The following is a 225,268-nucleotide window of genomic DNA, read 5'->3' as shown; positions in this document are numbered from 1 at the left end:
AGAGCTGCTCGCGCACCCATTCGGGGTCGGGATTGACGTAGGGCCGGCCTCCCACGAGGAGCGTGGGCACGGTCTCGTCGCCGTCGTTGGCCGCCCGCACCACCGCCGCGCCGGCCGGATCACGCCAGATGTCGACCCAGTACAACCGGCCGGCGCGCCGGCCCAGCCGCATCCGCAGGCGCAGGCAGTACGCGCAGCCGGGGCGCCAGAAGACCACCGGCCGGCCGTCGGCCGCGCTGCGCCGCTGTGCTTCCACCGCGCCCATCGGCCTCGGGAAGATCAGCGGCGAGTTCAGGCCGGCGAACGCGACGAACAGCAGCAGCATCACCGCGGCCGCGGCGGGGTTGCCCGCGAGGATCATCCCCGCCGCGCCGACCGAGCCGCCGAGCACGAGCACCACCGGCAAGATCCATACGCGCATCATGGTGATGCAGGCTACCGGGACGACGGAAGGTCCCACCGAGCGGGCCGTCCCCCGGCCGCACCACCCCCTCGCCCAAGGCGCCGGCCGGGTCCGTCGTGATGCTCGAACGGCTCGCGGTCCTTCGCTCGCAGTCCTTCGGGGCGCGGCCTCCCAGGCACGTGGGCGGGCGGCCGCCATGGGTGCCACGATGGCACAGGTCCGGCACGGGTACTCGGCCCCCGCACACAGACGGTCGACGTGCGGAGGTGGCCACCGTGCACACCGGACTACTGAGGCTCATCGGGGCGACGACCTTCGCCTACGGCATGGCGACGGCGTACCGGCCGGGCCTGATCGCGCGGCCCTCCGGGCTGGTCGATCCGCACGGCGGCGTCGGGCCGCACACCGCCATGGTGGTGCGTCCCCTGGCGTGGCGGGACGCCGCCGGCGGTCTGGCGATGGTCGTCGCGCCCCGGGGCGGGGCGCTGGCCACGGCTTCCGCGGTGCGCGTCGCCTCGGACCTCGGCGACGCCGTCCTCCTCGGCAGCACCCTTCCCGGCCGGCCGCGTCGCGTGGTGGCGGCGCTCACCGCGCTGGGCTGGGCCGCCCTGACCGTCGCGGGCCTGGTGGGCGATGCCGAACCGGGACGGAGCGCGGCCCACCGGGAGCGGCGCGCGGGCCGACGGTGCCGCCGGGCGGCGCGCCGGGTGCGGATACGCTGACTCCCGCGTGGCGACCGTACGGGCCCGGGAGCGAGGAGAGACGTGAGCAGCTGGTCGGCCGCCCTGGACCGGTGCGGCATCAGTGATCCCTCCCTGCGCGCCGACTACGGCAGGCAACGCGCGCTCGCCCGGCGCTTCGCGCCGGCCGAGTACCTGACGGTCCGGCTGCTGCTTCCCGCGCCGCTGCACCCCTCCGTCTTCACGGCCGTCGCCTTCATGCACGAGACGGACGAGCGCATCGACAGCGGGGAGCCGAGCGCCCGGCAGGCGGCGCTCCGCTCCTGGGACCAGGAGGTCACAGCCGCCCTCGGGCATCAGGGCAGCGCGCGGAAGCCCGTGTTGCGGGCCCTTGCGGACACCGCCCGGCGGCATCCGGGCATGACGGCGCGGGTACGGGCCTTTCTCGACGGCGCGCCGGTGGAGGCGGCCTGGACCGGGTTCGACACGGAAGACGACTTCCAGGCGTACGTGGACGGGTACTCACTGCCCGCGCTGATGCTCACGGCCTCACTGTTCGCACCCTCCTCGCCCGAGGCCGCGTCGAGGTTCACGGCGGGCTGCCGGACGTTGATCGAGGCCATGCAGCGCATCGACTTCTTGGCGGACCTGTCCGAGGACGTGGCTCAGGTGCGGGTCGGGGTGCCGCGTGACGCCCTGGCCCGGCACGGTCTCACCGTCAAGGACCTGGCGCGCGGCGCGGGCGAGCACCTGCCCTCCGTCGAGCGCCTGGTCGCCGGCCAGGCCCGCCTCGCGGGGGCCGGGCTGGACGGCTGCGGCGATCTGCCGGACCTCGTGGAACCCGGACACCGGCCGTTCCTGGACGCCCTGATCGGCGTGCAGCGCCTTCGGCTGCGGGCGGTGGAACGCAGGGGCGCCGCGCTCCTGGCGCACGGCGCCCGGCCGGACGTCCTCGCGGCCCTGCGGCTGCTGGCGCGCGCCCACCGCGGCGCCCGCGGGCGGCGGCGCACGGCGAACTGAGCAGGCGGCGGCGCACGGCGAACTGAGCAGGCGGCGGCGCACGGCCGGGCCGCAAGCCGCCGGCGGCTCACCGGCGGGACACCGCGCCCGTGTCACCGGTCCCCGGCACGCGTGCGGCCGCGTCCCCGGTCGCCGCGCGTGCCGCGCGCCGCCGCCCGGCCCGCTCGCCGGCGGGCCGTCCGAGCAGGATCCCCACCAGCACCAGGGCGAGCCCGCACACCTGGCGCACGGTCAGCGTCTCACCGGCCACGGCCGTTCCCAGCAGTACGCCGGTCGCCGGATTGAGCAGCCCCACCAGCCCCACGGTCGCCGCGGGAAGGCGGCGCAGAGCGGCGAACCAGGCCGCGAAGGCCAGTGCCGTGGCCACCGTCGCGACGTACCCGAAGGCGAGAACGGCCGGGGCGTCGAGGGCCGGAGGCGCGCCTTCGAGGGTGACGGCGACCGGCAGCAGGAGCAGGCCGCCGGCGATGAGCTGCCAGGACGTCGAGGCGAGCACGTCGACCTGCCGGCTCCAGCGCTTGGCGAGGACGTACCCCAGTGAGGAAAGCAGCAGGGCGGTGACCGAGGCGAGCACGCCGAGCGCGCTCGCCCGCGTCCCACCGGTCAGCAGCAGCAGACACACTCCCGCGATACCCGCGCCGGACCCCGCGAGATGGCGTGGGGACGGGCGCTCGGAGAGGAGCGGCCAGGCCGTCAGCATCATCACCAGCGGTGACGTGGCCATGATCGTCGAGGCGAGACTGGTGGGCAGCAGCTGGGCGGCGACGTAGACGAGCACGAAGAACACGCCCGCGTTGAGGGTGCCCAGGACCAGCGACTTCCACCACCAGGAGCCGTGCGGGCGCCTGCGGGCGACCGCCAGCAGCAGCACGCCGGCGGGCAGTGCCCGGATCGCCGCTCCGTAGAGGGGATCGCCTGCGGGGAGGTACTCGTGGGTGACGTAGTAGTTGGTGCCCCAGGCCACCGGAGCGATCGCCGCGAGCGCCGTCCACCGCAAAGTAGCTTCCATGGAAGTTAATATAGCTTCCCGGGAAGCTATAGTGAAGCCATGGCTGACGACCTCGACCATGTGGCCCGGATCCAGGCGGAGTGGGCTCGTGAGCGCCCGGACCTCGATGTGAGCCCCCAGGCGGTGATCGGCCGCCTGCACCGCCTCGCCGGGCTGCTCACCGAGCAGCTCTGTGTCGTCTACCGCCGCTTCGGCCTCAGCGAGGGCGAGTTCGACGTCCTGGCCACGCTGCGCCGCGCCGGGGAACCCTTCGAACGGGCCCCGAGCGAGCTGTCGGAGCACACCATGGTGACGACCGGCGCGATGACCAAACGACTCGACCGGCTCGAACGCGCGGGCCTGGTGAGCCGGCGCCGCTCCGAGGCCGACGGCCGGGGCCGCGTCGTCGCCCTGACCGACGCCGGACGGGACCTGATCGACGCGGCCTTCACCGAGCACATGCGCAACGAACGGCGCCTGCTGGACACGCTGACGCCGAAGGAGGCCGCGCGGCTCGAGGCCCTCCTGACGGCCTGGCTCGGCCGCATGGACCCGCCCCGGACGTGAGGCGGGCCCGTCGACGACGGACGCCCGGGCGCTCACGCGGACGGGAAGCGTCTTCGAACGTGTGGTCCCGTGCGGAACATCGCCTCACTTCGCCGCTTGCGGCCGTACGGGAACCGTCCGTGCGGCGGCGTGGGACCATCGTCCCAGTCGTCCGAGCGGCCGGGAGGTGTCGGTATGCGCTGGTGGGTTGCGGGCTGGGCGGTGGCCGGGCTGGTGGTCCTCACCGCCTGCGGTGGGTCCTCAGGGGGCACGCCGAGCGCGGGGTCGTCGCCGGGCCGCTCCGCCGAGCCGTCGAGTGGCGCGCCCTCGCACAGCTCCGGCGCGCCGGTACCGGCCCCGTCCTCGACCCCTCCGCCGAGTGCCGGCACCTCGAGCGGATCCGCGCCCGGCGGTGCCTCCTCCGGCCCCGCGGGCGGCTGTGTCGCCGGGCACGCACGGGTGACCGTCTCCCCCGGTGACGCCCGTGAACGCCGGTTGTGCGCGCGGCCCGGGACGGTCGTGTCGGTCGTCCTCGAACCCCGCCACGACGACCGGCGGTGGACGGCGGTGCACAGTTCGGCGCCGGTGTTCGTCGTGGCGTCCGGCTGGCGGGTGGACGGGGACGGCACCGCCCATGCCGCGCTGCGGTGCGCGGGCACCCGGGGCGGCGGCGCCAAGGTCACCGTGCTGGCGAAGGCTCCGGACGTGGCGGGTGCCGCGCAGCCCGCCTTCACGCTGGACGTGAGCGTGGTGCCGTATCCGAGGGAGGGGTGACCCCGGAGACCGGGATCACCCCTCGTTCATCGGTGGTGCGTCAGCGGTGGTGCGTCAACGGCGGCCACACACCCTGATCTTGTAGATACCGCGGCCGTGGGTGGCCGCGTACAGGGTCGTCCCGTCCGGACCCAGCTTCAGCTGGAGCACGGCGACGGCCGGGAGGGAGCCGAGGCGCTGCCACGTGGTGCGGCCCGGCGCGCGGTAGACGACGCCGAGGTCGGTGGCGACGGCGAGGCCGCCGTTCGCCATGACGACCGCCGAGTCGGCCGGCACGTCGGGCAGGTTCGCCGAGACGTCCTTCCAGGTGGTACCGCCGTCGGTGGACTCGAAGACGTGGCCGAGGCCGGCCCCGGGGCCCTCGGTCCAGTGCCGTGAGAAGCCGTTGACCGTGAGGAACACGTGGTCGGCGTTCTTCGGGTCGATGGCGAAGCCGCTGAGGTAGCGGTTCGGCACGGTCCCGTTCACCGGCAGGGTGATGTCGTGCCAGCCGGTCCCGTCCGCGTTGCCGACGGAGATGCCGCGGGCGAAGCCCTGCTCGTTGCAGGGGCCGCACCAGGCCGCGTAGACCTTGCCGCCCGAGGCCGCGACGGCGGTCGCGGTGCGGCCGGCACCGAGGTCGTACACGCTCTTCCACTCACTGCCGCTGCGGATGGCGTAGCCGTGGGACTGCACCCAGACGTGGCGGCCGCCGGCGACCCAGGCCGAGCTGTTCTTCATGTCGGCCGCGAGCGGGGCGATGAAGCGGGCCTCACCGGTGGCGTTGTCGGCCGGGGCGACGTTGTACGAGGTCGCCTTGCTCGGGTCGTCGATCCAACTGCCGTCGTTGACGGCGCAGTTCTGGGTCACCTGGACCGAGAGGTAGACGTACTCCTCGGCGATGTTGCAGCCGTTGGCGGGGTCGGTGAGGGTGTCGCCGCCGTCACCGCCGAAGTTGGAGCCCATCACCTTGTCGTTGGCGCGCAGCACCGACTGGCCGTTGTCCTGCAGACCGCCGGTGACGGCGACGCCGCGGTGGCCGGGGTCCTTGCCGATGCCCACCGAGTAGTACTGGAGGGTGTCGATGGAACCGTCGTTGAGCGAGGCCCAGTCGGTGGCGTGGCCGGAGGAGTCCTGCGAGCCGTGGACCGGGCGCCGGTAGACGCCGCCGTCGTTGCCCACGTAGACGAAGCTCTTGCCGTGGTAGCGGCCGATCGCGACGCCGTGCTGGTCCGGGTGCGTGGTCTGGTTGCAGTCACCGGTCTGCTTGCTCGGGTCGATGCTCCAGCACGGGAACGGGAAGTTCCAGTACGGGCCCACGGCGGACCAGGTGGCGCCGCCGTCCTTGGACTCGAAGACCTCCTCCAGACCCATGTAGACGTGCTGGGGATCGGCCGGGTCGACGGTCAGGAACTGGTCGTACCAGGACTGCACACCCGGCATGTAGCCGGCGTCCGTCAGCGCGGAGCCGTCGGCGGCCAGCTGCTTGTAGTCGGCGACCTTCGTCCACGGCCCGAACGGCGACGTGGCGCTGTAGACGCCCTCCAGGTTGCTGTCCGGGTTGCTCACCAGCTGCTCGGGCGACTGGTCGATGGCGTAGAAGCGCGAGCCGTCGGCGGCCTGGGCGAAGGTGACGGTGCCCACGTTGCCCGGGTCGGTCGGCAGGTCGCCGAAGCCGCTGCTGATCCGCTGCCAGCTGCCGCCGGTCTTCGTGTAGAAGCCGTTGTAGTCGTCGCCGCTGCGCCAGCCGACCGCGAGGACCACCTTCGAGGGGTCCTTGGGGTCGACGGCGATGTCGTTGGTGATGTTCTTGTATGCGGCGGAGGCGTCCTTGGCCTTCGAACCGCCCGGCAGGTAGTCGGGGTTGGGCGCGAACTCCAGCTTCCAGGCGCCGCTCAGCCTCCTCGTGGAGTGGCTCCACACGCCCTCACTGGTCGCCGCCCACACCTTGCCGCCACCGAACCGCAGCTGACGGATGGTGGTGCTCTCCAGCTCGTCGCCGCCGACCCGGCTGCGCGCGGAGAAGGAGCCGTGATGGGGGTGGGACAGCACGTAGACGCCGCTGCCGAGGTAGGCGTCCGCGTTGGTGTTCGCCTCACCGGTGCCCAGCCACAGCCGCCCGGCGCCGTCGAGCGCGAGTGCGCCGGTGGACTGCGAGGACAGCCTGTCGCTGATGGGCTGCCAGCGGCCGCCGCCGGAGCGCGAGCGCCACACGCCGCCGCCGGCGCTGCCCGCGTAGACGTAGCCGTCGTCGTCCGCCGCCATCGCGGCCATGCGGCCGGTGACGTTGCCCGCGCCGCCGCTGGAGTTGGAGTCGATGTCGCGGTAGCGCGGGTCGTCGGAGTTGTAGGGCAGGTCGGTGATGTTCCGCCAGTGACCGCCGGTCCTCGGCAGCTTGCTCAGGCTCTGCCAGGCAGCGCCGTAGGCCCCCGGCGCGACGACACCGGGCGCGGTGCGGGCCTCGGCGTACTGGGCGGCGCCCTCGGCTATCTCGTCGGCCTCGCCGCCGCTGTCTCCCTCCTCGGCCTTCACCTTGGGGCTGAGGTGGCCCGCCGAGTGCGCGCGCTCGGCGGCGAGTTGCGCCTGTGCGCGGGCCCCGAAGGGACTGATGTGCCGGCCACCGGGCGCTGCGCTTGCGGGTATTGCGACGAGCCCGGCAGTGGCGGTGATGGCACAGATTGTGAGCCATCGTCTTCTGCGGGTTTGTTGTGGCACCAGATCCTCCCGAACGGGTGTGGATACAACCGTTGCGGGAGACCCGATCACGGGAAGACGGAAAGCATCTGAAACTTGGTCAACTCTTTGTCCGGAACCTGTCACCGGCCGCGCGGCGGGAGTCGCACGCGACAGGATCCGCTACCGCGCCCGTGCGGCCTGTACGTAATGGAGCCAGGGCCGTACGTCCCCGCGTCCGCGCACCTCGAAACCCGCGCCGGCGATGACACCGTCCAGCAGGTCCACGCGGTTGTGCGCCATGGCGTGGGCCGTTCCGCCGTGCACGAGACGGCGGCCGAGCCGGCTCGTGGGTGGCCGGAACTCCACGACGAGCAGCCGCCCGCCGGGACGCACGACGCGGTACATCTCCCGCAGTGCCGCGGGGCGGAGCTCCTCCGGGAGGTGGTGCAGCATCAGGCTGGTGACGACCGTGTCGTAGGACGCGTCCGGCAGGTCGAGGGACTCCGCGATGCCCTCGCGGTAGACGCAGGGAGCGGCGCCGGGGCGCGGCTTCCTGCGCCGGGCGTACTCCAGGACCGGTGGCGACGGGTCCACACCGGTCACCTCGCCGTCCGGGCCGACCCGTTCGGCCATGTGCCGGGTGAGGTAGCCGGTGCCGCAGCCGACGTCCAGGACCCGGTCGCCCGGCTCGGCGCCGCTGAGTGCGGCGAGGCGGCTGAAGGCGCGCTTGCGGCGGCCGGCGAAGCAGACGTCGCCGCACAGTTCGTAGGCGCGGGGCGTCGCGATGGTCACGCCGGGGGTGTCCGGGCGCGGCTTGCCCTGCATGAGGCGTCCGAGGGACATGGCCTTCCTCCATAACTTAGTCACGACTAAGTACGAGCACTAACTTAGTCGCGACTAAGAAATCCGGCAAGGGCGGCATACGATTGCCTCGTGACCGAGCCCCGCCCCCGCGCGCGCACCCGCACCCGCCTGCCCGCCGCCGAACGGCGCGCGTCGATCCTGGCCGCCGCGACGGCGGTCTTCTCCGAGACCGGCTACCAGCGCGGCAAGGTCTCCGACATCGCCAGGCGGGTCGGCGTCAGCGAACCCGTGGTCTTCCAGAACTTCGGCTCCAAGGCGGCGCTGTACCGGGCGGCCCTCGACCACGTCACGGACGCGGTCTCCGCGCTCCTGCACCAGGCCGCCGACGCGGGCCGGCCCGTCCCCGAGGTGCTGGCGGCCTTCCTCGACCCGGCCCACATGGACCGCTTCCACCAGCCCGGCTCCCACGGCTTCCTGTTCGCCGACGCCACCGCCCTCGCCCACGACCCGGACCTCGGCGAGGCCCTGCGCCAGGTCCACCGGCACTTCGTCACCGCGCTCGCCGACCTGCTGCGGCGCGGGCAGTCGACCGGTGAGGTCCGGGCGGACGTCGATCCGGCCACGGCCGCGTGGTGGCTGGTCTCGCTGCTGGCCGGGCGTTCCTTCCGGGCGGCCGTGGTCGCGGACCGGGACGCCGTGGAGGCCGAGTTGACGAGGATGGCGCTGGAGGCGCTCCTGCCGGAGGGCTCCGGCGGCGACGGGCCCGGGTAGGGCGGGCCGCGGGGACCTGCGGCCGGGCAGTCGGGCAGCCGGCCCGCCGCGCCGACGACGCTGAGGGTACGCGGACGGCCGCGGTTTCCGCGCCGCCGCGGGGGCGTTAGGGACGGCCGGGGCACCAGGGAGCGCCGGGGCCTCGGAGACGCAAGGGCCGACCGGAGACGTAAGGGCCGCCAGAGACCATCCGGGAACATAGAAGCCACAGAGGCCACAGAGACCACAGGACGGCACCCGGGCGGCCGGCGCCGCCCGGTTCCGCCGTGCCGCGCCCCGGGCCTCAGTGTTCGTGCGGGCCGGGGCGGTGGACCGGGCCGTGGGCGTCGTCGCAGTGTTCGGCCGGCTCGATCGGCGGCGAGGTGATCTGGAGCAGGTCCTCGGCGCCGGTGTCCTCACCGAGGTGGTCGACCTGGAGGGTGGCGTGGCCGATGTCGTGCTTGGCGCGCAGGAGCTGCTGGAGGTGGCGGCGGACGGCGTGGCAGTCGCCGCCCGGTTCGACCAGGACGTGCGCGGAGAGGGCGGGTTCACCGGAGGTGATGGTCCAGACGTGGAGGTCGTGGATCTCCACCACCTCCGACTGGGAGGCCAGTTCGTCGCCGATCGCGTCGGGGTCGAAGCCGACCGGCGCGGCTTCCAGGAAGATCCGTCCGGAGTCGCGGACCAGTCCGTAGCCGGCCTTGGCCATCAGGGCGACCACGACGAGGGTGGCGATGGCGTCGGCGCGGTCGAACCCCGTCAGCACGACGATCAGCGCGGCGACCGCCGTGCCGATGAAGGCGAACAGATCGTTGAGGATGTGCTGGTAGGCGCCCTCGACGTTGAGCGAGCTGCGGTTGGCCCTGGAGATGCACCAGGTGGCCAGCACGTTGACGACGATGCCGGTCAGGGCGGTGGCCAGCATCAGACCGCCCTTCACCTCCGGCGGTTCGATCAGGCGGCGGACCGCCTCGTACGCCAGCCAGGTACCGAGCAGCAGCAGGGTCAGGCCGTTGGCCTGCGCGGAGAGGATCTCTGCCCGCTTCAGACCGTAGGTGAAGCCGCCGCGGGCCGGGCGCGCCGACAGCCGCATCGCGATCAGCGCGAGCACGATCGAGGCCGCGTCGGTGAGCATGTGCGCCGCGTCCGAGATCAGGGCCAGCGAGCCGGCGATGATGCCGACGGCCACCTCGGCCGCCATGAACGCCGTGATCAGGCTGAGGGCGATGGCCAGCCAGCGCCGGTCCGCGTCCGCCGACACACCGTGCGAGTGCCCGGCGTGCCCGCCCCCGCCGTGACCGTGGCCGTGCTCGTGATCTTCCATGTCGTACGCCTACCCCCTCGCAGCCGCTTTCCGGATCTGAAGTCAAACGCACGGTGGGCACAATCTCCAAAGGCTGCACCGGTGACCGTTGTCATCACCGTTAACGCGGCCCTGAACTGCGGAAACGTCACAACGCACGAGCCTGCTCCAGGCACCTCGCCGCAGTCCCGCCGCACCTCCGCTCGTGTCATGTCCCGGATGCGCGTACAAGACCATCCATTTACTTTCCCTTTGCCGAAGCCTGGTGATGTGGTGGCCGTTGGTCACCGCGTCCGCCTCCGGGACGCGGGACACCGGACATCTCAAGGAGCCTCATCGATGCCCAGACTCACCCGCCGTCACCTCACGATCGCCACCGCCGTGGTCGCCGCGGCCTCGGCGGCCGTCGCCGTCACGACCGTCGCCGGGGCCTTCGACGGCGCACAGCACGCGAAGAACGCGATCCAGAGCGGGAGGGCGAAGAACGTCATCCTGCTCATCGGTGACGGCATGGGCGACTCCGAGATCACCCTCGCCCGTGACTACACCGTCGGTGCCGACGGCCGGCTGAACATGGACAGGTTCCCGCTCACCGGCGCGTACACGACGTACGCGGTGCACGAGGACGGCACGCCGGACTACGTCACCGACTCCGCCGCCGGCGGCACCGGCTGGGCCACCGGGGTGAAGACGGTCAACGGCCGCATCTCCAAGACGCCGGGCAGCGACAAGCCCGTCCGCACCGTCCTGGAACTGGCGCAGCGCAACGGCTACGCCACCGGCAGCGTGACGACCTCGGAGCTCACCGACGCCACCCCGGCCGTGCTCGCCTCGCACGTCACCGACCGCTCCTGCCAGGGTCCGGCCGACATGGCGAACTGCCCCGGCGACACCATCGCGGCCGGCGGGCCCGGCTCGATCGCCGAGCAGTCCGTCGACCACCGGGTCGACGTCCTCCTCGGCGGCGGCAAGCGGCGCTTCGACCAGAAGGTCACCGACGGCAGGTACAAGGGCCTGACCGTCTCCCAGCAGGCGCAGAAGCTCGGCTACCAGGTGGTCACCGACAGCGCGGGCCTGAAGAGCGTGAAGGCCGGCAAGCCGGTGCTGGGCCTGTTCGCCTCCGGCAACGTGCCCGTCGAGTGGACCGGCAAGGCGGCCGCGGTCGGCGGCACCGACCCGCAGCGCTGCGTCACCTCCAACCCCGACCGCCCCGCCACGGCCCCGAGCCTGGCCGACTCGGCCACCACGGCGATCCGGCTGCTGGAGGCCAAGCAGAAGTCCAGGCACTCCGAGCGGGGCTTCTTCCTGCAGATCGAGGGCGCCTCGATCGACAAGCAGGACCACGCCGCGGACCCCTGCGGCCAGATCGGTGAGACGGCCGCCTTCGACCGTGCGGTGAAGGTCGCCCGCGACTACGCCGCCAAGCACCCGGACACCCTCGTGGTCACCACCGCCGACCACGGCCACACCAGCCAGATCGTCCCGCTGGAGGCCACCCCGCCCGGCCTGTCCTCCACCCTCGTCACCGACGAGGGCCAGCAGCTGAAGGTCAACTACTCGACCAACACCCCGGGCCGTTCCCAGGAGCACACGGGCACCGAGGTCCGCATCGCCGCCCAGGGCCCGATGGCGTACCGCGTCCTCGGTGTCACCGACCAGACCGACCTGTTCACGACGATCCGCGAGGCCCTGCGCCTGCGCTGACGTGGCAGCACCCTCCGGGGGGAACGGCCGCGGCGCTCAGTGGCCCCACACGTCCGCGCCGCCGCCGCGCCACTCGATGAGCGCGGAGCGGGCGACGTCCATCTCGTCCCAGTCCTGCAGCCCGGCCTCCTGGAGGAAGGCGGCGACGTCCAGGAGCCCGTAGGCCAGGCCGACGAAGTGGCCGCCGATGCGGACGCGGCGGCCGCCGTCATCGGTGGGCGGGTAGATGACGACGGGTCGGTCAGGGGCCATGATCCAAGCGTGCGGCCCGGACGCGCGGTGCGCACGCGGGACGCCTGTGACGCCGACCCGGCCCGCGCCCTCGACGCGCCCGGGGCCTCCGCCGAGTCCGCCGCACGCGGCGTCCTCGACGGCGTGGGGAGGGGCGGGGAGGACATCCTGCCCGATCCCGTGTCGGCCTCGACGGCGGCGGCTGGCGTGGTGGCGCGGCCAAGGCGCACGAGCGCCGCCACGCGGCCCCGGCGGAGGAGGCGCACGCCGCCCGGGGCGGTGCCGAGGCGGCCCAGCGGCGGTCTGGCGGACACCGCCGCCAGGCCCCTCAGGGTCTTCAGGGTCTTCAAGGTTTTCAGGGTCTTCAGTCCGAGCCGTAGTACAGCCGGAGGAACTCCTCCATCGCCGCGTCCACTCCGGCGCGGTCACCGGTGGCGAGCAGGTCGAGCAGGAGGCCGCGGACCGTGGCGAGGCCGAGCCTGGCGCGGTTCCGGGCCGTGGCGGGGTCCGCCCCCGCGGCGGTCTCGGCGGCCACGAGCGGCTCCAGCCAGTCCGTGACGAGTCCGTCGAGAACGGGCACGGCCTCGGGGCGGCCCCGCAGCGCATGGCCGTAGATCTCGAAGAAGAGCCGTTCCTGGCCGGCCAGCCGGGGATCCGTCAGCTGCCGCCACAGCAGCCGGGCGGCATCGGCGGGCGAGCGGCCGGGATCCGAGCGCAGTCGGGACAGCAGATCCCGCTGGCGCTGCTCCGAGGCGCGGACGATCTCCACGAGCAGCCGCTCCTTGGAGCCGAAGTAGTGGATCAGCATGCGGTGACTGACACCGATCGCGGCGCCCAGGCCGCGCAGGCTCAGGTCGGCGATGCCGTGGGCCGCGACGTGGTCGACCGCCGCGTCCACCAGCCGTGCGCGCCGGTCCCGGTCCGTGCCGCGCCCGGCGCCGCCCTCCGGGCGCGTGTCGTTCGTGCTCACCACGCCGCGAGTGTACCAATCGGTACATGGCGCATGTACCGTGTGGTACATGAAGCCTGTCACCGTGTCGGCCGACGTGCCGCAGACGCCCGAGCAGGTCTACGACTTCCTCGATGTCATGGCTCACCACGAGTCGTTCACCGACCACTACCTGACCGACTGGCGCCACGGCGGCCCCGACCGCGGCGTCGGCTCGCGCGCCACGGTCACCGCCGCACTGGGCGGCACCAGGACCGACGTGGCCATCGAGGTGGTCGAGGCCGACGCTCCACGGCGCATCGTCGAGCGCAACGTCAGCGCGGCCGGCCGGCGCCTGGCCCACGGCACCTACACCGTCGAGCCGCTGCCGACCGGCGGCAGCCACGTCTCGTTCACCTACGCCTGGGAGCGCGCCCCGGTCGCCGACCGGCTGCTGGCGCCCGTCGTACGGGCGGTGATGCGGCGCGCCAACCGCACGGTCATGCGGCGCCTGGCCGCCGAGTTGGCCCGCCGCGAGTCCGCCGCCGGCTCCTGACTGCCGCACGCGCCGGGACGGTCACGACACCGCGCGTGCTGGCGCGTCAGGCAGACGTGCCCCCTCTGCCCGGACGGAGGCCGCGGGGCGGCGCGCCGGTCCTTCCGGCATTCCGGGGGCGGTCGCGTCAGTGGCCGCGCCGCGAGTTGAGCCGGGCCGCCTGACGGGTGAGGTGGTCGCGTTCGGCGAGGTTGAGCGCCTTGTGGGCCGCCTCGGCGTACAGCCGTGCCGCCGTGTCCAGGTCTCCGTCGCGCTCGTGGAGGTGTGCCGCGACCGCCGTGTGGCGAGGCAATGAGGCGTCCAGCTCGGCCAGCGCGGCGAGTCCCGCGCGTGGTCCGTCGGCCTCTCCGACGGCGACCGCGCGGTTGAGACGGACGACCGGGCTGTCGGTCAGCCGGACGAGCTCGTCGTACCACTCGACGATCTGCACCCAGTCGGTCTCCTCGGCGGTGGGCGCGTCGGCGTGCAGCGCGGCGATGGCGGCCTGCGCCTGGAACTCGCCCAGCCGGTCGCGGGCGAGGGCGGCCTGCAGGATCACGACACCCTCCGCGATCGCCTCGGTGTCCCACCGGCCGCGGTCCTGCTCGGCGAGCGGCACGAGGCTGCCGTCGGACGCGGTCCGGGCGGCACGCCGGGCGTGGTGGAGCAGCATGAGGGCGAGCAGCCCCGCCACCTCGGGGTGATCGATGGCCGCGGCGAGCTGCCGGGTGAGCCGGATGGCCTCGGCGGCGAGGTCGACGTCGCCCGAGTAGCCCTCGTTGAAGACGAGGTAGAGGACGCGCAGCACGGTGGCGACGTCGCCGGGCCGGTCGAACCGCACACCGGAGACGGTGCGCTTGGCCCGGCTGATCCGTTGCGCCATGGTCGCCTCGGGCACCAGGTAGGCCCGGGCGATCTGGCGGGTGGTCAGCCCGCCCACCGCGCGCAGCGTGAGCGCCACCGCGGACGACGGGGTCAGGGAAGGGTGGGCGCACAGGAAGTAGAGCTGGAGCGTGTCGTCCACACCGGAGGCGGGGCCGGGCGCCGGTTCCTCGTCGACGCGGTCCTCGCGTCTGCGGCGGGCGGACTCCGCCCGGGTCGCGTCGAGGAACTTGCGCCAGGCCACGGTGATGAGCCAGCCCTTGGGGTCGCGCGGCGGGTCGGCCGGCCAGGCGCGCAGCGCCTCGACCAGCGCGTCCTGCACGGCGTCCTCGGCCGCGGCGAAGTCGGCTCCGCGGCGGACGAGGACGGCGAGCACACCGGGTGTGAGGCCGCGGAGCAGAGTCTCGTTCATCGGCGTCACGTGCAGGGACACTCCATGACGGTGTGCGACGCGCCCAGGAACGGGCGCAGTTCGAGCCACTCGTGGATCGGCTTGCCGCCCGCCCCGGGGGCGGCCGACAGTTCCGCGGCCAGTTCGAGGGCCCGCTCGTGGCTGTCGACGTCGATCACCATCCAGCCCGCGATGAGGTCCTTGGTCTCGGCGAACGGGCCGTCGGTGACCGGCGGACGCCCCTCGCCGTCGTACCGTACGAACGTGCCCTCGGGGGCGAGCGCCTGGCTGTCGACGAACTCGCCGGTCTCCTCGAGCCGGGCCGCGAAGTCGTTCATGTACTTCACGTGCGCCGAGATCTCCTCCGGCGTCCACTGGTCCATCGGCACGTCGTTGACCGCCGCGGGAGCGCCCCGGTAGTGCTTGAGCAGCAGGTACTTGGCCATCGTGTCTCTCCTCGGTGCTGGTGCGCCCCATTGTGGTGGCGTTCACCCCGGGGACGGAGCAGGTCGGCGGTTCTCGACATCGCCACCGCGGTCCTTTTCGGGTCGGGCGGAGTCCACAGCGGTTCGACGGCGCCCCGGGGGGTACGGGGAACTGCGCGACCGGCCACGACGGCGCTGCGGCCGTGGACCTCGGACCTCGGACCGTCAGACCTGAGGACCCGGAAAAATCCCTGCGCTCCCCGCCCCACTCCGTCATACGCTTGCGCCCGCCGTCCGGAGAGGGAGAACGCATGGGGATCCGAAGCCTGACCCGCGCCGAGGCCGAGCGCCGGGCCGCGCTGCTGGCCGTCGAGCGCTACGACGTGGACATCGACCTCACCGCCCTGCCCGACGGCCCCGAGGTCCGCTGCGTCTCCACCGTGACGTTCACCTGCCGCGAGCCGGGCGCGGAGACCTTCGTGGACTGCGCGGCACAGGTGGTCGGCGCGACCCTCAACGGCACGCCGGTCTCCCCCACCGGCGACGGCCGCATCCCGCTGCCCGGCCTGGCCGCGCACAACGTGCTGCGCGTGGAGAGCGTGCAGGCCGACACCGCGACCGGCGAGGGGGTGCACACGGCCGTCGATCCCGCGGACGGCGAGGTCTACGTGTGGATGAGCTTCGAGCCGGACCAGGCCCGGTACGTGTGGGCGTGTTTCGACCAGCCCGACCTCAAGGCCCCGCACGCCTTCACCGTCACGGCCCCGTCCGCGTGGACCGTCACGAGCAATTCCGGTGACGCGCGCGTGGAGGAGCGGGGCGCGGCCCGCCGCTGGGTCTTCCCCGACACCCCGCCGCTGGCCGTGTACAACACCGTGGTCAACGCGGGCCCCTTGCACGAACTGCGCCGCGAGGCCGACGGGCACGACCTCGGCCTCTACGCCCGCCGGTCCCTCGCGGAGGTCCTCGAACGGGACGCCGAGGAGATCTTCACCCTGACCCGCCAGGGTCTGGCCTTCTACGGCGAGGCCTTCGCGATGCCGTTCCCGCAGCGCAAGTACGACCAGGTGTTCATGCCGGAGTTCGGCGGCGCGATGGAGAACTACGGCTGTGTGACCTGGTCGGACGGCTTCCTGCGGCGGGCCGCTCCGACGCACGCCGAGCGTGAGCTGCTGGCCGTGGTGCTGCTGCACGAGATGGCGCACATGTGGTTCGGCAACATCGTCACCATGCGCTGGTGGGACGATCTCTGGCTGAACGAGGCGTTCGCGGAGTTCGCCTGCCACTGGGCCGCCGAGGGCGCCACCCGGTACACCGACGCCTGGGCGGGCCATCTGGTCGGCGACAAGCTCAAGGCCTACCTGGCCGACCGGGGCCCGGCGTCGCACCCCATCCACCAGCCCGTCCACGACGTCGCGCAGGCCGCGTCGATCTTCGACAACATCACCTATCCCAAGGGTGCCTCCGTCCTCCAGCAGCTCATGACGTACGTGGGCGAAGAGCACTTCCGGGCGGGCATGGCCGCCTACTTCGCCCGTCACGCGTGGGGCAACACCACGCTGCAGGACCTCATCGACGCCCTCGCCAAGGCCAGTGGGCGGGACCTGGACAGCTGGCGTGCGGCCTGGCTCGCGACGGCCGGCACCGATCGCTTCACGGTCGAGCGCGACGGCGAGCGGGTCACCCTGGTCGCCGCCGGCACCCCGCGTCCGCAGGTGCTCGCGGTGGGTGCCTACCGTCGCGACGGCGAGGGGCTGAAGCGTACGGCGCTGGTGCGCGTGGAGGTGACCCGGGACCGTACCGAACTCACCGGGATCCCGGCCGCCGCGGAGGTCCTGCTGATCAACGACGACGACCTCACCTTCGCCACCGCCCGCCCCGACCCCGCCACGAGGGACACGCTGCTCGCCACGGCGGCACAGCTGCCCACGGCCATCTCACGAGGGGTGGCCGCGGCCACCGTCTGGGACATGCTGACCACCGGTGAGGCGTCGGCGGCGGAGGCCGGCCGCTGTGTCACCGGGATCCTGGCGGGCGAGACGTCCGACGCGGTGATCGAGCCGTATCTGACGCTGGCCTCGGACATCGCCGAGCTGTGGGCGCCGCCCGGCGAACGCCCCGCCCTGACCGCGGCGGTGGCGGCCGCCTGCCGCCGTCTGGCCGCCGACCCGGGCCGCCGGCAGGTCGCGCTGCGCGGGCTGGCCCGCACCGCGACCACGGCGGACGACCTGGCCTGGTTGCGCGGACAGGCGGGCGACGACGTCGACCTGCGCTGGCGCGCACTGGTCCGTGAGGCGGAGCTCGGCGGCGACGTCGCCGCCGAGACGGCCCGGCTGCTCGAACGCGACCCGGACCCCGACGCCTGGGTGCGCGCCCTCACCGTACGCGCCGCCCGGCCCGACGCCGAGGCCAAGGCGGAGGTCTGGCAGCGGGTCGCCGTCGAGCGCGCCGTCCCCGTGCACGCGGTCGGCCAGGTGGCGGCGGCCTTCTGGCGTCCCGCCCAGGAGGCGGTCCTGGCTCCGTACGCCCAGCGCTACCTGGGCGCGATCCCCGGCCTGGACCGGGGCGGCATGATCCCGGCGATGGTCTTCACGAACCGCCTCTTCCCACCGCACGCCGTCGACGATTCCTACATCGACGCCGCCCGGCGCGCCGCCGGGGAGGCCGCTCCGGTGGTCCGCAAGACGCTCCTGGAGCGTTCGGACGTCGTCCGCCGGATGCTTCGCTCCCGGAGCCGTACCGCCTGATCGGGCGGCGGGGACGGCCGGCCCGGGGACCGTCGGCGCCGGCGGCACGGCGGGCCGGGCGTGCCTTCAGCCGAGCGCGAACTCGCGGAGCTTGTCCGCGGTGTCGTGGAAGCGGTCGTGGTCGCCGACGTGCGGTCCGGAGGAGGTGTACTGCCACATGGTGTACGACTTCCAGCCCGCCGGGAGCGTCCCCGCCGAGGAGGCGTAGCGGGCGATCCAGAGGGGGTTGGCGCCGAATCCCTTGTAGTTGCCCGTGCAGTCGGACCACCAGGCCGTGGCCGTGTAGATGACGGCGTCGCGGTGGGTGCGGGCCTTGTAGCGCTTCAGGAAGTCGCCGATCCAGGTGACCATCTGGCTCTTGGACATGCCGTAGCAGGCGTCGCCGTAGGGGTTCCACTCGATGTCGAGCGCGCCGGGCAGCGTCCTGCCGTCGGCGGACCAGCCGCCGCCGTGGGCGAGGAAGTAGTCGGCCTGTGCGGTGCCGCCGGCGGTGTCGGGTGTGGCGAAGTGGTAGGCACCCCGGACCATGCCGACGCCGTAGGGGCCGTTGTACTGCTGGGTGAAGTAGGGGTTGGTGTAGTACGTCCCCTCCGTGGCCTTCGTGTAGGCCCATCTGACGCCGCTGCTCCAGAGGGTGGGCCAGGCGACGTCGCCCTGGTAGCTGGCGACGTCGACGCCCTCGGCACGGGTCACGCGCAGGGCCGGGGTGGCCTCGGGCACGGTGCCGCCGTCCTCGTGGGCGCGGACCCCGATGCCCATGTAGGCGCTGCCGCGCTTGGGGGCGGGGCCGGGCCCCGGGGGTGTGAGGTCATCGGCTGCCGCGAGCGTGGCCGGCAGTCCGGACAGGCAGAGGAGGAGGCCGGCCAGGGCGGCGACGAGACGCCGTCGTGGGCGGCCGTACTGGGGAGATATGGAGCTTCGCACGTGTTCCATCTGAACCCGGGATGTTTCGCACCGCACGTCAAGTACCGCCCAACGAAGGCGTTCCGGCGCCGACGCGGTGTTCTTCCGGCGGCCCGCCGCCCTTTCCGGCGCTTCGTACACTGGCCGCGGGTCCGGGCGGGAGGAGGTGCTGGCGGGTGGAGCCGGCGAGGAGAGGACGTCCCGAAGGGCTGTTCGTCGGCCTGTGCACCCTGGACGTCATCCAGCTCGTGGACCGCGTACCGGCCGCCGACGAGAAGCTGACGGCCCGTGAACAGGTCGTCGCCGCGGGCGGCCCGGCGGCCAACGCCGCCGCCGCGTTCAGCCACTTGGGTGGCGCGGCCAGGTTGCTCACGGCGGTCGGTTGCCATCCCCTGGGCCGCGCGGCCACGGCGGACCTCGACCGGCTCGGGGTGACCGTGACGGATCTGGCGGCCGGCTCGCCCGAGCCGCCCGCCGTGTCCTCCATTCTGGTGACCGCCTCCAGCGGGGAACGCGCCGTCGCCTCCACGAACGCCTCCGGCCACCGGCTCACCCCGCCCGACACCCTCGACGCGTTGGTGGCGGCCTGCGACGTCGTCGAGTTCGACGGCCATCACATGGAGCTGGCGCTGGCCGCGGCCCGGGCGGCACGTGCGGCCGGACGGGTGACCGTCCTGGACGCGGGCAGCTGGAAGGCCGGCACGCGGGAGCTGCTGCCGCTGATCGACGTGGTCGTCTGCTCGGCCGACTTCCACCCGCCCGGTGTGCGCACCGTGGCGGACACCCTGCGGTTCCTGCGCCGGCACGGGGTCGTGTGGTCGGCCGTGAGCCGCGGGGGCCGGCCCATCGTCTGGGCGGGCCCCGACGGCGGCGGCACCGTGGAGGTGCCCGCGGTGCGGGTGGCGGACACGCTGGGGGCGGGCGACGTCCTGCACGGTGCCCTCGCCCGTCACCTGGCCGCCGTCGGGGGCCGGCTCACGCCGGAAGGCTTCGCCGGAGCGCTCCGCGGCGCGGCCGCGGTGGCCGCTCGGGCGTGCGCCTCGTTCGGCACCCGGGCGTGGATGCGGGAGGGGGACGGCGCCTGGCCCGGACCCGGACGCGAGAGGTGACACCGCACGCGCCCGGCCCCCGGCTCCCGACCGGCGGCACGCCCCGCTCCCGCCGCCGCGGCCGGGAACGGGCGCGGGCCACCGGCACGCGCCCCGGAGCTGCCGTTCCGTCAGGTGTCCTGCACGGTCGCCGTCACGGGCGTGCCGATCTCGATGGTGCGGCTGACCGTGCAGAGCCGGTCGTGGGAGGCCTTGACCGCCCGGGGGAGGATCGCCCGGGCGCGGTCGCCTCCCTCGCCGCCGGGGAAGACGACGGTGAAGGTGACCGCGAGGTCGGTCATCCGGTTGCCGAGGTCGTCGCCGACCTTGGTGCCGGTCACCTTGACGGTGAAGCCGGCGGGCTCGGCGTGCCGGCTGGTGGCGACGTCGACGTCGACCGCCGTGCAGCCGCCGATCGCGGCGAGCAGCAGCTCGACCGGGGTGAACTCGGAATCCGGTGCGGAACCGCCGCCGAAGCGGATCGTGCCGCCGCGCGCGTTCGTGGCGACGAAGTGTCCGGTGCCGGATCGCTCGACGGTGACGGAGCGCAGGGAGTCTTCGGTCATGGCGACGACCCTAACGCCACGTCACCGGCCCCCGGCCCGTTCGCCGGGCGTGTGCCGGTGATAGCGCAGCAGGAGCATCGCCGCGTCGTCGTGGGGCGGGCCCGCGGTGTACCGGACCAGGTCCTCACGCAGGGCGTCCAGGGCGCTGCGGGCGTCGGAGTCCTTCAGCAGGCCGGCCCGGTCGCCGAGCGGGTAGAACTCGCCGTGCCGGTCGCGGGCCTCGCTCACGCCGTCGGTGTACAGCAGCAGCTGCTCGCCCGGCGCGAATCCGGCGGCGAACGGCTTGGGACTGCCTTCCGAGTGCAGCCCCAGCCCGAGGGGCGGCGCGTAGGCCGGCGGCTGCGGGAAGTGGGCGGTGCCGTCCTCACGCACGAGCATCGGCGGCGGGTGGCCGTAGTTGAGGAAGACGGCCTCGTGCCGCGCACCGACCTCGGCGAGGACCGCGGTGACGAACTTCTCCCCCTCCAGCTCGCGGGCCACGCTGCGCTCCAGGCGCTCGCCCAGGCCGACCAGGTCGGGCTCGTCGTGTGCGGCCTCGCGGAACGCGCCGAGCACCACCGCGGCCGTCTCGACCGCGGCCAGCCCCTTGCCCTGCACGTCCCCGACGATCATCCGCACGCCGTGCGGTGAGGCGACCACCTCGTACAGGTCGCCGCCGATCCTGGCCTCCGCGACGGCCGAGGTGTACGACACCGCCGCCTGCAGCGGCCCTGCCGTCAGCGGGACCGGCCGCAGCAGCACGCGCTGGGCGACCTCCGCGATCGAGCGCACGCTGGCGAGTTCGGCCTCCTGGCGTCCGCGCATCACGGCGGCGGCGACGCCCGCGCAGGTCACCCCCACCACCGACACCATCGCCAGGAAGCCGCGGCGCTCCTGGAACAGCCCGTCGTACAGGCCGAGTGCCACGCACAGCAGCAGAGCGGCGAGGCCGAACCACGCCGTGCGCCGCCAACCGCCGACCAGTCCGGCGAAGGCCGGGCCGAGCGACGCCAGCGGCAGGAACCCCACCCCGGGCCCGGAGACGATGTCCGCGACCGCGACCACCGCCATCACCGCGGCGGGCAGCCAGAGCAGCGCCCGGCCGCGCTGCGGCTTCTGTGCGGCCATGACGTGCTCCTCGGTGACCCGGCACCCGGGAGCCGCCTTCCGCAGGGGCCCCTCTTTCACCCTCGGACACTCCACAGAGTGCCAGGTGGTCCGCGAAGGCGGCCTGGATCTTTACCCAATTGAGTCCCAGGGCTGACATTTCCCGACCCGTTCCCGGCCTGTTCCCGGCCCGCGCCCCGCCCGTTCCCGGCGGAGAGGGGCGTCAAGGGTTGCCGATCAAGGGCACAGGGCATCAGCAGTGGGCAGGACCGGCCGCGCGAGACGCAGCGGCCCCCGGTGGGCGGACCGACCGCGGGGAACCGGGTGTCCAGGAGGGGATGTGATCCGCCATGCGTACGCACAGGCGTACCCATGGGCGTTCCGAGCGAGTGGAGTACCTGCTGCTCGACGAGGCCGCGTCGGCGGGCCGGGCGCGAGGGCTCACCTCGAAGTTCCTCGCCCGCTCCCGTGTCCGGACGGGGACGGGACCGGGGCAGATCGACGACGTGAAGCTCGTCGTGTCCGAACTGGTCGCCAACGCCACCCAGCACGGCCGCAGCACCTGCCGGCTCAGGCTGCACGTGTCCCGCAAGCGGGTGACGGTCGAGGTCTACGACCACAGCCCGCTCCCGCCGCGCGTACGGCCGTTCACGGCGGACGGCGAGCACGGGCGCGGACTGGCCCTGGTGCGCTGCCTGGCGCAGCGTCTGGACGTCGCGGCGGTGACCGGGGGCGGCAAACGGGTGCGCGCGGTACTCGCCCTGCCGTCCTAGGGTTTCGAAAGCAGCGTCGTCCGCCCGCAGGGCAGGCGGGACTTTCGAAACACGCCCCCAGGGCCGCCGAACGTCCGCGCGCGCCTCGCGGTCAGGCGGCCGGCGTCTCCAGGGGCCGCAGTTCGTCCGCGTACGACACGGACAGGCGGCGCATCAGGCCGTCGGCGGAGATGTCGTACTGTCCAAGGCGCCACAGCGGCGGCGAGTAGGCGTGGATCGACACGGCGTCGTCGCTCGCGCCGGTGAGCCGGTGGATGTGCTCGGGCCCGAAGCAGAAGGACTCTCCCGCACGGAAGGTGACGGAGCAGTGGCGGCCGCCGATGCGCGGCGTGGACTCGTCGAGTTCGCCCTGGACGACGGTGACGGCGCCCGCGGAGGTGTCGTGGTCGTGCCAGCCGGTGTCGTTCTGCCGGGTCCAGCACAGCAGCCAGACGTCGACGTAGGCGTCGCGGTGCAGGGACGCGTAGTGCCGCTTGCTGTCGGAGAAGGCCACGTGGGCCCGCCACAGGTCCGGGCGGGCGGCCAGATCGGTGACGAGCGCCTGGAGTTCGCGCTTGTCGAGGATCCGGTCGGGCAGGGACTCGTACGTCATGAGTGGCTCCTTTCTCGACTGCGTCCGGCATGGGGCACGGCGGGGGCGCGGCCGTGCAGCAGGCGGGCGGGGTTGGCGGTGCGCAGGGCGTGGACGGCGGCGTCCGCGCCGAGGTCGGGGACGACGAGGGGCGCGTAGGGGCGGTCGCTGCCGCTGACGACGACGTCGATGCCCGCGTCCCGGACGAGGGCGTCGACGGCCCGGGTGCCGTAGGAGGAGGTGTCGTAGAAGACGTCGAAGTCGATCTCGCCGCGGCCGCCGCCGCGGGCGGCGAGCCGTTCGCCGTGCAGCGGGGCGAGGCCCGCGAGCGCGGCGAAGCAGACACGCAGGCGCGGGTGGCGGGCGCGGCCGCAGGCGCGGAAGGCGAACCAGGACGCGTGCAGCTGCTGCACGTACGGCACCAGGGCGGGCCACCACGGCGGGGTGCCGGGGGCGGGCGGGGCGGCGCCCGGATGGACGAAGAGCGGCTTGTCGTGGCGCACGAGGACGTCGAGGAGGGGAGCGCAGCGCTCCCAGCCCTCCGCGTCGAGGAGTGCCGTGGCGGGGAGTTGCAGGCCGGCGCAGCCGCGGCGGAGTTCGCGTTCCACGGCGCCGGGGTCCGGTTCGGACAGGCAGCAGGAGGCCCACACGCCGAAGGGGGCCGGGAGGGCGAGGGCGCCGTCGTGGAACGCGGACAGGAGCTCGGCTGCCTCGGTGGGCGGCAGGTGCTCGATGCCGAGGGGGCCGGAGAGGGACACCAGGGCCAGGTCGAGTCCGTCGGCGGCGGCGAGGCGGGTGCGGGCGGCGATGTCGTGGTCGGCCGGGTCGACGCGGTAGGGCGGCTCGCCGGCCAGGTGCAGGGTCCAGCCGTCCAGGCGCGGGGGCGCGGTGCGCGAGCGCAGCAGCTCGACGAGGGCGGGTGGCCAGATGTGCTGGTGGACGTCGGTGGACACGCGGGACGTTCCTCGGGGACGGGCAAGTGCCGGACGGTCGACAGGATGTTGTTAACCGTTTCACTTACGCGGTTAACTTAACCGCTTAACAAGAGCTGCTGTCAAGGGCCCGGCACCGATCCGGTCGGGAGCCCGGCGGAAGCCGGGCGGGAGCCGGGCGGGTTCCTGCCGGGAGCCGGGCGGGATCCTGCCGGGAGCCGGGCGGGATCCTGCCGGGAGCCGGGCGGGATCCTGCCGGGAGCCGGGCGGGATCCTGCCGGGAGCCGGGCGGGTTCCTGCCGGGAGCCGGGCGGGTTCCTGCCGGGAGCCGGGCGCCGTATCAGCCCGCTCGCGCGGGGGCGTTCAGCGGGCCGTGCGCCCCCGGGGCCCCCGCACCCGGGTAGGCTTCCCGGCATGGCCAGGCCCAACAAGCGCACCACCCTCCGGGAGGTGGCCGAGGCCACGGGCCTCTCCACCGCAGCCGTCTCCTACGCACTGCGCGGCAAGCACGTCTCCAAGGAGACCGAGCAACGGGTGCGCAGGGCCGCGGCCGAACTCGGCTACGAGGCCGATCCCATCGCCCGCGCCCTCGCCAGCGGCCGTACCAGCATGGTCGGCGTCCTCGCGGGGGACCTGCGGGACCTGTGGCTGCAGCAGCTGATGGCCGCCATCGGCCGGGAACTGCTGGCCGGCGACCGCTACGCGCTGATCCTGGACGCGGGCGGCGACCCCGACCGTGAGCTCGTGCTCGCCAAGCAGTTGCGCGACCAGCGCGTGGACGCCCTCCTGGTCTCCCCCGTCGACCCCTCGGCGGAGGGCTGGGCCGCCGTCGCGGACGCGTTGCCGGTGGTGGCCGTCGGCGACTCGCTGAGCCGGGCGCGGACGGCCGGCCAGGTCATCTTCGACAACCGGGCCGGCATCGACGCCGTACTGGACTACCTGCACGCACTCGGGCACCGCCGGGTGACCGTGCTGACCCCGACCCGGCCCAGTACGCCGGACCGGCCGGCCGACGTGTACGTGGGCGAGGCGGCCGACCGGCTCGGACTCCGGGTCGAACTGGTCCCCTGCCCGCAGGAGTTGAGCGAGGCGACGGCGGTGGCACGAGGTGTTCTGCAGAGCGCGCACTCGCCGACCGCGGTGTTCTGCTTCTCGGACTCCCTCGCCTACGGCGTGTACGCGGCAGCCGCGGAGGACGCGCTGGAGGTGGGCCGGGACGTGTCCGTGGTCGGCTTCGACGACCACCCGGTGTCGCGGGTACTGACGCCGCCGCTCACCACCGTGGACTGGGGGCTGAGCGAGATCGCGGCGGAGGCGGCGCGGCTGACCGTCGCGGCCATCGAGGGCAAGCGGGTGCGCAGGAAACGGGTGCTGTGCGCGCCGCGGATGCGGGAGCGCGGGTCCACCGTGCGCGCCTGAACCCCCGGGAACCGCCGATGGACCTTCGCAGCATGACCGTCGCGCACCCGTTCACCCGTTGCGCCGCGATCGGCGACAGCCCGAGCGAGGTTATCGGCGACCCCGGTCCGGCGGGCAGCGGGTGCGGCGATTCAGCAGCACATCGCGAAGGCGCCGGGCACTGCGCGCCCGGAGGCGACGGCGCTGCGGACGCCCGACGCCACACACCAGGCGCCACACGCCCGACGCCACACGCCAGGCGGCACACCGCCGACGCCACACACCAGGCGCCACACGCCCGACGCCACACGGCTGACGGCACACGCCGGGCGGCACACGCCGGGCGGCACACGCCGGGCGGCACATCGCGGCACGTCCAGCGGGCGCTCAGGCGTCGGGGCCGCCGTGCTCCCGTACCGCGGCGGCAACATGGCCGGCCAGGGACTCGGGCAGGGCCTCACCCCGAGCGGTCCCCAGCAGGGCGTCGGCGATCACGTGCAGTTCGGAGCGGCTGTGCCGGGAGGCGCTCACCAGGACCCGCCAGGACTGCTCGGCGCTCAGGCGGAACGACGCCATGAGGACGCCCCGCGCCAGGTCGATGCCGACGTGACGCCTCACGGCCCGGTGCATCCGCGCGTTCTCCGCCGCGAGGTCGCCCTCGGCCGGGTCCGGCTCGGCGGGCCCGGCCGCGAAGAGCGTGAGGGTGCCGGAGAGGGCGAGCAGGCGGCTGACCGCCGGACTGCTGGCGGACAGCACGAGGCTCTTGCGCGTCTCGCGGGCGCGGTGACAGGCCTCCAGCAGGACGTTGAGGGCGGAGCAGTCGCAGAAGTCCACGCCCGCGAGATCCAGTTCCAGCCCCCCGGTGGCCCGATCGAGCGCGTCACTCAGCGCCTTCTCCAGCAACTGGTCGCTGTCCAGGTCCAGTTCACCGGAGACGCGGACGACGAGCCGGTCGCCGACCGTGTCGACACTCACCGTCACCGGTTTCGGGACCCGCGCTCGCCGGAACGCGGTGCCGCAGCCGGAGCAGGCCCCCTCGTCCGGGGGAAGAATCGCGTGGTGGGACATTGATGACTCCCGCACGTACCGCCTTCACGACTACTTCTCAGCTTCGTCCCACCCCCGTTTCACGTCAACCAATACACGAAAACAAAAACATCCTTTGCAATACGTGAAACGGCGTATCTATGCTGGATCGCATGGAGCGAGCGCCGGAACCGCATGCAGGATGGACCTTCTTGACCAATCACTCCCGGGTGCTGGCCACCATCGCCCAGGACCACACCACACGCGTCCGCGACATAGCCGCCCGCTGCCGGCTCACCGAGCGGGCCGTCCAGAAGATCATCGCCGACCTCGAAGAGGGCGGTTACCTCACCCACGTCCGGGAGGGCCGCTCCAACGTCTACCGGATCACCTCCGGCACCATCCTGCGCCACCCGGCGGACGCCCCGGCCACCGTCGCCGAACTGCTGGCGGTCCTCGTGCGCCACGAGTCGTCGCACGCCGCCCCGGACGCCGAAGCCCGCGATCAGGTGTGATCCGGGCGCGTTCGCGGGCCGCACACGCATGCAAAGGTAAAAGAATTCTATGGTCCAGACCAAAATGGTCTTTGGTCTAGTCCAACCCATGGACGTCCGTCACGGTACCGCAGGAAGCTGAGGCACTCCCCCACCTCACCGGAGGCACACCGTGAGACGTCTTCGCGCATGTCTGGGCGCGGCAGCCGCAGTTGGACTCACCGCGGCGGGCACCACAGCACTGATGGCAGGACATGCCTCGGGCGCGACCAGCGCGCTCGGCAACCGCTGGTACGCGGCGGCTCCCTATCTGATGCCGCTGGACAACGATCCGCCGGACCCGGCCGCCATCATGGACGCCACCGGCCTCAAGGCCTTCCAGCTCGCCTTCATCCTCGCCCCCAACGGCGGTGGCTGCTCACCCACTTGGGGCGGCACCGCCGCCGTCTCCTCGGACACCGCCGTGCAGTCCGTCATCGACACCATCCGCGGCAAGGGCGGCGACGTGTCCGTCTCCATCGGCGGCTACGGAGGCACCAAGCTGGGCCAGGTGTGCTCGGACGCGGCGGCCACGGCGGCGGCGTACCAGCAGGTCATCACCAAGTACGGGCTGCACGCGATCGACTTCGACCTGGAGGAGCCGGAGTACGAGAACACCGCGGCGATCAAGAACGAGATCGGCGCCGCCAAGATCCTCCAGCAGAACAACCCGGGCCTGTACGTCTCCGTCACGACGGCCGGCACCGCCGACGGCACCGGCTGGTTCGGCAAGCAGATGCTGCTGGAGGCGAAGTCGCAGGGCTTCACGCCCAACAACTTCTCCATCATGCCGTTCGACGGCGGCTTCAACGGCGCGGCCTCGCAGACCAGCGCCCTCACCAACTTCAACTCCATCCTCCAGTCGACGTTCGGCTGGGACCAGGCGACGGCCTACGCCCACGAGGGTTTCTCCGGCATGAACGGGCGCAGCGACAGCGGCGAGATCTTCACGCAGGCGGACTTCCAGACGGTGCTCGACTACGCCACCAGCCACAACATGGACCGGTTCACCTTCTGGTCGCTCAACCGCGACCGCCAGTGCAGCCCGCCGGACAACGGCGGCCGTACGTCCGGCACGTGCTCCAGCGTGGCGCAGAACTCCTGGGACTTCGCGAAGTACTCGGTGAAGTTCGCGGGCGCCACGCCGCCCACCTCGCCCCCCACCCCCACGCCCACGCCGACGCCCACCTCCTGCAAGGGCGCCTGGAGTTCGAGCGCGGTGTACACCGCCGGTGACGAGGTGTCGTACAACAAGCACAACTGGAAGGCCAAGTGGTGGACCCAGAACGAGGCGCCGGCCGCCACCGACTGGGGTCCCTGGCAGGACGAGGGGGCGTGCTGACGCCTGGTCGACGGACCCGCGGTGCCGTTCGCCCCTACAGGTGGACGGCACCCTCCGCCGCGCAGGCCCGAGCCGTCAGCCCCTCGGCGTCCGGGGCCGCCCGCAGCATCTGGACGACGATCTCGGCCGTGGCGCGGTGCCAGTCACGGACGCGCCGGAGCATGGCGTGATCTCCGCCCCCGACCACGACCATGCCGGCCTCCGCCCCCGCCTCGCGGGCCCTGCGCACATAGTCCGCCGACTCGGCGGGAGGGGTCACGTGGTCGCGGTCACCGTGCAGCACCATCAGGCGCACGCCGTCGAGGTGGCGGGCGGAGTCCTGCGGCGGACACCACGGAGCCAGCGCCAGCACACCCCGCACGAGCGGGTGGGAGGCACAGCGCAGCGCCGCTCTGCCTCCCATCGAGTGCCCCACGAGGACCGTGGGCACGTCTCCCGCCCGTCGCCGCAGTTCGTCGAGCGCCCGTAGCGCGTCGGCGGCGGGATCGCCGTCGTTCCAGCCGCGGTAGCGGTAGCGGACCTGGCCGCGCACGACGTCCCGGGGCGCGGCCGCCGCGGCGGCCCGCAGGACCGGGTGCATGCGAAGCGCGGCCAGTTGCCAGGGGCGCGCCGCCCGGTGACTGAGCTCCGCGCCACCGTGCAGGGTGATGATCGCCGCCGACGCCGCTCCACGCGGCGCCTGCCGCACGATCAGCGCGGACTCGCTCCGCTGCACTGCTTCGGCATGTCCCACCGGTACGGCACCCCTCTCATCCGGGCCCCCATCATCCCCCGGGGGTTCCGGGCGGCGGACACCGCGGGGGCGCACGTCGTAGATCAGTGAGCCCTGTACGCGCCTCCACGCAGCTGAGGAAAATGCGCCGTGTCCGCGGCCTCCCGCCCCGGAGGCGCGCGCCTCAGCTCCAAGCCGTCGAGAAAGCAGGTCCGCTCCCGTGCTGCTACGTCTGCCCGAGTCCGTGTCCGAAGCACAGGAATGCGTCGCCGAGGGAGCCGTCCCCGTCGGCGGGGCCACGCTGATCTGGGCCGGCTGGCAACGCGACGGGTTTCCCGAGCGGGCCATGTCGCTGCGCCATGTGCCGGAGGCCAACGTGATCGCGGGCGAGACGCTGGGCGCCGCCGTGGTGCTGGGCCGTATCGACGACCGCGTGCCCGAGGTGCTGCACCGCGCCGCCGCCTCGGTGGGCACGGGAGCCGTACGCCGGACGGCCACCGTCGGCGGCAACATCGTGGGCAGCACGCTGCGCTGCCTGCTGCCCGCCGCGCTGGTGCTGGGTGCCCGGGCGACGGTGCTCGACCGCGACCGGGTCTTCGAGACCGACCTCGCCGAGCTGCTGGCCAAGCACCATCTGCTGCTCCGCCTGCGCTGGCGCGAGCCCGTCACCAGCGGCTACCGCAAGCTGCCCGCCGAGGCGGGCGGTCCGCCGCCGTTCGTCGTCGCCGCCGCGGTGCACACCGGTGACGACGGCCACGGCCGCCTGCACGTCGCGGTCCGCGACGGCTACGACGTGCTCTTCGACGACGTTCCCTGCGGCACGGGCAGCGACGAGGCGATCGGCGCCCTGGGGGCCACGTCGATCGGCACGGTCCACTCCGCGGCCTGGCAGGTCGTGCGCGAGCACGTCACCGAGCTGCTGAGCCGTCCGGTCGGCCGGCCTCCGCGGCGCTGAACGGCGGCGCGGCGCCACGGAGTTCAGGTGCGCCGCTCACTCGGCCGTCTTGCGCGCCAGCGCGTTGTTGTCCATCGAGTTGTGCACGCTGAAGCTCACCGCGTCCGAACGGTAGCGGTCGTCCGACCACTCCACCGGGCGCCCTTCGCGGGTGGTGGTGACGCGTCGGACGCGGAGCAGGGGGCTCGTGCGGCGGATGCCGAGCAGCTCGGCGTCCCGGGCGCCGGCCGCGACCGCGTCGATGACGTGCTCGCCGTAGGCGAAGACCAGGCCCGTGCTGTCGTACAGCAGTTGGGTCACGGACGCGGCGTCCGGGTCGAGGTCCTCGACCGCGGGCGAGATCCAGTCGGCGTAGACGGTGCGCTCGAGCAGGACCGGTTCGCCGTCCAGGCCGCGGACGCGCAGGACGTGCAGCACCGGTGTCCCCTCGCGCAGCTGGAGCCGGGTGGCGTCCTGCGCGCCGGCCGGCAGGTACTCCTGCGCCACCACGTGCCCGGTCGCCTCCCGGCCCATGGCCCGCGCCCACTGGGCGAAGCTGCGCAGCTCGGCGAAGCTCTGACTGCGGCGGCTGGCCAGCACGACCCGGCGGGCGCCCTGCCGGGAGCCGATCAGTCCCTCGGCCGTCAGCGCGGCGACGGCCTGGCGGACGGTGCCACGCGAGACGCCGTAGCGGGCGGCGAGCTCGGCCTCGGAGGGCAGCCTGCTGCCGACCACGTATGCCTCGCGGTCGATCGCCCGCCGCAGTTCGTCGGCGATCTCCTCGTGTCGCGTCCGCACCGTTCCCCTCCGAGTCGACATCTGTGCACAGCGTGATCACCCTAGACGAGAGCCCGCGATGCTCGCACTCATCCCCGATTGTGCAGGGAATCGGGGGTAAAGATTTCGCCACAGTTTACCGAGGCGATACCGCGGGCCGTATTACTGAGGCCAACTTGTTCAGACAAGTTCTCACCCTCGCGCGTCCCCTGCACCCCTTTCTGGAGTCACCGTGTCCCAGCCGAGAACCGTCGCAGTGAGCGGCTCCCTCGCCGTCGTCGCCGCGCTCGCCCTGAGCGCCTGCGGCGCCGCTCCCGACAACGCGTCGACCACCGCCGACGGCAAGAGCGCCGCCACGGCCACCTCCGCGGCCGACTTCGGCGGGCTCGACGCCCTGGTGAAGGCCGCCAAGAAGGAGGGCACGCTGCACGCCATCGCGCTGCCCCGGGACTGGGCGAACTACGGCGCCCTCATCGACGGCTTCACCAGGAAATACGGCATCAAGGTCCAGGTGGAGAACCCCGACGGCTCCAGCCAGGACGAGATCAACGCCGTGACCTCCCGCCAGGGCCAGGACCGCGCCCCGGACGTCCTGGACCTCGGCAGCTCGTTCGCGCTCAGCGCCGCCCAGCAGGGCCTGCTCGCGCCGTACAAGGTGGCCTCCTTCGCCGGCATCCCGACCGCGCAGAAGGACCCGCGGGCCCGCTGGTACAACGACTACGGCGGCTACATCTCCATCGGCTGCGACGCCAAGCGCGTGAAGACCTGCCCGGCCACCTTCGCCGATCTGCTCAAGCCGCGGTACAAGGGTCAGGTCGCGCTCAACGGCAACCCCACCAAGTCGGGTTCGGCCTTCGGCGGCGTCTACGCGGCGGCGCTCGCGAGCGGCGGCTCGTTCGACGACATCCAGCCCGGCCTGGACTTCTTCGCCAAGCTGAAGAAGAACGGCAACTACACGCCCGTGGAGTCGACTCCGGCGACCGTCGAGAAGGGCGAGACGCCGATCAGCATCGACTGGGACTACCTCAACGCCGGTTACGCCGACGAGTTCAAGTCCAAGGGTGTCGACTGGAAGGTGTCGGTGCCGAGCGACGGCAAGTTCTCGCAGTACTACTCCCAGGCGGTCAACAAGGACGCCCCGCACCCGGCGGCCGCCCGCCTGTGGCAGGAGTACCTGTACAGCGCCGAGGGCCAGAACCTGTGGCTGAAGGGCTACGCCCGTCCGGCCCTGATGACGGCCATGGACAAGGCCGGCACGCTCGACAAGGCCGCGGCCGCCAAGCTCCCCGAGGTCTCCGGCACGCCCTCCTTCCCGAGCGAGGCCCAGCAGAGCAAGGCCAAGACGGTCATCTCGCAGGGCTGGGCGAAGGCCGTCTCCGGATGACGGCCACGCTCACGCGGGCCGACGTGGTGACCGCCGCTTCCCCGAGGCGGCGGCGCCGCACCCGCGGCTGGCTCGCCGTCGTACCGCTGCTCGTGTTCACCGCGGTCGCCTTCGGGGTCCCGGCGATCGCCATGCTCGACGGCGCCTTCACGGTCAAGGACCCGGCCACGGGCGCCGGTTCGTACAGCGCGGCGAACCTGACCGCCTCCCTGCGCGGCGCGTACCTCACCGCGCTGCTCGGCAGCGTCAGGCTGTCCGCGGTGTCGGCCGGCATCGCGGCCGTGCTCGGGCTGCCGCTCGCGCAGGTCGTGGTCACCTCCCGGCTCCGGGCGCTGCGCGAGGCCGTGCTCACCGCCTCCGGGGTGCTCGCCAACTTCGGCGGCGTCCCGCTGGCCTTCGCGTTCGTGGCCACGCTGGGCAACGCCGGTGTCCTGACCCGGCACCTGGGCCTCACCGACAAGGGCTGGGACCTCTACAGCTTCTGGGGCCTGGTCATCGTCTACCTGTACTTCCTCGTCCCGCTGATGGTCCTCACCATCACCCCGGCCCTGGAAGGCCTGCGCGCGCAGTGGCGCGAGGCGGCGCAGAACAACGGGGCGACCACCGTGCAGTACTGGCGGCACGTCGCCCTGCCCGTGCTGCTGCCGTCGCTGCTCGGCGGCCTTGTGCTGCTCTTCGGCAGCGCGTTCGCCGCGTACGCCACCGCCACCGCCATGGTGGGCAGTTCGGTCCCGCTGGTCACCCTGCAGATCGCCGACGCCATCTCCGGCAACGTGCTGGTCGGCCAGGAGAACGTCGCGCTCGCCCTCAGCCTCGACATGGTCCTGGTCGCGGGCCTGGTCATGGCCGTGTATCTGCCCCTGCAACGACGGAGCGCGCGATGGCTCGACGCCTGAACCCGTGGCGGTGGCTCGTCCTGGGCCTGGCCGCCGTCTACTTCCTCGTCCCGCTCGCCGCGTCCGTGGTGTTCACCGTCGACGTGCCGGGCCGGGGCGTCACCTTCGACGCGTACCGCGAGATCGTCTCCACCGCCGGCTTCGGCTCCAGTCTGCTGCTGTCCCTCGAACTCGCCGCCGCGACCATCGCACTGGTCCTGCTGCTGATGGTGCCCGCCATGGTCGCGCTCCGGCTCGGCGCGCCCCGGCTGCGGCCGGTGGTGGACGTGGTGTGCTCGCTGCCGCTGGTCGTGCCCCCGATCGCCTTCGTCGCCGGGATCTCCACGGTGCTGAAGTGGGGCCCGGAGTACCTCTCCCGCACTCCGCTGTTCGAGACCTTCGTGGCCGTGCAGAACCCGGACTTCCCGTTCGTGCTCGTCCTCGCGTACGTCGTGATGGCGCTGCCGTTCGTCCACCGGGCCCTGGACTCCGGGCTGCGCGCCGTGGACGTGCGTACGCTCGTCGAGGCCGCCCGCAGCTGCGGTGCCCCCTGGCCGCAGGCCCTGCTGCGGGCCGTGCTGCCCAATCTGCGCGGGGCGCTGCTCAACGCGGCCTTCCTCACCCTCGCGCTGGTCCTCGGCGAGTTCACCGTGGCCCAGCTGCTCGGCTTCCAGCCGTTCGCGGTGTGGATCTACAGCGTCGGCGGCTCGCAGGCCCAGTTGTCCGTCGCCGTGTCCGTGCTGAGCCTGCTCGTCACATGGGCCCTGCTCCTCGCGCTCGCCGGTGTCGGCGGGCGCAACCGTACCGCTTCGTCCCGGGGATGAATGATGACCGCCACCACACTTGAGAAGACATCCGTCGACAAGGCCGCCACGGTCGAATTCCGCGCCCTGCGACGGCAGTTCGGGGCGACGGTCGCCCTCGACGGACTCGACCTGACGGTGCGGCCCGGTGAGTTCCTGGCGCTGCTCGGCCCGTCCGGCTGCGGGAAGACCACCGCGCTGCGGATGCTCGCCGGGTTCGAGCACCCCGACTCCGGCGAGGTGCTGGTCGACGGTGCGGACGTCACCCGGGTGCCGGCCCACCGCCGTGACGCCGGGATGGTCTTCCAGTCGTACAGTCTCTTCCCGCATCTGAACGCACTCGACAACGTCGCCTTCGGCCTGCGGATGCGCAAGGTGGGCGCGGCCGAGCGCCGGGCGCGCGCGGCCGGGTTGCTGGAGCTGGTCGGACTCGCGGACAGGGGCGACCGGTTCCCGCACCAGCTCTCCGGCGGCCAGCAGCAGCGCATCGCGCTCGCCCGCGCCCTCGCGCTGCGCCCCCGCGTCCTGCTGCTGGACGAGCCGCTGTCCGCGCTGGACGCCAAGGTACGGCTCACGCTGCGCGAGGAGATCCGCCGGCTCCAGCAGGAGCTCGGCATCACCACGCTGTTCGTCACGCACGACCAGGAGGAGGCCCTGTCCGTCGCCGACCGGGTCGCCGTGATGCGGGCCGGACGGCTCGAACAGTGCGCCGGGCCGGCCGAGTTGTACGGGCGTCCGGCCACCGCGTTCGTCGCGGAGTTCGTCGGCACGATGAGCCGGATCCCCGGCCGGCTGTCCGGCACGACCGTGGACGTCCTCGGCCTGCGGCTGCCCGCCGAGGGCACCCTGCCCGCGGCGGCCGAGGTCGACGTGCTGGTACGGCCCGAGGCCGTGCGGCTCACCGCGGACGACACCGGCGACGCCCGGGTGACCGCCACGGCGTTCCTCGGCTCGGCCACCCGCCTGACCGTGCGCCTGGCCGACGGCACCGCGGTGAAGGCCGACCTGCCCACGCACGAGGCCGCCGCGCTGAGCGCCGGAGCGGCCGTCCGGGTGTCGCTGCCCGAGCGGCCGGTGCTGGTCGCCGAACGCCTGGCGTGACCCGCCCGACCAGTCCCGCCTGACACCCCCCACACGAAGGAAGAGACCGTGACCCGACCCCCGCTGCGGGCCGTCCTGTTCGACATGGACGGCACGCTCGTCGACACCGAGCGCCTGTGGTGGGAGGCGGTGCACGACGTCGCGTCGGATCTCGGGCGGCCGCTGACCGGGGCCGACCGGCCGGAGGTGCTCGGCAGGTCCGTCGGGCACACCGCCGCCTGGCTGGGCCGGCTCACGGCCGAGCCGGCCGAGCCGCTGGCTCGCCGGCTGCACCGCGAGTTCACCGACCGCGTCCGCACCGGCGTCGCACCGCGCCCCGGCGCGATCGCCCTCCTCGACGCCCTCGCCCGCGAAGGCGTGCCGACCGCCCTGGTCACCGCCTCCCCCCGCACGGTCACCGACGACGTCCTGACCGTGCTCGGCACCGACCGCTTCCAGGTCTGCGTCACCGCCGACGACACGGCGCACACCAAGCCCGCCCCCGATCCCTACCTCGCCGCCTGCCGCGCGCTCGGCGTCGACCCCGCCCACTGCGTGGCCGTCGAGGACACCCCCACCGGTGTCAGCTCCGCGGAGGCCGCCGGCTGCGCGGTACTGGCGGTGCCGTCGCTCGCCCCCATCCGTCCGGCGCCGGGGCGCACGGTCGTGCACAGCCTGGAGGAAGTGACCCCCGACCGGCTGCGCTCCCTGCTGGAGCCGTCCCGGCTGCGCGTCATGAGCTGGAACCTCTGGTACGGCGGCACGAGGGTCGACGACCACCGGGCCAAGCAGCTCAAGGTCATCCTCGACACCGGGGCCGACGTCGTGGGCCTGCAGGAGACGGCCGGCACGGCGGCCGCGGAGCTCGCCGACGCGCTCGGCTGGTACCACCACCGGGCCGGCGAGAACCTCGGCATCATCAGCCGCCACCCCATCACGGCCCGCCTCGGCGACCCGGAGACCGGCTTCTACGGCGCGGCGGGCGCCCGTGTCCGCGTCGGCGGCACGCGGGAGGTGGACGTGTGGACGGCCCATCTCCACTACACGCCCTACGGTCCCTACGAGGCGGACTTCGACGGGCTCGGGCCGGAGGAACTCGTCGCCCATGAGGGCGTACGGCTGGAGCAGATGCGGCAGGCCCTGCGATGGATCGCGGAATCCGCGGACGCCGCCACGCCGGTGATCCTGACCGGCGACTTCAACTGCCCCTCGCACCTGGACCGGCCCGCTGTGCCCTGGCCCGTGACCCTGGCCGCCGAGGAGGCCGGGCTGCGCGACTCCTACCGGCAGGCGCACCCCGACCCGGACCGCGCACCGGGCCACACCTGGTCGCCGGTGCACACCTGGCACGAGGGCGACGCTTCCCGCCGGGAGCCGCAGGACCGCATCGACTACGTGCTGCACAACGGCCGCGGCCTGGACGTCGTCGACTCCCGCACCGTCGTCACCGGCAGCCCGCGCGACTGGCCGGACGTGGCCGGCAACGACTGGCCGTCGGACCACGCGGCCGTCCTGACGACCTTCGCCGTGCACTGCTGAGGGCTCTCGCCGTACGGGCGTGGGCCCGGTCAGCCGGCCGCGTTCTCCATCCGCAGGCGCACCTGTTCCTCCAGGCGCTGCAGGCTCCTGTCGAGGGCTTCGCGCACCGCCCTCTCCCCGGGGTCGTGCTCGTCGTCCAGGAAGGACAGGTGCACGGTGACCTCGCTGGTGCCGTTGTCGATGCCCGCCACCTGGAGGTAGCCGGTGTACCCGCTGTCGTGGCGGGTGCCCCATTCCAGCCGCATCTGGTCCGGGCGGGGGCGCAGCAGGGCGGGCGTGTCGTGGTCCGCGCCGTCCTCGTGGACGGTGACGGCGGGCGGGTCCTCGGCCCGCACGTGCAGTTCGTTCGGCAGCCAGCTCTCCAGTTGGTCGACGTTCGCGGCCTGGTCGAAGACGTGCTCGGGCAGCGCGGGCATGGCTCGGGAACGCTCGTATTCGGTCATCGCTCTTCGTCCTCGACGTGTCTCGTACACAGTCCCTCGACGTGTCTCGTACACAGCGACGCGTGCCCTTTTCGCCGGGCTTGAATCAGTTGCTCCGTCCGAGTGGTGGATACGCGCGGGCGGTCGTAGCGTCGTAGCGTCGGTACGTGACGACTGGGGGAAGCACCATGCGCAGGTACGCACTGAGGACCGCGGTGACCGTCCTGTTCGCCGCCTCGCTGGCAACGGCGGCGGGAGCGCCCTCCTCCGCCCGGCCGACGGCGGTGCCGGCCGCGCACGAGGCCCGGCAGCAGGCCCGCTCCCCGGTGCTGGTGGACTGTCTGTGGCACGCGAAGGTCCGCCCGGCCTCCTTCATGCTCGCCTGCGGTGACGGCAACAGCCGGCTGGTCTCGCTCCACTGGTCCCAGTGGGGTCCGCGCACGGCGCGGGCCGAGGGCGTCAACGTCGTCAACGACTGCAAGCCCTACTGCGCGGCGGGCCGGTTCCACTCCTACCGGGTCGCCGTCCGGCTCGACCACGTCAAGCCCTGGAAGAAGCACCCCCGGCTGCCGCACTACAGCCGGATGACCCTGAACTACGAGGGCCACCGGCCGCAGCACTTCGCGAAGACGGTGACGTATCCCCTGTGGGACTGAGTTCTCCCGCGGCCGCCGTCATCGGCGGCCCTCCGCCTTGCTCGGCGGCCGCGGCCGTGGGTCCTCCCCCGCCGTGAGGTGTTCGAGGACCTCGACGAGTTCCTGGCAGGCCTGTTCCACCGAGCGCCTGGTGTTGAGCTGCTCGGTGATCACCGCGGAGAGGAGCAGCGCGGTCAGCGCCATGGCGCCGTTGAAGGCCTGGAGCTTGATCATCACTTCGATGCGGGTCAGCCGCGCGAACGGTCCGACCTGGTCCGTCGCGGCGACGGTGGCCATGACGGAGGCGAAGAGGGCGCACAGCATGCTGCCCGCGAGCTGGAAGCGCAGTGCCGCCCAGATCAGCAGCGGGTAGACGAGGAAGAGCATGCTGACGCCGGTGCGGCTGGCGAAGGGCACGACGGCGAGGGTGACGGCGGCCAGGGCCGCGGCCTCCTTCCACCGAAGGGCGGGCGGACGACCGCGCGCCCCGTGGAGCACCAGCAGCACCGGAGTGACGATCAGGACGCCCATCGCGTCCCCGGCCCACCAGGCCGACCAGACGACCCAGAAGCCGTCCGCGGCGAGCTTGCCGGTCAGCACCAGCAGGCCGGCGCCCGCGGTCGCGCTGATCAGCGTGGCCGTGAAGGCCCCCAGGAAGACGAGGGCGAAGCCGTCGCGCAGCCGGGCCAGGTCGGTGCGGAAGCCGACCCTGCGCAGCAGGTGGTACGCGCAGACGGGGGCCGCGGTGTTGCCCACCAGGGTGCCGATCACGGCGGGCTGGAGGGAGCTGATGGACATGACGACGAGCAGGGCGCCGAGGGCGATGCCGGGCCAGGTGCGCAGCCCGAACAGGAGCAGGCAGGCGACGGCGACACCCGTGGGCGGCCAGATGGGTGTGACCACGGCGTGCTCGACGACGAGCTGCCGCAGCAGTCCGAGCCGCCCGGCGGCGTAGTAGCAGGCGGCGACGGCCGGCGTCTGGAGGGCGAAGACGGCCGGCCGCCTCAGGTCCTGGAGAGCCACCACAGCTGCCATCAGACACCGGCGCCGCCCCGGCGGCGAGGCGAGCGGGGCCGGGGTCCGGCCCTATGGCTGAACGACCGGCCCGTCGTGGCCCACGACCAGCACCGCCGCGTCGTCCTCGTGACCGACGCTTTCGGCCACCTTCATCACGCCCTCGGCGAGCGCGTCGGCCTCCATGCCGGCGACCGCGGCGATCCCCGCGAGCCGTACGACCTGCTGCAGGCCGTCGTCGACGGACAGCGACGGTCCTTCGACGACGCCGTCGGTGAGCAGGACGAACACGCCGCCCGTGGTGAGCCGGTACCGGGTCACCGGGTACCGCGTCCGGTCCTGGATACCGAGGGGCGGCCCGCCCTCGTCCTCGGCGATGCCGCAGTCTCCGTCCGCCGTGGCCCAGATGTGCGGCACGTGCCCGGCCCGTGCGCTCTCCAGCACGCCGGTGGACGGGTCGAGCCTTATGAAGGTGCAGGTGGCGAACAGGTCGCTGCCGAGGGTGAGGAGCAGGTCGTTGGTCCGGGAGAGGAGTTCGCCGGGGTCGCCGGTGACGGAGGCGAGAGCGCGCAGGCCGACGCGCACCTGGCCCATGAAGGCCGCCGCCTCGATGTTGTGCCCCTGGACGTCGCCGATGGACAGTCCGATCCGGCCGTCCGGCATGGCGAAGGCGTCGTACCAGTCGCCGCCCACGTTGAGGCCGTGGCAGGCCGGCACATAGCGGACGGCGAGATGGAAGCCCCTCGCGCTCGGCATGCCCCGGGGCAGCATGCCGCGCTGCAGGGCGAGGGCCAGCTCGACCTGGGAGCGCTGGAGCTCGGCGAGCTCGCGTGCCTGCGCGGTCAGCGACCCGAGTCTGGCGAGCAGTTCGTCGCCGTGCTCTGCGCGCTCGAGGGACATCGATCACTCCGGCGGGGCCGTGGGCCAGGACCCCTTCACGGCAAGACGCATGATTACGCTCTTGAAGCGATAATAGCGACATAACGGACAGGACACGGGTCGCGGCGATGTTCCGCCGATCACCTCGCCGGCGGCCCGTGCCGCCCTCGTCCGCGCTCAGCCGCCGAGGGCCGCCATCACCACGTCCCTGGCCTCGTCCTGCACCTGCCGCAGGTGGTCGGCGCCGCGGAAGGACTCGGCGTAGATCTTGTACACGTCCTCGGTGCCCGAGGGCCGGGCCGCGAACCAGGCGCTCTCGGTGCTCACCTTGATGCCGCCGATGGACGCGCCGTTGCCCGGCGCCTCGGTGAGCACCCCGGTGACCGCCTCGCCGGCCAGCGTGTCCGCCGTGACCTGCGCGGGTGAGAGCTTGGCGAGCAGCGCCTTCTCCTCGCGCGTCGCGGGCGCGTCGATGCGCGCGTAGGCGGGCTCGCCGAAGCGGGCGGTCATGGCGGCGTAGTGCTCCGACGGGGTCCTGCCGGTCACCGCGATGATCTCCGAGGCGAGCAGCGCCAGGATGATGCCGTCCTTGTCCGTGGTCCATACCGACCCGTCCCGGCGCAGGAAGGACGCCCCGGCCGACTCCTCGCCGCCGAAGCCGATGGAGCCGCCGACCAGTCCGTCCACGAACCACTTGAATCCCACGGGCACCTCGACCAGACGGCGTCCGAGATCGGCGGCGACCCGGTCGATCATGCCGGAGGACACCAGGGTCTTGCCGATGCCGGCGCCGGCGGGCCACGCCTCGCGGTGGGCGTACAGGTAGGAGATGGCCGTGGCCAGATAGTGGTTGGGATTCATCAGCCCCGCGTCCGGCGTGACGATGCCGTGCCGGTCGGCGTCGGCGTCGTTGCCGGTGGCGACCTGGAAGCGGTCGCGCTGCTCGATGAGGGAGGCCATCGCGTAGGGCGAGGAGCAGTCCATCCGGATCCTGCCGTCCCAGTCGAGCGTCATGAAACGCCAGGTGGGGTCGGCGAGCGGGTTGACCACGGTCAGGTCGAGCCGGTGCTGTTCGGCGATACGGCCCCAGTAGGCGACCGACGCCCCGCCGAGGGGGTCCGCGCCGATCCGGACGCCGGCCGCGCGGATCGCGTCCAGGTCCAGCACGTTGGGCAGATCTGCGACGTAGGCCCCGAGGAAGTCGTGGCGGCGGGTGGTCTCGGCCGCGAGGGCGCGGGTGTACGGGATGCGCCGGACGTCCTTCAGACCGCCGGCGATGATCTCGTTGGCCCGGTCCTGGATCCAGGAGGTGGCGTCGGAGCCGGCCGGTCCGCCGCTCGGCGGGTTGTACTTGAAGCCCCCGTCGGCGGGCGGGTTGTGCGAGGGCGTGACCACGACGCCGTCGGCGAGGCCGGAGGCGCGGCCGCCGTTGTGGGTGAGGATGGCGTGCGAGACCGCGGGCGTGGGCGTGTAGCCGTCCGCGCTGTCGATGAGCACGGTGACGCCGTTGGCCGCGAACACCTCCAGCGCGGTGACCCGGGCGGGTTCGGAAAGGGCGTGGGTGTCGGCGCCGAGGAAGAGCGGGCCGTCGGTGCCCTGCCGGTCCCGGTACTCGCAGATCGCCTGGCTGGTCGCGGCGATGTGGTCCTCGTTGAACGCGGTCGTCAGGGACGACCCGCGATGCCCCGAGGTGCCGAACGCCACCCGCTGGCCCGGGTCGGCCGGGTCCGGGTGCAGGGCGTAGTACGCCGTGACCAGCCGGGCGACGTCGACGAGGTCCTCGGGGGCGGCCGGCTTGCCCGCTCGCTCGTGCTGCATGTGCCCGCTCCTCCACATGGGTTGCCCAGAACTGTTGCCGCCCCATCTTCGCTCCTCACGTGGCGGACAGCGAGAGCGGGTCGGCGCCGGGGCGGTGGGGGCGGCGCGCCGACGGGGTCCTGCTGAACGGCACGCAGACGACTCGGCGGCTCGGGGACGCAGGAGGGGTGCGTCTGCGGGGTGACGGAACGCCGCGTGGAGACGGGTATGCCGCGCGGAGACGGGTACGCCGCGCGGAGACGGGTACGCGGTGCGGGTGCCGGCCGGGACCGGGCATGGGAACCGGTCCGGGCCGGGCCTTCGGAGCCGGTCCGGGCATCGCCACAGGAACCGGGCCGGGCATGGCCACAGGAACCGGTCCGGGCATGGCCACAGGAGCCGGGCCTGGCCGGGTCGCAGCAGCGGGTCCTGTCCTCGGAGCCGGTCCGGGGTCCGGAGCCGGTCCCGGAGTGAGCCCGCCTACCAGGGGAGGCCGAGAGAATGACCACGCAGCAGCGTTCCGGCGGCGGCACGGTGGCGCACCAGCTCATCGCCGCGCACCTGCTCGAGGGACGGATGGACCCCGGTGAGGAGATCGGCCTGAAGGTCGACCAGACACTCACCCAGGACGCCACCGGGACCCTGGTGATGCAGGAGTTGGAGGCGCTCGGCCCGGACCGCGTCCGCACCGAGGTGAGCGTGCAGTACGTGGACCACAACATCCTGCAGGCCGACGAGCGCAACGCCGAGGACCACGCCTTCCTGCGCTCGGCGGCCCGCCGCTTCGGCGTCTGGTACTCCAAGCCCGGCAACGGCGTCTCGCACCCCACCCACATGCAGCGCTTCGGCGTCCCCGGCAAGAGCCTGGCCGGCTCCGACTCGCACACCTGCGCCGCCGGTTCGCTCGGCATGCTGGCCATCGGCGTCGGCGGCCTGGAGGTCGCCCTCGCCATGGCGGGAGAGCCGCTGTACGTGCGGATGCCGCGGATCTGGGGCATCCGCCTGACCGGCGCCCTGCCGGACTGGGTCAGCGCCAAGGACGTGATCCTGGAGATGCTGCGCCGGCACGGTGTCAAGGGCGGAGTCGGCCGGGTGCTGGAGTACCACGGGCCGGGCCTGGAGCACCTGACCGCGATGGACCGGCACGTCATCGCCAACATGGGCGCCGAGTTGGGCGCCACCACCACGGTCTTCCCCGCCGACGGCGCCGTGCGGGACTTCCTGCGGGCCGAGGGCCGTGAGCACGACTTCCGCGAGGTCGCCGCCGAGCCCGGCGCCCGTTACGACCTCGACGAGGAGATCGACCTCTCCGCCCTCCAGCCGCTGATCGCCCGTCCCACCTCCCCGGGCAACGTCGTGCCCGTCCGGGAGGTGGCGGGCGAGCCCGTCGAGCAGACGGTGATCGGTTCCTCCGCCAACCCGGGGCTGCGTGACTTCCTCGTCGCGGCCGCCATGGTCCGGGGCCGGCAGACCGCCCCGGGCGTGAGCTTCGACGTCAACCCCACCTCCCGGGAGATCCTCCAGGACCTCACCCGAGCCGGAGCCACCTTCGATCTCCTGGCCTCGGGCGCGCGGCTGCACCAGACCGGCTGCCTGGGCTGCATCGGCATGGGCCAGGCCCCGACGTCGGGCCGCAACTCGCTGCGCACCTTCCCCCGCAACTTCCCCGGCCGTTCCGGCACCGAGGACGACGCGGTCTGGCTGTGCTCCCCGGAGACCGCCACCGCCTCGGCGCTCGAAGGGAGCATCACCGATCCGCGTGACTGGGCCGCCGGCCGGCGGGTGCCGTATCCGGAACCGGAGCTGCCGGAGGAGGCCGCGGTCAACACCGCCATGCTGGAGCCGCCCCTGCCGCCCGCCGAGGCCGCCGGCGTTCAGCTGGTACGGGGGCCCAACATCTCCGCGCTGCCCCGCCTCGACCCCCTGCCCGACTCCCTCGACGTACCGGTCCTGCTCAGGGCCGGCGACAACGTCTCCACCGACGAGATCTCCCCGGCCGGGGCCCGGGCACTGCCGTACCGCTCCAACATCCCCAAACTCAGCGAGTTCACCCTCACCCGCCTGCAGGCCGACTACCCCGAGCGCGCCGCCGAACTGCGTGAGAACGGCGGGCACATGATCGTCGCAGGCGAGAACTGGGGCCAGGGCTCCTCCCGCGAGCATGCCGCGATCACACTGCGCCATCTCGGGCTCCGCGCCGTACTGGCCAGGTCCTATGCCCGCATCCACTGGCAGAACCTCGCCAACTTCGGCGTCCTGCCACTGCGGTTCGACGATCCCGACGACCAGGAACGCGTCCGGCCCGGCGACCGGCTGAGCCTCGACCACCTGCACGAAGCGCTCGCCGACGAAGCGCCGCCGGCCCTGCCGCTGCGCAACGTCACGCGGGACGAGACGTACCGGATGCGCCACGACCTCTCGGCCCGGCAACGGCGGGCCGTCCTCGCGGGCGGCACCATACCGGCGCTGGCGGGGACGCGAGGACAGCCGCCGCCTCCTGCCGGATAGCCGGATGGCCGGATAGCCGGATGGCCGGATGGCCGGAGCTTTCTGGCGGACAGCCGCGGCGTCCCGCCGTCCGTACGCGGGCGTCGCAGGTCACCGGCACGACAGCCGTCAGGTCACCGGCACCACAGCCACGGGACAGTGCGCGTGGTGCAGGACGGTGTGCACCACCGTCCCCAGCGGCAGTCCGAGCCTGCCCTCGACCGGATGGCGCGGCAGCACCAGCAGACCGGCCCCGGCCGATGCCTGCACCAGGGCGGTGGCGGGCGAGTCGACGGTCAGCTCGGTGTCGAGGCGGACCTTCGGGTGCTCGGCGACCGGGCGCGCGACATGGTTCAGCAACCGGGCGTGCGCGTCCCGCTCCCCGTCCGCGTGACCGGCCCGGGGCAGCCTCAGGCCAGCGCCCGCGGGCGGCGTCCAGGCGTGCACGAGGCGCAGGCCCACCCCGTGCGACTCCGCCTCGGTGAGGGCGAACCGTACGGCCTCCTCGTCCCGCTCGTCGCGTACGCCCACCACGACGTCCCGGCCGACCGCCTTTCCCGTGTCCCCGCGCACCACCACGACCGGCCGCTCCGCGTGCGCGGCCACCTTCAGACTCACCGAACCCAGCAGGCCGGCGAGTCCGCCCCGTCCACGGTCGCCCACCACGACCAGGTCCGCGTCCGCGGCGGCGGCCAGCAGCGCCGCGGCCGGGTCGTCGCGGGCCAGGTGCGTGTCGATCGGCACTCCGGCGGTGGCCGTCCCCAGCCGCTCCCGGGCGTCGTCCAGTACGGCGAGGGCCGTCACGAGGGCCTGGTCGGTGAGGCCCACGCCGGTCTCGCCGTACGCCCTGTCCGTGCCACGGCCGACGGCGTGGGTGATCTGCAGTGCGCTGCCGCGCCGCTGGGCCTCCGTGGCCGCCCAGTCGGCCACGAGCCGGGCCTCCGGGGTGTCGTCGATCCCGACGAGCACGACGCCGGGCCGGCCGGTGCCGGTCACCGTGTCCCCGCGGGCGACGTGTCCCGCCGTGCCTGCCGGCACTCCTGCTGCCGCATCAGTCCGTGTCCCTTCGGTCTCCGGGAGGTCTCGGCCCGCCCGGGTACCCGACGGGCTCCCGACCCACACGGCGGCCGGGCTCCCCACCCCCACACAGCGGCCGGCCCGTTGCGGCCGCTCGCCCTCGACATCGACTGAACAACCGTTTAGCATGCTGTACATGCGTTCAATCGGAGACGACCGAACCACCCGTGCGGTCATCCGCGACGAGGCACTGCGGCTGTTCGCGGCGAGTGGGCCGGACGCTGTGACCGTGCGGCAGATCGCCGTCGCCGCGGGCGTCTCGCCGGGCCTGGTCGTTCATCATTTCGCGTCCAAGGAGGGGTTGCGCAGCGAGGTCGACGCATACGTCCTGGACGTCTTCGAGACGATGCTCGGTGAGCTGACCGGCGAGGGCGGAGCGGAACTGCTCGACCCCGGTGCCGGGCCCGGTTCACTGAGCGAGGTGTTCGCGCGGCACCTTCCGGACGGCTCACCGCTGCCGGGCTACGTCCGCCGGCTCCTGGTGTCCGACACGGATGCCGGACGGGTGCTGTTCCGGCGGCTGTACGGCCTCAGCGGAGCGGCGCTGGACGGCCTGGCCGCGGCGGGCCTGGCCGCCCCGGGACGGGATCCGGCGGTGCGCGCCGCCTTCCTCCTGGCCAACGACATGGCGCTGTTCCTGCTGCGCGACCGGCTCACGGAGGTCCTGGGCACGGACCCGCTGTCGGCCGACGGCATGACCCGCTGGGCTCCGGAGATGCTCAGCGTCTATGCGGGCGGACTGACCGCGACACCACCGGAATCCGCCCGTCACGGACCGCCCAGGCGGCCCGACCGACAACCCCACTGACATCACCGATCGCACCGGCGTCAGCACATCACCGATTCCCCGACATCACCGACATCACCGACATCAGCGGAACCGCAAGGAGACGCTCCTTAGGAGACTGCGCATGGCTCGCGGCTCAACACCCGTCCAAGAACCGGTACTTCAGGCCCTCGACGTCCACAAGTCCTACGGCAGGCATCGCGTGCTGCGGGGCGCCGACCTCACGGTCGCGCCCGGCCGGCTCGTCGCCGTCGTGGGAGAGAACGGCGCCGGGAAGTCGACACTGCTCAAGATCCTCGCCGGCACCCTGCCCGTGGACAGTGGCGAGGTGACCCTGTCGGGCACCCTCGGCCACTGCCCGCAGGATCCCGTGCTCAACGCGAGCCTCACCGTCGAGCAGCACCTGCGGTACTTCGCCGCCGCCCGCCGCCTGCCCGACCTGGGCCGCGGCCGGGAACTCGTCGAACTCCTCGGCTACGAGCGCTACCTGGCATCCGTCGCGGGTGAACTGTCCGGCGGCACCCGGCAGAAACTCAATCTCACCCTGGCCCTCCTGCACGACCCGGACGTCCTGCTCCTCGACGAGCCCTACCAGGGCTTCGACTGGGAGACGTACCTCCGGTTCTGGGATCTGGTCGACGATCTGCGCGCCCGCGGCAAGGCCGTCGTGATCATCACTCATCTCGTGTTCGAACAGAACCGCTTCGACCTGCTGGCCGACCTCACGGACGGCCGGCTCACCCCGCGCGCGGCTTCCCGGGAGGAACAGCATGTCGGCAACTGACACACGGCGGCCACGGTCGATGTACGGCCAGTTCCCCACGGCCCTGCGGTTCGGCGTGCGCGACCAGACCCGCAACCGGCTCGCCGGACTGCTGCTCCTGCTCTTCGTCCCCGCCTGGTACCTGCTGATGGACGCCATGGCCGGACACACACCGCTCGACTTCAAGCTGTACGCCACCGGCGAGGTCCTGCACGTGGACGGCGGTCACCTGACGCTGATCTCGGCCGGGCTCAACTCGGTCACGATGATCGCCGGGTTCGTCGTGTTCGACGCCGTACGCAAGTCGCTCGCCTTCGACCGGCGACTGGTCTTCGCGGGGTACCGGCACGGCACGCTCATCGGCGCGAAGTCCCTCGCCATCGCCACGGTCGCCGCAGCGATCGCCCTCTACACCGCGCTCGCGGTGCTGCCCTTCTGGCGTCCGGGTCCGGCCGGCTGGCTGGCCGTGTGCGCCGGCTTCACCGTCATCGCGCTCGCCTACGGCGCGCTGGGGCTGCTGCTGGGTGTCCTGGTCAGGCACGACCTGGAGGGCTTCTTCCTGATCATCATGGGCGGGCTGATGGACACCTTCCTGCAGAACCCGCTGGGCAATCCGCTCGCCAACAAGCCGATCCTGCGGTGGTTCCCGTCCTTCGGGCCCATGCAGTTCGCCGTCGGCGGCTCCTTCGCCCGCACCGCGCTGTGGGACCATCTCGCGCTCGGTCTGGCCTGGGCGGCCGCGTTCGGCGCCCTCGGACTGGTCATCTTCCGGATCAGGACCCGCAACCGCACACACACCACCGCGGCCGCTTACTCCCGCCGCAGTAGCCCGCCACTGCGGCGGGAGTAGCCACAACCCGCTCCCCCGGCAGGACGACCGCCCCGGCCCGCCGGGCGAGCATGAGGGCATGATTCTCATCGAACTCTTCGTACCGGCGGGCGTACTGGACCACGCACAGAAGGAAGAGGCCGGCAAGCGCCTCGTCGACGCGTTGATGGGCACCGAGGACGCCCATGCCGAGGCGGTCATGGACTCCGCGCGGGCCCTCACCCAGGTCCTCGTCCACGAGCCCGCCGCCTGGATCACGGGCGACCGTGATCCGGTCGACCCCGCCGACCCGCCCCGCTACCTGGTCCGCGTCAGCGCTCCGGCCGCCTGGCGCAAGGAGATGAGCGGCCACGCCATCGACCGCCTCACCCAGGCCCTCGCCGAGACCGAGGCGGCGGCCGGCCGCGACCCCGGCCGGCTCCGCGACCGGCCGCACGCCCTCGTCCATGTCGTGGGCATCGCGGAGGGCAGCCTCGGCATGCACGGCCGGGCCATGGGCAGCCTCGACTTCATCCAGCACATGACCGCGCCGCACCGGGACGCCATCGCGCACCTGTCCACCGACGACCTGCCGCCCGGCACGGTCATCGACCCGGTGTGCGGCATGACCGTCGACCTCGCCTCCACCGACCTCACCCTGGAGATCGACGGCACCGTCCACGGCTTCTGCAACGGCCAGTGCCGGCGCATCTTCGCCGACGAGCACGGCGTACCGCTGAAGGCCTGAGCGCGCCGCCGGCGATGCCGCACCGGCTGTCCACCGGCTGCGGCGCCGTCGCGGCTGCTCGCGCCGTGCGCCGCTCCCCTCCGGGGCGCCGCCGAACCGCGGCGGGCCCCGCTCCACCAGCCGGGCCGCCACGGCACGGGGCGCCGGCGCGCCGGGCGTAATCGGCCGCCTGCGGTGCGGCCGAGGACCCCGACGCCGTGGCGGCGGTTCCTCGCGCCGTGCCGCACGCCCTCCTCGTCACCCGTGGCGTGCTCGGGTGCGGGGCGCGCGGCCCGCGCCGGCGAGGTGTGCCGCTCGCCGTGCCGCACGCCCGCGCCGTGACCCCGCCCCCGCCGTGCCGCAGCCCCTCCCCACGACGAAGGCCCTCCCCGCGACGAACCCCCGCCTCGCGACGAACCCCCGCGCGCCTCTCGGACGCCCGCCCCCGCGCCCTCGCACCGACAGATCCGCAGTCGGCCCCGCCCGCCGATGGTTGCTCCCGCGAACGATCCGTATCGCCGGGCCCGCCCCCCGTCACCTGAACAGCCCACAGAGCTCTGCCGCAAGAGGCGGGGCACGGTTTGCAGTGTGACGGTGGTGGAAGGCATGGGCGCGCAACCGGATCCGAGGAGGCGGGATGGCAGAGGGCCTGACCGAGCCCGAGGCGGCGCGTCCCGTCGCCGAAGGCGGCACGTACCAGGCGCGCCCGGTCCGACGGGGCTTCGAGGAGCTGAGCGCCGTCGCCGACGCCGTCCTCTACGAGGGCTATCTGCTCTATCCGTACCGCCGCTCCTCCGCGAAGAACCGCGTCCGGTGGCAGTTCGGCGTGCTCTTCCCCCGTGACTGGGCGGAGGCCAACGGGCCGGTCGTCCCGGGTCTGTCCGGTGCGGCGGACTCCTGGTACCAGCAGACCGAGTGCCTGCTGCGCGTCCAGCGGCCCGACGCCGTCGTACGGGTGCGGGTGCGCTACCTGCAGACACAGCACAAGCAGGTGGAGGAGACCGGACCGGACGGCAGCCATCGTGCGGTCGCGTCGCTGCGGACCGCCGACGGCACGGCGCATCTGACCTTCGAGGAGGCCGTGCCGCACGAAGCCGAACTCACCGTCCCGCTCGCCGACTTGCTGCGCGGCGAACGCTCGGTCGCCGCCGGCGCCCCGGGCGCCACGGACGTCGAGCCGCTGCCCGGGGCCACCGGGCGGGTGGTGCGGCGCCGCGCCGAAGTCGGGGCGGACGCCAGGCTGGTGGCCGAGCGGCTCTCCGGGGACGTCTGCCGGCTGCGGGTGCGCACGGAGAACACCGGGTCGCTCCCCGATCCGCGGACGCCTCGCGACCAGGCCCTGCGCCACGCCCTCATCGCCACCCACACCCTGATCACCGGCGACGGCGTGGAGTTCGCGTCGCTGATCGATCCGCCCGCCGGACTGCGCGAGCACGCCCGCGTGTGCCGGAACGACTTCACCTTCCCGGTGCTCGGCGGCGAGGCCTCCACGGAAGGGACCGGCGTCGGACACCTCGTGCTCTCCTCGCCGATCATCCTGCCCGACCACCCCCAGGTGGCACCCGAGAGCCCCGGCGACCTGCACGACGCCGCGGAGATCGACGAGATCCTGACCCTGCGCACCATGCTGCTGACGGACGAGGAGAAGCAGGAGGCGCGCGCGACCGACGCGCGGGCCGCCGCGATCCTCGACCGGGTGGACACCATGCCCCCGGAGGTCCTCGCGCGCCTGCACGGCGCGGTCCGCTCGCTGGCGCCGGCCGCACCCGCCCCCGCCCCCGAGCGACCCGCCTGGTGGCGCGAGGACGCCGAGGAGGGGCTGTCACCGGCCACCGACACCGTGCTCGTCGACGGCGTCCCCTTGCGGGGAGGCAGCCGCGTCAGGCTGCGCCCGCGGGGCCGGGGCGCCGACGCCCAGGACATGTTCCTGGCCGGGCGGACCGCGCGGGTGGCCGCCGTACTGCGCGACGTGGACGGCAGCACCCACCTGACCGTCACGCTCGACGACGACCCCGCGGCCGAACTCAACAGCTGGTACGGCCGCTTCCACTACTTCCGGCCCGACGAACTCGAACCGCTCGAGGCCGCCGACGCACCGAACCAGCCGTCGGCGCCGGCTCCCGCCGCGACCCCGGCGGTGCCCCCGACCGACTCCGACACCCCCCGCAGCGGAGGCCGATGACATGACAGCGCACACCACCGACGCCGACCGCGCCGAAGACAAGAAGGGCATCGACGAGATCCACATCCTCTGGATCTCCGAGGGCATGAGCTGCGACGGCGACACCGTCTCCCTCACGGCCGCCGGCCAGCCCTCCATCGAGGACGTCGTGCTCGGTCTGATCCCGGGCCTGCCGAAGGTGAACCTGGTCAACAAGGTGCTCTCCCCCAGCCTGGGCGGCGAGGACTTCCTCGCTCCCTACCGGGCGGCGGCCCGCGGCGACCTGGCGCCCTTCATCCTCGTCATCGAGGGCTCGATCCCCAACCAGAACGTCATCGAGGGCGACGGCTACTGGACGTCCTTCGGCAACGACCCGGAGACCGGCGAGCCGCAGACCCTGAACTGGTGGATCGACCAACTCGCCCCGAAGGCCTGGGCGGTGGTCGCCGCCGGCACCTGCGCGACCTTCGGCGGCATCCACGCGATGGCCGGCAACCCCACCGGCTGCATGGGTCTCGCCGACTACCTCGGCTGGGACTACAAGTCCCAGGCCGGGCTGCCCGTGGTGAACGTGCCCGGCTGCCCGATCCAGCCCGAGAACTTCATGGAGACCCTGATCTGGGTCCTCCAGCACGCGGCCGGCGACGCTCCCCCGCCCCCGCTGGACCACATGCTGCGCCCGCAGTGGCTGTTCGGGAAGACGGTGCACGAGGGCTGCGACCGGGGCTCGTACTACGAGCAGGCCACCTTCGCGAACGACTACAACTCCCCCAAGTGCCTGGTGAAGACCGGCTGCTGGGGTCCGGTCGTCAACTGCAACGTGCCCAAGCGCGGCTGGATGGCCGGCATCGGCGGCTGCCCGAACGTCGGCGGCATCTGCATCGGCTGCACCATGCCCGGCTTCCCCGACGCGTTCATGCCGTTCATGGACGAGCCGCCCGGCGGAACGCTGTCGTCGCTCGCCATCAAGCCCTACGGCGCGGTCATCCGCCGGCTGCGCGGCATCACCAACGAACTCGTCAACCACGAGCCGCGGTGGCGCCACAACAAGCGGGAGCTGACCAGCGGTTACGACCCGCACTGGCGGCCCTGACACCGCCACCCGCACCCCACCCGCACCCCACCCGCAAAAGCCACACCCCACCGACAGCGAGGCAGCAACAGCAATGACCACCACCGAGGCACGGCCCACCGGACGCAAACCGCCGCAGATCGTGGACATGTCCTGGGATCCGATCACGCGCATCATCGGCAACCTGGGCATCTACACGAAGATCGACTTCGCCAACCAGGAAGTCGTGGAGTGCCACAGCACCTCGTCCCTGTTCCGCGGCTACTCGGTGTTCATGAAGGGCAAGGACCCGCGGGACGCGGGCTTCATCACCTCGCGCATCTGCGGCATCTGCGGCGACAACCACACCACCTGCTCCGGCTACGCCCAGCAGATGGCCTACGGCGTGAAGCCGCCCCCGCTGGCCGAGCACATCGTCAACCTCGGCGAGGCCGCCGAGTACATCTTCGACCACACGATCTTCCAGGACAACCTGGTCTTCGTGGACTTCTGCGAGGCGATGGTCAAGGCCACCAACCCCGGCGTGCTGGCCCGCGCCGAGCGCACCGACGCGCCCCGCGGGGACATCCACGGCTACCGGACCGTCGCCGACATCATGAAGGCCTTCAACCCCTTCGAGGGCGAGGTCTACAAGGAGGCGCTGAAGGTCAGCCGGATCACCCGGGAGATGTTCTGCCTGATGGAGGGGCGGCACGTCCACCCCTCCACGCTCTACCCGGGTGGTGTCGGCACCCTGCCGCAGCCGACCGTCTTCACCGACTACCTCAGCCGGCTCATGCGGGTCATCGACTTCGTCAAGAAGGCGGTGGCCATGAACGACGACGTCTTCGACTTCTTCTACGAGGCGCTGCCCGGCTACGAGGAGGTCGGCCGCCGCCGCACCCTGCTCGGCTGCTGGGGCGCCTGGCAGAACCCCGACGTCGTCGACTACCGCTACGAGAACATGAACGCCTGGGGCAAGGCGATGTACGTCACGCCGGGCATCATCGTGGACGGTGAACTGGTCACCAACAACCTTGTCGACATCAACCTCGGCCTGCGCATCATGCTGGGCAGCTCCTACTACGAGGACTGGGTCAACGAGCGGCCCTTCGTGACCCACGACCCGCTCGGCAACCCCGTGGACATGCGCCACCCCTGGAACCAGACCACCGTCCCGGTGCCGCAGAAGCGGGACTTCGACGACAAGTACAGCTGGGTGATGAGCCCGCGCTGGCTCGACGGGCGCACCGGCGACCACCTCGCCCTGGACACCGGCGGCGGCGCCCTGGCCCGGCTGTGGTCGACCGCGCTGAGCGGCCTCGTCGACACCCCGTACGTCAAGGCCACCGGCAGCAGCGTGCGCATCTCGCTGCCCAAGGGCGAGAAGCTGCCGGAGACGACCCTGGAGTGGCGGGTCCCGAAGTGGAGCAACACCATCGAACGGGACCGCGCCCGGCCGTACTTCGTCGCCTACGCGGCCGCGATGGCCCTGCAGTTCGTGGAGGACGCCATGGGGCTGGTGCGGGCCGGCGACACCAAGGTGTTCGAGAACTTCGAGGTGCCCGACGAGGCGATCGGCTGCGGCTTCCACGAGGCGGTGCGCGGTGTCCTCTCCCACCACCTGGTGATCAAGGACAAGAAGATCGCCAACTACCATCCGTATCCGCCCACCCCGTGGAACGCCAGCCCCCGCGACAAGTTCGGCACGCCCGGCCCGTACGAGGACGCCGTCCAGGGCCAGCCGATCTTCGAGGAGAACGGGCCGGACGACTTCAAGGGCGTCGACATCATGCGCACCGTGCGCAGCTTCGACCCGTGTCTGCCGTGTGGTGTGCACATGTACGTCGGCAACGGCAAGACGCTCACCACCCTGCACTCCCCGACGTACGGAGCCGACCATGGCTGAGGCCGGGGCCCCGCCGGAGCGGCTCGCGGACCCGGCGGTCGAGGCCCGGCTCGCCCGGCTCGACGAGCTGCTGGCCGGACTGGAGTCCGCGCCCGGCCCCACCACCCGCTCCGCGGTGGAGGCGGTACGGCTGCTGACCGAGGTCTACGGCGAGGCACTGGCCCGCGTCATGGACCAGGCGGACGCCCGGCTGGCCGAACGGCTCACCGGTGACGAGCTGGTGGGCCACCTGCTGGTGCTGCACGCCGTGCATCCCGAGCCCGTCGAGCGGCGGGCCGCCCGCGCGGTCGAGCGCCTGCGGCCCGCGGTGCGCGAACGCGGCGGGGACGTGGAGTGGGCGGGCGTGGAGGAGGGAGTGGGCCGGGTCCGGCTGACGGCGGGCGGCGGCTGCGGTTCGGGGTGCGGCGGCGGATCGGCCGACGTCACCGCGGTGGTCCGGGAAGCGGTGCTCGCCGCCGCTCCCGAGCTGACGGCGGTGGAGCCGGTGCGGGCGCCCGCTCCCGCCGCCTTCGTACCGCTGACCTCCCTCACGCACCGGGATGCGCGGTGACCGCGGACGGGGCCCTGGCCCGCCTCATCCGCACGCCGGTGGAGGCCGGTGAGCGGTGCGACCTGTGCGCCGCGCCGGTGGCCGGCGAGCACCCTCACCTGTACGACACCGCCGAGCGGCTGGTCTGCTGCGCGTGCGGCCCCTGTTCGGTGCTGTTCGCCGAGGACGGGGCGGGTGAGGGACGCTACCGGCTCGTTCCCCGCAGGCGCATCCGGCTGCCCCGGGTGGACACTGAGGTCCTGGGCGTGCCCGTCGGGCTGGTCTTCTTCGTGCCCCGGGCCGACGGCACGGTCACCGCCGAGGGTCCGAGCCCGGCCGGGGCCATGCGGTGGGAGGTGGACGCGGCGGCCTGGCGACGTCTCGCCGCCGCGCATCCGCAGCTCGCCTCCGTGGCGCCCGACGTCGAGGCCCTGCTCGTCAACACGGTCCACGGCCTCGACCACCACTGGATCGTGCCGGTCGACGACTGCTTCCGGATGGTCGCCGTCGTACGCCGCGCCTGGCAGGGGCTGTCCGGGGGCGGTGAGGTCTGGTCGGCCGTCGAGAGGTTCTTCGAGGACCTCACGGAGCGGCCGTGAGGACGCACTCCGCGGCGCGGAGGCGAGGAAGGAGCGCATTCATGGGCAGCATCAGGGTCGGCCGCGCTCAGGCCAAGCCCGACGACACCGGGCATGTGCCCGGTCTGCATCAGGGCAACAGGGGGCCGTACGAGCGGCAGACCGGACACCACAAGGACGGCACCGCCGACGCGCGCCGCTCCACCGGGATCCATTGGAAGCGGCACGACGCCCTCCTGGACGTCATGCCGAACATCCCGCCGGGATGAGGACAGCGGATGAGAGACAGTAGGGAGTCGCCGGAAATGACGGTCCAACGAGCGGGAAGCAAGTCGGCCACGAACACGGGTCAGCGGCTGCTGGTGGCCGAGGCCGCGGTGGCCGGCGCCCTGGTCCTGGCGCTGTTCGTGCGGGAGCTGCCGAGCCTGCGGCGTGAGCTGCGGATCTGGCGGATGGCCGGCGGTCTGCGCGCGGGCAACCGCTACCCGTGAGCCCGCGATGCACGAGTTGTCGATCGCGACCGCGATCATCGAACGGGCCGGTGAGCTCGCCCGGACGGACGGCGCGGAGCACGTCTCGGCGGTGACCGTCCGGGTCGGTGAGCTGGCGGGGGTCGTGCCCGACGCCCTGGATTTCGCCTTCGAGGTGGCCCGCGAGGGCACCGCCCTCGCGGCGGCCCGGCTGGTGGTCGAGCACGTCCCCGCGCAGGCCTGGTGCGGTCCGTGCGCCGAGGAGTTCGCGGTGGGCATGCCGCCGTTCTTCTGGTGCCCGCGCTGCGACCGGCCCTCCTCCGAGCTGCGCAGCGGCCGGGAACTGCAGATCACCGGGATCGGCTGACGAGGACGGGGCCCCGCCGCGGCACGCGTGCCGCGGCGGGGCCCCGTCGTGTGCGGTTCAGCAGATGCGCGGCAGCTGCTCGCCGAGCGGCAGGTCGACCACCCGGGTGCCGCCGAGGCCGGTGGCGACCACGACCATGCCGGGATGCTCGGCGACGCACTCCCCGATCAGCGTGGCTCCGGTGCCCTGCGGATGGGCGCGCATCGCCGCGAGGACCTCTTCCGCCGACTCGGGGGGCACGAAGGCGACGAGCCGGCCCTCGTTGGCGACGTAGAGGGGGTCCAGACCGAGGAAGCCGCAGGCGTTGGCGACGGCGTCCGGCACGGGGACGGCCCGCTCACGGAGGCGGACGCCGGTGCCCGAGGCCCGCGCGATCTCGTTGAGGGACGCGGCCAGGCCGCCGCGCGTGGGGTCGCGGAGCACGTGCAGGTCGGGGGTGACCGCGAGCATCGCCGCCACCAGGCCGGCGAGCGGCGCGGTGTCGCTGGCGAGCTCCACGCCGAACTCCAGCCCTTCCCGTACGCTCATGATCGCCACGCCGTGCAGGCCGATCGGGCCGCTGACGATGACGGCGTCGCCGGGCCGCGCGCGCTGGGGCCGGATGTCCACCCCGTCGGGGACGAGGCCGACCCCGGCGGTGGTGACGTAGACACCGTCGCCGTGCCCGGCCTCCACCACCTTGGTGTCGCCGGTGGCCACCACGACCCCGGCCGCCCGGGCCGCCGCCCCCATGGCGCGTGCGACGCGCTCGACCACGGTCAGCTCCACGCCCTCCTCCAGGACGAAGGCCGCGGACAGGTAGGCGGGTGCGGCCCCGCTCATCGCGAGGTCGTTGACGGTGCCGTTGACCGCGAGGTCGCCCAGGCAGCCGCCGGGGAAGAACAGCGGCCTGACCACGTAGGAGTCGGTGGAGAACGCGAGCCTCGCGCCGCCCAGTGGCAGGACGGCGGAGTCGGCGAGAGCGGCGAGGGTGGGGTTGCCGTAGGCCGGCGCGAAGACCTGCTCCATCAGCTCGGCGGACAGGGCGCCGCCCCCGCCGTGCCCCATGACCACCACGGGCTGGTCGCGCAGGGGGGCGGGACAGCTCCAGCCGGCGGGATCGACGGTCGTCTCGGTCGGTTCAGGCAACGGGGTTCATCTCCTCGCGCGCGGCGGCCCGTTCGGCCTGCGGCGGCCGGCCGTTCATCCGGCGGTACAGGTAGTAGGCGGCGCAGGCGCCCTCGCTGGAGACCATGGTCGCGCCGAGCGGGGTGCGCGGGGTGCAGGTGGTGCCGAACGCCGCGCACCCGGTCGGCTTGATCAGCCCCTGCAGCACCTCGCCGGCCCGGCACTCCGCGGGCTCCTCGGTGCGGATGCCGCCGACGTCGAAGCGGTGCTCGGCGTCGTAGGCGCGGAACGCCTCGGTCAGCCGCCAGCCGCTGGCCGGGATGGGCCCGATGCCGCGCCAGTTGCGGTCGGTGACCTCGAAGACCTCCTCGATCATGCGGACCGCGGCGGGGTTGCCGTCCTCGCGCACGGCGCGCGGGTAGGCGTTCTCCACCCGGTGCTCGCCGCGCTCCAGTTGCAGGACGGCGCGGCGGATGCCCTCCAGGATGTCCAGCGGCTCGAAGCCGGTGACCACCAGCGGCACCCCGAACCGGTCGGCGAGCGCCGGGTATTCGGCGGTTCCCATGACGCTGCACACGTGCCCGGCTGCCAGGAAGCCCTGCACGCGGCAGGCCGGGGCGGTCATGATGGCCTCGATCGCGGGTGGGACCCGCACATGGGAGACGAGCAGGCTGAAGTTGGCCAGGCCCAGCCGGCGGGCCTGGTGCACGGCCATCGCGTTGGCGGGGGCCGTGGTCTCGAAGCCGATGGCGAAGAAGACCACCTGCCGGTCGGGGTGACGGCGGGCCAGGTCCAGGGCGTCGAGCGGCGAGTACACCACGCGGACGTCGCCGCCCTCGCCCTTGACCCGGAACAGGTCGCGGTCGGTGCCGGGCACGCGGAGCATGTCGCCGAAGGAGCAGAAGATCACCTCGGGGCGCGAGGCGATCTCCAGCGCCTTGTCGATGACCTCCAGCGGGGTGACGCAGACCGGGCAGCCGGGGCCGTGGATCAACTCGACCTGTTCGGGCAGCAGCTGGTCGATGCCGTGCCGGATGATGGAGTGGGTCTGCCCGCCGCACACCTCCATCAGCGCCCAGGGCCGGGTGACCGTGGCACGGATGTCGTCCAGCAGCCGCCGTGCCAGCTCGGGGTCGTTGAACTCGTCGATGTACTTCACCGGACCTCGCTCTCCCGGGTGTCCTCGCCCACGGCGGCGACTCCCGCGTCTCGCGCCGCCTGCTCCCAGGCGTCGCCGAACTCCTCCTCCAGCAGCCCCAGTTCCTCGAAGAGCTGCAGGGAGGCCAGTGCCGACTCCTCGTCCAGGCGCTGCAGGGCGAAGCCGACGTGCACGATGACGTACTCACCGACCCGCACCTCGGGCACGTACTCCAGACATGCCTCTTTCCGCACCCCGCCGAAGTCGATCAGCCCGGTGCGGGGATCGGCGCCGTCGTCGATGGACACGACCTTTCCGGGCACTGCCAAACACATGGGTCACTCCTTCTGTCGTCCGTGTGCCGCGATCACCAGCTGGCCCAGCGCCAGCCCGCCGTCTCCGGGCGGGACCTCGCCGTGGCACAGCACGGTGAAGCCGTCGCCGGACAGCAGGGCCGCGCACTCCTGTTCCAGCAGCGCGTTGGCGAAGACGCCGCCGGTGAGGGCGACGACGGCCAGTTCGGTGGCCCGGCGTGCGTGCCGGCAGATCTCCAGGACGGCCCGTGCGACGCCGCGGTGGAAGCGCGCGGCGATCACCCCGGCGGGAGTGCCGCGCCGCAGGTCGGCGACGACGGCGCCGAGCACGGGCGCCGGGTCGGCCCGTACCGGGGCGGCGGTGACGCCGAAGGCGTACGCCCCGGTGTCGGCGTGCCAGGCCGGCCACGCCGCCGCCTCCAGCTCCAGGGCGGCCTGGGCCTCGTAGCCCGCGCGATGGCAGACGCCCACGAGCGAGGAGACGGCGTCGAAGAGCCGTCCCATGCTGGAGGTCGGGACGCAGGCCACGTCGCGCGTCAGCTGCCGTCGCAGCAGCGACAGTTCGTCGGGAGCGCAGGCGGTGACGCACGGCAGGTCGGGGTCCCAGGGCAGGCCGGCCGCCCACAGCCGGGCCAGCGCCAGGCGGCACGGGTTGACCACGCCCGCGTCCCCGCCGGGGAGCGGGGCGGGGGTCAGGTGGGCGAAGCGCCGGTAGCCGCCGTAGTCGGCGAGCAGCACCTCGCCGCCCCAGACGGTGGCGTCGTCGCCGTAGCCGGTGCCGTCGAAGGCGACGCCGATCACGGGGGCCGTGACACCGTGCTCGGCCATCACCGAGGCGGTGTGCGCGTGATGGTGCTGGACGAACACCGGTGTGGGTCTCGGCAGGTGCAGCGCCCGCTGCCGGGCCCAGCGGGCCGAGTGGTACGCCGGGTGCCGGTCCGCGGCGAAGAGCACGGGTTTGACACCGGTCAGGCGCCGCATGTGCAGCTCCGCCCCGCGCGCCGCCTCCAGGGTGGCCAGGTCGCCCATGTCGCCGATGTGCGGTCCGAGCCAGGCCTGGTCGCCCTCGCCGACGCACAGCGCGTTCTTCAGGTCGCCGCCCACCGCGAGCGCCGGGCGCAGCTCCACCGGCAGGCGCAGCGGGCGGGGCACGTATCCGCGCGAGCGGCGCAGCACCTGCCCGGTGCCGTCGGCGCGCACCCGCAGCAGCGAGTCGTCGCAGGGGGAGGCGATGACCCGGTCGTGGGTGAGCCAGGCGTCGGCCAGTCCGGCCAGCCGGGTCAGGGCCTCGTCGTCGTCCGTGACGATCGGCTCCCCCGAGCGGTTGCCGCTCGTCATGACCAGCACCCGGGGGCCCGGCGGATCGCCGGGCAGCCCGAACAGCAGGGTGTGCACGGGGGTGTAGGGCAGCATCACGCCCACGTGCGGGCTGCCCGGGCACACGCCGGGCGCCAGGTGAGGCGCCGCGTGCGTGGCGCGCCGGCGCAGCAGGACGATCGGGCGGCCGGGACCGGTGAGGACGGTGAGCTCGGCGGCGGAGACCTCGGCGATCCGCTCCGCGTCGGCGAGGCCGGCGCACATCACCGCGAAGGGCTTGCCGCCCCGCTCCTTGCGGCCGCGCAGCGCGTCGACGGCGCGGGCGTCGGTGGCGTCGCAGGCCAGGTGGTAGCCGCCGAGGCCCTTCACGGCGACGATCCGGCCGTCGGCCAGCAGCGCCCGCGCCGCCGTCAGGGCGTCCGCGTCCCGCGCGGGGTGGATGCCGCTGCCGAACGCGGGCAGCAGGCGCAGCCGGGGGCCGCAGTCGGGGCAGGCCAGGGGCTGGGCGTGGAAGCGGCGGTCGGCGGGATCGCCGTACTCCCGGGCGCAGGCCGGGCACATCGGGAAGCCGGTCATGGTGGTGACCGCCCGGTCGTAGGGCATGCCGGTGGCGATGGTGAAGCGGGGCCCGCAGTGGGTGCAGGTGACGAAGGGGTGGCGGTACCTGCGGTCCGCCGGGTCGGTCAGGTCGCGCAGGCAGTCGGCGCAGGTCGCGGTGTCGGGCGGGAGCTGGGTGCGGCCCGGGGACCGCTCGGTGGAGCGGATGGCGAAGGCGTCGTCGGCTCCGGTGACGGGCAGGTCCTCGACGTCGATGCCGGCGACGACGGCCAGCGGCGGGGGTTCGGCGGCAAGCCGGTCGCAGAAGCGGGTGACGCCGTCCGGGGCGCCCTCCACCTCGATGAGCACGCCGCTCGCGGTGTTGCTCACGAACCCGGTGAGGGTCAGCCCGGCGGCCAGGCGGTGCACGTACGGGCGGAAGCCCACCCCCTGCACCGTGCCGCGCACCACGAGGCGGCGGCGGACGGCCTCGGCGGCGGGGGCCGTCACGACGGGCGGCCGGCCGGGAGGCCCGCGTCCTGGTGCCCGTGGTCGTGGACGTGGGGGTGCGGCGCGAGGGGCGGCCGGTGCACCGGGGCCCCGTCCCGTACGGCGAGCACCCGCTCCAGGACGGTGTCGACGCCGTCGCCGCCGCGGGCGCACGAACGGACGATCTCCACCCCGGGGTTGACCTGCCGCACATGGGTCTCGAAGGCCGCCGCGTCGAAGCCGGCCGGCTCGGCGAGGTCGGTCTTGGTGAGCACCACGAGGTGGGCGGAGGCGAACGCCGTGGGGTACTTCAGCGGCTTGTCCTCGCCCTCCGTCACGGCCATCAGCACGATCCGCAGGCTCTCGCCGAGGTCGTAGGAGGCCGGGCAGACCAGGTTGCCGACGTTCTCCACGAAGAGCAGCGCGGTGTCCTCGGGCAGCCAGCTCTCCACATGGCCGCGCAGCTGCCGGGCCTCCAGGTGGCACAGCCCGTCGGTCAGCAGCTGCTTCACCGGGGCCCCGGATCGGGCCAGCCGGCGGGCGTCGTTCTCGGTGGCCAGGTCGGCGGTGAGCGCGGCCACCGGGATGCCCCGCTCCACCGCGCGGGCGAGGACCCGCCCGAGCAGTTCCGTCTTGCCGCTGCCCGGGCTGGACAGCAGGTTGACGACGCTCACCCCGCGCCGGGCCAGGTCGCCGCGCAGGCCCGCCGCGAGGCTGTCGTTCTTCGCCAGGACAGCCTGGGTCGCGTCCACGGAATCGCACATGCGCTGCTCCTCGGGCCGGTGTCGCGGGGACCGGGGTGCTCCGGTCCGTCACCGATCCTGCGCGCCGCCCGCCGCCGGGGAGGTGAGCCCGGCCGGGGACGGGTGGGCAGATTCCTCCGGGCGGCTCAACGACGCGGTGGCCCCGGGGTCGGCGAGCAGCACGGGAAGCAGCCGGTGCAGGGCGTCGGCGGCCCGGCCGACCGCCTCGCGCACCGGTGTGCTCAGCCCGGGGGCGATGTCCCGGTCCGGGTCCGGCCGGTCCCGGGGCTCGCAGGCGAGTACGAGGACGCGCGGCAGCGGCCCGTCACCCAGGTGCGCGGCCAGGGCCAGCACCGTGGCCGGGTCCATGCCGTGCGCCTCGGGCGGGGCGGCGGCGCGGGTGCCGTCGGGGACCTCCGCCTCGATGAGGGAGAGCGTGCCGGGCGGGTGGCCCCGTTCGGCCGCGTCGACCAGGACGGCGAGGTCGTAGCCGTCGAGCAGTGCGTAGGCGAGGTCCAGGCCGCGGATGCCGAAGTCCCGCACCCGTGCCCCGGGCGGCAGGGGACGGCGCTCCAGGGCGCGGATCACCTCCGGGCCGAAGGAGTCGTCCGCGAGGAAGATGTTGCCCACGCCCGCCACCAGCACGCGCGCGCTCACCGTACGTCCTCAACGGGCACCGGCAGCGGCAGCGGCCGGGCGGTGGGCCCGGGGAGCTTGCGGACGAAGGCGGACCGGAGGGTGTGGTACTCGGCCCGGGGATCGAAGAAGACGGCCCGCATACGGGCGAGCTCGTCGCGCCGGTACTCCGCCAGCGGCCGCTCGTTCTCGTCCGTCCGCCGCGCCGCGGCCTTCGCGGCGACGCGGCGCGCGAGGTCCGCGCTGCCGCCGAGACCGGCGGCGAGGCGGGCGACCTCTGCGCCGAACTCCTGAGCGGCGACGGGGACGAGGCGGTCCACGAGGCCGATGCGGGCGGCGTGCGCGGCGCTCACCGGCAGGGCCTCGTCCGTCAGCTGCTGGGCCGTCCGGGCTCCGACGCGGCGCGGCAGGGTGTACGTCCAGAACTCGGAGCCGTACAGGCCCATGCGCCGGTAGTGCGGATTGAGGACGGCGCCGGTACGGCACCACACCTCGTCGGCGGCGAGGGCGAGCATCAGGCCGCCGGCGGCCGCGTTGCCGCCGACCGCCGCGACCACCAGCCGGTCGGTGGTGCGCAGGACCGCCTCGACCAGGTCGTCCATGGCGTTGAGGTTCGCCCAGGACTCGCCGGCCGGGTCGGCGGCCGCCTCGATGACGTTGAGGTGGATGCCGTTGGAGAAGAAGTCCCGCCCGCCGTCGAGGACCAGCACCGTGGTGGGGCGGGTCAGGGCGTAGCGGTAGGTGGCGAGCAGCCGGCGGCAGTGGTCGGTGCTCATCGCCCCGCCGGGGAAGGAGAACGACAGGAAGCCGACGTCGCCGTGCTGCCGGTAGCGGATGTCGGTGAAGGTGCGCCGCTCGGCGGGCAGTTCGAGCGGGACGGGCATCTCCGGCAGGCGGAGCGCGGGGTCGGCGGCGCCGGAGGGGACCGGGAGGCCGGCGAGTACGGAGGCCGCCGGGCGGCGGAAGGGCGCCGGGTCGCCGGACGCCTTGCGGGGGCGCAGCTCGGGGATCCACACCGCGCCGTCCACGGTGGCCCGGCAGATCGCCCCGGCGCGTGTCGCGAGCAGTTCGCCGGGGCGCCCGCGCAGCTTGTCCTCGGGGTGCCCGCCGTGCAGGAACAGCTCGTGGCCGAGGAGTTCGTCCAGGACACCGGGCTGCGAGTCGGCGCCGCGGAGCTTGCGCAGCACTGTCCGGGTGCTGTCCTCCGCCCAGTCGATCCGGCGCCGCTCCTGGCGCAGGAAGCCGCGCCGGACCACCTCGATCCCGGGATCGCTCTGCGAGCGCGGTTTGTAGGATCCCTCGGCGTACCGCTGCACGGCCTGCAGGACGGCGGCGGACGCGGCGTCGGACACCTCGTTGCGGTACAGGTCGCTCTTGCCGACGGGCGGGACGGTGAAGGACTCCGCCGCCCAGATGTCCCCCGCGTCCATCGCGGCCTCGGCCTGAAGGACCGTCACCCCCCAGCGCGGCGCCTCCTCGTGGATCGCCCAGTCCAGCGAGGCGGGGCCGCGGTCGCCGGGCGGCCCGGGGTGCACGATGAGGCAGGTGTGTTCCCGCCACACGTCCTCGGGCAGCGCCGTCTTCAGCATCGGCGCGACGATCAGCTCCGGTCGCACCTCGTTGACGGCGGCGCGGACGGCGTCGGCGCCGTGCGAGGCGAGAACGACGTCCACCCGGTGTTCCGCGTCGGACAGTTCCGCGTACACGCGCTGTGACAGGCTGTTGAAGGAACTCACGACGAGCAAGATGTCCATGACCCGGCATACTCGCCGTTTCCGGAGGCGACGAAAAGGATCATCGCGGCGTTTCGGGCGCCTCCGTCAGCTCCCTTGCTCCATCCGGATCGCCCCCCGAACCCGGCCTCCGGCGGACGCAGGCCCGGTGGGTGCGGCAACCGCGGCGCACGGCCGGCCACTTGACCGGCGACGGCACCGCGACCGCCCTCCACCCGGCCGGCCTGCCGCCGCCGGCCGTCGCGCCGGCCGACGGAGCCGGCCGGGTGCGGGTGTCAGCCGAACATACCGGGCTGGTAGTCGCCGGCCGGCTGCTGGACGATGACGTTGAAACGGTTGTAGAGGTTGATCAGGGCGATGGTGGCCACGAGCGCGGCGAGCTGCTCGTCGTCGAAGTGCTTGGCGGCGTTCGCCCAGACCTCGTCCGGCACACCGCCCGCCGCGTCCGCGATGCGCGTCCCCTGCTCCGCCAGCTCCAGCGCGGCCCGCTCGGCGTCGGTGAACACCTTGGCCTCCCGCCAGGCCGCGACCAGATGCAGCCGCTGCGGGTCCTCGCCCGCGGCGAGCGCGTCCTTGGTGTGCATGTCGGTGCAGAAACCGCAGCCGTTGATCTGACTGGCGCGCAGCTTCACCAGCTCACCCGTCGCGGCCGGCAGCGTCGAGTCCGACACGACCTTGCCCGCCGCGTTGATGTGCTTGAGCAGCTTCGCCGCGATCGCGTTGTCGAAGAGGCTCATGCGAGCTTCCATGATGTGCTCCTGTGTGCCGTGGTCCGATGGGTACACCTCGTTGACGGCACGACTCGGCGCGATGTGACACACGCCGGTGTGACCTGCGTCTCCCTGACCTCACCAGGTGCCTCCGGGCCACGGTCCTGCGGCGGCGCACCGGCGCGCCGCCCCAGGGCGGATCCGGGGTCAGTCGAGCAGCCCGGCGGCCAGCGTCGCGCCCAGTTCCCAGCAGGCCTCGAGGTCGGTCCCGGACGGCTCCCCCGTCACCGTGACGGGCTTGACGGCGGTCCGCCATCCGAGGCCGGTGGTGATCGTCTCGATGCCCCGCAGCGCGCCCGTGACGTCGCTTCCCCCGTGCACGTAGCAGCCGAAGGGCCGGCCCCGCGTCGCGTCCAGGCACGGGTAGTAGACCTGGTCGAAGAAATGCTTCAACGCGCCGGACATGTAGCCGATGTTGGCCGGGGTGCCGAGCAGGAAGGCGTCGGCGGCCAGCGCGTCGGACGCCGTGGCCGCGAGGGCCGGCCGGCGCACGACCTCGACGCCCTCGATCTCGGGCGCGGTCGCGCCGGCGACCACGGCCTCCAGCATGGCCTGGCAGTTCGGCGACGGCGTGTGGTGCACGATCAGCAGGGTGGGCACATCCGGCACCCTAGTTCAGCCGGTTCGGACGCCGGAGACGACGCGCGTCGGATTCAGAAGTGACACCGCTGAATTTCATGAAAAGGACTTGTTGGACTTCAGAATCACGCGCGCGCACAGTGAAGCGCATGACCCACCTCGCACATCCCGAGCGCTACAGCGGCACCATGCGCTACCGGCGGACCGGCCGCTCCGGTCTCGACCTCCCCCTCCTCTCCCTCGGCTACTGGCACAACTTCGGGGACGACAAGCCGTTCGAGACGCAGCGCGAGATCGCCCTGCGCGCCTTCGACCTCGGGATCACCCATCACGACCTGGCGAACAACTACGGTCCGCCGTACGGCTCCGCCGAGATCAACTTCGGCCGGCTGATGAAGCAGGACCTCGGGCCCTACCGCGACGAACTGGTGGTCTCCACGAAGGCCGGCTGGGACATGTGGCCCGGCCCGTACGGCCAGGGCGGCGGCTCCCGCAAGTACGTGCTCGCCTCGCTCGACCAGTCGCTGCGTCGCATGGGCCTGGAGTACGTCGACATCTTCTACTCCCACCGCCTCGACGCGACGACGCCGCTGGAGGAGACGATGGGCGCGCTCGACACGGCGGTGCGCCAGGGCAAGGCCCTCTACGTCGGCATCTCCTCCTACGACGCCGAGCGCACCCGTGAGGCGGCGTCGATCCTGCGCGACCTGGGGACCCCGCTCCTCATCCACCAGCCGTCGTACAACATGCTCAACCGCTGGATCGAGACGGAGGGCCTGCTGGACGTCGCCCAGGAGGAGGGCTTCGGGGTCATCGGCTTCACGGCGCTCGCCCAGGGGCTGCTCACCGGACGCTATCTGGACGGCGTGCCCGAGGGCTCGCGGGCCGCGGCGGGCAAGTCGTTCGACACGTCCTGGCTGACGGAGGACATGCTGGCCGGACTGCGTGCGCTGAACGAGATCGCCGCCCGGCGGGGGCAGAGCCTCGCCCAGATGGCCCTGGCCTGGGCGCTGCGGGACGAGCGGGTCACGTCGCTGGTCATCGGCGCCTCGCGCCCGGAGCAGCTCGAGCAGAACGTCGCCGCGCTGGACAACCCCGACTTCAGCGCCGAGGAGCTGGCCGAGATCGACAAGTACGCCACCGACGGCGGCGTCGACCTGTGGCGGGACGCCCGGCTGGGCAACCTCGGCTGAGGCCGGGCCGGACGGCGGGGGCGGAGCCTTTCCGGTTTCCGGCCGCGCCCCGCGCTCAGCACAGCACGCGCAGCGCTCCCGGCAGGACCCTGACCGTGACGGGCAGGACGGCATCGACCTCTCCGTCGGCACCGTAGGGCACCTCACGGTCGGCGGAGATGTGGATCTCCGTGCCGCGCAGGACGCGCACCTGCGGCCGGGCGACGTGGGCGCCGGTCTTGAGCTCGTTCATGATGGAGAAGAACAGCCGCCGGGGCGCCTCGCTGATCATCACCACGTCCAGCAGGCCGTCGTCCACACGGGCGTCCGGGGCGATGAGCCGGCCGGAGCCGTAGTAGCCGGAGTTGGCGGCGACCACCGTGTAGCCGGTGTGCGGGTGTTCCTCGCCGTCGATCGTGACCCGGTAGCGGGCCGGCCGCCATGTGGTGACGGCCCGCAGCCCGCCGGCGTAGTAGGAGGCGGCGCCGCGCAGCAGCGCGGCGTGGTTGGCGTGCCGGTTGGCGAGGGCGTCGACGCCCGCGTAGACGCTGCCGAGGACGACGGTGCGGTCGTGGGTGGCCGACTCGACCTCGATGGTGTCGACCTGGCGGGGTTCGTGGTGCAGCAGCACCTCGGCCAACGCGTCCGGTTCCGTGGGGAGTTCGAGGGCGCGGGCGAAGTCGTTGCCGCGACCGGCGGGGACCAGGCCGAGTACGGCGCCGGTGCCGCTGAGTGCGCCGCCGATGCCGCCCGCGATGCCGTCCCCGCCCACGGCGAGCACCACGCGCCCCCGTTCTCCGGCATGCCGGGCGAGTTCCCGGGCGTGGGCGAGGCTGCGGCTGTACTCGGTCTGCAGTTCGGCACCCGCCTCGCGCAGCAGCCGGGCCACGGCGAGCAGCGCGGCGGCCGAACTCGCGCCGCCCGCGGTGGGGTTGACGACGGCGGTGAACTGTCGCATCGGGGTGCCTCCGGGGCGGACGTGCCGGTTCTGCGGGACGGGGGGCGCGGTGCCGGTTCTGCGGGACGGGGAGCGCGGTGCCGGTTCTGCGGGACGGGGAGCGCGGTGCCGGTCGGTCGGAGCGGACTGGCGGTGCGGCGCCGGTCGGTCAGTCGGTGGGGCGGGGTGTCCGTCGGTCGCCGGGCGGGGGCAGCAGGACGCCGGGGTTGAGCACTCCGTGCGGGTCCAGGGTGTGCTTCACCGCGCGCAGCGCCTCGACGGCCTGGGGGCCGACCTCGCGCACGTACCAGTCGCGGTGGTCGGTGCCCACGGCGTGGTGGTGGGTGATGGTGCCGCCGGCGGCGAGGATCGCCTCGTTGGCGGCGTGCTTGGCCCGGCTCCAGTGCGCGACGGGGTCCTCGCCCTGCGCGCTGACCACGGTGAAGTAGAGCGAGGCGCCGTTCTCGTAGACGTGCGATATGTGGCACATGACCAGGGGCGGTGTGCCTGCCTCGGTGAGGGTGGTGGTGAGCGCGTCGCGGACGGCCGCGTACAGCCCGGGGACACCGGACCAGAAAGCCGCCGTCTCCAGCGTCTCGGCGAAGGCGCCCGCGTCGAGCAGCGCGTCGCGCAGGTAGGGGGCCGAGTAGCGGCCGTGGGACCAGCGTTCACCGGGCTCGGCGCCCAGGGGGACGCCGCCGCACGCGCGCAGCACGGCCGACGCGTGCTCCCGGCGGAGGGCGGTGTCCTCCTCCGTGCCCTCGTACCCCGCGACGGCCGTGCAGCCGGCGGCGGCCGGGGCGTCGGGGGAACCGATGGCGTCGGGCTGGGCGAGGCCGATCAGGGTCTCGGTCTCGTCGGACAGGCGCAGCACCGTCGGGCGCGGTCCGTCCTGCGCGAGGCGGCGCAGAGCCGCGGTCCCCTCCTCGAAGGAGGCGAACTTCCAGCCCTCGTAGATCCGGCTCCTGGGGGCCGGGCGGATGCGGACCGTGACCGACGTGATGACGCCGAAGGCGCCTTCCGAGCCGAGGAGGAGCTGCCGGAGGTCGGGCCCGGCCGCCGAGCGCGGTGCGCGGCCCGTGTCGATGGTGCCCGCGGGGGTGGCCAGGGTGAGACCGAGGACCATCTCGTCGAAGCGGCCGTAACCGGCGGACGCCTGACCGCTGGAGCGGGTGGCGGCGAATCCGCCGATGGTGGCCCACTCGTACGACTGCGGGAAGTGGCCCAGGGTGAAGCCGTGTTCGGCGAGCAGCGCCTCCGCCCGCGGGGCGCGCATGCCCGGCTGCAGGGTGGCAATGCGCGAGACCGGGTCGAGGGCGAGCAGGCCGTCCATGCGCCGCAGGTCCAGGGCGACGAACGGGCTCCGCCCGGGGGCGAGCCCGCCGACGACGGAGGTGCCGCCGCCGAACGGGACCAGGGCGAGGCGGTGTTCGGCGCAGACGCGCAGCACGGCGAGGACCTCGTCGTGACCGGCCGGGAGCAGCACGGCGGCCGGGGTGTCGTCGGTGTCGCCCTTCCGGATGCGCAGCAGGTCGGGCGTGGACTTGCCGCGGGTGTGCCGGATCCGGGTCTCCGCGTCGGTGCGCACGAACTCCTCGCCGCCGACGGCGGCCGCGAGCGACTGGAGCGCGGCCGGCTCCAACTGCCCTTGCGGCACGGCGATGTCCGCGAGGTCGAGCGGTTCGGCGCCGCGCGGCCGCACGCCGAGCAGATCGTGCAACAGCCCGATCACCGTGTCGGGCAGCGGCGCCGCCTCGGCCGGGTCGCCCCAGCCGCTCCACAGCATGTCCATGACTGTCGTCCTCACCGGTCGGTACGAGCGCTTCGGTACTCCGCCCCGCACTCGGGGAGCGCGGGGCGTTACACTGTGACACATGACGCCTATTCGTCACAACGGCTCGGACAGCGACGCGGTGCTCGACGCGGTGAAGGACTGCGTCCTGGCCGTCGGGGTCCGCCGTACGACGCTCACCGACGTGGCCCGGCGCGCGGGCGTCTCCCGGATGACGCTGTACCGGCGCTGGCCCGATGTGCGCACGCTGGTCGGCGACCTGATGACCCGCGAGTGGGTCGGCGTGGCCACCCGGGCGATCCCCGAGCGCAGGCCGGGAGCGCACGCACGCGGGCTGCTCGTGGACGGCCTCGTGGCCGGCGTGGAGGCCTTCCGTGCCCATCCCCTCTTCCGCAAGATCGTCGACGTCGACCCCGAACTGCTGCTCCCCTACGTGCTGGACCGGCGCGGCGCCAGCCAGAACGCCCTTCTGGAGCTGCTGGCCGACGGTCTCGCGGAAGGACACGCCGACGGATCCGTCCGGGCCGGACAGCCCGAGCGCCAGGCCCGCTCGCTGCTCCTGGTGGTCCAGTCCTTCACCCTGTCCCTGCGGACCATGACCGACGAGGACGACCCGGAACTGTCCTCCGCGGCCTTCCTCACGGAGCTGCGCTCCATCCTCGAGAGGACCCTGACGCCATGAGCCTGCGCCCCGCCCCCGACTCGTCCCTGTCCGCCGCCCGGCGCGCGCGCGAACTGACCGGCACCGTCGGCGGCCCCGCGGTGGACGTCCTCGTGGTCGGGCTCGGCGCCACCGGCGCCGGCGCCGCCCTGGACGCGGCCGCCCGCGGCCTGAGCGTCGTCGCCGTCGACGCCCACGACCTGGCCTTCGGCACCTCCCGCTGGAGCAGCAAGCTGATCCACGGCGGGCTGCGGTACCTCGCGTCGGCCCAGTTCGACGTCGCGCACGAGAGCGCGGTCGAGCGCGGTGTGCTGATGGAGCGCACCGCACCCCACCTGGTCCGCGCACAGCCGTTCGTCCTGCCCCTGACCCCGCTGGTCTCCCGGGGCCGGGCGGCACTCGCCCGGGCCGGGTTCCGGGCCGGCGACGCCCTGCGCGTGGCGGCCCGCACCGCCCGGGCCACGCTGCCCCCGCCGCGCCGGCTGTCCGCGGCGGAGACCCGCCGGCTCGCCCCGGCCCTGCGCGCCGACGGCCTGCGCGGCGGTCTGCTGTCCTGGGACGGCCGGCTGGTCGACGACGCCCGCCTGGTGACGGCCGTCGCCCGTACGGCGGCCGCGCACGGCGCGCGCGTCCTGACCCGGGTACGGGCGCTCGAGCTCACCCGCTCCGGTGCCCGCGTCCGTGACGAACTCACCGGCGAGGAGGGCGAGATCAGGGCCCGCGCCGTGATCAACGCCTCCGGCGTCTGGGCGGGCGGCCTGGTGGACGGCATCCGCATCCGCCCCTCCCGCGGCACGCACCTGGTCCTGCGCGAGGAGGACCTCGGCCGGTTGCCGGCCGGTCTGCACATCCCGGTCCCCGGCGAGAGCAACCGCTTCGTCCTGGTCCTGCCGCAGGGCGACGGCCGCGTCTACGTCGGCCTCACCGACGAACCCGTCGAGGGCCCCGTCCCCGATGTCCCCGAGGCGCCCGAGCCGGACATCGGCTTCCTGCTGGACGTCCTCGGATCGGTGCTTCACCGCCCGGTCCGGCGCGAGGACGTCGTGGGCGCCTTCGCGGGACTGCGACCGCTGCTGGACACCGCGCCCGAGGGCCGCCCGGGCACCGCGGCCAGGACCGCCGACATCTCCCGGCGGCACGCCGTGCTCACCTCCTGCGAGGGCGTGATCACGGTGGTCGGCGGCAAGCTCACCACCTACCGGCGGATGGCCGAGGACGCGGTCGACGCCGCCGTCGCCGGCCGCGGTCTGAGCGCCGGCCCGTCCCCGACGGCCCGCCTCCCCCTGGTCGGCGCGGCCTCCCCCCGGGTCCTCGGCGCGCTGCGGGCACCGCTTCACCTGGTGCGGCGCTACGGCACCGAGGCTCCGGCGGTCCTCGCCCTCGGCGAACGTGATCCCCGGCTCAGGGAGCGGGTACTGCCCGGACACCCCGTCACCGGGGCCGAACTGCTGTGGGCGGTACGCCATGAGGGCGCCCTCGACGAGTCGGACGTGCTGGATCGCCGTACCCGGATCGGGGTGGTGCCGGCGGACCGGGCGGCGGCCCTCCAGGGCGCGCGGGAGCTGGTCGCGGAGGGCCTCGCCCGGCGGAGCTGAGCCGCGGGGGCCGCCGCGGGGCTGGATCACGCCGCCGCGCGGCTGAAACACGGAGGGCGGCGGCACCGGCTCGCGGCCGCCCGCCACCGGCTTCAACGCGCAAATCATGACATCGACGCCTATGCTCCATTTGCGTGACCCATATATTCGACGAGCTGGTGGAGAAGCAGCGCGCGGCCGACCAGGCGCACAGCCGGGTGGAGGAGCTGCGCCACTCGTACGGCCCGCCGACCCAGCAGGGCGGCTGGACCCGACCGCAGGCGCACACGTACGAGACCGCGTGGCGCGCCTGGCGGGATCTGGCCCGCGAGGCTCAGTCCTCGGTCACCGAGTACGCGAAGGAGTCGGGCAAACCACGCAACGAGATCGAGGCGGAGGTCCAGCAGACCGTCAGCAGGGATCTCCAGCAGACCGTCAGCAGGTCCGAGCGGTGATGCCCCCGGGCGGTCCGGGCCGCGAGCACGGGGCCGCCGGGGGCGCGGGTCCGACGGCGGAGGGCGCCCGGACCGAGGCGGGTCCGGGCGCCCCCGGGTGGCAGCGCACGTGGCGCCGCCGGGTGCGGGTCGGCAGGAACAGACCCGCGATCGGCAGCAGCGTCCCGGCCGTGGTCGGTCACCGGCTCGTGCAGCTGCCTCTGGGCGAGCGCGTCACCTTCAGACGCACCGTCACACGCCGCGCCCGCGCGCGGCGCGAACCAGGGCCGGCTCACCGGCCGAGCGGCACGAACCAGGGCCTGCCCACCGGCCGAGCGGCACGGACCAGGGCCTGCCCACCGGCCGAGCGGCACGAACCAGGGCCTGCCCACCGGCCGAGCGGCGCGGACCAGGGCCTGCCCACCGCCTGACGTGTCCCGGCAGGGCGTATCCGTCCCGCGGGTCCGGGGGCGCCCCGCCGGGCCGGTCGGAGCCGGGTTCCTCAACGCTCCCGTACGGTCATCATCATCTTCCCGGGCCGCACGGTGGCCCGGCCGACCGGCCGTACGATCTGGCCCGGAGCCAGGCGCAGCCGTACCCGGCGCAGGATCGTGGACAGGCCGGTGACCAGCTCGGTCATCGCGAACCGGTCACCGATGCACTTGTGCTTGCCCGCTCCCCACGGGATGAATCCGCCGGGCGGGGGTTTCTGCTTCTCGTCCAGCCAGCGGTCCGGATCGAAGGTCAGGGGCCGCGGGTAGTAGTCGGGATCGCGGTGCAGGGCGTGCTGGCAGTAGGCCAGGTCGGTGCCGGCGGGCAGGGTCCACTGCCCGAGCCGGGTCTCGGCGAGGGTGCGCCGGGTGACGATCCACCCGGTGTGGTGCAGCCTCAGGATCTCGGTGATGACCCGGTTCAGGTATGGAAGCCGGGTGATGTCGTCGAAGGTGACGGGCCGGTCGCCGAGCACCTCGTGGAGTTCGGCCAGCACCCGGGTCTCGATGTCCGGGTGCCGGGCCAGCTCGTACAGCGTCCAGGCCAGCACGGTGGCGGTGTTCTCGGTGCCGGCCAGGGCGAGGGTGAGGATCTCGGAGCAGATCTGCTGGTCGGTCAGCGGCAGCCCGGTGGCCTCGTCCTCCGCGCGCAGCATCATGGAGAGCATGTCGCCGGTGTCGTGCCCGGTGGACCGCAGGTCGGCGACCGCCTTGCTGATGGTGGCGTGCACGGCGTCGCGGGCCCGCGTGAAGCGGCGGTTGAACGGCAGGGGCAGGCGCTCCACCCAGTCGGGCAGCATGATGCGTACGCCCACGCTGTCCATGACGACGACGATGTCCTGCCGGAGCCGGCGGAAGGTGTCGGCGTCGAGACTGCCGGAGAAGATGGTCTGGGTGAGCATGCCCAGCGACAGTTTGATCATCGTCTCGCGGACGTCGAGGAGCTGCCCGGGCCGCCAGCTGTCGACGGCCTCGGTCACCTGCCCCCGCATCACGTCGACGTAGCCGGCGATCTCGCGGCGGCCGAAGGCCGGTTGGAGCTGCCTGCGTTTGCGGACGTGGTTCTGCCCGGCGACGGTGACCACCGATTCGCCGAGCAACTGACCCATTTTGTCGAAGAAGCGGCCCTTGTCGAGCGTGGGGGCGAGCTCGGTGAGCATGGTGCGGATGAGCGCGGGGTCCTGAACGACGAGCGTGCGGGTGCCCGGCTGCAGGGTGATCTCCACGAGGGGGCCGTAGCGCCCGCGCAGCGAGGCGATGAAGGCGAGGTTGTCGTGCCAGAGCTGTATCGCGTGGCCCAGCAGCGGGAGCGATCCCGCGGCCCGGGGTATGGGGGGAGGCGCTACTAGCGTCACGGGCGTCATGCTCCCTTCAAAAGGAACTTTGCGCCCCTATTACTTCCCAGCCGCACACCGCGGACAATCCACCCCCATGCGTGTCCTCCGCCACGCCCAACCTGCGGAAATGCTATGTGAGTTCGAGTGCGGGCGCCCGCAGCGCAAGCAGGCCCGTCACCGGTCCCCGCACCGCCGCGGCGGCCACGCCCGGCCCAGCGCGCCGCGGCGGTGCGGGCGCCGGTGAGCCCCCGGACCACTGGCCGGCTCCGGGGGCGGCCTCGAGGCGGCGGGTCCGAGCCAGAGGCCGAGGGCGCGTCGCCGGCGGCGCGCCCGGCCCACAGGGGCGTTCCCTACGATGATCCGGTGACGAGTGACACCCCCACACGGTCCGGAGCCGACGAGGACGCCCGCACGGCGGCCCGGCCGGCGCCCGCTCCCTGGGCGCAGCGGCTGCGCAGGTTCGGACACACGGCAGTTCCCCGCACCGACGCCCGGGCCCGCCTGGTCCCCCCGTTCCCCGAGCCGGACACACGGCTGTGGCGGTGGCTGGGTCTCGGGGAGCGGCCCGCCCGGCGCCTCGCGGGGGCCATGGGCTGGCTGGGACCGCTGCTCGTCACCGTGTTCGCCGGCGCGCTCCGGTTCTGGCGGCTCGGCAGCCCGCGGGCGCTCGTCTTCGACGAGACGTTCTACGCCAAGGACGCCTGGTCGATCCTCCGGCTCGGCTACGAGGGCACCTGGCCGGACCGCAAGATCGCCGACCCCCAGATCCTGGCCCACCCGCAGGTGATCCCGCTCTCCGACACCGGCAGCTTCGTGGCGCATCCGCCGATGGGCAAGTGGGTGATCGCGGCCGGGGAGTGGCTGTTCGGCCTGGACCCGTTCGGCTGGCGGGTCATGACGGCGCTGCTGGGCACGCTGTCGGTGCTCCTGCTGTGCCGAATAGGGCGCCGGCTGTTCCGCTCGACGCTGCTGGGCTGTCTCGCCGGTGCGCTGCTGGCGGTGGACGGCCTGCACTTCGTGATGAGCCGCACCGCGCTGCTCGACATCGTCGTCATGTTCTTCGCGCTGGCGGCGTTCGGCTGTCTGCTCGTCGACCGGGACAGGGCACGGGCCCGGCTGGCGGCCGCCCTGCCCGTCGATGAGGACGGCTTCGCGCGGCCCGACGCGCACGCCGCCGAACACACCGCGACGGGCCCGCGCCCGTGGCGCCTGGCGGCCGGCGTCCTGCTGGGCCTGGCCGCCGGGAGCAAGTGGAACGGCCTGTACTTCCTCGTCTTCTTCGCCGCCCTGACCGTCCTGTGGGACGTGGGTGCGCGCCGCGTGGCCGGAGCGCACCGTCCCTACCGGGCGGTGCTGCGCAAGGACCTCGGCCGGTCGGTGCTCTCCACGGTCCCCGTCGCCCTCCTGACGTACCTGGCGACCTGGACCGGATGGTTCCTGTCCGACAAGGGCTACGACCGGCACTGGGCGGACGGCCGCGGCGGCACCTGGTCCTGGATCCCGGCCCCGCTGCGCAGCCTGTGGCACTACGAACACGCCGTCTACCAGTTCAACATCGGCCTGCACACCCCGCACCCCTACCAGTCCAACCCGTGGAGCTGGCTGATCCAGGGGCGGCCCGTGTCGTTCTACTACCAGTCGCCGAAGCAGGGCCACGACGGCTGCCACGCCGCCGCCGGCTGCTCGCAGGAGATCCTCGGCCTGGGCACGCCGCTGCTGTGGTGGGCGGCCTGCGCCGCACTGCTCTACCTGCTCTTCCGGTGGGCGCTGCGCCGGGACTGGCGCGCGGGCGCCGTCCTGTGCGGGGTGGGCGCGGGCTACCTCCCGTGGTTCGAATACCAGGACCGCACGATCTTCTCCTTCTACGCCGTCGTGTTCGTGCCGTTCCTCTGTCTGGCGGTGGCCATGATGGTCGGCGCCCTGCTGGGACCCCCCGGGGCGGGCGAGCGGCGGCGGTTGATCGGCACGGTGGGCGCGGGCGCGCTCGTCCTGCTCATCGCCTGGAACTTCATCTACTTCTTCCCCCTCTACACGGGCCGAACGATCCCCTACTCCGACTGGCACGCCCGGATGTGGCTGGACACCTGGATCTGACACGGGAGCCGGCGCGGGCGGCCCTCACAACGCCTCGAGGCGCCCCGTCGTACGCCCGAGAAAGGTGACCGGGCCCGGGTCCGGCACGTCGATCGGCCGGAAGCCCAGGCGGTCGTAGAAGGCCCGGGCCGGGGTGTTGGCCGTGGCCATCGACAGGTGCACGTCGGCCACGCCCCGGTCCCGCAGGGCCTGCAGGAAGGCCCGCATCAGCGCGCGGCCGTGACCGCGGCCCTGCCAGCCGGGGAGCAGGTCGATGTGCAGATGGGCCGGGTACGCGGCGAGCTCGGGGACGATCATCCGCTCGGGGTGGTGCAGCAACGGGATCATCGCCTCGTCCGGGGTCCGCGGTTCACCGGCGGGCTCGGGGTAACGGGCCGCGACCAGCGGCAGCCACTCGCGCCGGAAGGCGTCGACGAAGCGGGGCGTGTCGGCCGTGCCGAGAACATAGCCGACGGCCCGGCCCGACCCGTCGTCCAGGACGAAGGCGAGCTCCGGTTCGAGGTGGACGTACGGGGCCGCGAAGGTCACCGGGAAGATGGTGGGATCGGCGTAGACGGGGCGGCTGTCCTGGCCGTTGTGGGCGGTGCGGATGCAGATGTCGTCGAGGGCTTCGCGGTCACCGGGGCGGTACGGGCGGATGGCGGCAGTCAGGGTCATCGCAGCATCCTGCCCCGATTGGGAGCGCTCCCACAAGCGCTTGCGGACCCGCCGGGCCGGCCGGACCCGGCGGGAAGCTCCGCCCGGCCCGGCCCGGCCCGTGCCGGAGACGCGCGGGGTGCCGCGGAGGGGCCGGCTGAGGGCGCGGGGCGCACCCCTGCGACGTCCGGGGGCCCTGATTCTCCTGAGAACCGCGTCCGCCCAGGTGCGCCGCAGGCCCGCAGTGGCGCATTCTTGCTGTGTCGTCTCTGGGCGGCGTACGGACGGGGTAGGGCCGATGACTCGGAGCGCGGAGGACGCACAGCGGAGCCCCGGGCAGCTGACCTCGCTGCTCATCGACGTCTCGACCGAGGCGGTGGGTGCGGCAGGGGCGCACGCGGGCGGGGTCTATCTGCGCTCCGGCACGCCCGGGCTGCTGCGGCTGGCGGTGCTCACGGGGCTGCCGGGGCCGCTGTTCCGCCCGTGGTGGCGGATGCACGTCGACCGGCCGTTCCCGGTGGCCGACGCCTACCGGCTCGGTGTGCAGGTCGTCCTGCCGAACGCGACGGAGACGATGCGCCGCTACCCCCAGTTCGCGGCGGGGCTGCCGTTCCAGTTCGGATCGCTGTACGTGCCCGTCGTGGGCGGGAGCACGACCTTCGGCGTGCTGACCGTGCTGTGTCCCTCGGCGACGGACGCGACCGAGCTGCTGCACCACCGCGATCGCATGGTGCGCCTGGCCGAGGACCTGGGCGCCTCCCTGCGGCGCCTGGAGGACGCGGACCCGTCCTCGGTCGCCTGGGACGGAGAACCCGTGTGCGTACGGCAGCCCGGGTCCCGCCCGCCCGCGGGGCGCGCCGGCGGGTTCGCGTGGGACCCGGTGACGGACGTGGTGACGGCGGACGAGCGGCTGCCCGGGCTGCTGGGGGTGCCGGCCGACGAGTTCGCCACGTCGGTGCGGGCCCTCGCGGACGCCGTGGCCCCGGCCGAGACGGAACGGGTCCTGACCGCGCTGAGGGAGACGGCCGCCGGCCGGCCGCCGCCGCTGCCGCTGTACGTGCGGTCCGAGGACGGGGCTCTGCGGCTGGTGGAACTGTGGACCCCCTACGCCGCCCCCGCCCCGCCCGGCACGCCGTCCGGCGCGCATCCCGTCCGCGGCTTCGTCGTCGACCCCGGTCCCGGCGCGGCCGCGGACGCCGCGGCCGACCTGCTGCCCGAGGGCGTGCTCTGCCTGGACAGGCTGGGGCTGATCCTCTACGCCAACCCGCGCGCCGGACAGCTGCTGCGCCGGTCACGGACGCAGTTGCTCAGCCGTCCGCTGTGGGAGGGCGTGCCCTGGCTGAACCAGCCGGCCGTCGAGGACCATCTGCGCAGCGCGCTGCTCGCCCCGGACCCGGTGCGCTTCCATCTGGCACAGCCCGGTCCGGAGGGCGGGGAGGACCGCCCGGCGCCGCACGGGAGCGACGCGGCCTCGCGCGAGGGCGCCTGGCTCGATGTGTGCGTCTACCCCGGCCCGTCCGTGCTGACGTGCACGTTCCGGCCGGCGAACCGGGTGGCGGACGGCGCCGCGGACGTCGCGCCGGAGCCCGTGCCCGGCGGGTCCCCGGCCCCGGCGAGTCCGGTGACCGCGTCGATGGCGCCGCTGTACCGGCCCATCGTGCTCGCCATCGCGCTGTCCGAGGCGGTCACCGCGCGTCAGGTGGCGGCCGTGGTCGTACGGGAGGTGCTGCCCGCGTTCGGCGGCCGCCGGCTCGCCATCTACCTGCTGCAGGACCGTCACCTGTACCTGTCCTGGGAGAGCGGCTTCCCCACGGGGTTCCTCGCGCCGTTCGAGGGGGTGGGCCTGGACGCCCGGATCCCGGGCGTGGAGACGCTGACCACGGGCCGGCCGATCTTCTTCGACTCGATGGAGCAGCTGGCGGCGGCCTACCCCGGGATCGCCCTGGACGCGGACGAGGGCGCCCGGGCCTTCCTGCCGCTGATCGCCTCGGGGCGTCCGGTCGGCTCCTGCATCCTGGGCTTCGACCGTTCCCGCAGCTTCAGCACCGAGGAACGTACCGTGCTCACCGCGCTCGCCGGGCTGATCGCCCACGCCATGGAGAAGGCGCAGCGCTACGAGAGCGAGGCGGCGCTCGCCCGCGGACTCCAGCAGGCCCTGCTCCCCCGCCGGCTGTCGGCCCACCCGAGGGTGGAGACCACCGGGCGCTATCTGCCCGGCACCCAGGGGATGGAGGTGGGCGGCGACTGGTACGACGTCGTGGAGGCGGGGGACGGCCTGGCGCTGGTCATCGGCGACGTGCAGGGGCACGGTGTGCAGGCGGCGGCCACCATGGGCCAGCTGCGCAGCGCGGTGCGGGCGTTCGCGCTCGGTGACCGTCCGCCCGACGAGGTGATGAGCGGCACCAACCATCTGCTCATCGACCTCGACCCCGGTCAGTTCGCGAGCTGCTGCTACATCCGGCTGGACCCGGTCTCGGGCCTGGCGCGGGTGGCCCGCGCGGGGCATCCGCCGCCGCTGCTGCGCCACCCGGACGGCCACACCGAGGTGCTGGACCTGCCGGGCGGCGTCGTGCTCGGGGTGGATCGGCACGCCCACTACCCCGTCGCCGAGCTGCGCATCGAGCCCGGTGCCGTCCTCGCGCTCTACACGGACGGTCTCGTGGAACGGCCCGGCATGGACATCGACGACGGCATCACGGCGCTGCGCGTGGCCCTGTCCAAGGTCGGCGCCCCCGCCAGCCGCCCGAGCCGCCGCACCCTGGCCGGAATCGCCGACCGCCTCACCGCCCTGGCCCGGCACACCAGGGACCGCCCCGACGACATCGCCCTGCTCCTGACGACCCGCCGCGCCACCGACGGCGGCGGACGCTGACACTCCCGCGCCGACCGGGCCACCGACGGCGACGGACGCCCGGCACTCCCCCGCCGACCGGGCCACCGACGGCGACGGACGCCCGGCACTCCCCCGCCGACCGACGACCACCGGACGACCACCGTCGCTCAGCCGCCGACCGCCGCCTCGCGCCGTCGCGGTGACCCCTCAAGCACCCCCGCAGACCCTGTCACTCTCTGTGACGCATCTCGCCTCACGCGGCGCGGCAGTGTAGACATGGGCACATGGTCCGTCTTCCGGACCGTTCCGGCACGCGGTCGCACCGGCGTCCCGGCGGTCCCCGTGCCCGCCGCGCGGGCGTTCGTGCCCACGCGACGCACGGGCGGCGAACGACGCGGACGCCGGCGGGGGCGTTCACCACGAAGGGCCGCTCGGGTGAGACGGAGCCGGGGCGCGTCGCGGCCCTGCGGTCGGCGCTGACCGGACGCAGCATCGCCAGGCAGGTGTTCGTCCTGCAGGTGGTGATCGTGCTGCTGCTGGTCGTCGCCGCGGTGGTCGCGCTGTATCTGCAGGTCCGGCACGACAGCACGCAGGAGGCCCGCAACCGCTCGGTCGCCGTGGCCGAGGCGTTCGCCAACGCTCCCGGCACCCGCGCGGCCCTGGGCGCCCCCGAGCCGACGGCCATCCTCCAGCCGCGCGCGGAGGCGGCCCGCAAGGCGACCGGCGTCGACTTCATCGTCGTCATGAACACCGACGGCATCCGCTACACCCACCCCAAACCGAACCGCATCGGCAAGAAGTTCGTGGGCACCATCGCCCCCGCCCTGGCCGGCGGGACCGTGGTCGAGGAGATCAACGGCACGATCGGGCGGCTGGTGCAGGCGGTCGTCCCGGTCAAGGACCCCGACGGCAAGGTGGTGGGTCTGGTGTCGGCGGGCATCACGACCGACAACGTGGGCGGCGCGGCCAACCGCCAGCTCCCGCTCGTCCTGCTGGCCGCGGCCGTGGGGCTCGCCCTGGCGACGGCGGGCACGGCACTGGTCAGCAGACGGCTGCTGCGCCAGACGCACGGCCTCGGACCGCACGAGATGACCCGCATGTACGAACACCACGACGCGGTGCTGCACGCCGTGCGCGAGGGCGTGCTCATCTTCAGCGGCGAGGGCCGTCTGCTGCTCGCCAACGACGAGGCGCACCGCCTGCTCGACCTGCCCGCGGACGCGGAGGGCCGCCCCGCCCTCGACCTCGGGCTCGATCCCGAGACCGCGGACCTGCTGGCCTCCGGCCGCGTGGCCACGGACGAGGTGCACCTGGTCAAGGACCGGCTGCTGGCCGTCAACCAGCGCCCCACCGACGTCCAGGGCGGCCCGCCCGGCAGCGTCGCCACGCTCCGCGACTCCACCGAGCTGCGCGCCCTGTCCGGCCGGGCCGAGACCGCGCGGGAACGCCTGAACATGCTCTACGACGCCGGAGTGGGCATCGGCACCAGCCTGGACGTCACCCGGACCGCGGAGGAGCTGGCGGAACTCGCCGTGCCCCGCTTCGCGGACTTCGCGACGGTGGACCTGTTCGACGCCGTACTGGACGGCGGCCAGCCCGAGGGGGCGACGGCCGTGCGCCGCACCGCCTCGCGCGGCATCCGCGAGGACGCGCCGCTGTACAAGGTGGGCCGGCAGATCGGCTTCGTCGACACCTCGCCGCAGGCCCGCAGCCTGCGCTCCGGGCAGGCCGCGCTGGAGCCGGACCTCGCCGCGGCGCCCGGCTGGCACGCGCAGGACCTGGAGCGCACCGGACAGGTCCTGGAGTACGGCATCCACTCGCTGATCACGGTGCCGCTGCGGGCCGGGGCCCTGGTCCTGGGCGTGGTCAGCTTCTGGCGCTCCCAGAAGCCGGACCCCTTCGACGCCGAGGAACTGGCCCTCGCCGAGGAACTGGTCACCCGCGCCGCGGTCTCCATCGACAACGCCCGCCGCTACACGCGCGAGCACAGCATGGCCGTGACCCTGCAGCGCAGTCTCCTGCCCCGCACGCTGCCCGAGCAGTCCGCCCTCGACATCGCCTACCGCTATCTGCCCGCGCAGGCCGGCGTCGGCGGCGACTGGTTCGACGTACTGCCGCTGTCGGGCGCCCGCGTGGCACTCGTCGTCGGCGACGTCGTGGGGCACGGGCTGCACGCCGCGGCCACCATGGGCCGGCTGCGCACGGCGGTGCACAACTTCTCCACCCTCGATCTGCCGCCCGACGAGCTCCTGGTGCTGCTCGACGAGCTGGTCGGCCGTATCGACCAGGACGAGACCGCGGAGGGCGGCAGCGCCCCGGTGACGGGCGCGACCTGCCTGTACGCGGTCTACGACCCCGTGTCGCGGACCTGCACGATCGCCCGGGCCGGCCATCCGCCGCCCGCGCTGATCCGGCCCGACGGCAGCGTGGACTTCCCCGACGTGCCCGCCGGGCCGCCGCTCGGTCTCGGCGGCCTGCCGTTCGAGACGGCCGACCTCACCCTGGAGGCGGGAAGCCGTCTCGTCCTGTACACGGACGGGCTCGTCGAGGACCGCGAGCGGGACATCGACGAGGGGCTCGAACTGCTGCGGGGCGCGCTGGAACGCGCCGGCGGGTCGCCGGAGGAGACCTGCCGGTCGGTGCTCGAGTCGCAGCTGCCGGCCAGGCCGAGCGACGACGTGGCCCTGATCGTCGCGCGCACCCGGGCCCTGTCCGCCGACCGCGTCGCCGAATGGCAGGTACCCAGCGACCCGGCGGCGGTCGGCCAGATCCGGGCGTCGGTCAGCCACCGGCTCACCGGGTGGGGGCTGGAGGAGCTGGCCTTCACCACCGAACTCGTCCTGAGTGAGCTGGTCACCAACGCGATCCGTTACGGCGGCGACCCCATCCACGTCCGCGTGCTGCTGGACCGGACCCTGATCTGCGAGGTCTTCGACAGCAGCAGCACCTCGCCGCATCTGCGGTACGCGGCGATGACGGACGAGGGCGGCCGGGGCCTGTTCCTGGTGGCGCAGCTCGCCGAGCGCTGGGGCACCCGCTACACCCCCGACGGCAAGGTCATCTGGGCCGAGCAGCCGCTGCCCTGAGACGCCGCGGCGCTTCCCGCCCCGTCTCGCCCCTTTTGGTCCGTACCTTCCTCGTACGTCTCTACGAACTTCCACCGCGACGGGTGCCCTCCCGTGACGCCAGCTGATAGGAAACCTTCCTATCAATGCCGTGCACGGCCGACTCCCCACCCCCCACCCCGACTTGGAGAACCCGTGACGCACCATTCCGGCGACCCCGCACACCCGACCCGTATCGCGCGCCGCACCGTCCTCGCCGCGGCCGCCGCATCCCTGGCCGCCGTCCCGCTGCTGCGGCCGTCGCAGGCTTCCGCCGCCACGTCCGCCGCCTGCCCGGGGCTCGACGACCCGGCGAAGAAGGAGATCGCCATGCAGCTGGTGTCGAGCGCGGAGAACTCCTCGCTCGACTGGAAGGCGCAGTACAAGTACATCGAGGACATCGGCGACGGCCGCGGCTACACCGCCGGGATCATCGGATTCTGCTCCGGCACCGGCGACATGCTCGACCTGGTCCAGCTCTACACCGACCGCAGGCCCGGCAACGTACTGGCCAAGTACCTCCCGGCGCTGCGCGCGGTGAACGGCACCGACTCGCACGACGGCCTGGATCCCGACTTCCCCCGGGACTGGGCCAGGGCGGCCCGGGACGGCGCCTTCCAGCAGGCGCAGAACGACGAGCGCGACCGCGTGTACTTCAACCCGGCCGTCAAGCAGGGCAAGGCGGACAGGATCGGCACGCTGGGGCAGTTCGCCTACTACGACGCGATCGTGATGCACGGCGACGGCGACGACCCGACCAGCTTCCGCAACATACGCAAGCGCGCCCTGCGCAAGGCGAAGCCGCCGGCCCAGGGCGGCGACGAGGTGACGTACCTCAACGCCTTCCTTGACGCCCGGGTGTGGGCGATGAAGCAGGAGGAGGCCCACAGCGACACCACCCGGGTCGACACCGAGCAGCGCGTCTTCCTGCGCAAGGGCAACCTCTGCCTGAACACCCCGCTGGACTGGAAGGTCTACGGCGACAGCTACCACATCGGCTGACCGGAGGCCGGGGCCGCCGCGCCGCCCTCGGGCACGCGGCGGCCCCGGGATCCGAATTCCGCTGGCGCCCATAAAGTCGACTTATGGGCCCATAGACCGGACCCGTGTACCGACTTAGGCTTGCCTTAGCTTAGGCTTCCTGTTCGAGTCGATCTTTTCGCCGCTCGAAGGGAACCTGATCATGCCCCGCCCCCTGCGGGTAGCCATCGTCGGAGCCGGCCCCGCCGGGATCTACGCCGCCGACGCGTTGCTCAAGTCCGACGTGGCCGCCGGACCCGGTGTGTCCATCGACATCTTCGAGCGCATGCCCGCGCCCTTCGGACTGATCCGCTACGGCGTGGCTCCCGACCACCCCCGCATCAAGGGCATCGTCACGGCCCTGCACCAGGTGCTCGACAAGCCGCAGATCCGCCTCTTCGGCAACGTCGACTACCCGGCCGACATCAGCCTGGACGACCTGCGGACCTTCTACGACGCCGTCGTCTTCTCCACCGGCGCGACGGCCGACCGCCCGCTGGCGATCCCCGGGATCGACCTCGACGGCTCCTACGGCGCCGCCGACTTCGTCTCCTGGTACGACGGTCACCCGGACGTGCCGCGCACCTGGCCGCTGCAGGCCGAGAAGGTCGCCGTGCTCGGCGTCGGCAACGTCGCCCTGGACGTCGCCCGCATCCTCGCCAAGACCGCCGACGAGCTGCTGCCGACGGAGATCCCGCCGAACGTGCACGCGGGCCTGGAGGCCAACAGGGCGCGGGAGATCCACGTCTTCGGCCGCCGCGGCCCGGCGCAGGCCAAGTTCTCCCCGATGGAACTGCGCGAACTCGACCACTCCCCCACCATCGAGGTCGTCGTCGACCCCGAGGACATCGACTACGACGCGGGCTCGATCGAGACCCGGCGCGGCAGCAAGCAGGCCGACATGGTCGCCAAGACGCTGGAGAAGTGGGCGATCCGCGACGTCGGCGACCGCCCGCACAAGCTGTTCCTGCACTTCTTCGAGTCGCCGGCCGAGGTGCTGGGCGAGGACGGCAGGGTCGTCGGCCTGCGCACCGAGCGCACCGCCCTCGACGGCACGGGCAACGTCAAGGGCACCGGCGAGTTCAAGGACTGGGACGTCACCGCGGTCTACCGCGCGGTCGGCTACCTCTCCGACAGACTCCCCAAGCTCCCCTGGGACATCGACTCGGGCACCGTCCCGGACGAGGGCGGCCGGGTCGTCCAGGAGACCGGCGAGCACCTGCAGTCGACGTACGTCACCGGCTGGGTACGGCGCGGCCCGGTCGGCCTGATCGGTCACACCAAGGGGGACGCCAACGAAACGGTGGCCAGCCTGCTGGACGACCACGCGAACGGCCGTCTGCACACCCCCGCCGCGCCCGAGCCGGAGGCGGTGGAGGCGTTCCTCGGCGAGCGCGACGTCCGCTTCACCACCTGGGAGGGCTGGTACCGGCTGGACGCCGCGGAGAAGGCGCTGGGCGAGCCCCAGGGCCGCGAGCGGGTGAAGATCGTCGAGCGTGAGGACATGCTCCGCGAGAGCGGCGCCTGAGCGAGAAGGCACCCAAGGGGCCCTGCGGCCGGGCCGGTTGCCGGGCTCCTTCGGGCAAGGGGCGGAACCACCGCCGCCGTCCGCGCGTTCCCACGGGGACGTACGACCGCGGGGCCGTACCGGGACGGACGGGGTGGGCGTGGCTCGAGTACTGGTCATCGGCGGCGGAATCGCCGGCACGGCGACGGCACTCGCCCTGCACAGGGCGGGGTTCGGCGTCGGCGTGTACGAGGCCCATCCGGACTCGGCCGAGGACCTGGGCGCGTTCCTCACCCTCGCGAGCAACGGCATGCGCGCGCTCGCACAGCTCGACGCCTGCGCAGCGGTCACCGCGCTGGGCTTCCCGCTGACCTCGATGCGCGTCCTCGACGGCAGCGGCGCCGAGCTGGCGAAGACGCCCATCGGCGAGGCCGGTGACCCGCTGCTGCGCTACCGGTGCCTGCGCCGCGGCGACCTCAACTCCTCACTGCAGGCAGAGGCCGCGCGCCGGGGCATCGGCGTCCGGCACGGGGCCCGGCTGGCCTCCGTCGTCGAGGACGCCGACGGCGTCACCGCCCACTTCGCCGACGGCACCAGGGCCACCGGCGACCTCCTGATCGGCGCCGACGGCCTCGGCTCCACCGTCCGCAACGTCACCGCCCCCGCCGTACAGCCCCGCTACGCGGGGCAGCGGGTCTTCTACGGCTGCACCGCCACCGCGGCCCTGCCCCCCGGCGGCCCGGGCACCATCACCATGATCCGCGGCAGCGGCGCCGCCTTCGGCTTCGCGGTGTCGCCGGACGGGGAGACGTGCTGGTTCGCCCGGGTGTCCGGCGACCCCCTGCCCGCCGAGCGGATCGCCCACGGCACACCGGCCGACCGGCGTGAGCTGCTCCTGCCCCTGCTGCGCGCGGACTCCACCCCGGCGGCGGACATCGTCGCCGCCACCGGCGAGGACCTGCTGGTCACCGACGCCACCGAGATCCCCACAGGCAGCCCCTGGCGCTCCGGCCGCACCCTGCTCGTCGGTGACGCGGCGCACGCGGCGTCCCCCGCCACGGGCCAGGGCGCGTCGATGGCGCTGGAGGATGCCGTCGTGCTCGCCAAGTGCCTGCGCGACGCGCCGGACACCGATGCCGCCCTCGCCCGCTACGAGGAACTGCGCCGCCCGCGCGTGGAGCACAACATCGTCGTCAGCGGCAACATCTCCAGGGGCGTGCCCTCCCCGTCACCGGCCGGCCGGGGCGGGGCCCCCTCCCGCCCCGGTGAGGACGCGATCGCCGGGCTGCTGGACTGGCAGTCGAGCGCCTGGGCCTGACGGGCCGTCAATTCGCCGGGTGGCACCCCATATCGCCGCCCGGCGCCCTCCCGCACGAAAACGACGAATGCGCCCCCCCACCACGAGCCGACCCTATACTCTGCACTTTCTTCACCGAAACTTCACACAAGGGGGGCAGATCTCCATGCGCATACGCATCGTCGCCGCGACCGCCACCGCGGGCGCGCTCGCCGTACTGGCCGCCGTTCCGGCCCACGCCACCGAGTACTCGTCGGCGCTGAAGATCAGGGGCGTCCAGTACGACGCGCCCGGCAGGGACTCCAACAGCTGCTCGACCGGGAACACCCGGAACGAGTACCTGACGATCAAGAACTACTCGTCCCGCACGACCGTGAACCTCAAGGGCTACGTGGTCAAGGACAGGGCCGGCCACAGGTTCACCTTCAGCCACAACCACTACCTGCAGCCCGGCGACTACGTGAAGCTGCGCGGTGGCCACGGCACCGAGTCGGACGCCAGGAACGTCGCATACCGCAACAACTGCAACTTCATCTGGAACAACGACAAGGACACGATCCGCCTCTACAAGCCGTCCGGCGCGGGCGCCGACTCGCACGCGTACACCAGGGCCGCCAACGACCGTGACAGGAACGGGTACATCACGTTCCACGGGTGAGGCGCGGCGGGCGGTGCCGGCCGGACTCCGGCACCGCCTGGAACGGCGCGAACAGGCCCCGCCCCGAAGCGGATGGTGGGCGGGTCCTGTTCGCGGCCGCCATTCTGGCCGCCCCGCCGGGCGGGGGAACACGCGTGAACTGTCATGTCCTGGAGCGGTTCGATCACACCCCGTGTGCGCCACCCGCCTTCTGTGTGCAGACCCGGTGTGATCTACACCGACCCGCGCGGACAATACTGGTGTCCACCCGTGCCCCCGTTCTCAGATGGACCCATGCGCATCTCCACCAGTGTCCGACCGGCCCCGTCGCCCAGCCTGTGGCTGACGCGCGGCCGCCATGTCGGAAGCGACGCCCCGGACGCCGTACGAACGACCCTGCGACGGCTCCAGGACACAGAGGTCCTCGACGACCAGCACGAGCTGCCCGGGTCCGGCGGTGAGGACGACGGTCCCGAGCGGATCTTCGAGGCGCGCTGGCGGGCCGCCGGGACGGTCACCGTGCGCGCCCGGCTGACCCTGGCCCGCCCCGCGGAGGGCGGGCAGGACTGGGTGCTCGTGGCCGAGGCGGAGCGCCCGTGGAACGAGGAATGGCCCTCACCCGCCACGATGTTCTGGCCCGACGAGCCGGACAGCCCCTGGGACCACGAGCCCGCCACGGGTCTGCGGCTGCGGGGCGCCGCCCATCTGCCCACGGAGGACAAGGAGATCCGGCGCCTGCTGCGCGGCTGTGTGCGCGGCGGCTGGAGCATCAACGTCGTCGTGCACGAGGCGATGACGCCCGACGAGGCAGGGCGGAGGCCGCTGGGCCCCCTGCTGCCGCCGGGACTGCGCCACCGCGTCCTGGAGCACCGCGCCGCGCCGGAGCAGCTGCGCATCGTCAACCGCGCCCTGCGCGCGTTCGGCGTGCAGCTGCCGCGCGGCGGGGCCGTCGTGCTGCCCACGGACCCGGCCCCGCCCGGCTTCGACGCGGACGGGTTCTCCGTACGCACCGTCTTCCTCGACGGCTCACGCCCGGCGGAACTGATCGACGCCCTGAGCCGCTTCGCCGCACTGCCCCCGCCCCTGCCGGACGGCGGCGACGAGGCCGTCCGCGCGCTGCGCGACGACTGGGAGCTGATGACCCTGGAGGAGCAGCTCGACCACGAGCGCAGGCTGGTGGCGATGTACGCCGAGGCCCTGGAGGCGATGACGAAGTCCCGGGACCTGTACCGCGAGGCCGCCGAGCGCGCCCACGAGGCACTGACCGTCTTCCGCGAGTCCGCCGACGACGTTCCCGCGCGGCCGCAGCCGCCCGAGCCCTCGCCGGGCTCGCCCTTCCAGCAGCTGACGCGCAGGTTCGAGCGGCTCAAGGGCAGGGCGCTGCGGCCCGCGGCCACCGGCGGCGACGGCGGCACGTCCGGGGGCGAGGACCCGCCGGAGCCCGCCGACGGCTGAGCCGGGAGCCGTTTGCCGAGGCGGACGTGTCAGCTGCCGCTGCCTGGATACGCGGAGCGGACGGCACCACAGCCCGTCCCGGAAGGTCCGACGCCATGGGCAGCAGCCAGCACCTCCACAGCGGCCGCGGCGGCCCGAGCGAGTCCCGCCACCGCTCCGACACGACCCTGCGGGTCAACGGCAAGCCGCACACGCTCGCCCTCGACCACCGGCGCGCCCTGCTGGACGTGCTGCGCGAGGACCTGGCGTTGTCCGGCGCGAAGAAGGGATGCGACCACGGTCAGTGCGGGGCCTGCACCGTCCTGGTGGACGGGCGCCGCGTCAACAGCTGTCTGCTGCTCGCGGTGACGCTGGACGGCTCGGAGGTCACGACCGTGGAGGGGCTGACCGGTGACGGCGAAGAGCCGCACCCGCTCCAGCGGGCCTTCCTCGACCGCGACGCCTTCCAGTGCGGCTACTGCACACCGGGCCAGATCTGCTCCGCCCTCGGCATGCTCGCCGAGGCCGCGGCGGGCCACCCGTCGCGGGTGACCGGCGCCGAGGTTCCGGCCGGGCAGCCGGTGCCGCTGGACCGGGACGAGATCCGCGAGCGGCTCAGCGGCAACCTCTGCCGCTGCGGCGCCTACCCGCACATCGTCGACGCGGTCGAGGACGTGATCCCGTGAAGCCCCTCGGCTACGTCCGCGCCTCCAGCGTCGAGGACGCCTGCGCCGCCCTGGCCGCACGGCCCGGCGCCCGTTTCCTCGGCGGCGGCACCAACCTCGTCGACCTGATGAAGCTCGGCGTGGAGGAGCCCGAGGCCCTGGTCGACGTCACCCGGCTCCCGCTGGACACGGTCCAGGAGCTGCCCGACGGCTCGCTGCGGGTCGGCGCCATGGTCCGCAACAGCGACCTCGCCGCCCACCCCGCCGTGCGCGACCGCTATCCCGTGCTGTCGCAGGCACTGCTCGCGGGCGCCTCGGGTCAGCTGCGCAACGCCGCCACCACCGGCGGCAACCTGCTGCAGCGCACCCGCTGCCCCTACTTCCAGGACGTCTCCAAGCCGTGCAACAAACGCGCCCCGGGCAGCGGTTGCGGCGCCCGGGACGGCGTCCACCGCGACCACGCGGTGCTCGGCCACAGCGAGCACTGCATCGCCACCCACCCGTCGGACATGGCCGTCGCCCTCGCGGCCCTGGACGCGCGGGTCGAGCTCCACGGCCCCGAGGGCACGCGCGCTCTGCCGGCCGCCGACCTGCACCGGCTGCCCGGCGACCACCCCGAGCGGGACACCTGGCTCCTGCCGGGCGAGCTGATCACGGGCGTGGTGCTGCCCGCGGAGACGGGCGGGCTGCCCTCGCTGTACCGCAAGGCCCGCGACCGCGCCTCGTACGCCTTCGCCCTGGCCTCCGTGGCCGCGGTGCTGCGGGTGACGGACGGCGTCGTCGACCGGGCCCGGATCGCCTTCGGGGCGCTGGCCCACCGGCCCTGGCGGGCCCGCGCGGCCGAGGAGGCGCTGCTCGGGGCCGCGCCCACGGAAGCGGCGTTCGAGCGTGCCGTGGATCTCGAACTCTCCGCCGCCCGGCCGCTGCGCGACAACGGCTACAAGGTGCCACTCGCCCGCAATCTCGCCCTGGACGTCCTGACCCGGCTCGCCGAACCCGCCAGGACCTGAACCGGCATCCGAGGAGAACGACATGGTCAGCAGCGTCATGGGAGCTCCGGCCGAGCGCCGGGAGGGTCTGCAGAAGGTCACCGGCGGCGCCCGCTACGCCGCCGAGCACCCGGCGTCCGGCCGCGCCCACGCCTGGCCGGTGCCCGCCACCGTCGCGCGCGGCACCGTGACGGCCGTGGACACGGCCGCCGCCCTGGAACGGCCCGGCGTCCTGGCGGTCCTCACCCATGAGAACGCCCCGCGCGTCGCCGAGCCGGACGACGCCACCCTCGCCGTACTGCAGAACCCGCGCGTGCCGCACCGCGGCTGGTTCGTGGCGCTGGTGGTCGCCGAGACCCTGGAGGACGCGCGGGCCGGCGCCGCCGCGGTCCGGGTGTCCTACGACGTGGAGGAGCACGACGTCTCGCTGAGCGCCGCGCATCCGGGAGCGTACGTCGCCGAGCAGGCCAACGGGGGCCATCCCGGCAGCACCGAACACGGCGACCCCGAGGGCGCGCTCGCCGCCTCCGCGGTCCGCGTCGACTGCGACTACCGGGTCCCGCCCCTGCACAACCACCCCATGGAGCCGCACTCCACCACGGCGCGGTGGGACGGCGACCGGCTCGTGGTGCACACCTCCAGCCAGGGCACCACCCCCGTACGGGCCACGCTGGCGCACCTGTTCGACCTGCCCGAGGAGCGCGTCACCGTCGACGCCCGGCACGTCGGCGGCGGTTTCGGGTGCAAGGGCACGCCGCGTCCCGACGTGGTGCTCGCCGTGATGGCGGCGCGGCAGACCGGACGGCCGGTGACGCTCGCGCTGCCCCGCCGCCAGATGGCCGCCGTGGTCGGGCACCGGGCGCCGACCCTGCACCGGGTCCGCATCGGCGCGGGCACCGACGGCCGCATCACTTCCCTGAGCCACGAGGTGACGACCCACACCTCCCGGGTCAAGGAGTTCGTGGAGCAGGCGGCCGTGCCCGCGCGGACCATGTACGCGGCGCCGAACCTGCGCACGGTGCACCGTGTGGCTCCGCTGGACGTGCCCTCACCGTCGTGGATGCGGGCCCCGGGCGAGACTCCGGGGATGTACGCCCTGGAGTCGGCCATGGACGAGCTGGCCTGCGAACTCGGCATGGATCCGGTGGAGTTGAGGATCGCCAACGAGCCGGACACCGAGCCGCACAGCGGCAGGCCGTTCAGCAGCAGGCACCTCGTGGAGTGTCTGCGCGAGGGCGCGCGCCGCTTCGGCTGGTCGCACCGCGCACCCCGTTCCAAGGGGCCGCTGCGGATCGGGACGGGCGTGGCCGCCGCCACCTACCCCGTCCTGGTGCGGCCGTCCACGGCGGCGGCCCGCGCGCTGCCCGACGGGGCCTTCCTGGTGCGGATCAACGCCACGGACATCGGCACGGGCGCGCGTACGGTGCTGGCGCAGGTCGCGGCCGACGCCCTCGGCGTGCCGCTGGAGCGCGTCCGGATCGAGGTGGGCTGCAGCGACCTGCCCGCCGCGCCGCTGGCCGGAGGTTCCTCCGGTACCGCCTCGTGGGGCTGGGCGGTGCACCGGGCCTGCACCCGCCTGACGGCCGAACTGGCCGGCCGCGGCGGGCCGTTGCCCGACGGCGGCATCGAGGCGCGCGCCGACACCGCGGGAGAGGCCGACGCCGAGAGCCCCTGGGCGCGTCACGCGTTCGGGGCGCACTTCGCCGAAGCGGCCGTCGACACGGTGACGGGTGAGGTCCGGGTGCGGCGCCTGCTGGGCGTGTTCGCCGCCGGGCACATCCTCAACGCCCGTACCGCGCGCTCGCAGTTCATCGGGGCCATGACCATGGGCCTGGGCATGGCGCTGACCGAGGGCAGCACGATGGACGCCGCGTTCGGGGACTTCGCCGAGTCCGACCTGGCCTCGTACCACGTGCCGGTGCACGCGGACGTGCGGGACATCGAGGCGCACTGGATCGACGAGGACGACCCCCGCCTCAACCCGATGGGCAGCAAGGGCATCGGCGAGATCGGCACCGTGGGGACGGCGGCCGCGATCGGCAACGCCGTCCACCACGCCACCGGCGTCCGCTTCCGCGAACTGCCGCTCACGCCGGACCGCCTGCTGTCCGGGATGCGGTCCCGGGCGGCCTGAGAGCCGCCCGGGACCTGCCGGCCGCCACCGCCGGTCTCACTCCGGCCGGCCCGCCGTGGCCAGGGGCCGCCGGGCCGGCGCGCCCATGGCCGGCTCGCCGGAGGCGAGGCGTACCACCAGGGCCGTCAGCGCCGCCAGTGCCGCCACCACGGCGGCCAGGCCGGCGACCCAGCCCGGTGCGAGCGTGAGGTCCAGGGCCCGGGACAGCCATGCCGAGTGGAACCGGCCCTGGTACAGCTGAGCCGCGGCAAGGATCGCCGTCACCAGCATCGCGCCCGCGAGGGCGGGAGGGAGGGGCCGCAGGGTCACCGCCACGGCGAGCAGCGCGCACAGCGCCGACACCGCGACCGAGGAGGCGTAGAGCGCGACGGGCTCGCCCTCCTGGTACATCGGGAACCACAGCAACGCGCACAGGAAGAGTGCGCCCGCCACGACCAGGCCCGGCCACGACAGTCGCTCCGGGGGGCGTTTCGGCATCCGGGCCGGACGGTGCGGCACGGGGCCGGAGCCGAGGGACGGCGGGGCGAGGGGGACGGGCGGCGGGAAGGTCCCGCCGGGGCCCCAGCCGGTCTCGCCGCTCGGCTGCCCGGCCGGTTCCGGGTCCGGCGGGGTGGCGAGGGCCTCACGCTCCTCGCTCAGTTTGCCGATGAGTTCGACGAGGTCCTCCACCGGCCGCGCGGAGGCGGCCGCCCGTGCGGCCTCGTGGCCGAAGTGGCGCTCCGTCTGCGTGCGGTGCAGCAGCGCCATCAGCCGGGTCACCTCCTCCACCGGGCGGTTCTCGGCCGCCGCGCGGATGGCCTCGTCCGCGCTGGCGGCGTCGCGCGGCGGGCGGGTGAGCAGGGTGACCAGACGGGTGACGTCCTCCACCGAGCGGTCCGTGCCGACCGCGCGCAGCGCGTCGACGGTGGCCTTGGCGTACTGCGGGGACTCCTCGAGCAGCGTGATCAGATCGGCGACCTCCTCCAGCGGGCGGTCGGCGACCGCGGCGTGCACCAGGGCGCTGACCGGGTCGTCGTTCGTGGCGGCTATGGAGGGGTCGGTCGGCTTGGATGATGACGAGCGGATGCTCATGACTCTCCTCCATGGAAGAGATGGAAGGTCCGCCGGCTCCCGCGTCTCCCGACGCGGGTCACGACGTTGCAGTGCAGTGCCATTACTAGGTGGTAGTTCCAGCACGTGCCACCCGGGTGGGCCACGGGTATGAACCCGTACAAAGCTCCTGCCGTGCCTCACCCGCCCTCCTTACGGGCGATGAAGGCACGTACGAACGCCGGATGCGGGAATCCGGGAGAAGGGCGTGCCGTTCGGCCGCCGAATGAGGAGGACCTGTGAAACCGAGCACGACGGTGATCGTCATCACACTCGCCCTCGCGGCACTCGTCCTCGCCGTGGCCGTCGCCCTCTTCGTGAGACTGCTGCGGACCCGGCGCGACCTCAGGCGTGCCGGGCTGCCCACCGGGCCACGCTGGGTCTTCTGGGGCGCTGTCCTCTATTTCCTGCTGCCGGCCGACCTCCTGCCCGACCCGATCTATCTGGACGACATCGGCGTCCTCCTCCTCGCTCTGCGCACATTGCACGGTTCTCTCAGTGGGCCGAATCGTCACGAAACCTCCCTCTGATTACGCAGAGTAAGGAAACCAATCACCCGTTCGATTCGTATAAGTGACTGGAAGGGCAAGGCAGTCGGCGGACCGGGCAGCGCCGCGGAGCGGGGCGCACCGGGTCCGCGCAGCACTGACGAGGGAGAGACGATGCAACCGTTCGCGCTCAACTACGCACGTCCGGCGGTGGAGTTGGAGACCACGACTCCGTATGTGTACGACCCCGGGCTGCAGTTGAACGTGCTCATGGACGGCCGGGTCGCCGCCGGTGACCACGCCCTGCTCAGAGAGTTGGGGACGACGACGTCCACCGCGGGGTCCAAGACACACTTCGACGACTGAACGCACCACAGCCGAACATGACTGTCCTGATCCTGACCTGTGAAGAGGACGTGACCGCCGACATGGTGGTCGTGCATCTGAACGCGTCCGGGGTCCCGGTGGTCCGCCTGGATCCCGCGGACCTGCCCGGCGGCGTCGCGCTGTCCGGTGAGTACGTGCACGGTGCCTTCCGCGGCCATCTGCAGTCCGCGGGGCGCCTGGTGAGCATCGCCGGCCTGCGGTCGGTCTGGGTACGCAGGCCCGGAGCGGCCGCCGCCCGCGCGTCCGAACCCTCCGCATGGCTGACCGAGGAGTCCACCCAGGCGCTCTACGGCATGCTGCGCGGCTCGGACGCCCGCTGGATGAACCATCCCGACGCGGCCCGCCGGGCCCGTCACAAGCCCTGGCAGCTCCGGCACGCCCAGCGCTGCGGGCTGCCCGTACCGGCCACCCTCATCACGACGTTCCCGCAGGCCGCCCGCGAGTTCGCCGACCGCTACCCCGATCTGGTGGTCAAGCCGGTCTCCGGCGCGCATCCGCAGGACCCGCCCCGCGCGGTGCCGACGAGCCGGGTGGCACCGGACACGGACTTCTCCGCCGTGGCGTACGGACCGACGCTGCTCCAGCGCCGGATCGGCAAGAAGGCCGACATCCGGCTCACCGCGGTGGGCGACCGGCTGCTCGCCGCCCGCAAGGCGGTCGACGAGGAGGCGGACCCCGACGACGCCGCCTCGGTCGACGTGCGCTTCGCCTCCTCCGGCACACCCTGGCGCGCCGCGGACGTCCCGCCGCGGATCGCCGAGGCCGTCCGCGGCTACCTCCGCGACGCCGAACTGGCCTACGGCGCCTTCGACTTCGCCGAGGACGCGGACGGAACCTGGTGGTTCCTGGAGTGCAACCAGGCGGGGCAGTTCGGCTTCGTCGAGGTGGAGACGGGCCAGCCGATCGCCCGCACCGTCGCCGAATGGCTCGCCCGCCCGGGAGCGGAGGAACCCAGGAGTGTCAACGGCGCGAACAGCACCGTGTGCTGAGCCGCCTCAGGCAGGCAGTGAACCGGGCAGCAGCGCCGTGCGCTGCCAGCCCGCGCCCGGAGCGCCACGCCGCTCGGGGGACGGCGCGACACCGAACGACCGCAACGGCCGCATGGCGTACTCCAGTTCCCGGCTCACACGCTCGGCCTCCCGGCGCGTCTGAGCGGGGACGTCGCCGCGCTCGGCGACGAGTCGGTCGTAGATGGGGGAATCCTGGAACACCCACGTGCCTTTCGTTGGCGGCCCACGCTCATGGGCACGGCTGCCGAGTGTAAGCGCCGGGACAGACCATAGCGTGAATTTTCGGGAGCACTTGACGCCGGAAGGGCGCGCGGCTACTCGGTCCGGCGCGCGCCCCCGGCGGTCGAGCGCCCGCCGCGGAGCCGGGCCGCACGGCCATCGGGACGGTGACGGACGCCCGCAGCGGGTCGAACACGACGGTGGACGCGGGACGGCGCGGCGCGCGGCCGCGCGCTCGTGAGGCCGGCCGGTCAGACGGCCAGCGACAGGCCGCCGCCCCTGCCCGCCGTCCGCCGCGAGGCGATCAGCAGGACGTCGGCCTTCGCGATCGCGTCCTCGACGCTCGCGGTTCCCATCATGACGCACAGGGCGCGGCTGACGTCCGCCAACTCCCGTGCCGTCCGCGGGTTGTCGCGCTCCGCCTGCGCGATGCGCAGCGACGCGTATCGGGTGAGCAGCGTTCTGACGGCCTTCGGGTCCGGAACGAGCACGAAGCGCCCCTCTCTTGGTGTCCGCACCTCGTCTTCCCGGACAGGGCCGGACCATTCACGTCTTCCGCACTTCGGGAGCGAATTGACGAAATACCGCCGCCCGACCCGATTCCCGGCGGGTCACGAGACGTTGAACAGAGGGTAACCCTCCCAGCACGAAGGGTGAAGCCCATGACTGGCTCCGGCCGTCTTCTCTGTGCCCTCTACCTCGCCACCGGCGGCGGACTGGCCTGGACCACGGTCCTCGAATTCCTTCACGGGCCCCGGTGGGCCGCGTTCCTGTTCGCCGCGGCGAGTCTGGTGCCGGTCATCGCCGTGGTCCGCGAGACCCTCGTCCGCGACCTGCGCGCGGCGGCCGCCGGATCGCGCCGCCCCGCCCGCACGGCGGCCGACGAGGTCGTCCACGCGGAGCTGGAGGGTGCCTGCTGCGAACGCTGGTGGACCAGTCTCGGCATCCACCACGACAGCACCTGCCCGCACCGTACGCGCCGCAGCAGCGCGGCCTGAGAGGAGAGCCCGCGCCGTGACCGGCGGCCTCCGGCACCCCTCGGGCGGCCTGCCGCCATACCGCCGGGCGCGCGGGCGATGGCGCTGCCCGACCGGCAGCCGGGCGCCGCGCCCGACGACGGGGGTGTCGCGGCCCTGCGGCAAGCGCGCGGAGGCGGTGGGGTTTCCCGTGCGGCGCACGCTGCTGCAGTACAGCGGGCGGACGCACGGCGGACGTACAGCACGTGCAGCGGGTGGCCCACCGCCAGGACGGGATGATCCCCGTGCCCAGCCGGACCGGGCCGTGTTCGACGGTGAACACGCCGACCGCCGCGATCAGGTGGCGGCGGTCGGCGCGGAAGAGGTCGGTCTCCGGCTCAGACGGCGTCGAGCTGCGCCACCTCCGCGGCGGTCAGCGCGAGGTCCGCCGCCGCGAGGGAGTCGAGGATCGTCTCCGGGCGGCTGGCGCCCGGAATGGGCACGACCACCGGCGACTTGGCGAGCATCCAGGCCAGGCACACACGCTGCGGGCTCACCCCGTGTGCTTCGGCGATCGCGGCGAAGGGGGCGTAGGCCGAGCCGAGTTCACCGGCCCGGGCGATGCCGCCGAGCGGGCTCCAGGGCAGGAAGGCGATGCCGAGTTCGTCGCACAGTTCGAGTTCCGGCTCGCTGGAGCGGAAGGCCGGGGAGAACTGGTTCTGCACGGAGACCAGGCGTCCGCCGAGGATCTCGTTCGCCTCCCGGATCCGTTCGGGGCTCGCGTTGGAGATGCCCGCCATACGGATCTTGCCCTCGTCCAGGAGGTCCCGGATGGCGCCGACCGACTCGGCGTAGGGCACCCGCGGATCGGGGCGGTGGAACTGGTAGAGCCCGATGGCCTCCACGCCCAGCCGGCGCAGGGACGCCTCGCAGGCCCTCCTGAGGTACTCGGGGCTGCCGTCGAGGGTCCAGCTGCCGTCGCCGGGGCGCAGGTGGCCGCCCTTGGTGGCGACCAGGACGTCCTTGCCGCGGTCGTGGGAGGCGAGGGCCTTGGCGATCAGGGTCTCGTTGTGGCCGACCTCGTGGGCGTCGCGGTGGTAGGCGTCCGCGGTGTCGATCAGTGTCACGCCGGCGTCGAGGGCGGCGTGGATGGTGGCGAGGGAGCGTGCCTCGTCCGGCCGTCCCTCGATCGACATGGGCATGCCGCCCAGGCCGATCGCGCTGACGTCGACGTCACCGATGCGGCGGGTTTGCATGGGCTCGTGACCTCTTTCCGCTGTCGCGGGACCGAATCATGTTCGGCCCACCGCACAGGGCGTACGGCGGTACCGGACCGCGTTCCAGCCTGAACCCCCTGCGGGCCGGAGGTCCAATAGAGGAAAGAGAACGCATTCAGCAGCCGGGCAACTGAATCCCCGCGCCGCGGACCGGCGTGCGCGGCCGGCCGGCCGGTGTGCGAGGCTCGGCCCGCGACCGGCCCGCGCGACGGGCCGCACAGTGGAGAGGCGACGGCATGCGCATCGGACTGCTCGGCACCGGTCCCTGGGCGGGGATGGCACACGCCCCCGCGCTCAGCGAGCACACGGGACTGGACTTCGCCGGGGTGTGGGGCCGCCGCCGGCAGGCCGCCGGGGAGCTCGCCGACCGTCACGGCACACGGGCCTACGACGACGTCGACGCGCTCTTCGCCGACGTGGACGCCGTCGCCGTGGCCCTGCCGCCGGCCGTGCAGGCGGACCTCGCGGTGCGGGCGGCGCGGGCCGGCTGCCATCTGCTGCTGGACAAGCCGCTCGCGGCGACGGTGGAGCGGGGGCGGGCCGTGGTCGACGCGGTACGGGAGGCCGGGGTCGCCTCGGTCGTCTTCTTCACCAGCCGTTTCGTGGCGGGAACCGAGGCGTGGATCTCCGCGCAGGCGCGGACGGGGGGCTGGTTCACCGCTCACGCCCAGTGGCTGGGATCGCTGTACGGCGGCGACAGCGACAGCCCCTTCGCCGCCTCGCCGTGGCGGCGGGAGAAGGGCGCGCTGTGGGACGTGGGGCCCCACGCCCTGTCGGTGCTGCTGCCCGTCCTCGGGGACGCGCGCCGGGTGGCGGCCGCGGCGCCCGGCCCCGGCGACACCGTCCATCTCGTCCTGGAGCACGCCGGCGGCGCGTCGAGCAGTCTCACCCTCAGCCTGTCGGCACCCGCCGCGGCGGCGGGGACCGGCGTCGAACTGCGCGGCGCGTCGGGCACGGCCGTGCTCCCCACCAGCACCGGGGGACCGGTCACCGCCCTGCTCCGTGCCGCCGACGCACTCCTCACCGCCGCCGGCACCGGCCGGCCGCACCCGTGCGACGCCGCCTTCGGACTGCGGGTGACGGAGATCCTGGCGCAGGCCGAGGCCCTGCTGGACGACCGCATCGGCTGAGGCTCTCGGGGCTCACCGGATCCCCTGCGGCACCGTCCGGCCGCCGCCGGCGACGTGACGGCACCCGCCCTCACGCCCGCGTCACCGGACGCTCGCCGGCCTCCCCCTCGGTGGCGGCCCGCTCGTGATCGCCCTCGGCATCGATGTGCGGCAGGATCCTGTCGAGCCAGTGCGGCGTCCACCAGGCGTGCCGCCCCAGCAGCGTCATCACGGCCGGGACCATCAGCAGCCGCACGACGCTCGCGTCGATCAGCACGCTCACCGCCAGGCCCAGCCCGAGCATCTTGACCACGACGTTGTCGCTGACGATGAACGCCGCGAAGACACTCACCATGATCAGCGCGGCGCAGGTGATCACCCGTGCCGTGATCTCCAGGGCGTGGGCGACCGCGGCCTTGGCGTCGCCGGTGCGCAGCCACGCCTCGTGGACGCGGGAGAGCAGGAAGATCTCGTAGTCCATGCTCAGTCCGAAGATGATGGCGAACATCATCATCGGCACATAGCTCTCGATGGGCACCGTGCCGTTGACGCCCAGCGCGGGCCCGCCCCAGCCCCACTGGAAGACGGCCACGACCACCCCGTACGAGGCCCCGATCGACAGGACGTTGAGGACGGCCGCCTTGACGGCCACGAGCAGGCCGCGGAAGACCGTGAGGATGACCAGGAAGGCGAGACCGACCACGACGCCGATGATCAGCGGCAGCCGGCTCGAGACGATGTCGCGGAAGTCGACCTGGGCCGCCGTCGTGCCGGTGACGTAGCCCTTGGCGTCCGTGCCGGAGACCGCGTCCGGGAGCGTGGTGCCGACCAGGCGGTTCACCAGGTCCGTGGTGGTCGCGCTCTGCGGGGAGCGTGCCGAGTAGACCGTGCCGATCAGGACGTCCCCGTCCTTCGTGGGCGTCAGCTGGGTGACCGTGGAGGCGCCGGCGACGGCGTCGAGGGTCTTCTGCGCCTGGGCGGTGAGGCCGGAGCGCTGGGCCGAGGGGACGGAGGTCTGGTCGATGACGACGGTCAGGGGGCCGTTGGAGCCGGGACCGAAGGCGTCGGTCATCAGGTCGTAGGCGCGCCGGTCGGTGAAGGACGTGGGGTCGGCGCCGTCGCCTATGTGCCCGAGCTGGATGGAGAGCACCGGGATGGCGAGGACCACGACGACCACGACGCCGGCCGTGAGGAAGTGCCAGGGCCTGCGCTCCACGCGCCGGGCGTAGCGGTGCCAGGCGCCCTGCGGCGCCTCGCCCGGCTCGGCGTCGGTCTCCGCGACGGGTCCGCGCACGTGCAGGCGGTCGATGGACCGTCCGATCAGCCCGAGCAGGGCGGGGACCAGGGTCAGCGCCCCCAGCACCGCCGAGACGACGGTCACCGCGGCGGCGAGGCCGAGCTTGCCGATGAAGGTGACGTCGGCCGCGTACAGGCCGGCGAGGGCGATGATGACCGTGGTGCCGGAGACGAGGACCGCCCGCCCGCTGGTGGCGGTGGCGTGACCCGCGGAGCGCACCGGATCGGCGCCGTCCATGAGGTTCTGCCGGTGCCGGGTGATCAGGAACAGGGCGTAGTCGATGCCGACGCCGAGGCCGATCATCGTGGCCAGGGTGGGCGAGACGGTGGCGAAGGTGAAGGCGGTGGCGAACAGGCCGAGGAGCGCGAGCCCGCCGACCACGCTGACCAGTGCCGTCAGCAGGGGCAGTCCGGCGGCGATCACGCTGCCGAAGCCGATCAGCAGGACGACGACGGCGACACCGAAGCCGATGAGCTCGCTCACGCGGTCGTCGGGGGCGGGCCGGGCCAGTTCGCCGAGCGGTCCGCCGTACTCGACCTGCGCGCCGGCCGAGCGCAGCGGCTGCACGGCCTGGTCGACGCCGTTCAGGTAGCCGTCGCCCAGGGTCGAGGGCTGGACGTCGAAGCGGACGGTGACGTAGGCGGTCCTGCCGTCGGAGGAGAGCGGGCCGACCTTGGAGGCGGGCACGGACAGGGGGTTCTGGGCGGACAGGACGTGCGGCAGTTTCTGCAGGTCGCCGATGGTCGTGGACATCTGCGTGCCGAGCCCGGCCAGGGATCTCCCCGAGTCGTGCAGCACGATCTGACTGCTGTAGCCGCCGGCCGCGGGGTCGTGCTTCTTCAGTACCTGCAGCCCCTGCTGGGACTGCACGCCCGGCAGGGAGAAGTCGTCGGAGTACGCGCCGCCGAAGGACCGGTTGAGGAACTGGAGCGCCACGAGGGCGACCAGCCAGGCGATGATGACGATCAGGAAATGGCGGGCGCACCACTGTCCGAGCCCGCGCAGCGCCCCTCCGGCTGCGGTGCCCGATGCCTCCGCCTCCGTGCGGGTCGGTGCCATGGCCTCGGCCTTCTCTGCCGGTCGAGAGGGCGGTGCCCTCTCGTTTTCCTCTCATTAGACGCCCGCCCGACCGGCCCGGCATCCCGGGCCCGGCACCCCCTGCGGATGCACGCGGGGCCCGGGCGTTGAATGGTGTTAGCAGAAGCGTTCCGGACCCGAGGAGCAGAGATGATGCCGACGCCAGAACCCGACGCGTCCGGGCCGTCCGAGGACCGCGCCACCCCGGACGACCTGCTCCACACCAGTACCGGCACGGACGTGTCGCCGGAGGACCTCGTCCTTGCCGCCGGCAGGGACGTCAACCCGCGCAACCTCGCGTGGGCCAGGCGCAAGCTGGAGACGGAGGGCGCCGCCGCCCTCGAGAAACTCCTGCCGTAACCGTCCTCTCCCGCCCGGGGACCCGGCACCGGTCCGCTCCGGCCCCGCCGGGCTCCGGGCACGGCACGGGCACGCGCCGACGGCGTCCCGCGCCCCTGCTCACCTCGGCCCCTGTCACGTCCCGGCTCACCTCGGCCCGTGTCACGGGTGCCGCGAAGGCCAGGTACGGCGCGCGTCGCCGCGCCGTGCGGACGGTGGCGCCTCCTTGCTCACCGGGGGCAACTCCTGTCCCGTCGGCGGCAGTTCGGTGGAGGAGATCGCGGTCGTTCCGCGGTCGTTGCCTGTTCACCCTTTCGAGAAGGGCCTCGGGGCTGACAGACTCCGGAGGGTGCCCGACTTCGACATGCTTGTGATCGGATCCGGCCCGGGTGGCCAGAAGGCCGCCATCGCCGCGGCCAAACTCGGCCGCCGGGTCGCCGTCGTCGACCGCCCCGACATGGTCGGCGGGGTCTCCATCCATACCGGCACCATCCCCTCCAAGACCCTGCGCGAGGCGGTGCTGTACCTGACCGGTCTCACCCAGCGCGATCTCTACGGGCAGAGCTACCGGCTGAAGGAGGACATCACCGTCGCCGACCTGACCGCGCGCACCCAGCACGTGGTCAGCCGCGAGGTCGACGTCATCCGCAGCCAGCTCTCCCGCAACCACGTCTCCCTCTTCGCCGGCACCGGCCGCTTCGTCGATCCCCACACGGTCGCCCTGCGCGAAGTCACCGGTGAGGAACGGCTGCTGAGCGCGGAGAACATCATCATCGCCACCGGCACCCGCCCGGCACGGCCCGGCAGCGTCGAGTTCGACGGCCGTACGATCATGGACTCCGACAACGTCCTCGCCCTCGAACGGGTCCCGCGCTCCATGGTCATCGTCGGCGCCGGTGTGATCGGCATGGAGTACGCCTCCATGTTCGCCGCGCTGGGCAGCAAGGTGACCGTGGTCGAGCGGCGGGCCGGAATGCTCGACATGTGCGACGTCGAGATCATCGAGTCGCTCAAGTACCACCTGCGGGACCTCGCGGTGACCTTCCGGTTCGGGGAGACGGTGGCGGCGGTGGAGCGTCATCCGCGCGGCACGCTCACCGTCCTGGAGAGCGGCAAGAAGATACCGGCCGACTCCGTGATGTACTCCGCGGGCCGGCAGGGCCTGACCGATGAACTCGACCTGCAGAAGGCCGGATTGACCGCGGACCGGCGCGGCCGGATCACCGTCGACGAGCACTACCGCACCGAGGTGGGGCACATCTACGCCGTCGGCGACGTGATCGGCTTCCCCGCGCTGGCCGCGACGTCGATGGAACAGGGGCGGACGGCGGCGTACCACGCCTGCGGTGAACCGGTCGGGCAGATGCACAACCTGCAGCCCATCGGCATCTACACCATCCCGGAGATCAGCTTCGTCGGCCAAACCGAGGACCAGCTCACCGAGGACAGCGTGCCGTTCGAGGTCGGCATCTCCCGCTACCGCGAACTCGCGCGCGGCCAGATCGTCGGTGACTCGCACGGCATGCTGAAGCTGCTGGTCTCGCCCGGTGACCGCAGACTGCTCGGAGTGCACTGCTTCGGCTCCGGCGCCACCGAGCTGATCCACATCGGACAGACCGTCATGGGCTGCGGCGGCACGGTCGACTACCTCGTCGACGCGGTCTTCAACTACCCGACTCTGGCGGAGTCCTACAAGGTCGCCGCACTGGACGCCACCAACAAGCTCCGGCAGCTCGACCACATCACCGACTGACGGCCGGGCCCGGTGCCCGCGTCAGCGGTCCTGACCGGCGTCGGGCAACTCCGTGTCGTCCTCCACGACATGGACGGCCGCCTCCTCGGCGCCGGCGGCCCCGCCGTCGATGCCGACGTCGGAGGCGACCGTCTCCTTCGTGGTGTCGGAGCGGGTGCCCTCGTCCGGGGCGACCAGCCGGCCCGCACGGTCGGTACCGGCCTCCGGGTCGACGGGTTCGCCCTCGCCCTGCGGCAGGTCGCCGATCTCGTCGCCCGCGGGCGGCGTCACGTCCGGGACCTCCTCGGCGAGGCGTTCGTCGAGGGTCTCGCCGTCGTGCTGTTCGGCGGCCGTGGTGCCGTGCTTGGTGACACCGAGCGGCTTCTCCGGCGGCGAGTAGCCCTCGTCGAGGGCGTCGTCGTAGGAGCGTTCGCCGAGCGCGTCCTGCATGTCCAGCGGCGCCGCGTCCTCCTGCTCCTCGTTGGTTCCGGTGGGCTGGTAGGCGTCGTCGGCCATCGGGTCGGTGCTCGTGCCTTCGCTGCCCATGACTGTCTCCTTCGCGCACTCGTTCAGGACACCTCCGTACGGTGTCCCGAACCGCGTTTCCCGTAGCGCGCGGTCCAACCCCGGCCGTCCCGTCAGGCCCGGGAGATTACCCCCTGGTCAATCTTGAATGCGCTGAGTGGGGGGCTATCATCGCTCGCACACACGCTGTTACTGCACGGCAACGCACCGGTCGTGCGGGTTCCACCATGCCTTGCTCCGCCCCTGACCCGAGGCCAACCCTCCGCCGTCCGGGGCGGGTTCAACCCCCCACTCCCTTACGCCGTCGGGGCCGCTGGCGTCCCCGCGACGTGCACGACGGAAAGCAGCGCAGATGAGCAACCTCAGGGGCAGAGGGCTGCAGGCCAATGTCCTCGGTACGTTCGACACCGTGGTCATGGCCGTCGCCGGCAGTGCCCCGGCCTACTCCATCGCCGCCACCACGGCCGTCCTCGTCGGCGCGGTGGGCCTGGCCAGCCCCGCCGCACTCCTGTACTGCGCGATACCCATGCTCGGCATCGCGCTCGCGTTCAGCTACCTCGGCCGTATCGATGTGAACGCGGGCGCCAGCTATTCGTGGGTGGGACGCACGCTCCATCCCTTTCTCGGCTTCATCAGCGGCTGGGCGCTGGTGATCTCGGCGACCATCTTCATGGTGGCGGGCTCGCTGCCGGCCGGCGCCATGACCCTCGCCCTGTTCGACGAGACGCTCGCCGACGACACCGCGCTGTCGACGGCCGTCGGCGCGGCCTGGTTCGTCCTGATGCTGCTCGTCGTGCTGGGCGGCGCCCGCCTCACCGTACGCGCCCAGCTGCTCATGTCCGGTACCGAACTGACCATCCTGGCGCTGTTCGCCGCGCTCGCCCTGTTCCATACCGGCGGCGCCGGCACCTTCGACTGGTCCTGGTTCGGCTTCAGCCACTTCCACGGGACGGCGGGCTTCGCCTCGGGCGCCCTCGTCGCCGCGTTCTACTACTGGGGCTGGGACGTCACCAGCAACCTCAGCGAGGAGACCCGCAACAGCCGCCGTACCACCGGACTCGCCGGCCTGATCGGAGTGGGCGTCGTCTTCCTGCTGTTCGAGGTGTTCACCATCGCGGTGAACCTCGTCCTGAGCTCGCGGCAGATCGAGGAGAACGACGCGAACGTCCTGGGCGCGCTCGGCGACGAGGTCTGGCCCGGCTGGGGCGGCAGGCTGCTGGTCGTGGCCGTGATGCTGTCGACCGTCGCCACGCTGGAGACCACCCTCATCCAGGTCACCCGCTCGCTGTTCGCGATGGGCCGGGACCGCACGATGCCCTCCGCGCTGGGCCGGGTGCACCGCACCTGGAACACCCCGTGGGTGGCGATCACGGTGGTCGGCGCGGTGGCGCTGGCGCTGCTCATCGCCTCCAACGTGCTCGGCTCGGTCGGCGACATCCTCTCCGACGCGATCTCGGCGATCGGCCTGCAGATCGCCGTCTACTACGGGCTCACCGGACTCGCGGTGGTCGTCGCCTACCGCAAGACGCTGCTGCGTTCGCCGGCCCACTTCCTGCTCGGCGGGCTGTGGCCGCTGTCGGGGGCCGTGTTCATGTTCTGGGTCCTCGTCGAGTCGCTCGGCGAGCTGGACCCGGCGGCGGTCACCATCGGCATCGGCGGGCTGGCCGTCGGCCTGGTCCCCATGCTCTGGTACTGGAGGCGGGGCAGCGACTACTACCGGCCCGCCCGGCTGGACGCCACCAGGACCGTCGCGGTCCGGTACGTGCCCGACGACCGGACAGCGACGAGCCCGCGGGTCCATGAGGGTCTCTCCACCGACTTCTGAGGGGGATCTCGATGGCGCGCGACAGATTCGTCCCCGACTTCGACCCGGACTGCGGCGACAGGGCCCTCACCGAGGCCTGCCACGACATCGTCATCGGACGCTGGCAGGGGCTGCGGGACCTGCTGCGGGTGACCGGTCCCAACTGGCTCGCCCGCGGCCATCGCGTACGGCTGCTCGCCCAGGCATGCGCGGGCAGTTCGACCGTGGAGTCGTGGCTCGCGGCCGAGCCGCGCAGCGGCGACGCGCTGGTGCTGCGCGCGGCGACCGAGACGGCACGGGCCTTCAACCTGGCCATCGCCGCGGGCCGGGGCGTGCCGATCGACCAGCAGCGGATCGACGCGGCGGTGACGGCGTGCCTGGTGGCCACGGAGGCCTACCTGGACGACCCCACGCCGTGGATCTCGCTGATCTCGGTGGCCCGGCTGTACTCCGCGGGGGTACGCCGGCAGGAACTGGCGCGGTGGTGGGACGAGTTGCACCACCGCGACCCCTACAGCGTGGAAGGTCACCTGCAGGTGCTGCACTACTACTCGGCGCGCTGGCACGGCACACACGGCCTGATGTACGACTTCGCCCGCGACGCGGCCGGCGTGGCGCCCCCGGGCTGCGCCCTGCCGGTGCTGGTGCAGTACGCGCGGGTGGAGGAGTACCGCTACGCCCTCGACTCGGCGCACGGCAGCCGCTCCGCCGTGGCTCTCGGGCAGCACTGGAACCACGACGGCGCCGTCAGCGACATCCGCCGGACCTGGCAGCGCTGGATCATGGGCGGCACGCACAACGGCATCGCGCCCGGCGAGCTGCGCGACCTCAACTACCTGGCGCACGCCGCCTGCCAGGGCGGTGTCGGGGACGTCGCGGAGCCGCTGCTGCGCATGCTGGGCCGGCGGGCGACGCGAACTCCCTGGTCCTACACCGGGGACCCGGCGCAGCAGATCGTGAGGTGGCGCAAGCGGCTGAAGGTGCGCGGCTGAGGGACGGCGGGCCTACTCGGCCGACTGCTCGGCGGCCGGGGCCAGGTCCGCCGTCCACTTCTCCTCGATCCGGCCGAACTTCCACACCAGCAGGGCCACGGCCCAGGTGGCGAAGAACAGGCCGACGATGACGAAGCCGACGGTGTTGAGGTCGAGGCCGGCCACCCAGTCCCAGAAGAAGCCGTGCAGATCGAGCTTCTCGGCGAGCAGGCCGAGCAGTTCGGCGCTGCCGATGAGCAGGGCGACGGCGACGGAGAGGCCGGTGATCGTGAGGTTGTAGTAGACCTTGCGGACCGGCTTGGAGAAGGCCCAGCCGTAGGCGAAGTTCATGAACGAGCCGTCGATGGTGTCCAGCAGGGACATCCCGGCGGCGAACAGCACCGGCAGGCACAGGATCGCGTACCAGGGAAGGCCGGAGGCGGCGCCGGAGCCGGCGACGACGAGCAGCGCGATCTCCGTGGCGGTGTCGAAGCCGAGGCCGAAGAGCAGGCCGAGCGGGTACATCTGCCAGGGCCGGTCGACCGACTTCAGCACGCGGCCCAGGAGCCGGTTCATGAAGCCGCGCTTGTCCAGCTGCTCCTCCAGGGCGGCCTCGTCGAAGCGGCCGGAGCGCATCTGCCGGAACACCTTCCAGATCCCCGCCATGATCACGATGTTGATGGTCGCGATGAGGTAGAGGAAGCCGCCCGAGACGGTGGTGCCGATCAGGCCGGTGACGTCGTGGAGTTCGGAGCCGCCGTCGCGGACGGGCCCGGCCACGGCCCGCACGCCGAAGGAGAGCAGCAGCGCCAGCGCGAAGACGACGCTGGAGTGCCCGAGCGAGAACCAGAAGCCGACCGACAGGGGCCGCTGCCCCTCGCCCATGAGTTTGCGGGTGGTGTTGTCGATCGCCGCGATGTGGTCCGCGTCGAAGGCGTGCCGCATGCCGAGCGTGTACGCGGTGATCCCGATGCCGACGCCGAAGGACTTCTGGCCGACGCTGTAGTGCTCGGGTACGACGATCCCGACGAGCGTGAACCAGCCGATGACGTGCAGGGCGATCACGAAGGCGGCCATCCCCCCGATCCTGGTCCACTCCTCCCTCGTCATCGACGTGCGGACGCGGCGCCATGCGGAGCCCTTGGCGGGTGCCGGTCCGGCGAGGTGCGGAGCGGTGTCTCGAGTAGCCGTCATAAGTACCATCATTGCGTACCTGCAACCTGTGTGCAGCAACGGCCCCTCCAGTTTCTCGCGACGGACCGGAAAAGCGCCGCGAAAGCCCCGGTCAGGGGGGCAGCGGGCGGTCCGGCCGGCGAGCAGCGCTACGACTGCGACGCCTCGCATCGCCCGGCCGAGGTTCCGCCGGATCATGCCGGCCGGCCGCCGGGCCCTGGAGCGGCGCCGCGGGCGAACGCCCCCGCCGCGCGCGGGGGCGTTCGCGTCAGCGGACGTTGGGAGCGCGGTGCGGGGGCTGCACGGGAGCCGGCCTCGACGGCGGCCGCGGGACCGCGCGGACGGCCGGGTCGTCGCCGTGCAGCGTCAGCGGCTCCCCGTGGTGGCGGATCGTCAGCGGCGGCCCGGACAGCAGGGTGTACGTGGCCTTGTCCGGGCCGATCTCCAGGCGCAGCCTGCGCCCGAGGAACTGCACGGAGAACGCCAGCCGGCTGAACTTCTCCGGCAGGCGCGGCGCAAAGCACAGGGCGCCCCCGTCGCGGCGCAGCCCGCCGAAGCCCGCGACCAGGGCCGTCCAGGTGCCGGCCAGCGACGCGATGTGCAGTCCGTCGCGGGTGTTGTGCTCCAGGTCCGCCAGATCCATCAGCGCGGCCTCGGCCGTGTAGTCGTAGGCGAGCCGCATGTGGCCCGCCTGGGCGGCGATGACGGCCTGGACGCACGCCGAGAGCGAGGAGTCGCGGACGGTCAGGGGTTCGTAGTAGGCGAAGTTGCGGGCGACGTGCTCCTCGTCGAAGTAGGTGCCGCAGGTGTACATCGCCAGCACCAGGTCGGCCTGCTTGATCACCTGCTTGCGGTACAGGTCGAAGTACGGGTAGTGCAGCATCAGCGGGTAGCTGTCCGGGCCGGTGCCTGCGAAGTCCCAGCGCTGGTAGCGGGTGAATCCGGCGTGCTGCTCGTGCACGCCGAGCTCGTCGTTGTACGGGATGTGCATCGCCTCGGCGGCGTCCCGCCAGGCCGCGCTCTCCTCGTCGTCCACACCGAGCCGCTCCGCCTGGTCCGGAAGGCGCTCGCAGGCGTCGGCGGCGGCCACCAGGTTCGCGCGGGCCATGAGGTTGGTGTACGTGTTGTCGTCGGCGACCGCGCTGTACTCGTCCGGGCCGGTGACACCGTCGATGTGGAAGACGCCGGAGTGGTCGTGGTGGCCGAGCGAGCGCCACAGGCGGGCCGTCTCCACCAGCAGCTCCACCCCGGCCTCGCGCTCGAAGTCGGTGTCGCCGGTGGCCTCCGTGTAGCGCACGACGGCGTGGGCGACGGCGGCGTTGATGTGGAAGGCCGCGGTGCCGGCCGGCCAGTACGCCGAGCCCTCGGAGCCGTCGATGGTGCGCCAGGGGAACGCGGCGCCGCTCAGGCCGAGCTGGGCGGCGCGGTCCCGGGCCGCCGGCAGGGTGCTGTGCCGCCAGCGCAGCGCCTCGCAGACCGCCTCCGGCGCGGTGTACGTGAGCAGCGGCAGCACGAACGTCTCGGTGTCCCAGAAGGCGTGCCCGTCGTAGCCGGACCCGGTCAGGCCCTTCGCGGGGATCGCGCGCTGCTCGGCGCGGGCGCCTGCCTGCAGGACGTGGAAGAGGGCGAAGCGGACGGCCTGCTGGACCTCCTCGTCGCCGTCGACCTCGACGTCCGCGCGCGCCCAGAAGTCGTCGAGGTAGGCGCGCTGGTCCTCGAGGAGCCCGTCCCAGCCGCTGTGCCCGGCCGCCGCCAGGGCCGCCTCCACCTGGTCGCTCATCGCGGGCCGGGAGCGGGCGGCGGACCAGCCGTGGGCGACCAGCTTCTCCACGCGCAGGGTCTCGCCGGGTTCCAGCACCGAGGTGACCGTCAGCCGGGCCACGTCCACGTTGCTCTCGCTGCTGGTCGTGGTGGTCTCCGGCCCGGTGACGTTGTGGTCGGCGGCCACCGCCACGCGCAGGCCGCTGCGCCTGGTGTGGTGCACCAGCCGCAGCCGGTGGCCGACGGCGACGTCCTCCTCGGCCTCCAGCGGACAGGTCAGGGCCTGGGCCGCGCGCGGGTCGCCGTCGGATCCGGGCAGGCTCTCGTTGGCGACCAGTTCCGACTGGATCACCACCCGGGAGCGGCTGCCGACGGCCTCCACCTCGTAGGCGATGGCGGCGACGGCCCGCTGGGTGAGCGAGACCACGCGGGTGGAGCGCACGCGGACGGTGGTGCCGGCGGGCGAGGTCCACTCACAGGTCCGTTCCAGCACGCCCCGCCGCAGGTCGAGCACTCTCTCGTGGGAGACGAGGCGGCCGTAGCGCAGGTCGAAGGGCTCGTCGTCGACGAGCAGCCGGAGGATCTTGCCGTTGGTGACGTCGATGACGGTCTGGCCGGACTCGGGGTAGCCGTAGCCGGCCTCCGCGTAGGGCAGCGGGTGCAGCTCGTGGACGCCGGCCAGGTAGGAGCCGGGCAGGCCGTGCGGCTCGCCCTCGTCGAGGTTGCCGCGCCAGCCGACGTGGCCGTTGGAGAGCGCGAAGACCGACTCGCTCTGCGCGAGGACGTCGAGGTCGAGGCGCGTCTCGCGCACGGCCCAGGGTTCGACGGTGTACGACCCGTGAGTGATCACGCCCGGCCCCCCAGCTCGTCGAGGTCCTTGACGACGACGTCCGCGCCGTGCGCGTACAGCGCGTCGCTCTGGCCGACCCGGTCGACGCCGACGACGTAGCCGAAGCGGCCCGAGCGGCCCGCGTCCATGCCCGCCAGGGCGTCCTCGAAGACGGCGGCGCGGGACGGTTCGACGCCGAGGTCCCGGGCGGCCGCGAGGAAGGTGTCGGGGTGCGGCTTGCCGGGCAGTCCCCGCTCGGCGGCCACCACGCCGTCGATCCGTACGTCGAAGAGCCGCTCGGCCCCGATCGAGCGGAGCACGTCGCGGGTGTTGGCGCTGGAGGAGACGATCGCGGTGCGCAGCCCCCGGGCCCGCACGGCCTCGATGTAGCGCATCGTGCCCTGGTAGGCCTCGACGCCCTCGGTGTGGATCTTCTTCAGGAGCAGGGCGTTCTTGCGGTTGCCGACCCCGTTGACGGTCGGCGCGTCCGGCGGGTCGCCGGGCTCGCCCTCGGGCAGTTCGATGCCGCGGCTGGCGAGGAAGGTGCGGACGCCGTCGGCGCGCGGGCGGCCGTCGACGTACTCGTCGTAGTCGGCCGCGGCGTCGAAGGGCCGGAAGTCCGCGCCGTCGCGCTCGCGCAGGAAGGCGTCGAACGTCTCCTTCCAGGCGGCCGCGTGCACGACGGCCGTCCTGGTCACGACCCCGTCGAGGTCGAAGAGGCAGGCCTGGATGGATTCTGGGAGACCGAGCTGCGTCATAGCAGTCCGGTTCCCCGCCGAGGGGCCGTTCAACATCGTGGCGCCCCCACACGGGTCAGTCGTGCGGGAAGGAGTGGTGCTCGTGGGCGACCAGCCAGCGGTTTCGCTCCTTGCGCAGCCCGAGAGTCAGCCGCAGGCGGACGGCGGGGTGTTCGGCCAGTTCCTCCGGCGTCCCGCAGCGCAGCAGGGCGTGCGCGTAGGCGACGTCGGTGCCGGCGGTGACGTCGAGGGTCTCGATGTCGAAGCGGGCGCCCTGGGCCTGCCACCGGAAGAACGGCGGCCAGGCCGCGCGGTAGGCGGCCAGGCCGTACAGGCCCTGGTGCGGCGGCGGGACGTCGTACATCACGAGGTCCTCGGCGTGGTCGGCGAGGACCGCGTCCAGGTCGCCGCGGTGGACGGCCTCGGCCCACCTCTCGATCAGTGTGCGGATCTGTGCTGCGTCGTCGGGCACGGCGCCGCTCCTTCCCTCACCGGGGGACGTCTCCCCCGTACCGGGACGGCTCCCCGCCGCAGCGGCGTTCATGGCCCGACCGCCCGGGTGGCACACTCTGCCGTGTGCCGCTGACATTCGACGATCTCCTCGGCCGTGCCCGCGCCCTGTCCCCGGATGGGCGGCGCGCGCTCCTCGGCATCGCCGGCAGTCCGGGCGTGGGCAAGAGCACGCTCGCCGAGAACCTGGTGCGCGAGCTGAACGGAAGCGGCCGGCCGTGGGTCGCGCACGTCCCCATGGACGGCTTCCACCTCGCCGACGCGGAGCTGGAGCGGCTCGGCCGCCGGGACCGCAAGGGCGCGCCCGACACCTTCGACGCGGCCGGGTACGCGGCGCTGCTGCGGCGGCTGCGTGAGGAGGAGTACGGCGACGTGGTGTACGCGCCGGGCTTCGAGCGGGTGCTGGAGCAGCCGCTCGCCGGGGCGGTCGCCGTGCCGCCGGCGGCCCGCCTGGTGGTGACCGAGGGCAACTACCTCCTGCTCGACGCGGGCTTGTGGCCGCGGGTGCGCGGGCGGCTCGACGAGGTGTGGTTCTGCGAGCTGGACGAGCAGGAGCGGCTGCGCCGGCTGATCGCCCGGCACGAGCGGTTCGGCAAGGGGCACGAGGAGGCCGTCGCGTGGGTGATGCGCAGCGACCAGCGCAACGCCGAACTGGTCGCCTCGGCCCGGGAGCGGGCGGACCTGGTCGTGCCGATGGGCGACCTGGCCCTCACGTACTGACCGCCCGCCTCACGTACGGACGGCCGCCCTCTCGTACGCACGGCCGCCCTCTCGCCTGCGGACCGCCTCGGCCGGGGCGGATCGTGCACGGGGTGGTGCCGGTGGAGGAGGCGCACGGGAGGGGACGGCTCGGGGTGCACGGGAGGGGACGGCTCGGGGTGCACGGGAGGGGACGGCTCGGGGTGCACGGGCATCAGCCCTCCGGGCCCGAGCGGGCCGTGGCGTGGGTCGCCGGGGTCACGGGGCGGGCGCGGCCCGGCGGGCGCGCAGTGCGACGGTCAGCGTGTGCGGGCCGTACCCGCCGATGTAGAGGCGGTTCCCGGTCGTCGCGTCGGTGCCGCCCACCACGGTGTGGTCCTGGCCCGGGTCGTAGCGCAGTACGTCGCCCCGGTCCGGCCCGGCGAGGGGTTCGCCCGCCTCGACGCCGGCCTCGACCCGGATCTCGTCGTCACCGGCCCGGTAGGTCACCGGCCCGGTCGTCAGGCACCAGCGTCCTTCGCCCATCGGCACGGCGCCCCGCGGCACGCCGCCCGGCCGGAAGGTCAGTTCCAGGGCCCAGGGCACCCGTGGTCCGCCGATGTCGATCCGCAGGTCGGCGCCGTCCTCCCGCAGGTCCACCTCGACGCCCGTCGTGTGGGAGACCTCGTCCCGGGGCCGGTCCGGGAAGGCCATCGCGGCCGAGAACCGGCCCTCGTCCGCCATGCGGTAGGCGCCGTCGTCGCGCCGCCGGCTCGGTGGCAGCGGCTGGTAGTACCCGGTCGTGAGGGTTTCGGTGAGCCGGTAGCGGGTGTCGGCGAGCCGGTGCGTCTCGGCGGCGCGGAACGGGCCCATGTCGAAGAACGCCCGCGAGAGCCGGACCGCGTCGAGGACGGCGTCACCGGCGAACAGGCGCAGAAAGGTGGGGTTGCAGGCGAGGCCCGAGCGGATGCGCCGGTGCCCGGGCACGTCGGAGCCGCCGTAGACCACCGTGTGCGCGGTGGCGGAGGCGTGTGCGGCGAGGCGCGCGGTGGTGAGGTACCGGTGGCGCGGGAGGGTCCGCGGGGCCGGGGCCGGCAGGGCGCGGCACAGGTCGGGGGTGAGCAGGGTCTCGGCGAGCAGGCCGGGGTCGTCGATGCCGCCGGCGGCCGCCAGCCGCGCCGCGCGGCCGAAGTCGCCCCGGCCGGTGCGGATCGCGAGCAGCCGGTAGTGCGGCAGGTAGGGCGCCAGCGGGAACGGGTGATGCTGGTCCTGGCGCCGCGAGTGGACGGTCTCCACCGTGCCGTCCGGCCTGATGAGGTCCAGGGTGGTGGTGAGGTTGCGTTCGACGGCGTCGAGCAGGTCGGCGCGGCCGAGCACGTCGGACAGCAGCAGCAGCGACGGGTTGGACACGTGGGCCGCGTAGTTGGCGCTGCGTTCGGAGTACAGACCCTCCGCGTCGATGTCGACGCCCTCGGCGAGCCAGTCCGCCACGCGGTCGAGCAGCCGGCCGTCGGGGAACGACCGGTGCAGCCGGGCCAGCGCCGCGCACAGCTCCCAGCGGTGGTTGGGGGTGTGCACCCCGCCGGTCAGGAGACTGCCGGTGGCGGCGTGGGCGATCTCGGCGAGCGCGGCCGTGGCGTCGCTCAGTTCCGGCCCCGCGCCGGCGGCGAGGAGGTGCGCGTCGCACACGTCGTTGACGGTGAAGGCGGAATCCGGCGGTGACTGCAGGTTGTCCCCGCCGGCGAAGAGGCCGGTGGCGGTCTGGGCGGCGCGCAGGGCGCGGAGGTGGGTCATCGTGGCGGCGACGGCCCGGCTGCCGCCGTGCAGTGCCGAGTGCGGGGAACGGTACGCCGCGACCAGCGTCTTCACGCGGCGGGCCAGAGCGCGGTGGGTCGACCCGGCGGGTTCCTCCTCGGGGCGGGCCGCCAGCGGGACCGCCTGCCGGTCGGCGGCGCGGGCCACCGCGCGGACGAAGTCGTGGTCGAGCGGAGCGGGCACGGTCAGTCCTTCAGTCCGGCGTTGATGTCGGCGCTCATGACGTAGCGCTGGAAGACCAGGAAGATGGCGATCAGGGGGATCATGGAAATGACCGATGCGCCCAGCAGGACCGACCAGTTGATGTTCTGCGCGCCGACGATGCTCTGGATGCCGATCTGCACGGTGAACTTGCTGGGGTCGTTGAGCATGAGCAGCGGCCAGATGTAGTCGTTCCAGCGCCACTGGAAGGACAGGATGGCGAGGGTCAGCATGATGGGCCGGGACAGCGGCACCATGATCCGCAGGAAGATCGACAGTTCGCGGGCGCCGTCGATGCGCGCGGCCTCGACGAGTTCGTCGGGAACGGTCAGGAAGAACTGGCGGAACATGAAGCATCCGGTCGCTGTGAGCACGGCCGGGAGGATGATGCCCGCGAAGGAGTTGTAGAGGCCGAGGTTGCGGACGACCAGGAACTCCGGGGCGAGCATGACCTCGGACGGCAGCATGGTGGTGGCCAGGATGCAGAGGAAGAACACCTTGAGCCACTTGTTGTCGTACTTGGCCAGCGCGTACCCGGTGCAGCAGCTGACCCCCACGGTGAGGATCGTCGTGATCACGCACACGATGGTCGTGTTGATGAAGTACTGGGAGAAGTTGGCGCTGCGCCACGCCGTCAGGTAACCCGACAGGGTGGGGTGGTGCGGAACCAGGGTCAGCGGATACGAGAACAGGTCCGAGGCCGGTTTGAGGGAGCTGAGGATGAACCACAGCACCGGCAGCCCGTAGAGGCAGGCGAGGACCCACAGCAGTGTCGTCGCGGACACCGCCCGCCGGAGCCCGCCGCCGGCCGCCCCGCGAGGCCGCCTGCTGGGGACGGCACGTCCGGGATGGGCGTCGACCTTGCGAGGCATGTCTGTGGTTGTCATCGGTTCTCCACCCGCCGGTTGACGATCAGCTGGATGATCGCTATGGCCATCAGAATGAGCATGAGCACGAACGACGCGGCGCTCGCGTAGCCGATCTGACCCCGTTTGAAGCCGGTCTCGTAGATGTACTGGACGAGCAGGTTGTTCGACGTTCCGGGTCCGCCGTTGTTGAGGGCGACGAACACCGGGTACTCCTTCATCGCGTTGATCGTGTTGAGCAGGATGACGATGAACGAGGTGGGCGCGATGCTCGGCAGGGTGATGCTGACGAACTGCCGCCAGGGGCCCGCTCCGTCCAGGGAGGCTGCCTCGTAGTACGAGGTGGGCACGTTCTTGATCGCCGCGATGAACAGCAGCATCGAGAAACCCGTCCAGGCCCAGGACGCCGCCATCACCACCACCAGCAGGGACAGATCCGCGTTCGACTGCCACGGGACGGCGCTTCCGCCGAGCTTCTCGATGACGTAGTTGACCAGTCCGAAGTTCTCACCGAACAGCCACCGCCACAGGACGCCCACGACGATGGGCGACAGCAGCCACGGGATGAAGAAGATGACGCGGGCGACCGACGTGCCCTTGGCGTGCTTGCTCACCACCAGGTTGGCGGCGGCCAGCGAGAGCGCAAAGTTGAGCGGTACGAAGAGCACGGCGTACAGCAGCGTCCGCGTCAGCGCGTCGTAGAAGGTGGAGTCCCCGACCAGGCTGTGGTAATTGTCCAGCCCGACGAACTGGAACGCCCCCACCCCCGTGTAGTTCGTGAAGGAGTAGACGAGCCCGATCACCGCCGGCCAGACGAAGAACAGCGCGAAGAGCACGACATTGGCCGCGATGAGGACGAGCGGCGCGATGGTGTACCTGCTGCGTCTCCTGGGCGGGCTCGCGGACACGGCCGAGGCGCGTTTTGTCATCTTCCTGACTCCGTGCTGGTGGAATGGGTTCCGGTGGGCTCACTCCGTGAGCCCGGCACCACGTCGGCGTTCGGGGCCGGGCGGCCGCGTCTCGCGACCCCGCCGCCCGGCCCGGCGGCCTACGATCCGCCGCCGACCTGCTGGTTGTAGCCGGCCACGATGTTCTCCAGGGCCTTGTCGGCCGACTGCTGGCCGTTGATCGCCTTGCCGAGCTCCGTCTTGGTCGGGTCCTCGGTGAGGCTCTTGCCCTTCAGCACCCAGTTCGTCTGCGCGCTGTTGAAGTAGCCCGAGATCGGGGCGTAGAGCGGGATCTCCTCGTTGTAGAGCTTGAACGCCGCCTGGGCCGCCGCGGACTTGAAGGGGTACTTCGGGCTCAGGCCGCTCTCGACGGGCAGGAACCCGGACGCGGCGCACAGTTCGGTGTAGTGGGCCGGCTGGTACAGCCAGGACATGAACTTCTTCGCCGCGGAGGCCGCGGCGCCGTTGTTGTTGAAGCCGACCATCATGCCGCCGCTGTTGACGTCACTCGCCTGCACCGGCTCGGCGGGAGTGGGGACACTCGCCCAGTCGAACTTCTTGATGCCCTCCGAGAAGGCGGCGACCTGCCACACGCCGGACCAGTAGGCGACCACGTCACCGCTCTGGAACATGGCCGACGGGTCGGCGCCGCTGGTCCACACCGACTTCGGCATGGTCTTGTCGTCGTTCCACCCGACGAAGGTGTTCACGGCCTTCTTGGTCGCGGCGTCCACCGAGAACTTGCCGGAGGAGTCGGCGTGCACGTACTTGCCGCCGAGTTCGTACACCATGGCGCGAAGGCGCGAGGGCGACTGGTCGAACGTCAGGGAGTACTTGGCGCCGGTCTTCTCGCGGACCTTGTCCGCCGCCTTGATGAACTCGGTCCAGGTCCAGGTCTTCTGCGGCGAGGTCGGGAAGGAGACGCCGGCCTTCTCGAACAGCGACTTGTTGATGAACAGGCCGGACGCGGTGACGTCCGAGGGGATGGAGAGCACCTTCCCCGACGAGTCCTTGGCCAGGAAGTTGGCGTTGATGTTGTTGGTCTTGTCGCCGGCGATGGAGCTGAGGTCGATCAGCTTGTTCGACCAGATCGGGTCCAGCGCCGGCACGGCCGCCACGTCGGGCAGGGAGTTCGCCTGCGCGGCGTTGTGCAGCTTCGTCGTGTACCCGTCGTAGGGGATGTTGACGAGCTTGATCTTGACGCCGGCTTCCTTCTTGTACTGCGCCACCAGCTTCTTCCAGCCCGCGTCCTGCCCCGGAACCGTGGAGATCCAGAACGTCAGCGACTTGGAGGTACCGCCCGAGCCGGACCCCGATCCGCCGCAGGCGGAGAGCAGAAGGGCACCGGCCGCGGTCGCGGCGGCGAGGGGAACCACGCGGCGTATGCCGCCGCGGCCGAGTCGGCGAGAGCGCCGCACACCCACACTGATCATCTTCGATCCCTTTTCGTCATAGGGGACGGAGCACGGCGCCGACCGAGGCGGCACGGGTGCATTTTGCAGGAAATTTCGCTTTCCGGGGCGCGGCCTCGCCCGGCCGCATCGCTCCTCGACGGGTGGGGTCCCCGGCCATGAGGGCCGTTGCCGCACGAGCTCACCCTCGCGCGGCCGCCGTACGTCGGGTACGGCCGGGACGCCAGCCCAAGCCGGTGTCCCGACCGGCTTAGAAAGCGCTTGTCCGGACATTGGCAGACCGAGTCGGAGGCCGTCAATCCTTCGCCCGCGCCGCCTCGGTCACGGTTTGGACTCCACGGGCCACCGCGAGCCGGGTGGCACCCACGACGGTGCCGAGGTCACCGACGGTGCTGCTGACCACTTCGGTGGGCCAGCTCAGCCGGTCGAGCTCGGCCCGCACTCCGGGCAGGATCCGCGGATCGGCGGCGGTGCTGCCGCCCAGCACGATCAGCCCGGGGTCCAGTACGGCGGTCACGGCGGCGGCCAGGCGGCCCACGTCCGCGGCATGCCGCTCGAGCACGGCACGAGCGGCGGCCCGGCCCTCGCCGGCGAGGGTGAAGAGCTCCTCGGCGGTGCGGGGGCACGGCCCGTCCCCGTCGCTCCAGCCCCGCGCGGCCCGCCGCAGCAGCGAGCGCGCGCCGATGTACTCCTCCAGTGCCTCGTGGCGCGGTTCGCGGCCCTCGTCCCAGGGATAGGGCAGCCGGGCCAGCTCACCCGCGGCGCCGTTGGCCCCGCGCAGCACCTGACCGCCGACGACGATGCCGAGACCGATGCCGACTCCGATGCGCAGGTAGCCGAAGGTGCGCCGGCCGCGTGCGGCGCCTTCGTGCAGTTCGGCGAGTGCCGCGCAGTTGACGTTGTTCTCGAGGTGGACCGGGACGCCCGGCGGCAGCGCCACGGCCATGGCGTCGAAGACGGGACCGGCCTTGGCCGTCGCGGGCCGCACCCCGAAGCCCTCCCCGCCCCGCGCGGTGACGTCACCGACGGCGACGACGACGGTGCGCAGCGGTGCGCCTTCCGGCAGCGCGGCGAGCGCCTCGCGCACCACGTCGGGGGCCTCCGGCCGGGTCCCGGTGGCCTCGGCGAGCAGGGAGCCGTCCAGGGCGCAGCCGCGCACCCGGGTGACGGCCGGACCGAGGTCGACCGCGAGCACCGCGCCGGCGGCCGGCCCGAGGCCGTAGACCGCGGCGGACCGGCCCGTGGCGCCGGAGGCGGTGCCGGAGTGGGCGGCGAGCCGGGCGTTCTCCAGCTCCGCGACGGCGGAGGACACGGTCGGCTTGGACAGGCCCGCCAGGCTCGCGAGCTGCGGCCGGGTCGCGCTGCCCGCCTCGGCGAGCACGGCGAAGACCGCGCTCGCGCTCTCGGTCAGGCGGGGGGCTTGCGCCACGTCGTGTATCACAGTTCTCCCACAGGTCAGGGCCGCTCAGTGATCGAGTGGGCGACACCTCTTGACGCACTGTACTTCGTTAGTTAACTTCCTAACGAAGTTCACGGTACTCGCCTGCCGTGTCCGCCAGAGGCCCGTCCCGGGGCTTCCCTAGCTCCCCGACCCCCTTCCTATCGAGCACGGTTCGCCCGCCGTCGCAGTGCACCGCGCGTGCAGTGCAGCGCAACGACGAAAGAGGTTCCGTGCAGGACTCCACGCCTCTCGTGGTCGGCATCGACGTGGGCGGCACCAAGACACATCTGCGCGCCTACGCCGGTTCCGTACGCGTCGCCGACCATCTGCGCGCCAGCAGCGGCTGGCGGCCGCACGACCCCGTGGCCGCGGCCGACCGGCTGGCCGCGGTGGTCGCCGAGGCGCTGCCCGCGGGCGCGCGCCCGTCCGCGGTCGCCGTGGGCGGCCACGCCTGCGAGACACCGCGCCAGTGCGAACGGATACGGACCGCTCTCCGGCTCCACCTCGACGTGCCCGCGGCGGTCGTCGGCGACGCCGAACTCCTGGTGCCCGCCGCCGGTCTGGACAGGGGCGTCGGGCTGGTCGCCGGCACCGGCTCCGTCGCGGTGGGTCGGGCGGCCGGCGGCGATCCCGTCCAGGTCGGCGGCTGGGGCGCGGTGCTCGGCGACGAGGGCGGCGCCGCCGGTCTGGTACGCGACGCGGCGCGGGCCGCGTGGGCGGCACACGACCGGGGGGAGCAGCCCGACGCCCTCGCCCGAGGTCTGCTCGCGTCCTTCGGCGTTCCCGAAGTACCCGCGCTCGGCGCCGCGTTGGAGAGCGCCGCGGACGTCTCCGCGGACTGGGGCCGGCACGCGCCGGCCGTGTTCGCGGCCGCCGAGGCGGGGTCACCGGCGGCAGTCGCGGTGATCGCCGAGGGCGGCCGTTCGCTGGCGGCGCTCGTGGCACGGCTCGCCGCGCGCGGCGTCGCCGTGGACGACGTGGTGGTCGCGGGCAGCACGATCCTCGCCCAGCCCCCGCTGTACGAAGCCTTCGTGACCGCGCTCGCCGCGTCGGTCCCGGGGGCCCGCCCGCGGCCGCTGCGCGTGCCGCCGGTGGAGGGGGCCGTGGCACTGGCCCGTTCGATCCTGTGAACCGGCCGCCCCGCGTTCACGCACGCGCCACATCCCGGTCCCCGGCCGCTCCCCGCCGGGTCGGGGCCCGGCCGTAGACCTTCGCTCGAAGCTCCACCGGACGCACCGGGTCCGCTCGTCCCACGCGTCCCGCCAGGCACCTCCGCTCGCGAACCAGGCACCGTCTTCCTTCCGGCCGCAGGGCCGCACACCACAAGAGAGGCACACGCATGCCGTCATCAACCGGGCACGGCTCCTCCTCCTCGCCGGACGGCCGACTCGCCGTCGGCAGACGGGGATTCCTCAAGACCTCCCTGGGCGCCTCGGCGGGTGTGCTGGCCGCCCCCGCCCTCGTGACCTGGCCGGCCGCGGCGGGCGCCGCGGCCGCCACGGCGCCCGCCGCGTTCGTCGACGACTACAAGAGCAACATCTCGGCGAACCGCACACCCGAGACCAACGCCGTCGTCCGCGTCCTCGGCGGCTTCGCCCGGGTGTGGAAGACCGGGGGCGCCTGGAACACCGGCATGCCGCTGCGGCCCGAGGTGCTGCGCGCCAACATGCGCTACTGCGCCCGGATCACGGGCGCCCGCACCGAGGCGCAGGCGAAGGAGGCGTTCCTGTACGACCGCCAGCACCAGAGCTACGCGATGATCGCGGGCCTGGGCCCGCTGGCCGGTCCGTACAAGGCGGGCGCCATGGCGGTCACGTCGATCACCGCCGCCCCCGAGGGCACGCCGCCGGGCCGGATCGACGACGCCGTGCCCGCCGGTGCCCCGGCCGGGTCCGCGCTCGGCGCCGGGTCGCACGACTCCGCGCTCGGCAAGGTGGCCGAGCTGGTGGACACGGTGCGCGGCCCGTACGCCTCCGGCAACCCGTCCAAGTACGCCTACCAGTACCCGCGTCCGTGGCGCATGAACGAGGACAGCGAGGTCGTCGACACGGGCCGGACGGACGCGTTCGGCTTCCCCGTCTACGACTCGCAGGTGCTCGTCGCGCCGCAGCTGCTGCGCCAGCGCAGCTCGAGCCCGGCGGACGACGGCGGCTTCCCCAGCGGCCACACCAACGCCTTCCACCTGGCGTGCCTGGCCTACGCGTACGCCGTGCCCGAGCGGTTCCAGGAGCTGGTGACGCGCGCCTTCGAACTCAGCCACAGCCGGATCGTGGCGGGCATGCACTCCACGGTCGACGTCATCGGCGGCCGTGTCATGGCGACCGCCCTCGCCGCCGCCACCCTGGCCGACCCGGCCAACGCCGGCCTCAAGGCCGCGGCCCGCGCCCAGGCGCTGGCGTACCTCACGGCCGAGACGGGCACCACCGCCGACACCCTCTTCGCCTACGCCCACTCCGACGCGAGCGACGCCTACGCCGACCGGGACGCCAACGCCCGCGCCGTCGGGCCCCGCCTGACGTACGTGCTGACCCGCCAGGGCCGCAAGGTGCCGCTGACCGTGCCGAAGGGCGCCGAGGTGCTGCTGGAGACGCGGCTGCCGTACCTGGACGCGGCCGAGCGCCGCGAGGTGCTGCGCACCACCGCGCTGCCCTCCGGATACGTGCTGCTGGACGGCTTCGAGCAGTGGGGGCGGCTCGACCTGTTCGCCGCGGCGGACGGTTACGGCTCCTTCGACCGCGACGTGACCGTGACGCTGGACGCGGCGGCGGGCGGCTTCCACGCCGCCGACAGCTGGCGCAACGACATCGGCGGCGACGGCGGGCTGACCAAGCGGGGCTCCGGCACGCTCACCCTGAGCGGGCACAACACGTACGGCGGCGGCACCGTCGTGGCGGACGGCACGCTGGTCGCCGCCTCCTCCCACGCGCTGGGCCACGGCGACGTGCGGGTCGCCGGCGGCACCCTGCGGGCCGAGCGGCCGGTGCGGGTGCACGGCGTGTACTGCCAGGAGTCCGCCGCGCTGGAGCTGACCCTGCGCTCCGGCCGCGAGCCCGCCCTGGAGGTGACGCGCCGGGCGCTGCTGGGCACGGGCAGCGTGCTGGCGCTGCGGCTCGACGACCGCAGGCCGCCCGCCGCGGGCAGCACGGTGCGTGTCCTGTCGGCCCCGCGGCTGCGCGGCTCCTTCGAGCGCGTCGAGCTGAACTCCGACCGGCTGCGGGCCGTACCCGTCTACACGGCGGAAGGTCTGTCGGTACGACTCCTGAGGCGGTGACGCCCGGGGGGCGGGCGCCGGTGCGAGAGTAGGGCCCATGGGACGGGCCCGCAGCACCCCCCGCCCCCTCGCGGCGGGTGTCACCGCGGGGCGGATGATGGCGCACGAACAGCACTCGGTCCTGGAACCGGGCACCCGCGGCGACGAGGAACACCCGCCGGGGCGGGCGGCGGCCGCCGGGCCGTCGCGCCGGCCGGGCAGGCGGTGGCCGGTCGTGCTGCTGGTGGTGGTGCTGCTCGGCCAGATGGCGGCGGCCATGGTCACCACCGCCGTGCAGCAGACGCCGACGATCGACGAGCCGATCTACGTGGCCACGGCCGCCGACTACCTGCACGAGCACCGGGTGCGCTTCAACCCCGAGCATCCGCCGCTCGGCAAGCTGGTCATCGCCGCCGGGGTGGCGATCGACGGTCCGCGGGTGGACACGTCGTACCGGGGCGATCAGAGCCGGTTCGGACGGCATCTGCTCTACGAGTCCGGGAACGACCCGTGGCGGCTGATGTTCTGGGCCCGGCTGCCGATGATCGTACTGACCCTGTCGTTCGGGCTCGTCGTGTTCGCCTTCGCCCGTGAACTGGCGGGCGCCGCGGCCGGGTCGGCGGCCCTCGCGCTGTACGCCCTCTCCCCCGACGTCATCGCGCAGGGCTCGCTGGCCACGCTGGACGTGCCGGCGGCCGGGTTCGCGCTGACGTCCGTCTGGCTGCTGTGGCGGGCGCGGCGCCGGCCACGGCTGTACGTGCCGCTGGCCGGGCTCGCGCTCGGAGCGGCGCTGGCGACGAAGATGAACATGCTGCCCGCGGTGCCGGTCGTGATGGCACTGGCCGCCTGGTCGGTGTGGCACGCGCGCCCCGGAGGCCGGCGCGGGGCTCTGGCGCGGGCCGCCGGGGCGGCGCTGGTCACCGCTGCCGTGGCCGTGGCCGTCGTGTGGGTGTCGTACCTGGCCGTCGATCCGCGCCTGCGCCGCACGCCCGGACCGCCCGTGCCCGCCGTGCACGGCCTGCGCGGCCTGCTGGTCGCCCTGACGCCGCTGCCGCCCTCCTACCGGGACGGCATGCGCATCCAGTTCGGCCTGGAGAACCAGCCCTGGCAGGGTTTCCTCTTCGGGCACCTGTACACCGGCTCGCGCTGGTACTACCTGCCGGCCGCCCTGCTGGTGAAGACGCCGCTCGGCATGCTCGCCCTGTGGGTCGCCGGTGCCGCGGTGATGGTGGCGCTGCGGCGGCTGCGGCCCGCGGCGCCCTATGTGCTCCTGCCCGCCGCGGTGCTGCTGGCCGCGGCCATGACCGGGGCGCGGGACTTCGGCACCCGGTACGCGATCTTCGTGCCGATGTTCCTGGCGGTGGCGGCGGGTTGCGTCCTCGCGGCGCGGTGGCGGTGGGCGGCGCCGGTGGCCGGGGCGCTGGTGCTGTTCGTGGCGGTGAGCTCGCTGCGGACGTTCCCCTACTACCTGCCGTACTCCAACGAGGCGTTCGGCGGTCCGGCCCGGACGCACCTGCGGCTGCACGACTCCAACGTGGACTGGGGCCAGGACCTCGGCCGGCTCGCGGACCGGCTGCGCGAGCGCTACCGCGGCGAGCGGATCTGGCTGGTCTACAAGGGCAGCGGCGTGCCGTCGTACTACGGCATCCACGCCCGGGACCCGCGCGACGTGGCGCCGCGTCAGGTGCGCGGGCTGCTGGTCGTGTCGGACTCGGCGGCGGCCAAGGCGCGGGGCCGGCTGGCCGTGTTGCTGGCCGGCAGTCGTGCGATCGACGAGGTGGGGCACTCGATCACGCTCTACCGGCGCTGAGACGCGGCCGCCGGGAGGCGGCGCGGGTGCCGTCGAACCGTTCGGATGCGGCCGTACAAGCCCTGGTCACGACGGTGCGTGGGCTATGTTGAAGCACTGTGGGAGACAAAGGAGGCGCACCGGTGCCATCGCCGCAGCAGGCACGCGCACAGGCATCCGCCATCACCTCGGGCAAGACCGCACCCGAAGTCGAGGCCGCCCCGGCCTCCCAGCTCAGGACGCTGTTCGACCGGCCCCGGCTCTCCCCCGGCCAGCGGCGCATCGCCCAGTACCTGATCGAGCACATCACCGAGGCGGCCTTCCTCTCGATCACGGACCTCGCCGAACGCGTCGGCGTGAGCCAGCCCTCGGTGACGCGGTTCGCCGCGGCGGTCGGTTTCAGCGGCTACCCGGCGCTGCGCGAGAAGCTCCAGTCGATCGCCCTGGGCACCCTGGCCGGCGGGCCCGGCACGACGGAGGAGAACGTCAGCAACGAGCTCCAGGCGGCGGTCGACGCGGAGATCGAGAACCTGGAGAACCTGCGGCGCGACTTCGCCGACCCGGACCAGATCATCGACCTCGGCCGCAAACTGTCGGACTCCACCCCGCTGACCGTTCTCGGGCTGCGCATCTCGGCCTCGCTCGCGGAGTACTTCGCGTACGCGGCGCGGCGTATCCACCCGGACGTGCGGCTGGTGACGCGCGGCGGCAGCGTCGCCTACGACGCGCTGTTGCAGTCGCGGGAGGCGGGCGGTACGTGGGTGCTGGCGTTCTCGATGCCCCGGCACGCCCAGGAGACCCTCGCGGCGGTGCGGGTCGCGCGCAGCGCCGGCCTGCGGATCGCCCTGGTCACCGATCTGGCGCTCGGCCCGGTGGCCGCCGAGGCGGAGGTCGTCTTCGCCACCGGCACCGGTTCCCGTCTGGTCTTCGACACCTACGCGGCGCCCGGCGTGGTCTCCTCCGCGCTGCTGCAGGCCATGACCGACGCCGACCCAGAGCGCACCCAGGCGCGCCTGGAGGAGTACGAGCAGATCTCCGAGCAGCACCAGTTCTTCCTGCGCGACTGAGCTTCCGCGCTCGGGGGCAACACGGCTCACTCCGCCTTTCACCCATGACAAACGGATCTTTCCCTACATTTCGCGCATGAATGTTTTCATGCGTCTTGCAAAGCGGACGGCATATATAAATACTGCTCAGGCGTCACCCCGGACACCCCCGGAGCCGCCGTCTCCTACCCGCGTCGGCGCTCGTGGTGTCCGGGCGGGCCTCGTCCGTGCGAGTGCCCTTGGCGGTCCCGGTCATCCCCTAGGCCGGGGCCGCCCGCCCCTCGTCGGACCACCCTCCCGACGCCGAAGACCGGAAGCGACGATCATGCAACTGACGACCACGCGCATCAGCCCGGACTGGCCGTGCCAGGTCAAGCAGCCCGGTTCCTACGACTGGGAGCGCTCGGCGGCCAAGTGGCTGCGCGAACTGGTGCCCGCGCGCTACGGCAGCTACCCGGCCCTCATCCGCCATCCCGTCCTGCTCGCCCGCCACGCGCAGATCCAGGTCCAGCAGGAGATCCGGGTCGCCCGGACCGCCCTGCAGACCGCGCGCGCCGACCTGCCCGCGCTCGGCCTGCCCGAGTCGGTCATCGAGCACACGATCAAGCTGTACGCGGCCGAGGTCATGCAGCTCCAGCACATCGCGCGCAGCGTCCGCGCGGTCAGCCGCGCCCTGGTCGACTCCGGGCGCTGACGGCGCCCGCGGGCCCGGTGCCCGCGGGCCCGTGCGTGAACCGGTGCCACCCGTCGCACACCTCGTGACCCCGGGCACCACCCGGCCGCGCGGCAGCAAAACGGTCACCGGCATTCTCACCCGGCGGGTACGCCCCGGCCGGGAGCAGGACCTCGAGGAGCGGACCCGCGGGATCACCCGCCGCGCCAGAGGGTTCCCCGGCGACGAGGGCGTCGCGTGGCTGCGCCCCGGGGACGGTCACCGCCACCACGTGGTTCCGCTTCCCGGACGCGCACCGGCCGGCACAGTGGCCGGAGTCCGACGAGCGGGCCTCGTGGCACGAGCGGATCGAGGGGGTCGCCACGGAGGCCGGCAGCGAGCGGCAGTCCACCACCGGCATGGGGACCTGGTTCAGCCTGCCCGGCACCACGATGCGGTCGCCGCCGCGCTGGAAGACGGTGCTCACCACCTTCCTCGGGGCCTGTCCCTTCACCCTGCTCATCCGGTGGCTGCCGGCGCCCCGCACCGCGCCTGGCCGCTGCCGCTGCGCTCGGCCGTCCTCCCCGTGCTGCTGCTGTCGCCGCTGACGTACCCGGTCATGCCGCGGCTCAGCCGGCTGCTGCGGCGGTGGCCGTACCGGCCGCCGGACGGCCGACCCGTGCGCCGGGCCGGGGCGCCGGTGCCCCGGCCTCGCCCTTTCCGGTGGAACCGGAGCCGGCAGGACCGCGATCGAAGCGCGTGCGATGTGCGATGCTCGACCCGTGACGAGCGAGCCCGCACCGGGCGCCGAATCCCGTGCCGCGCCGGACACCGTCGCGCTGGCCAAAGTGGTCGCCAGGCAGCGCGCCGAGATGGACCGGCTGCGCGATCTGGCGGCGAGGACGGCCGTCGTGGAGCAGGCCAAGGGCGTCGTGATGGCGCAGGCCGGCTGCTCCCCCGACGCCGCGCACGAGGAGCTCGCCCGGCGGGCCGAAGCGGGCAGCCGCTCGCTGCTGGAGGAGTGCTGGATCACCCTCAGCAGCCTGGTCCCGGCCACGGTCGGCGCCGCCGGGGAGCAGGCGCCCTCCGCCGGCTCCACGTCCGCCGCCGCGAGCGCGCCGCGCGCGGCCGGCCCGGGGGACGGTCCGGCGGATCTCGGCCCGCTCGGCGGGGAACTGGTCCGCGTGGCCACGCCGCAGGATCTCGCCCAGTGCCTGCTCGCGCATCTCGCGTCCGAGGTGGACGCCGACGCGGTCATGATCTACGCTCGGCTGCCCGCCGGCGAGCTCGAACTGATCGGGCACGCCGGCGTCGACGGCGTCCTGGCCGCGCAGTGGCGCCAGGTGCCGCCGCTGAGCGGGGTCGCCCCGCTCGAGGCGCTGCGGACCGGTGAGCCGCACTGGCTGGAGGACGCCGAGGCCGACCGCGAGAGGTACCTGCTGATGGACCCGCCCGGGCTGTGGCGGTCCCGGGCCTGGCTGCCCGTGCCCACCGGCGACGGGCCCGACGTGTGCGTCGGGGTCCTGCGCTCCCGCGTCGGGCCGTTCTCCGCGAGCGCCCGGCGGCATCTCGAGGCGGTGGCCCGGCTCTGCGCCGGCCGGCTGCTCGCGATCGGCCCGCGCCCCCACGACACCGCCGACAGCTCCGCGGGGGCCGTGCAGGCCGTGTTCGACGCGCTGCCGGACGCCGCGATGCTGCTGGCTCCGGTGCGGGCCGCGGCGGGCGGCGTCGAGGACTTCCGCATCGACGCGGCGACCGCCCAGGCGGTCGACGTGGCCGGCCGCGCCGGGCGCGAACTGATCGGCCGGCGGTTCCGCGAGAGCTGCCCGGCGCTCGCCGGCGAGCCCATGTGGCAGGGTCTGAAGGGCGCGCTGGCCACCGGAACGCCGTACGAGAGCGAGCCGTTCGGCCGCCAGGAGACGGTGGACGGCACCACCGAGCTGTCCACCTACACCGTGCGGGCCGCGCGGCTGGGCGAGGGCCTGGTCGTCACCTGGGTCCGGCAGGGCTCCTCCGACCGGCAGGAGCAGCGTCTGGCGGACCTGCAGCGGCTCGGTGGTCTGGGCTGGGCGAGCTGGAACCTGATCACGCACGAGGTCACCTGGTCGTCCAAGGTGTTCGCGCTCCTCGACCGCGACCCGGCGCGCGGTCCCGTCGACCTCACCGGGCTGCCCGCTCTCGCCCTGCCCGAGGACATGGCCGCGCTGACCCACGCCATCGGGGAGCTCCTGGCGCGGGGCCGGACGGTCGACGTCCCGTTCCGCGTCAGGACGGCCGAGGGGCTGCGCCATCTGCGGGCGGTGGCCGAGGCCGTGCCGGACTCCGCCGGGACGACCGTCGAGGTGCACGGCGTCATCCAGGACCTCACCGCCCAGCGCAGCGCCGAACTCGCCCTGGTCGAGAGCGAGCGGGCCATCCTCACCCAGCACGACGTACTGCGCGCCGAGCGGACGCTGGCCGGCCGGCTCCAGCACGCGCTGCTCCCCCTGCCGACCAGGCCGGTGCTCCTGGCCGGGCTGCGGGTCGAAGTCGCCTATCTGCCCGCGCAGTCGGACGTCCACGTCGGCGGTGACTGGTTCAGCGTCATCGAACTGCCGGACGGGGACGCCCTGTTCGTGGTCGGAGACGTCGCCGGGCACGGCATCGACGCGGTCGCCACGATGGCCCAGCTGCGGTTCACCGCCAAGGGCATGGTGATCACCGGCTCCTCACTGACGGGTGCGCTGACCCGGCTCAACACGCTGCTGCTGCACTCGCGCGACTCGCACGGCACCGCGACCCTGATCCTGGCCCGGTACAACCCGGCCGAGCGGCGCCTGGTCTGGGCCCAGGCCGGTCATCCGCCGCCCCTGCTGGTGCGCGACGGCCGGGTGCGCTATCTGGACCGCCCGCGCGGCATGCTGCTCGGGGCGAGCCCGGCGCCCGAGTACGAGGAGGCGGTGTGCCGGCTGGCTCCGGGCGACCGCGTCCTGCTCTACACCGACGGCCTGGTCGAGCGGCCCGCGGAGGGCCTGGACCGGGGGCTGACGCGCCTCGCCGACGCCGTGCTGAGCCACGCCGACGAGCCCGGGTCCCCGTCCCTCGGACCGCTGCTCGCCTCGATGCTGGAGCGCGAACGCCGGGACGACGTCTGTGTGGTGGACGTCAGGGTCCCCGTCGGCCCCGGGCGGACGGCGCCTCAGCCGGTGCCGTAGGACGTGCGTGACTCCAGTGCGCGCCGGGTGTCGTCGCCGTAGACACCCCGCTCGTCGCCGCTGATGCCGTACCAGAGCTGGAAGCGGGCCACGGCGGCCTCGAGGGTGGCGTCGTAGGTGCCGCTCGCGGAGCCCCCGGGGTAGATGTCCGGTACGCGCAGCAGGCGTTGCTGCAGGTCCGCCACCGCGGGACCGCTGTCGCCCTCGCGCAGGGTGCCGGCGCCGTCGGGGTCCGGTGCGGTGGCGGCGGTGGCCGAGGCGGTCGCGGTCGGTGCGGCGGACGCCGTGGCGCCCGGGGGGCGTGCGGCGGCGTGGCCGTCGCGGCCGGGCAGCAGAAGGGCGCAGGCGAAGCCGACGAGCGCGGCCGCGGAGACGGCGACCGCGATCGCGGCACGGCGCAGTCCCGGTCCGGAGCCCCATCGGGGGCGCTCGGGCCCTCCCGGCCCGGCGCCGCGCGCGGCGGTGCCGTCTCCGGCGCGCACGCGCGGCAGTTCCTGCGTCTCGCCCTCGTCCCAGGAGCGCGGGTCCGGCACGGCGACGCGCTCGAGGTCCTCGCGACCCTGCTCCATCTCCTTGAACAGCTCCGCGAGGCCGTCGGTGCGGCGCGGGCGCAGAACGCGGATGGGCTCCAGGGGCGGGCGGTCGTGCGGCGCGTCCGACCCGGGCGGTGTGGGCACAGTGCTCTCCTTCCGTCCCCGGCATCGGGGCCTCCGCCGTTCCCCGACGAGTGATACGCGGCCACCGCCCCGCGGGTTCAGCGGCGGCACCGGTCGCCCGTCCCGGGGGCGGCGAAAGCACTGAGTTCCCCGACACCCCTGCACCGCGTGCCATACGCGCCGTGCCGGTGCTACGTTCCGTCCATGAACACGGAGGCGGCGGCCGGGAAGCCACCGATGCGGGACGCGCTGGTCGCGGCGGCGTTCCAGCTCTTCCTGGAGCGGGGCTACGAGCAGACGACGGTCGACGACATCGTGGCGCTCGCCGGCGTCGGACGGCGGTCGTTCTTCCGCTACTTCCCCTCCAAGGAGGACGTCGTCTTCCCCGACCACGAGCGGTGCCTCGCCGACATGACGGCCTTCCTCGCCGAGAGCGGCGAGGACGACGAGCCCGTGCGGCGGGTCTGCGACGCGGCCCGGCTCGTGCTGCGGATGTACGCCGAGAACCCGGCCTTCTCCGTGCAGCGTTACCGCCTCACCAAGAAGGTCCCGGGACTCAGGACGTACGAGCTGTCCGTGGTGTGGCGCTACGAGCGCGCCCTCGCGGAGTACCTGCGCGTCCGGTTCGCCGGCCGGCGCGACGGCATCCTGCGGGCGGACGTGATCGCGGCCGCCGTGGTGGCGGCGCACAACAACGCGCTGCGGTCCTGGCTGCGTTCGGACGGCGAGGGCGACTCCGAGGCCGCCGTCGACCACGCGCTCGGCTACGTCCAGTCCGCCTTCGGCACGGCTCCGGCCCGCCGTGTGAGCGGCGGGCCGGAGGACGTGGTGGTGGTCGTCGCCCGGCGCGACGCGCCCCTGTGGCGGGTCGTGCAGGAGATCGAGCCGGAGCTCGGGCGAAATTGAGGGTACGGAGTGCCTTTACGAGTGGCACTGAGTGCCATACATTGGTCGCGTGCACGGTGGCACGGTGAACCGGGCACGTCCGTGCACGGTTGAGCCGCGCACATGGGATTCCGGCCGAGGCGCAGGGAGTTGACCAGCGTGTACCACTACACAGGAAACGTGGCCAGTCAGGCAGCGGGCTCCGCGGCGGGTCTGCTCGATCCGGCGGCGCGCGACGCGGACACGCTCCTCTTCCAGCGCTGCACCTGGTGCGGCACCGCCATGTACCACCGGCTGCTGTGCCCGGTCTGCCAGGGCGGTGACCTGCGCACGGAGCGCAGCGCGGGCACGGGCACGATCCGCCACGCGACGATCGTGCACCGCAACACGCCCGCCGCCCGCAACGTGTCGCTCGTCGAGATGGCCGAGGGCTTCGTCGTGCGCGGCCGGGTCATGGGACCGCTGATCGGTATCCGCAGCGGTGACCGGGTACGGCTGTCGACCGCCAAGGACCCGGTCCGCGGCGAGCCCGTCTTCCAGCTGGTCGACGAGCCGTACCGCGCCTGGACCTGACCGGCTCGCCCTCCCGCCGCCCCGGGAGACGGCTGCCGCACGGCGACCGGCCGGCCCGGCCGGAGACACCGCACGGAGACACCGCCCGGCCGCCGTCCCACGCCGGGCGCGAGGGCGAGGTGGCGTTCGGCCACCACCGGCTGCTCGCACCGGCACGGCCGCATGTGTCTCAGGGCGCGAGCGTGACGCGGATGCCGACGGTGCCCTTCAGCCCCCGGCGCAGCCGGCTGCCGAACAGGGTGAGACGGCCCACGATCCCGTACTTGCGGACGATGAGCCGGCGGTAGCGGGCGAGGGTCTCCTCGTCGCCGATCTCGGCGACGGCGGGAACCTGGTTGCCGGTGGGGTGGCCACGCAGGTCGCAGGGACCGACGAGGATGTCCCCGCGGGCCCGGATCCGTTTCACCTTCCACGAGTCGGCGGCCGTCCACACACCGAGGGCGTCACCGTCGCGCACCACCCACACCGGCGTGGCGACCGGGGTGCCGTTCTTGCGGTAGCTGGTGATCAGCACGTACTTCTCGGCGCCGAGCCGCTCCAGCGACATGTGGTCCATGGCGGAAGTCTAGTGCCGCGGCCTGTTGCGGCATTGGGCACCGGCCGGCGCCTGGAGGAGTCGCGGGTGATCATGCGGGGGCTCCCGTGTCCATGACGGCCGTGACCGGCCCGGGTTCAGCCGAGTGCCGCCGCCATCCGCCGTACGGCCTCGGTGATCACCTCGGGTGAGGCCGCCAGGTTCAGCCGTACGTGCCCCGCCCCGCCGGTGCCGAAGGCGGTGCCGGGGCTCAGCGCCACCCTCCCCCGCTCCAGGAACACCTCGGCCGGGTCGTCGCCGAGGCCGAGGGCGCGGCAGTCGAGCCAGGCCAGGCAGGTCGCCTCGCCGGGGCGGCAGGTGACGGCGGGGAGGTGCTCGGCGAGCAGGTCCGCCAGCAGCCGGCGGTTGTCGTCCAGGCCGCCGCGGAGCGCGTCCAGCCAGGCGGTGCCGTCGGTCAGGGCGGCGGTGTGGGCGATGACGCCGACGTGGCTCGGGCCGTGGCCGACTTCCTCGGGCAGGCGGGCGAGGTCGGCGGCGGCCGCCGGTCCGGCGATCGCGAGCGCCGCCTTCAGGCCCGCCAGGTTCCACCCCTTCGACGCGGACATGAGGGACAGGCCCTCCTCCGCGCCCGGAACGCTCAGGTACGGCACGAAGTCCGCGCCGGCCGCGGTCAGCGGGGCGTGGATCTCGTCCGCGACCACGCGCACGCCGTAGCGGCGGGCGAGGGCGCTGACGGCGGACAGCTCCTCGGCCGTGTGCACGGTACCGGTGGGGTTGTGTGGGCTGCACAGCAGGTGGGCGGCGCGGTGTCCGCCGGCGACGGCCCGCCGGAAGGTGCCCTCCAGCACCCCGAGGTCGATGCGCAGGTCCGGGCCGAGCGGCGCCTCCAGGACCCGCCGGTCCATGTGCTCGACGAACTGGTAGAACGGCGGATACACCGGCGGGTTGACGATCACCGGGTCCCCGGGCCCGGTGACCAGCTTCAGCATCTCGACGACGCCGAGCATGACGTCGGGCACGATCGCGGTGCGCCGCACGGCGAGCCCGTCCCAACCCCACCGCTTCTCCGCGAACCCGGCGAGCGCCTCGGCGTAGCCGGTGCCCGCCGGATAGCCGGTGTCCCCGAGCGCGAGCGCGTCGGTGACCGCGCGGACCACGGGCGCGGCGAGCGGGACGTCCATCTCGGCCACCCACAGCGGCAGCACGTCGGCGGGGTGGGCGCGCCACTTGACGCTGGTACGGCGGCGCAGCAGGTCGAGGGAGAGGACGCGCAGCGGATTCGGTTCACCGGACGGGTCGTACGGGATCCTGTTCATGGCGCTCAAGATAAGGGGCGCACCTCTCACCTGGAACGATTCGGCGCACCACCGGCAGCGCGGGGAAAACACCCGTTCTCCACCCTCGGCAAACATCAACTCCGGTGGTTGGATGGCCGGTTGATGCCACCCCCCGCAAAAGGCACTCCAGGAGCGGAACCCTTGACGGAGAACCCGGCATGCACCGAGGACCACGCCGCGGCGCTGCGCAGACGCCTCGACACGCTGCGCCCGCACACGGCCCGGATCTGGAACTACTGGCTCGGCGGCGGCGACTACTACGAGGTCGACCGCGTGGCCGGTGACCACATCCGCGAACTGCATCCGGCCATCGGCGAGTACGCGCTGGCCGACCGCCGATTCCTGGGGCGCGCCGTACGCCATCTCGTGACCGGGGCCGGGATCCGCCAGTTCCTCGACATCGGCACCGGCCTGCCCACCGCCGACAACACGCACGAGGTCGCCCAGCGTCTGGCTCCGGACGCGCGGATCGTCTACGTCGACAACGACCCGCTGGTGCTGGCGCACGCCCGCGCCCTGCTCACCAGCTCGCCCGAGGGACGCACCGACCACCTGGACGAGGACCTGCGCAACGCCGAGGCGATCCTGGAGCGGGCCGCCGAGACCCTGGACCTCACGCGCCCGGTCGCCCTGATGCTGCTCGGAGTGGTCATCTTCCTCAGCGACGAAGAGGACCCCTACGGCGTCGTGCGCCGCCTCATGGACGCACTGCCGTCCGGCAGCCATCTCGTGCTCTCCCACACCATCACCAGCCCCGAGCTGCCGGAGGTGGACGCGGCGGTCCGCTTCTGGAACGAGCGCGGCATCCCGCGGCTGACCCAGCGCACCCCGCAGGCCGTGGCCCGCTTCTTCGACGGCCTGGACCTTCTCGAGCCGGGCGTGGTCTCGTGCTCGCGCTGGCGGCCCGAGCAGCCCCGCGGGGACGAGCCGCGGGAAGTGGCCATGTACGGCGGGGTGGGCCGCAAGCGGTGAGCGGACCGCCCGCGCGCTGAACGGGACGGTCCCCGGCCCCGTATGGAGAGAGGGCGCTCAACGACCGGAGTGCCCCGCGGTGTTGACACCGCGCGTACGGGTTCGGGAGCGATGCATGAGGCACGCACGACGACGGATCGTCCGGCGAGCGACGCGGCTGGCGGCCGTCGGCGGTCTCCTCCTCGGAGGAGCGATGGTCACGCAGGCCGCCATGGCGAGCGAGACTCCCGGTACCTCCGCCCTCCCGCTCAGCGCCTCCGGCACCTCGGGGAACCCGGGTGCCGCGCTCGTGTCCGAACTCGGCACCGCCCGCACGGCGGGCACCTGGATCGGCGCGGACGGGCGTCCGGTCGTCGCCGTGACCGACAAGGACGCGGCGGCCCGGGTCCAGCACGCGGGCGCCCGGGCGAAGATGGTCCGGCACAGCATGAACGACCTCAAGGCGGCGGCGTCGACGCTGCGCGCGGCGCCCCGGGTGGCCGGTACGGCCTGGGTCATGGACTACCGCACCAACCAGGTCGTGGTGCAGGGCGACAGCACCGTCTCGGCCTCCGACTGGTCGCGGATGACCAAGGTCGCGACCGGCATCGGCTCCTACGTCCGCACGGAGCGCACGCGGGGCGCGTTCACGACCCGGCTCAACGGGGCGCAGCCGATCCTGTCGACCGGCGGGCGCTGCTCGGCCGGTTTCAACGTGACCGACGGAAAGAGCGACTTCATCCTCACCGCCGGGCACTGCGGAGCGACCGGGTCCATCTGGTTCGCGGACAACCGGGGCAACCAGCAGCTCGGCACGACGGTGCGGCAGGACTTCCCCGGCAGTGACTTCTCACTGGTGCGGTACGCGAGCGGCCGGGCGGGCGCGGGCGCCGACGTGGTGGCCATCGGCAACGGCAACGGCGTGCGCATCACGGGCGTCGGCGACGCCGCCGTGGGGCAGCGGGTGTTCCGCAGCGGCAGCACCAGCGGGCTGCACGACGGACAGGTCAAGGGACTCGACGCCACGGTCAACTATCCGGAGGGCACCGTCACCGGCCTGATCGAGACGAATGTGTGCGCCGAGCCCGGCGACAGCGGCGGTCCGCTGTTCTCCGACGGCGTCGCGCTGGGCGTGACCTCGGGCGGCAGCGGCGACTGCACCTCCGGCGGGACGACCTTCTTCCAGCCGGTGACCAGGGCGATGCAGGCGCTCGGCGTGCGGATGATCGTGTCCAAGCAGGCCGCCGGGCAGGGCACGGCGGCGCCGTCCTCCTCGGCCACGCACAGCGCGATCGCACCCGGCGCGGCCTCCCCCGGCTCCTCGGGCCCCGTCTCGGGCCTCGCGGATGACGGCGAGACACTGCTGGCCCGGCTCGCGAACCCCGAGAACGTGGGCCCCGGCCTGCTCGTCATCGGGGGCAGCCTGCTGGCGCTGGTCGCGACCCGCTACATCCGCGCCGAGCAGGACCGCAAGGAGTACCGCCGGCACTACTCCGCCACCTGGGGCTGACGGCTCAGCCCAGGGTCAGCAGGACCGTGGCCGCCGCGGCGCCCAGCAGCCCGGCCGCCTGCGGCGCGCGCACCCGCTCGTGCAGCAGGGCCAGTCCGAGGATGACGGGAAGCGCGGGATACAGGGAGGCCAGGACCACGGCGACGGCGAGCAGCTGCCGCTGGGCGGCGAGCAGATAGAGGATCAGGCCGAGGGCGGCCCCGGCGCCGACGAGGAGCGACGGGACGCTCAGGCGGGGCGCCGGGCGCGGCAGCCCGCCCCGCACGGCGCCCGGCAGCAGCAGGAGCACCGCGGCGACGCGGCCCGCAGCCACCGGCCACAGCCCCGCGGACGGTGCCGCGAGGCCGAGCGCGACGTACTGCACGGCGACGCCCCCGCTGGCGACCAGGCCGTCCCCCACGGCTCCGCCCGGACGGGCGGGCGGAGCGGGCCGCACCTCCGCCGCCGCGCCCCGGCGGCCGGTGCCTCCACCGGCGACGAGCCAGAGGGCCGGGACCGTGACGACGATGCCCACCCAGGCCAGGGGGCCGGGGCGGTCACCGAGAGCGAGGACCCCGCACAGGACGGACAGGGCGACGCCGGTCACCGCGCTGACCGGTACGACCACGCTCATCGCGCCGCGGCTGAGACCACGGTTCAAGAAGAGCATGGCGGTGCAGCTGCCGGCGCCCGACAGGGCGCCCCACAGCAGGTCGGAGAGGTGGACGGAGGAGGCGGACACGAGGAGGGCGGCGGCGCAGGCGAACAGCAGCCCGCCGAGCTGGCCGAGGAAGGTGACGGTCGCGTAGGAGGCCCGGCGGGAGAGGATTCCGCCGGTGAAGTCGACGATGCCGTAGCAGACGGCGGAGGCCAGTGCGAGGAGGGGACCCATCCGGCGCCGGGTTCCCCGGGCCGGGGCTGTGAAGCGCCGCGGGGCTCAGTGCCGTTCAGGCGGCCCGCGACCGGGGCGGGGCCGCGGCGGCCCACTCCAGGACGAGGCGCTGGTACTCCTCGCGCTGCTCGCCGCTCAGTGTCCCGCCCGACCGGCGCCACAGGGCCCGGATCTCCTCGTTGACCTCGTCCGCCGAGCGCACGGAGGACGGTTCAACGGTGGTGGACATGCTGTGAAGCATACGGCGCCGGACGTGAAGGCACTGTGAGTAAGCCTGCAGAAAACGGACATAAAGGACCGTGTTGCTGGTCACGTCCATCTGCCCGAACAAACCGGTGAGTTCACGCATCCGCGACCCCCAGGACCAGCACCCGGATGGCCAGGACGGCCGCGCCGCGGGCCCAGTCGTGGAAGTCGGACACCTTGGTCTCCAGGGGTACCGGCGCGGCGAGCGGATGCCGCCGGGCGGCGATCGACTCCCGCACCGTGTCTCCGGCCACATCCATCAGCCCGACGCCTTCACCGGCGAGCAGGATCTTCTGTGGGATCGCGAAGCCGGCGATCCGGGCGACGAGGGTGCCCAGGGCGCGCGCCGCCTCGCCGACGACACGGGCGTGCATGGGTTCACGGGCCGCGGCCAGGGCGAGGGCCAGGGCCAGGATCTCCTCGTACGTCCAGTCCCACGCGCCTCCGCCGGCGCACCGGCCTCGGTGACCTCGATCAGCAGGCCCGACTCGGTCAGCGGTTTGGTCAGCCGGGTGAGGCTGCCCGCGGACAGGCCGAGCCGTGACCGCCGTGAACACGCGGTCGCTGCCGTCCGTCGACGCGTGGGTGCCCGCCCGCTGCACCCTGCCGGGCATCGTCGCGCACGAGTCCGCGCGGCAGGGCGGCGTACGGCTGGAGATCCCCGACTTCGCGGACGCGCCCACGCGGTGACGGGCCGCCGAGCCGGGTGCCCGCGCCCGCGTCAGGTGCCCGGCTTGCGGCCGTAGACGAAGACGTCGTCGCCCTTCCTCAGCAGTGACCAGTACTTCTTGGCGGTGGCGCGGGTCATGTTGACGCAGCCGTGCGAGCCCGGCGGGTTCCACATGCTGAGGTTCACCGAGTGGAAGGCCTGGCCGCCGTCGAAGAACTGGCTGTAGGGCATCGGCACGTGGTAGATGCTGGAGACGTGGTTGATGTGCCGCCAGTAGATCTTCTTCAGGCCGGTGCGGGTCTCGTAGCCGTTACGGCCGGTGCGGACCGGGACGGGGCCGTAGACGAGCCGGCTGCCGTCCTGGATCCAGCTGAGCTGGAGCGTCAGGTTCACACAGGCGATACGGCCCTTGTTCGTCGGGCACTTGTGGGCCTTGTTCGGGTTCTTCCCCACGGCCCTCTGCTTGTTCATCAGGTCCATCACACCCCAGGTGACGGGCCCCGCGTAGCCGATGTTCGGCGTGATGCCGTGCTTGGTCTGAAAGGCCTTGACGGCCTTGCAGTCGGTGGCCGACTGCCTGCCGTCGACGGTCAGGTGGAGGAACTTCTCCACCTGCTTCTGGTACGGCCCGGTGCTCCTGGTGCAGCCCGTCGCCGCCTGCGCGGGCGCGGTGCCCAGTGCGAGCGCGAGCGGTGCCACCAGCGCGGTGAGCCCGAGCGCCACGGCGCCCCGTCTGCGTATGTCCCCCATGGCCGGCCTTGCCCTTCGTGTCGTCGGCGCGTCTGATCCGCGATCTCTGCCAGCTAGACCGGTGTGCGGCGCGATCGGTTGCAGGGATCGCCCACGATGCGACGAAACGGTGACATTCGCAGTGCCGCGGGTCACAGGGAGACGGCTGAGGTGCTGTGGCCCATCTCTCGTGCGGCGGGCTACGGGAACTCCGGGGCGTCCCCGTCCTGGCCCGTCGCCCGGAGGAACCCCGTGTTGACGGCGGTGAGACCGCCGTCGACCGTGAGCGCGGTGCCGGTGATCCAGGAGGCGTCGCGGGAGGCGAGGAAGGCGACGGCGGCGGCGATGTCGTCCGGCTCCCCGACCCGGCCGAGCGGGTACAGGCCGCGCAGGGTCCGCAGTTCGTCCTCGCGGCCCTCCCAGGCCGAGGTGCGCACCGTGCCCGGCATCACCAGGTTCACGCGGACACCGCGCGCGGCCACGTGCGCGGCCATGGTGCGGGTGAGGGAGAGCAGACCGGCCTTCGCGGCACTGTAGGCGTGGTTGCCGAACGCCTGGAGGGCGTTGACCGAACCGATGGTGACGACGGCGCCCCGGCCGGAGGCGGCCAGGTGCGGCAGGGCGGCACGGCAGCAGCGGTAGGTGCCGGTCAGCGTGATGTCGAGGTCTCGGTCCCAGGCGTCGTCCGGGCCGTCCTCGAAGAGCGGGGTGTCGGGGGTGCAGCTCGCCGCGCTGCTGACCAGGACGTCGAGCGACCCGAAGGTCTCGACGGCCCGTGCGACGGCCGCTTCCACGGCGGCCCGCTCGGCGACGTCGCACGCCGCCGCCTCGGCCGCGAGACCTCGTTCGCGCAGCGCGCTCGCGGTCTTCTGCGCCGCGGCCGGATCGGCGTCGGTCAGCAGGACCCGCGCGCCTTCCTCGGCCAGACGCCGGGAGACCGCCGCGCCGATGCCGCGGGCCGCGCCAGTGACGAGAACCCCGTGTCCCTCGAAGCGCTTCGTGTCAGCCATGAGCCGAACCTACTCCCCCAAGATCCGCACGGCGGAGGGCGCGCGTCGGTGTTCTTGTCTGTCCTCGTGTGTCAGCGTTCCCGCGGCGACTCGCGTAGGCGCACCTCCCCTTCGCTCACGACTCCTGCGGTCAGGGTCGAGCGTGCCGCGGAAGACGGGCATCTCCTGTCGCCTTTCACGGGGATTCCGTGCGGGTCACCCGACCCCTCGGTCCGGAGGGATCAATGCCCCCGTGCGATCCACTCCTCCAGGTGCGGAGCCTCCGCGCCGATGGTGGTGGGATCGCCGTGGCCCGTGAGCACCGTCGTCTCCGGCGGGAGGGTCAGCAGGCGGTCCCGGATGGAGTCGATGATCGTCGGGAAGTGGGAGTAGGAGCGGCCGGTCGCGCCGGGGCCGCCCCGGAAGAGGGTGTCGCCGGTGAAGACCGTGGCCAGGGCGGGGTCGTGGAGGCAGACGGCGCCCGGCGCGTGGCCGGGGGTGTGCAGCACCGTGAGGTCGGCGCCCGCCGCCTCGATGACCTGGCCGTCGACGAGATGCGCGTCGGGGGCGCGGTCCGGGTGGGTCAGCTTCCACAGCGGCAGGTCGTCCGGGTGCAGCCAGATCGTGGCGCCCGTGCGATCGGCCAGGGCGGGCGCCGCGTCGATGTGGTCGTTGTGGGCGTGCGTGCACACGATGGCCGTCAGGCGGCGGTCCCCCACGGCCGCGGCGATGGCGTCGGCGTCGTGGGCCGCGTCGATCACGACGACCTCGTGGTCGTCCCCGACGAGCCAGACGTTGTTGTCGACGTCCCAGGTGCCGCCGTCGAGTGTGAACTGCCCGGAGGTGACGAGGCGTTCGATGCGCGCGGCCATCAGAGCACCACCACCGAGCGCAGCACGTCGCCGTGGTGCATCCGCTCGAACGCCTTCTCCACGTCGGTGAGTTCGATCGTCTCGGTGACGAACTTCTCCAGCGGCAGCCGGCCCTGCAGATGCAGATCGACCAGCATCGGGAAGTCGCGGCTCGGCAGGCAGTCGCCGTACCAGGAGGACTTCAGCGCGCCGCCGCGGCCGAACACGTCCAGCAGGGGCAGCTCCAGCCTCATCTCGGGTGTCGGGACGCCGACCAGCACCACCGTCCCGGCCAGGTCGCGCGCGTAGAACGCCTGCTTGTACGTCTCCGGGCGGCCTACCGCCTCGATGACGACGTCGGCGCCGAAGCCTCCGGTCAGCTCGCGGATCGCCTCGACCGGGTCGTTCTCCCTGGAATTCACCGTGTGGGTGGCGCCCATCTCCCGCGCCGTGGCCAGCTTGCGGTCGTCGATGTCCACCGCGATGACCTTCGCCGCGCCCGCCAGACGGGAACCGGCGATCGCCGCGTCCCCCACCCCGCCGCAGCCGATCACGGCCACGCTGTCGCCGCGGCCGACCTCCCCGGTGTTGATCGCCGCGCCGATGCCCGCCATCACACCGCAGCCCAGCAGCCCGGCCACCTGCGCCGGCACGCTCGGATCGACCTTGGTGCACTGCCCGGCCGCCACCAGGGTCTTCTCCGCGAACGCGCCGATGCCCAGCGCCGGCGACAGCTCCTGGCCGGTGGCGGCGAGGGTCATCCTCTGCCGGGCGTTGTGGGTGTCGAAGCAGTACCACGGCCGCCCGCGCAGACAGGCGCGGCACTGCCCGCACACCGCACGCCAGTTGAGGACCACGAAGTCTCCGGGGGCGACGTCGGTGACACCCTCGCCGACCGACTCCACCACCCCGGCCGCCTCGTGACCAAGCAGGAAGGGGAAGTCGTCGCTGATCCCGCCCTGTTTGTAGTGCAGGTCCGTGTGGCAGACTCCGCAGGCCTGGACCCGGACCACCGCTTCCCCGGGTCCAGGATCGGGTACGACGATCGTCTCCACCCGCACCGGCTCGTCCTTGCCCGGTGCGATCACGCCACGAACTTCCTGCGCCATGGTGCTGAACCCTTTCATCGGCGGATGTCCGTCCCTTCGACCCTACGGGTGACTGATCAGTAACCGCGTCGTCCCGGGGACGGGACGCGCGGTCGTCCGGAAGGGGCCGGGCTCCGGGCGCGGGCGCCGACGTAACCTGAACGCTCCGCACGAGAGCCGAGGAGCGCCGTGAGCATCGCAGACCCCGAGTCGCACCCGCCCGCCTGGCGACTGCTCCTCGCCTACGTCCGGCCGCACCGATGGGCCCTGTCGACGGGCGCGCTGCTGTCGCTGGTCACGGGCGCCACCGGGCTGCTGCTGCCGCTGGTGGCACGGGGGTTGATCGACGACCTCTCGCACGACCGGGCCATCACCGGCGCCCTGCTGGCCATGTCGGCGCTGGTGGTCGCGAACGCGGCGGTGGGCGCGCTCGGCGGCTATGTGCTGCGGCGTACCGCGGAGTCGGTGGTGCTCGGCGCGCGGCGCGCCCTGTCCTCGTATCTGCTGCGGCTGCGGATCACCGCGGTCGACCGCAGCGAACCCGGCGACCTGATGGCCCGCATCACCTCGGACACGACGCTGCTGCGCGAGGTCACCACCGACTCCCTGGTCGGGCTGGGCACGGGCGGGCTCACGCTCGCCGCGACCGTCGTCATGATGGGGCTGGTCGATCCGGTGCTGCTGCTCGTCACCCTGGCCGTGATCCTGGGCGCGGGCACGGTCCTCGGGGTGATCGTGCCGCGCATCAACCGGGCGAGCCGGCAGGCGCAGGACGCGGTCGGGGTGATGGGCGCCTCGCTGGAGCGGATACTCGGCGCGCTGCGCACGGTGAAGGCGTCCGGCGCCGAGCACCGGGAGGAGCGGACGCTGCACGACGCGGCCCAGGAGTCGTGGCGACAGAGCGTGCGGGCCGCCAAGTGGTCGGCTGCCGCGGGCAATACGGCCGGTCTGGCGATGCAGATCGCCTTCATCACGGTGCTCGCGGTGGGCGGGGCGCGGGTGGCCACCGGCGCCATCGAGGTGGGCACGCTCGTGGCGTTCCTGCTGTACGTCTTCTACCTCATGTCCCCGATCCAGCAGGTGGTCGGCGCGATCACGCAGTACCAGACGGGCGCCGCCGCCCTCGCCCGCATCCAGGAGGCGCTGAGCCTGCCTGCCGAACCGGCGGCCCGCCCGGCTCCGTTGCCCGCCTCCGGCGCCGAACCGGCCGCGCTCGCCTTCGAGGAGGTCCGCTTCCGGTACGCCGACGATCTGCCCCCCGTCCACCACGGGGTGACCTTCGCGGTGCCGGCCCGGGGCATGACGGCGTTCGTCGGGCCCTCCGGCGCGGGCAAGACCACGGTGTTCTCGCTCATCGAGCGGTTCTACGACCCCGATTCCGGCACCATCACCCTCGACGGACGCGACGTGCGGGACTGGGATCTGCCCCAACTGCGCTCGGCGATCGGCTATGTGGAGCAGGACGCCCCGGTCCTGTCCGGTTCGCTGCGCGACAACCTGCTGCTGGGCAACCCGGAGGCCGACGAGGACGCGCTCGGCCGGGTGCTGAAGACGACCCGCCTGGACGGGCTGGTGGATCGGCTGCCGAAGGGGCTCGAGACGCTGGTGGGGCACCGCGGTACCAAGCTGTCGGGCGGTGAGCGGCAGCGTGTCGCCATCGCCCGCGCGCTGCTGCGCCGGCCGCGCCTGCTGCTGCTCGACGAGGCCACCTCACAGCTCGACGCCGTCAACGAGGCGGCGCTGCGGGACACCGTCGCCGACGTGGCGCGTACGACGACGGTCCTCGTGGTGGCCCACCGGCTGTCGACGGTGACGATGGCCGACCGGATCGTGGTCATGGACGCGGGCCGGGTGCGCGCGGTGGGCACCCATCGCGAGCTGGTCGCCGGCGACCCGCTCTACGCCGAGCTGGCGGCCACGCAGTTCCTGGCGACGGCCGGCTGACGCACGGGTTCTCGGGGCCGGGCCCGATTCACCGGCAGGAGGGTGCGGCCGTCAGGGCACGGCACGGCCGAGGGACGCCCGGAACACCGGTCGGCCCTCGGCCGGGAGGGGGGACACGCGCGACGTCGGCCCGCTAGAAGGCGCCCGGAAGCGCGGGACCGACGGCACCCATGCCCGCGACCTGGTCCAGCTGCTGGAGGTTGTTCAGGCGGCCGAGCTGGTTGATCTGCTCGGAGGGGCGCGGCATCTCGGCCCGGCGGTCCGCGGGGATGCCTGCCGTGGCGAGCGAGTCGATCGCGGTGATCGGGTTGAGCTCGCTGCCGTCCCGGTTCTGGATGGTCGAGTCGGAGGCGCTGGCGAGCGGCGCGGCGAGAGCGGTGACGCCGGCGGCGAGACCAACGGCGGCGACGATACGTCGTGTTGAGATCATGTTCCGCACAACGCCGCCGGGCCTCGGACGGACACGGGCACGGTGCGTCACTCACCCGTCAGGGGCAGCGTTCCGGCTGCGTTTGCCGGGTCCGCCAGGGCGGAGGAGCCTCGTAGGAGAGGCCCTTCGCGGCCCGCTCCTCGTCGGGTCGCGCCCTCGGAGGAGGTCACCATGGGGACCACGGCAACTCCCGCCTTCAGCGCCGACACGCTGCGCCGGGGCGTGGAAGCACACACGGCGACAGGCCTTCTGTCGCTCTACGCGGACGACGCGCAGATACGCATCGTGGACCGCAACACCCAGCCCAGCAAGCCCAGGATCCTGCGCGGTCGCGAGGAGATCGGGGCACTGCTCGAGGACATCTACAGCCGGGACATGACGCACAAGGTGGACCAGTGCATCATCCAGGGCGACCACGCCGCCTACAGCCAGTCGTGCCGGTACTCGGACGGGACGCGCGTCCTCACCGAGTCGATGGTGACGCTGCGCGACGGCAAGATCGCCGAGGAGATCCTGATCCAGGCATGGGACGAGTAGGAGGCACGACGGCGAGGGTCCGGGTCCGGTCCCGACCGGCCCGGACCCCCTGACCGGCCCGGGCGCGCCGTCGCCACCGCGGCCGCCGCCCGGGCATGTGATCAGCGCGTCCGGGCGCGGTGGTCGCTCACGTCGCCGGCCCCGGCGCCGTACTCCGGGTCGGCCTCGGTGGAGACGGTCTCCAGGCCGAGGGCCGCTCCGGTGGAGGGAGCCCATGATCAGCGGCCGGCGGGTGCCCGCGCCTTCGAACGCCGGTCTGGGCCGCGGGGGCCGTGCCGCTGCCGCTCCCCCAGGTGGCGCGGCCGCACCCGTCAGCCGGCCGGGTCCGACCACCCGGTGGGCCGCATGATCGCCAGCAGTTGCCGGACGAGTTCGTCCACCACCTCGTCCAGCGTCGCGTCGACCCAGCCGGCGCTCCAGTCGTGCAGGAGGCCGTTGACGCTGCCGATGAAGGCCGTCGCGGCGATGCGGTAGTCGCGGAAAGCCGCCTCGCCGCGGGCGGCGGCCGCGTCCGCCTCGGCGCACAGGAGGTCCACCCAGCGGGCGCGGCGGGCGAGACGCTGTTCCTCCAGCCGCGGGCTGACACCGATGATCTCGACGAAGGTGATCCGTATCCGGCGTGTGTCGCCGGTGACGGACGCGGCGTAGGCGCGGAAGATGTCGGTGACGCGCTCGGCCAGCGGCCGGCCCTCGGCCTCGGCGAACGCGGTGAGGACGGCTTCCTCTGCCCAGTCGTTGACCTGCAGGTGCAGGGCGGCCAGCACGTCCTCCAGGGTGCGGAACTCCTCGTAGAACTGCCGGGTGGACAGGCCGGCGGCCTCGCTCAGTGCCGCGACCGTGGTGGCCCGGTAACCGGGGTCGGCACCGAACAGTTCGAGCGCGGCGTCCAGGAACCTCCTGCGCCGCTCGGCCTGCCGTTGCGCCGCGGTCTTGCCCGCGTACCGCCCGGTCGGCGCCTTGAGCCTGCCCGCCACTGGCCCTCCTTCGTCGCCCGCTGCGCCAATTTTGTCGTGTACGCAGTCTTGTGGAGAAGGGCGCCCGTTCCTTACTTTCCAGTAAGTAAGAATCTGAAGGCATCTCACTTCAGATTCCGGTCTTCCGCTTGGCATGCACTGATCACCTCCGCACGTGCACCTCGCTTCCCCCGCCCACCCCCCGCTTCCAGAGGAGAGAGCACTCATGCCTGCCTTCAGACCCAGGCACCTTTGCTCCGTGGCCGCCGCCCTCGTCCTGACCGTCGCCGCCCCCGCGACGGCCGCCACCGCCGCCGACCCGGCCCCCGCCGCCGCCCTGCGGGAGGTGATGTTCGTCGGCAACAACTGGGACGGCACCGCGGACGTCATCAAGTCCAGCGGCGACTTCGCGAAGGTCGGCCATCTGAACGTCATCCCGGACAAGGACCAGCGGATGGCCGAGATCAACGCCGACCCGATCAAGTGGGTCTACTTCATGGCGATCCGCAACGGCGTCGGCGAGGGCCACGACCAGTTCGCGGACGACATGTACTCCACTCCGGACGGCCGATCGGTGGTGGTCTCCCGGCCCAGCTTCGCCGACGTCGTCTCGATCGACCTCGCCACCGGCAGCATCAACTGGCGCTTCCCCGTGTCCGGTTACCGCTCCGACCACATGGCGGTCTCCCCCGACGGCACCCGGGTCGCGGTGTCCGCCTCGACCTCGAACACCGTGCACGTGCTGGACATCGACACCGGCAGGCAACTGGGCTCGTTCGCCACCGGCGACAAGCCGCACGAGAACATCTTCACCAAGGACGGCAAGTACATCTGGAACATGTCCATCGGGGACGTCAACACCTCCCTCGACGACCCGGCCTGGGACTGGACGAAGGGCGACCGGCACATCACGATCGTGGACGCCACGACGTACAAGCAGGTCAGGACGATCGACATGCGCCAGCGGCTGGACGCGTTCGGGCTGAAGGACTTCTCCGACGCCATCCGCCCGGCCGTCTTCTCACCCGACGAGTCGAAGTTCTACTTCCAGGTGTCGTTCTTCAACGGCTTCTTCGAGTACGACGTCGCCACCGACAAGATCACCCGGATGAAGACGCTGCCCAAGAACCCGGCGACCAGCGAGGACCGCACCACCTGGGTCAACGACTCGCGCCACCACGGCATCTCGATGAACCCGGACGGCACCAAGCTGTGCGTCGCGGGCACGATGGACGACTACGCGACGGTCGTCGACCGCGCCACCCTCCAGGAGGGCCCGCTGATCACCGCGTCCAAGCCCTACTGGGCCACGGTCAGCGGCGACGGCAAGGACTGCATCATCTCCGAGAGCGGCGCCGACAAGGTCACCGCGATCGACTTCGCGACCGGGCGGAAGGTCACGTCCGTCGCCGTCGGTGACCATCCGCAGCGCGTGCGGCTCGGGCATGTGCGGGCCGACTGGACGGGGCCGTCCGGTCACTGAGCCCCGGCGGACGGTGCCGGACGCGGCCGTCCGGCACCGTCCCCGCCGTCCCCGCCGTCCGGGTCTCCACCCGCTCGTCGTCCCGTCAGAACCGCGCCGCCGCCCAGGCGGACAGCTCCGACCGGGCCGCGCTCAGCAGGCTCGCCGGCGGGGACGCCGCGCCGTTCGTCACCAGGGCGTAGTGCACGACGCCCGAGTCCGGGTCGGTGAGCAGGAGCCGGCGGCTGGACGTGCCGCCCGGTTCGGGGGCCACGGCGATCGGGGCCGACGCGGAGTAGGGGGGCGGGGCGTACGCCGTGCCCAGGTCGGAGACCACCGTGGTGGCCGAGGCCGGGAACGAGGCGGGCAGGTGGAGTTCGGTGGGGGCCGTGCCGGGGGCCGAGCGCCAGACGAGCAGGCCGTACTGGCCGGAGCCGACCAGCCGGGACACGTTCGGCAGTGATCCCGGTACCGGATTCCAGGTCAGGGTCGTGGAACCGTCGCGGGAGCGGTCCTCGTAGGTGAAGGCGAGCGTCGTGCCGGCGGTGGCGCTCGGGTAGACGCGGTCCAGCAGCCGGGCGTCCTGACGCAGTGTCACCGCGCCCGAGTCGTCGAGCCGCACGGCGGAGAGGTCCTCGTCGTTCCAGGCGTCGCCCGACGTCCGTACCTTGCCGGGGTTGTCGTTCATGAGCTCGTGATGGCGCCCGCTGTAGATGTCCCACTGCCACTGGTTGCCGGAGAGCACCCGGCCGGAGGCGGCCGGGTCGTTCCACCAACCCGCCCCGGGGACGCGGGAGTCCAGCGCCTGGTACATGGCCTTGTCGACCGTCGGGGCCTTGCCGGACACCGTGCCGGACAGCGGATGCCCGAACTCGCTGACGACCGCGGCCGTTCCGGCGGCCGAGGCGCGGTCGCGGATCGCGGCGAAGTCGGTGGCGTACTGGCCGTCGGAGGCGTTGCCCCACATCAGGATCCCGGAGATGGCCTTCTGGTCGTAGAAGTGGGTGTTGAAGACGTAGCCGGGGCCGAGCGTGCCCGCGTCCAGCAGGCCGCCCTCCTGCTTCTGGGAGTCGATGTTCGCGTTCCAGAAGAGGTTCGGCTCGACGAAGGCGGGCTTGTCCCGCCAGCCGGCCGCGTCCATCCGGGCCCGGAACCTCTCGTAGAACGGCCACAGCAGGCCCTGTTCCCAGGTGCGGCTGGTCCGGCCCGGGTCGTAGGTGCCGGCGTAGGGCTCGTTGTACGGGTCGAAGCCGACCACGCCCGCGAACTCCGCCTCGCTCAGGTGCTGTTCGACGTAGGCCATGGTCTGCTGCGCGGTGTCGAGGAAGGCGTCCTGCAGGCCGTGGTCGTTGTGCCAGAAGTCGTACTGGGCCTCGGTCACGGCCTGGTTCTGGGTGATGTTCTGGCCCCAGAACAGGCAGATCCCGCAGGACTCCTTCGGGTAACCCCCCAGCGCCACGGCCCATCCGGGGGCGCCGTCACCCGTGTACCAGCTGCCCGTGTCGAAGAGGTGGCGGGAGTAGAGGTCCTGGTGGAAGTCGGGGTACACGCGGATGCCGGCGTCGAGGAAGGCCCGCATCTGGTCGGTGGCGGCGGCCAGGTAGGCCGTGTCGACCGCTCCCCGGGCGGGCTCGGCATGGGCCCAGGAGAGCAGGAAGCGGACCGAGTTGCCGCCGCCCAGCGCGCGCAGCGCGGCCGCCGACTTCCTCGCGTCGGCCACCGAGGCGAACGGCAGGCCGCCGTTCTCCTCCAGCTTGGTCTCACCGGAGACGTCGTAGCCGCGCAGCACCACGTCGCGGCCCTCGCCGTCCACGAATCCGCCGTCGCGTACGACGAGCGGCGTCCCGTCGAACCAGAGGGAGCCGGGGAGGGGGGCGGCGGTGGCGGGCGGCGCGCCGCCGCCCGCCACCGTCAGTGATCCGAGGAGGACAACCAGAACAACGAGCAGACGTGCCCGGATATTCGGCATGTCCACTACAGTCCGGCGATGTCCTGACACCGTCAATACTTCTGACTGCTGAGTAAGTATCAGGATCTCGGCCGCGAGCTTCCGCGCCCCGGCTCAACCGCCCACCCGGCGCGTGACGTTCAGCAGGTACTCCTTGCGGTTGAGGGGGTTGTGGTCGGTGCGCGGGCGCTCGGGGACCACTCCCTGAGCAACCGGTGCGTAGTGGTCGAAGGCGCTCTCCAGCTCGCCCTCGCCGCCCGTCAGTCCGGGCAGCCGCTGCTCCAGTCCGTGCACCCGGCCGGCCGGCACCGTGCCCTCCAGCAGGCAGGCGGCGCCCCGTGTCCCGGTCGTCCGCGGTACGGCCCGCAGCGCGGCCAGCACCGGCAGCAGGGCACCCAGCGTGTCGGCCGGTGCCTCGAGCCGGAAGCGGTGCATCGGCTCGTACACCACCGTGCCCGCCCGCCGCAGCGCCTCGATCAGCACCAGCGGGGTCACCCCGCGGAAGTCCGCGCCCGTGCTCGACATGCTCTTGTCGAAGCCCTGGTGGGCATGGCTCTGCCGGGGCGAGTAGCCCGAGTGGGTCATCGTGACCGTGCAGTCGGTGACCTGCCAGCCGTGCAGACCCTGGCCGAGCGTCTCCCGGACGGTGTCCTCGACGGCCTTGAAGAAGGCGTACGGCATGGCGCCCAGCTCCACCTCCAGGCGGAAGTCCACGCCCGAGCCGGCCGGCGCCGGGTCGACACGCAGGCCGACGGTGGCGAGGAAGGGGTTGGGGTCCTTCTTGTTGAACTCCACCGCCGCGCCCGAGCCGGAGGGCCGTTCGATGCAGATGGTCGTGGTCTCGCGGAAGGAGACCACGAGCCCGAACTCCTCCGCGAGGGTGGCCTCGATGACCTCCTTCTGCACCTCGCCGTACAGGGACACCGCGGTCTCCTGGCGCACCTCGTCGTGGCGCAGGTCGATCAGCGGGTCCTGTTCGGCGAGCTGTGCCAGCGCGAGGTGGAGCTTCCTGCCGTCCACACCCGGGCCGGGGACGACCACCGTCTCCAGCGTCGGCGGGGCGAAGAAGCGCTCGTACGCCGTGCGCGGCTCACCGATCGCGTCGCCGATCCTGATGCCGGTCAGGCCCCACAGCCGGGCGATCCGGCCCGCGGGCACCGCGTCGGCCCGCACGTCGGCACCCTGGTCGAACACGCTGATCGCGGTGACCCTGCCCTCCTGGCGGGTGTGGGAGAAGGGGACGCGGTCGCGGGTGCGCAGGGTCCCGGAGAACATCCGGGCGTACGCCACCTTCTCCCCCGCCGGGCCCCGCTCGATCTTGAAGACCGAGCCCGAGACCGGCCCCTCGGGGTCGCCGTCGGCCGGGGGCAGGAGTTCCCTGACACCGGCGATCAGGGCGTCCACGCCGGCGCCGGTGATGGCGGAGCCGAAGTAGACCGGGTGGACGAGGGCCTGGCGGGTCCGGGCGATCAGGGCCGCGCGCAGGGCGTCGTGCGACACGCCACCGGCCTCCGCCCGCCCGCGCCGATCCCGCAGGTCCACCGCACGTCCGGCATCCCTCGCACCCGGCCCGGCACCGGCCTCGTCCCGCACCGCACCGGTCGCGCCCCGGGCCGCGCCCGCGGCGCCCGCCTCCGCGAAAGCGGTGCCTCCCTCCACGTACGCGGCCAGCAGCTCCTCGTCGTGGTCGGCCAGCACTTCCAGCGCCTCCATGCCGAGCCCCGGACGGAACCAGGCGCCCGGCGTCCCCAGGGCCCCGGTCGTTCCCGTCGGCACGGCCGCCGGTGTGAGCCGGTCGCCGATCTGGCGCAGGACGCCCTCGTGGCGGGCGCCGGGGCGGTCGATCTTGTTGACGAACAGCAGGGTCGGGATGCGCAGCCGCTGGAGGGTCCGCATCAGGACCCGGGTCTGGGCCTGGACGCCCTCGACGGCCGAGACCACCAGTACGGCGCCGTCGAGCACGCCGAGCACCCGCTCCACCTCGGCGATGAAGTCGGGGTGGCCTGGGGTGTCGATGAGGTTGACCGTGGTGTCCCCGATCGCGAACGAGACGACCGCAGACTTGATGGTGATGCCGCGGCGGCGCTCCAGCGCGAGGGTGTCGGTGCGGGTGCTGCCGGCGTCGACGCTGCCGATCTCGTCGGTGATCCCGACCGTGTGCAGCAGCCGCTCGGTGAGGCTGGTCTTACCCGCGTCCACGTGCGCGAGGATGCCGAGATTGAGCATGTGCACGAAGCTTCATGTCCTTGAAAGAGGGGGTCGTTCCTTCCTGGGTGGACATGAGAGGTGTGCGCATTGCTTCTCCCGGATCGCGCGGCGACGGTACGCGGGAAAGTCCAGCAGAGCCCGGCCCACGGCGGCAATGGATTAACGCTCAACGAACTGGGCCCCAGCACTCGCCGTCGTCCCGGCCCGGTCATAGAGTGACGAACATCACGTCCCCGTGGTCCTGGGAGGGCCAATGACCCACATCTCGGTGAAGGTGGACGGAACGACGTACGAGGACGACGTGGAACCTCGTCTTCTCCTCGTCCACTACCTGCGCGACCGCCTCGGTCTGACCGGCACCCCGATCGGGTGCGACACCTCCAACTGCGGGGCCTGCACGGTCGAGCTGGACGGCATGAGCGTCAAGAGCTGCTCCGTGCTCGCCGTACAGGCCGACGGCGGGGAGGTGACCACCGTCCAGGGACTCGCCCGCGACGGCGAGCTGACCACCCTCCAGCGTGCCTTCCACGAGAAGCACGCCCTGCAGTGCGGCTACTGCACCCCGGGGATGCTGATGGCCGCCCGCGACCTGCTGCGCGAGCACCCGCACCCCACCGCGGACGAGATCCGCCACGCCCTCGAGGGCAACCTCTGCCGCTGCACCGGCTACCAGAACATCGTGCGGGCCGTACAGGCCGCCTCCGAAGAGGAGGTCCCGGCATGACCGACCAGGCCGTGGAACCCGAGGTCGGCCGCGCCCGGGCCCGCAAGGAGGACGCCCGGCTGATCACCGGCCAGACCAACTGGACCGACAACATCAGCGTCAACGGACTGCTGCACATGGCGATCCTGCGCAGCCCGATGGCGCACGCCCGCCTCACCCGTGTGGACGTCTCGCCGGCGCTCGAACGCCCCGGCGTCATCGCGGCGTTCAGCGGCGCCGACCTCGCCGAGGGCCTCGGCTCCCTGCCCTGCGCCTGGCCCGTCACCGAGGACATCGTGCTGCCCGACCACCCGCCGATGGCCGTCGACGAGGTGCGCCACGCGGGCGACCCGGTCGCCCTCGTGGTGGCCCGCGACCGGTATGCCGCCGCCGACGCCCTGGAAGCGATCGAGGTCGACTACGAGCCGCTGCCCCCGGTCCTGGACCTGGAGGCGGCGCTCGCCGAGGACTCCCCCCTGGTCCACTCCGACAAGGGCACCAACCGCAGCTACGTCTGGCCGCTGAAGACGGGCGAGGACTTCGACTCCGTGCGGCAGCGCGCCGAGGTCACCCTCAAACGGCGCTACCACCACCAGCGGCTCATCCCCAACGCGATGGAGCCGCGCGCGGTCGTCGCCACCCCGCTCGCCGCGTCGGGCGAGTACACGCTGTACTCCGCCACGCAGATCCCGCACATCCTGCGCGTCATGATGGCCGTGGTCACCGGCATCCCCGAGCACAAGATCCGGGTGATCGCCCCCGACGTCGGCGGCGGCTTCGGCTCCAAGCTCCAGGTGTACGGCGAGGAGGCCCTCGCCCTCGCCGTCGCGCGGAGGATCGGCCGGCCGGTGAAGTGGACCGAGTCCCGTTCCGAGGGCTTCCTGGCCACCCACCACGGCCGCGGGATGATCCAGGACCTGGAGATCGCCGCGAACCGGGACGGCAAGCTGCTCGGCCTCAAGGTCGACCTGCTGACCGACATGGGCGCGTACCTGATGCTCGTCACCCCGGGCATCCCGATCCTGGGCGCCTTCATGTACCCGGCCATCTACAAGATGGACTCCTACGACTTCACCTGCACCGGCGTCTTCACCACGCGGACGCCCACCGACGCCTACCGCGGCGCGGGGCGCCCGGAGGCGACGTACGCCATCGAACGCATCATGGACGACCTGGCCGCCGAACTCGGCATGGACCCCGTGGAACTGCGGCGCCGCAACTGGATCCGGCACGAGGAGTTCCCGCACACCTCGATCGCGGGCCTGACCTACGACAGCGGGAACTACGAGGCCGCCACGGAGAAGTCCCTCGCGCTGTTCGACTACGACAAGCTGCGTGCGGAGCAGGCCGACCGCAATCGCCGCGGGGACGCCGTCCGCCTCGGCATCGGCGTGTCGACGTACACCGAGATGTGCGGACTCGCGCCGAGCCGGGTGCTGCGCGACCTCAGGTACGCGGCCGGCGGCTGGGAGGCGGCGAGCATCCGGATGCTGCCCACCGGCAAGGTCGAGGTGGTCACCGGCACCAGCCCGCACGGCCAGGGGCACGTGACGAGTTGGAGCCAGATCGCCGCCGACGTGCTGGGCGTGCCGTTCGAGGACGTCGAAGTGGTGCACGGCGACACCAAGGCGTCCCCGCAGGGCATGGACACCTACGGGTCGCGGTCGCTGGTCGTGGGCGGGTCCGCCGTCCACCACGCGGCGCGGAAGGTGGTCGACAAGGCGCGCAAGGTGGCCGCCCACCTCCTGGAGGCGAGCGAGCAGGACCTGGACTTCACGGACGGCGTGTTCTCCGTGAAGGGCTCCCCGGAGGCCCGCAGGACGATCCAGGAGATCGCCTTCGAGACCTTCACCTCGCACGACCTGCCGGACGGCGTCGAGCCCAGCATCAACGCCGAGCACCTGCTCGACCCGGAGAACTTCTCCTACCCGCACGGCACCCACCTGTGCGCCGTCGAGGTCGACACCGAGACGGGGCAGACACGCATCCGCTCCTACGTCTGCGTGGACGACGTCGGCAAGGTCGTCAACCCGATGATCGTCGAGGGACAGGTGCACGGCGGCCTCGCGCAGGGCATCGCGCAGGCGCTGTACGAGGAGGCCGTGTACGACGACGAGGGCAACCTCGTCTCCGGCACGATGGCGGACTACTTCGTGCCCTCGGCGGCGGACCTGCCCGAGTTCACCACCGACCGGACCGAGACACCGGCCACCTCCAACCCCCTCGGCGTCAAGGGGGTCGGCGAGGCCGGGACGATCGCGTCGACGCCCGCCGTGGTCAACGCGATCGTGGACGCGCTGCGTCCGCTGGGGGTCGACGACATCAGGATGCCCTGCACCCCGGAGCGGGTCTGGCGAGCGGTGAGGGAGGCCCAGGCATGATTCCCCCGGCATTCGACTACGCCCGGCCGGCCACGGTCGACGAGGCGGTGCGCACCCTCGCCGAGGCCGGCGACGAGGCGAAGGTACTGGCCGGCGGGCAGAGCCTGCTGCCGCTGATGCGGCTGCGGCTGGCCTTTCCCGAGCTGGTCGTGGACGTCGGCCGCGTCGGCGAACTGCGCGGGGTGCGCGAGGACGGCGACACGCTCGTCATCGGCGCCATGACCACGCACCACGATGTCATCCACGATCCGCTGGTCCGCCGGCACGCGGCCCTGCTGTCGTCCGCCACGGCGACGGTCGCGGACCCCGCCGTACGCCACCGCGGCACCCTCGGCGGCTCGCTCGCGCACGCCGATCCGGCGGCCGATCTGCCCGCGGTGGTACTGGCCCTCGACGGCGAACTGGTGGTGCTGGGCCCGAGCGGGCGGCGCACCATCCCGGCCCGTGAGTTCTTCGTCGACTACCTGCAGTCCGCGCTGGCACCCGACGAACTCCTGGTGGAGGTACGGGTGCCGAAGGCGGACGGCTGGGGCTTCCACTACGAGAAGTTCCACCGGGTGGCGCAGGCCTACGCGATCGTCGGCGTGGCCGCGCTGGTACGGCGCGACGACGGGCACATCGCGGAGGCGCGGGTCGGCCTGACCAACATGGGTTCGACCCCGCTGCGCGCCTCGGCCGCCGAACAGGCCCTGACCGGTGCCGGGGACGCCGCGGCCGTCGCACGGGCCAGCGAGGCGGCGGCCGAGGGGACGCACGCGGCGCAGGACATGTCGGCTTCCCCCGAGTACCGCGAGCACCTCGCGCGGGTACTCACCAGGCGGGCGGTCCTGGCCGCCGCCGGAATGGGGTGAGGACCGATCACGCACAAGCACGACCCGAGCGCGGACATCGACGGCCCGGAGCAGGTACGGGCCCGCCTGGAGGAGACGGGGTACCTCGTCGACGACGGGCTGGCCACGGCCTGCTTCCTGGCCGTGCGGCTGCACCGGCCGATCTTCTGCGAGGGCGACGCGGGCGTGGGCAAGACCGCGCTGGCGTCCGCCCTCGCCGAGGCGCTCGGCGCGCCGCTGATCCGGCTGCAGTGCCATGAGGGCATCGACGCCTCACAGGCCCTGTACGACTGGGACTTCCCCCGTCAGCTGCTGCATCTGCGGGCCGCGGAGGCGGCCGGCGTCACGGACGCCGAGCGTCTGGAGGGCGAGCTGTACGACCGGCGTTTCCTGGTCGCCCGGCCGCTGCTGAAGGCGCTGGAGACGCAGCCGTCGGTGCTGCTGGTCGACGAGATCGACCGCGCGGACGACGAGTTCGAGGCGTTCCTGCTGGAGCTGCTGTCGGAGTTCTCCGTCACGATCCCGGAGCTGGGCACCCTGCGCGCCGAGGTGCCCCCGGTGGTGGTGCTGACCTCCAACCGCACCCGCGAGGTGCACGACGCGCTGAAGCGGCGCTGCCTGTACCACTGGTTCGACCACCCGGGCTTCGCCCGTGAACTCGCCATCGTCCGGCAGCGGCTGCCCGGTGTCTCGGCGCGGCTCGCGGAGCAGGTGACCACGCTGGTGCAGGCGCTGCGCTCCCAGGACCTGCTCAAACCGCCGGGGGTCGCCGAGACGATCGACTGGACCGAGGCCCTGGCCGCGCTGGGCGCGAGCGAGGTCGACGCGGAGCTGGCGGTGGCCACGCTGGGTTCGGTCCTGAAGTACCGCGAGGACGTGGAGCGGGCCGCCGGCCTCGACCTGGCCGCGGTGCTCGCGGCACGGGGAGCGTGAAAACGGTGGCGGACGGCACGGGACGAGAACGCGACGGCGGGCACGGAGCGGACGGGGGGCGCGGGCCGGAAAGCGGGCACCGGCCGGATAGCGGGCACCGAGCGGACGGCGGGCACGGGCCGGGCAGCGGGCACGAGCCGGGCAGCGCGCTCGGTCCCGAAAGCGGAGGCGGGCCGCACGAGCCCGGCAGCGAACCCGGGCCGGACAGCGGACACGAGCCGGGCAGCGGGCACGGATCAGACAGCGGACACGAGCCGGGCAGCGCGCTCGGTCCCGAAAGCGGAGGCGGGCCGCACGAGCCCGGCAGCGAACCCGGGCCGGACAGCGGACACGAGCCGGGCAGCGGGCACGGATCAGACAGCGGACACGAGCCGGGCAGCGCGCTCGGTCCCGAAAGCGGAGGCGGGCCGCACGAGCCCGGCAGCGAACCCGGGCCGGAGAGCGGACACGGACCCGCCGGCGGGCACGGGCCGGAAGGCGGGCCCGCACGAGACGGCGGACACGGGCCGGACGGCGGACACGGTGGGGACGGCGGACGCGGTGGGGACCGGCGGGGCAACGGGCAGGCCGACGCCGTGCTGGTCGGGTTCGCGCGTGCCCTGCGGGCGGCCGGTGTCGGCGCGAGCGCCGAGCGGGTGTACGCCTTTCTGCGGGCGGTGGACGAGCTGCGGCCCGGGGTGCGGGCCGACGTGTACTGGGCGGGACGGCTGACGCTGTGCGGCGGGCGGGACGACCTCGAGCGCTACGAGCGGGTGTTCGCCGCCTATTTCGGAGGCGGCCTGCCGGCCGGGCGGGCGGCGACCGCCGCTCCCCCGCCGCGGACCCGGCTGGTCGTACGGGAGAGTCCCGCGCCCGGCCCGGCCGCCCGGGAGGAGGACCCGCAGGCACCGCCCGCGGCCACGCTCGCCAGTTCCTCCGAGACCCTGCGCCACCGTGACGTCGCCGACCTGGACTCCGCCGAACGTGAGCAGCTGCGCCGTCTGCTGGCCGCCTTCGCGCTGCGCGGCGACGTACGGCGGACAGCGCGCCGGCGGCCGGCCCGGCGCGGCGAGGTCGACCCGCACCGCACGGTCCGTGAACTGCTGCGGCGCGGCGGGGAGCCGGCGCGGCTGCGGCGGCACGCCCGGACCGACCGGCCACGGCGGGTCGTGCTGCTCGTGGACGTCAGCGGCTCGATGGCACCGTACGCCGACGCGCTGCTGCGCTTCGCGCACGCGGCCGCCCGGGGCAGCCGTACGGAGGTCTTCACGATCGGCACCCGGCTGACCCGGGTGACCCGCGAACTGTCGCACCGCGACCCGGACCTGGCGATGACCGCCCTCGCGGCGGCCGTACCCGACTGGCGCGGGGGTACCCGGCTCGGGGAACTGCTGCGCGAGTTCCTGGACCGCTGGGGGCAGCGGGGCATGGCGCGCGGGGCGGTCGTGGTGGTGCTGTCCGACGGCTGGGAGCGCGGTGACCCGGAACTGCTCGCGGCCCAGATGCGCCGCCTGCGGCGACTGGCGTACCGGGTGGTCTGGGCCAACCCCCTCAAGGCGCGACCCGGTTACGCGCCCCTGGCCGCCGGGATGGCGGCGGCGCTGCCGAACGTGGACGCCTTCGTCGCGGGCCACAGCCTGGCGGCGCTGGAACAGCTGGCAGCCGTGGTACGCGGGGCCGAGCGGCCCCCCGTGGAAGGAGCCGATCGTGCGTGACATCCTCCCGGCCCTCGGTGAGTGGTACGCGGCGGGAGCCCCGTTCGGCCTCGCCACCGTCGTCACCGTCAGCCGCAGCGCACCGCGCGACCCCGGCGCGGCCATGGCGGTGGGGCCCGGCGACGAGGTGGTGGGAAGCGTGTCGGGCGGCTGCGTGGAAGGCGCGGTGTTCGAGCTCGCCAAGGAGGTGGTGGACAGCGGCCGGGCGCGGCTGGAGACCTTCGGTTACAGCGACGAGGACGCCTTCGCGGTCGGGCTCACCTGCGGGGGCGAGATCACGCTGCTCATCCGGCCCGTCACCCGGGCGAGCGATCCGGGCTTCGCGGACGTCGCGGAGTCCGTCGCCGCGGGCCGGCCGGTGACCGTGGCCACGGTGACGGACGGGCCCGCGCCGATCGGGGCCACCCTCTCCGTGTGGCCGGACAGGGTGTCCGGCACGCTGGGATCGACCGGCCTGGACGTGGCCGTCACCGCCGACGCGCGCGGCGAGCTCGCCCTCGGCGCCACGGGCCTGCGCCACTACGGCCCCCACGGCGAGCGCCGCGAGGACGCGGTCACCGTCTTCCTGCACTCCTTCGCCCCACCGCCTCGCATGCTGGTCTTCGGGGCGATCGACTACGCGGCCGCGGTCGCCCGCATCGGCACCTTCCTCGGCTACCGGGTCACGGTCTGCGACGCCCGCCCGGTGTTCGCCACGCCCAAGCGCTTCCCGGACGCCGTGGAGGTGGTCGCCGACTGGCCCCACCGCTACCTGCGCGACACCAGCACCGACGAACGCACGGTGATCTGCGTCCTCACCCACGACCCCAAGTTCGACGTGCCGCTGCTGGAGGAGGCGCTGCGCCGGCCGGCCGCGTACATCGGGGCGATGGGCAGCCGCCGCACACACGACGACCGGACGGAGCGTCTGGTCGAGGCCGGTCTCACCCGGGCCGAACTGGCCCGGCTGCGCTCTCCGGTCGGTCTCGATCTCGGTGCCCGTACGCCCGAGGAGGTCGCCGTGTCCGTCGCCGCGGAGATCGTCTCGCTGCGCTGGGGCGGAACCGGAGCCCCGCTGACCGCCACCGGTGGCGCGATCCATCCCCCGACGCAACGCCCGTAGGAGGCAAGTCATGGAACTGCACCACGAGTTCACCGTGCCGGTGCCGGTCGACGACGCCTGGGGGACGCTCCTGGACATCGAGCGCGTCGCGCCGTGCATGCCCGGGGCGACCGTCGAGGACTACGACGGCAAGACCGTCACCGGTTCGGTGAAGGTGAAGGTGGGTCCGGTCACCGTGACCTACAAGGGCACCGCCGTCTTCGAGGAGCAGGACGAGTCCGCGCACCGCATGGTGCTGACCGCCAGCGGCCGGGAGACCCGCGGCCAGGGCACCGCACGCGCCAAGGTGACCGCCACGATGGCCGGGCGCGACGGCGGTACGGCCGTGTCGGTGCGGACCGATCTGACGGTGACCGGCCGTCCGGCGCAGTTCGGGCGCGGCGTGATGGCGGAGGTCGGCGACCGGCTCATCGGCCAGTTCGCCGACTGCCTGTCCCAGCGGATCGGCACGCCGGCTGAGGAGGAGCAGGCGGCGGCCGAACGAGCGCCGGCCGGTGAGCGGGCGCCGGAGGGCGGGCAGGTCGCCTCGGGCGAGCAGGCCCCGGCGGGCGGGCGGACCGCGGCTGCGAAGGAACCGGCTGCGCCGGCGGAGCCGCTCGACCTGCTCCGCGCGGCCGGGCTGCCGGTGGCCAGGCGGGCGGCCCTGGGAGCGGCGGCGATCGCCGTGGTCGTCCTGGCGGTGGTGGGGCTTCGGAGACTGCTGAGGCAGCGGCGCTGACACCTGACGGCGGGAGGGTCAGGACCCGGTGCCCGGCGCCGGCACCGCGCGGCCGGGTGGGTCGGCCCTCGGTGTCCCGGTGATCGGCGCCGGCCGGACGCGGCAGCCGGCGGTGCCCGCGCTCCACCTGCCCGGCCCAGCGGGCGTGGCGCGGCAACCGCACGGACAGCTCGTCCCCGAGCCGGGAGCTGGCGTCGTCCATGCCGGACTGCGGGACCGGGGCGACCGGCAGGTGCGCCCATCGCGGGAACCGGGTCTCCAGCAGCCGGCGTACGAGTGCCGCGTCGATCAGCACACGGTCCAGTTCAGCCGGACGGCGGGCCGGATCCACCGGATTCTCGTGTGTGAGTCGCGGAGAGAGGGGTAGTCGGCGCACAACGGAGGCGCCAGTGCCTCCGCGCACACAGCACCTTCTGCGGGAAGGAGGTCCGTGACAACGCACACTCGCAGCGCCCGGGCCGCTTCCCTTCGTGTGGAGCGGCCCGGATCCTGTTGAGCCGCGCCGCCCGGATCACCTCTCGCCACCGCCCGGCAGCAGCGCTCCGTGCAGGACGACCAGCGCCAGCGCCGCGGCGGCCGCGTACAGGCCGGCGGCACCCAGCGCGACGGCGTGGAACCCGCGCACGAAACGCGTTGTGCCATCCGGCTCTCCGGCGCCCGCGCCCGCGCGGCCCGGTCGGGGAACGCGCGGCTGATGATCGCCAGCGTGCCCGGCAGCAGCAGGGCCGCGCCCACGCCCTGGACCACGCGGGCGGCGACGAGCACGGGTACGTCAGGGGCGAGTCCGCAGGCCAGCGAGCCCGCTCCGAAGACGACGAGACCGGCGAGCACCACTCTGCGGTGCCCGTGGAGGTCACCCACCGTCCCGCTGGTCAGCATCAGCGCGGCCAGCGCCAGCGCGTAGCCGTCCACCACCCACTGCAGGCCGCCGACTCCGGTGCCCAGGCCCGAACCGATGTCGGGCAGCGCGACGTTGACAATGGTGACGTCGAGCAGCACCAGGAAGTACCCGGCGCACATCACGAGCAGGACGGTGCGCGGCGAGCCCCCGTGCCGTACCGGGCTCACGGCGCGTCGTAGGTGCGTTGCCGGTGATCCGCTCATGATTCCTTGGTAACAGGCAGGTCTGACAACGCCGCCGCACGCCGGACGCCCACCGGCGGTCGCCGCTGCCGGGTGCCCGCCCCCGGGGGCGGCGGAACGGGCGGCTACCGGCGGGGCAGCCGGTGCAGTTCCACGTCCGTGAGCAGGCCGTCGGCCACGGTGGCGGTCATGTAGGTGCAGTGGGGCTGCCGGCGGCGGTCGGTCGGCGAACCGGGGTTGAGCAGCCGCAGGCCGCCCGGGGCGGTGGTGTCCCACGGGATGTGGCTGTGCCCGAAGACCAGCACGTCGAGGTCCGGGAAGCGGGCTGCGCAGCGCGCCTCGCGGCCCTGCGCCGGGCCCGTCTCGTGCACGCACCCGAAGCGCAGCGCGCCGAGTTCGGCGTACGCCACCTCGGGCAGCCGGGACCGCAGCGCCGGCCCGTCGTTGTTGCCGTGGACGCCGACCAGTCTGCGGCAGCGGGTCTGCAGCAGGTCGAGGGTGTCGGTGTCGACCCAGTCCCCGGCGTGGAACACGACGTCGGCGCGCGGGAGCTCGGCCAGCAGCCGGGCGGGGAGCTCCTTGGCGCGCTTGGGCAGGTGGGTGTCGGTCGTCAGCAGCAGGCGCACGGCGACAGCCTAGGCAGGGCGGCGGCGCGGGCCGAGCGGGCCGCCCGGTGCGCCGGCCGGTCCTGGTACGGGGTCATGGCTTGCGGCCGGCCCCACGACCCCGCACGGCAGGCCGCGTCGAGAGCGTCCGGCGGAGATGAACAGGCTGAACTGTTCAGACTGGACTGGACAGTTTTCCCTGACGGGCCTACCGTGGAGCCATGAACGGAAAGGCCGCCGGCCCCACCGAGGCAATCTCCGACTCCGCCGCCCGCGCGGCACGCGACCTGCGAGTCGTCTTCAGCCGGCTGCGCCGCCGGATCAGGGAGGTCGCCAAGAGCGAGGAGCTGACGCCGCCCCAGGTCTCCGCCCTCACCCTGATCGCCAAGCACGGGGCCGCGACGGCGAGCGCGCTCGCCGTCGCCGAGGGCGTACGGCCGCAGTCGATGGCCACCACGCTCGCCGCCCTGGACCGGCACGGTCTGATCCGGCGCACTCCCGACCCCCACGACGGCCGCCGCCAGCTCGTCACGCTGACCGACACGGGCCGGCAGCGGGTCGAGGGCGACCGGCAGGCGCGCGAGGAGTGGCTGGCCCGCGCCCTGCAGGACCGCTTCACCGAGGAGGAGCGGCGCACGGTCCTTGAGGGACTCGCGCTGCTGGAGCGCCTGACCGGGCCGTGACGCCGCCGCGTTTCCCGACCACCGCGTGCCCGGCCGTTCACCGAACACACCCGAACCCCCGAAAGGCCTGCTCCATGACCGTCACCGCCCTCGACCCGCGCACGGCCCTCGTCGTGATCGATCTCCAGGCCGGCGTCGTGGCCGCGCCCGCCCAGCCGTACGCCACCGCCGAGGTCGTCACTCGAACGGCCGAGCTCGCCGACGCCTTCCGCGCCCGTGACCTGCCCGTGGTCCTGGTGCGCGTCTCCTTCACGGACGACGGCGCCGACGCCGTACCGGGCCGCACCGAGGCCTCCCGTCCGGCCGGCGCCCGCCCCGCGGGCTGGGACGTCGTCGTCGGCGAACTCGCCGGTCACCCCGGGGACATCAGCGTCACCAAGCGCAACTGGGGCGCCTTCCACGGCACCGACCTCGACGTCCAGCTACGCCGGCGCGGTGTCACGCAGATCGTGCTGACCGGCGTCGCCACCAGCATCGGCGTGGAGTCCACCGCCCGCGCGGCCCACGAGCACGGCTACCACGTCACGCTGGCCACCGACGCGATGACCGATCTGGACCCCGAGGCCCACCGCAACAGCGTCGAGCGGATCTTCCCGCGCCTGGGCGAGCGGGGCACCACGGCCGAGATCCTGGAACTGCTGGCCAAGACCCACCCCTGACCGACCCGCCGGGACGCGACCGGAAGGCCCCGGAGTGGGACGAAGTCCCCGTCGGAGATAGCATCTGGCCACCCGTACCCGCAGCCGGCGAGCTACCCGAGGGGGCCCGGAGCACGATGTCGGTCAAGGTCAGCGTCATCGTCCCCGTCTACAACCCGGGACCCTACATCGAGGACTGCGTCTCCTCGTTGCTCAGGCAGTCCCTCCCGCCCGACGAGTACGAAGTGATCTTCGTCGACGACGGGTCCACCGACGAGACCCCGGCCCGGCTCGACGCGCTCGCCGCGGACGAGACCCGGGTCAGGGTGATCCACCAGGAGAACTCCGGCTGGTCGGGCAAGCCCCGCAACGTCGGCATCGCCGCGGCGCGGGGCGAGTACGTGATGTTCGTCGACAACGACGACCACCTCGGCGACGAGGCCCTGGAGCGGATGTACGACTACGGCGTGGCGAACGGCGCGGACGTCGTCGTCGGCAAGATGGCCGGCCAGGGCCGCGGGGTGCCGGTGGAGCTGTTCCGGCGCAACCGGCCGCGCGCGAGCGTCACGAACGCCCCGCTCATCGACAGCCTCACCCCGCACAAGATGTTCCGCCGGGCCTTCCTCGACGCCATCGGCCTCCGCTTCCCCGAGGGCAAGCGGCGCCTCGAGGACCATGTCTTCGTGGTGGAGGCGTATCTGCGCGCGGCGAACGTCTCCGTCCTCGGCGACTACGTCTGCTACTACCACGTCCGCCGCGACGACTCCTCCAACGCCGGCTTCCAGCGCTTCGACCCGGTCGGGTACTTCAAGAACCTGCGGGAGGCGCTCGACGTCGTCGAGCGGTACACCGAGCCGGGGCCCGTACGCGACGGCCTCTACCGCCGCTGGCTGCGCGTCGAGATGGTCGAGCGGATGCGTGCCGGGCGGTTCCTCGCCATGCCCGACGACTACCGGCGCAGGCAGTTCGAGGAGATCCACCACGTCGTCACCGAGCGCTTCGGCCCCGCCGTCGCCGCCGGGCTGCCGCCCACGCAGCAGGTCGTGGCCGCGCTGATCAGCGCCTACCGGTACGACGACCTGGTGGCCTTCGCCGAGTGGGAGGCCGGCCTCGAACTGAGCGCCCGGCCCGGCACCCCCGAGTGGCGGGACGGCACGCTGAGGTTCGACTACGTCGCCGAACTCACCTCAGGCGGCACGCCGCTGACGTTCCCCGGGGGCGGCGTTCCGGCCCCGCTGGACGGACCGCCCGGAAGCACCGAGGAGGCGATCGCCTGGGTGTGCGCCGACACCGTCGCCCGGTTCGGGCAGGCGCGCCTGGACCTGCTGGTGCGCAAACGCTCCAGCTCCGCCCAGTACTTCCAGCCGGTCGAGGTCACCCGCGAGATCGTGCCCGTCGAGGACACCGGGCAGGTCCGGCTGATGCTGCACGCGACGGCCGCCCTCGACCCCGCCGGCGCGGTGGACGGCACACCGCTGCGCACCGGCCTGTGGGACACCTACGCCCGTGCCAGGGTGGCCGGCTGGAGCAAGGAGACCCGCGTCGGACCGGGCCCGCGCAAGGCCCACGCCGCCACGTCCGCCGCCGTCGTGGGCGGACACGTGGTGCTGCCGTACTGGACCGACCGGCACGGCCATCTCTCCCTGGACGTCGACCGCGCGGGCAAGCGGCTGGGGCTGGACCGCCTCGCCCCCGGCTCCGTCGACCTGTCGGGGAACCGGTTGCGCGCACCGCTGCCGCTGCACGTGCCGGCCGGCACGGCGGTCCTGCTGCGGCTCACCGCCCCCGGCCGGTCCGTCGAGACGCCCGGCACGCTCTCCCCGGCCGGGGACGGGGCCGTGCTGGAGGCCGACCTGCCCGTCGCCGACCTCGGCGACACGACCTGGCGGACCGCCCTGTGCGCGGCCCCCGACGCCGCGGAGCGGCGCTTCCTGCCGCTGCCGCTCGCCCTGCGCGCGGACGGCCGCTCGGTGAAGGTGGTACGGGCTCCGCAGCGGTCGGTCGTACGACGGCTGGCCCGCAGGACGCGGCGCGGACTCGCCGTTCTCCTCGGCCTGCGCGCCAGGCCGGGGACCGGAGCCGGGAAGGCGTGACAGAGCGCGCGGTCACGGGGCCGTGTCCGCACGGAGCACCCGGTGGCACCACGGCCCCGGGTCCCCCGGGACCGACGCCCGGAGGGCACGTCACCCTGTGTACGCGGTGGGGGCGGCACGCCCCGACGACGGCCCCGGCGTCCTGACCTGGGGGCCTCCGCCCGCTGCTGCCACCGGTGGTCGGCGCCGAGGCACCGGCCGGGACACAGCGGGCGGGAGCGCTGCCGTCGTACGAGGCGCGCACCGCCTCCTGTTACGGGAAGCCGCCGCGGGCTCAGCGGCCGACCGCGAGGGGCTCCAGGGCCGAGCTCAGCGCCTTCCAGCCGCGGGACCGGCTCAGGCCGCGGTTGCGGGCGCGGACCATGGGCCGCCAGAAGTCGGCTCCCATCAGTGTCTCCGGCTTGACCGCCTTGACCCGCTCCAGGACGGCTTCGGGCACCTTCTGCGGATCGGGCACCTCGAACTCGGCCATGATCTCGTCGTACTTGTCCTTCAGCACGGTGTTGTCGGGGTCCGCGCCGAAGACGACGAGCTGGCCGGTGGGCTGGGTGTCGACGAGGACCAGCTCGAGGTCGGGCCGGTAGCGGCTCAGGATCTCGATGACCTTGTAGACGTCGCCCGTCCAGGCCGTGGTGTGGCGGTCGCGGGCCGCCTCGTCGATGCTGCGCGGCAGCATGTCGTCGAGCACGATCACGCTGGCCCAGTCGGCGTGCTTCTCGACGTTCATGAAGTCCCGCAGCGCGTACTCGAACAGGTGCATGCCGTCGATGAAGGCCAGGTCGAGCGTGGTGCGCCGCCAGTACCCGAGGGGGCTGCGGCCCCGGCGCAGGTTGCGCACGGGGTGCCGGCCGCCGCGCAGATGCTGCAGCGGGTTGTCGCGGGCGAAGAAGTCGTCACTGGTGGCCTTCACCAGGTGGACGTCGCACTTGATCTCCGTGACCACCTTGAAAGCGGGGTCGACCGCGATGCTGGGGACGCGCGACAGCGTGAGGCTACGGCCGTCGTTGACTCCGATCTCCAGGTAGTTGCGGTTTGCGGTGACCTTGTGCAGTTCCCGCAGGAACTCATGGCGTTTCACGAAGGGACTCCTTGCGGATCAGGGTAAGAACTCCGTGCAGGGTGGCCCGCCGGTCGCGCTGGGGCGGCAGGCCGAACTCCTGCCGGCGGCCGGGGGCAGGGGCGCCGTACGCGGGCCGGGGCGCGGGCCGGGCCACGGCCCCGCTGCGCACGGGCCGCTTCCGGCCGGGTCCGGTGCCCGGGCCCCTGAAGATCTCGCGGGCCGGTTGTACCGGCCGGCCTCGCCGGAGCCGGGGGCATGGCGAACAGCACCCGCGCCGCGCCCCCGGGTGCGGGCCCGGTACGGCGAGGCGTCCGGTGACGTCCGCGCTCCACGTGGGCTGCCCGCGCTGGTCTCCGAGGACGCCGAGGGTGTCGCGACGTGGCTCCAGGTCGATCATCGTGCGGACGAAACTACGCCCGTGGGCCCCGTGGAGCCAAGCCGTTCGCCGACGATGAAGTTGTCGCCGAGGTACATGACGAAGTCGTCGTCGCCCAGCCAGTCCCGCGCGATGAGTACCGCGTGGGCCAGTCCCAGGGGCCGCTCCTGGGGCAGGTAGGTGATGTCCAGCCCGAACTTCGATCCGTCGCCCACCGCTTCCTGGATCTCCGCGGCGGTGTCACCGACGATGAGGCCGACCTCGGTGATGCCGGCCTCGGCGATGGATTCCAGTCCGTAGAAGAGCACGGGCTTGTTGGCCACGGGGACGAGTTGCTTGGCCGATGTGTGCGTGATCGGCCTCAATCGGGTACCGGCGCCGCCGGACAGCACGAGAGCCTTCATCTGCTTCACCCTAGCGTCGATCACCGTACGGCGAACGTTCGCAAGGTTGGTTCTCGGTAAGACCGCGCCGTCCCCGTGGGCCGCTCCTGCGGTGCTTCAGTCCTCGCCGCGGACGATGTTCCCCTCCGGGCCGTACTGCTCCGTCCGGGTCCCACCGCTCTCGGGGACGGCCGGGACGCAGGTCCGTACGACGCCCTTGCCCCGCAGGCGCCGCGCCTTGGACCAGCCGGTCTCCGGTCGACGGGTCACGAGCTTCTCAGTGGTCTGCGCGCTCACGGTGACTCATCCTCTTTCTACGTCGATGCCCGTTTTCGGGTCCCCCGCCGCAGCCGGACGAAACCGCCGCCGTCCGGGAGGAGGCCGCCCCCGGGGGTCCCGCCGGGGCCGCGCTGCCGCCGTCGCCTTCGGCCCGGGGCCGCGGACGCGATCCGGTCCGCGGCGGCCCGCCGTCGTGCGGAACCCCCGCCCGGGTGCTCAGGTCCGGGGCGCTCAGGTGTTGGGGCGCGCGGCGCTGATGTCACCGAGCGCGGACTCCGGGTCGCGCTCGATGGCCAGGTCGCCGAGGGCGAGCATGCCGACCGGGCGACCGTCGTCGACGACGGGGACCCGCCGTACGGCGTGCTCGCGCATCAGCCGTACGGCGCGGTCGAGTTCGTCGTCGGAGCGCACGGTCACCAGGTCCTCGCTGCACAGGGCGGCCGCGGTGGTCCGTCCGGGGTCGGTGCCCTCGGCGAGGGACCGCACGACCAGGTCGCGGTCGGTGACCAGACCGCGCAGCCGGTCGCCGTCCGTGACCAGGACGGCCCCGAGGTCCTGATCGCGCATGACACGGGCCACGGCTGTCACGGAGGCCTGGGGCTCCACGGTCGCCGGGGCGGCGGTCATGATGTCGCTGACGTGCTGGGTCATGACGTACCTCCTGCTCGATCCGGAACGTTCGGGAGCCGGGTACCCCGGGCGGGCGGCGGTCAGGCCGTGCCCAGCGCCCCGCGCAGGGTGCCGACGGCCTGGGCGATGGCGGCCTCGGCGGCGTGGGTCTCGCGCAGGGCGTTCAGCATCACGAAGTCGTGGATGATGCCCTGGTAGCGGACCGCGGTGACCGGGACGCCGGCTTCGCGCAGCTTGTTCGCGTACGCCTCGCCCTCGTCGCGCAGGACGTCGGCCTCGCCGGTGATGACGAGGGCCGGCGGCAGGCCGGTGAGCTGCTCGGTGGTGGCGCGCAGCGGTGAGGCGGTGATCTGGGCGCGCTCCGCCTCGTCGGCCGTGTACTGGTCCCAGAACCACCGCATGGCGTCCCGGCGCAGGAAGTAGCCCTCGGCGAACTGCTGGTAGGAGGGCGTGTCGAAGCTCGCGTCGGTGACCGGGTAGAACAGCACCTGCTGCACCAGCCGCACGTCGCCGCGCTGCTTGGCCATCAGGGTCAGGGCGGCGGCCATGTTGCCGCCGACCGAGTCGCCGGCCACGGCGATCCGGGAGGCGTCGAGGTTCTTCGACACCCCCTGCTCGACGACCCACCGCGCGACGGCGTAGTTCTGCTCGACGGCCACCGGGTAGCGGGCCTCGGGTGAGAGGTCGTACTCGGGGAAGACGACCGCGGCGCCGGTGCCGACGGCGAGTTCGCGCACCAGCCGGTCGTGGGTGTGGGCGTTGCCGAAGACCCAGCCCGCGCCATGGATGTAGACGATCACTGGGAGGGTGCCGGTCGCGCCGGCCGGGCGGACGACGCGGGCGCGGACCCGGCCGGTGGGGCCGCCCGCCACGGTGATCCACTCCTCGTCGACCGCGGGCTTGGCGATGTCGCCGGACTGCACCTCGTCGACGGCCTTGCGGCCCTCGGCCGGCCCGAGGTCGAACAGGTACGGCGGGTTCGCGGTGGCCTCGGCGAAGGCCTGCGCGGCGGGCTCGAGCACGGGGCGGGGTGCGGTGGTCATGGCGTCTCCTCGGGGCTGGTGCCGCGGGCTGCGGCAGAACACGACAGTAGCTCGCTACTAAGTCGTGCGCAACTAATCAGGGCAGTATCAATTAGTGCTCGATACAATCGAACGGACCCGAACGATAGGGTGTGATCACCGTGAACAGCACTGCAACCGGGAGCCACGCCGTGAGCCCAGCCGCAGCGGAACCGAGCGAGGGGTCGCTGCTCCTCGACGACCAGCTCTGCTTCGCCCTGTACGCCGCCTCCCGCGCCGTCACCGCGCGCTACCGCCCGCTGCTGGACGAACTCGGCCTGACCTACCCGCAGTACCTGGTCATGCTCGTGCTCTGGGAGCAGGACTCGATCTCCGTACGGGAGCTGGGCGCCTCGCTCCAGCTGGAGTCCAGCACCCTGTCCCCGCTGCTGAAGCGGCTGGAGGCGAACGGACTGCTGCGCCGGGAACGCCGCGCGGAGGACGAGCGGTCGGTCGCCATCCGGCTCACCGAGGCCGGCTCACGGCTGCGGGAGCGGGCGGCGGCCGTTCCCCTCGCCATCGGTGACGCCATGGGCCTGACACCCCACCAGGACGCCCAGGCCAAGCAGCTGCTGCGGCTGATCACGGCCAACGTCACGGCCGACTGACCACGGCCGACGTCCCGGCCGGCTGACCACGGCCGACGTCCCGGCCGGCTGACCACCGCCCAGATCGCGGCAGGCGTTCACGGCTCGTGCCACGGCAGACCGCTCACGGCCCACGTGACGGCAGACGGCAGCCCGATCACCGCCGGCCGTTCGCGGCCCGGCGTCACGGCCGACCGAGCGGCAGCTCCGCCCAGACCTGCTTGCCGCCGCTGACCGGCACGCTCCCCCACGTGTCCGACATGGCCTCGACGAGCAGGATGCCCCGGCCGCCGGTGGCCTCCCAGCCGATGCTGGTCGGCTTGACGGGGGTACGGGCCGAGGCGTCGGCGACCGAGACGCGCAGCCGGTTGTCGAGGAGCGTGAGGTCGAGGCGGACCTGGCCGTCGGTGTGCACCAGGGCGTTGGTGACGAGCTCGGAGACGACGAGGAGCACGGTGTCCGTGTCGTCCCGGCGCACGCCCCAGGCGCGCAGCGTGCGCCGGGTGAAGCGGCGGGTGTGCCCGACCGCCTCGGGCACCCGCCACACCGTCCAGCTCTCGCGCAGCGGGCGCAGCGCCATGCCGTCGTAGCGCAGCAGGAGCAGGGCCACGTCGTCGCTGCGGTGGGCGTTGCCGAGCAGGGCGTCGGCGACCTGGTCGAGACGGGCGGGGTCGGACAGGGACAGCTCGTGGGCCAGGCGGTCGAGTCCCACGTCGATGTCGGCCTCCGCGGACTCCACGAGACCGTCCGTGGTCAGGGCGACCACCGTGCCGGGCCGCAGCCGCAGCACGCTCATCGGGAAGTCTGCCTGGGCGACCACGCCGAGCGGCGGCCCGCCCTCCGCGTCCGGCATCCGGGTGCCGCCGTCGGGGTGGCGCAGCACGGGCGGCAGGTGCCCGGCGCGGACGTACCAGGCGGAGCCCTCCTCCATGTCGACGTCGACGTAGCAGCAGGTGGCGAAGAGGTCGGTCTCCAGGTCCATCAGAAGCCGGTTGGCCAGGGAGACGACCACGTCGGGCGGGTGGCCCTCCACGGCGTAGGCGCGCAGCGCGGTGCGCATCTGGCCCATGAGGGTCGCGGCGGCCGCGCTGTGGCCCTGCACGTCGCCGATGACGAGGGCCACGTGGTTGTCGGGCAGCGGGATCACGTCGTACCAGTCGCCGCCGACCTCCAGACCGGCGGTGGTGGGCAGGTAGCGGGCCACGGCGACCGCACCGGGCAGCTCGGGCAGGCGGCGCGGCAGCAGCTGGCGCTGCAGCATGCCGACCAGCTCGTGCTCGGCGTCGAAGGCGTGGGCGCGCAGCAGGGCCTGGCCCGCGAGGCCGGCCGAGGCGGTGAGCAGGGCGCGCTCGTCGGGGCCGAAGTCGTGCGGGGCGTCCCAGCCGATCAGGCAGGCACCCGCCATGCGGTTGCCGGCGGGCAGCGGCAGGACGGCGAGTCCGCCGGGGCCGACGTCGGCGAGCGCGGGTTCGAGGGGGGTGCCCGCGGGCCAGATGCGGGCGCGGCCCTCGCGCAGGGCGGCGGCCAGGGTGGGCATGGTGCGCACGGGCGCGTCGGGCCACTCGGTGCGCCACTCCAGCCGCCACACCTCGGGCCAGGACTCCGGTTCGGGTGGGTCGAGGACCGTCACGACCAGCCGGTCGCCCTCCAGCTCGGCGAGCGCGATCCGGTCGGCCTCGAGCGGCCCGCGCAGCGCGGAGACCACGGCCTGGCTGACGTCGCGGACGGTGCCCGCGGTGGCGAGCATGGCCGCGAGGCGCTGTACCCGGGCCACGTCGGTGACGTCGGAGCGCAGTTCGGAGGCGTCGGCGACCGTGCCCTCGAGCCGGGCGGGCTGCCCCTCGCCGCCGGGCACCAGGCGCCCGCGCAGCCGCAGCCACTTCGGCGGGCCGGAGGGCTGCAGCACCCGGAACTCCAGGTCGCGGTCGCCGGCGGCCAGGTGGTCGGCCTCGACCACGGACATCAGCGAGGGCAGGTCCTCCGGCACGGTCAGGCCCAGCAGCGTCTCCACCTTGCCGTCGAACTCGGCGCGGGTGAGGGCGAACAGGCCCAGGATGTCGTCACCGACCGCGACCCGGCCGCTGTCCATGGCGAGGCTGAAGGCATCGGCCGGCAGCTCGCCGCCCTCGGGCGCCCGGGCCGGCGCGGGGCAGCCGACGGCGTCGGCGATCAGCTCCAGGCACTTGCGGTCCTCGGTGCCGAAGCCGTCGGGCCGCTCGCTGACGGCCAGCAGGCAGCCACCGGCGCCGTTCGCGTCCCCGGGCACGGGCAGCGCCGTGAGGAAGAAGTCCCGGGGCCGCTCCCCGGGGCCGGGGTCCCGGGGCCCGAGCCACACCGGGCTCCCGGAGCGGTGGCTCTCGGCCACCGGGGAGCCGCCGGCCCGCGGATACGCCTCACGCAGGCCGAACAGGGTCCTGGGCACACCTGCCGACTCGGCCAGACACAGCAGGTCGGCGTCCTCCCCCGGCGCGTACAGCGCGACGAACGCCGCTCCGGCGAAGACGAGCGCCTGCTCCAGGACACGGCGCACCCGGTCGGGCGCGGCCGGGCCGGAGGCGAGCGCTTTCAGGGCACCTTCGGCATGCAGCGTCCCAGCTCTGCGTCCCTCAGCGCCCTCACTGACCACGTCCGTATTACAGCGCGTATGGGACGGGTGCGCAGCCCCTGTGACCATTCCGTGCGGCATGCCCGACCCGCTCGGTCGAAACCCTCCGAACATGTCTTGACGCATGCGTATCGCACGGTGTTCTCGTGACACACGTGACTGTCCCGCGCCCCCGTCCGGCTGGAAATGTCGGTGCCGGACCACGGAGGGGGACGTATGGACAAGCGGTACGAGGTGTACGCGCTGGCCGACCGGGACTTCTACGAGACGCCGGACCGGCTCGCCGCGGCCGGACAGCGGGGCGCGCCCTGGTTCGAGACCGCGCGCCGCCGGGTGCCGGAGGGCTGGGACTCGGCGCGGATCGGCGACTGGCTGACGCTGACGCCGCTCGGCGCGGACGGGAGCCCGGTGCCGGGTCCGGCCCAGGGCTGGAAGATCCACGCCTCGGCCACGCGGGCCGACGCGGAGCGGATCGCCGCGGCCGTGTGGGACTACTGCGTACCGCGCCGCATCCCGTTCAAGTTCGTGCCGGCGCCGCACCTGCTGCATCTGCGCAACACCAAGTACGCGGGCCGCGACACCAGCGGCAAGTTCGTCACCGTCTACCCGGCCGACGAGGACCAGCTCCACCAGGTGCTGCGCGAACTGGGCGCGCTGCTGGAGGGGCTGGAGGGGCCGTACATCCTCACCGACCTGCGCTGGAACGACGGCCCGCTCTACGTCCGCTACGGCGCCTTCGCCCGCACCTTCACCGTCGACGAGCGGGGCTCGCTGGTGCCGGCGGTGCGTGACGGCGAGGGCCGGCTGGTGCCGGACCGGCGGGCGCCGTCCTTCCAGGTGCCGGAGTGGGTGACGCTGCCCGCGTTCCTCGAACCGCAGCTGGCCGCCCGCAACACCACGACCGTGGGCGAACTGCCGTACCGCATCGAGAAGGCGCTGCACTTCTCCAACGGCGGCGGGGTGTACGCGGGCACCGACACCCGCGACGGGCGGAAGGTCGTCCTGAAGGAGGGCCGGCCGCACGCGGGACTGGCCTCCGACGGCGCGGACGCCATCGCCCGGCTGGAGCGCGAGAAGCAGGCCCTGGAGCGGGTGGCGGGCACCGGCGTGGTGCCGGAGGTGCGGGACTGGTTCACCCTCGGCGACCACCGCTTCCTGGTCATGGACTTCGTCGAGGGGCGTCCCCTCAACTCCTGCTTCGCCGAGCGGCATCCGCTGCTCACACCGGACCCCGACCCGGACGCGGTGGCGCGCTACACGCGGTGGGCGGTGCGCATCCACGGGGCGGTGGAGCGCGCGGTGGCGGCGGTGCACGCGCGCGGGATCGTCTTCAACGACCTGCACGTCTTCAACATCATGGTCGCGCCGGACGAGGAGTCGGTGTTCCTGCTGGACTTCGAGGCGGCGGCCCCGGCCGAGGAGAACGGCCGCCAGGTCGTCGCCCATCCCGGTTTCTTCGCCCCGCCCGACCGCAGCGGCACCGACGTCGACCGCTACGCGCTCGCCTGCTTGCGGCTCGCGCTGTTCCTGCCCGTCACCACCCTGTTCGTGGTCGACCGGCAAAAGGCGGCGCACCTCGCCGAGGTGATCGCGGAGCAGTTCCCGGAGGTGCCGCGGCGGTTCCTGGACGAGGCGGTCGCGGAGATCACCCGGGGCGCGGGCGGGGACGCCCCGGCGTACGTACGGCCCGCCGATCCGCACAGCCGTGAGTCGATGGTCGAGGCGATCCTCGCCTCGGCCACGCCGGACCGCGACGACCGGCTCTTCCCGGGCGACATCGCCCAGTTCGCCGACGGCGGCGGCCTCGGGCTCGCCCACGGCGCGGCCGGCGTGCTGTACGCGCTGGCCGAGAGCGGGGCCGAGCGGTACGAGGAGGGCGAGCGCTGGCTCCTCGCCCACACGGACCCGCCGCCGGCCGGCACCCTGCTCGGCCTGTACGACGGACTCGCGGGCGTGGCCCACGTCCTGGACCGGCTCGGCCACCGGCAACGGGCCCTGGACCTGGTCGGGAGCATCCTCGCGGAGCGGTGGCAGAACCTCTCCTCCGACCTCCAGAGCGGCTTGGCGGGTCTGGGCCTGGTCCTCGGCGAACTCGCGGACGCCACGGGCGAGCCGGAACTGCGCGACCGGGCGGCCGAGGCCGCGGACCTCCTCGTACGGCGTCTCGCCGAGCCGCGCCCCGAGCCGCGCGGGCGGCGCGCCGGACTGCTGCGGGGAGCGAGCGGCCCCGCGCTGTTCCTGCTGCGGCAGTACGAACGCACCGGCGGGACACGGCTGCTGGAGGCCGCCCGCGAGGCGCTGCGCCGGGACCTGGAGTGCTGCGTCGTGCAGAAGGGCGGCGGCCTGGAGGTCGACGAGGGCTGGCGCACCCTGCCCTACCTCGGCGACGGCAGCGCGGGAGTGGGCATGGTCCTCGACGACTTCCTCCGGCACACCGACGACGCGGAGTTCGACAAGGCGCGCGCCGGCATCCTCACGGCCGCCACCTGCCGCTTCTACGCGCAGCCCGGCCTCTTCCAGGGCCGCGCCGGGATGATCCTGCACCTGAGCCGCACCACGCAGCCGGAGGCGACCGCCCGGCGGCTCGCCGAGCAGGTCGACGGGCTCGGCTGGTACGCGATGGCGTACCAGGGCCGGCTGGCCTTTCCCGGCCATCAGATGATGCGGCTGTCCATGGACCTCGCCACCGGAACGGCCGGCTGCCTGCTCGCGCTCGACGCGGCCGGTGGCGGCGGCGCGCACCTGCCGTTCCTGCCGCCGCTGCGGCGGCCCCCACGACTCGGCTCCGCGATCTGACGGAGTCGTGACCCAACCCCCGTCCCCACGGGTGGACACAACAGGAAGGAAATGACATGGCACTGCTCGACCTTCAGACGATGGAGTCCGACGAGCACACCGGCGGCGGTGGCGGCGGCAGCACGGTCAGCCTGCTCTCCTGCGTCAGCGCGGCGAGCGTCATCCTCTGCGTCTGACGGACACCGTAGGCCCACGGCTCCGGGCGGCCCGCTCCCGCGAGGGAAGGGCCGCCCGGGGTCCTGCGGCGCCCCCGCGACCCCGGATGCGAGGCAGCGGTCGTATGCCGACCATGACGACTCGGGCCGCAGCCCGCCCGGCCCTGCTGAACTCCGCCACCCGGCACAGCGGGCCGCGGAGTGCGGCCCTGTGCCTGGTGAGTGTGGCGTCCACCGGTGCCGGTCTGCTCCTGCCGGCCGCACTCGGACACACCCTCGACCTGCTGCTGGCGCCCGCCCCCGCGACCCGCTGGGTGCTGTGCTGTGCGGGGCTCGTGCTGCTGGCCGTGCTCCTCGACGCGAGCGAGACCGTGCTCGCCGGCACCGTCGACGCGCGGACGACGGCGTGGCTGCGGCGGCGGCTGACGGCGCACGTGCTGGCCGTCGGCCCGCGCGCGGCGGCCCGCTTCGGGCCCGGTGACCTCGTCGCGCGCCTCGTCGGCAACGCCTCCCAGGCCGGGACGGCACCGGCCGCCCGCGCCGCGCTGCTCGCCGCGCTCGCCGGACCGGTCGGCGGCATCGTCGCGCTCGGCCTCGTCGACCCCTGGCTGGTGGCCGTGTTCCTGGCCGGAGCCCCGGTGCTGGCCCTTCTGCTGCGTGCCTTCGCCCGGGACACGACCCGGTGCGTGGCCGACTACCAGCGGGCGCAGGGGCGGATCGCGGGCGCGCTGGCCGAGGCGGTCGCCGGGCACCGCACCATCGAGGCGGCCGGCACGGCGGACAAGGAGGCGGCGCGGATCCTGCGACCGCTGCCGGACCTCTCCCGCGCGGGACACCGCATGTGGCGGGTGCAGGGACGGGCCGCGGCGCAGGCGAGCACCGTGGCACCGCTGCTCCAGCTCGGCGTCGTCGCCGTGGCGGGGGTGCTCCTGGCCCGGCACCGGCTGTCGGTCGGAGAGGTGCTGGCGGCGTCCCGGTACGCGGTGCTCGCCACCGGAGTCGGCGTGCTGGTCGGCCAGTTCGCGAGTCTGGCCCGGGCCCGGGCCGCCGCCGGGCGCCTGGACGAGGTCCTGTCGGAGCCGCCGGTCACCCACGGCGACCGCCGGCTGCCGCCGGGTCCCGGGCGACTGGAGCTGCGCGGCGTGACGGCCCGGCGCGGTGAGCGCACCGTGCTCGACGGTGTCGACCTCGTCGTCCCCGGCGGTACGACCCTCGCCCTGGTCGGCCGTTCCGGCACGGGCAAGTCGCTCCTCGCCGCGCTCGCCGGCCGCCTGGCCGACCCGGACGCCGGCGAGGTCCTGCTCGACGGCGTCCCGCTGCGCGAGCTCACCCATGACGAACTGCGCCGGGCCGTCGGCTACGCCTTCGAGCGCCCCGCCCTGCTGGGCGCGACCGTCGAGGACGCCATCGCCCTCGGGCCCCGGCCCCTCTCCCCCGGGACCGTCCGGGAAGCGACCCGCCTCGCCTGCGCGGACGACTTCGTACGGCGCCTGCCGGACGGCTACGCCACAGCCTGCGCCGACGCCCCGCGGTCCGGCGGCGAATCCCAGCGCCTGGGTCTGGCCCGGGCGTTCGCCCACGGCGGCCGCCTGCTCATCCTCGACGACGCCCTCTCCAGCCTCGACACGGTGACGGAGGCCCGGATCACCGGCTCCCTGCTGGCCCACGGCACCCGCGGCACCCGCCTCCTCGTCGCCCACCGAGCGGCCACGGCGGCCCGCGCGGACGCGGTGGCCTGGCTGGACGGGGGGCGGGTGCGGGCGCTGGGGACACACGCGGAGCTGTGGCGGACGGACGGCTACCGGGCGGTGTTCGGCGACGGGGGGCCCACGTGACGGACGGTGTGCGGCGGCGGGGCGGAGGCGACGACCTCCGCGCGCACGGTCTTCGGGGGCAAGGCGTTCGGGGGCGGGACCTCCGGGCGCGGGGCCTTCGCTTCCTGTGGTCGCGTCGCGGTGTCCTGCTCCGGCTCGGATGCTGGTCCGTGCTGGAGACCGGGCAGACCTTCCTCACCGGGTACGCCCCCGCGCGCGCCCTCGACGCGGGGTTCCTGGCCGGGCGGGTGGGGACCGGGCTCGCCTGGCTCGGGGTGGCCGGCCTCGGGGTCGTCGTGGGGGCGTACGGGACCGGGCGGGTCTACACGGCCGTGGCCGCGCTGGTCGAACCCCTGCGGGACCGGCTCGTGGAGCGGGTGGTCGGCCGCGGGGTGCGGGAGGCCGGCGGCGGCGCGCTGTCCGGGCTCACCCAGCAGGTGGAGATCGCGCGCGAGACCTTCGCCGGACTGGTCATGGTGTCGCGGTCGTTCGTGTTCACGGCGGTGGGGGCCCTGGTCGGCCTGTTCTCGCTCGCCCCGCTGCTCCTGCTGGCCGTGGGGCCGCCGCTGGTGGCCTCGGTCGCCCTGTTCGCGGCGTCGCTGCGGCCCCTGGCCCGCCGGCAGGAGCGCTTCCTCGTCGCCGACGAGGCCCTGGCCGACAGCCTCGGTGCCGTCTGCCCGGGCCTGCGCGACATCACCGCCACCGGCGCCGAGGAACGGATCGCCGCCGACGCGGGAGAGCGCGTCGACGCCGAACTGCGCGCCGCCCGCTCCCTCGCCCGCTGGGGCGTCGTGCGCGTGGCGGCGCTCGCGATCGGGGGCCACCTCCCGATCGTGCTCCTGCTCGCCGCCGCTCCCTGGCTCCTGTCCCACGGCGTCACCGCGGGCGCCCTGGTCGGCGCGCTCGCCTACGTCACCCAGTCCCTCCTGCCGTCCCTCGGCAACCTGGTCCACGGCCTGGGCACCAGCGGCTCACGCCTGACCGTGGTCCTGCGGCGCCTGGCGGCCGCGCCCGCACCCGGGACACCGGCGCCCGCGCGCGGACGCCCCGCGGCGGACGCCCCCGCCGTCTCGCTCACCTCGGTCACCTTCGCCTACGGCCCCGGCGCCGCCCCCGTGCTCAAGGACCTCGACCTCGCTCTTCCCCCCGGTTCCCACCTGGCCGTCGTCGGCCCCAGCGGTATCGGGAAGTCCACGCTCACCGCGCTGGTCGCGGGGCTGCTGGAGCCGCGTGACGGCACGATCCGGGTCGGCGGACGGCCGGTGCCCTCCGCGGCGGCCGCACGGTACCGCGTGCTCATCCCGCAGGAGGCGTACGTCTTCACCGGCACCGTCGCCGAGAACCTCGCGCACCTCCGGACGGACCCGGTGCCCGGGAGCGAGCTGCTCGCGGCGGCCGACGCCGTCGGGTGCCGTGCGCTGATCGACACACTCGGCGGGCTCGGCGCCCAAGTCGACCCCGCGGCGCTCTCCGCCGGCGAACGGCAGCTGATCGCGCTGACCCGGGCCTATCTGTCCGACGCCCCGCTCGCCCTGCTGGACGAGGCGACCTGTCACCTGGATCCGGGGGCCGAGGAACGCGCCGAGCGTGCCTTCGCACGGCGGCCGGGCGGCACCCTCGTCGTCGTCGCCCACCGCATCAGTTCGGCCCGGCGCGCGGACCGGGTGCTCGTCATGGACGGGCGGGGCACGGCGTACGGCACTCACGACGAGCTGCTGGAGACGTCGGCGCTGTACCGGGAGCTCGTCGGCAGCTGGACTCCCGCGCGTTTGGGCGCGGGCCCTGCCGGCCGGCCGTCACAGCCAGCCCTCCCCCTGGGAGATGCGGATCGCGTCGATACGGTTGCGGGCCCCGGTCTTGCGGGTGATGGCCGCCATGTAGTTGCGCACGGTCCCGTGCGACAGGTGGAGGCTGCCCGCGATCTCCGCGACGGAGGCACCCTCGGCGGCCAGGGATAACACGCTCAGCTCGCGCCGTGTCAGCGGCATCTCGGCGGCCTTGAGGAAGCCGTAGCCGAGCGAGTCGTCGACGAATCGTTTCCCCGAGGCGACCCGCCGGATCCCGCGCACCAGGTGATCCGGCGAGCCCTCCTTGTCGACGTAGCCGATCGCCCCGGCCTCGACGGCCCGCTTCAGCAGGCCGGGGCGGTGCGCACTCGCCAGGACGAGAAGTCTCGGCCGTGTCTCGTCCTGGCCGCGTAAGCACAGGTCGCCCAGTGGTGGGATGCCGTAGGTGTCCGCGGCCTCCAGATCCACCGCGCAGACATCAGGGCGCAGCAACCGCGCCCGGCCGTGCGCTCCCCGCCACGGCGTGTCCTCCACCCGGAAGTCCGGTTCCCGTCGCAGCCACTCCGCCAGAACCGATCGCACCAGACACGCGTCGTGCACCAGTAATACCCGGATCACTGCCCGCCCCTCGTTCATCGTCCGCCGGTCTCATCGGTGGTGAACGCGTGCCCATTCTTCGTGCCCACGACCACCCGGAGGGCGCGTGGATCCGGCCATTGCGGGGCGCGGGGGCGCACGTACGGCCTTCGCGCACCACCGCGCGCAACGACTGAGAGGGAATGGTTCCGGGCAAGGGGGGTATGCACGCTTTCCTCACCACGCCCGGGCCGTCTGGAGAGCGGGCCGTGAAGCGTCCGGGGCGGCAGGCCGCGGAAGGGCGTCCCGACGACGCGGTCCGGCCCTCCCACGGGAGCGGGAGGGCCGGACCGTCCACCGATGATCGGGAACCGCGGGTCTGGCCGATCGGTGGGTCTGGGTGAGGGACTGCTCGGCGGGTCCGAGTGAGCGACACCTCACTGGTTTCGGCTGAGGGACGGCTCAGCGGGTCTGGGTGAGGGAGGACGAGCCGTCGCCCGCGCCGGTGCCGTTCTGGCCGGCCGCGCCCGCGCCGGCCCCGGACTGGTCACCGGTCCCGTCGCTCGCCGTGGCGGACGGGTCGGCCGCGCCGCCACCGCCGACCGCGTCGCCGCCGCCGGCCTGGCCGCCCGCGGAGGCGGACGGATCGGCGGAACCGGCCTGGCCGCCGGCGCCCGCGCCGCCGGCGGTGCCGAGCTTGGCGCCCGTGGCCTGCAGGGCGGCGGTGACCGGCTGGAAGAAGGTCTCGCCGCCGTTGGTGCAGTCACCGCTGCCGCCGGAGGTCATGCCGACCGCGCTGCCGTCCTGGGTGAACAGGGAGCCGCCGCTGTCGCCGGCCTCCGCGCAGACGTCGGTCTGGATCAGGCCGGTGACGGTGTCGACGCCGTTGGGGTCGGTCTCGCTCTGGAAGTTCACCGTGGCGTCGAGGCCGGTGACGGTGCCGTTGTGCAGACCGGTGGTGCTGCCCATCCGGAAGACCTGCTCACCCACGGTGGCATCGGCCGCCTGGGTGATCTGGACGGCCTGGCCCTGACCGGTGTTGACCTCGCTGGGCGCCTGGGTGTTGGGGTCGTCGTACTTCACCAGCGAGAAGTCGTTGCCGGGGAAGGTGGCCTGGTCGACCGTGGCGATGGGCTGCCCGGTCTGGGAGTCGGACCACTGCTTGGCGGCCACGCCGCAGTGGCCGGCGGTCAGGAAGGCCGGACTGCCGTCGCTGGCCGTGACGTTGAAGCCGAGCGAGCAGCGGACGGTGCCGCCCTGCACCTGGGAGAAGATGGCGTCGCCGCCCGACACGAGCGTCTTGAAGGTGCCGGTGGAGCGCTTCACCGTGGCCATGCCGTCGCCGAGACTCTTGACGGTCGAGGTCAGTCGGTCCCAGTCGGCGCCGGTGACCGTGGAGTCGGCGGTGACGGCGAGCTTGTTGGTCTTCGGGTCCACCGCCCAGGCCGTGCCCGGGATGGTCGCCCTGGCCTTCAGGGTCTGCGCGCCCGACTTCAGCGCGGCCAGGCTGTTGCTGACCTCGCGGACCTTCGCGCCCGCCTGCTCCGCCCGGGCGACCGCGTCGCCGTTGCCGCCCGACGTGACGTCGACGACCAGCTGGCGGGCGCCGGCGTCGTAGTAGGACCCGGCGAAGGTCTGACCGAGAAGGCCCTGGAGCTGCGAGGCGAGACCCGAGGCGTCGGTCGCCTTCATGGTCTTCGGCGCGGCGTCGTTCGACGAGCCGCCCTGCGACGCGTTGGCGTTCGGCAGCAGAATGGCGGCCGCGCCGAGCGCCACGACGCTGCCCGCCGCGAACGCGGCCTTGCGCTTCGGGATTCGCTTGTGACTCAAACTTCTCGACCTCCTGGGGGGACCGGAGTCCGTACCGCCGTGCGGCAGCTGTTCGGTTCGGGCGCCTGGATGGCTGTTGGTACGCACGGGCCGCACGGTGCGTTCAATCACGTCGGCCAACTGACGCCGCCCGGTGCCGAATCGGCCATGACCCGCGTCCGGCGGACCAGAACGGGGAACAATCGCCCATATGACGCTGACCACCGCCGGGGCTGAGAAGATCCTTTCCGCGAACTTCGCCCCCTGGATCCTCGAACTGGGGCTGACGGTCGATGCATTGGGCGAGGACCGGGCCGCGCTGCGCCTTCCCTGGCCGGACCGGCTGGCGCGGGAGGGCGGCGGGCTGTCGGGGCAGGCGCTGATGGCCGCCGCCGACACGGCCACCGTGCTCGCGGTGTCGGCCGCGCGCGGCGCGTACGTCCCGATGACGACGGTTCAGCAGTCCACGTCGTTCCAGCGACCGGTGACCGGTGCGGATGTCCTGATCGAGGCGGTGCTCACCAGGCTCGGCCGCCGCATGGCGTTCGCGGACGTCACGATGACCGACACGGCGTCAGGGGAACTGGCCGCGCGCGCGAGCACGGTCTACGCGCTGCTGGGCTGACACGGTCTCGCACCGCCGGCCCGTGCGGCCGCACGCCACCGCCCGACACGGTCCGTATTCGAACGGCGACGTTCCGTTGAGAACACGCATCTGAATCCAAGCTTCAACCAATCTGCACAGCCACTGCGCAACGGGGTCACCGTGCGCGGAGGATCTGCACACGCCCGCGGCTTGCGCCACGCCGTTGTGACGGGAGTGTCGGATTCGTCGACGCGGCGGCAAGACCCCGGGCGGGCCGATGCCGTGACGCATGTGAAGAACTCGCCACCACTTCGTGCGCAGGCCTGCACCGATCGGTACCTCTGAGGACCAAGTTGCCTGGTGAGAAGCCTGGTTGATTGGAAGCCCGGCCCCGCACCGTGCTTTGATCCATCGCACCGCGGGGGCCGCGAAGGGTTCCCGGCAACGGGCGCCCGGCGCTCGCGGTCGCGGCCGTCGCTCTGTCCCCCAGAGGGGGCCGCTCCCCCCTTGTGAATATCCATACGAAGGGAAGTTCCATCATGAACTCCACCCCCCGTGTCGAGACCGCCGAGATCTCCGACGCCGAGCTCGACAACGTCTCCGGCGGCCTTTCCGTGAACGCGGTCAACACCGTCACCGGTGCCCTGGACAGCGTTGCCCCGGTTTCCGGCATCGTCGACACCGCCGTCGGCACCGTCGAGGGTGTGACCGGCCTGAACACCGCCCCGATCACGGGCCTGGTCGCCGGTCTCTGATCGCGTCTTTTGTGATCGTCGAGTCCCGGAGTCGTATGGCGGCTCCGGGGCCTTCGGTTGTCGTGAACCAGCCGGCTCGCGCGAGCCGGTCCTCTCTCGTTCCCAGGTGAGGGAAAGTCCCGTGCAGTTCCGCCAGCAGGCCCTCGCCAAGCTCCAGTCGCCGGAGGAGCTGGACCTTCCGGTGCGCTTCGCCCGCCCCCAGGGCTGGCTCGTGCTGTCCGTGACGGTGATCGCCATGGCCGCCGCGTCGGTGTGGGCGGTGACCGGCTCGGTGACCTCCACGGTCAGCGCGCCCGCGATCCTCACGCACGGCGAAGGCAGTTACGTCCTGCAGAGCCCGGTCGCGGGCCAGGTCACCTCGGTCGTCGCCGAGCAGGGCCAGCGGCTGCCGGCCGACGCCCCGGTCCTGAAGGTGAGGACCTCCCAGGGCGAGAGCGTCGTCCGTACGGTCGCCGCGGGCCGGATCACCGCTCTGGCCGCCACCATCGGCCAGATCATCCGGACCGGCGCGAACGTCGCCGCCGTGGAGAAGGTCGCCGAGCCGGACGACCCGCTGTACGCCACGGTCTACGTCCCGGCCGAGAACGCGGCCGCCATCCCCGCGGACGCCGCCGTGGACCTGACCGTCTCCTCGGTGCCCACCCAGGAGTACGGGGTGCTGCACGGCCATGTGAAGTCCGTGGACCGCTCCGCGCAGTCCGCCCAGCAGATCGCCGCGTTCCTCGGGGACAGCCAGCTGGGCGAGCAGTTCACCAGGAAGGGCCGCCCCGTGGCCGTACTGGTCCGGCTGGACAGGTCGTCCCGCACGAAGAGCGGCTACCGGTGGTCCTCCAGGAACGGGCCGCCCTTCCGCCTCACCTCCATGACCATGGCCTCGGGTTCGATCCGGCTGGCCGATCAGCGTCCCGTCGATTGGCTGCTGCCGTGAGCACCGCACAGCAGACGCGGAACAGGCGCCGCGCCGCTCCGCCCAAGCGCCCCGTGCCCACGGGGAAGGCGAAGACCGTCCGCACGCCCACGGTCCTGCAGATGGAGGCCGTGGAGTGCGGCGCCGCCTCCCTCGCGATGGTCCTCGGCCACTACGGCAGGCACGTCCCGCTGGAGGAGCTGCGCATCGCCTGCGGCGTCTCCCGCGACGGCTCGCGCGCCAGCAACCTCCTGAAGGCGGCGCGCAGTTACGGTCTGACGGCCAAGGGCATGCAGATGGACACGGCCGCCCTCGCCGAGGTGAAGGCGCCGGCCATCCTGTTCTGGGAGTTCAACCACTACGTCGTCTACGACGGCATGGGCCGCCGCTTCGGCCGCCGCGGCGTCCACATCAACGACCCCGGCAAGGGCCGCCGCTTCGTGCCGATGGAGGACTTCGACGGCAGCTTCACCGGCGTCGTGCTGGTGCTGGAGCCCGGCGACGGCTTCACCAGGGGCGGCCGCAGGCCCGGCGTCCTGGGCGCGATGCCGGCCCGGCTGCGCGGCACCGCGGGCACGATGCCCGCCGCGGTGCTGGCGAGCCTGCTGCTGGTCGCGGTCGGCGCGGCGGTGCCGGCGCTCAGCCGCACCTACATCGACGAGTTCCTCATCGGCGGCCGGACCTCGCTGCTGACCGTGCTGTTCGCGTCGATGGGCGCGTGCGTGCTGCTGACGGTGGTGCTGACCTGGCTCCAGCAGTCGAACCTGCTGCACGGCCGCATCATCTCCTCCACCCTCTCCAGCGCCCGCTTCCTGCGCCATCTGCTGCGGCTGCCGGTGACGTTCTTCGCCCAGCGCAGCCCGGCGGATCTGGTGCAGCGGCTGCAGTCCAACGACCAGGTGGCCGAGACGCTGGCCCGCGACCTCGCGGCGGCGGGCGTGGACTGCGTGGTCGTCGTGCTCTACGCGATCCTGCTCTACACCTACGATCCGCAGCTGACCTTCGTCGGCATCGGCGTCGCGCTGCTCAACATCGTCGCCATGCGGGTCGTCGTCCGCCTGCGCGCGACCCGGACGGCGAAGCTGCGCGCGGACAGCGCACGGCTGACCAACACCGCCTACACCGGCCTGCAGCTGATCGAGACGATGAAGGCGACCGGCGGCGAGGACGGCTACTTCCGCAAGTGGGCCGGACAGCACGCCACCACGCTGGAGGAGCAGCAGCGGCTCGGGGTGCCCAGTGCCTGGCTGGGCGTGGTCGCGCCGACGCTGGCCTCGCTGAACAGCGCGGTGATCCTGTGGATCGGCGGCATGCGGGCGGTCGAGGGCGGCATCTCGGTGGGCCTGCTGGTCGCCTTCCAGTCGCTGGTCACCCGCTTCACCGCCCCGATCACCCGCCTCAACGGCGTCGCGGGCCGCATCCAGGACTTCGCCGCCGACGTGGCCCGCCTGAAGGACGTCGAGAACTTCCGGGCCGACCCGCTCTACGGCCGCCCCGGCGCCGGCGACTCCACCCGCCGCCTGCACGGACACGTCGAACTGCAGAACATCAGCTTCGGCTACAACCCGCTCGACAAACCGCTGCTGACCGGCTTCGACCTGACCGTGGGCCCCGGCCGGCAGGTCGCCCTCGTCGGCGGTTCCGGCAGCGGCAAGTCCACCGTCTCCCGGCTGATCTCGGGCCTGTACACCCCGTGGGAGGGGGTGATCCGCATCGACGGACGGCGCCTGGAGGACATCCCGCGCGGGGCGCTGGCCGCCTCGGTCTCCTTCGTCGACCAGGAGGTCTTCCTGTTCGAGGGCTCGGTCCGCGACAACGTGGCACTGTGGGACCCCTCGATCCCGGACGAGGCGGTGGTGGAGGCCCTGCGGGACGCGGCCCTGTACGAGGTCGTGGCGCGCCGCCCCGGCGGCATCCACAGCAAGGTCGAGCAGGACGGCCGCAACTTCTCCGGCGGGCAGCGCCAGCGCCTGGAGATCGCCCGCGCGCTGGTGCGCCGGCCCAGCATCCTGGTCCTCGACGAGGTGACCAGTGCCCTGGACGCGGAGACCGAGCTGGCCGTGATGGACAATCTGCGCCGGCGCGGCTGTGCCTGCGTCGTGATCGCGCACCGGCTGAGCACCGTGCGCGACAGCGACGAGATCGTCGTGCTCCAGCACGGCGCGGTCGTGGAACGCGGACGGCACGAGGACCTGGTGGCGCGCGGCGGCGCGTACGCCGCGCTGGTCAGGGAACGGTGAGATGACGACCTCTCAGGAAGGCGACCTGGTCCTCGGCGCGCTCGGGTCCATGGGCACGCGCGTCGACTGCACGGGCCTGACCCGGCTGGATCTCGAAGGCCCGCAGGTGCTGTGGCTGGTCGCGTCCGGCGGCCTCGACCTGTTCGCCGTGGACGCCGTGCAGCAGGGCCACTGGCACCACCTCGGCCGGCTGGAGGCGGGCTCGCTGCTGCTCGGCCCGGTCCTCGGCCCCCAGCACACCCTGGTGGCCCGCCCGCTGCGGGACTGCGTGGTGCACCGCATAGGACTGCGCGAGCTGTACCAGCCGGCCAACACCCAGACCTGGTCCTACGACGAGTACGGCAACCCCCAGTACGTCCCGCCGCAGACCAGCCCCCTGGAGTACGCCCTCGCCCTCGGCGTGGGCCGCAGCCTCTCCATCCTGTTCCAGGCCCCGATGGCGACCGAGCGCGCCACGGAGGCCGGGGGCGCCCCGGTGCGTGCCTACTCGAGCACGGGCGAGGACGACGACGTCTTCTGGATGCAGGTGCCGCCGGGCAGCGTCCAGTACGGCTCCCTCTACGGCGCCGAGGCCGCCGCCGACCTGCTGATCGATCCGGCGGTCTGGCAGAGCATGGTCGACCAGCAGTACCGGCTGCTGACCACGCTGGACCGGTGGATCGAGCAGCTGGAGCGCACGCACGCGTCGCGCACGGCGGCCGGCATCAAGGCGGGCGAGGCGGTCCGGGCCCGGGCCGACCGCACCCTGCTGGCCTCCATCGGCAAGTCGTCGTCCAAGCGCACCACGGCGGCCGATGCCGACGCCTCCTACGCGGCGTGCAGGCTGGTCGCCGACGCGGCCGGGATCAAGCTGGCCGAACCCGCGCGAAGCGGCACGGAGAACGACCGGCTGGACCCGGTGGAGCTCGTGGCCATCGCCTCCCGCGTCCGCACCCGGTCGGTGCGCCTGGACGGCACCTGGTGGCGGGACGACGTCGGCCCGCTGGTGGGCCACCGGGCGTTGTCGGGGGCGCCGGTGGCGCTGCTGTGGCGACGTGGCGGCTACGTCGCCGTACACCCCGCGACCGGGCGTGAGACGCCGATCGAGAAGGCCAACGCGGAGGAGTTCGAGCCCCGCGCGGTGATGTTCTACCGGCCGCTCCCGGACCGCCGGCTCAGTCCCCTGGGGCTGCTGCGCTTCAGCATGCGCAACACCGGCGGCGATCTGGCCAACCTCCTGATCAGCGGTCTGGTGACGGTGGCGATCGGCGCGCTGGTGCCGATCGCCACCGGCAAGGTGCTCGGTGAGTACGTGCCGAAGGCCCAGACGAACCTCATCGTCCAGGTCTGTCTGGCCGTGATGCTCACGAGTCTGGTGTCGGCGGCCTTCATGCTGCTGGAGAACCTCACCGTCCTGCGTCTGGAGGGCCGGATCGAGGCCACGCTCCAGCCGGCCGTCTGGGACCGGCTGCTGCGGCTGCCGACCAAGTTCTTCACCGAACGCTCGACCGGCGAGCTGGCCAGTGCGGCCATGGGCATCAGCGCGATGCGCCGGCTGATGGCGGGCGTCGGCCCGGTCGTCGCCCAGTCGGTGACGATCGGGACGATGAACCTGGCGCTGCTGTTCTGGTACAGCGCCTCGATGGCCTTCGCGGCGATCGGCATGCTCGTCGTCATCGCGGCCGTCTTCCTCGGGCTCGGCCTGTGGCAGGTGCGCTGGCAGCGCAGGCTGGTGGTGCTCGGCAACAAGCTGAACAACCAGGCGTTCCAGACGCTGCGCGGGCTGCCGAAGCTCCGGGTGGCGGCGGCCGAGAACTACGCCTACGCCGCCTGGGCCTCGGAGTTCGCCCGCAGCCGCGAACTGCAGCAGAAGGTGGGGCGGATCAAGAACCTCACCACGGTGATGGGCGCGGTGTATCTGCCGCTGTGCACCCTGCTGATGTTCATGCTGCTGGCGGGCCCGGCGCGCGGCGTGATGTCCGCGGCCGCGTTCCTCACCTTCAACACCTCCGTGACGATGGTGCTGACCTCGGTCACCCAGCTGACCGGCGCGTTCGTCTCCGCGGCGGCGGCGCTGCCGCTGTTCGAGCAGATCGAGCCGGTGCTGGAGGCCACCCCCGAGGTGCGCGCGGGCAGCACCCGGCCCGGCCCGCTGACCGGCGCGATCGAGGCGCGGCGCCTGTCGTTCCGGTACTCCGACGACGGCCCGCTCGTCCTCGACGACGTGTCGTTCGAGGTGCGGCCCGGTGAGTTCGTGGCGGTCGTCGGCCCCAGCGGCTGCGGCAAGTCGACGCTGCTGAGGCTGCTGATCGGCTTCGACAGGCCGGTCTCCGGCAGTGTCCTGTACGACGGCCAGGACCTCGCGGCGCTCGACCAGTCGGCGGTGCGCCGGCAGTGCGGTGTGGTGCTCCAGCACGCCCAGCCGTTCACCGGATCCATCCTGGACGTCATCTGCGGCACCGAGCCGTACACGCCGGAGGAGGCGATGGCGGCGGCCGAGATGGCGGGGCTCGCCGAGGACATCAAGCGGATGCCGATGGGCCTGCACACCATCGTCTCGGGCAGCGGTGCCGTCTCCGGCGGCCAGCGTCAGCGGCTGATGATCGCCCAGGCGCTGATCCGCCGGCCGCGCATCCTCTTCTTCGACGAGGCGACCAGCGCCCTCGACAACGAGACGCAGCGCACGGTGATCGAGTCGACCAAGGCCCTCAACGCCACCCGCGTCGTGATCGCCCACCGGCTGTCCACCGTGCTGGACGCCGACCGCGTGATCGTGATGGAGGACGGCAGGATCGCCCAGCAGGGCCCGCCCGCACAGCTGCTCGCGGACACGGGCGGACGGCTGCACGAACTGGTGCGGCGGCAGATGGCGTAGCGGCCGGCCGGGGCCCGGGACAGCGGCCTCGCAGGGGGCGCGCCGGCCCCGAGCCGGCCTCGGACCGGCTCCCGCCGCACTCCTTCCACGAGGGCGCGCGGTCAGGGCGTGCATGACGTTCGTCACCACCCCCAGCGAAACGTTGCCGTTTCGATGGGAGTCCTTTAGGCTCGACGTGTACGAAACAGTTTCGTTTAGAAACTCCCCGCGATTCCCGAACGACTTCCCTGGAGTGGTTCTGCCATGTCCCAGAAGACCTTGTCCGACGGCACCCGGCACGGTGCCGCCGAGGCGCCGCCCGAGGCGTCGACCAAGCGGTGGTGGATCCTCGCGGTCATCGCCCTGGCGCAGCTGATGGTGGTGCTCGACGCCACCATCGTGAACATCGCCCTGCCCTCGGCCCAGGCCGACCTCGGCTTCTCCGACGGCAACCGGCAGTGGATCGTCACCGCCTACGCCCTGGCCTTCGCCTCCCTGCTGCTGCTCGGCGGCCGCATCGCCGACCTGTTCGGCCGCAAGACCGCCTTCCTGATAGGAGTCGTCGGCTTCGCCGGGGTCTCCGCGCTCGGCGGCGCCGCCACCGGATTCGGCATGCTGGTCACCGCGCGCGCCCTGCAGGGTGCCTTCGGCGCGCTGCTCGCCCCGGCCGCGCTCTCCCTGCTCAACACCACGTTCACCGACGCCCGCGAGCGGGCGCGGGCCTTCAGCGTCTACGGCGCCATCGCCGGCGCCGGTGGCGCGGTGGGCCTGCTGCTCGGCGGCGTGCTGACCGACGCCTTCGACTGGCGCTGGACGCTGTACGTGAACGTGCTGATCGCCGTCTTCGCCTTCGTGGGCGGCTGGCTGCTGCTGACCAACCACCGCGACGACGAGAGCGCGAAGCTGGACGTGCCGGGCACGGTGCTCGTCGCCGCCGGTCTGTTCTCCCTCGTCTACGGCTTCTCCAACGCCGAGACGCACGACTGGGGCTCCCCGCTGACCTGGGGCTTCCTGATCGCCGGTGGCCTGCTGCTGGCCGCCTTCGCCCGGTGGCAGACCCGGGCCACGCACCCGCTGCTGCCGCTGCGCATCCTGCTCGACCGCAACCGGGCCGCCTCGTTCCTCGCCGTGCTGATCTCCGCCGGAGGCATGTTCGGGGTCTTCCTCTTCCTCACCTACTATCTCCAGCTCAACCTCGGCTTCAGCCCCACCAGGACCGGTGTGGCGTTCCTGCCCATGGTCGGCGCGCTGATGGTGGCCGCGCAGCTCGGCACCACCGTCCTGGTGCCGCGGATCGGGCCGAAGGCGGTCGTCCCGCTGGGCTTCGCGATCGCGGCGGCCGGCATGGCCTGGCTGACCGGGATCGGCGTCGGCTCCAGCTACGTCGGCGCGGTACTGCCGCAGCTGATCGTCACCGGTGCCGGACTCGGCCTGGTGATGCCGGCGGCCATGCAGCTGGCCACCGGCGGAGTGGCCGCCGAGGACGCGGGCGTCGCCTCGGCCACGGTCAACGCCATGCAGCAGGTGGGCGGTTCGATCGGTACGGCCCTGCTGAACACCCTGGCCGCGAGCGCCGCCACCGACTACCTGGCCGGCCGCAACCCGGCCGACAAGCTGGTCCGGGCCCAGGCGACGATCGAGAGCTACACCACGGCCTTCTGGTGGTCGGCCGGCCTGTTCGCCGCCGGTGCCCTGATCGCCTTCCTGCTCTACCGCCGCGGTGTGCCGGAGCAGCACGAGGACGCCGCGCCCGTCGTCCACATGTGATCCGGGGGACCCGAGCCGCACCGGTCCCGGGGCCGCCGTCCGCAGGGAGACGGCGGCCCCCTCCTCCTGCCCGGCCTTCCCGAGCGGCTCCGCCGCCCCGCCGGCAGCCCCGTGTGTGCGTGTGTGCGTCCGCAGCGGGGTACCCACCGGGCCATGAGAATCAGCGTGGTGGACGTGGGATCGAACACGGTCCGGCTGGTGGTCGCGGACGCCGAGGGCGGGGTGCCGCTGCCGGTGCACACCGCGAAGTGGCGGCTGCGGCTGAGCGAGCGGGTGGAGCCGGGCTGCGACATCCCCGAAGAGGCGGTGGAGCGGCTGGTCGAGGCGGTCGCGGAGGCGAGCCGGACCGCGACCCGCTGGGGTGCGGCCGGTCCGCTGGCCTTCGCGACCGCCGTGGTGCGCGCCGCCCCGAACCGGCAGGAGGTGCTGCGCGCCGTACGGTCGCGGACCGGCGTCGCGCTGTGCACGCTGCCGGGCGAGCTGGAGGCCGAGCTGACGTTCCTCGGGGCGCGGCGCTGGATGGGCTGGCGGTCGGGACCGCTGGCCCTGCTGGACATCGGCGGCGGCTCCCTCGAGGTGGCCTTCGGACGCGGCCGGATGCCGGACTTCGTGGCCTCGCTGCCGCTCGGTGCGGGCCGGCTGACCCATGAGTTCCTCCCCGGCGACGGCCCGCCCGCGCCCGAGCAGGTGCGGGCCCTGCGCCGCAGGGTGCGGCACCAGCTGCGGGACGTGGCGGCGCGGATCCGCTGGGAGGGGCCGCGCACCGCGGTGGTCACCTCCCGTACGTTCCAGCAGCTGGGGCGGCTCTGCGGGGCGTCGCCCGGGCGTCACGGCCCGTTCCGGGAGCGGCAGTTGCACCGCGCGGACCTGCGCGAGGCGATCGGCCGGCTGGCCGCTCTGCCGGTCGCCGAACGCGCCCGGCTGCCCGGCATCTCCGCACCCCGCGCCCGGCAGAGCCTGGCCGGCGCCGTGGTCGGGCACACCGCGCTGAAGCTGACGGGCCTGAAGACGGTCAGCATCTGCCCGTGGGCGATCCGCGAGGGGGTGCTGCTGCGCCACATCGAGGACGGCGCGTCCTGGTGGGCGGAGATCACCCGCCTCAACGAAGCGGCCACTCCCCCGGACCCGGTGCGGCTGCGCCTCGCGGCCGCGGCCACCTGAAGCGCTCGCGGCCGCGGCCACCTGAAGCGAGGAAGGAGCCCTCATGTCCGACGACGCCAAGCACACCGGCAACACCCACGACTCGGCCCTGGGCGGGATCCTCCACGCGTTCGAGGACGCGCAGACACGCGCCCCGGCGCACCCCTGTCGGGAGCAGCACCCCGGCGGCGAGGCCGGCGAGGCGGTCACGCCCAGCACCGGAGCCGGCCCGGGAACAGACCGAGGGGGAGCGAAGGGGTGTCCCCGGGCCGGCCGGGCAGGTCAGCCCGGGGGCGCCCCCAACGGCCGCTCGGCCAGGGCGCGTGCGACTCCGTACAGGTTGGCGGCCATGGCCCGGCCCGTGCTGTGCGACCACTCACGGCCCCGCTCCTCGTCGAGGTAGTCGGGGCCCGGGCCGGGGCCGAGATGCCAGTAGGTCCAGGCCTGGCCGGGGATCGTGTAGCCGATGTCCTCGAGCCCGCCCGAGATCTCGCTGATCACGTGGTGTGCGCCGTCCTCGTTGCCGGTGACGACCACACCGGCGACGCGGTTGTAGGCCACGGGCCGCCCCTGGCCGTCGGTCTCGGACATCATCGCGTCCATCCGCTCCAGCACCCTCTGGGCGACGGAGGAGGGCCTGCCGAGCCAGGTCGGCGAGGCCACCACGAGGATCTCCGCCTCCAGCAGCCTGTCGTGGACGCCCGGCCAGGCATCGCCCTCACGCACCGCTTCGCTGGTCACACCGGGGGCGATGTCCAGATCGACGGCACGGACGACGTCGACGCCCACGCCGTCCTTCTCCAGCGCCTCGACGACGACGCGGGCGAGGGCCTCTGTGTTAGAGGGGTCGGGGGACGGTTTCAGAGTGCAGTTGATCACCAGTGCCTTCATGCCGACTCGGAGTACCCCCTTCCGTCCGGCCGCACGCGGTGGATGGCCCACCGCCGCCCGGGTACCCGGCCCGCATGACGCAGGACCACCAAGCCCCGCGGCTGCCGGCCCCCCGGGGGCCGGTCTCGGCCGCCGTCAAGGACCACCTGCTCGGCGCCGGTCCGCTGCCGCGCCCCGAGGAGGTGGCGGCGGCGGGCGCCTACGGCGACGACCTCCAGCTCGCCCTCTACCTCTGCTACGAACTGCACTACCGCGGCTTCGCGGGCGTCAGCGCCGACCACGAGTGGGACCCCGACCTGCTGCGCACCCGGGCGGCGCTGGAGCACCGCTTCCTGACCGCCCTGCGCGCGGACACCCCGGTGCACGACACCGTCGAGGACGCGGTCTCCGAGCTGCTCGTGGAACCCGTCGACGGCAGCGGCGTCACCCATTTCCTGCGCGACGAGGGCGAGTTGTGGCAGCTGCGCGAGTACGCCGCGCAGCGCTCGCTGTACCACCTGAAGGAGGCCGACCCGCATGCCTGGGCGCTGCCGCGGCTCACGGGCCGCGCCAAGGCGGCCATGGCGGCGGTGGAGTTCGACGAGTTCGGCGGCGGCCGCGCCGACCGGATGCACGCCCGCCTGTTCGCCGACCTGATGACGGACCTCGGCCTGGATTCGACGTACGGCCGCTATCTCGACGCCGCGAGCGCGGAGACGCTCGCCACGGTCAACCTGATGTCCCTGTTCGGGCTGCACCGGTCGCTGCGGGGCGCGCTGGTCGGCCACTTCGCGGCGGTCGAGATCACCTCCTCGCCCGGATCGCGGCGGCTCGCCGAGGCGATGCGCCGCACGGGCGCGGGGCGGGCCGCCGAGCACTTCTACGACGAGCACGTCGAGGCCGACGCGGTGCACGAACAGGTCGTACGCCACGAGGTCATCGACGGTCTGCTGGCCGACCAGCCGCACCTGGCGTCCGACGTGGTCTTCGGCATCGACGCCACCGGGTACACCGAGGACCGCCTCGGCGCCCGGCTGCTCGGGGACTGGCGCGCGGGGAGGTCGTCGCTGCGGGCGCCCGCCTCTTCCGGAATTTCCTTTATTTCTTGAATGCCGGGGTACCTGTGCCGGGTGAGACCACTGGTGACGCCGGGCGTGTACGCCCCGCAGGACGACACAGACCTCTTGGCCGGAGCCCTGTCCGAAGAGCCGCTTCCACCGGGCGCGCACGTTCTCGACGTGGGCACCGGAACCGGGGCGCTGGCGCTCGCGGCCGCGCGGCGCGGCACCCGCGTGACCGCGATCGACCTCTCGTGGCGAGCGGTGTGGACCGCTCGCGTGAACGCCCGGCTGGCCGGTCTGCCGGTGCACATCCGGCAGGGGAACCTGTTCGCGCCGGTGCGGGGCCAGTCGTTCGACCTGATCCTGTCCAACCCGCCGTACGTGCCTGCGCCCTCCGTCCGTGTCCGCCCGCACAGCGCGGCCCGCGCCTGGGACGCGGGCCACGACGGCCGCCTGGTGCTGGACCGGATCTGCCGGGAGGTCCCGGGCCTGCTGCGGCCGGGCGGTGTCCTGCTGATGGTCCACTCGGCGCTCAGCGACCCCGACCGGACGCTCGGCCGCCTGCGCGACGCCGGGCTGAAGGCGGCCGTGACGCGCCGCCGCCGGATCACGTTCGGCCCGGTGCTGCGCTCGCGTGCGGAGTGGCTGCGCGGACGGGGTCTTGTGTCCGCTTCCGAGGAGTCCGAGGAGAAGGAAGAGCTGGTGGTCGTCCGTGCCGAACTCCCCGTCTGAGCCCGCGCGCCGCGTCAGGGTCCAGCGCCGGGGCCCGCTGCTCGTGGAGGGACCGGTCGAGGTGGAACTGGAGGACGGCAGCACGGTCCGCTCCGACCGTTTCCGGGTCGCACTGTGCACCTGCCGCCGCAGCCGCCGCTTCCCCTGGTGCGACACCAGCCACCGCGACCGCGGATAGCGGCACAACGCGGTGCGCCGGAGGCGACGCCGGCCGGACCGCCGCGGAGTCGCACGGCCGGCCGGGGCCGCGCGAGGGTTTCCGCCCCTCCCCGCACTCCCCGGGGAGGGGCGGACGTGACCCAGGAAGCCGGCGGGCGGCCCCACTCCGCCCTGCCGGCTCCTGGGGCGGGATCGGCGGGTACCCGCGGCGAAGGACTCGCACTCCCCAGCTGCGAACCGCTTCGGACGCCCACGGGAACTCCGCGACCCCGGTCCATCAGAACGTGAAGACGCTGCTGAGGTAGGAGTTCTTCACGCACCCGTTGGCGAAGGTCTGCTCGTAGGAGACCCGTCTGCCCTGCCAGACGCCGTCCACCGTCACCACGACCGGGTCGTACTGCTTGGTGCACCACACGTCGTCCCTCGCCGTCAGGGCGCTGACGTCGCCCCCGACACCGCGCAGTTCGGCACAGGCCCGGGCGGGCGCCGGATGGGTGCCGGAGGGCGTCGGGGCACAACTCAGGGTGACGGCGCGCTGCGGCGTCGCGGTGGCGGCGCTCTCGCCGTGGCCGACGGTGAGCACCAGGGCCGAGGGGGCGTAGAGCGAGGCGGGGGCGGGGGCCTGGTCGGCGAGGGCGGCGCCGGTGAGGGGTCCGCAGACGGCGGTGGCCGTCAGAGCGAGGGTCGCCGCCCAGCGTGCGGTGTTCCGCATCGTGTGCATCCTTCCGCTGGTTCGAGGGTGTGCCGGACGCTTCCGGATGGGTGCCGGACCGGCGAGCGCGAGTCTGCCGACTCCGCCGCGGAAAAACACCTCGACCCCACGCGTTTCAGTAACATTCTGTATTCAATCAGTGGCGCGAAGTCACGGAATTCGAACGCGCGGGCCCCGGGGTTGAGCGGCGCTTGATCGCCCGGAGCAACCCGCTGGCCGATTTTCGGCGCTTCATTAATAGGCCTGAAACATTCCGGTTGAGCTCTCGGCTGACTCCTTCCGCTCCCCTTGTGTTCATGACCTGTGCGCGTAATCGTTATTACATGATTACGACAGAACAGCGAGAGAAGCTGCGCGGCTGGTTCACCGGCCGCGTCCCCGAGGATCTCTTCGAGGAGCTGACCGAGCTCACGGTCGACCGGGAGGAGATCACCGTGATCGGCCGCATCCCCGAACCCCGGCTCGCCGAGGGCGCCTCCGGCGCGGAGCGGGAGTCCGCGGTCCAGGGGCGGATCCAGGAGTTCCGGGAGCGCACCCGGGAGGCGCGCGTGGAGGTGGCCCGCGAGGCCGAGCACCGGTTCGGCCGGAAGGTCTCCTGGGGGGTGGAGTGCGGGGGCGAGCGCGCCCTGTTCACCCACGTCGCCGCGCCCGTGATGACCCGGCTGCGCCAGCCCGAGCGCCAGGTCCTGGACACCCTCATGGCCGGCGGCGTCGCCCGCAGCCGCAGTGACGCGCTCGCCTGGTGCGTGCGCCTGGTCCGGCGTCACGCCGACGACTGGCTCACCGAACTGCGGGAATCCCTCGAACACGTCCAGCGGGTGCGGGCCCAGGGCCCGGACAGCGAGCCGGCCGACGCCGCGCCGCAGGCCCCGGCCGACGACGAGTGACGGCGGGGCCGGGGGCGCCGTCAGTGCCGTCGGCTAGTGCCTCGGCAGGCAACGTTCGCCCGTCAAGGAGCGGCGTCCGGTGCGTGCTCTCGGCGTGCCGGGCGTCGCGACGAGGCGAACGTTGCCTGTTGCGGCACTAGTAGATCGTCGCGGCTTAATTTTGCTGTGTGGTTGGGTAGAGGTGGCGTAGTTTCACGCGTGCGTCGTCGGTGGTGAAGTGCCAGTCGACGTGGCGCTGGTTGCTGTTGGTGTGCTGCTGCCAGGCGGCGAGTTCGGTGTTGAGCACGGCGAGGTCGTCGATGCGGCGGTCCAGGCACTGGCGGGTGAGGGCGGAGAGCTCGATCTCGGCGATGTTGAGCCAGGACCCGTGTTTGGGGGTGTGGTGGATCTCCAGGCGCTGGGCCAGCGCGAAGGCCTTTGCCGGGTCGAACGCCTCGTAGAGCGAGGCGGTGGTGTGGGTGTTGAGGTTGTCCATCACCAGCACGACCGTGGTGGCGTCGGGGTAGTCCACGGTCAGGAGGTGCTCGACCTGGTGCGCCCAGTCGACCCTGGTCCGGCGGGGCCGGGCGTCCACGCGCCGCCATCCGCGCAGTGGCTCGACCCAGCAGAAGATCGAGCAGGTCCCCGAGCGGACGTACTCGTTGTCCTCGCGCCGGTCACGGCCCGGCCGCGCGGGAAGCGGATCGCGGACGTGGCCGAGCAGCTGGTACGGCTTCTCGTCCATGCACACCACCGGGCGGGCCGGATCGAAGGGGCGGCGGTAGACCGCCAGGACGTCCTCCATCGCCGCGGCGAAGGCCGCATTCGCAGCGGGCGGGATGGTCCAGTACTTCTTCACGTGAGGACGCAGTTCCGTTTTTTTAACACCCGGCCGATCGTGGAGTGGGCCAGATCCGGGATGTCCTCGACCAGCGCGACGTGCTTTTCCAGCAGTCGCAGCGACCACCGGGCGTGTCCCTTGGGCGGCGCCGAGCAGGCGAGCGCGATCAGCCTCGCCTCGACCTCGCCGGTCACCAAGGAGGGCACCGGCGGGCATGCGCGTTCCTTCCGGCCGACCGTGGCCCGCACATCGCCGCCGGTCTGCGCGTACCGCTTCGAGATCAGGCGGACCGACTCGCACGAGACCCCGACCCGCTCCGCGATCACCGCCCGCGGATCGACGTCGCCGACCGACGTGTCCAACGCGAGCAGCACCCGTGCCCGCCTGATCATCGACGCGCTGCGGACCCCCGTCGTCGTCACGCGCACCAACGCCTGACGATCTTCGGCACTCAACGCAACCGGATACTTCTTCTGCGAGGACACGGCACCCCTGCCCGGCCGAACGGAAGCGACAAGAGGAGCTTGCCCGACCCCAACTCCACCAACCAGAACAACACTTAGCCGCGACGATCTACTAGGTTGCGGCCATGACTGAATTCGTTCTGGTGGCGGGTGCCAAGCTGGGGGCGTGGGCCTGGGAGGACGTGGTGCCCGGGCTGCGGGCGGCCGGGCACGGGGCGCATGCCCTGACCCTGTCCGGCCTGGCCGAGAAGCGGGGCGTACCCGCCGGGCAGCAGACGCACGTGCGCGACATCGTCGACGAGGTGGAGCGGCGCGATCTGCGCGACGTCGTCCTGGTCGGGCACAGCTACTCCGGGATACCCGTGGGGCAGGCGGCGGAGCGGATCGGCGACCGGCTGGCGCGGGTGGTCTACGTCGACGCGAGTGTCCCCGCGGACGGCAGGTCGTTCCTGTGGGGCTGGGACAGCGGCGGGGTGCGCGCGGCGATCGAGGAGAACGGCGGCTTCTGGCCGCCCTTCTCGGCGCGGGACCTCGAGGGCCAGGGCCTCACGGAGGAGCAGATCGGCCGGATCGTACGCGGCGCGACCCCTCATCCGGGCGCCTCGCTCACCGAGCCGGCCGTCCTGACCCGCTCCCCCGCCGAACTGCCGGCCACCTACGTCAAGTGCCTGCTGGACTGGCCCGAGCCGAGCGACGACGTGACCGGGCACCTCAGGAGCGAGCGGTGGGAGCTGGTGGAGATGGACACCGGTCACTGGCCCATGTTCTCCCGGCCACGGGAGCTGGTCCGCGTCCTGTGCGAAGCGGCCGTCGGACCCTGATCCCCCACCCGACCTACCGGCCGGTATGGTCAGCGTGCAGCGCGTTCTCAGCGACGAGAGGCGGGACCACGGCATGGCCAGGCACTGGGCTGACTTCCAGTACGAGATCTATCTCAACGGGATGACGGGCGCCGTGCCGCGGCTGCCCACCGATCTGACCCGGCTGGAGGAGCTGGCCGAGCGGCGCCTCGGTCCCGGCCCCGTCGGTTACGTCGCGGGCAGCGCGGGCGACGGCAGCACCGCGCGCGCGAACCGGGCCGCGCTCGAGCGGCGGCGGATCGTGCCGCGGATGCTGCGGGACGTGCACGAGCGGGACCTGTCCGTCGAGGTGCTCGGCCGCGCCCTGCCCGCCCCGCTGGCGCTGGCGCCCGTCGGTGTGCTGTCGATCATGCACCCGGACGCCGAACCGGCCGCCGCCCGGGCCGCCGCCGCGCAGGGAGTGCCCTACATCCTGTCCTCGGCGTCCAGCACGCCGATGGAGGAGGTGGCCCGGGCCATGGGCGACGGCGAGCGCTGGTTCCAGCTCTACTGGCCGAAGGACGTCGAGGTGGCCCGCAGCTTCCTCGGCCGCGCGCGGGCCGCCGGGTTCACCGCGCTGGTCGTCACCCTCGACACGCCGCTGCTGTCCTGGCGGCCCCGCGATCTCGACCAGGCCTACCTCCCCTTCCTGCACGGCGTCGGCACCGCCAACTACTTCTCCGACCCGGCCTTCCGGGCCGGCCTGGCCAAGCCGGTGCACGAGGATCCGAACGCGGCCGTGATGCACTTCGTCGGCATGTTCTCCGACCCCGGCAAGAGCTGGCCGGACCTGGCGTTCCTGCGCGAGAACTGGGACGGCCCGATCGTCCTGAAGGGCGTCCTGCACCCGGACGACGCCCGGCTCGCCGCCGACGCCGGGATGGACGGCGTGGTCGTCTCCAACCACGGCGGCCGTCAGGTGGCCGGTTCCGTCGCGGCCGCGGACGCCCTGCCGCGGGTGGTGGAGGCGGTCGGCGACCGGCTGGCGGTCCTCTTCGACAGCGGCGTCCGCACCGGCGACGACGTCTTCAAGGCCCTCGCGCTCGGCGCGCGGGCGGTACTGCTCGGGCGGCCGTACGTGTACGGGCTCGGGCTCGACGGGCAGCCGGGCGTCGAGCACGTGATCCGCTGTCTGCTCGCGGAGCTGGACCTCACGCTCGCCCTGTCCGGGCACGCCACCCCCGCCACGGTGGGCCCCGCCGACCTCGTCGAGGAACCCGTATGACCGCCGGCCCCGCCCACGTGCTCGCGGTCGTCGCCCCGCACGTCGGCGGCCGCGCCGCCGGTGCCGGGCTCGCCGCCCTCTTCCCCGACGGGGCGGACGTCACCGTCGTCGAGGCGGCCGGCGAGGACCCGGAGGCCCTGCGCAGGACCCACGTGATCATCACCGCGCTCGCCCCCGTGACCGCCGGCCACCTCGCCGCCGCGCCCGACCTGGCGCTGGTGCAGTGCGCGAGCCACGGCTTCGACTACGTCGACGTGGACGCCGCCCGGGCCCGCGGGGTGCGGGTCGCCACCATCGGCTCCAGCGGCGCCGAGGCGCGGAACGTGGCCGAGCAGACCTTCGCGCTGATGCTCGCGCTGGCCAAGCAGCTGGTCCCGGCGCACACCGCGCTCGCCGAGGCGGACTGGGCACTCCCGCGCCTCCGGCGCTCCCTGACCGAGCTGTGCGGCAAGACGCTCGGCATCGTCGGGCCCGGCACCATCGGGCGGGAAGTCGCCCGCCGCGCGGTCGCGTTCGACATGAGCGTCGTCTACGCCGCCCGCCGCGGGCTGCCCGAGGAGACGGAGGCCCGGCTGGGCGGAGCCCGCCGCGTCCCGCTCGACGAGCTGCTGCGCACGGCCGACTACGTCTCCCTGCACGTGCCGCTCACCGACGCGACCCGGCATCTGCTCGACGCCGAACGGCTCGCCCTCCTGAAGCCGACGGCGTTCGTCGTCAACACCGCGCGCGGCGCCCTCGTCGACCAGGACGCCCTGGCGGACGCGCTGGAGAAGGGCGCCCTGGCCGGGGCGGGCATCGACGTCTTCGACCCCGAACCGCCCACCCCGGCCCTGCGCCTGCTCAGGGCCCCGAACGTGGTGCTCTCCCCGCACGTCGGCGGCGTGACCCGCGAGACGCTGGGCCGCATCGCACTGGCCGCGGTGCGCAACGTGACCGGGTTCCTGGCGGGCGGGGAGCCGGAGGACGTCGTGAACCGAGCCCGCTGAGGGTCACGGACCGGACCCGGTCAGGAGATCCGCTCCGCCAGCTCCGCGGGCCGCACCGCCGGTGTCCGGGTCCCCGTGATCGACAGCGAGCCCGGGTCGGCGGTCGTCGCGGATTCGGCCAGCCAGCGCTGCGCCGGGGAGTGGTCACGGACCTTGACCACGATGTCGGCGCCCGGTTCGGCGGCGGTGGCGGCCAGGGCCAGCTGCTCGTCCCAGCGGGGCAGCAACTCCCCCTGCACGGTGAGGTCGTAGCGTACGTCGCCGCCCCGTCTGCCCTTCTCCGCGGCGCAGGTGCCGAGAACGACCACCCCGGCGTCCACGTGCGAGTCCAGGCACAGCGTGGTGTCCGCCGCGCTGCGCAGCAGCCCGTCGCCGTCGTACGACCACTGCTGGGTGGGCACGCCCGAGCACGTCGCCAGTTCGGCGCCGGCCCCCGCCCGCACGGTGCCCCTGATGTCGAGGCAGAGGCCGGCGCCCGCGTTGCGCAGCCTGGACCGCCCGGGTATCCCGGGGAGTTGGGCGGTGCCCGGCGACGGCTGGGCGCTCGCGCCCGGCGCCGGGCCGCCGCCGCCCGCGCTCCTGGAGGCGGCCGGGCCGGCGCCGTCGTCGCCCGAGAACGGCCCGGTCAGCAGCACCGTCACAAGCAGCCCCGCCGAGGCGACGCCCGCCCCGGTCAGCAGCGCCCGCGAGTTCCTCGGCACGCCCGCGGGCCGGCGGACGGCAAGGGGAAGCCGGGGCAGGACGCGCGAGCGTTCTCCGCCGTGGCGCGCGGAGCCGCGCGTGCGCGAGCGTGTCCCCTGCCCGGCCCGGCCGGGCCGGGAGTCGAGATAGCGGCGGGCGCCCCAGCCGAGCACGGCCTCGGCCAGGAGGACGCCCAACCCGCCCTCGAAATGGCTCAGTTGTTCGGCGGCGAAACGGCAGTAACGGCACTGCGTCAGATGCTGGCGGACATCCGGCAGCAGGGCGCCGCCGCGGCGAATCGGGACGTCGAGGAGGCGGTTGTAGAACCGGCAGTCCTTGCTCGGCGCGAGTTCCCGGTGGGCCTGTACACAGCCTTCGCGGAATTTGTCACGCGCCTGTTCGAGTGCGGCCGACGCGGTCGCGGAGTCCATACCGAGCAGACCGGCCGGAACGGCAATGGACTCCGCCTCGACCTCGACGTGCCAGAGCAAACACCGCGAGAGCCCGGGAAGGCCGGCGAATGAACGCTCGGCCAGCTTGCGATTTTCGGGCGTCATGGACTTCGCCGAGCGCATGCCGCGGCCACCGGCGGGTTTCTGCAGCTCCGGCAGGACATCCGATATCCGGCCCTGCGCCGACCACACGCGGACCGTGTCCCGCACGGCCACCAGCAGCCGGGGACGCACCGCGAGCGCGGATTCGCCGAGCGCCAGCCGGTCGAGGACCTGGTGGAAGGCGGCCGACGTCACCATGGAGGCGACCTCCGCCGTGGAGGCGAGGCACACGGCCGCGTAGTCGCGGGCGGGCTGCCAGTGCCGCGCCATGAGCAGCGCGACGATCTGGGCCACCTCGCCGTCGGGGCGGCCCCTCAGCCGGGCGGCGAGGTTCTCGTCGGATTCTGCGGGAACCGAGCCGGGCGGCGGGTAAGGGGGGCGAGGTGGGTGGGGGGTGGGCACTGAGGGGATTCCTTCCCACGCGCGAGAGACACACAGGAGGGCGTGAATTCAGGTGTGTCCATTCGGCCCGGTCTCGGATAGGGCGATCGACACCCGGTCATTACACCCCCCGCACGGGTAGTTCACCCTGGCACAGGACGCTCATGACCAACAAGGCACTCGGGCAACATCCGTATCTTTGAAAGTTGGTCAGATACGGCGGCAACTCACGCCTGCCGCATGAGCTTTCCCCATTCCATGCGCCCCGTGTGAATCAGGCGCACACGCCGGAGCACCGCGCACGCTCCCGGCGTGCGCCACCCCGTAGTGGACTGTGTACCGGCCCTTCTCGGAGGCCCGCGCAGGACGGCGGCTCTCCTGCGCCGCACGGGCCGCCGGCCTTGTTCCTCCCGCCCTCGGCCGGCGGCCCCGGGGCACGCCGCACCGGCCCGGCGGGCGGCCCTCGGCCCGACCGGGTCAGATCTGCCAGGAGCGCAGGCGGTCGGCGGCGCCGTAGACGTCGGTCTTGGCGGACATCAGATCGCGGGCCAGGTCGACCAGGGCGCCGTAGGGCGGGTCGATGCCGACGCCGCTGACGAACATGTAGGCGACGGCGGTCGCGCAGGCGAAGCGCGCGTTGGCCGCCGGCAGGGGGCGCAGCAGGGCGAGGGTGTGCAGCAGGGCGGCGGCGCGCCAGGCGGGGTCGGAGTCCACGCCGAGGCGCGGCGGGTCGACGCGGTGGCGGGCGACGGCGGCGACCAGGGCGGAGAAGTCGTTGACGGTCGGCTGGTCGGGCAGGACCTCTTCGTGGCGCTGCAGCAGCCAGGGCACGTCGATGTGGATGACGGGTGCCATCGGTCAGGCGACCCGCCCCTCACCGGTGTGGGCCGGTTCGTCGTCCGGGAAGGCGGCCGCGAACTCGTCGGCGTGGGAGGCGAAGAACCGGCGGAAGGCCTCGGCGCCTTCCTGCAGGGCGCGGTGCCGCGCTATGTCCGCGGCGGCCGCCTCGCGCACGAGCGCTTTCATCGACGTCCCGCGTTCCTTGGCGATCTGCCGGAGGTCCTCAAGTTCACGATCACTGAACTCGACATTCAGGGCTGGCATGCCCTTACGGTACCTCCGTGGTACTTACTCGTAAATACCCACAGGTCACAGCTGTTTCTCTCGGTACCTCCGGCACCCGCCGGTGTGGGCGGCGCGCCGGGGCGGACGCCCGGCACGGCGCAGCCCCGCGCTACCGCACCCCGGCTCTCACCACAAGCCCTTGCGCCGGTAACCCGACTCCCAGAACAGGCGGTTGAGCACGCGGACGGGCGGCGGCAGGGCTCCCAGGAAGGCGGCGCGGTCCGCCGCCGGGGCCCCGTCGGTGATCCACGGTACGAACAGCGCGGCACCGCGCAGGCCCTGCGTCCGGCGCATCCGGCCGGTGAAGCCGGCCCAGTCGGCGGGTGTCAGGACGTCCCGCATCAGCGGCAGCGCGCTGTCCTCCTCGTGCTTGAGGTGGTCGTCGAGGGTGGCTCCCAGGGCCCGTACCAGATCCGGCAGTTCGGCCGCCCGGCCGGCCAGTGCGGCGTCGACCGCCGCGAGCAGCGGGTCGATGCGGGAGTGCTCCGCCTCCATCGCGTCGAGCAGGGCGAGGTCGCTGGGGCGCCCCGCGACGCGTTCCCGTACCCGCGGCCACAGCTCGCCGTCCTCGGCGGTGTGGTGGATGTGCAGCTGGTGCTTGAAGTTCTCCCAGCCTGCGTGCACCGCGGGCGTGGCGGCCCGCCCTTCGGCGACCGCCGCCGCCAGCCGCTCCAGGTCGCGCCGGAACGCGTCGTGGGAGGCGTACATCGGCGTGAAGTCGATCACCTTCTGCTTACTGTCGGTCATCGAACGACCTCTTCCCGTTCGGATCTCTCACTCCCGTTCAAGAGGGCGGCGCGCCGGTGGGCTGTGACGCGGGCGGGATTCGGTGAGACGTACGTCACATAAGGGCTCCGCGATGTCACAGACCGGCCCCCCTCCGGCCTCGGAGTAGTAAGCGCGCCACCGGGGAGGCCCACGCATGTCCGAGAGCTCTGTCGACGAGGCGACCGACGTCTTCATGAACCATCGCGAGCTGCTGTTCGGTCTCGTCTACAACATGCTGGGCAGCGTCGCCGACACCGAGGACGTGCTGCAGGAGACCTGGCTGTCCTGGTCGGGGCGGGGCACCGACGGGGTCGCCAACCCGCGCGCGTACCTGGTCCGCATCGCCGTCAACCACGCCCTGCAGCGCCGGGCCTCGGTCGCCCGCCGCCGCGAGACCTATGTCGGCCCCTGGCTGCCCGAGCCCCTCGTCTGCGACGACGGCCCCGAGGACCCCGCCCTGCGCAACGAGTCCGTCTCCCTCGCGATGCTGGTGGTGCTGGAGTCGCTGACCCCGCTGGAACGCGCGGTGTTCGTCCTGCACGAGGTGTTCGGCTACGCCCACACCGAGATCGCGGACATCATCGACCGCTCCCCCGCGGCCGTGCGCCAGCTCGCCCACCGTGCGCGCGAGCACGTGCACGCCCGGCGGCCCCGCTACCGGGCGCATCCGCGGGTGCGGCGGGAGGCGACCGAGCGGTTCGTGCGGGCCGCGCTGGGCGGGGACATCGCGGAGCTGATGGAGATCCTGGCACCGGATGTCACGGTGTGGACCGACGGCGGCGGCAACCGCAAGCCGGCGGGGCTGCGCCCGGTGCACGGCCGGGACAAGGCGGTCCGCCTGATCACGGGGTACGCGACCAGGGGCGGCGCCCGGCGCCGCGAACTCGACCTGCGCTACCGCCGCGTCAACGGCGACGACGCCGCCGTGCTGTTCGAGGGCGAGTCCCCGTACGCGGTCATGGTCATGGACCTCACTCCCGAGGGCGACCGGGTCTCCGGGATCTACATCGTCACCAACCCCGACAAGCTCACCCACGTCCACAAGGAGGAGGAGGAGTGACCGCCACCGGGACGCCCGGCAGGGGCGAGCGGGTCGCCGACTGGCTCGACGGCCGGCTCGGCATCCATACGATCGGCAGGAAGTACCTGCGCAAGGTCTTCCCCGACCACTGGTCGTTCCTGCTGGGCGAGATATGCCTCTACAGCTTCGTGGTGCTGATCCTCACCGGCGTCTACCTGACGCTCTTCTTCCACCCGTCGATGAACGAGGTGACGTACCACGGCGGCTACGTCCCGCTCAACGGCGTGCGGATGTCCGAGGCGTACGCCTCCACGCTCGACATCAGCTTCGACGTGCGCGGCGGGCTGCTGATCCGGCAGCTGCACCACTGGGCGGCACTGGTCTTCGTCGCCGCGATGGTCACGCACATGATGCGGCACTTCTTCACGGGCTCCTTCCGCAAGCCCCGCGAGATCAACTGGCTGTTCGGCTGGACGCTGCTGTTCCTGGGCCTGTTCGAGGGCCTGTTCGGCTACTCGCTGCCGGACGACCTGCTGTCGGGGACGGGCCTGCGCTTCGTCAACGGCGCCCTGCTGTCGGTGCCGATCGTGGGGACGTACCTGTCGATGTTCCTGTTCGGCGGGGAGTTCCCCGGCCACGACGTCGTGGCCCGCTTCTACTCCCTGCACGTCCTGCTGATCCCGGGCCTCATGGCGGCCCTCGTCGTCACGCACGTCCTGCTGGTCGTGTACCACAAGCACACGCAGTTCGCGGGCCCGGGACGGACCGAGCGCAACGTGATCGGCGCCCCGTTCCTCCCCGTGTACCTGGCGAAGGCGGGCGGCTTCTTCTTCCTGGTCTTCGGCACCCTCTCGATCCTCGCCGCGGTGGCGTCGGTCAACCCGGTCTGGGTCTACGGCCCCTTCCGCCCCGACCAGGTCTCCACCGGCGCGCAGCCCGACTGGTACCTGGGCTTCGCGGAGGGACTGGTGCGCGTGATGCCGGGCTGGGAGGTCACCCTGGGGGGCCACACCCTGGTGCTGGGCGTGCTGATCCCCGTCGTGGTCTTCCCGGTGCTCCTGGTGTTCATCGGGGTCTACCCGTTCCTGGAGGCGCGGGCGGTCCGCGACAAGCGCGAACACCACATCCTGGACCGCCCGCGCAACCGCCCGGTCCGCACCGCGATCGGCGCGGCCTGGATCAGCGTCTATCTGCTCCTGCTGGCGGGCGGCGGCAACGACATCGTGGCGACCCGCCTGCACCTGTCGATCAACACGGTCACCTGGACGGTCCGCGTCGCGGTGCTCGTCGTGCCGGTGGCCGTCTTCGCCGCCACCCGCCGCATCTGCCTGGGACTGCAGCTGCGGGACCGGGAGCTGGTGTCGCACGGCCGGGAGACCGGCGTGATCAAGCGGCTGCCGCACGGCGAGTACGTGGAGGTGCGGCGGCCGCTCGACCAGACCGAACTGCACACCCTGACCGCGCACCGGCGGCAGCAGGGTGAACTCGTGGAGCGCGAGCCTCAGCGCTGATCCGCCACGAAGGACGCCATCCGGGCCAGGGCCGCGTTCCAGTTGATCGCGGTCTCGTTGGTCGACCAGGACTGGATGTCGTCGATGTAGCAGAACTGGCCGACGCAGCCCTGGAGCCTGCTCTGTGCGTAGGGGTCCTGGATGGAGGAGTTGGGCCCGCCGGCCAGGGTGCCGTCCGGCGGGTTCGGCAGGCTCGGGTCGAGCTCGTGGGCGTACCAGCGGCTGTGCTCGTTGTGCGCGTTGACCTCTCCGTAGCCGGTGACGTACGAGATGTTCAGCGCGTTGCGGCCGAGGATGTAGTCCATGCTCTGGACCGCGCCGTCACGGTACTTCGGGGAGCCGGTGATGTCGTACGCCGTCGCCAGGACGACCGCGTTGTTGAGGACCTGGTGGCTGGAGCCCCAGTCGTAGACGTTGCCGTCCGGGGCGTAGGGCATGCCGTAGGGCTGCGACCTGAGCGTCGCCAGGTAGCGGTCGGCGCCCCGGACCACCGACCGGCGCACCGTGTCGCGCCCGGGCAGCCGGTTCGGCACGGTCGCCAGGTCCAGGCGCCCGGCGGCCGCCGTCCTGCCCCAGTCGAAGCCGAGCGGGCCGAAGATGTCGGCGGTGTTCACGGGTGAGTGGACGACGTAGTCCGCGAACTGCTTCTCCCCGGTGGTGAGGTACAGCTCCGCGGCCGCCCAGTAGAACTCGTCGGTGGCGTTCGTGTCGTCGTAGGTGCCGCCTCCGGTGCCGTCGCTGGGAGAGGCGTACATCTCGGGGTGGGCGAGCGCCGCCGACCAGGCCTTGCGGGCGGCGGTCAGGGCCCTGGCCGCGAAGGCGCGGTCGTAGGGCCGGTACAGGCGGGCCGCCTGGGCGGCGGTCGCCGCCAGGTTGAGGGTCGCCTGGGTGGACGGCGGGTGCAGTTCGCGCTTCTGCGGGTCCTGGCTCGGCAGCAGGGGCAGACCGGTCCACTGTTCGTCGTGGATCTTGTGATGGGCCATGCCGGCCAGCGGCTGCCCGTCGGGTACCTGCATCTTCAGCAGGAACTCCAGTTCCCAGCGGGCCTCGTCGAGGATGTCGGGCACCTTGTTGCCGCTCTCCGGGATGGCGAGGGTGCCGTCCCGCAGCTTCCACGGCTCACCCGTGCGGGCCAGCCGTTCGCGCTCGTACGTGCTCAGCAGCTCCCAGGTGGAGATGCCGCCGTTGACGACGTACTTGCCGTGGTCGCCCGCGTCGTACCAGCCGCCGGTGACGTCCAGGGTGTAGTCGCAGACGCCGGGCTGGCAGGGGACGTGGGAGTCGCCCTGGTTCGGCGCGACGTCGACGTGCCCGGCCGCGCGGCCGTATCCCGGCCGCAGGTCGTCCCGGATCGCGATGCCGCTGCGCTGCGTGTAGTAGTACTTCACCGAGTCGAGCCGCAGCCGCTCGTACGCGCGCGTGCCGATGTCGAACGGTCTGCTCGTCTGGCCGTCGGCGACCAGCGTCAGGCCGCTGCCCGCCCTGCGGTAGGCGCCGAAGTCGATCGAGTGGACGTTCTGTCCGGAGGACACGTCGACCCCGCGCGGCACGGTCCAGCCGTGTGCGACGGTCGCGCCGCCGGCGTCCTGCAGCCGCCAGGGCAGCTTCGAGGTGGCGTCGGTGACCAGCGTGGCGTTCTTCGGTCCCCGGGGCAGGTAGGCGACCTGGTTGACCCGCACCCGCGGCCCGGTGTCCGGCTCGTACACCTCGGGCGGCACCCCGCCGAGCAGCGACACGTCGTCCATGCACATCCGCCACGCGTCCGCGCTGCCGCCGGCCTGGAGGGCGACCTGGGCCTGGGTGGTGTCCACGGGCGAGGTGAAGGTGTACGAGTAGCTGTCGCCGGAGACGGAGAGCTGCGGGCTCACCTCGAAGTAGGTGTCGTACGGCGCCACCTGGAGCCCCACGACCGCCCGCACCACATGGCCCCCGGGCGCGCCGGACGCCTTGAAGGCGAACCGGTAGGACTCCCCCTTCACCAGGGTGACGTCGTTCTGGCCGACGGCGGCGTCCCAGCGGTTGGCGGTGCCGCCCGGGACGTCCGCGCAGAGCCGGCCGTCCGAGACGGCCGCGGTGACGCCGGGCGAAGCCCACCAGGGGTCGGTGGTGGTGTCGAAGGTGCCGTTCCTCAGCTGCTCGGTCTCCTCCGCCGCCGCCGGTCCGGCCGGCAGGGCGGTGAGCGCCGCTCCCAGCAGGGCGACGATGGTCAGCAGCGTGGTTCTGCGTCGTTTCACGTCTGGGCTCCTCGGACGGAGGGACGGGTGACGCTCCCACGCGCATGGGAGCGCTCCCAGATGCGGACTCCGCCATGCTTGTTGCTGCCATGACACTCGTCAACGGTCCGGACGGGACCGGTTTCCCGTCCGGACCGCCCGGACCGCCCGGGCCGCCCGGACCGCCCGGGCCGCTCAGCCGCCCGGCGCCACCAGCCTGCTGATCCGGACCGCCCCGGCCGCGTCACCGGGATGGGCGCTGGTCGGGGTGAGGCGGAGGCGGGAGCCGCGCACCGCGTCGAAGGTGACGACCGTCGGCGCGTGCGGGGCGGTGGACCGGTCGACCGCCGTACTCACAACTGATCGTGAACGAACGGATTCCTCCGCCGGGTCACGCGCGGCCGTCAAGGGTCCGGTGCCGTACTCCTGTCCCCCGGGCCGCGCCCTCCGCACGCGCGTCGCGCGCCGGTTCCCCTGACAGCCTGGGGTTTCCGTCCGGTGACCACGCCGACGGACTAGGCTGGAACTCAAGTGACGCGCCTGTTCACTGTGAGTGTGCGCAATGGAGTGGCGATGAGTCCGGTGACCCCGTTCGACGATTCCGCGACGGCTCGCGCGGTGATCGACGCGGACGGCACGCTCGTCGGCTGGAGCGACGGCGCCGAGCGGCTGCTGGGCCGGACCGGGGCCGAGGTCGTGGGCCGGCCCGCGGCCGAGCTGCTGGTCGGCGAGGCCACCGGCCCGGTCTTCGACCCCGAGGGGCCCCGCTGGCACGGTCTCGTCACCCTGCGCCACCGGGACGGCAGCGCGGTCACCGTCTGGCTGCTGGCCCACCGCACCGAGCCCGGGGACGGCGGCCCCGCGCAGTGGCTGGTGGTCAGTCCGCTGCAGGGCGAGCTGCCGCACGCGGTCGACGACCCGCTGGAGGAGGCGGGGCTGCTGCAGTCCCCCTGCGCCGTCGCCATCTGCGACGACCGGCTCCGGGTGCGCCGGATGAACGACGTCATGGCCAGGGTGCTGGGGCTGCCGGAGGAGCATGTGCGCGGGCTGCGGCTGTCCGAGGTCAGCGGCAGACCGCAGGGCGCCGACATCGACCGCCAGCTGCGCCGCGTGCTGGCCACCGGCCAGGGCCACGACGTGCGGACCTACGTGCCGATGGGCATCGACGGCCGGGTGAACGCCTGGCTGGCCCGCATGTCCCCGATCACCGACCCGTCCGGGAGGGTCCGGGGCGTGTGCATCGCCGCCCACGACTTCTCCGAGCAGTACCTGGCCCGCGAGCGGCTGCAGCTCGTCAACGAGGCGAGCGTCCGCATCGGCACCACCCTCGACGTCACCCGGACCGCCGAGGAGCTGGCAGAGGTCTGCGTGCCCGCCCTCGCCGACTTCGTCAGCGTCGACCTGCTGGACCCGCAGGACCCAGGCGGAGAACCGTTCGCCGGCACGCCGACCGTCCCGGTCGCCCTGCGCCGCACCGCCCACCTGTCCGTCAACCCCGGCACACCCGAGGCCGTGGTCGCGATCGGGCACGTGGACCGCTACCCCACCCCCTCCCCGCAGGTCGATCCGCTGCTGGCGGGCCACTCGATCGTGGCGACGGCCGACGCCGACGACCTCGCGCAGTGGCTCGCCTGGGACCCGCGGCGCCTGGAACGGCTCAAGGAGTACGGCGTCCACTCCACGATGTCCGTGCCGATCCGGGCCCGCGGCCTGACACTCGGTGTCGCGGTGCTGTACCGCTCCGCGCGCCAGGAGGCGTTCACGCCCGACGACGTGCTGCTGGCCGAGGAGATCACGGCCCGCGCCGCCGTCTGCATCGACAACGCCCGCCGCTACTCCCGGGAGCGGGAGACCGCCCTCGCCCTGCAGCGCAGCCTGCTGCCCCGCTCCCTGCCGTCCACGGCCGCCGTGGACGGGGCCTCCCGCTATCTTCCGGCGGCGCGGGCCGGAGTGGGCGGCGACTGGTTCGACGTGATCCCGCTGTCCGGGATGCGGGTCGCGATGGTCGTCGGGGACGTCGTCGGGCACGGCATCCAGGCATCGGCCACCATGGGCCGCCTGCGCACCGCCGTGCGCACCCTCGCCGACATCGACCTGGCCCCCGACGAGCTCCTGACCCACCTCGACGACCTGGTCGTACGGCTGTCCGCGGAGGCCGGACACGAGGGCAGTCCCGGCGAGGTCGGCGCCACCTGCCTCTACGCGGTCTACGACCCGGTCTCACGGCGCTGCACACTGGCCCGGGCCGGGCATCCGCCGCCGGTCGTGGTCCCCCCGGGCGGTGCGCCGCGGCGGATCGAGCTGCCGGCCGGGCCGCCGCTCGGGCTGGGCGGACTGCCCTTCGAGTCCGCCGAACTCGAACTGCGCGAGGGCAGTGTGCTGGCCTTCTACACGGACGGGCTGATCGAGTCCCGTGAGCGCGACGTGGACGCCAGCCACCGGCTGCTGTGCGAGGCCTTGTCGACGGACTCGGACTCGCTGGACGAGACCTGCGACCGCGTACTGCACCGGCTGCTGCCCACCGGCGGCGCCCCCGACGACGTGGCCCTGCTGCTCGCGCGCACCCGGGGGCTGCCCGCCTCGCAGGTCGCCACCTGGCACATCCCCGCCGATCCCGCGCTGGTGGCCCCGATCCGCAAGCAGGTCGTCGAGCAGCTGGGGACCTGGGGGCTGCAGGACGCCTCGTTCACGGCCGAGCTGGTGGTCAGCGAGCTGGTCACCAACGCGATCCGCTACGGCGCCCATCCGATCCGGCTGCGCCTGATCCACGACACGACCACGCTGATCTGCGAGGTGTCGGACACCAGCCACACGGCTCCGCACCTGCGCCGCGCCAAGACCTGGGACGAGGGCGGGCGCGGGCTGCTGCTGGTCGCCCAGCTCACCCAGCGCTGGGGCAGCCGGCACACGGCGGAGGGCAAGACGATCTGGTCGGAGATCGGACTGCTGGAGGAGGACTGAGGCGGACCGGCCGCGGACCGGCCGCCTTTCAGGACGCGGCCGTCAGCCAGGGCCTGACCTGCTTGCGCGCCTCGTGCAGCCGTGACTTGAACGTTCCCAGCGGGATGCCGGCCCGCTCGGCCGCCTCGGCGTAGTCGAGCTGGCAGATGTCGCGGTAGACCAGCGGCTCGACGAGCTGGGGGTGCTCGCGCTCCAGCCGGTCCAGCGCCTCCAGCAGGTCGAGCCGGGAGCCGGCGATGACGCTCGTCGTGCGCGGATCCACCTGCCGTTCGGTGTCGATCGCCACCGGCTGTTCGGCCGCCCGCCGCTTGAGTTCGCGGTACTTCTGGCGGCAGCAGTTGGCGACGACCGTGTAGAGCCAGGTGCTGAAGCGGCTCCGGCCCTGGAAGGTGGCGATCTTCCGGGCCACCTGGAGCAGGGCGTCCTGCGCCGCCTCCTCGGCGTCCTCGCGGCAGGGCAGGAAGCGGACGCAGCGCCTCAGGACTTCGGGCCCGATCGCCTGGAGCAGCTCGTCCAGGGCCGCCGCGTCACCTCCCGCGGCGCCGCGGGCCAGGTCCTCGGTGGGCGTAACCAGGGGCTCTCCTCGGAAGTGATCCACGTACAGGCATGATAGTCGTATGCATTCCGTCGAGCGGATCGGGCGCTACCGTCTCGAACGGCGCCTCGGCACGGGCGCGTTCGGCACGGTCTGGCTCGCGCACGACGACGAGCTCCAGGCACCGGTGGCGGTCAAGGTCCTCGCCGACAACTGGTCGCACCGGCTCGACGTGCGCGAGCGGTTCCTGTCCGAGGCACGGATGCTGCGCCGGGCCGGTTCGGACCGGATCGTCCAGGTCTACGACATCGGCGAGCTGTCCGACGGCAGGCCCTACTTCGTGATGGAGTACGCCGACGGCGGCACCCTCGCCGACCTGCTGGCCGACGGCGCGCTGCCCGTGTCCGAGGCGCTGAGCCTGACGGCGCTGGCCGCCCGTGGGGCGGCCGCGCTGCACGCGGCGGGGATCGTGCACCGGGACATCAAGCCGAGCAACGTGCTGCTGTGCGCCTCGCCCGACGACCCCGAGGGCGTGTCGCGGGTGCTGCTCGCCGACCTCGGGCTGGCCAAGAGCCTGGCACAGGCCTCGGGTCTGACCCAGGTCGCGGGCTCGGCGGGGTACCGGCCGCCCGAGCAGGCCGAGCCGGGCGCGGGCATCGACGCCCGCGCCGATGTCTACAGCCTGGGCGCGGTCGGCTACCACCTGGTCACCGGCGAGGTCCCGGGTGAGCCCGGCAAGGTGGTGCGGCCCGACCGGCTGCGCCCGGACCTGGCCCCAGCGGTCCGGCGGGCGCTGATGCGGGCGCTGGCACCGGAGCGCGGGCGCCGCTGGCCGGACGCGGAGGCCTTCGCCCAGGAGCTGGAGCGGCTCGCCGCCTGCGACCACCGCCCGCGCAGGCGCCGTACGGCCGTCCTCTCGGCCGCCGCCGTCGCCACCGCCGCCGCCGTCGTCGGTGTGACGGCCGCCCTGGTGAACCGGCAGTCACCGGCGACGGAGCTGCGGGTCACGGACTCGACCGGCCGTGTCGCCGCCGAGGTGCCCGAGGGCTGGGGCCGCCAGCTGCGCGACTCCGGATGGGATCCCGGGGCCCTCGGCCTGCCCTCCGGCCACGAGCCGGCGCTGGCCGTCGCGGACCGCCTCACCAAGTGGCAGGACCTGGGGACCGAGGTGAACGGCGTGTTCGTGGGCCTGAGCGAGCACGGGGACCTCACCGCCGCCGTGACCGCCCTCACCCACCCCGCCTGCCACTACGACGGCGGCCGCGCCTACGCCAGCGGTCCCTGGCGGGGGCGGGTGCGCAGCTGGTCCGGCTGCCCGGGAGGGGGCTCGGTCACGGAGGCCGCGCTCGCCCCGGCGCGGGGCGGCGCGCGGGCCCGGGTGTACGTGCAGATCCGCCAGAACGGCCGGGCCTCGGCGACCGACCGGGTCCTGGACTCGGTACGGGTCGGAAGCTGACCGGAATCACCCGGCCGGGTGCGAACTTTTCCGCCCGGACGCGCATCGGAGAGGTTGGACGGGGCACAGGGCGCCGTACGCAGAGGACAGGACGCAGGCGTGAGATCTCCGGGAGTGTTGAGGAAGATGACCAAGAAGTCCCCCTCGGTCCACCGGGCGGCGCTGGCCGCGAGCGCGGTCGCCGTGCTGGGCCTGCTGACGGCCTGCGGCAACGACGGCGCCACCTCGGCGAGCTCTCCGCAGACCCTCTCCGGTACGGCCGCGCCCGCCACCGGTCACGGCACCGACTCGGCGGCCCCGTCCGCCTCGGCGTCGCACACCGCCGCCGGTGGCACCGCCCCGGGCACGGCGCGGCCGACCGCCGCGTCCACCGCCCCGGGCAAGGGCGCCTCCACGCCGGCCGGCACCTCGGGAGGGGGCCGTTGCCACACCTCCGAGCTGAGGGCGACCGTCGGGCGCAACAACCCCGGTGCCGGGCAGGAGAACTTCCCGATCGTGCTGACCAACACCTCCTCGCACACCTGCACGGTGCGCGGCTACCCGGGCGCCGCGTTCGTCGACGGGTCCGGCAGGCAGCTGGGCGCCGACCCGACGCGCTCCCCGGGCACGCCCGCGACCGTGTCGCTGGCACCGGGCAGGAGCGCCTGGGCCGGGCTGACCTTCTCCAACCCCGGCATCAGCGGGGCCCGCACGGCCACCCCGGCGTCCCTGCTGGTGACCCCGCCGGACGAGCGGGCCCATCTGACGGTGCCCTGGCAGGGCGGCCCGGTGCCGGTGTCGGGCAACGCCTCCTCGGTCCGTCTGACGGTGTTCCGGCCCGGCACCGGAGCCTGATCGGCGGGGGTCCGGGCGGACTGTCCGCCCCGGCCTGCTTTCATGGAGGGTCCCCGCGCTGATCCACCCCGAGGGTCCCCGGCGCAGAACCGCCCGAAGGACCCGCCCTGAACACCCCGCTCGCCGAAACGCTGTCCGTCGTCCTGCTCGTCGCCGTGCTGGCCTTCGCCGTGGTGCGTCCCGGGGGCCTGCCCGAGGCCGTGGCGGCCGTGCCGGCCGCCGGGGTGCTGATCGCGGCGGGGGCGATCTCACCGGAGCACGCGCGGACCGAGGCCGCGAGCCTGGCCCCGGTGGTCGGCTTCCTGGCCGCGGTGCTGGTCCTGGCGCACTTCTGTGACGTCGAGGGCCTCTTCCAGGCGTGCGGCGCCTGGATGGCGCGGCAGGCGGCGGGGTCCCCCGGGCGGCTGCTCGCGGCGGTCTTCGTGCTGGCCTCGGCGATCACGGCGGTGCTCAGCCTGGACGCCACCGTGGTGCTGCTGACACCGGTGGTGCTCGCCACCGCCGCCCGGGCGGGGGTGCGGGCCAGGCCGCATCTGTACGCGTGCGCCCACCTGTCGAACACGGCCTCGCTGCTGCTGCCCGTCTCCAACCTCACCAACCTGCTGGCGTTCGAGACGAGCGGGCTGAGCTTCATCCGGTTCGCGGCGCTGATGGCGTTGCCGTGGCTGGTCGCGATCGGTGCCGAGTACCTGGTCCTCCGGCGCTTCTTCGACACCGACCTGGCCGTCTCCGTCCGCCCCCCGGCCGTCGGCGCGGCACCCGAACCGCCCCTGTTCGCCCTGGTCACCGTGGGCTGCACGCTGGCCGGATTCGTCGTGGCCTCGGCGGTCGGCATCGAACCGGCCTGGGTGGCCGCCGCGGGCGCGCTGGTGCTGGCCGGCCGCGCGCTGCTGCGGCGGCGCGCCACACCCCTGTCGGTGGTGCGGGCGGCGCAGCCGGCGTTCCTGGCGTTCGTCCTCGCGCTCGGCGTGGTGGTGCGGTCGGTCGTCGACCACGGGCTCGCCGGCGCGCTCGGCCATGTGCTGCCCGGCGGCTCGGGGCTGCTCGCGCTGCTGGGCATCGCCGCGGTGGCGGCCGTACTGGCGAACCTGATCAACAATCTGCCCGCGGTGCTGGTCCTGCTGCCGCTGACCGCCGCGGCGGGGCCCGGCGCCGTCCTGGCGGTGCTGCTCGGGGTGAACATCGGCCCGAACCTCACCTACGCGGGATCGCTGGCGACGCTGCTGTGGCGGCGCATCCTGCACCGGGAGGGGCACGAGGTCCGGCTCGCCCGGTTCACCCGGCTCGGCCTGCTCGCCACCCCGGCCGCGCTCGTCCCGGCCGTGGCGGCGCTGTGGCTGTCCCTGCGGGTGGCCGGCTGAGCGTCGCGGTCAGTGGCGGCCGCCACCGCCGTGTCCGTAACCGCCGCCGTACCCGTAACCGCCGTACCCGGAGCCGTCCCAGCCGCAGGAGTAGGGGTTGTAGGAGCAGTACGGGTTCGTGGGGTACGAGGTCGTCGGCGTCGGCCGGGCGGTCGTCGGGGTCGCGGACGGCGTCGGTGTGGGAGCCGGTGTCCGCGCGGTCTTCGGGGCGGTCCTGGCCGAGGGCGACGGCGCGGTGCCGCCGTCGGTGTCCCAGTTGACCACCTGCATCTCGAGGTCGTCCTTCGAGCCGTCGAACACCCAGCGCTGGACGGCGCTGTTGTCGCGGTTCTTCGCCACCAGCGCGCCCGAGCCGTCGGTGGCGGCGGGGGTCAGCGCCAGGTCCTGGTTCCAGCGCGGCACCAGGGTGCCCCGCAGGGTGAAGTCGTAGCGGACGTTCCTGCTCTTCGGCGCGGAGTTGCCCGTGCACGGGGCGAGCAGCACCGAGAAGCCGAGGTGGGAGTCGAGGCACAGGCTGGGGTCGGTGACGCTGCGCAGGCGGCCGTCCGTCTCGTACGACCACTGCTGCACGGCCGCCGAGGAGCACGCGGCGAGTGCGGTCTCCGCCCCCGCGGCGGCCTTGCCGCCGACGACGGCGACGCACAGGCCGGAGCCGCGGTTGCGCAGCCGGCCGCGCAGGGCGCCCCGGGCGCCCGTGCCGGTGCCGGTGCCGATCCAGGACGGATCGGCGGTCGGTGAGCCCTGGCCTCGGCCGGGCGCCCCGGAGGGCTTGCCGCCGCCGGCCGTGGTGGTGCCGTCGGAGCCGAGGACGGACCACAGGACCAGCGGCAGCACGATCAGCGCGCTCACCGTCACGGCGGCCGCCGCGAGATTGCGGCGGCGGGCGGCGGCGCGGCGCCGGGCGGCCTTGCCGGCCGAGCGGCGGGAGGCGGCGCGGCCACCGGGGCGCGGGCCCGTGGCGGGCACGGGGGCGAACGGCTCGCCCGGTATCGGCGGGGCGGGGACCTCCGGGGGGAGCGGGCCGGGGTCCTCGGGCCAGGCGGTGCGGGACTCCACGTAGGCCCGCGCGCCCCAGCCGAGCACCGCCTCAGCCAGCGCGAGGCCGAGTCCGTGGTGGAACTGGGCCAGCTGGTCCGCGGTGTGCCGGCAGTGCCGGCAGCGGGAGAGGTGGGCGGCGAGGTCGGGGTCGATGTCGATGTCGCCGCGCCGGTAGGTCACGTCGAGCATCCGCAGGAAGCGCCGGCACTCCTGCTCGGGAGCGAGTTCGCGGTGGACCTGGAGGCACTCCTCACGCAGCCGCTCGCGGGCCCGCTCCAGTTCGACGCGCGCGTCCTCCACCTCCAGACCCAGCAATCCGGCGGGTACGTCCAGCGCTTCGGCCTCGACCTCGGTGTGCCACAGCAGGCAGCGGGCCGACTGGGGCAGGCGCTGGAAGGCACCGGACAGCAGGCGCCGGGCGGGCGACGGCAGCAGCAGGGCCGCGACACGCCGGCCGCCCGCGCGCAGGTCCGGGCCGAGGTGTTCGCGTCTGTGGTCGTCGTCCCACTCCGCCGCGATACGGCGCACGGTGACCAGCAGCTGGGGCCGCCATGCGGAGGTGGGGCCGTTCTGCCGCAGCGTTTCTCCGAAAAGGCGGGTGAAAGCGGCAGTTGTGAGCATTCCCGCGGAAGCGGCGCCGTCGGTGCACAGCCGGGCGTAGGCGAATGCCGCTTCCCAGTGCCGGTCGAGGAGTTCGCCGACGGGTTGCAGCGCGGGCGTCGTGCCCGTCCACTTTTTGAGTTCGGCGCTCAGTTGTTCGTCCGTCACGTCGAACCGGCGGTCGGACCTGGGGGAATTCGACAGGCCGGTGTCTTTCACGGCTGCATTCCTCTCGGGGGCATGCGGCATAAAGTCCATACCAATGGGTATGGGGATCCCCTCCGCCGAGGCGACGGGGTCCGCCGGTACGGGGTTCGGCTGCTCCAACGCCCGCCTGGGGAAGCTCTTTTGGAGCGTAGACGAAAGAGGAGCGGCCTCGCACGCACGGCGGAAATGCCTCTGGTCCGTGCGCCGACAGCGCACACCTTTGCACAGGTCAGGGACGCCCAACAAGAGATCACGCGGATTTGTGCATTACTCGCCCCGCGGCGGCTGTTGACGAATTGTCAGCCAAGCCGTCCGGCCGTTCGGAATCGTATTCGACGGGCCTCGGGAAAGGGCCCCGTCCGAACCATTGACCTGCCCCTGGGCCGCACATCCGGCGAGTGGCGCGCACGACCCGCCTCCGGCTGCGCCCCTTGGCCTCCCGCACGGTAAGGGCGGGGCGGAACCGCGTCGGCCGGTCCGCCGCCCGCGGCGGCACCCGCCACCGCACGCCGACCCCGTACGGCGACCGGGTGCCGTTGCCGGAGAGCGAGGGGGCGGGCCCGCGCGGCACCGGGTTCGCGCCGCACGGGCCCCATCAGCCGGCGGCGCGCAGCCGGCCGCGGGCATCGCGCGGCCGGCCACCATGGCGCCGCACGCGACCGACGGCCTCACGCGGCCCCGCGGCCGGGCCCCGGTCAGCCGTGCCCGGCGATCGCGTGGGGCTCGTACGGCTGCTGCAGCTCCTCGAGCTCCTTCTCGCTCAGCTCCAGCTCGACCGCGGCCACCGCGTCCTCGATGTGGTGCGGCTTGGCGGCGCCGATGATCGGGGCGGCCACCGTGTCCTGGTGCAGCAGCCAGGCGAGCGCGACCTGGGCGCGCGGGACGCCGCGGTCGTTCGCGAGGCGGGTGACGGCCTCGACGATGGTGCGGTCGCTGTCGGCGTAGAGGCGGTCGCCGAAGTTGTCGTTGGCGCTGCGTTCGGTGACCGTCCCCCAGTCCCGGGTGAGCCGGCCGCGGGCGAGCGGGCTCCACGGCAGGACGCCGACGCCCTGGTCGGCGCAGAGCGGCAGCATCTCGCGCTCCTCCTCGCGGTAGAGGAGGTTGTAGTGGTTCTGCATGGACACGAACCTGGTCCAGCCGTGCCGCTCGGCGGTGTACTGCATCTTGGAGAACTGCCAGGCGAACATCGAACTGGCTCCGATGTAGCGCACCTTGCCCGCCTTCACCAGGTCGTGCAGGGCCTCCATCGTCTCCTCGACCGGGGTGTGCGGGTCGAACCGGTGGATCTGGTACAGGTCGACGTAGTCGGTGCCGAGCCGGGTCAGGCTGTGGTCGATCTCGGAGAGGATCGCCTTGCGGGACAGGCCCGCGCCGTTGGGCCCGGGCCGCATCCGGCCGTTCACCTTCGTGGCGAGGACGATCTCGTCGCGGCTCGCGAACTCGCGCAGCGCCCTGCCGACGATCTCCTCGCTGGTGCCGTCGGAGTAGACGTTCGCCGTGTCGAAGAAGTTGACGCCGGCCTCCAGCGCCTGCCGGATCAGCGGACGCGAGGCCTCCTCGTCGAGCGTCCACTCGTGCGTGCCGCGGTCGGGCAGTCCGTAGGTCATACAGCCCAGACAGATCCGCGACACCTCGAGGCCCGTCGAACCGAGCTTCACGTACTGCATCGTTGCTGCTCCTGCCTTCGGGAGGGGGTACCAGTGGGGAGCGTACGACGTCATGTCCCACGCGCCTCCGCTTTACCGTCCCCTCTTGACGGCAAGCCACGCCGGACGCTTTCATCCTTCAGACGTGCCGCCGCGTGCAGCGGGGCACACAGAGGTGCGCCCAGCCGGTAGCGGACGAGCTCCAAGTCCGGCCCCAGTCGCCAGGACCGACCGGACACCCGGTCCGAGGCGGGGTCGTACCCGCGATTGATGGAGCGGACATGCCCGCCAAGGGTGTATCCCGCGTCGGAGGTCTCGGGACGGCCGTCGGCGCCTGCCTTCTTCTCGTCGCCGGGTTGTCGGCGTGCGGTTCGTCCTCCGCGCCCTCGCCCGCGGAGCCGAAGCCGTCGAGGTCGGCGCGTGGTCCCGCGTCCGGGACGTCCGGCACGAAGGCCACCGCCCCGGACCGGCCGGCGCCCACCGGCGTCCGCCTCCCGCCCCGGCACGCCGGCTTCGACTACCAGATCGGCGGCGCCTATCCCCCACCGGCGGGCGTGCGCATCGTCAGCCGCGACCGTACGGCGCCGCCGGCGCCCGGCCTGTACAACATCTGCTACGTCAACGCCTTCCAGGCCCAGCCCGACGAGCGCGGCTCCTGGCCCGCCGACCTGCTGCTGCGGGACGCGCGGGGCAAGGTCGTCGTCGACGAGGACTGGGGCGAGGCGCTGCTCGACATCCGCACACCGGCCAAGCGCGCACGCGTGGCGGCGCGGATCGGCACGTGGATCGACGGTTGCGCGGCCAAGGGATACGACGCCGTCGAGCCCGACAACTACGACAGCTACACCCGCTCCCGGCACCTGCTGAGCGCGAACGACGCCACCGCCTTCATCACGCTCCTGTCCCGCCGCGCGCACGCCCGGCACCTGGCCATCGGGCAGAAGAACACGGTGGAGCTGGCCGGGCTCAGGAAGCGGACGGGGCTGGACTTCGCGGTCGCCGAGGAGTGCGCCGAGTACGACGAGTGCGGGACGTACGCGAAGGCATTCGACGACCGGGTGCTGGTGATCGAGTACTCCGACAGCGGGCTGCGCAAGGCGCTGGCGGGCTTCGGCGGCCGGCTGAGCATCGTCCGCCGGGACGTGATGGTGTCGACGCCGGGCAGCGGCCACTACGTGCGCAAGGTGCGGTGAGCGCGATGACCGACGGCATGACACGTCGCCGGCTGCTGCTGGGCGCGGCCTCCGCCGCCTCCGCCGCCGCCGTGAGCGCCTGCGCCGGCGGCGGCTCGGACGGAGTGGGCGCCGGCGGCAGGGTGACCGTGGAGCTGTGGCACGGGCAGTCGGACACGGCGCGCAAGGCGCTGGAGAAGCTGGTCGCCGAGTTCAACCGCACGCATCCCGCCATCCACGTCGACGCGGGCGGCGGCGGAGTGCTCGCCGACGCGATGCTGCAGAAGGTGACGGCCGCGCTCGCGGCCGGTTCGTACCCGGACGTCGCCTACATCTTCGGTTCGGACCTGGCCAGCGTGGCGCGCTCGCCGCGGGTGGTCGACCTGACCGACGCGATGCGCGACGGTCCGACGCCGTGGAGCTCGTACTGGAAGCCGGTGCGCGAGGCGGTGACCGTCAACGGCCGGGTGCGGGCGGCGCCCGCGGTGCTCGACTCGCTGGCGGTCGTCTACAACCGCACGCTGTTCCGGCGGGCCGGCGTCCCCTTCCCGAAGGCCGGCTGGACCTGGGACGAGTTCACCGCCACGGCACGGCGGCTGACCGACTCCGGCCGGGGCGTCTTCGGCACGGGCTGGCCGGGCGTCGGCGACGAGGACACCGTCTGGCGGCTGTGGCCGATGATCTGGGACCTCGGCGGCGAGGTCGTCGCCGCGGACGGCAAGCACATCGGCTTCGCGGACCAGGGGGTGCGCGCGCTCGGGACGGTCGCCCGGCTCGCCCGCGACCGGAGCGTCTACGTCGACATGAAGACCGGCAGCGAGCAGATGTACCAGGTCTTCCTCAGCGGCCGGATGGGGATGGTCCCCACCGGGCCCTGGGAGCTGCCGGACATCATCACCGCCGGCATCGACTACGACGTGGTGCCGCTGCCGTCGTACAGCGGGCGTCCGGTGACCATCTCGGGTCCGGACACCTGGACGGTGTTCGACAACGGCGGCGCCCGCTCCCGGGCCGCGAAGGAGTTCGTGCGCTGGATGACGCAGCCCGCGCAGGACGTGCGCTGGGACGCCTCGGCGGGCAGCCTGCCGCTGAGCACGGCGACGGCCGACCGGCCGGAGTGGCGGCGGCACAGCGCCGGCACCACCGGCCTCGCGGTGTTCACCGATGCCCTGCGCTCGGCCCGCGTCCGTCCCATCCACGCGGCCTACCCGCAGATCTCCCAGGCGCTCGGCGAGGCGGCCGTCTCCGTCCTGCTCGGCCGGGACTCCCCGGAGCACGCCGTGCACCGATGCGCCGAGAAGGCCGACGCGGCCCTGCTGATCCCCAGGTGACTTCCCCGGTACGGGAGACCGTCATGTCCACACTGCCCCGCGCTCTCACCCTCGCCCCGCAGGCACCGGCCGTCCCGGCCGCGGACCGGCGGGCCGCCCGCCGCCGGGCCCGCCGCGAGCGGGCCACCGCCTGGGCGTTCATCAGTCCGTCGGTCGTGGTGATCCTCGGCCTGAGCATCGTGCCCGTCGTCTGGTCGCTGCTGCTGTCGTTCCGCGCGGACGACCTCGTCACGCCCGGCCGCTGGGTGGGCCTGGACAACTACCGCGCGCTCGTCCAGGACCCCAATTTCCGTACGGCGGTGGGCAACACGCTGCTGTACGCGGCCCTGTACGTCCCGCTGAGCCTGGTCGGCGGGCTCGCCCTCGCGCTGGCCCTCAACCGCCGGCTGCGCTTCATCGGGGTGTACCGCACGCTGGTGTTCATCCCCTTCGTGGTGTCGGCGACGGCCCAGGGCGTGCTGTTCTCCTTCATCCTCGACCCGGACTTCGGTGTCGCCAACGCCCTGCTGCACCATCTCGGCGTCTCCAGACAGGGCTTCCTCTCCGATCCCGGCCAGGCCCTGTACCTGCTGGTGCTGATCTCCCTGTGGAACGGCGTCGGGTTCTGCGTCGTGGTCTATCTGGCGGCGCTGCAGGACGTGCCGCCCGAACTGGTGGAGTCGGCGCGGCTGGAGGGCGCCAACCGCCGTCAGGTCCTGTGGTACGTCACGCTGCCCGCGCTGACGCCGGTCACCGTGTTCCTGCTCCTGTGGCAGCTGATCACCGCCCTGCAGGTCTTCGACCTGATCTACGTGACGACCAAGGGCGGCCCGCTCGACTCCACGACCGTCGTCGTCTACTTCGTCTGGCAGCAGGCCTTCCAGCTGTTCACGGCCGGGTACGGGGCCGCCTCGGCGTACGTCCTCGCGGTCGCGCTGCTGCTGGCGGGCGGCGCGCTGCGCCTCGTCCGGCGCCGCCGGGGCCGTACGGAAGGAGCCGCCCGATGAGCACGCGCCGTACCTCCCACGCCTGGCACCTGCTGCTCGCGCCGCTCACCTTGGCCTTCGCGCTGCCGCTGGTGTGGCTGCTGCTGAGCTCGGTGATGTCGGACGCGGAGATCAACCGCTTCCCGCCCGCGCTGTGGCCCGACGGCATCCATCTGGGCGGCTACCGGTACGTACTGGGCAACGCGATGTTCCCGCGCTGGTTCCTCAACTCCCTGATCGTGTCCACCGTCGCGGTCGCCTCGAACCTGTTGTTCGGGGCCCTCGGCGGGTACGCGTTCGCGCGGATGCGGTTCGGCGGGTCGCGGCTGGTGCTCGGGCTGATGCTGGCGACGATGGTCGTGCCGTTCCAGCTGACGATGATTCCGACGTTCCTGGTGATGAAGTGGTTCGGGCTGATCGACACGCTGGGCGCGCTGATCGTGCCGTCGCTGGTGACGCCCTTCGCGGTGTTCCTGTTCCGGCAGTTCTTCCTCTCGCTGCCGCGCGAGATGGAGGAGGCCGCCTGGATCGACGGGTGCTCGCGGCTGCGGGTGCTGTTCTCCATCGTGCTGCCGCTGGCCCGGCCCGCGCTCGCCACGGTCGCCGTGCTGACCTTCCTCACCGCCTGGAACGACCTGTCGTGGCCGCTGATCGCCATCAACCACGACACTCAGTACACGCTCCAGCTGGGGCTGACCACCTTCCAGGGCCAGCACCACACGAAGTGGTCCGCGGTGATGGCGGGCAACGTGATCACCGTGCTGCCGGTGCTGATCGCGTTCCTGCTCGCGCAGAAGACGTTCGTCCAGTCGCTCACGTCGAGCGGGATCAAGGGGTGACCGGGGTGTCGTACGACCTGCTGGTGATCGGGGACGTCAACCCCGACGTGGTGCTCGGCCCGGTGAGCGGGCTCGAGTTCGGCCAGCGCGAACAGCTCGTGGAGCACGGCAGGCTGGTGCTGGGCGGCTCCGCGGCGATCATGGCCTGCGGGGCGGCCCGCCTGGGGCTGCGGGTCGCGTTCGCGGGGCGGGTGGGCGACGACGCCGCGGGCGCGTTCGTACGGCAGGCCCTCGCCGCGCGCGGCGTCGACGTGGGCCGTCTGGTCGTGGACCCCCGGCTGCCCACGCCGCTCACGGCGATCGTGACCACGGGCGACGGCGACCGCGCGATCCTCACCTCGTCCGGCTGCCTGGCCGCGACGGGCCCCCGGGACGTGCCCGCCGACCTGCTGGCCGGGGCCCGGCACGTGCACGCGGCCTCCTTCTTCCTGATGCCGCGCCTCGCCCGCTCACTGGCCGACGTCTTCGCCGAGGCCCGCGCGCACGGGGCGACCACCTCGCTCGACACCAACGACGATCCCGCCGCCCGCTGGGACCGCGCCCTCCTGGACCCGGTCCTGAAGGTCACGGACGTGCTGCTGCCGAACGCGGCCGAGGCCCGGGCGCTGTCGGGACAGGAGCAACTGACCGACGCCGTGGAGTCGTTGACGCGCCACGGCCCGGCCGTCGTGGTCAAGGACGGCGCGGACGGCGCGCTGGCCCGTCTCGGCGGGGAGCTGCTGCGCGTCGGGGCCGTCCCCGTCGAGCCCGTCGACGCGGTGGGCGCCGGGGACAGCTTCGACGCCGGTTTCCTCGCGGCGCGGCTGCGTGGACTGGATCCGCGCGCGTGTCTCCGGCTCGCCGCCGCGTGCGGCTCGCTGTCGACGCGCGCCCATGGCGGTACGGCGGCACAGCCCACATGGGACGAGGCGTGTGCCGCCGCCGATCCGAAAGGGAACGCATGAAGATCGCCTTCGTGGGGGCGGGCAGCGTGGTGTTCACCCAGGGCCTGCTGGCGGACCTGTTCGCCTTCCCCGAACTCGCGCACGCCCGCATCGCGTTGCACGACATCGACGCCGAACGGCTGGCCACCGCCGAGGGCGCCGCCCGCCACATCGCGGAGGTGCGCGGGGCGAAGCCGGTGATCTCCGCGCACCTCGACCGGCGAGCGGCGCTGGCGGAGGCCGACTTCGTCGTCAACATCGTCCAGGTCGGCATGGACGCGGCCACCCGTACCGACTTCGCCGTCCCGGCCCGCTACGGACTGCGCCAGACGATCGGCGACACGCTCGGCGTCGGGGGCATCTTCCGGGCGCTGCGGACCTTCCCCGTCCTCAGGGGCATCGCCGAGGACATGGCCGAGCTCTGCCCCGACGCGCAGTTGCTGAACTACACCAACCCCATGGCGATGAACGTCCTCTATCTGAGCCGTATCGCCCCCCGGCTGAAGGTCACCGGCCTGTGCCACTCGGTGTACTGGACGATGCACGACCTGTCCGCGCTGGTGGGCGTGCCCTTCGAGGAGGTCTCCTATCTGGCGGCCGGCGTCAACCACCAGGCCTGGGTGCTGCGGTTCGAGCGGGAGGGGCGGGACCTCCACCCCTTGCTGGAGGAGGCGATCGCCCGCGACCCCGGCCTGCTGCGCCGGGTGCGCGTGGACATGTACCGCCGGCTGGGCCACTACCCCACCGAGACGAGCGAGCACTCCTCCGAGTACGTGCCCTGGTATCTGCGCCATGACAGCGAGATCGAACGGCTGCGGCTGCCGGTCGGCGCGTACCTGGGCATCATCGAGGAGAACGCGGCGAGCTACGAGCGCACCCGCGAGGCCCTCGCGGCGGGCCGTCCGCTGCCGGTGGAGGGCACGCTGGAGTACGCCCCGCAGGTCATCCACAGTACGGTCACGGGCACGCCCCGCACGGTCTACGGCAACGTGCCCAACCGCGGCCTGATCGACAACCTGCCGGCCGACTCGGTGGTCGAAGTGCCGTGCCTGGTGGACGCGCTGGGCGTGCAGCCGACCCGTGTGGGAGCCCTGCCCCCGCAGTGCGCGGCGCTCAACCGTGCCTACGTCTCCGTCACCGACCTGGTGGTCCGCGCGGCCACGGACGGCGACCCGCGCCACATCCGGCACGCCGCCATGGCCGACCCGGCGACGGCGGCGGCCCTGCCGGTGGAGCGGATCTGGGACCTGTGCGACGACCTGGTGCGGGCCCACGGGGAGTTGCTGCAGCCGGAGCTGCGGGCGGAGCTGGGGCACTGACGGCGGGTGTCCGGGCCCTGCCGAGGGGGCGCGGATGTCAGTCGCGCCGCAGCGACTCCAGCGCGCGCTCCCAGCCGAACTCCGGTCGTGAGCCGTCCGGTCCGGGCTCGCCCGAGTAGGGCTCACCGAACCGGACGCCCATCCCGCGCAGCCGCGCCAGGCTGTCCTGGTAGGCGGGGTGGGCGGCCAGGGTGCCGGCCACGCACGGGAGCACGGCGACCGGGACGCCCAGGCCGTAGGTCTCGCACAGCGTCGCCACGGCCAGGGTGTCGGCCAGGCCCGCCGCCCACTTGTTGATCGTGTTGAAGGTGGCGGGCGCGACCACGACGGCGTCCGGCGGCGGAAAGGGCCGCGGCTCGCCGGGAGTGCGCCAGGCGGAGCGGATGGGACGGCCGGTCTGCACCCGGACTGCGGCGGTGTCGAAGAAGCCGTTCATGGCGACCGGCGTGGCGATGACACCGACCTCCCAGCCCCGCGCCTGCGCGGCGGTGATCAGCCTGCCGACGTCCGCGGCCACGCCTGCGGCGCAGACGACGACGTAGAGGAAGGGTTGCCCGGCCCGTTGGGTCATCCGGGAACCCTACTGAAGCGGGAAGGACCGTCCGCGCTCGGCCTCGGGCCGCGGTCCGTGGATGCGGCGCTCCTTCTCCTCGATCGGTACGTCGTCGATGCTGGCCTCGCGGCGGGTCATCAGGCCGTGCTCGTCGAACTCCCAGAGTTCGTTGCCGTAGGAGCGGTACCACTGGCCGCCGGCGTCGCGGCACTCGTACTGGAAGCGGACGGCGATGCGGTTGCCGTCGAACGCCCACAGGTCCTTGCGCAGCGCGTAGTCCAGTTCGCGCTCCCACTTGGCGGTGAGGAACTCGACGATCCGGGCGCGGCCGGTGACGAAGGTGTCGCGGTTGCGCCACACCGAGTCCTCGGAGTAGGCGAGCGCCACCTTCTGCGGATCACGGGTGTTCCAGGCGTCCTCGGCGGCCTGGACCTTCTGCGCGGCCGTCTCGCGGGTGAACGGCGGCAGGGGCGGGCGGTCGGCCATGAATTCCTCCTCGACGGGCGGGCAGCGGAGGAGAACGAGCGTTCTCCTGCTGGCTGCTACGGTAGGAGAACGCTCGTTCTCGCGTCAAGGAGAGGTGGTGCGCCGCATGGCCGTCATGGACCGCGCAGCCGCACGTGAGCAGGCGCTGGACGCCGCCGAGGAGCTGTTCTACGGGCGGGGCGTCCAGTCCGTCGGCATGGACGACATCCGGGGCGCCTCAGGGGTCTCGCTCAAGCGCCTCTACCAGCTGTTCCCGGCGAAGGAACAGCTGGTGGAGGCGTACCTGGAGCGGCGCGACGAGCGCTGGCGCGCTCGCCTCGCCGACTTCGTGCGGCGGCGCGAGGACCCCGAGGAGCGGATCCTGGCCGTCTTCGACTGGCTGGAGCTGTGGTTCGGCGAGAACGGCTTCCGCGGGTGCGCCTGGATCAACTCCTACGGCGAACTGGGCGCCACGTCGGAGCGCGTGACGGCCCAGGTGCGCGCCCACAAGCGGGCGTTCCGCGACTGCCTCGCCCGGCTCGTGGCGGACGCGGGCCTCTCCGCCGCCCTGAGCGGCCAGCTGTTCCTTCTCGCGGAGGGCGCCATGGTCACGGCCGGCATCACCCGGGCCACGGAGCCGGCCCGGCAGGCGCGGGAGGCGGCCCGGATCCTGCTCCGGGCCGCCTGAGACCGGCCCCGCTCGCCCCCGGTGCGCCCGCCCGGGTCTCAGCCCTCGGACACGGTGATGGCACCCACCGGGCAGGCCCGCGCCGCCTCCTTCACCATCGCGTCGCCGCCGCCGTCCTCGCGGCCGGGTACCAGCGTGCTGAAGCCGTCGTCGTCCTGGGTGAAGACGTTCGGGGCGGACAGGGCGCACTGACCGGCGCCGATGCAGGTGTCCTTGTCGATGTCGATGTGCATGACGTGAAGCCTCTTACCAGGTCACGGGGAGTTCCAGCATCCCCTGGATCGTGTCGCCGGGCTTGAAGGGGATCTCGTCCGCCGGGGCGGCGAGGCGCAGGGCCGGCAGCCGGTCGAAGAGACTGTGCAGGGCGATCTCCAGCTCGGCGCGGGCCAGGTTCTGGCCCAGGCACTGGTGGATGCCGAAGCCGAACGCCACGTGGTGGCGGGCGGGCCGGTGCCAGTCGAGGGTGTCGGGAGCGGGGTAGACGTCCTCGTCGCGGTTGATGACGGAGGTCGAGAAGACCACGCCGTCGCCCGCCCGGATCGTCGTGCCGCCGGCCTCGATGTCCTCCGTCGCCCTGCGCAGCAGACCGTCGGCGATCGACAGCATGCGCATCAGCTCCTCGACCGCGGAGGGCAGCAGCCGCGGATCGCCGCGCAGCTCGGCGAGCTGCTCCGGGTGCTGCAGGAGGGTGAAGGTGCCCAGGGAGATCATGTTGGCGGTCGTCTCGTGGCCCGCGACCAGCAGGATGGTCGCGAAGGCGATGACGTCCTCGCGGTCCAGCTCCCCCTCGCGCAGCTGCCGGTGGACGAGTTCGTCCAGCACCCCGTCGCCCGGCTCCGCCTCCTTCTGCTTGCGGTCGATCAGGTCCTCGAAGTAGGCGTCCAGCTGGCGCCGCGCCTCCTCGACGTCCGCGGCCCTGGGCCCGCGCAGCAGCCGCCGCGAGCGCCCCTCGAAGAACTCGTGGTCGGCGTAGGGCACGCCGAGCAGCGCGCAGATCACCATCGAGGGCACGGGCAGCGCGAAGGCGCTGACCAGCTCGGCGGGCGGCCCCTGCGCGATCATCGCGTCGAGCAGTCCGTCCACGATCCGCTGGATCTGCGGCCGCAGTTCGACGGCGCGCCGCAGGGTGAAGCTCGGCACCAT

At 73.2% G+C, this 225,268-nt stretch carries 202 protein-coding genes and 5 pseudogenes (2 of these 207 cut by a window edge); 115 read left to right on the top strand and 92 right to left on the bottom strand.

Annotated features, from left to right (window positions below):
• A protein-coding gene (locus ACJ9NR_RS35845; protein ID WP_412492461.1) for a glutaredoxin domain-containing protein crosses the window boundary here: on the bottom strand, window positions 1–424 show its 5' portion. It extends 14 nt beyond the left edge of the window; only the first 424 of its 438 coding nucleotides appear in the window; the start codon lies at window positions 422–424; its stop codon lies off the left edge, out of view.
• Window positions 425–678: 254 nt separating this feature from the next.
• Here ACJ9NR_RS35845 and ACJ9NR_RS35840 point away from each other — a divergent pair, with 254 nt between their 5' ends.
• Entirely contained in the window at window positions 679–1,125 is a 447-nt protein-coding gene (locus tag ACJ9NR_RS35840; RefSeq protein ID WP_412492460.1) for a hypothetical protein, read from the top strand.
• A 42-nt stretch (window positions 1,126–1,167) separates the two neighbouring features.
• Complete coding sequence (locus ACJ9NR_RS35835) at window positions 1,168–2,103, top strand: phytoene/squalene synthase family protein (protein ID WP_412492459.1); 936 nt, start codon at window positions 1,168–1,170, stop codon at window positions 2,101–2,103.
• 67 nt (window positions 2,104–2,170) lie between these two features.
• Here ACJ9NR_RS35835 and ACJ9NR_RS35830 read toward each other — a convergent pair whose 3' ends face one another.
• The gene (locus ACJ9NR_RS35830) at window positions 2,171–3,112 is read right to left on the bottom strand and encodes a DMT family transporter (protein ID WP_412492458.1); all 942 of its coding nucleotides are present in this window, start codon (window positions 3,110–3,112) and stop codon (window positions 2,171–2,173) included.
• Between the two features lie 39 nt (window positions 3,113–3,151).
• On the opposite strand from ACJ9NR_RS35830, the gene ACJ9NR_RS35825 reads away from it, so the two are divergent.
• Window positions 3,152–3,658, top strand: coding sequence for a MarR family winged helix-turn-helix transcriptional regulator (locus tag ACJ9NR_RS35825; protein ID WP_412492457.1), 507 nt, complete (start codon window positions 3,152–3,154; stop codon window positions 3,656–3,658).
• 174 nt (window positions 3,659–3,832) lie between these two features.
• Window positions 3,833–4,411 carry a hypothetical protein gene (locus ACJ9NR_RS35820; protein WP_412492456.1) on the top strand — a complete coding sequence of 193 codons (579 nt, stop codon included), beginning with the start codon at window positions 3,833–3,835 and terminating at the stop codon, window positions 4,409–4,411.
• A gap of 54 nt (window positions 4,412–4,465) precedes the next feature.
• Here ACJ9NR_RS35820 and ACJ9NR_RS35815 read toward each other — a convergent pair whose 3' ends face one another.
• Together ACJ9NR_RS35815 and ACJ9NR_RS35810 are read right to left on the bottom strand one after the other, a co-directional pair.
• Window positions 4,466–7,105, bottom strand: coding sequence for a WD40/YVTN/BNR-like repeat-containing protein (locus ACJ9NR_RS35815; RefSeq protein ID WP_412492455.1), 2,640 nt, complete (start codon window positions 7,103–7,105; stop codon window positions 4,466–4,468).
• A 141-nt stretch (window positions 7,106–7,246) separates the two neighbouring features.
• Window positions 7,247–7,909, bottom strand: a complete 663-nt coding sequence (locus ACJ9NR_RS35810) for a class I SAM-dependent methyltransferase (protein WP_412492454.1) — start codon at window positions 7,907–7,909, stop codon at window positions 7,247–7,249.
• Between the two features lie 90 nt (window positions 7,910–7,999).
• Between ACJ9NR_RS35810 and ACJ9NR_RS35805 the strand changes: the two genes are divergently transcribed.
• The gene (locus ACJ9NR_RS35805) at window positions 8,000–8,641 is read left to right on the top strand and encodes a TetR/AcrR family transcriptional regulator (protein ID WP_412492453.1); all 642 of its coding nucleotides are present in this window, start codon (window positions 8,000–8,002) and stop codon (window positions 8,639–8,641) included.
• Between the two features lie 283 nt (window positions 8,642–8,924).
• On the opposite strand, the gene ACJ9NR_RS35800 is transcribed toward ACJ9NR_RS35805, so the two are convergent.
• Window positions 8,925–9,944 carry a cation diffusion facilitator family transporter gene (locus ACJ9NR_RS35800; RefSeq protein ID WP_412492452.1) on the bottom strand — a complete coding sequence of 340 codons (1,020 nt, stop codon included), beginning with the start codon at window positions 9,942–9,944 and terminating at the stop codon, window positions 8,925–8,927.
• A gap of 318 nt (window positions 9,945–10,262) precedes the next feature.
• Between ACJ9NR_RS35800 and ACJ9NR_RS35795 the strand changes: the two genes are divergently transcribed.
• Window positions 10,263–11,627 (top strand): alkaline phosphatase, encoded by a 1,365-nt coding sequence (locus ACJ9NR_RS35795; RefSeq protein ID WP_412492451.1) that lies wholly within the window; start codon window positions 10,263–10,265, stop codon window positions 11,625–11,627.
• Window positions 11,628–11,663: 36 nt separating this feature from the next.
• On the opposite strand, the gene ACJ9NR_RS35790 is transcribed toward ACJ9NR_RS35795, so the two are convergent.
• Window positions 11,664–11,879, bottom strand: a complete 216-nt coding sequence (locus ACJ9NR_RS35790; protein ID WP_412492450.1) for a hypothetical protein — start codon at window positions 11,877–11,879, stop codon at window positions 11,664–11,666.
• A gap of 343 nt (window positions 11,880–12,222) precedes the next feature.
• Window positions 12,223–12,831 (bottom strand): TetR/AcrR family transcriptional regulator, encoded by a 609-nt coding sequence (locus ACJ9NR_RS35785; RefSeq protein WP_412492449.1) that lies wholly within the window; start codon window positions 12,829–12,831, stop codon window positions 12,223–12,225.
• A 46-nt stretch (window positions 12,832–12,877) separates the two neighbouring features.
• Between ACJ9NR_RS35785 and ACJ9NR_RS35780 the strand changes: the two genes are divergently transcribed.
• Entirely contained in the window at window positions 12,878–13,342 is a 465-nt protein-coding gene (locus tag ACJ9NR_RS35780) for an SRPBCC family protein (RefSeq protein ID WP_412492448.1), read from the top strand.
• Between the two features lie 127 nt (window positions 13,343–13,469).
• Here ACJ9NR_RS35780 and ACJ9NR_RS35775 read toward each other — a convergent pair whose 3' ends face one another.
• Both ACJ9NR_RS35775 and ACJ9NR_RS35770 read right to left on the bottom strand, forming a co-directional pair.
• On the bottom strand, window positions 13,470–14,615 hold the full coding sequence (locus tag ACJ9NR_RS35775) for an RNA polymerase sigma factor (RefSeq protein WP_412492447.1): 1,146 nt from the start codon (window positions 14,613–14,615) through the stop codon (window positions 13,470–13,472).
• 5 nt (window positions 14,616–14,620) lie between these two features.
• Entirely contained in the window at window positions 14,621–15,040 is a 420-nt protein-coding gene (locus tag ACJ9NR_RS35770) for a YciI family protein (protein WP_412492446.1), read from the bottom strand.
• Between the two features lie 290 nt (window positions 15,041–15,330).
• Between ACJ9NR_RS35770 and pepN the strand changes: the two genes are divergently transcribed.
• The gene (pepN, locus tag ACJ9NR_RS35765; RefSeq protein ID WP_412492445.1) at window positions 15,331–17,766 is read left to right on the top strand and encodes an aminopeptidase N; all 2,436 of its coding nucleotides are present in this window, start codon (window positions 15,331–15,333) and stop codon (window positions 17,764–17,766) included.
• 66 nt (window positions 17,767–17,832) lie between these two features.
• Here the strand turns inward: pepN and ACJ9NR_RS35760 are convergent, their stop codons facing one another.
• Complete coding sequence (locus ACJ9NR_RS35760; protein WP_412492444.1) at window positions 17,833–18,699, bottom strand: lysozyme; 867 nt, start codon at window positions 18,697–18,699, stop codon at window positions 17,833–17,835.
• A 146-nt stretch (window positions 18,700–18,845) separates the two neighbouring features.
• Between ACJ9NR_RS35760 and ACJ9NR_RS35755 the strand changes: the two genes are divergently transcribed.
• Window positions 18,846–19,778, top strand: coding sequence for a PfkB family carbohydrate kinase (locus ACJ9NR_RS35755; RefSeq protein ID WP_412492443.1), 933 nt, complete (start codon window positions 18,846–18,848; stop codon window positions 19,776–19,778).
• A gap of 110 nt (window positions 19,779–19,888) precedes the next feature.
• Here ACJ9NR_RS35755 and ACJ9NR_RS35750 read toward each other — a convergent pair whose 3' ends face one another.
• Both ACJ9NR_RS35750 and ACJ9NR_RS35745 read right to left on the bottom strand, forming a co-directional pair.
• Window positions 19,889–20,323 carry an OsmC family protein gene (locus tag ACJ9NR_RS35750; protein ID WP_412492442.1) on the bottom strand — a complete coding sequence of 145 codons (435 nt, stop codon included), beginning with the start codon at window positions 20,321–20,323 and terminating at the stop codon, window positions 19,889–19,891.
• A gap of 21 nt (window positions 20,324–20,344) precedes the next feature.
• On the bottom strand, window positions 20,345–21,430 hold the full coding sequence (locus ACJ9NR_RS35745) for a PP2C family protein-serine/threonine phosphatase (protein ID WP_412492441.1): 1,086 nt from the start codon (window positions 21,428–21,430) through the stop codon (window positions 20,345–20,347).
• A 329-nt stretch (window positions 21,431–21,759) separates the two neighbouring features.
• Here ACJ9NR_RS35745 and ACJ9NR_RS35740 point away from each other — a divergent pair, with 329 nt between their 5' ends.
• Complete coding sequence (locus ACJ9NR_RS35740) at window positions 21,760–22,182, top strand: ATP-binding protein (RefSeq protein WP_412492440.1); 423 nt, start codon at window positions 21,760–21,762, stop codon at window positions 22,180–22,182.
• 91 nt (window positions 22,183–22,273) lie between these two features.
• Here ACJ9NR_RS35740 and ACJ9NR_RS35735 read toward each other — a convergent pair whose 3' ends face one another.
• A complete protein-coding gene (locus ACJ9NR_RS35735) occupies window positions 22,274–22,774 on the bottom strand; it encodes a cysteine dioxygenase (RefSeq protein ID WP_412492439.1) in 501 nt (166 codons plus the stop codon).
• Window positions 22,771–23,706, bottom strand: coding sequence for an amidohydrolase family protein (locus tag ACJ9NR_RS35730; protein WP_412492438.1), 936 nt, complete (start codon window positions 23,704–23,706; stop codon window positions 22,771–22,773). The genes ACJ9NR_RS35735 and ACJ9NR_RS35730 overlap by 4 nt, the downstream gene beginning before the upstream one ends.
• Before the next feature lie 393 nt (window positions 23,707–24,099).
• On the opposite strand from ACJ9NR_RS35730, the gene ACJ9NR_RS35725 reads away from it, so the two are divergent.
• Window positions 24,100–25,104 carry a LacI family DNA-binding transcriptional regulator gene (locus ACJ9NR_RS35725; RefSeq protein ID WP_412492437.1) on the top strand — a complete coding sequence of 335 codons (1,005 nt, stop codon included), beginning with the start codon at window positions 24,100–24,102 and terminating at the stop codon, window positions 25,102–25,104.
• Between the two features lie 366 nt (window positions 25,105–25,470).
• Here ACJ9NR_RS35725 and ACJ9NR_RS35720 read toward each other — a convergent pair whose 3' ends face one another.
• Window positions 25,471–26,058, bottom strand: coding sequence for an anti-sigma factor antagonist (locus ACJ9NR_RS35720; RefSeq protein ID WP_412492436.1), 588 nt, complete (start codon window positions 26,056–26,058; stop codon window positions 25,471–25,473).
• Window positions 26,059–26,282: 224 nt separating this feature from the next.
• On the opposite strand from ACJ9NR_RS35720, the gene ACJ9NR_RS35715 reads away from it, so the two are divergent.
• Together ACJ9NR_RS35715 and ACJ9NR_RS35710 are read left to right on the top strand one after the other, a co-directional pair.
• Window positions 26,283–26,624: a helix-turn-helix transcriptional regulator gene (locus ACJ9NR_RS35715; RefSeq protein ID WP_412492435.1), complete on the top strand. Its 342-nt coding sequence runs from the start codon at window positions 26,283–26,285 to the stop codon at window positions 26,622–26,624.
• Window positions 26,625–26,775: 151 nt separating this feature from the next.
• The gene (locus ACJ9NR_RS35710) at window positions 26,776–27,984 is read left to right on the top strand and encodes a carbohydrate-binding protein (protein WP_412492434.1); all 1,209 of its coding nucleotides are present in this window, start codon (window positions 26,776–26,778) and stop codon (window positions 27,982–27,984) included.
• A gap of 34 nt (window positions 27,985–28,018) precedes the next feature.
• On the opposite strand, the gene ACJ9NR_RS35705 is transcribed toward ACJ9NR_RS35710, so the two are convergent.
• Entirely contained in the window at window positions 28,019–28,717 is a 699-nt protein-coding gene (locus ACJ9NR_RS35705; protein WP_412512752.1) for a dienelactone hydrolase family protein, read from the bottom strand.
• 199 nt (window positions 28,718–28,916) lie between these two features.
• On the opposite strand from ACJ9NR_RS35705, the gene ACJ9NR_RS35700 reads away from it, so the two are divergent.
• On the top strand, window positions 28,917–29,651 hold the full coding sequence (locus ACJ9NR_RS35700) for an FAD binding domain-containing protein (RefSeq protein WP_412492432.1): 735 nt from the start codon (window positions 28,917–28,919) through the stop codon (window positions 29,649–29,651).
• Window positions 29,652–29,687: 36 nt separating this feature from the next.
• Here the strand turns inward: ACJ9NR_RS35700 and ACJ9NR_RS35695 are convergent, their stop codons facing one another.
• Entirely contained in the window at window positions 29,688–30,428 is a 741-nt protein-coding gene (locus ACJ9NR_RS35695; RefSeq protein ID WP_412492431.1) for a GntR family transcriptional regulator, read from the bottom strand.
• Window positions 30,429–30,639: 211 nt separating this feature from the next.
• Between ACJ9NR_RS35695 and ACJ9NR_RS35690 the strand changes: the two genes are divergently transcribed.
• The 5 genes from ACJ9NR_RS35690 to ACJ9NR_RS35670 are packed head-to-tail and all read left to right on the top strand — an operon-like array spanning window position 30,640 to window position 36,088.
• Window positions 30,640–31,791, top strand: a complete 1,152-nt coding sequence (locus ACJ9NR_RS35690; RefSeq protein WP_412492430.1) for an ABC transporter substrate-binding protein — start codon at window positions 30,640–30,642, stop codon at window positions 31,789–31,791.
• Window positions 31,788–32,687 carry an ABC transporter permease gene (locus tag ACJ9NR_RS35685; RefSeq protein ID WP_412492429.1) on the top strand — a complete coding sequence of 300 codons (900 nt, stop codon included), beginning with the start codon at window positions 31,788–31,790 and terminating at the stop codon, window positions 32,685–32,687. Before ACJ9NR_RS35690 ends, ACJ9NR_RS35685 begins: the two co-directional genes overlap by 4 nt.
• Complete coding sequence (locus tag ACJ9NR_RS35680; protein WP_412492428.1) at window positions 32,672–33,490, top strand: ABC transporter permease; 819 nt, start codon at window positions 32,672–32,674, stop codon at window positions 33,488–33,490. Before ACJ9NR_RS35685 ends, ACJ9NR_RS35680 begins: the two co-directional genes overlap by 16 nt.
• 3 nt (window positions 33,491–33,493) lie before the next feature.
• Window positions 33,494–34,570 (top strand): ABC transporter ATP-binding protein, encoded by a 1,077-nt coding sequence (locus tag ACJ9NR_RS35675; protein WP_412492427.1) that lies wholly within the window; start codon window positions 33,494–33,496, stop codon window positions 34,568–34,570.
• 48 nt (window positions 34,571–34,618) lie between these two features.
• On the top strand, window positions 34,619–36,088 hold the full coding sequence (locus tag ACJ9NR_RS35670; RefSeq protein ID WP_412492426.1) for an HAD-IA family hydrolase: 1,470 nt from the start codon (window positions 34,619–34,621) through the stop codon (window positions 36,086–36,088).
• Between the two features lie 29 nt (window positions 36,089–36,117).
• Here ACJ9NR_RS35670 and ACJ9NR_RS35665 read toward each other — a convergent pair whose 3' ends face one another.
• On the bottom strand, window positions 36,118–36,531 hold the full coding sequence (locus ACJ9NR_RS35665; RefSeq protein WP_412492425.1) for an SRPBCC family protein: 414 nt from the start codon (window positions 36,529–36,531) through the stop codon (window positions 36,118–36,120).
• A gap of 167 nt (window positions 36,532–36,698) precedes the next feature.
• On the opposite strand from ACJ9NR_RS35665, the gene ACJ9NR_RS35660 reads away from it, so the two are divergent.
• Window positions 36,699–37,166, top strand: a complete 468-nt coding sequence (locus tag ACJ9NR_RS35660; RefSeq protein WP_412492956.1) for a hypothetical protein — start codon at window positions 36,699–36,701, stop codon at window positions 37,164–37,166.
• Between the two features lie 18 nt (window positions 37,167–37,184).
• Here the strand turns inward: ACJ9NR_RS35660 and ACJ9NR_RS35655 are convergent, their stop codons facing one another.
• The 3 genes from ACJ9NR_RS35655 to pgm form a co-directional block, all read right to left on the bottom strand.
• Window positions 37,185–38,180, bottom strand: a complete 996-nt coding sequence (locus tag ACJ9NR_RS35655) for an MASE1 domain-containing protein (RefSeq protein WP_412492424.1) — start codon at window positions 38,178–38,180, stop codon at window positions 37,185–37,187.
• A 51-nt stretch (window positions 38,181–38,231) separates the two neighbouring features.
• The gene (locus ACJ9NR_RS35650) at window positions 38,232–39,059 is read right to left on the bottom strand and encodes a PP2C family protein-serine/threonine phosphatase (RefSeq protein WP_412492423.1); all 828 of its coding nucleotides are present in this window, start codon (window positions 39,057–39,059) and stop codon (window positions 38,232–38,234) included.
• Between the two features lie 156 nt (window positions 39,060–39,215).
• Window positions 39,216–40,856: a phosphoglucomutase (alpha-D-glucose-1,6-bisphosphate-dependent) gene (gene pgm / locus ACJ9NR_RS35645; protein WP_412492422.1), complete on the bottom strand. Its 1,641-nt coding sequence runs from the start codon at window positions 40,854–40,856 to the stop codon at window positions 39,216–39,218.
• A 480-nt stretch (window positions 40,857–41,336) separates the two neighbouring features.
• Here pgm and ACJ9NR_RS35640 point away from each other — a divergent pair, with 480 nt between their 5' ends.
• The gene (locus ACJ9NR_RS35640) at window positions 41,337–43,343 is read left to right on the top strand and encodes an aconitate hydratase (RefSeq protein WP_412492421.1); all 2,007 of its coding nucleotides are present in this window, start codon (window positions 41,337–41,339) and stop codon (window positions 43,341–43,343) included.
• 108 nt (window positions 43,344–43,451) lie between these two features.
• On the opposite strand, the gene ACJ9NR_RS35635 is transcribed toward ACJ9NR_RS35640, so the two are convergent.
• Window positions 43,452–44,318 carry a universal stress protein gene (locus ACJ9NR_RS35635; RefSeq protein ID WP_412492420.1) on the bottom strand — a complete coding sequence of 289 codons (867 nt, stop codon included), beginning with the start codon at window positions 44,316–44,318 and terminating at the stop codon, window positions 43,452–43,454.
• Window positions 44,319–44,535: 217 nt separating this feature from the next.
• Between ACJ9NR_RS35635 and ACJ9NR_RS35630 the strand changes: the two genes are divergently transcribed.
• From ACJ9NR_RS35630 to hypA, 12 genes are all read left to right on the top strand, one after another.
• Entirely contained in the window at window positions 44,536–45,207 is a 672-nt protein-coding gene (locus tag ACJ9NR_RS35630; protein ID WP_412492419.1) for a TetR/AcrR family transcriptional regulator, read from the top strand.
• Between the two features lie 103 nt (window positions 45,208–45,310).
• On the top strand, window positions 45,311–45,970 hold the full coding sequence (locus ACJ9NR_RS35625; RefSeq protein ID WP_412492418.1) for an ABC transporter ATP-binding protein: 660 nt from the start codon (window positions 45,311–45,313) through the stop codon (window positions 45,968–45,970).
• Window positions 45,957–46,799 carry a hypothetical protein gene (locus ACJ9NR_RS35620; protein WP_412492417.1) on the top strand — a complete coding sequence of 281 codons (843 nt, stop codon included), beginning with the start codon at window positions 45,957–45,959 and terminating at the stop codon, window positions 46,797–46,799. The genes ACJ9NR_RS35625 and ACJ9NR_RS35620 overlap by 14 nt, the downstream gene beginning before the upstream one ends.
• 58 nt (window positions 46,800–46,857) lie before the next feature.
• The gene (locus tag ACJ9NR_RS35615; RefSeq protein WP_412492416.1) at window positions 46,858–47,505 is read left to right on the top strand and encodes a hypothetical protein; all 648 of its coding nucleotides are present in this window, start codon (window positions 46,858–46,860) and stop codon (window positions 47,503–47,505) included.
• Window positions 47,506–48,121: 616 nt separating this feature from the next.
• Entirely contained in the window at window positions 48,122–49,666 is a 1,545-nt protein-coding gene (locus tag ACJ9NR_RS35610; protein ID WP_412492415.1) for a hypothetical protein, read from the top strand.
• Window position 49,667: 1 nt separating this feature from the next.
• A complete protein-coding gene (locus ACJ9NR_RS35605; RefSeq protein WP_412492414.1) occupies window positions 49,668–50,738 on the top strand; it encodes an NADH-quinone oxidoreductase subunit B family protein in 1,071 nt (356 codons plus the stop codon).
• Between the two features lie 73 nt (window positions 50,739–50,811).
• Window positions 50,812–52,605 (top strand): nickel-dependent hydrogenase large subunit, encoded by a 1,794-nt coding sequence (locus tag ACJ9NR_RS35600; RefSeq protein ID WP_412492413.1) that lies wholly within the window; start codon window positions 50,812–50,814, stop codon window positions 52,603–52,605.
• Window positions 52,598–53,155, top strand: coding sequence for a NifU-related iron-sulfur-binding protein (locus ACJ9NR_RS35595; RefSeq protein WP_412492412.1), 558 nt, complete (start codon window positions 52,598–52,600; stop codon window positions 53,153–53,155). Before ACJ9NR_RS35600 ends, ACJ9NR_RS35595 begins: the two co-directional genes overlap by 8 nt.
• Window positions 53,152–53,733 (top strand): DUF5947 family protein, encoded by a 582-nt coding sequence (locus ACJ9NR_RS35590; protein WP_412492411.1) that lies wholly within the window; start codon window positions 53,152–53,154, stop codon window positions 53,731–53,733. The genes ACJ9NR_RS35595 and ACJ9NR_RS35590 overlap by 4 nt, the downstream gene beginning before the upstream one ends.
• Window positions 53,734–53,774: 41 nt before the next feature.
• Complete coding sequence (locus tag ACJ9NR_RS35585) at window positions 53,775–53,981, top strand: hypothetical protein (RefSeq protein WP_412492410.1); 207 nt, start codon at window positions 53,775–53,777, stop codon at window positions 53,979–53,981.
• A gap of 36 nt (window positions 53,982–54,017) precedes the next feature.
• Complete coding sequence (locus ACJ9NR_RS35580; RefSeq protein WP_412492409.1) at window positions 54,018–54,203, top strand: hypothetical protein; 186 nt, start codon at window positions 54,018–54,020, stop codon at window positions 54,201–54,203.
• A 7-nt stretch (window positions 54,204–54,210) separates the two neighbouring features.
• Window positions 54,211–54,549, top strand: coding sequence for a hydrogenase maturation nickel metallochaperone HypA (gene hypA / locus ACJ9NR_RS35575; protein ID WP_412492408.1), 339 nt, complete (start codon window positions 54,211–54,213; stop codon window positions 54,547–54,549).
• A 57-nt stretch (window positions 54,550–54,606) separates the two neighbouring features.
• Here hypA and hypE read toward each other — a convergent pair whose 3' ends face one another.
• From hypE to ACJ9NR_RS35530, 9 genes are all read right to left on the bottom strand, one after another.
• The gene (gene hypE / locus ACJ9NR_RS35570) at window positions 54,607–55,596 is read right to left on the bottom strand and encodes a hydrogenase expression/formation protein HypE (protein ID WP_412491815.1); all 990 of its coding nucleotides are present in this window, start codon (window positions 55,594–55,596) and stop codon (window positions 54,607–54,609) included.
• Between the two features lie 73 nt (window positions 55,597–55,669).
• Window positions 55,670–56,815, bottom strand: coding sequence for a hydrogenase formation protein HypD (hypD, locus tag ACJ9NR_RS35565; RefSeq protein WP_412490549.1), 1,146 nt, complete (start codon window positions 56,813–56,815; stop codon window positions 55,670–55,672).
• Complete coding sequence (locus ACJ9NR_RS35560) at window positions 56,812–57,129, bottom strand: HypC/HybG/HupF family hydrogenase formation chaperone (protein ID WP_412490550.1); 318 nt, start codon at window positions 57,127–57,129, stop codon at window positions 56,812–56,814. Before ACJ9NR_RS35560 ends, hypD begins: the two co-directional genes overlap by 4 nt.
• A 3-nt stretch (window positions 57,130–57,132) precedes the next feature.
• A complete protein-coding gene (hypF, locus tag ACJ9NR_RS35555; protein ID WP_412490551.1) occupies window positions 57,133–59,472 on the bottom strand; it encodes a carbamoyltransferase HypF in 2,340 nt (779 codons plus the stop codon).
• Window positions 59,469–60,215, bottom strand: coding sequence for a hydrogenase nickel incorporation protein HypB (gene hypB, locus ACJ9NR_RS35550; protein ID WP_412490552.1), 747 nt, complete (start codon window positions 60,213–60,215; stop codon window positions 59,469–59,471). The genes hypF and hypB overlap by 4 nt, the downstream gene beginning before the upstream one ends.
• Before the next feature lie 48 nt (window positions 60,216–60,263).
• The gene (locus ACJ9NR_RS35545; protein WP_412490553.1) at window positions 60,264–60,851 is read right to left on the bottom strand and encodes a hydrogenase maturation protease; all 588 of its coding nucleotides are present in this window, start codon (window positions 60,849–60,851) and stop codon (window positions 60,264–60,266) included.
• A complete protein-coding gene (locus tag ACJ9NR_RS35540) occupies window positions 60,848–62,584 on the bottom strand; it encodes a hydrogenase maturation protein (protein ID WP_412490554.1) in 1,737 nt (578 codons plus the stop codon). The genes ACJ9NR_RS35545 and ACJ9NR_RS35540 overlap by 4 nt, the downstream gene beginning before the upstream one ends.
• 254 nt (window positions 62,585–62,838) lie before the next feature.
• Window positions 62,839–63,312, bottom strand: coding sequence for a carboxymuconolactone decarboxylase family protein (locus ACJ9NR_RS35535; protein ID WP_412490555.1), 474 nt, complete (start codon window positions 63,310–63,312; stop codon window positions 62,839–62,841).
• 168 nt (window positions 63,313–63,480) lie between these two features.
• On the bottom strand, window positions 63,481–63,933 hold the full coding sequence (locus tag ACJ9NR_RS35530) for a flavodoxin family protein (RefSeq protein WP_412490556.1): 453 nt from the start codon (window positions 63,931–63,933) through the stop codon (window positions 63,481–63,483).
• A gap of 128 nt (window positions 63,934–64,061) precedes the next feature.
• Between ACJ9NR_RS35530 and mgrA the strand changes: the two genes are divergently transcribed.
• On the top strand, window positions 64,062–65,105 hold the full coding sequence (mgrA, locus tag ACJ9NR_RS35525; RefSeq protein ID WP_412490557.1) for an L-glyceraldehyde 3-phosphate reductase: 1,044 nt from the start codon (window positions 64,062–64,064) through the stop codon (window positions 65,103–65,105).
• Window positions 65,106–65,160: 55 nt separating this feature from the next.
• Here the strand turns inward: mgrA and ACJ9NR_RS35520 are convergent, their stop codons facing one another.
• Together ACJ9NR_RS35520 and ACJ9NR_RS35515 are read right to left on the bottom strand one after the other, a co-directional pair.
• Window positions 65,161–66,042, bottom strand: coding sequence for a YegS/Rv2252/BmrU family lipid kinase (locus ACJ9NR_RS35520; protein ID WP_412490558.1), 882 nt, complete (start codon window positions 66,040–66,042; stop codon window positions 65,161–65,163).
• A 148-nt stretch (window positions 66,043–66,190) separates the two neighbouring features.
• Window positions 66,191–67,813: an FAD-binding oxidoreductase gene (locus tag ACJ9NR_RS35515; RefSeq protein ID WP_412490559.1), complete on the bottom strand. Its 1,623-nt coding sequence runs from the start codon at window positions 67,811–67,813 to the stop codon at window positions 66,191–66,193.
• A gap of 82 nt (window positions 67,814–67,895) precedes the next feature.
• Here ACJ9NR_RS35515 and ACJ9NR_RS35510 point away from each other — a divergent pair, with 82 nt between their 5' ends.
• From ACJ9NR_RS35510 to ACJ9NR_RS35500, 3 genes are all read left to right on the top strand, one after another.
• Window positions 67,896–68,495: a TetR/AcrR family transcriptional regulator gene (locus tag ACJ9NR_RS35510; RefSeq protein ID WP_412490560.1), complete on the top strand. Its 600-nt coding sequence runs from the start codon at window positions 67,896–67,898 to the stop codon at window positions 68,493–68,495.
• Window positions 68,492–70,069, top strand: a complete 1,578-nt coding sequence (locus ACJ9NR_RS35505) for a glycerol-3-phosphate dehydrogenase/oxidase (RefSeq protein WP_412490561.1) — start codon at window positions 68,492–68,494, stop codon at window positions 70,067–70,069. The genes ACJ9NR_RS35510 and ACJ9NR_RS35505 overlap by 4 nt, the downstream gene beginning before the upstream one ends.
• 134 nt (window positions 70,070–70,203) lie before the next feature.
• Window positions 70,204–70,503, top strand: coding sequence for a hypothetical protein (locus ACJ9NR_RS35500; RefSeq protein WP_412490562.1), 300 nt, complete (start codon window positions 70,204–70,206; stop codon window positions 70,501–70,503).
• 481 nt (window positions 70,504–70,984) lie between these two features.
• Here ACJ9NR_RS35500 and ACJ9NR_RS35495 read toward each other — a convergent pair whose 3' ends face one another.
• The gene (locus ACJ9NR_RS35495) at window positions 70,985–72,328 is read right to left on the bottom strand and encodes a cytochrome P450 (RefSeq protein WP_412512751.1); all 1,344 of its coding nucleotides are present in this window, start codon (window positions 72,326–72,328) and stop codon (window positions 70,985–70,987) included.
• A 345-nt stretch (window positions 72,329–72,673) separates the two neighbouring features.
• On the opposite strand from ACJ9NR_RS35495, the gene ACJ9NR_RS35490 reads away from it, so the two are divergent.
• Window positions 72,674–74,404 (top strand): dolichyl-phosphate-mannose--protein mannosyltransferase, encoded by a 1,731-nt coding sequence (locus ACJ9NR_RS35490; protein ID WP_412490564.1) that lies wholly within the window; start codon window positions 72,674–72,676, stop codon window positions 74,402–74,404.
• Between the two features lie 24 nt (window positions 74,405–74,428).
• Here the strand turns inward: ACJ9NR_RS35490 and ACJ9NR_RS35485 are convergent, their stop codons facing one another.
• Entirely contained in the window at window positions 74,429–75,061 is a 633-nt protein-coding gene (locus ACJ9NR_RS35485) for a GNAT family N-acetyltransferase (protein WP_412490565.1), read from the bottom strand.
• A gap of 277 nt (window positions 75,062–75,338) precedes the next feature.
• Between ACJ9NR_RS35485 and ACJ9NR_RS35480 the strand changes: the two genes are divergently transcribed.
• The 10 genes from ACJ9NR_RS35480 (at window position 75,339) to ACJ9NR_RS35435 (ending at window position 90,660) form a co-directional block, all read left to right on the top strand.
• Window positions 75,339–77,912: a SpoIIE family protein phosphatase gene (locus tag ACJ9NR_RS35480; protein WP_412490566.1), complete on the top strand. Its 2,574-nt coding sequence runs from the start codon at window positions 75,339–75,341 to the stop codon at window positions 77,910–77,912.
• Between the two features lie 245 nt (window positions 77,913–78,157).
• Window positions 78,158–80,959, top strand: a complete 2,802-nt coding sequence (locus ACJ9NR_RS35475) for a SpoIIE family protein phosphatase (protein ID WP_412490567.1) — start codon at window positions 78,158–78,160, stop codon at window positions 80,957–80,959.
• A gap of 174 nt (window positions 80,960–81,133) precedes the next feature.
• Window positions 81,134–81,979, top strand: a complete 846-nt coding sequence (locus ACJ9NR_RS35470) for a chitosanase (RefSeq protein ID WP_412490568.1) — start codon at window positions 81,134–81,136, stop codon at window positions 81,977–81,979.
• Between the two features lie 181 nt (window positions 81,980–82,160).
• Window positions 82,161–83,525: an FAD-dependent oxidoreductase gene (locus ACJ9NR_RS35465; protein ID WP_412490569.1), complete on the top strand. Its 1,365-nt coding sequence runs from the start codon at window positions 82,161–82,163 to the stop codon at window positions 83,523–83,525.
• 139 nt (window positions 83,526–83,664) lie between these two features.
• A complete protein-coding gene (locus ACJ9NR_RS35460; RefSeq protein WP_412490570.1) occupies window positions 83,665–84,822 on the top strand; it encodes an FAD-dependent oxidoreductase in 1,158 nt (385 codons plus the stop codon).
• 145 nt (window positions 84,823–84,967) lie between these two features.
• Window positions 84,968–85,459, top strand: a complete 492-nt coding sequence (locus ACJ9NR_RS35455; protein WP_412490571.1) for a lamin tail domain-containing protein — start codon at window positions 84,968–84,970, stop codon at window positions 85,457–85,459.
• Window positions 85,460–85,732: 273 nt separating this feature from the next.
• The gene (locus tag ACJ9NR_RS35450) at window positions 85,733–86,893 is read left to right on the top strand and encodes a hypothetical protein (RefSeq protein ID WP_412490572.1); all 1,161 of its coding nucleotides are present in this window, start codon (window positions 85,733–85,735) and stop codon (window positions 86,891–86,893) included.
• Window positions 86,894–86,988: 95 nt separating this feature from the next.
• Window positions 86,989–87,558 (top strand): (2Fe-2S)-binding protein, encoded by a 570-nt coding sequence (locus ACJ9NR_RS35445; RefSeq protein WP_412490573.1) that lies wholly within the window; start codon window positions 86,989–86,991, stop codon window positions 87,556–87,558.
• Window positions 87,555–88,547: an FAD binding domain-containing protein gene (locus tag ACJ9NR_RS35440; RefSeq protein WP_412490574.1), complete on the top strand. Its 993-nt coding sequence runs from the start codon at window positions 87,555–87,557 to the stop codon at window positions 88,545–88,547. Before ACJ9NR_RS35445 ends, ACJ9NR_RS35440 begins: the two co-directional genes overlap by 4 nt.
• Window positions 88,548–88,569: 22 nt before the next feature.
• Entirely contained in the window at window positions 88,570–90,660 is a 2,091-nt protein-coding gene (locus tag ACJ9NR_RS35435; protein ID WP_412490575.1) for a xanthine dehydrogenase family protein molybdopterin-binding subunit, read from the top strand.
• 36 nt (window positions 90,661–90,696) lie between these two features.
• On the opposite strand, the gene ACJ9NR_RS35430 is transcribed toward ACJ9NR_RS35435, so the two are convergent.
• Entirely contained in the window at window positions 90,697–91,731 is a 1,035-nt protein-coding gene (locus ACJ9NR_RS35430) for a hypothetical protein (RefSeq protein ID WP_412490576.1), read from the bottom strand.
• Window positions 91,732–91,988: 257 nt separating this feature from the next.
• On the opposite strand from ACJ9NR_RS35430, the gene ACJ9NR_RS35425 reads away from it, so the two are divergent.
• The 3 genes from ACJ9NR_RS35425 to tgmB all read left to right on the top strand — a co-directional run bounded on the left by ACJ9NR_RS35425 (window position 91,989) and on the right by tgmB (window position 93,613).
• Entirely contained in the window at window positions 91,989–92,279 is a 291-nt protein-coding gene (locus ACJ9NR_RS35425; protein WP_412490577.1) for a YkvA family protein, read from the top strand.
• Window positions 92,280–92,411: 132 nt separating this feature from the next.
• Complete coding sequence (tgmA, locus tag ACJ9NR_RS35420) at window positions 92,412–92,603, top strand: putative ATP-grasp-modified RiPP (RefSeq protein WP_412490578.1); 192 nt, start codon at window positions 92,412–92,414, stop codon at window positions 92,601–92,603.
• A 17-nt stretch (window positions 92,604–92,620) separates the two neighbouring features.
• Window positions 92,621–93,613: an ATP-grasp ribosomal peptide maturase gene (tgmB, locus tag ACJ9NR_RS35415; RefSeq protein WP_412490579.1), complete on the top strand. Its 993-nt coding sequence runs from the start codon at window positions 92,621–92,623 to the stop codon at window positions 93,611–93,613.
• Between the two features lie 6 nt (window positions 93,614–93,619).
• On the opposite strand, the gene ACJ9NR_RS35410 is transcribed toward tgmB, so the two are convergent.
• Complete coding sequence (locus ACJ9NR_RS35410) at window positions 93,620–93,835, bottom strand: hypothetical protein (protein WP_412490580.1); 216 nt, start codon at window positions 93,833–93,835, stop codon at window positions 93,620–93,622.
• Window positions 93,836–94,104: 269 nt separating this feature from the next.
• On the bottom strand, window positions 94,105–94,344 hold the full coding sequence (locus ACJ9NR_RS35405; RefSeq protein WP_412490581.1) for a DUF5133 domain-containing protein: 240 nt from the start codon (window positions 94,342–94,344) through the stop codon (window positions 94,105–94,107).
• Window positions 94,345–94,515: 171 nt separating this feature from the next.
• Here ACJ9NR_RS35405 and ACJ9NR_RS35400 point away from each other — a divergent pair, with 171 nt between their 5' ends.
• On the top strand, window positions 94,516–94,851 hold the full coding sequence (locus ACJ9NR_RS35400) for a hypothetical protein (protein WP_412490582.1): 336 nt from the start codon (window positions 94,516–94,518) through the stop codon (window positions 94,849–94,851).
• 356 nt (window positions 94,852–95,207) lie between these two features.
• On the opposite strand, the gene ACJ9NR_RS35395 is transcribed toward ACJ9NR_RS35400, so the two are convergent.
• Window positions 95,208–96,065 carry an aldo/keto reductase gene (locus ACJ9NR_RS35395; protein WP_412490583.1) on the bottom strand — a complete coding sequence of 286 codons (858 nt, stop codon included), beginning with the start codon at window positions 96,063–96,065 and terminating at the stop codon, window positions 95,208–95,210.
• A 257-nt stretch (window positions 96,066–96,322) separates the two neighbouring features.
• Here ACJ9NR_RS35395 and ACJ9NR_RS35390 point away from each other — a divergent pair, with 257 nt between their 5' ends.
• The gene (locus ACJ9NR_RS35390) at window positions 96,323–97,216 is read left to right on the top strand and encodes a Gfo/Idh/MocA family protein (protein WP_412490584.1); all 894 of its coding nucleotides are present in this window, start codon (window positions 96,323–96,325) and stop codon (window positions 97,214–97,216) included.
• A gap of 70 nt (window positions 97,217–97,286) precedes the next feature.
• Here the strand turns inward: ACJ9NR_RS35390 and ACJ9NR_RS35385 are convergent, their stop codons facing one another.
• Window positions 97,287–99,551 (bottom strand): MMPL family transporter, encoded by a 2,265-nt coding sequence (locus ACJ9NR_RS35385; protein ID WP_412490585.1) that lies wholly within the window; start codon window positions 99,549–99,551, stop codon window positions 97,287–97,289.
• A 171-nt stretch (window positions 99,552–99,722) separates the two neighbouring features.
• On the opposite strand from ACJ9NR_RS35385, the gene ACJ9NR_RS35380 reads away from it, so the two are divergent.
• Entirely contained in the window at window positions 99,723–99,929 is a 207-nt protein-coding gene (locus ACJ9NR_RS35380) for a hypothetical protein (protein ID WP_412491816.1), read from the top strand.
• Between the two features lie 328 nt (window positions 99,930–100,257).
• Window positions 100,258–101,661, top strand: coding sequence for a Si-specific NAD(P)(+) transhydrogenase (gene sthA / locus ACJ9NR_RS35375; RefSeq protein WP_412490586.1), 1,404 nt, complete (start codon window positions 100,258–100,260; stop codon window positions 101,659–101,661).
• 21 nt (window positions 101,662–101,682) lie between these two features.
• Here the strand turns inward: sthA and ACJ9NR_RS35370 are convergent, their stop codons facing one another.
• A complete protein-coding gene (locus ACJ9NR_RS35370; RefSeq protein ID WP_412490587.1) occupies window positions 101,683–102,186 on the bottom strand; it encodes a DUF5709 domain-containing protein in 504 nt (167 codons plus the stop codon).
• Window positions 102,187–102,517: 331 nt separating this feature from the next.
• Here ACJ9NR_RS35370 and ACJ9NR_RS35365 point away from each other — a divergent pair, with 331 nt between their 5' ends.
• Both ACJ9NR_RS35365 and ACJ9NR_RS35360 read left to right on the top strand, forming a co-directional pair.
• On the top strand, window positions 102,518–103,990 hold the full coding sequence (locus ACJ9NR_RS35365) for an APC family permease (RefSeq protein ID WP_412490588.1): 1,473 nt from the start codon (window positions 102,518–102,520) through the stop codon (window positions 103,988–103,990).
• Window positions 103,991–104,001: 11 nt separating this feature from the next.
• A complete protein-coding gene (locus ACJ9NR_RS35360) occupies window positions 104,002–104,961 on the top strand; it encodes a hypothetical protein (protein WP_412490589.1) in 960 nt (319 codons plus the stop codon).
• A 12-nt stretch (window positions 104,962–104,973) separates the two neighbouring features.
• Here ACJ9NR_RS35360 and nicT read toward each other — a convergent pair whose 3' ends face one another.
• The 4 genes from nicT to ACJ9NR_RS35340 form a co-directional block, all read right to left on the bottom strand.
• A complete protein-coding gene (nicT, locus tag ACJ9NR_RS35355; protein WP_412490590.1) occupies window positions 104,974–106,134 on the bottom strand; it encodes a Nickel transporter NicT in 1,161 nt (386 codons plus the stop codon).
• Window positions 106,135–106,381: 247 nt separating this feature from the next.
• Window positions 106,382–108,724 (bottom strand): glycoside hydrolase family 65 protein, encoded by a 2,343-nt coding sequence (locus ACJ9NR_RS35350; RefSeq protein WP_412490591.1) that lies wholly within the window; start codon window positions 108,722–108,724, stop codon window positions 106,382–106,384.
• Complete coding sequence (locus ACJ9NR_RS35345; RefSeq protein ID WP_412490592.1) at window positions 108,721–109,461, bottom strand: HAD family hydrolase; 741 nt, start codon at window positions 109,459–109,461, stop codon at window positions 108,721–108,723. Before ACJ9NR_RS35345 ends, ACJ9NR_RS35350 begins: the two co-directional genes overlap by 4 nt.
• 55 nt (window positions 109,462–109,516) lie before the next feature.
• Window positions 109,517–109,912 (bottom strand): YybH family protein, encoded by a 396-nt coding sequence (locus tag ACJ9NR_RS35340; RefSeq protein WP_412490593.1) that lies wholly within the window; start codon window positions 109,910–109,912, stop codon window positions 109,517–109,519.
• 104 nt (window positions 109,913–110,016) lie between these two features.
• On the opposite strand from ACJ9NR_RS35340, the gene ACJ9NR_RS35335 reads away from it, so the two are divergent.
• Window positions 110,017–110,670 carry a nucleoside/nucleotide kinase family protein gene (locus tag ACJ9NR_RS35335; RefSeq protein ID WP_412490594.1) on the top strand — a complete coding sequence of 218 codons (654 nt, stop codon included), beginning with the start codon at window positions 110,017–110,019 and terminating at the stop codon, window positions 110,668–110,670.
• Between the two features lie 237 nt (window positions 110,671–110,907).
• Here ACJ9NR_RS35335 and ACJ9NR_RS35330 read toward each other — a convergent pair whose 3' ends face one another.
• From ACJ9NR_RS35330 to ACJ9NR_RS35310, 5 genes are all read right to left on the bottom strand, one after another.
• Entirely contained in the window at window positions 110,908–112,626 is a 1,719-nt protein-coding gene (locus ACJ9NR_RS35330) for a hypothetical protein (RefSeq protein WP_412490595.1), read from the bottom strand.
• Between the two features lie 2 nt (window positions 112,627–112,628).
• Window positions 112,629–113,531 (bottom strand): carbohydrate ABC transporter permease, encoded by a 903-nt coding sequence (locus ACJ9NR_RS35325; protein WP_412490596.1) that lies wholly within the window; start codon window positions 113,529–113,531, stop codon window positions 112,629–112,631.
• Window positions 113,528–114,439, bottom strand: a complete 912-nt coding sequence (locus ACJ9NR_RS35320; protein WP_412490597.1) for a carbohydrate ABC transporter permease — start codon at window positions 114,437–114,439, stop codon at window positions 113,528–113,530. The genes ACJ9NR_RS35325 and ACJ9NR_RS35320 overlap by 4 nt, the downstream gene beginning before the upstream one ends.
• A 119-nt stretch (window positions 114,440–114,558) precedes the next feature.
• On the bottom strand, window positions 114,559–115,890 hold the full coding sequence (locus tag ACJ9NR_RS35315) for an extracellular solute-binding protein (RefSeq protein WP_412490598.1): 1,332 nt from the start codon (window positions 115,888–115,890) through the stop codon (window positions 114,559–114,561).
• Between the two features lie 274 nt (window positions 115,891–116,164).
• Window positions 116,165–117,298 carry an ROK family transcriptional regulator gene (locus ACJ9NR_RS35310; protein WP_412490599.1) on the bottom strand — a complete coding sequence of 378 codons (1,134 nt, stop codon included), beginning with the start codon at window positions 117,296–117,298 and terminating at the stop codon, window positions 116,165–116,167.
• A gap of 242 nt (window positions 117,299–117,540) precedes the next feature.
• Here ACJ9NR_RS35310 and ACJ9NR_RS35305 point away from each other — a divergent pair, with 242 nt between their 5' ends.
• From ACJ9NR_RS35305 to ACJ9NR_RS35280, 7 genes and pseudogenes are all read left to right on the top strand, one after another.
• Window positions 117,541–118,440, top strand: coding sequence for a BadF/BadG/BcrA/BcrD ATPase family protein (locus tag ACJ9NR_RS35305; protein WP_412490600.1), 900 nt, complete (start codon window positions 117,541–117,543; stop codon window positions 118,438–118,440).
• Between the two features lie 209 nt (window positions 118,441–118,649).
• Window positions 118,650–120,581 (top strand): phosphatase PAP2 family protein, encoded by a 1,932-nt coding sequence (locus ACJ9NR_RS35300; protein WP_412490601.1) that lies wholly within the window; start codon window positions 118,650–118,652, stop codon window positions 120,579–120,581.
• A 94-nt stretch (window positions 120,582–120,675) separates the two neighbouring features.
• Window positions 120,676–122,370, top strand: a complete 1,695-nt coding sequence (locus tag ACJ9NR_RS35295; protein ID WP_412491817.1) for a phospholipid carrier-dependent glycosyltransferase — start codon at window positions 120,676–120,678, stop codon at window positions 122,368–122,370.
• A gap of 122 nt (window positions 122,371–122,492) precedes the next feature.
• Window positions 122,493–123,416, top strand: a complete 924-nt coding sequence (locus tag ACJ9NR_RS35290) for a MurR/RpiR family transcriptional regulator (protein ID WP_412490602.1) — start codon at window positions 122,493–122,495, stop codon at window positions 123,414–123,416.
• A gap of 304 nt (window positions 123,417–123,720) precedes the next feature.
• Complete coding sequence (locus ACJ9NR_RS35285; protein ID WP_412490603.1) at window positions 123,721–124,089, top strand: hypothetical protein; 369 nt, start codon at window positions 123,721–123,723, stop codon at window positions 124,087–124,089.
• 31 nt (window positions 124,090–124,120) lie between these two features.
• Window positions 124,121–124,687 (top strand): annotated as a pseudogene (locus ACJ9NR_RS41750) (hypothetical protein); the annotation flags it as partial.
• A 232-nt stretch (window positions 124,688–124,919) separates the two neighbouring features.
• Window positions 124,920–127,241 carry a SpoIIE family protein phosphatase gene (locus ACJ9NR_RS35280; RefSeq protein ID WP_412491818.1) on the top strand — a complete coding sequence of 774 codons (2,322 nt, stop codon included), beginning with the start codon at window positions 124,920–124,922 and terminating at the stop codon, window positions 127,239–127,241.
• Here ACJ9NR_RS35280 and ACJ9NR_RS35275 read toward each other — a convergent pair.
• Window positions 127,226–127,918 (bottom strand): peptidoglycan-binding protein, encoded by a 693-nt coding sequence (locus ACJ9NR_RS35275; RefSeq protein ID WP_412490605.1) that lies wholly within the window; start codon window positions 127,916–127,918, stop codon window positions 127,226–127,228. The two genes, ACJ9NR_RS35280 and ACJ9NR_RS35275, sit on opposite strands and share 16 nt — an antisense overlap.
• A gap of 216 nt (window positions 127,919–128,134) precedes the next feature.
• Here ACJ9NR_RS35275 and ACJ9NR_RS35270 point away from each other — a divergent pair, with 216 nt between their 5' ends.
• Together ACJ9NR_RS35270 and ACJ9NR_RS35265 are read left to right on the top strand one after the other, a co-directional pair.
• On the top strand, window positions 128,135–128,803 hold the full coding sequence (locus ACJ9NR_RS35270; protein ID WP_412491819.1) for a TetR family transcriptional regulator: 669 nt from the start codon (window positions 128,135–128,137) through the stop codon (window positions 128,801–128,803).
• 138 nt (window positions 128,804–128,941) lie between these two features.
• Window positions 128,942–129,355, top strand: a complete 414-nt coding sequence (locus ACJ9NR_RS35265; protein WP_412490606.1) for a Zn-ribbon domain-containing OB-fold protein — start codon at window positions 128,942–128,944, stop codon at window positions 129,353–129,355.
• A gap of 169 nt (window positions 129,356–129,524) precedes the next feature.
• On the opposite strand, the gene ACJ9NR_RS35260 is transcribed toward ACJ9NR_RS35265, so the two are convergent.
• Both ACJ9NR_RS35260 and ACJ9NR_RS35255 read right to left on the bottom strand, forming a co-directional pair.
• Window positions 129,525–129,911 (bottom strand): PPOX class F420-dependent oxidoreductase, encoded by a 387-nt coding sequence (locus ACJ9NR_RS35260; RefSeq protein ID WP_412490607.1) that lies wholly within the window; start codon window positions 129,909–129,911, stop codon window positions 129,525–129,527.
• Between the two features lie 116 nt (window positions 129,912–130,027).
• Entirely contained in the window at window positions 130,028–131,206 is a 1,179-nt protein-coding gene (locus ACJ9NR_RS35255; RefSeq protein WP_412490609.1) for a MalY/PatB family protein, read from the bottom strand.
• 162 nt (window positions 131,207–131,368) lie between these two features.
• On the opposite strand from ACJ9NR_RS35255, the gene ACJ9NR_RS35250 reads away from it, so the two are divergent.
• Complete coding sequence (locus tag ACJ9NR_RS35250; protein ID WP_412490610.1) at window positions 131,369–132,199, top strand: SAM-dependent methyltransferase; 831 nt, start codon at window positions 131,369–131,371, stop codon at window positions 132,197–132,199.
• Between the two features lie 115 nt (window positions 132,200–132,314).
• The gene (locus ACJ9NR_RS35245) at window positions 132,315–133,688 is read left to right on the top strand and encodes a S1 family peptidase (RefSeq protein WP_412490611.1); all 1,374 of its coding nucleotides are present in this window, start codon (window positions 132,315–132,317) and stop codon (window positions 133,686–133,688) included.
• A gap of 4 nt (window positions 133,689–133,692) precedes the next feature.
• On the opposite strand, the gene ACJ9NR_RS35240 is transcribed toward ACJ9NR_RS35245, so the two are convergent.
• The 3 genes and pseudogenes from ACJ9NR_RS35240 to ACJ9NR_RS35230 form a co-directional block, all read right to left on the bottom strand.
• Window positions 133,693–134,559, bottom strand: coding sequence for an EamA family transporter (locus tag ACJ9NR_RS35240; RefSeq protein WP_412490612.1), 867 nt, complete (start codon window positions 134,557–134,559; stop codon window positions 133,693–133,695).
• Window positions 134,560–134,614: 55 nt separating this feature from the next.
• Window positions 134,615–134,800 carry a hypothetical protein gene (locus ACJ9NR_RS35235; RefSeq protein WP_412490613.1) on the bottom strand — a complete coding sequence of 62 codons (186 nt, stop codon included), beginning with the start codon at window positions 134,798–134,800 and terminating at the stop codon, window positions 134,615–134,617.
• Between the two features lie 100 nt (window positions 134,801–134,900).
• A pseudogene (locus ACJ9NR_RS35230) lies at window positions 134,901–135,239 on the bottom strand (MarR family transcriptional regulator); the annotation flags it as partial.
• A gap of 106 nt (window positions 135,240–135,345) precedes the next feature.
• On the opposite strand from ACJ9NR_RS35230, the pseudogene ACJ9NR_RS35225 reads away from it, so the two are divergent.
• A pseudogene (locus tag ACJ9NR_RS35225) lies at window positions 135,346–135,495 on the top strand (gfo/Idh/MocA family oxidoreductase); the annotation flags it as partial.
• A gap of 31 nt (window positions 135,496–135,526) precedes the next feature.
• On the opposite strand, the gene ACJ9NR_RS35220 reads toward ACJ9NR_RS35225, so the two are convergent.
• From ACJ9NR_RS35220 to ACJ9NR_RS35205, 4 genes are all read right to left on the bottom strand, one after another.
• Complete coding sequence (locus tag ACJ9NR_RS35220; protein WP_412490614.1) at window positions 135,527–136,225, bottom strand: L,D-transpeptidase family protein; 699 nt, start codon at window positions 136,223–136,225, stop codon at window positions 135,527–135,529.
• 179 nt (window positions 136,226–136,404) lie between these two features.
• On the bottom strand, window positions 136,405–137,214 hold the full coding sequence (locus ACJ9NR_RS35215) for an SDR family NAD(P)-dependent oxidoreductase (protein ID WP_412490615.1): 810 nt from the start codon (window positions 137,212–137,214) through the stop codon (window positions 136,405–136,407).
• Window positions 137,215–137,435: 221 nt separating this feature from the next.
• Window positions 137,436–138,065: an MBL fold metallo-hydrolase gene (locus ACJ9NR_RS35210; RefSeq protein ID WP_412490616.1), complete on the bottom strand. Its 630-nt coding sequence runs from the start codon at window positions 138,063–138,065 to the stop codon at window positions 137,436–137,438.
• Window positions 138,065–139,153 carry an S-(hydroxymethyl)mycothiol dehydrogenase gene (locus tag ACJ9NR_RS35205; RefSeq protein ID WP_412490617.1) on the bottom strand — a complete coding sequence of 363 codons (1,089 nt, stop codon included), beginning with the start codon at window positions 139,151–139,153 and terminating at the stop codon, window positions 138,065–138,067. The genes ACJ9NR_RS35210 and ACJ9NR_RS35205 overlap by 1 nt, the downstream gene beginning before the upstream one ends.
• A 168-nt stretch (window positions 139,154–139,321) precedes the next feature.
• Here ACJ9NR_RS35205 and ACJ9NR_RS35200 point away from each other — a divergent pair, with 168 nt between their 5' ends.
• Entirely contained in the window at window positions 139,322–141,076 is a 1,755-nt protein-coding gene (locus ACJ9NR_RS35200) for an ABC transporter ATP-binding protein (protein ID WP_412490618.1), read from the top strand.
• A gap of 133 nt (window positions 141,077–141,209) precedes the next feature.
• Here the strand turns inward: ACJ9NR_RS35200 and ACJ9NR_RS35195 are convergent, their stop codons facing one another.
• Window positions 141,210–141,506 carry a hypothetical protein gene (locus ACJ9NR_RS35195; protein ID WP_412490619.1) on the bottom strand — a complete coding sequence of 99 codons (297 nt, stop codon included), beginning with the start codon at window positions 141,504–141,506 and terminating at the stop codon, window positions 141,210–141,212.
• Between the two features lie 171 nt (window positions 141,507–141,677).
• Here ACJ9NR_RS35195 and ACJ9NR_RS35190 point away from each other — a divergent pair, with 171 nt between their 5' ends.
• Window positions 141,678–142,043, top strand: a complete 366-nt coding sequence (locus tag ACJ9NR_RS35190; protein ID WP_412490620.1) for a nuclear transport factor 2 family protein — start codon at window positions 141,678–141,680, stop codon at window positions 142,041–142,043.
• Between the two features lie 311 nt (window positions 142,044–142,354).
• Here the strand turns inward: ACJ9NR_RS35190 and ACJ9NR_RS35185 are convergent, their stop codons facing one another.
• Window positions 142,355–143,017, bottom strand: a complete 663-nt coding sequence (locus ACJ9NR_RS35185) for a TetR/AcrR family transcriptional regulator (RefSeq protein ID WP_412490621.1) — start codon at window positions 143,015–143,017, stop codon at window positions 142,355–142,357.
• Window positions 143,018–143,222: 205 nt separating this feature from the next.
• On the opposite strand from ACJ9NR_RS35185, the gene ACJ9NR_RS35180 reads away from it, so the two are divergent.
• Window positions 143,223–144,479, top strand: a complete 1,257-nt coding sequence (locus tag ACJ9NR_RS35180; protein ID WP_412490622.1) for a YncE family protein — start codon at window positions 143,223–143,225, stop codon at window positions 144,477–144,479.
• 85 nt (window positions 144,480–144,564) lie between these two features.
• On the opposite strand, the gene ACJ9NR_RS35175 is transcribed toward ACJ9NR_RS35180, so the two are convergent.
• Together ACJ9NR_RS35175 and ACJ9NR_RS35170 are read right to left on the bottom strand one after the other, a co-directional pair.
• Window positions 144,565–146,427 (bottom strand): endoglycosylceramidase, encoded by a 1,863-nt coding sequence (locus ACJ9NR_RS35175; RefSeq protein ID WP_412490623.1) that lies wholly within the window; start codon window positions 146,425–146,427, stop codon window positions 144,565–144,567.
• A gap of 93 nt (window positions 146,428–146,520) precedes the next feature.
• Window positions 146,521–148,638, bottom strand: a complete 2,118-nt coding sequence (locus ACJ9NR_RS35170; RefSeq protein ID WP_412490624.1) for a GTP-binding protein — start codon at window positions 148,636–148,638, stop codon at window positions 146,521–146,523.
• A 229-nt stretch (window positions 148,639–148,867) separates the two neighbouring features.
• On the opposite strand from ACJ9NR_RS35170, the gene ACJ9NR_RS35165 reads away from it, so the two are divergent.
• The 7 genes from ACJ9NR_RS35165 to ACJ9NR_RS35135 all read left to right on the top strand — a co-directional run bounded on the left by ACJ9NR_RS35165 (window position 148,868) and on the right by ACJ9NR_RS35135 (window position 156,975).
• Window positions 148,868–149,338: a (2Fe-2S)-binding protein gene (locus ACJ9NR_RS35165; RefSeq protein ID WP_412490625.1), complete on the top strand. Its 471-nt coding sequence runs from the start codon at window positions 148,868–148,870 to the stop codon at window positions 149,336–149,338.
• Window positions 149,335–151,698: a xanthine dehydrogenase family protein molybdopterin-binding subunit gene (locus ACJ9NR_RS35160; protein ID WP_412490626.1), complete on the top strand. Its 2,364-nt coding sequence runs from the start codon at window positions 149,335–149,337 to the stop codon at window positions 151,696–151,698. The genes ACJ9NR_RS35165 and ACJ9NR_RS35160 overlap by 4 nt, the downstream gene beginning before the upstream one ends.
• Window positions 151,695–152,549, top strand: coding sequence for an FAD binding domain-containing protein (locus ACJ9NR_RS35155; RefSeq protein ID WP_412490627.1), 855 nt, complete (start codon window positions 151,695–151,697; stop codon window positions 152,547–152,549). The genes ACJ9NR_RS35160 and ACJ9NR_RS35155 overlap by 4 nt, the downstream gene beginning before the upstream one ends.
• A 123-nt stretch (window positions 152,550–152,672) precedes the next feature.
• The gene (locus ACJ9NR_RS35150) at window positions 152,673–153,461 is read left to right on the top strand and encodes an AAA family ATPase (RefSeq protein ID WP_434056975.1); all 789 of its coding nucleotides are present in this window, start codon (window positions 152,673–152,675) and stop codon (window positions 153,459–153,461) included.
• A 575-nt stretch (window positions 153,462–154,036) separates the two neighbouring features.
• The gene (locus ACJ9NR_RS35145) at window positions 154,037–155,155 is read left to right on the top strand and encodes a vWA domain-containing protein (protein ID WP_412490628.1); all 1,119 of its coding nucleotides are present in this window, start codon (window positions 154,037–154,039) and stop codon (window positions 155,153–155,155) included.
• Window positions 155,148–156,257 (top strand): XdhC family protein, encoded by a 1,110-nt coding sequence (locus tag ACJ9NR_RS35140; RefSeq protein ID WP_412490629.1) that lies wholly within the window; start codon window positions 155,148–155,150, stop codon window positions 156,255–156,257. The genes ACJ9NR_RS35145 and ACJ9NR_RS35140 overlap by 8 nt, the downstream gene beginning before the upstream one ends.
• Before the next feature lie 10 nt (window positions 156,258–156,267).
• Window positions 156,268–156,975, top strand: coding sequence for an SRPBCC family protein (locus tag ACJ9NR_RS35135; protein WP_412490630.1), 708 nt, complete (start codon window positions 156,268–156,270; stop codon window positions 156,973–156,975).
• Window positions 156,976–157,263: 288 nt separating this feature from the next.
• On the opposite strand, the gene ACJ9NR_RS35130 is transcribed toward ACJ9NR_RS35135, so the two are convergent.
• Both ACJ9NR_RS35130 and ACJ9NR_RS35125 read right to left on the bottom strand, forming a co-directional pair.
• The gene (locus tag ACJ9NR_RS35130; protein WP_412490631.1) at window positions 157,264–158,079 is read right to left on the bottom strand and encodes an MFS transporter; all 816 of its coding nucleotides are present in this window, start codon (window positions 158,077–158,079) and stop codon (window positions 157,264–157,266) included.
• A 104-nt stretch (window positions 158,080–158,183) separates the two neighbouring features.
• Window positions 158,184–158,684, bottom strand: a complete 501-nt coding sequence (locus ACJ9NR_RS35125) for a metallophosphoesterase family protein (RefSeq protein WP_412490632.1) — start codon at window positions 158,682–158,684, stop codon at window positions 158,184–158,186.
• Between the two features lie 200 nt (window positions 158,685–158,884).
• Here ACJ9NR_RS35125 and ACJ9NR_RS35120 point away from each other — a divergent pair, with 200 nt between their 5' ends.
• The 3 genes from ACJ9NR_RS35120 to ACJ9NR_RS35110 all read left to right on the top strand — a co-directional run bounded on the left by ACJ9NR_RS35120 (window position 158,885) and on the right by ACJ9NR_RS35110 (window position 162,077).
• The gene (locus tag ACJ9NR_RS35120; RefSeq protein ID WP_412490633.1) at window positions 158,885–159,346 is read left to right on the top strand and encodes a MarR family winged helix-turn-helix transcriptional regulator; all 462 of its coding nucleotides are present in this window, start codon (window positions 158,885–158,887) and stop codon (window positions 159,344–159,346) included.
• 74 nt (window positions 159,347–159,420) lie between these two features.
• A complete protein-coding gene (locus ACJ9NR_RS35115; RefSeq protein ID WP_412490634.1) occupies window positions 159,421–160,005 on the top strand; it encodes a hydrolase in 585 nt (194 codons plus the stop codon).
• Between the two features lie 116 nt (window positions 160,006–160,121).
• Complete coding sequence (locus tag ACJ9NR_RS35110; protein WP_412512750.1) at window positions 160,122–162,077, top strand: glycosyltransferase family 2 protein; 1,956 nt, start codon at window positions 160,122–160,124, stop codon at window positions 162,075–162,077.
• Window positions 162,078–162,351: 274 nt separating this feature from the next.
• Here ACJ9NR_RS35110 and ACJ9NR_RS35105 read toward each other — a convergent pair whose 3' ends face one another.
• The 6 genes and pseudogenes from ACJ9NR_RS35105 to ACJ9NR_RS35080 all read right to left on the bottom strand — a co-directional run bounded on the left by ACJ9NR_RS35105 (window position 162,352) and on the right by ACJ9NR_RS35080 (window position 165,848).
• Window positions 162,352–163,155: a class I SAM-dependent methyltransferase gene (locus tag ACJ9NR_RS35105; protein WP_412490636.1), complete on the bottom strand. Its 804-nt coding sequence runs from the start codon at window positions 163,153–163,155 to the stop codon at window positions 162,352–162,354.
• Window positions 163,142–163,534 carry a dTDP-4-dehydrorhamnose reductase family protein gene (locus ACJ9NR_RS35100; RefSeq protein WP_412490637.1) on the bottom strand — a complete coding sequence of 131 codons (393 nt, stop codon included), beginning with the start codon at window positions 163,532–163,534 and terminating at the stop codon, window positions 163,142–163,144. Before ACJ9NR_RS35100 ends, ACJ9NR_RS35105 begins: the two co-directional genes overlap by 14 nt.
• Window positions 163,534–163,917, bottom strand: a pseudogene (locus ACJ9NR_RS35095) (sugar phosphate nucleotidyltransferase); the annotation flags it as partial. The pseudogene ACJ9NR_RS35095 and the gene ACJ9NR_RS35100, both read right to left, overlap by 1 nt.
• A gap of 96 nt (window positions 163,918–164,013) precedes the next feature.
• Entirely contained in the window at window positions 164,014–164,193 is a 180-nt protein-coding gene (locus tag ACJ9NR_RS35090) for a hypothetical protein (RefSeq protein ID WP_412490638.1), read from the bottom strand.
• Window positions 164,194–164,406: 213 nt separating this feature from the next.
• Window positions 164,407–164,826 (bottom strand): CBS domain-containing protein, encoded by a 420-nt coding sequence (locus ACJ9NR_RS35085; RefSeq protein WP_412490639.1) that lies wholly within the window; start codon window positions 164,824–164,826, stop codon window positions 164,407–164,409.
• 59 nt (window positions 164,827–164,885) lie between these two features.
• On the bottom strand, window positions 164,886–165,848 hold the full coding sequence (locus ACJ9NR_RS35080; protein WP_412490640.1) for an alpha/beta hydrolase: 963 nt from the start codon (window positions 165,846–165,848) through the stop codon (window positions 164,886–164,888).
• A 170-nt stretch (window positions 165,849–166,018) separates the two neighbouring features.
• On the opposite strand from ACJ9NR_RS35080, the gene ACJ9NR_RS35075 reads away from it, so the two are divergent.
• The gene (locus ACJ9NR_RS35075) at window positions 166,019–166,474 is read left to right on the top strand and encodes a MarR family winged helix-turn-helix transcriptional regulator (RefSeq protein WP_412490641.1); all 456 of its coding nucleotides are present in this window, start codon (window positions 166,019–166,021) and stop codon (window positions 166,472–166,474) included.
• A 163-nt stretch (window positions 166,475–166,637) separates the two neighbouring features.
• Here ACJ9NR_RS35075 and ACJ9NR_RS35070 read toward each other — a convergent pair whose 3' ends face one another.
• Window positions 166,638–169,127, bottom strand: coding sequence for a SpoIIE family protein phosphatase (locus tag ACJ9NR_RS35070; RefSeq protein WP_412490642.1), 2,490 nt, complete (start codon window positions 169,125–169,127; stop codon window positions 166,638–166,640).
• Window positions 169,128–169,274: 147 nt separating this feature from the next.
• On the opposite strand from ACJ9NR_RS35070, the gene lanKC reads away from it, so the two are divergent.
• The 4 genes from lanKC (at window position 169,275) to ACJ9NR_RS35050 (ending at window position 175,781) form a co-directional block, all read left to right on the top strand.
• The gene (lanKC, locus tag ACJ9NR_RS35065; protein ID WP_412490643.1) at window positions 169,275–171,854 is read left to right on the top strand and encodes a class III lanthionine synthetase LanKC; all 2,580 of its coding nucleotides are present in this window, start codon (window positions 169,275–169,277) and stop codon (window positions 171,852–171,854) included.
• 56 nt (window positions 171,855–171,910) lie between these two features.
• Complete coding sequence (locus tag ACJ9NR_RS35060; RefSeq protein WP_399143621.1) at window positions 171,911–172,030, top strand: SapB/AmfS family lanthipeptide; 120 nt, start codon at window positions 171,911–171,913, stop codon at window positions 172,028–172,030.
• Between the two features lie 104 nt (window positions 172,031–172,134).
• Entirely contained in the window at window positions 172,135–173,844 is a 1,710-nt protein-coding gene (locus tag ACJ9NR_RS35055; protein ID WP_412490644.1) for an ABC transporter ATP-binding protein, read from the top strand.
• A 104-nt stretch (window positions 173,845–173,948) separates the two neighbouring features.
• The gene (locus tag ACJ9NR_RS35050; protein WP_412491821.1) at window positions 173,949–175,781 is read left to right on the top strand and encodes an ATP-binding cassette domain-containing protein; all 1,833 of its coding nucleotides are present in this window, start codon (window positions 173,949–173,951) and stop codon (window positions 175,779–175,781) included.
• Here ACJ9NR_RS35050 and ACJ9NR_RS35045 read toward each other — a convergent pair.
• Together ACJ9NR_RS35045 and ACJ9NR_RS35040 are read right to left on the bottom strand one after the other, a co-directional pair.
• Window positions 175,704–176,246 (bottom strand): annotated as a pseudogene (locus tag ACJ9NR_RS35045) (LuxR C-terminal-related transcriptional regulator); the annotation flags it as partial. The gene ACJ9NR_RS35050 and the pseudogene ACJ9NR_RS35045 sit on opposite strands and share 78 nt — an antisense overlap.
• A 402-nt stretch (window positions 176,247–176,648) precedes the next feature.
• Window positions 176,649–178,016: a S1 family peptidase gene (locus tag ACJ9NR_RS35040; protein ID WP_412490645.1), complete on the bottom strand. Its 1,368-nt coding sequence runs from the start codon at window positions 178,014–178,016 to the stop codon at window positions 176,649–176,651.
• Between the two features lie 190 nt (window positions 178,017–178,206).
• On the opposite strand from ACJ9NR_RS35040, the gene ACJ9NR_RS35035 reads away from it, so the two are divergent.
• From ACJ9NR_RS35035 to ACJ9NR_RS35005, 7 genes are all read left to right on the top strand, one after another.
• Complete coding sequence (locus ACJ9NR_RS35035; protein WP_412490646.1) at window positions 178,207–178,620, top strand: PaaI family thioesterase; 414 nt, start codon at window positions 178,207–178,209, stop codon at window positions 178,618–178,620.
• Window positions 178,621–179,120: 500 nt separating this feature from the next.
• Window positions 179,121–179,336 (top strand): type A2 lantipeptide, encoded by a 216-nt coding sequence (locus tag ACJ9NR_RS35030; protein ID WP_412490647.1) that lies wholly within the window; start codon window positions 179,121–179,123, stop codon window positions 179,334–179,336.
• A gap of 121 nt (window positions 179,337–179,457) precedes the next feature.
• Window positions 179,458–180,264: an HlyD family efflux transporter periplasmic adaptor subunit gene (locus ACJ9NR_RS35025; protein WP_412490648.1), complete on the top strand. Its 807-nt coding sequence runs from the start codon at window positions 179,458–179,460 to the stop codon at window positions 180,262–180,264.
• Window positions 180,261–182,483 carry an NHLP family bacteriocin export ABC transporter peptidase/permease/ATPase subunit gene (locus tag ACJ9NR_RS35020; RefSeq protein WP_412490649.1) on the top strand — a complete coding sequence of 741 codons (2,223 nt, stop codon included), beginning with the start codon at window positions 180,261–180,263 and terminating at the stop codon, window positions 182,481–182,483. Before ACJ9NR_RS35025 ends, ACJ9NR_RS35020 begins: the two co-directional genes overlap by 4 nt.
• Window position 182,484: 1 nt before the next feature.
• On the top strand, window positions 182,485–185,337 hold the full coding sequence (locus ACJ9NR_RS35015) for an NHLP bacteriocin export ABC transporter permease/ATPase subunit (protein WP_412490650.1): 2,853 nt from the start codon (window positions 182,485–182,487) through the stop codon (window positions 185,335–185,337).
• Between the two features lie 243 nt (window positions 185,338–185,580).
• A complete protein-coding gene (locus tag ACJ9NR_RS35010) occupies window positions 185,581–187,083 on the top strand; it encodes an MFS transporter (protein ID WP_412490651.1) in 1,503 nt (500 codons plus the stop codon).
• Window positions 187,084–187,236: 153 nt separating this feature from the next.
• Window positions 187,237–188,244 (top strand): Ppx/GppA family phosphatase, encoded by a 1,008-nt coding sequence (locus ACJ9NR_RS35005; protein ID WP_412490652.1) that lies wholly within the window; start codon window positions 187,237–187,239, stop codon window positions 188,242–188,244.
• 261 nt (window positions 188,245–188,505) lie between these two features.
• Here ACJ9NR_RS35005 and ACJ9NR_RS35000 read toward each other — a convergent pair whose 3' ends face one another.
• A complete protein-coding gene (locus ACJ9NR_RS35000; RefSeq protein WP_412490653.1) occupies window positions 188,506–189,114 on the bottom strand; it encodes a flavodoxin family protein in 609 nt (202 codons plus the stop codon).
• 74 nt (window positions 189,115–189,188) lie between these two features.
• Between ACJ9NR_RS35000 and ACJ9NR_RS34995 the strand changes: the two genes are divergently transcribed.
• From ACJ9NR_RS34995 to ACJ9NR_RS34985, 3 genes are read left to right on the top strand one after another with little or no spacing between them, the layout of a single operon-like run.
• On the top strand, window positions 189,189–190,202 hold the full coding sequence (locus ACJ9NR_RS34995; RefSeq protein ID WP_412490654.1) for an iron-containing redox enzyme family protein: 1,014 nt from the start codon (window positions 189,189–189,191) through the stop codon (window positions 190,200–190,202).
• Complete coding sequence (locus ACJ9NR_RS34990) at window positions 190,203–190,886, top strand: HemK2/MTQ2 family protein methyltransferase (protein ID WP_412490655.1); 684 nt, start codon at window positions 190,203–190,205, stop codon at window positions 190,884–190,886.
• Window positions 190,867–191,064, top strand: a complete 198-nt coding sequence (locus tag ACJ9NR_RS34985; RefSeq protein WP_412490656.1) for a CDGSH iron-sulfur domain-containing protein — start codon at window positions 190,867–190,869, stop codon at window positions 191,062–191,064. Before ACJ9NR_RS34990 ends, ACJ9NR_RS34985 begins: the two co-directional genes overlap by 20 nt.
• A 258-nt stretch (window positions 191,065–191,322) precedes the next feature.
• On the opposite strand, the gene ACJ9NR_RS34980 is transcribed toward ACJ9NR_RS34985, so the two are convergent.
• Window positions 191,323–191,757 carry a protease inhibitor gene (locus ACJ9NR_RS34980; protein ID WP_412490657.1) on the bottom strand — a complete coding sequence of 145 codons (435 nt, stop codon included), beginning with the start codon at window positions 191,755–191,757 and terminating at the stop codon, window positions 191,323–191,325.
• Between the two features lie 323 nt (window positions 191,758–192,080).
• Here ACJ9NR_RS34980 and abmR point away from each other — a divergent pair, with 323 nt between their 5' ends.
• Window positions 192,081–192,644, top strand: a complete 564-nt coding sequence (gene abmR, locus ACJ9NR_RS34975) for an ATP-binding transcription factor AbmR (RefSeq protein WP_412490658.1) — start codon at window positions 192,081–192,083, stop codon at window positions 192,642–192,644.
• Between the two features lie 154 nt (window positions 192,645–192,798).
• On the opposite strand, the gene ACJ9NR_RS34970 is transcribed toward abmR, so the two are convergent.
• A complete protein-coding gene (locus ACJ9NR_RS34970) occupies window positions 192,799–193,482 on the bottom strand; it encodes an IS630 family transposase (protein WP_412490659.1) in 684 nt (227 codons plus the stop codon).
• Window positions 193,479–193,949: a helix-turn-helix domain-containing protein gene (locus ACJ9NR_RS34965; protein ID WP_412490660.1), complete on the bottom strand. Its 471-nt coding sequence runs from the start codon at window positions 193,947–193,949 to the stop codon at window positions 193,479–193,481. The genes ACJ9NR_RS34970 and ACJ9NR_RS34965 overlap by 4 nt, the downstream gene beginning before the upstream one ends.
• 104 nt (window positions 193,950–194,053) lie before the next feature.
• Here ACJ9NR_RS34965 and ACJ9NR_RS34960 point away from each other — a divergent pair, with 104 nt between their 5' ends.
• The 3 genes from ACJ9NR_RS34960 (at window position 194,054) to ACJ9NR_RS34950 (ending at window position 196,978) form a co-directional block, all read left to right on the top strand.
• A complete protein-coding gene (locus ACJ9NR_RS34960) occupies window positions 194,054–194,749 on the top strand; it encodes an alpha/beta fold hydrolase (RefSeq protein ID WP_412490661.1) in 696 nt (231 codons plus the stop codon).
• Window positions 194,750–194,822: 73 nt separating this feature from the next.
• A complete protein-coding gene (locus ACJ9NR_RS34955; RefSeq protein WP_412491822.1) occupies window positions 194,823–195,992 on the top strand; it encodes a lactate 2-monooxygenase in 1,170 nt (389 codons plus the stop codon).
• Window positions 195,989–196,978, top strand: a complete 990-nt coding sequence (locus ACJ9NR_RS34950) for a 2-hydroxyacid dehydrogenase (protein ID WP_412490662.1) — start codon at window positions 195,989–195,991, stop codon at window positions 196,976–196,978. The genes ACJ9NR_RS34955 and ACJ9NR_RS34950 overlap by 4 nt, the downstream gene beginning before the upstream one ends.
• 20 nt (window positions 196,979–196,998) lie before the next feature.
• Here the strand turns inward: ACJ9NR_RS34950 and ACJ9NR_RS34945 are convergent, their stop codons facing one another.
• From ACJ9NR_RS34945 to ACJ9NR_RS34930, 4 genes are all read right to left on the bottom strand, one after another.
• The gene (locus ACJ9NR_RS34945; protein WP_412490663.1) at window positions 196,999–198,615 is read right to left on the bottom strand and encodes an RICIN domain-containing protein; all 1,617 of its coding nucleotides are present in this window, start codon (window positions 198,613–198,615) and stop codon (window positions 196,999–197,001) included.
• Between the two features lie 456 nt (window positions 198,616–199,071).
• Window positions 199,072–199,449, bottom strand: a complete 378-nt coding sequence (locus ACJ9NR_RS34940; RefSeq protein ID WP_412490664.1) for a toxin Doc — start codon at window positions 199,447–199,449, stop codon at window positions 199,072–199,074.
• Between the two features lie 3 nt (window positions 199,450–199,452).
• On the bottom strand, window positions 199,453–199,698 hold the full coding sequence (locus ACJ9NR_RS34935) for a hypothetical protein (RefSeq protein ID WP_275771916.1): 246 nt from the start codon (window positions 199,696–199,698) through the stop codon (window positions 199,453–199,455).
• Between the two features lie 147 nt (window positions 199,699–199,845).
• A complete protein-coding gene (locus ACJ9NR_RS34930; RefSeq protein ID WP_412490665.1) occupies window positions 199,846–200,466 on the bottom strand; it encodes a hemerythrin domain-containing protein in 621 nt (206 codons plus the stop codon).
• Between the two features lie 175 nt (window positions 200,467–200,641).
• Here ACJ9NR_RS34930 and sigJ point away from each other — a divergent pair, with 175 nt between their 5' ends.
• Both sigJ and qcrB read left to right on the top strand, forming a co-directional pair.
• A complete protein-coding gene (sigJ, locus tag ACJ9NR_RS34925; RefSeq protein ID WP_412490666.1) occupies window positions 200,642–201,547 on the top strand; it encodes an RNA polymerase sigma factor SigJ in 906 nt (301 codons plus the stop codon).
• A complete protein-coding gene (gene qcrB / locus ACJ9NR_RS34920; RefSeq protein ID WP_412490667.1) occupies window positions 201,544–203,019 on the top strand; it encodes a cytochrome bc1 complex cytochrome b subunit in 1,476 nt (491 codons plus the stop codon). Before sigJ ends, qcrB begins: the two co-directional genes overlap by 4 nt.
• Here qcrB and ACJ9NR_RS34915 read toward each other — a convergent pair.
• Entirely contained in the window at window positions 203,010–205,253 is a 2,244-nt protein-coding gene (locus ACJ9NR_RS34915; RefSeq protein WP_412490668.1) for a glycoside hydrolase family 9 protein, read from the bottom strand. The genes qcrB and ACJ9NR_RS34915 overlap by 10 nt on opposite strands.
• Before the next feature lie 174 nt (window positions 205,254–205,427).
• Complete coding sequence (locus ACJ9NR_RS34910) at window positions 205,428–205,589, bottom strand: hypothetical protein (RefSeq protein ID WP_412490669.1); 162 nt, start codon at window positions 205,587–205,589, stop codon at window positions 205,428–205,430.
• Between the two features lie 216 nt (window positions 205,590–205,805).
• Between ACJ9NR_RS34910 and ACJ9NR_RS34905 the strand changes: the two genes are divergently transcribed.
• Window positions 205,806–208,193, top strand: a complete 2,388-nt coding sequence (locus tag ACJ9NR_RS34905; RefSeq protein WP_412490670.1) for a SpoIIE family protein phosphatase — start codon at window positions 205,806–205,808, stop codon at window positions 208,191–208,193.
• A gap of 28 nt (window positions 208,194–208,221) precedes the next feature.
• Here the strand turns inward: ACJ9NR_RS34905 and ACJ9NR_RS34900 are convergent, their stop codons facing one another.
• Entirely contained in the window at window positions 208,222–208,791 is a 570-nt protein-coding gene (locus tag ACJ9NR_RS34900; RefSeq protein WP_412490671.1) for an RNA polymerase sigma factor, read from the bottom strand.
• Between the two features lie 19 nt (window positions 208,792–208,810).
• Here ACJ9NR_RS34900 and ACJ9NR_RS34895 point away from each other — a divergent pair, with 19 nt between their 5' ends.
• The 3 genes from ACJ9NR_RS34895 to ACJ9NR_RS34885 all read left to right on the top strand — a co-directional run bounded on the left by ACJ9NR_RS34895 (window position 208,811) and on the right by ACJ9NR_RS34885 (window position 212,379).
• A complete protein-coding gene (locus ACJ9NR_RS34895; RefSeq protein WP_412490672.1) occupies window positions 208,811–210,184 on the top strand; it encodes a serine/threonine-protein kinase in 1,374 nt (457 codons plus the stop codon).
• Window positions 210,185–210,310: 126 nt separating this feature from the next.
• Window positions 210,311–211,018 carry a DUF4232 domain-containing protein gene (locus ACJ9NR_RS34890; RefSeq protein WP_412490673.1) on the top strand — a complete coding sequence of 236 codons (708 nt, stop codon included), beginning with the start codon at window positions 210,311–210,313 and terminating at the stop codon, window positions 211,016–211,018.
• 107 nt (window positions 211,019–211,125) lie between these two features.
• Window positions 211,126–212,379, top strand: a complete 1,254-nt coding sequence (locus ACJ9NR_RS34885; protein ID WP_412491823.1) for an SLC13 family permease — start codon at window positions 211,126–211,128, stop codon at window positions 212,377–212,379.
• Between the two features lie 9 nt (window positions 212,380–212,388).
• Here ACJ9NR_RS34885 and ACJ9NR_RS34880 read toward each other — a convergent pair whose 3' ends face one another.
• Together ACJ9NR_RS34880 and ACJ9NR_RS34875 are read right to left on the bottom strand one after the other, a co-directional pair.
• Entirely contained in the window at window positions 212,389–214,236 is a 1,848-nt protein-coding gene (locus tag ACJ9NR_RS34880) for an RICIN domain-containing protein (RefSeq protein ID WP_412490674.1), read from the bottom strand.
• A gap of 683 nt (window positions 214,237–214,919) precedes the next feature.
• On the bottom strand, window positions 214,920–215,891 hold the full coding sequence (locus ACJ9NR_RS34875) for an aldo/keto reductase (RefSeq protein ID WP_412490675.1): 972 nt from the start codon (window positions 215,889–215,891) through the stop codon (window positions 214,920–214,922).
• Between the two features lie 260 nt (window positions 215,892–216,151).
• Here ACJ9NR_RS34875 and ACJ9NR_RS34870 point away from each other — a divergent pair, with 260 nt between their 5' ends.
• From ACJ9NR_RS34870 to ACJ9NR_RS34845, 6 genes are read left to right on the top strand one after another with little or no spacing between them, the layout of a single operon-like run.
• Complete coding sequence (locus ACJ9NR_RS34870; RefSeq protein ID WP_412490676.1) at window positions 216,152–217,063, top strand: endo alpha-1,4 polygalactosaminidase; 912 nt, start codon at window positions 216,152–216,154, stop codon at window positions 217,061–217,063.
• Window positions 217,064–217,068: 5 nt separating this feature from the next.
• The gene (locus tag ACJ9NR_RS34865) at window positions 217,069–218,373 is read left to right on the top strand and encodes an ABC transporter substrate-binding protein (protein ID WP_412491824.1); all 1,305 of its coding nucleotides are present in this window, start codon (window positions 217,069–217,071) and stop codon (window positions 218,371–218,373) included.
• A gap of 23 nt (window positions 218,374–218,396) precedes the next feature.
• Window positions 218,397–219,359 (top strand): carbohydrate ABC transporter permease, encoded by a 963-nt coding sequence (locus ACJ9NR_RS34860; protein WP_412490677.1) that lies wholly within the window; start codon window positions 218,397–218,399, stop codon window positions 219,357–219,359.
• Entirely contained in the window at window positions 219,356–220,177 is an 822-nt protein-coding gene (locus ACJ9NR_RS34855; protein WP_412490678.1) for a carbohydrate ABC transporter permease, read from the top strand. The genes ACJ9NR_RS34860 and ACJ9NR_RS34855 overlap by 4 nt, the downstream gene beginning before the upstream one ends.
• Window positions 220,174–221,121: a carbohydrate kinase family protein gene (locus ACJ9NR_RS34850; RefSeq protein WP_412490679.1), complete on the top strand. Its 948-nt coding sequence runs from the start codon at window positions 220,174–220,176 to the stop codon at window positions 221,119–221,121. Before ACJ9NR_RS34855 ends, ACJ9NR_RS34850 begins: the two co-directional genes overlap by 4 nt.
• Window positions 221,118–222,419 (top strand): alpha-glucosidase/alpha-galactosidase, encoded by a 1,302-nt coding sequence (locus ACJ9NR_RS34845; RefSeq protein WP_412490680.1) that lies wholly within the window; start codon window positions 221,118–221,120, stop codon window positions 222,417–222,419. The genes ACJ9NR_RS34850 and ACJ9NR_RS34845 overlap by 4 nt, the downstream gene beginning before the upstream one ends.
• A gap of 37 nt (window positions 222,420–222,456) precedes the next feature.
• On the opposite strand, the gene ACJ9NR_RS34840 is transcribed toward ACJ9NR_RS34845, so the two are convergent.
• Entirely contained in the window at window positions 222,457–222,990 is a 534-nt protein-coding gene (locus ACJ9NR_RS34840; RefSeq protein ID WP_412490681.1) for a flavoprotein, read from the bottom strand.
• 9 nt (window positions 222,991–222,999) lie between these two features.
• A complete protein-coding gene (locus ACJ9NR_RS34835) occupies window positions 223,000–223,458 on the bottom strand; it encodes a nuclear transport factor 2 family protein (protein ID WP_412490682.1) in 459 nt (152 codons plus the stop codon).
• Between the two features lie 115 nt (window positions 223,459–223,573).
• Between ACJ9NR_RS34835 and ACJ9NR_RS34830 the strand changes: the two genes are divergently transcribed.
• Window positions 223,574–224,125: a TetR/AcrR family transcriptional regulator gene (locus tag ACJ9NR_RS34830; protein WP_412491825.1), complete on the top strand. Its 552-nt coding sequence runs from the start codon at window positions 223,574–223,576 to the stop codon at window positions 224,123–224,125.
• Window positions 224,126–224,163: 38 nt separating this feature from the next.
• On the opposite strand, the gene ACJ9NR_RS34825 is transcribed toward ACJ9NR_RS34830, so the two are convergent.
• The gene (locus ACJ9NR_RS34825) at window positions 224,164–224,358 is read right to left on the bottom strand and encodes a ferredoxin (protein WP_412490683.1); all 195 of its coding nucleotides are present in this window, start codon (window positions 224,356–224,358) and stop codon (window positions 224,164–224,166) included.
• A gap of 13 nt (window positions 224,359–224,371) precedes the next feature.
• Window positions 224,372–225,268, bottom strand: the 3' portion of a protein-coding gene (locus tag ACJ9NR_RS34820) for a cytochrome P450 (RefSeq protein WP_412490684.1). The gene runs 303 nt beyond the window's last position; 897 of the gene's 1,200 nt are visible here — the last part of the coding sequence; its start codon lies beyond the right edge, outside the window; its stop codon occupies window positions 224,372–224,374.

This window comes from Streptomyces sediminimaris (assembly GCF_047049295.1).
Taxonomy (GTDB): domain Bacteria; phylum Actinomycetota; class Actinomycetes; order Streptomycetales; family Streptomycetaceae; genus Streptomyces; species Streptomyces sediminimaris.
This window is presented reverse-complemented; position numbering and strand designations above follow the sequence as displayed.

Bases quoted from the DNA above. Each gene is read 5' to 3' on its own strand.
- ACJ9NR_RS35830 (WP_412492458.1), bottom strand. From the start codon at position 3,112: ATGGAAGCTACTTTGCGGTGGACGGCGCTCGCGGCGATCGCTCCGGTG.
- ACJ9NR_RS35825 (WP_412492457.1), top strand. From the start codon at position 3,152: ATGGCTGACGACCTCGACCATGTGGCCCGGATCCAGGCGGAGTGGGCT.
- ACJ9NR_RS35820 (WP_412492456.1), top strand. From the start codon at position 3,833: ATGCGCTGGTGGGTTGCGGGCTGGGCGGTGGCCGGGCTGGTGGTCCTC.
- ACJ9NR_RS35810 (WP_412492454.1), bottom strand. From the start codon at position 7,909: ATGTCCCTCGGACGCCTCATGCAGGGCAAGCCGCGCCCGGACACCCCC.
- ACJ9NR_RS35800 (WP_412492452.1), bottom strand. From the start codon at position 9,944: ATGGAAGATCACGAGCACGGCCACGGTCACGGCGGGGGCGGGCACGCC.
- ACJ9NR_RS35795 (WP_412492451.1), top strand. From the start codon at position 10,263: ATGCCCAGACTCACCCGCCGTCACCTCACGATCGCCACCGCCGTGGTC.
- ACJ9NR_RS35790 (WP_412492450.1), bottom strand. From the start codon at position 11,879: ATGGCCCCTGACCGACCCGTCGTCATCTACCCGCCCACCGATGACGGC.
- ACJ9NR_RS35780 (WP_412492448.1), top strand. From the start codon at position 12,878: ATGAAGCCTGTCACCGTGTCGGCCGACGTGCCGCAGACGCCCGAGCAG.
- ACJ9NR_RS35775 (WP_412492447.1), bottom strand. From the start codon at position 14,615: ATGAACGAGACTCTGCTCCGCGGCCTCACACCCGGTGTGCTCGCCGTC.
- ACJ9NR_RS35770 (WP_412492446.1), bottom strand. From the start codon at position 15,040: ATGGCCAAGTACCTGCTGCTCAAGCACTACCGGGGCGCTCCCGCGGCG.
- pepN (WP_412492445.1), top strand. From the start codon at position 15,331: ATGGGGATCCGAAGCCTGACCCGCGCCGAGGCCGAGCGCCGGGCCGCG.
- ACJ9NR_RS35760 (WP_412492444.1), bottom strand. From the start codon at position 18,699: ATGGAACACGTGCGAAGCTCCATATCTCCCCAGTACGGCCGCCCACGA.
- ACJ9NR_RS35750 (WP_412492442.1), bottom strand. From the start codon at position 20,323: ATGACCGAAGACTCCCTGCGCTCCGTCACCGTCGAGCGATCCGGCACC.
- ACJ9NR_RS35745 (WP_412492441.1), bottom strand. From the start codon at position 21,430: ATGGCCGCACAGAAGCCGCAGCGCGGCCGGGCGCTGCTCTGGCTGCCC.
- ACJ9NR_RS35740 (WP_412492440.1), top strand. From the start codon at position 21,760: ATGCGTACGCACAGGCGTACCCATGGGCGTTCCGAGCGAGTGGAGTAC.
- ACJ9NR_RS35735 (WP_412492439.1), bottom strand. From the start codon at position 22,774: ATGACGTACGAGTCCCTGCCCGACCGGATCCTCGACAAGCGCGAACTC.
- ACJ9NR_RS35725 (WP_412492437.1), top strand. From the start codon at position 24,100: ATGGCCAGGCCCAACAAGCGCACCACCCTCCGGGAGGTGGCCGAGGCC.
- ACJ9NR_RS35715 (WP_412492435.1), top strand. From the start codon at position 26,283: ATGGAGCGAGCGCCGGAACCGCATGCAGGATGGACCTTCTTGACCAAT.
- ACJ9NR_RS35685 (WP_412492429.1), top strand. From the start codon at position 31,788: ATGACGGCCACGCTCACGCGGGCCGACGTGGTGACCGCCGCTTCCCCG.
- ACJ9NR_RS35680 (WP_412492428.1), top strand. From the start codon at position 32,672: ATGGCTCGACGCCTGAACCCGTGGCGGTGGCTCGTCCTGGGCCTGGCC.
- ACJ9NR_RS35675 (WP_412492427.1), top strand. From the start codon at position 33,494: ATGACCGCCACCACACTTGAGAAGACATCCGTCGACAAGGCCGCCACG.
- ACJ9NR_RS35665 (WP_412492425.1), bottom strand. From the start codon at position 36,531: ATGACCGAATACGAGCGTTCCCGAGCCATGCCCGCGCTGCCCGAGCAC.
- ACJ9NR_RS35660 (WP_412492956.1), top strand. From the start codon at position 36,699: ATGCGCAGGTACGCACTGAGGACCGCGGTGACCGTCCTGTTCGCCGCC.
- ACJ9NR_RS35655 (WP_412492424.1), bottom strand. From the start codon at position 38,180: ATGGCAGCTGTGGTGGCTCTCCAGGACCTGAGGCGGCCGGCCGTCTTC.
- ACJ9NR_RS35650 (WP_412492423.1), bottom strand. From the start codon at position 39,059: ATGTCCCTCGAGCGCGCAGAGCACGGCGACGAACTGCTCGCCAGACTC.
- pgm (WP_412492422.1), bottom strand. From the start codon at position 40,856: ATGCAGCACGAGCGAGCGGGCAAGCCGGCCGCCCCCGAGGACCTCGTC.
- ACJ9NR_RS35640 (WP_412492421.1), top strand. From the start codon at position 41,337: ATGACCACGCAGCAGCGTTCCGGCGGCGGCACGGTGGCGCACCAGCTC.
- ACJ9NR_RS35630 (WP_412492419.1), top strand. From the start codon at position 44,536: ATGCGTTCAATCGGAGACGACCGAACCACCCGTGCGGTCATCCGCGAC.
- ACJ9NR_RS35625 (WP_412492418.1), top strand. From the start codon at position 45,311: ATGGCTCGCGGCTCAACACCCGTCCAAGAACCGGTACTTCAGGCCCTC.
- ACJ9NR_RS35620 (WP_412492417.1), top strand. From the start codon at position 45,957: ATGTCGGCAACTGACACACGGCGGCCACGGTCGATGTACGGCCAGTTC.
- ACJ9NR_RS35615 (WP_412492416.1), top strand. From the start codon at position 46,858: ATGATTCTCATCGAACTCTTCGTACCGGCGGGCGTACTGGACCACGCA.
- ACJ9NR_RS35610 (WP_412492415.1), top strand. From the start codon at position 48,122: ATGGCAGAGGGCCTGACCGAGCCCGAGGCGGCGCGTCCCGTCGCCGAA.
- ACJ9NR_RS35605 (WP_412492414.1), top strand. From the start codon at position 49,668: ATGACAGCGCACACCACCGACGCCGACCGCGCCGAAGACAAGAAGGGC.
- ACJ9NR_RS35600 (WP_412492413.1), top strand. From the start codon at position 50,812: ATGACCACCACCGAGGCACGGCCCACCGGACGCAAACCGCCGCAGATC.
- ACJ9NR_RS35595 (WP_412492412.1), top strand. From the start codon at position 52,598: ATGGCTGAGGCCGGGGCCCCGCCGGAGCGGCTCGCGGACCCGGCGGTC.
- ACJ9NR_RS35585 (WP_412492410.1), top strand. From the start codon at position 53,775: ATGGGCAGCATCAGGGTCGGCCGCGCTCAGGCCAAGCCCGACGACACC.
- ACJ9NR_RS35580 (WP_412492409.1), top strand. From the start codon at position 54,018: ATGACGGTCCAACGAGCGGGAAGCAAGTCGGCCACGAACACGGGTCAG.
- hypA (WP_412492408.1), top strand. From the start codon at position 54,211: ATGCACGAGTTGTCGATCGCGACCGCGATCATCGAACGGGCCGGTGAG.
- hypE (WP_412491815.1), bottom strand. From the start codon at position 55,596: ATGGGGCACGGCGGGGGCGGCGCCCTGTCCGCCGAGCTGATGGAGCAG.
- ACJ9NR_RS35560 (WP_412490550.1), bottom strand. From the start codon at position 57,129: ATGTGTTTGGCAGTGCCCGGAAAGGTCGTGTCCATCGACGACGGCGCC.
- hypB (WP_412490552.1), bottom strand. From the start codon at position 60,215: ATGTGCGATTCCGTGGACGCGACCCAGGCTGTCCTGGCGAAGAACGAC.
- ACJ9NR_RS35540 (WP_412490554.1), bottom strand. From the start codon at position 62,584: ATGGACATCTTGCTCGTCGTGAGTTCCTTCAACAGCCTGTCACAGCGC.
- ACJ9NR_RS35535 (WP_412490555.1), bottom strand. From the start codon at position 63,312: ATGGAAGCTCGCATGAGCCTCTTCGACAACGCGATCGCGGCGAAGCTG.
- mgrA (WP_412490557.1), top strand. From the start codon at position 64,062: ATGACCCACCTCGCACATCCCGAGCGCTACAGCGGCACCATGCGCTAC.
- ACJ9NR_RS35520 (WP_412490558.1), bottom strand. From the start codon at position 66,042: ATGCGACAGTTCACCGCCGTCGTCAACCCCACCGCGGGCGGCGCGAGT.
- ACJ9NR_RS35515 (WP_412490559.1), bottom strand. From the start codon at position 67,813: ATGGACATGCTGTGGAGCGGCTGGGGCGACCCGGCCGAGGCGGCGCCG.
- ACJ9NR_RS35510 (WP_412490560.1), top strand. From the start codon at position 67,896: ATGACGCCTATTCGTCACAACGGCTCGGACAGCGACGCGGTGCTCGAC.
- ACJ9NR_RS35505 (WP_412490561.1), top strand. From the start codon at position 68,492: ATGAGCCTGCGCCCCGCCCCCGACTCGTCCCTGTCCGCCGCCCGGCGC.
- ACJ9NR_RS35485 (WP_412490565.1), bottom strand. From the start codon at position 75,061: ATGACCCTGACTGCCGCCATCCGCCCGTACCGCCCCGGTGACCGCGAA.
- ACJ9NR_RS35480 (WP_412490566.1), top strand. From the start codon at position 75,339: ATGACTCGGAGCGCGGAGGACGCACAGCGGAGCCCCGGGCAGCTGACC.
- ACJ9NR_RS35475 (WP_412490567.1), top strand. From the start codon at position 78,158: ATGGTCCGTCTTCCGGACCGTTCCGGCACGCGGTCGCACCGGCGTCCC.
- ACJ9NR_RS35465 (WP_412490569.1), top strand. From the start codon at position 82,161: ATGCCCCGCCCCCTGCGGGTAGCCATCGTCGGAGCCGGCCCCGCCGGG.
- ACJ9NR_RS35455 (WP_412490571.1), top strand. From the start codon at position 84,968: ATGCGCATACGCATCGTCGCCGCGACCGCCACCGCGGGCGCGCTCGCC.
- ACJ9NR_RS35450 (WP_412490572.1), top strand. From the start codon at position 85,733: ATGCGCATCTCCACCAGTGTCCGACCGGCCCCGTCGCCCAGCCTGTGG.
- ACJ9NR_RS35445 (WP_412490573.1), top strand. From the start codon at position 86,989: ATGGGCAGCAGCCAGCACCTCCACAGCGGCCGCGGCGGCCCGAGCGAG.
- ACJ9NR_RS35435 (WP_412490575.1), top strand. From the start codon at position 88,570: ATGGTCAGCAGCGTCATGGGAGCTCCGGCCGAGCGCCGGGAGGGTCTG.
- ACJ9NR_RS35430 (WP_412490576.1), bottom strand. From the start codon at position 91,731: ATGAGCATCCGCTCGTCATCATCCAAGCCGACCGACCCCTCCATAGCC.
- tgmA (WP_412490578.1), top strand. From the start codon at position 92,412: ATGCAACCGTTCGCGCTCAACTACGCACGTCCGGCGGTGGAGTTGGAG.
- tgmB (WP_412490579.1), top strand. From the start codon at position 92,621: ATGACTGTCCTGATCCTGACCTGTGAAGAGGACGTGACCGCCGACATG.
- ACJ9NR_RS35400 (WP_412490582.1), top strand. From the start codon at position 94,516: ATGACTGGCTCCGGCCGTCTTCTCTGTGCCCTCTACCTCGCCACCGGC.
- ACJ9NR_RS35395 (WP_412490583.1), bottom strand. From the start codon at position 96,065: ATGCAAACCCGCCGCATCGGTGACGTCGACGTCAGCGCGATCGGCCTG.
- ACJ9NR_RS35390 (WP_412490584.1), top strand. From the start codon at position 96,323: ATGCGCATCGGACTGCTCGGCACCGGTCCCTGGGCGGGGATGGCACAC.
- ACJ9NR_RS35385 (WP_412490585.1), bottom strand. From the start codon at position 99,551: ATGGCACCGACCCGCACGGAGGCGGAGGCATCGGGCACCGCAGCCGGA.
- ACJ9NR_RS35380 (WP_412491816.1), top strand. From the start codon at position 99,723: ATGCCGACGCCAGAACCCGACGCGTCCGGGCCGTCCGAGGACCGCGCC.
- ACJ9NR_RS35370 (WP_412490587.1), bottom strand. From the start codon at position 102,186: ATGGGCAGCGAAGGCACGAGCACCGACCCGATGGCCGACGACGCCTAC.
- ACJ9NR_RS35365 (WP_412490588.1), top strand. From the start codon at position 102,518: ATGAGCAACCTCAGGGGCAGAGGGCTGCAGGCCAATGTCCTCGGTACG.
- ACJ9NR_RS35360 (WP_412490589.1), top strand. From the start codon at position 104,002: ATGGCGCGCGACAGATTCGTCCCCGACTTCGACCCGGACTGCGGCGAC.
- nicT (WP_412490590.1), bottom strand. From the start codon at position 106,134: ATGACGGCTACTCGAGACACCGCTCCGCACCTCGCCGGACCGGCACCC.
- ACJ9NR_RS35345 (WP_412490592.1), bottom strand. From the start codon at position 109,461: ATGACGCAGCTCGGTCTCCCAGAATCCATCCAGGCCTGCCTCTTCGAC.
- ACJ9NR_RS35325 (WP_412490596.1), bottom strand. From the start codon at position 113,531: ATGACAACCACAGACATGCCTCGCAAGGTCGACGCCCATCCCGGACGT.
- ACJ9NR_RS35320 (WP_412490597.1), bottom strand. From the start codon at position 114,439: ATGACAAAACGCGCCTCGGCCGTGTCCGCGAGCCCGCCCAGGAGACGC.
- ACJ9NR_RS35315 (WP_412490598.1), bottom strand. From the start codon at position 115,890: ATGATCAGTGTGGGTGTGCGGCGCTCTCGCCGACTCGGCCGCGGCGGC.
- ACJ9NR_RS35300 (WP_412490601.1), top strand. From the start codon at position 118,650: ATGCCGTCATCAACCGGGCACGGCTCCTCCTCCTCGCCGGACGGCCGA.
- ACJ9NR_RS35295 (WP_412491817.1), top strand. From the start codon at position 120,676: ATGATGGCGCACGAACAGCACTCGGTCCTGGAACCGGGCACCCGCGGC.
- ACJ9NR_RS35285 (WP_412490603.1), top strand. From the start codon at position 123,721: ATGCAACTGACGACCACGCGCATCAGCCCGGACTGGCCGTGCCAGGTC.
- ACJ9NR_RS35280 (WP_412491818.1), top strand. From the start codon at position 124,920: ATGGACCGGCTGCGCGATCTGGCGGCGAGGACGGCCGTCGTGGAGCAG.
- ACJ9NR_RS35270 (WP_412491819.1), top strand. From the start codon at position 128,135: ATGCGGGACGCGCTGGTCGCGGCGGCGTTCCAGCTCTTCCTGGAGCGG.
- ACJ9NR_RS35260 (WP_412490607.1), bottom strand. From the start codon at position 129,911: ATGGACCACATGTCGCTGGAGCGGCTCGGCGCCGAGAAGTACGTGCTG.
- ACJ9NR_RS35255 (WP_412490609.1), bottom strand. From the start codon at position 131,206: ATGAACAGGATCCCGTACGACCCGTCCGGTGAACCGAATCCGCTGCGC.
- ACJ9NR_RS35245 (WP_412490611.1), top strand. From the start codon at position 132,315: ATGAGGCACGCACGACGACGGATCGTCCGGCGAGCGACGCGGCTGGCG.
- ACJ9NR_RS35240 (WP_412490612.1), bottom strand. From the start codon at position 134,559: ATGGGTCCCCTCCTCGCACTGGCCTCCGCCGTCTGCTACGGCATCGTC.
- ACJ9NR_RS35235 (WP_412490613.1), bottom strand. From the start codon at position 134,800: ATGCTTCACAGCATGTCCACCACCGTTGAACCGTCCTCCGTGCGCTCG.
- ACJ9NR_RS35220 (WP_412490614.1), bottom strand. From the start codon at position 136,225: ATGGGGGACATACGCAGACGGGGCGCCGTGGCGCTCGGGCTCACCGCG.
- ACJ9NR_RS35215 (WP_412490615.1), bottom strand. From the start codon at position 137,214: ATGGCTGACACGAAGCGCTTCGAGGGACACGGGGTTCTCGTCACTGGC.
- ACJ9NR_RS35210 (WP_412490616.1), bottom strand. From the start codon at position 138,065: ATGGCCGCGCGCATCGAACGCCTCGTCACCTCCGGGCAGTTCACACTC.
- ACJ9NR_RS35205 (WP_412490617.1), bottom strand. From the start codon at position 139,153: ATGGCGCAGGAAGTTCGTGGCGTGATCGCACCGGGCAAGGACGAGCCG.
- ACJ9NR_RS35195 (WP_412490619.1), bottom strand. From the start codon at position 141,506: ATGATCTCAACACGACGTATCGTCGCCGCCGTTGGTCTCGCCGCCGGC.
- ACJ9NR_RS35190 (WP_412490620.1), top strand. From the start codon at position 141,678: ATGGGGACCACGGCAACTCCCGCCTTCAGCGCCGACACGCTGCGCCGG.
- ACJ9NR_RS35180 (WP_412490622.1), top strand. From the start codon at position 143,223: ATGCCTGCCTTCAGACCCAGGCACCTTTGCTCCGTGGCCGCCGCCCTC.
- ACJ9NR_RS35175 (WP_412490623.1), bottom strand. From the start codon at position 146,427: ATGCCGAATATCCGGGCACGTCTGCTCGTTGTTCTGGTTGTCCTCCTC.
- ACJ9NR_RS35165 (WP_412490625.1), top strand. From the start codon at position 148,868: ATGACCCACATCTCGGTGAAGGTGGACGGAACGACGTACGAGGACGAC.
- ACJ9NR_RS35160 (WP_412490626.1), top strand. From the start codon at position 149,335: ATGACCGACCAGGCCGTGGAACCCGAGGTCGGCCGCGCCCGGGCCCGC.
- ACJ9NR_RS35155 (WP_412490627.1), top strand. From the start codon at position 151,695: ATGATTCCCCCGGCATTCGACTACGCCCGGCCGGCCACGGTCGACGAG.
- ACJ9NR_RS35135 (WP_412490630.1), top strand. From the start codon at position 156,268: ATGGAACTGCACCACGAGTTCACCGTGCCGGTGCCGGTCGACGACGCC.
- ACJ9NR_RS35130 (WP_412490631.1), bottom strand. From the start codon at position 158,079: ATGAGCGGATCACCGGCAACGCACCTACGACGCGCCGTGAGCCCGGTA.
- ACJ9NR_RS35120 (WP_412490633.1), top strand. From the start codon at position 158,885: ATGAACGGAAAGGCCGCCGGCCCCACCGAGGCAATCTCCGACTCCGCC.
- ACJ9NR_RS35115 (WP_412490634.1), top strand. From the start codon at position 159,421: ATGACCGTCACCGCCCTCGACCCGCGCACGGCCCTCGTCGTGATCGAT.
- ACJ9NR_RS35110 (WP_412512750.1), top strand. From the start codon at position 160,122: ATGTCGGTCAAGGTCAGCGTCATCGTCCCCGTCTACAACCCGGGACCC.
- ACJ9NR_RS35100 (WP_412490637.1), bottom strand. From the start codon at position 163,534: ATGATCGACCTGGAGCCACGTCGCGACACCCTCGGCGTCCTCGGAGAC.
- ACJ9NR_RS35085 (WP_412490639.1), bottom strand. From the start codon at position 164,826: ATGACCCAGCACGTCAGCGACATCATGACCGCCGCCCCGGCGACCGTG.
- ACJ9NR_RS35080 (WP_412490640.1), bottom strand. From the start codon at position 165,848: ATGACCACCGCACCCCGCCCCGTGCTCGAGCCCGCCGCGCAGGCCTTC.
- ACJ9NR_RS35070 (WP_412490642.1), bottom strand. From the start codon at position 169,127: ATGGTCACAGGGGCTGCGCACCCGTCCCATACGCGCTGTAATACGGAC.
- lanKC (WP_412490643.1), top strand. From the start codon at position 169,275: ATGGACAAGCGGTACGAGGTGTACGCGCTGGCCGACCGGGACTTCTAC.
- ACJ9NR_RS35060 (WP_399143621.1), top strand. From the start codon at position 171,911: ATGGCACTGCTCGACCTTCAGACGATGGAGTCCGACGAGCACACCGGC.
- ACJ9NR_RS35055 (WP_412490644.1), top strand. From the start codon at position 172,135: ATGCCGACCATGACGACTCGGGCCGCAGCCCGCCCGGCCCTGCTGAAC.
- ACJ9NR_RS35035 (WP_412490646.1), top strand. From the start codon at position 178,207: ATGACGCTGACCACCGCCGGGGCTGAGAAGATCCTTTCCGCGAACTTC.
- ACJ9NR_RS35030 (WP_412490647.1), top strand. From the start codon at position 179,121: ATGAACTCCACCCCCCGTGTCGAGACCGCCGAGATCTCCGACGCCGAG.
- ACJ9NR_RS35015 (WP_412490650.1), top strand. From the start codon at position 182,485: ATGACGACCTCTCAGGAAGGCGACCTGGTCCTCGGCGCGCTCGGGTCC.
- ACJ9NR_RS35010 (WP_412490651.1), top strand. From the start codon at position 185,581: ATGTCCCAGAAGACCTTGTCCGACGGCACCCGGCACGGTGCCGCCGAG.
- ACJ9NR_RS35005 (WP_412490652.1), top strand. From the start codon at position 187,237: ATGAGAATCAGCGTGGTGGACGTGGGATCGAACACGGTCCGGCTGGTG.
- ACJ9NR_RS35000 (WP_412490653.1), bottom strand. From the start codon at position 189,114: ATGAAGGCACTGGTGATCAACTGCACTCTGAAACCGTCCCCCGACCCC.
- ACJ9NR_RS34995 (WP_412490654.1), top strand. From the start codon at position 189,189: ATGACGCAGGACCACCAAGCCCCGCGGCTGCCGGCCCCCCGGGGGCCG.
- ACJ9NR_RS34990 (WP_412490655.1), top strand. From the start codon at position 190,203: ATGCCGGGGTACCTGTGCCGGGTGAGACCACTGGTGACGCCGGGCGTG.
- ACJ9NR_RS34980 (WP_412490657.1), bottom strand. From the start codon at position 191,757: ATGCGGAACACCGCACGCTGGGCGGCGACCCTCGCTCTGACGGCCACC.
- abmR (WP_412490658.1), top strand. From the start codon at position 192,081: ATGATTACGACAGAACAGCGAGAGAAGCTGCGCGGCTGGTTCACCGGC.
- ACJ9NR_RS34960 (WP_412490661.1), top strand. From the start codon at position 194,054: ATGACTGAATTCGTTCTGGTGGCGGGTGCCAAGCTGGGGGCGTGGGCC.
- ACJ9NR_RS34955 (WP_412491822.1), top strand. From the start codon at position 194,823: ATGGCCAGGCACTGGGCTGACTTCCAGTACGAGATCTATCTCAACGGG.
- ACJ9NR_RS34950 (WP_412490662.1), top strand. From the start codon at position 195,989: ATGACCGCCGGCCCCGCCCACGTGCTCGCGGTCGTCGCCCCGCACGTC.
- ACJ9NR_RS34940 (WP_412490664.1), bottom strand. From the start codon at position 199,449: ATGGCACCCGTCATCCACATCGACGTGCCCTGGCTGCTGCAGCGCCAC.
- ACJ9NR_RS34935 (WP_275771916.1), bottom strand. From the start codon at position 199,698: ATGCCAGCCCTGAATGTCGAGTTCAGTGATCGTGAACTTGAGGACCTC.
- ACJ9NR_RS34930 (WP_412490665.1), bottom strand. From the start codon at position 200,466: ATGACCGACAGTAAGCAGAAGGTGATCGACTTCACGCCGATGTACGCC.
- sigJ (WP_412490666.1), top strand. From the start codon at position 200,642: ATGTCCGAGAGCTCTGTCGACGAGGCGACCGACGTCTTCATGAACCAT.
- ACJ9NR_RS34905 (WP_412490670.1), top strand. From the start codon at position 205,806: ATGAGTCCGGTGACCCCGTTCGACGATTCCGCGACGGCTCGCGCGGTG.
- ACJ9NR_RS34895 (WP_412490672.1), top strand. From the start codon at position 208,811: ATGCATTCCGTCGAGCGGATCGGGCGCTACCGTCTCGAACGGCGCCTC.
- ACJ9NR_RS34890 (WP_412490673.1), top strand. From the start codon at position 210,311: ATGACCAAGAAGTCCCCCTCGGTCCACCGGGCGGCGCTGGCCGCGAGC.
- ACJ9NR_RS34875 (WP_412490675.1), bottom strand. From the start codon at position 215,891: ATGCAGTACGTGAAGCTCGGTTCGACGGGCCTCGAGGTGTCGCGGATC.
- ACJ9NR_RS34870 (WP_412490676.1), top strand. From the start codon at position 216,152: ATGCCCGCCAAGGGTGTATCCCGCGTCGGAGGTCTCGGGACGGCCGTC.
- ACJ9NR_RS34865 (WP_412491824.1), top strand. From the start codon at position 217,069: ATGACCGACGGCATGACACGTCGCCGGCTGCTGCTGGGCGCGGCCTCC.
- ACJ9NR_RS34860 (WP_412490677.1), top strand. From the start codon at position 218,397: ATGTCCACACTGCCCCGCGCTCTCACCCTCGCCCCGCAGGCACCGGCC.
- ACJ9NR_RS34855 (WP_412490678.1), top strand. From the start codon at position 219,356: ATGAGCACGCGCCGTACCTCCCACGCCTGGCACCTGCTGCTCGCGCCG.
- ACJ9NR_RS34845 (WP_412490680.1), top strand. From the start codon at position 221,118: ATGAAGATCGCCTTCGTGGGGGCGGGCAGCGTGGTGTTCACCCAGGGC.
- ACJ9NR_RS34840 (WP_412490681.1), bottom strand. From the start codon at position 222,990: ATGACCCAACGGGCCGGGCAACCCTTCCTCTACGTCGTCGTCTGCGCC.
- ACJ9NR_RS34835 (WP_412490682.1), bottom strand. From the start codon at position 223,458: ATGGCCGACCGCCCGCCCCTGCCGCCGTTCACCCGCGAGACGGCCGCG.
- ACJ9NR_RS34830 (WP_412491825.1), top strand. From the start codon at position 223,574: ATGGACCGCGCAGCCGCACGTGAGCAGGCGCTGGACGCCGCCGAGGAG.
- ACJ9NR_RS34825 (WP_412490683.1), bottom strand. From the start codon at position 224,358: ATGCACATCGACATCGACAAGGACACCTGCATCGGCGCCGGTCAGTGC.